Source organism: Alteromonas sp. RW2A1, assembly GCF_001886475.1.
Classification (GTDB): Bacteria; Pseudomonadota; Gammaproteobacteria; order Enterobacterales; family Alteromonadaceae; genus Alteromonas; species Alteromonas hispanica.
Genome location: NZ_CP018031.1, coordinates 3,695,172 through 3,925,857, shown reverse-complemented (window position 1 = coordinate 3,925,857; position 230,686 = coordinate 3,695,172). Strand labels below are relative to the sequence as shown.

197 protein-coding genes, 1 tRNA gene and 1 pseudogene (2 of these 199 only partly in view) are annotated in these 230,686 nt (G+C 44.5%); 113 read left to right on the top strand and 86 right to left on the bottom strand.

The genetic code is table 11. The features are described 5' to 3' along the window. A protein-coding gene (locus tag BM528_RS17295) for a TonB-dependent receptor (RefSeq protein WP_071980907.1) crosses the window boundary here: on the top strand, positions 1–781 show its 3' end. 1,298 nt of this gene lie to the left of the window's left edge; only the last 781 of its 2,079 coding nucleotides appear in the window; the start codon falls outside the window, past its left edge; it ends in the stop codon at positions 779–781. A gap of 59 nt (positions 782–840) precedes the next feature. Then, complete coding sequence (locus tag BM528_RS17290; RefSeq protein WP_071980906.1) at positions 841–2,133, top strand: NAD(P)/FAD-dependent oxidoreductase; 1,293 nt, start codon at positions 841–843, stop codon at positions 2,131–2,133. A gap of 216 nt (positions 2,134–2,349) precedes the next feature. On the opposite strand, the gene BM528_RS17285 is transcribed toward BM528_RS17290, so the two are convergent. Further along, the gene (locus BM528_RS17285; RefSeq protein WP_071980905.1) at positions 2,350–2,916 is read right to left on the bottom strand and encodes a YceI family protein; all 567 of its coding nucleotides are present in this window, start codon (positions 2,914–2,916) and stop codon (positions 2,350–2,352) included. Between the two features lie 20 nt (positions 2,917–2,936). After that, the gene (locus BM528_RS17280; RefSeq protein ID WP_071980904.1) at positions 2,937–3,461 is read right to left on the bottom strand and encodes a cytochrome b; all 525 of its coding nucleotides are present in this window, start codon (positions 3,459–3,461) and stop codon (positions 2,937–2,939) included. Between the two features lie 324 nt (positions 3,462–3,785). Between BM528_RS17280 and BM528_RS17275 the strand changes: the two genes are divergently transcribed. After that, positions 3,786–4,220 carry a hypothetical protein gene (locus BM528_RS17275; RefSeq protein ID WP_071980903.1) on the top strand — a complete coding sequence of 145 codons (435 nt, stop codon included), beginning with the start codon at positions 3,786–3,788 and terminating at the stop codon, positions 4,218–4,220. Positions 4,221–4,233: 13 nt separating this feature from the next. Here the strand turns inward: BM528_RS17275 and BM528_RS17270 are convergent, their stop codons facing one another. Then, positions 4,234–5,166, bottom strand: a complete 933-nt coding sequence (locus tag BM528_RS17270; protein WP_071980902.1) for an alpha/beta fold hydrolase — start codon at positions 5,164–5,166, stop codon at positions 4,234–4,236. 112 nt (positions 5,167–5,278) lie between these two features. Between BM528_RS17270 and arfB the strand changes: the two genes are divergently transcribed. Both arfB and BM528_RS17260 read left to right on the top strand, forming a co-directional pair. Beyond that, positions 5,279–5,695 (top strand): alternative ribosome rescue aminoacyl-tRNA hydrolase ArfB, encoded by a 417-nt coding sequence (gene arfB / locus BM528_RS17265; RefSeq protein WP_071980901.1) that lies wholly within the window; start codon positions 5,279–5,281, stop codon positions 5,693–5,695. Between the two features lie 173 nt (positions 5,696–5,868). Next, positions 5,869–6,555 (top strand): SurA N-terminal domain-containing protein, encoded by a 687-nt coding sequence (locus BM528_RS17260; RefSeq protein WP_071980900.1) that lies wholly within the window; start codon positions 5,869–5,871, stop codon positions 6,553–6,555. Positions 6,556–6,601: 46 nt separating this feature from the next. Here the strand turns inward: BM528_RS17260 and BM528_RS17255 are convergent, their stop codons facing one another. From BM528_RS17255 to BM528_RS18585, 4 genes are all read right to left on the bottom strand, one after another. Beyond that, positions 6,602–6,793 carry a CsbD family protein gene (locus BM528_RS17255; RefSeq protein ID WP_071980899.1) on the bottom strand — a complete coding sequence of 64 codons (192 nt, stop codon included), beginning with the start codon at positions 6,791–6,793 and terminating at the stop codon, positions 6,602–6,604. A 245-nt stretch (positions 6,794–7,038) separates the two neighbouring features. After that, positions 7,039–7,818 (bottom strand): siderophore-interacting protein, encoded by a 780-nt coding sequence (locus BM528_RS17250; protein ID WP_071980898.1) that lies wholly within the window; start codon positions 7,816–7,818, stop codon positions 7,039–7,041. Positions 7,819–8,160: 342 nt separating this feature from the next. Further along, on the bottom strand, positions 8,161–9,384 hold the full coding sequence (locus BM528_RS17245; protein ID WP_232230520.1) for an MFS transporter: 1,224 nt from the start codon (positions 9,382–9,384) through the stop codon (positions 8,161–8,163). 880 nt (positions 9,385–10,264) lie between these two features. Beyond that, complete coding sequence (locus BM528_RS18585) at positions 10,265–10,441, bottom strand: hypothetical protein (RefSeq protein WP_156844088.1); 177 nt, start codon at positions 10,439–10,441, stop codon at positions 10,265–10,267. A gap of 104 nt (positions 10,442–10,545) precedes the next feature. Between BM528_RS18585 and BM528_RS17240 the strand changes: the two genes are divergently transcribed. Next, the gene (locus BM528_RS17240) at positions 10,546–11,322 is read left to right on the top strand and encodes a sulfite exporter TauE/SafE family protein (protein ID WP_071980896.1); all 777 of its coding nucleotides are present in this window, start codon (positions 10,546–10,548) and stop codon (positions 11,320–11,322) included. Positions 11,323–11,348: 26 nt separating this feature from the next. Here the strand turns inward: BM528_RS17240 and BM528_RS17235 are convergent, their stop codons facing one another. Further along, positions 11,349–12,689, bottom strand: coding sequence for a sigma-54 interaction domain-containing protein (locus BM528_RS17235; protein WP_071981388.1), 1,341 nt, complete (start codon positions 12,687–12,689; stop codon positions 11,349–11,351). A gap of 377 nt (positions 12,690–13,066) precedes the next feature. On the opposite strand from BM528_RS17235, the gene BM528_RS17230 reads away from it, so the two are divergent. The 6 genes from BM528_RS17230 (at position 13,067) to BM528_RS17205 (ending at position 20,369) form a co-directional block, all read left to right on the top strand. Next, on the top strand, positions 13,067–13,723 hold the full coding sequence (locus tag BM528_RS17230; protein WP_083595335.1) for a Tll0287-like domain-containing protein: 657 nt from the start codon (positions 13,067–13,069) through the stop codon (positions 13,721–13,723). 305 nt (positions 13,724–14,028) lie between these two features. Then, positions 14,029–15,609 carry a cytochrome ubiquinol oxidase subunit I gene (locus tag BM528_RS17225; protein WP_071980895.1) on the top strand — a complete coding sequence of 527 codons (1,581 nt, stop codon included), beginning with the start codon at positions 14,029–14,031 and terminating at the stop codon, positions 15,607–15,609. After that, a complete protein-coding gene (cydB, locus tag BM528_RS17220) occupies positions 15,606–16,739 on the top strand; it encodes a cytochrome d ubiquinol oxidase subunit II (protein WP_071980894.1) in 1,134 nt (377 codons plus the stop codon). Before BM528_RS17225 ends, cydB begins: the two co-directional genes overlap by 4 nt. Before the next feature lie 10 nt (positions 16,740–16,749). Further along, on the top strand, positions 16,750–16,863 hold the full coding sequence (gene cydX, locus BM528_RS17215; protein WP_032097673.1) for a cytochrome bd-I oxidase subunit CydX: 114 nt from the start codon (positions 16,750–16,752) through the stop codon (positions 16,861–16,863). Between the two features lie 144 nt (positions 16,864–17,007). Continuing rightward, entirely contained in the window at positions 17,008–18,813 is a 1,806-nt protein-coding gene (locus BM528_RS17210) for an ABC transporter ATP-binding protein/permease (RefSeq protein ID WP_071980893.1), read from the top strand. Then, a complete protein-coding gene (locus BM528_RS17205) occupies positions 18,810–20,369 on the top strand; it encodes an ATP-binding cassette domain-containing protein (RefSeq protein ID WP_071980892.1) in 1,560 nt (519 codons plus the stop codon). Before BM528_RS17210 ends, BM528_RS17205 begins: the two co-directional genes overlap by 4 nt. Positions 20,370–20,451: 82 nt before the next feature. On the opposite strand, the gene BM528_RS17200 is transcribed toward BM528_RS17205, so the two are convergent. Genes BM528_RS17200 through BM528_RS17190 form a run of 3 tightly spaced genes read right to left on the bottom strand, consistent with a single transcriptional unit; the run spans position 20,452 to position 24,396 of the window. Next, complete coding sequence (locus BM528_RS17200) at positions 20,452–22,017, bottom strand: sugar porter family MFS transporter (RefSeq protein ID WP_071980891.1); 1,566 nt, start codon at positions 22,015–22,017, stop codon at positions 20,452–20,454. Position 22,018: 1 nt separating this feature from the next. Beyond that, positions 22,019–23,020, bottom strand: a complete 1,002-nt coding sequence (locus tag BM528_RS17195) for a LacI family DNA-binding transcriptional regulator (protein WP_071980890.1) — start codon at positions 23,018–23,020, stop codon at positions 22,019–22,021. Between the two features lie 23 nt (positions 23,021–23,043). Further along, positions 23,044–24,396: a GH1 family beta-glucosidase gene (locus BM528_RS17190; protein ID WP_071980889.1), complete on the bottom strand. Its 1,353-nt coding sequence runs from the start codon at positions 24,394–24,396 to the stop codon at positions 23,044–23,046. A gap of 206 nt (positions 24,397–24,602) precedes the next feature. Here BM528_RS17190 and BM528_RS17185 point away from each other — a divergent pair, with 206 nt between their 5' ends. The 3 genes from BM528_RS17185 to BM528_RS17175 all read left to right on the top strand — a co-directional run bounded on the left by BM528_RS17185 (position 24,603) and on the right by BM528_RS17175 (position 30,882). Then, complete coding sequence (locus BM528_RS17185) at positions 24,603–25,859, top strand: sugar MFS transporter (RefSeq protein ID WP_071980888.1); 1,257 nt, start codon at positions 24,603–24,605, stop codon at positions 25,857–25,859. A 12-nt stretch (positions 25,860–25,871) separates the two neighbouring features. Continuing rightward, positions 25,872–28,421: a glycoside hydrolase family 3 protein gene (locus tag BM528_RS17180; RefSeq protein ID WP_071980887.1), complete on the top strand. Its 2,550-nt coding sequence runs from the start codon at positions 25,872–25,874 to the stop codon at positions 28,419–28,421. Positions 28,422–28,797: 376 nt separating this feature from the next. Continuing rightward, positions 28,798–30,882, top strand: coding sequence for a TonB-dependent receptor (locus tag BM528_RS17175; RefSeq protein ID WP_071980886.1), 2,085 nt, complete (start codon positions 28,798–28,800; stop codon positions 30,880–30,882). A 100-nt stretch (positions 30,883–30,982) separates the two neighbouring features. Here the strand turns inward: BM528_RS17175 and BM528_RS17170 are convergent, their stop codons facing one another. Next, positions 30,983–33,928: a TonB-dependent receptor gene (locus BM528_RS17170; RefSeq protein WP_071980885.1), complete on the bottom strand. Its 2,946-nt coding sequence runs from the start codon at positions 33,926–33,928 to the stop codon at positions 30,983–30,985. A 63-nt stretch (positions 33,929–33,991) separates the two neighbouring features. After that, positions 33,992–36,673, bottom strand: a complete 2,682-nt coding sequence (locus tag BM528_RS17165) for a glycoside hydrolase family 16 protein (protein WP_071981386.1) — start codon at positions 36,671–36,673, stop codon at positions 33,992–33,994. Positions 36,674–37,256: 583 nt separating this feature from the next. Between BM528_RS17165 and BM528_RS17160 the strand changes: the two genes are divergently transcribed. Beyond that, a complete protein-coding gene (locus tag BM528_RS17160; protein WP_442855892.1) occupies positions 37,257–38,240 on the top strand; it encodes a cation diffusion facilitator family transporter in 984 nt (327 codons plus the stop codon). Between the two features lie 50 nt (positions 38,241–38,290). Here BM528_RS17160 and BM528_RS17155 read toward each other — a convergent pair whose 3' ends face one another. After that, positions 38,291–39,037, bottom strand: coding sequence for a sulfite exporter TauE/SafE family protein (locus BM528_RS17155; protein WP_071980883.1), 747 nt, complete (start codon positions 39,035–39,037; stop codon positions 38,291–38,293). A gap of 468 nt (positions 39,038–39,505) precedes the next feature. Here BM528_RS17155 and BM528_RS17150 point away from each other — a divergent pair, with 468 nt between their 5' ends. The 3 genes from BM528_RS17150 to BM528_RS17140 all read left to right on the top strand — a co-directional run bounded on the left by BM528_RS17150 (position 39,506) and on the right by BM528_RS17140 (position 43,919). Beyond that, positions 39,506–40,591 carry a methyl-accepting chemotaxis protein gene (locus BM528_RS17150; RefSeq protein ID WP_071980882.1) on the top strand — a complete coding sequence of 362 codons (1,086 nt, stop codon included), beginning with the start codon at positions 39,506–39,508 and terminating at the stop codon, positions 40,589–40,591. A gap of 64 nt (positions 40,592–40,655) precedes the next feature. Beyond that, entirely contained in the window at positions 40,656–42,173 is a 1,518-nt protein-coding gene (locus BM528_RS17145; RefSeq protein ID WP_071980881.1) for a sensor histidine kinase, read from the top strand. Between the two features lie 162 nt (positions 42,174–42,335). Then, positions 42,336–43,919, top strand: a complete 1,584-nt coding sequence (locus BM528_RS17140) for a methyl-accepting chemotaxis protein (protein WP_071980880.1) — start codon at positions 42,336–42,338, stop codon at positions 43,917–43,919. 43 nt (positions 43,920–43,962) lie between these two features. On the opposite strand, the gene BM528_RS17135 is transcribed toward BM528_RS17140, so the two are convergent. From BM528_RS17135 to BM528_RS17125, 3 genes are all read right to left on the bottom strand, one after another. After that, complete coding sequence (locus BM528_RS17135) at positions 43,963–45,363, bottom strand: ABC transporter permease (protein ID WP_071980879.1); 1,401 nt, start codon at positions 45,361–45,363, stop codon at positions 43,963–43,965. Further along, positions 45,363–46,112: an ABC transporter ATP-binding protein gene (locus BM528_RS17130; RefSeq protein WP_442855891.1), complete on the bottom strand. Its 750-nt coding sequence runs from the start codon at positions 46,110–46,112 to the stop codon at positions 45,363–45,365. The genes BM528_RS17135 and BM528_RS17130 overlap by 1 nt, the downstream gene beginning before the upstream one ends. Before the next feature lie 347 nt (positions 46,113–46,459). Next, complete coding sequence (locus tag BM528_RS17125; RefSeq protein ID WP_071980878.1) at positions 46,460–46,747, bottom strand: YebG family protein; 288 nt, start codon at positions 46,745–46,747, stop codon at positions 46,460–46,462. A gap of 318 nt (positions 46,748–47,065) precedes the next feature. Here BM528_RS17125 and BM528_RS17120 point away from each other — a divergent pair, with 318 nt between their 5' ends. The 5 genes from BM528_RS17120 (at position 47,066) to BM528_RS17100 (ending at position 50,931) form a co-directional block, all read left to right on the top strand. Next, the gene (locus BM528_RS17120; protein WP_071980877.1) at positions 47,066–48,238 is read left to right on the top strand and encodes a GAF domain-containing sensor histidine kinase; all 1,173 of its coding nucleotides are present in this window, start codon (positions 47,066–47,068) and stop codon (positions 48,236–48,238) included. A 166-nt stretch (positions 48,239–48,404) separates the two neighbouring features. Continuing rightward, positions 48,405–48,806, top strand: a complete 402-nt coding sequence (gene rpsF, locus BM528_RS17115; RefSeq protein ID WP_071980876.1) for a 30S ribosomal protein S6 — start codon at positions 48,405–48,407, stop codon at positions 48,804–48,806. An 11-nt stretch (positions 48,807–48,817) separates the two neighbouring features. Further along, complete coding sequence (rpsR, locus tag BM528_RS17110; RefSeq protein ID WP_012519954.1) at positions 48,818–49,045, top strand: 30S ribosomal protein S18; 228 nt, start codon at positions 48,818–48,820, stop codon at positions 49,043–49,045. 26 nt (positions 49,046–49,071) lie between these two features. Beyond that, positions 49,072–49,524: a 50S ribosomal protein L9 gene (gene rplI, locus BM528_RS17105; protein ID WP_071980875.1), complete on the top strand. Its 453-nt coding sequence runs from the start codon at positions 49,072–49,074 to the stop codon at positions 49,522–49,524. A 324-nt stretch (positions 49,525–49,848) separates the two neighbouring features. Beyond that, positions 49,849–50,931 (top strand): MBL fold metallo-hydrolase, encoded by a 1,083-nt coding sequence (locus tag BM528_RS17100; protein WP_071981384.1) that lies wholly within the window; start codon positions 49,849–49,851, stop codon positions 50,929–50,931. Between the two features lie 26 nt (positions 50,932–50,957). Here the strand turns inward: BM528_RS17100 and BM528_RS17095 are convergent, their stop codons facing one another. Beyond that, the gene (locus tag BM528_RS17095; protein ID WP_071980874.1) at positions 50,958–51,593 is read right to left on the bottom strand and encodes an MOSC domain-containing protein; all 636 of its coding nucleotides are present in this window, start codon (positions 51,591–51,593) and stop codon (positions 50,958–50,960) included. 120 nt (positions 51,594–51,713) lie between these two features. Between BM528_RS17095 and BM528_RS17090 the strand changes: the two genes are divergently transcribed. From BM528_RS17090 to dnaB, 5 genes are all read left to right on the top strand, one after another. Next, a complete protein-coding gene (locus BM528_RS17090) occupies positions 51,714–52,289 on the top strand; it encodes an RNA polymerase sigma factor (RefSeq protein ID WP_071980873.1) in 576 nt (191 codons plus the stop codon). Beyond that, complete coding sequence (locus BM528_RS17085; RefSeq protein ID WP_071980872.1) at positions 52,282–52,779, top strand: hypothetical protein; 498 nt, start codon at positions 52,282–52,284, stop codon at positions 52,777–52,779. Before BM528_RS17090 ends, BM528_RS17085 begins: the two co-directional genes overlap by 8 nt. Positions 52,780–52,793: 14 nt before the next feature. Next, positions 52,794–53,780, top strand: a complete 987-nt coding sequence (locus BM528_RS17080; RefSeq protein ID WP_083595411.1) for a DUF4097 family beta strand repeat-containing protein — start codon at positions 52,794–52,796, stop codon at positions 53,778–53,780. A 181-nt stretch (positions 53,781–53,961) separates the two neighbouring features. Next, positions 53,962–54,432, top strand: coding sequence for a hypothetical protein (locus BM528_RS17075; protein ID WP_071980871.1), 471 nt, complete (start codon positions 53,962–53,964; stop codon positions 54,430–54,432). 187 nt (positions 54,433–54,619) lie between these two features. Beyond that, the gene (gene dnaB, locus BM528_RS17070) at positions 54,620–56,005 is read left to right on the top strand and encodes a replicative DNA helicase (RefSeq protein ID WP_071980870.1); all 1,386 of its coding nucleotides are present in this window, start codon (positions 54,620–54,622) and stop codon (positions 56,003–56,005) included. Between the two features lie 189 nt (positions 56,006–56,194). Here dnaB and BM528_RS17065 read toward each other — a convergent pair whose 3' ends face one another. From BM528_RS17065 to BM528_RS17050, 4 genes are all read right to left on the bottom strand, one after another. Next, the gene (locus BM528_RS17065) at positions 56,195–57,400 is read right to left on the bottom strand and encodes an OmpA family protein (protein WP_071980869.1); all 1,206 of its coding nucleotides are present in this window, start codon (positions 57,398–57,400) and stop codon (positions 56,195–56,197) included. 109 nt (positions 57,401–57,509) lie between these two features. Then, positions 57,510–57,947 carry a secondary thiamine-phosphate synthase enzyme YjbQ gene (locus BM528_RS17060; RefSeq protein WP_071980868.1) on the bottom strand — a complete coding sequence of 146 codons (438 nt, stop codon included), beginning with the start codon at positions 57,945–57,947 and terminating at the stop codon, positions 57,510–57,512. After that, positions 57,937–58,401, bottom strand: a complete 465-nt coding sequence (locus BM528_RS17055; protein WP_071980867.1) for a chemotaxis protein CheX — start codon at positions 58,399–58,401, stop codon at positions 57,937–57,939. The genes BM528_RS17060 and BM528_RS17055 overlap by 11 nt, the downstream gene beginning before the upstream one ends. Next, positions 58,391–58,864, bottom strand: a complete 474-nt coding sequence (locus BM528_RS17050; RefSeq protein ID WP_071980866.1) for a transcriptional repressor — start codon at positions 58,862–58,864, stop codon at positions 58,391–58,393. Before BM528_RS17050 ends, BM528_RS17055 begins: the two co-directional genes overlap by 11 nt. Positions 58,865–59,326: 462 nt before the next feature. On the opposite strand from BM528_RS17050, the gene nudC reads away from it, so the two are divergent. The 3 genes from nudC (at position 59,327) to BM528_RS17035 (ending at position 62,088) form a co-directional block, all read left to right on the top strand. Next, a complete protein-coding gene (nudC, locus tag BM528_RS17045) occupies positions 59,327–60,160 on the top strand; it encodes an NAD(+) diphosphatase (RefSeq protein ID WP_083595333.1) in 834 nt (277 codons plus the stop codon). Between the two features lie 309 nt (positions 60,161–60,469). Next, positions 60,470–61,561 (top strand): uroporphyrinogen decarboxylase, encoded by a 1,092-nt coding sequence (gene hemE, locus BM528_RS17040; RefSeq protein WP_071980865.1) that lies wholly within the window; start codon positions 60,470–60,472, stop codon positions 61,559–61,561. Positions 61,562–61,587: 26 nt separating this feature from the next. After that, positions 61,588–62,088: a hypothetical protein gene (locus BM528_RS17035; protein ID WP_071980864.1), complete on the top strand. Its 501-nt coding sequence runs from the start codon at positions 61,588–61,590 to the stop codon at positions 62,086–62,088. Positions 62,089–62,091: 3 nt separating this feature from the next. Here the strand turns inward: BM528_RS17035 and queG are convergent, their stop codons facing one another. Continuing rightward, positions 62,092–63,240 (bottom strand): tRNA epoxyqueuosine(34) reductase QueG, encoded by a 1,149-nt coding sequence (gene queG, locus BM528_RS17030; RefSeq protein WP_071980863.1) that lies wholly within the window; start codon positions 63,238–63,240, stop codon positions 62,092–62,094. Positions 63,241–63,246: 6 nt separating this feature from the next. On the opposite strand from queG, the gene BM528_RS17025 reads away from it, so the two are divergent. From BM528_RS17025 to BM528_RS16960, 14 genes are all read left to right on the top strand, one after another. Continuing rightward, positions 63,247–64,752, top strand: a complete 1,506-nt coding sequence (locus BM528_RS17025; protein WP_071980862.1) for an NAD(P)H-hydrate dehydratase — start codon at positions 63,247–63,249, stop codon at positions 64,750–64,752. 77 nt (positions 64,753–64,829) lie between these two features. Further along, on the top strand, positions 64,830–65,312 hold the full coding sequence (gene tsaE, locus BM528_RS17020) for a tRNA (adenosine(37)-N6)-threonylcarbamoyltransferase complex ATPase subunit type 1 TsaE (RefSeq protein ID WP_071980861.1): 483 nt from the start codon (positions 64,830–64,832) through the stop codon (positions 65,310–65,312). 56 nt (positions 65,313–65,368) lie between these two features. Beyond that, entirely contained in the window at positions 65,369–66,748 is a 1,380-nt protein-coding gene (locus tag BM528_RS17015) for an N-acetylmuramoyl-L-alanine amidase (protein ID WP_071980860.1), read from the top strand. A gap of 84 nt (positions 66,749–66,832) precedes the next feature. Then, the gene (gene mutL / locus BM528_RS17010) at positions 66,833–68,749 is read left to right on the top strand and encodes a DNA mismatch repair endonuclease MutL (protein WP_071980859.1); all 1,917 of its coding nucleotides are present in this window, start codon (positions 66,833–66,835) and stop codon (positions 68,747–68,749) included. A 1-nt stretch (position 68,750) separates the two neighbouring features. Beyond that, a complete protein-coding gene (gene miaA, locus BM528_RS17005) occupies positions 68,751–69,686 on the top strand; it encodes a tRNA (adenosine(37)-N6)-dimethylallyltransferase MiaA (protein ID WP_071980858.1) in 936 nt (311 codons plus the stop codon). Between the two features lie 77 nt (positions 69,687–69,763). Continuing rightward, complete coding sequence (gene hfq, locus BM528_RS17000) at positions 69,764–70,015, top strand: RNA chaperone Hfq (RefSeq protein WP_071980857.1); 252 nt, start codon at positions 69,764–69,766, stop codon at positions 70,013–70,015. Between the two features lie 17 nt (positions 70,016–70,032). Then, positions 70,033–71,322, top strand: coding sequence for a ribosome rescue GTPase HflX (gene hflX, locus BM528_RS16995; protein WP_071980856.1), 1,290 nt, complete (start codon positions 70,033–70,035; stop codon positions 71,320–71,322). A gap of 67 nt (positions 71,323–71,389) precedes the next feature. Further along, a complete protein-coding gene (gene hflK, locus BM528_RS16990; RefSeq protein ID WP_071980855.1) occupies positions 71,390–72,541 on the top strand; it encodes an FtsH protease activity modulator HflK in 1,152 nt (383 codons plus the stop codon). A gap of 5 nt (positions 72,542–72,546) precedes the next feature. After that, positions 72,547–73,428, top strand: a complete 882-nt coding sequence (hflC, locus tag BM528_RS16985; RefSeq protein WP_071980854.1) for a protease modulator HflC — start codon at positions 72,547–72,549, stop codon at positions 73,426–73,428. A 308-nt stretch (positions 73,429–73,736) separates the two neighbouring features. Continuing rightward, a complete protein-coding gene (locus tag BM528_RS16980; protein WP_071981381.1) occupies positions 73,737–75,338 on the top strand; it encodes an AbgT family transporter in 1,602 nt (533 codons plus the stop codon). Positions 75,339–75,579: 241 nt separating this feature from the next. Continuing rightward, positions 75,580–76,659 carry a ferrochelatase gene (hemH, locus tag BM528_RS16975; protein WP_071980853.1) on the top strand — a complete coding sequence of 360 codons (1,080 nt, stop codon included), beginning with the start codon at positions 75,580–75,582 and terminating at the stop codon, positions 76,657–76,659. Positions 76,660–76,747: 88 nt separating this feature from the next. Beyond that, positions 76,748–77,161 (top strand): DUF4112 domain-containing protein, encoded by a 414-nt coding sequence (locus BM528_RS16970; protein WP_083595332.1) that lies wholly within the window; start codon positions 76,748–76,750, stop codon positions 77,159–77,161. Between the two features lie 113 nt (positions 77,162–77,274). Then, a complete protein-coding gene (locus BM528_RS16965; RefSeq protein WP_071980851.1) occupies positions 77,275–78,915 on the top strand; it encodes an acetolactate synthase large subunit in 1,641 nt (546 codons plus the stop codon). Between the two features lie 31 nt (positions 78,916–78,946). Beyond that, positions 78,947–80,374, top strand: coding sequence for an aldehyde dehydrogenase family protein (locus BM528_RS16960; protein ID WP_071981380.1), 1,428 nt, complete (start codon positions 78,947–78,949; stop codon positions 80,372–80,374). A 100-nt stretch (positions 80,375–80,474) separates the two neighbouring features. On the opposite strand, the gene BM528_RS16955 is transcribed toward BM528_RS16960, so the two are convergent. After that, positions 80,475–80,834 (bottom strand): DUF2237 family protein, encoded by a 360-nt coding sequence (locus BM528_RS16955; RefSeq protein WP_071981379.1) that lies wholly within the window; start codon positions 80,832–80,834, stop codon positions 80,475–80,477. Between the two features lie 243 nt (positions 80,835–81,077). Here BM528_RS16955 and ubiG point away from each other — a divergent pair, with 243 nt between their 5' ends. The 6 genes from ubiG (at position 81,078) to BM528_RS16925 (ending at position 87,604) form a co-directional block, all read left to right on the top strand. Continuing rightward, a complete protein-coding gene (gene ubiG, locus BM528_RS16950) occupies positions 81,078–81,836 on the top strand; it encodes a bifunctional 2-polyprenyl-6-hydroxyphenol methylase/3-demethylubiquinol 3-O-methyltransferase UbiG (protein ID WP_071980850.1) in 759 nt (252 codons plus the stop codon). A gap of 378 nt (positions 81,837–82,214) precedes the next feature. Beyond that, positions 82,215–83,108: a lipase family alpha/beta hydrolase gene (locus BM528_RS16945; RefSeq protein WP_269529789.1), complete on the top strand. Its 894-nt coding sequence runs from the start codon at positions 82,215–82,217 to the stop codon at positions 83,106–83,108. Further along, the gene (locus tag BM528_RS16940; protein WP_071980848.1) at positions 83,108–84,076 is read left to right on the top strand and encodes a lipase secretion chaperone; all 969 of its coding nucleotides are present in this window, start codon (positions 83,108–83,110) and stop codon (positions 84,074–84,076) included. Before BM528_RS16945 ends, BM528_RS16940 begins: the two co-directional genes overlap by 1 nt. 112 nt (positions 84,077–84,188) lie before the next feature. Further along, positions 84,189–84,797, top strand: coding sequence for a glutathione S-transferase family protein (locus BM528_RS16935; RefSeq protein WP_071981378.1), 609 nt, complete (start codon positions 84,189–84,191; stop codon positions 84,795–84,797). Beyond that, entirely contained in the window at positions 84,797–85,456 is a 660-nt protein-coding gene (locus tag BM528_RS16930) for a glutathione S-transferase family protein (protein WP_071980847.1), read from the top strand. The genes BM528_RS16935 and BM528_RS16930 overlap by 1 nt, the downstream gene beginning before the upstream one ends. 144 nt (positions 85,457–85,600) lie before the next feature. Next, on the top strand, positions 85,601–87,604 hold the full coding sequence (locus BM528_RS16925) for an alpha/beta hydrolase family protein (protein ID WP_232230519.1): 2,004 nt from the start codon (positions 85,601–85,603) through the stop codon (positions 87,602–87,604). A 122-nt stretch (positions 87,605–87,726) separates the two neighbouring features. On the opposite strand, the gene BM528_RS16920 is transcribed toward BM528_RS16925, so the two are convergent. After that, entirely contained in the window at positions 87,727–88,863 is a 1,137-nt protein-coding gene (locus tag BM528_RS16920; RefSeq protein WP_071980846.1) for an ROK family transcriptional regulator, read from the bottom strand. 229 nt (positions 88,864–89,092) lie between these two features. Here BM528_RS16920 and BM528_RS16915 point away from each other — a divergent pair, with 229 nt between their 5' ends. Further along, on the top strand, positions 89,093–90,061 hold the full coding sequence (locus tag BM528_RS16915; RefSeq protein ID WP_071980845.1) for a carbohydrate kinase family protein: 969 nt from the start codon (positions 89,093–89,095) through the stop codon (positions 90,059–90,061). Between the two features lie 21 nt (positions 90,062–90,082). On the opposite strand, the gene BM528_RS16910 is transcribed toward BM528_RS16915, so the two are convergent. The 4 genes from BM528_RS16910 to BM528_RS16895 form a co-directional block, all read right to left on the bottom strand. After that, complete coding sequence (locus tag BM528_RS16910) at positions 90,083–91,744, bottom strand: cisplatin damage response ATP-dependent DNA ligase (RefSeq protein ID WP_071980844.1); 1,662 nt, start codon at positions 91,742–91,744, stop codon at positions 90,083–90,085. Next, complete coding sequence (locus tag BM528_RS16905) at positions 91,744–92,760, bottom strand: ligase-associated DNA damage response exonuclease (protein WP_071980843.1); 1,017 nt, start codon at positions 92,758–92,760, stop codon at positions 91,744–91,746. The genes BM528_RS16910 and BM528_RS16905 overlap by 1 nt, the downstream gene beginning before the upstream one ends. Before the next feature lie 79 nt (positions 92,761–92,839). After that, positions 92,840–93,661 carry a lipase family protein gene (locus BM528_RS16900; protein ID WP_071980842.1) on the bottom strand — a complete coding sequence of 274 codons (822 nt, stop codon included), beginning with the start codon at positions 93,659–93,661 and terminating at the stop codon, positions 92,840–92,842. Between the two features lie 7 nt (positions 93,662–93,668). After that, on the bottom strand, positions 93,669–94,472 hold the full coding sequence (locus BM528_RS16895; protein ID WP_071981376.1) for a UDP-2,3-diacylglucosamine diphosphatase: 804 nt from the start codon (positions 94,470–94,472) through the stop codon (positions 93,669–93,671). A 175-nt stretch (positions 94,473–94,647) separates the two neighbouring features. On the opposite strand from BM528_RS16895, the gene BM528_RS16890 reads away from it, so the two are divergent. Both BM528_RS16890 and pdeM read left to right on the top strand, forming a co-directional pair. Further along, a complete protein-coding gene (locus tag BM528_RS16890) occupies positions 94,648–97,110 on the top strand; it encodes a ligase-associated DNA damage response DEXH box helicase (RefSeq protein WP_071980841.1) in 2,463 nt (820 codons plus the stop codon). A 7-nt stretch (positions 97,111–97,117) separates the two neighbouring features. Then, a complete protein-coding gene (gene pdeM, locus BM528_RS16885) occupies positions 97,118–97,861 on the top strand; it encodes a ligase-associated DNA damage response endonuclease PdeM (protein WP_071980840.1) in 744 nt (247 codons plus the stop codon). A 189-nt stretch (positions 97,862–98,050) separates the two neighbouring features. On the opposite strand, the gene BM528_RS16880 is transcribed toward pdeM, so the two are convergent. The 3 genes from BM528_RS16880 to folM all read right to left on the bottom strand — a co-directional run bounded on the left by BM528_RS16880 (position 98,051) and on the right by folM (position 100,828). After that, complete coding sequence (locus BM528_RS16880) at positions 98,051–98,944, bottom strand: carbon-nitrogen hydrolase (protein WP_071980839.1); 894 nt, start codon at positions 98,942–98,944, stop codon at positions 98,051–98,053. Beyond that, the gene (locus tag BM528_RS16875; RefSeq protein WP_071980838.1) at positions 98,931–99,995 is read right to left on the bottom strand and encodes an agmatine deiminase family protein; all 1,065 of its coding nucleotides are present in this window, start codon (positions 99,993–99,995) and stop codon (positions 98,931–98,933) included. Before BM528_RS16875 ends, BM528_RS16880 begins: the two co-directional genes overlap by 14 nt. A gap of 125 nt (positions 99,996–100,120) precedes the next feature. Beyond that, positions 100,121–100,828, bottom strand: coding sequence for a dihydromonapterin reductase (gene folM, locus BM528_RS16870; RefSeq protein ID WP_071980837.1), 708 nt, complete (start codon positions 100,826–100,828; stop codon positions 100,121–100,123). Positions 100,829–100,990: 162 nt separating this feature from the next. On the opposite strand from folM, the gene folE reads away from it, so the two are divergent. Further along, positions 100,991–101,677 carry a GTP cyclohydrolase I FolE gene (gene folE / locus BM528_RS16865; protein WP_071980836.1) on the top strand — a complete coding sequence of 229 codons (687 nt, stop codon included), beginning with the start codon at positions 100,991–100,993 and terminating at the stop codon, positions 101,675–101,677. A 114-nt stretch (positions 101,678–101,791) separates the two neighbouring features. On the opposite strand, the gene BM528_RS16860 is transcribed toward folE, so the two are convergent. Further along, positions 101,792–102,031: a hypothetical protein gene (locus BM528_RS16860; RefSeq protein ID WP_071980835.1), complete on the bottom strand. Its 240-nt coding sequence runs from the start codon at positions 102,029–102,031 to the stop codon at positions 101,792–101,794. Between the two features lie 417 nt (positions 102,032–102,448). Next, positions 102,449–104,401 (bottom strand): alpha-amylase family glycosyl hydrolase, encoded by a 1,953-nt coding sequence (locus tag BM528_RS16855; RefSeq protein WP_071980834.1) that lies wholly within the window; start codon positions 104,399–104,401, stop codon positions 102,449–102,451. Between the two features lie 293 nt (positions 104,402–104,694). Here BM528_RS16855 and BM528_RS16850 point away from each other — a divergent pair, with 293 nt between their 5' ends. Then, entirely contained in the window at positions 104,695–105,915 is a 1,221-nt protein-coding gene (locus BM528_RS16850; RefSeq protein WP_083595329.1) for an MFS transporter, read from the top strand. Positions 105,916–106,099: 184 nt separating this feature from the next. Here the strand turns inward: BM528_RS16850 and gloA2 are convergent, their stop codons facing one another. After that, on the bottom strand, positions 106,100–106,483 hold the full coding sequence (gene gloA2, locus BM528_RS16845; RefSeq protein ID WP_071980832.1) for an SMU1112c/YaeR family gloxylase I-like metalloprotein: 384 nt from the start codon (positions 106,481–106,483) through the stop codon (positions 106,100–106,102). A 79-nt stretch (positions 106,484–106,562) separates the two neighbouring features. Then, positions 106,563–107,513: an aldo/keto reductase gene (locus BM528_RS16840; protein ID WP_071980831.1), complete on the bottom strand. Its 951-nt coding sequence runs from the start codon at positions 107,511–107,513 to the stop codon at positions 106,563–106,565. Between the two features lie 230 nt (positions 107,514–107,743). Here BM528_RS16840 and BM528_RS16835 point away from each other — a divergent pair, with 230 nt between their 5' ends. The 5 genes from BM528_RS16835 (at position 107,744) to BM528_RS16815 (ending at position 112,090) form a co-directional block, all read left to right on the top strand. Beyond that, entirely contained in the window at positions 107,744–108,277 is a 534-nt protein-coding gene (locus BM528_RS16835) for a lipocalin family protein (protein ID WP_071980830.1), read from the top strand. Between the two features lie 195 nt (positions 108,278–108,472). Next, positions 108,473–109,033: a PhnA domain-containing protein gene (locus BM528_RS16830; protein WP_071980829.1), complete on the top strand. Its 561-nt coding sequence runs from the start codon at positions 108,473–108,475 to the stop codon at positions 109,031–109,033. 89 nt (positions 109,034–109,122) lie between these two features. Beyond that, on the top strand, positions 109,123–110,172 hold the full coding sequence (gene pyrC / locus BM528_RS16825; RefSeq protein WP_071981375.1) for a dihydroorotase: 1,050 nt from the start codon (positions 109,123–109,125) through the stop codon (positions 110,170–110,172). A gap of 40 nt (positions 110,173–110,212) precedes the next feature. Continuing rightward, the gene (dbpA, locus tag BM528_RS16820) at positions 110,213–111,592 is read left to right on the top strand and encodes an ATP-dependent RNA helicase DbpA (protein ID WP_071980828.1); all 1,380 of its coding nucleotides are present in this window, start codon (positions 110,213–110,215) and stop codon (positions 111,590–111,592) included. Between the two features lie 63 nt (positions 111,593–111,655). Further along, positions 111,656–112,090 carry an ACT domain-containing protein gene (locus BM528_RS16815; RefSeq protein WP_071980827.1) on the top strand — a complete coding sequence of 145 codons (435 nt, stop codon included), beginning with the start codon at positions 111,656–111,658 and terminating at the stop codon, positions 112,088–112,090. A 77-nt stretch (positions 112,091–112,167) separates the two neighbouring features. Here the strand turns inward: BM528_RS16815 and BM528_RS16810 are convergent, their stop codons facing one another. Continuing rightward, positions 112,168–114,225 (bottom strand): M13 family metallopeptidase, encoded by a 2,058-nt coding sequence (locus BM528_RS16810; protein WP_083595328.1) that lies wholly within the window; start codon positions 114,223–114,225, stop codon positions 112,168–112,170. Between the two features lie 351 nt (positions 114,226–114,576). Between BM528_RS16810 and BM528_RS16805 the strand changes: the two genes are divergently transcribed. Then, a complete protein-coding gene (locus tag BM528_RS16805; protein ID WP_071980826.1) occupies positions 114,577–115,203 on the top strand; it encodes an RraA family protein in 627 nt (208 codons plus the stop codon). Here BM528_RS16805 and BM528_RS16800 read toward each other — a convergent pair. Together BM528_RS16800 and BM528_RS16795 are read right to left on the bottom strand one after the other, a co-directional pair. Continuing rightward, on the bottom strand, positions 115,193–115,639 hold the full coding sequence (locus tag BM528_RS16800; protein WP_198033576.1) for a hypothetical protein: 447 nt from the start codon (positions 115,637–115,639) through the stop codon (positions 115,193–115,195). The genes BM528_RS16805 and BM528_RS16800 overlap by 11 nt on opposite strands. Positions 115,640–115,702: 63 nt before the next feature. Further along, on the bottom strand, positions 115,703–118,192 hold the full coding sequence (locus tag BM528_RS16795) for a carbohydrate binding family 9 domain-containing protein (protein WP_083595327.1): 2,490 nt from the start codon (positions 118,190–118,192) through the stop codon (positions 115,703–115,705). A 280-nt stretch (positions 118,193–118,472) separates the two neighbouring features. Here BM528_RS16795 and BM528_RS16790 point away from each other — a divergent pair, with 280 nt between their 5' ends. From BM528_RS16790 to tuf, 16 genes are all read left to right on the top strand, one after another. Next, positions 118,473–120,314 carry an ABC transporter ATP-binding protein gene (locus BM528_RS16790; RefSeq protein WP_071980824.1) on the top strand — a complete coding sequence of 614 codons (1,842 nt, stop codon included), beginning with the start codon at positions 118,473–118,475 and terminating at the stop codon, positions 120,312–120,314. 169 nt (positions 120,315–120,483) lie between these two features. Continuing rightward, a tRNA-Trp gene (locus BM528_RS16785) sits at positions 120,484–120,560 on the top strand. A gap of 57 nt (positions 120,561–120,617) precedes the next feature. Further along, entirely contained in the window at positions 120,618–120,995 is a 378-nt protein-coding gene (secE, locus tag BM528_RS16780) for a preprotein translocase subunit SecE (protein WP_071980823.1), read from the top strand. Between the two features lie 4 nt (positions 120,996–120,999). Beyond that, on the top strand, positions 121,000–121,548 hold the full coding sequence (gene nusG / locus BM528_RS16775; RefSeq protein WP_071980822.1) for a transcription termination/antitermination protein NusG: 549 nt from the start codon (positions 121,000–121,002) through the stop codon (positions 121,546–121,548). A gap of 256 nt (positions 121,549–121,804) precedes the next feature. Continuing rightward, a complete protein-coding gene (locus tag BM528_RS16770; RefSeq protein WP_083595326.1) occupies positions 121,805–122,275 on the top strand; it encodes a methanogen output domain 1-containing protein in 471 nt (156 codons plus the stop codon). Further along, positions 122,265–123,275 (top strand): GGDEF domain-containing protein, encoded by a 1,011-nt coding sequence (locus tag BM528_RS16765; protein WP_071980820.1) that lies wholly within the window; start codon positions 122,265–122,267, stop codon positions 123,273–123,275. Before BM528_RS16770 ends, BM528_RS16765 begins: the two co-directional genes overlap by 11 nt. A 273-nt stretch (positions 123,276–123,548) precedes the next feature. Next, complete coding sequence (rplK, locus tag BM528_RS16760; protein ID WP_071980819.1) at positions 123,549–123,977, top strand: 50S ribosomal protein L11; 429 nt, start codon at positions 123,549–123,551, stop codon at positions 123,975–123,977. A 4-nt stretch (positions 123,978–123,981) separates the two neighbouring features. Then, the gene (gene rplA, locus BM528_RS16755; protein ID WP_071980818.1) at positions 123,982–124,677 is read left to right on the top strand and encodes a 50S ribosomal protein L1; all 696 of its coding nucleotides are present in this window, start codon (positions 123,982–123,984) and stop codon (positions 124,675–124,677) included. A 303-nt stretch (positions 124,678–124,980) separates the two neighbouring features. Continuing rightward, a complete protein-coding gene (rplJ, locus tag BM528_RS16750; protein ID WP_032097751.1) occupies positions 124,981–125,499 on the top strand; it encodes a 50S ribosomal protein L10 in 519 nt (172 codons plus the stop codon). A gap of 57 nt (positions 125,500–125,556) precedes the next feature. Further along, positions 125,557–125,931 carry a 50S ribosomal protein L7/L12 gene (gene rplL / locus BM528_RS16745; protein WP_071980817.1) on the top strand — a complete coding sequence of 125 codons (375 nt, stop codon included), beginning with the start codon at positions 125,557–125,559 and terminating at the stop codon, positions 125,929–125,931. 326 nt (positions 125,932–126,257) lie between these two features. Continuing rightward, entirely contained in the window at positions 126,258–130,286 is a 4,029-nt protein-coding gene (gene rpoB / locus BM528_RS16740) for a DNA-directed RNA polymerase subunit beta (RefSeq protein WP_083595325.1), read from the top strand. A gap of 81 nt (positions 130,287–130,367) precedes the next feature. After that, complete coding sequence (rpoC, locus tag BM528_RS16735) at positions 130,368–134,540, top strand: DNA-directed RNA polymerase subunit beta' (RefSeq protein WP_071980815.1); 4,173 nt, start codon at positions 130,368–130,370, stop codon at positions 134,538–134,540. Between the two features lie 308 nt (positions 134,541–134,848). After that, positions 134,849–135,223 (top strand): 30S ribosomal protein S12, encoded by a 375-nt coding sequence (gene rpsL / locus BM528_RS16730; protein ID WP_071980814.1) that lies wholly within the window; start codon positions 134,849–134,851, stop codon positions 135,221–135,223. A gap of 74 nt (positions 135,224–135,297) precedes the next feature. Next, positions 135,298–135,768 carry a 30S ribosomal protein S7 gene (gene rpsG, locus BM528_RS16725; protein WP_071980813.1) on the top strand — a complete coding sequence of 157 codons (471 nt, stop codon included), beginning with the start codon at positions 135,298–135,300 and terminating at the stop codon, positions 135,766–135,768. 27 nt (positions 135,769–135,795) lie between these two features. Next, positions 135,796–137,898: an elongation factor G gene (gene fusA, locus BM528_RS16720; protein ID WP_071980812.1), complete on the top strand. Its 2,103-nt coding sequence runs from the start codon at positions 135,796–135,798 to the stop codon at positions 137,896–137,898. Positions 137,899–137,961: 63 nt separating this feature from the next. Then, positions 137,962–139,245: an elongation factor Tu gene (gene tuf / locus BM528_RS16715; protein ID WP_071980811.1), complete on the top strand. Its 1,284-nt coding sequence runs from the start codon at positions 137,962–137,964 to the stop codon at positions 139,243–139,245. 727 nt (positions 139,246–139,972) lie between these two features. Here the strand turns inward: tuf and BM528_RS16705 are convergent. Next, positions 139,973–140,905: a TraB/GumN family protein gene (locus BM528_RS16705; protein ID WP_071980809.1), complete on the bottom strand. Its 933-nt coding sequence runs from the start codon at positions 140,903–140,905 to the stop codon at positions 139,973–139,975. A 252-nt stretch (positions 140,906–141,157) separates the two neighbouring features. On the opposite strand from BM528_RS16705, the gene BM528_RS16700 reads away from it, so the two are divergent. After that, positions 141,158–142,150 (top strand): alpha/beta hydrolase fold domain-containing protein, encoded by a 993-nt coding sequence (locus tag BM528_RS16700; protein WP_071980808.1) that lies wholly within the window; start codon positions 141,158–141,160, stop codon positions 142,148–142,150. Between the two features lie 74 nt (positions 142,151–142,224). Here BM528_RS16700 and BM528_RS16695 read toward each other — a convergent pair whose 3' ends face one another. Then, positions 142,225–142,743, bottom strand: a complete 519-nt coding sequence (locus tag BM528_RS16695) for a hypothetical protein (protein ID WP_071980807.1) — start codon at positions 142,741–142,743, stop codon at positions 142,225–142,227. Positions 142,744–143,049: 306 nt separating this feature from the next. On the opposite strand from BM528_RS16695, the gene BM528_RS16690 reads away from it, so the two are divergent. The 3 genes and pseudogenes from BM528_RS16690 to BM528_RS16680 all read left to right on the top strand — a co-directional run bounded on the left by BM528_RS16690 (position 143,050) and on the right by BM528_RS16680 (position 147,409). Then, positions 143,050–144,717 carry a carbon starvation CstA family protein gene (locus tag BM528_RS16690; RefSeq protein WP_071980806.1) on the top strand — a complete coding sequence of 556 codons (1,668 nt, stop codon included), beginning with the start codon at positions 143,050–143,052 and terminating at the stop codon, positions 144,715–144,717. A 266-nt stretch (positions 144,718–144,983) separates the two neighbouring features. Next, a pseudogene (locus tag BM528_RS16685) lies at positions 144,984–146,214 on the top strand (SO_0444 family Cu/Zn efflux transporter). A gap of 112 nt (positions 146,215–146,326) precedes the next feature. Beyond that, the gene (locus BM528_RS16680) at positions 146,327–147,409 is read left to right on the top strand and encodes a CNNM domain-containing protein (RefSeq protein ID WP_071980805.1); all 1,083 of its coding nucleotides are present in this window, start codon (positions 146,327–146,329) and stop codon (positions 147,407–147,409) included. A gap of 16 nt (positions 147,410–147,425) precedes the next feature. On the opposite strand, the gene BM528_RS16675 is transcribed toward BM528_RS16680, so the two are convergent. Then, entirely contained in the window at positions 147,426–148,106 is a 681-nt protein-coding gene (locus BM528_RS16675) for a Fe2+-dependent dioxygenase (protein ID WP_071980804.1), read from the bottom strand. Between the two features lie 23 nt (positions 148,107–148,129). Then, positions 148,130–150,463, bottom strand: coding sequence for a TonB-dependent receptor (locus BM528_RS16670; protein WP_071980803.1), 2,334 nt, complete (start codon positions 150,461–150,463; stop codon positions 148,130–148,132). A gap of 364 nt (positions 150,464–150,827) precedes the next feature. Here BM528_RS16670 and BM528_RS16665 point away from each other — a divergent pair, with 364 nt between their 5' ends. Genes BM528_RS16665 through trmB form a run of 3 tightly spaced genes read left to right on the top strand, consistent with a single transcriptional unit; the run spans position 150,828 to position 153,248 of the window. After that, positions 150,828–151,760, top strand: a complete 933-nt coding sequence (locus tag BM528_RS16665; RefSeq protein WP_071980802.1) for an ABC transporter ATP-binding protein — start codon at positions 150,828–150,830, stop codon at positions 151,758–151,760. A gap of 4 nt (positions 151,761–151,764) precedes the next feature. Next, positions 151,765–152,580, top strand: coding sequence for an ABC transporter permease (locus BM528_RS16660; RefSeq protein WP_198033575.1), 816 nt, complete (start codon positions 151,765–151,767; stop codon positions 152,578–152,580). After that, positions 152,580–153,248 carry a tRNA (guanine(46)-N(7))-methyltransferase TrmB gene (trmB, locus tag BM528_RS16655; protein WP_071980801.1) on the top strand — a complete coding sequence of 223 codons (669 nt, stop codon included), beginning with the start codon at positions 152,580–152,582 and terminating at the stop codon, positions 153,246–153,248. The genes BM528_RS16660 and trmB overlap by 1 nt, the downstream gene beginning before the upstream one ends. Positions 153,249–153,296: 48 nt before the next feature. Here the strand turns inward: trmB and BM528_RS16650 are convergent, their stop codons facing one another. Next, the gene (locus BM528_RS16650; RefSeq protein ID WP_071980800.1) at positions 153,297–154,025 is read right to left on the bottom strand and encodes an EAL domain-containing protein; all 729 of its coding nucleotides are present in this window, start codon (positions 154,023–154,025) and stop codon (positions 153,297–153,299) included. A gap of 450 nt (positions 154,026–154,475) precedes the next feature. On the opposite strand from BM528_RS16650, the gene panP reads away from it, so the two are divergent. Next, the gene (gene panP / locus BM528_RS16645; RefSeq protein WP_071980799.1) at positions 154,476–156,113 is read left to right on the top strand and encodes a pyridoxal-dependent aspartate 1-decarboxylase PanP; all 1,638 of its coding nucleotides are present in this window, start codon (positions 154,476–154,478) and stop codon (positions 156,111–156,113) included. An 81-nt stretch (positions 156,114–156,194) separates the two neighbouring features. On the opposite strand, the gene panC is transcribed toward panP, so the two are convergent. The 7 genes from panC to sfsA all read right to left on the bottom strand — a co-directional run bounded on the left by panC (position 156,195) and on the right by sfsA (position 162,345). Continuing rightward, the gene (gene panC / locus BM528_RS16640) at positions 156,195–157,043 is read right to left on the bottom strand and encodes a pantoate--beta-alanine ligase (protein WP_071980798.1); all 849 of its coding nucleotides are present in this window, start codon (positions 157,041–157,043) and stop codon (positions 156,195–156,197) included. A gap of 62 nt (positions 157,044–157,105) precedes the next feature. Beyond that, positions 157,106–157,900, bottom strand: a complete 795-nt coding sequence (gene panB / locus BM528_RS16635; RefSeq protein WP_071980797.1) for a 3-methyl-2-oxobutanoate hydroxymethyltransferase — start codon at positions 157,898–157,900, stop codon at positions 157,106–157,108. Positions 157,901–157,950: 50 nt separating this feature from the next. After that, positions 157,951–158,448, bottom strand: coding sequence for a 2-amino-4-hydroxy-6-hydroxymethyldihydropteridine diphosphokinase (gene folK, locus BM528_RS16630; RefSeq protein ID WP_071980796.1), 498 nt, complete (start codon positions 158,446–158,448; stop codon positions 157,951–157,953). Beyond that, positions 158,441–159,760: a polynucleotide adenylyltransferase PcnB gene (gene pcnB / locus BM528_RS16625; RefSeq protein ID WP_071980795.1), complete on the bottom strand. Its 1,320-nt coding sequence runs from the start codon at positions 159,758–159,760 to the stop codon at positions 158,441–158,443. Before pcnB ends, folK begins: the two co-directional genes overlap by 8 nt. 101 nt (positions 159,761–159,861) lie before the next feature. Next, positions 159,862–160,797, bottom strand: coding sequence for a tRNA glutamyl-Q(34) synthetase GluQRS (gluQRS, locus tag BM528_RS16620; RefSeq protein WP_232230518.1), 936 nt, complete (start codon positions 160,795–160,797; stop codon positions 159,862–159,864). A gap of 162 nt (positions 160,798–160,959) precedes the next feature. Continuing rightward, positions 160,960–161,409, bottom strand: coding sequence for an RNA polymerase-binding protein DksA (gene dksA, locus BM528_RS16615; protein WP_032094966.1), 450 nt, complete (start codon positions 161,407–161,409; stop codon positions 160,960–160,962). A 219-nt stretch (positions 161,410–161,628) separates the two neighbouring features. Continuing rightward, positions 161,629–162,345, bottom strand: a complete 717-nt coding sequence (gene sfsA, locus BM528_RS16610) for a DNA/RNA nuclease SfsA (RefSeq protein ID WP_071980793.1) — start codon at positions 162,343–162,345, stop codon at positions 161,629–161,631. A gap of 123 nt (positions 162,346–162,468) precedes the next feature. Between sfsA and pepB the strand changes: the two genes are divergently transcribed. Continuing rightward, the gene (gene pepB / locus BM528_RS16605; RefSeq protein ID WP_071980792.1) at positions 162,469–163,752 is read left to right on the top strand and encodes an aminopeptidase PepB; all 1,284 of its coding nucleotides are present in this window, start codon (positions 162,469–162,471) and stop codon (positions 163,750–163,752) included. Between the two features lie 84 nt (positions 163,753–163,836). On the opposite strand, the gene BM528_RS16600 is transcribed toward pepB, so the two are convergent. Continuing rightward, a complete protein-coding gene (locus BM528_RS16600) occupies positions 163,837–164,019 on the bottom strand; it encodes a helix-turn-helix domain-containing protein (RefSeq protein ID WP_071980791.1) in 183 nt (60 codons plus the stop codon). Between the two features lie 353 nt (positions 164,020–164,372). Here BM528_RS16600 and BM528_RS16595 point away from each other — a divergent pair, with 353 nt between their 5' ends. Together BM528_RS16595 and BM528_RS16590 are read left to right on the top strand one after the other, a co-directional pair. Next, positions 164,373–164,975, top strand: coding sequence for a YhgN family NAAT transporter (locus BM528_RS16595; RefSeq protein ID WP_071980790.1), 603 nt, complete (start codon positions 164,373–164,375; stop codon positions 164,973–164,975). Then, positions 164,976–165,557 carry a YjaG family protein gene (locus BM528_RS16590; protein WP_071980789.1) on the top strand — a complete coding sequence of 194 codons (582 nt, stop codon included), beginning with the start codon at positions 164,976–164,978 and terminating at the stop codon, positions 165,555–165,557. Between the two features lie 11 nt (positions 165,558–165,568). Here BM528_RS16590 and rsmD read toward each other — a convergent pair whose 3' ends face one another. Beyond that, a complete protein-coding gene (rsmD, locus tag BM528_RS16585) occupies positions 165,569–166,258 on the bottom strand; it encodes a 16S rRNA (guanine(966)-N(2))-methyltransferase RsmD (RefSeq protein ID WP_083595324.1) in 690 nt (229 codons plus the stop codon). Between the two features lie 66 nt (positions 166,259–166,324). Here rsmD and ftsY point away from each other — a divergent pair, with 66 nt between their 5' ends. Genes ftsY through ftsX form a run of 3 tightly spaced genes read left to right on the top strand, consistent with a single transcriptional unit; the run spans position 166,325 to position 169,585 of the window. Then, positions 166,325–167,878 carry a signal recognition particle-docking protein FtsY gene (gene ftsY, locus BM528_RS16580; protein WP_071980787.1) on the top strand — a complete coding sequence of 518 codons (1,554 nt, stop codon included), beginning with the start codon at positions 166,325–166,327 and terminating at the stop codon, positions 167,876–167,878. Positions 167,879–167,903: 25 nt separating this feature from the next. Next, positions 167,904–168,608: a cell division ATP-binding protein FtsE gene (ftsE, locus tag BM528_RS16575; protein ID WP_071980786.1), complete on the top strand. Its 705-nt coding sequence runs from the start codon at positions 167,904–167,906 to the stop codon at positions 168,606–168,608. Further along, positions 168,605–169,585 (top strand): permease-like cell division protein FtsX, encoded by a 981-nt coding sequence (gene ftsX, locus BM528_RS16570; protein ID WP_071980785.1) that lies wholly within the window; start codon positions 168,605–168,607, stop codon positions 169,583–169,585. Before ftsE ends, ftsX begins: the two co-directional genes overlap by 4 nt. Before the next feature lie 21 nt (positions 169,586–169,606). Here the strand turns inward: ftsX and BM528_RS16565 are convergent, their stop codons facing one another. Next, positions 169,607–170,860 carry an EAL and HDOD domain-containing protein gene (locus BM528_RS16565; protein ID WP_071980784.1) on the bottom strand — a complete coding sequence of 418 codons (1,254 nt, stop codon included), beginning with the start codon at positions 170,858–170,860 and terminating at the stop codon, positions 169,607–169,609. A 251-nt stretch (positions 170,861–171,111) separates the two neighbouring features. After that, positions 171,112–172,338, bottom strand: coding sequence for an EAL and HDOD domain-containing protein (locus BM528_RS16560; RefSeq protein WP_071980783.1), 1,227 nt, complete (start codon positions 172,336–172,338; stop codon positions 171,112–171,114). A 454-nt stretch (positions 172,339–172,792) separates the two neighbouring features. Between BM528_RS16560 and rpoH the strand changes: the two genes are divergently transcribed. Beyond that, positions 172,793–173,650 carry an RNA polymerase sigma factor RpoH gene (rpoH, locus tag BM528_RS16555; RefSeq protein ID WP_071980782.1) on the top strand — a complete coding sequence of 286 codons (858 nt, stop codon included), beginning with the start codon at positions 172,793–172,795 and terminating at the stop codon, positions 173,648–173,650. A gap of 103 nt (positions 173,651–173,753) precedes the next feature. Here rpoH and BM528_RS16550 read toward each other — a convergent pair whose 3' ends face one another. The 3 genes from BM528_RS16550 to pip form a co-directional block, all read right to left on the bottom strand. After that, positions 173,754–174,665 (bottom strand): bifunctional GNAT family N-acetyltransferase/hotdog fold thioesterase, encoded by a 912-nt coding sequence (locus BM528_RS16550; RefSeq protein WP_071980781.1) that lies wholly within the window; start codon positions 174,663–174,665, stop codon positions 173,754–173,756. Between the two features lie 70 nt (positions 174,666–174,735). Beyond that, entirely contained in the window at positions 174,736–175,173 is a 438-nt protein-coding gene (gene dtd, locus BM528_RS16545) for a D-aminoacyl-tRNA deacylase (RefSeq protein ID WP_071980780.1), read from the bottom strand. Further along, the gene (gene pip / locus BM528_RS16540; RefSeq protein WP_071980779.1) at positions 175,170–176,147 is read right to left on the bottom strand and encodes a prolyl aminopeptidase; all 978 of its coding nucleotides are present in this window, start codon (positions 176,145–176,147) and stop codon (positions 175,170–175,172) included. Before pip ends, dtd begins: the two co-directional genes overlap by 4 nt. A 187-nt stretch (positions 176,148–176,334) precedes the next feature. Between pip and BM528_RS16535 the strand changes: the two genes are divergently transcribed. Together BM528_RS16535 and BM528_RS16530 are read left to right on the top strand one after the other, a co-directional pair. After that, positions 176,335–176,577, top strand: a complete 243-nt coding sequence (locus BM528_RS16535; RefSeq protein WP_071980778.1) for a hypothetical protein — start codon at positions 176,335–176,337, stop codon at positions 176,575–176,577. Next, complete coding sequence (locus BM528_RS16530; RefSeq protein ID WP_071980777.1) at positions 176,574–177,212, top strand: DUF2959 domain-containing protein; 639 nt, start codon at positions 176,574–176,576, stop codon at positions 177,210–177,212. Before BM528_RS16535 ends, BM528_RS16530 begins: the two co-directional genes overlap by 4 nt. 62 nt (positions 177,213–177,274) lie before the next feature. Here the strand turns inward: BM528_RS16530 and BM528_RS16525 are convergent, their stop codons facing one another. Together BM528_RS16525 and metF are read right to left on the bottom strand one after the other, a co-directional pair. Beyond that, positions 177,275–178,216: a virulence factor BrkB family protein gene (locus tag BM528_RS16525; protein WP_071980776.1), complete on the bottom strand. Its 942-nt coding sequence runs from the start codon at positions 178,214–178,216 to the stop codon at positions 177,275–177,277. An 83-nt stretch (positions 178,217–178,299) separates the two neighbouring features. Beyond that, positions 178,300–179,190, bottom strand: a complete 891-nt coding sequence (gene metF / locus BM528_RS16520; protein WP_071980775.1) for a methylenetetrahydrofolate reductase — start codon at positions 179,188–179,190, stop codon at positions 178,300–178,302. Between the two features lie 160 nt (positions 179,191–179,350). On the opposite strand from metF, the gene metJ reads away from it, so the two are divergent. Continuing rightward, positions 179,351–179,680, top strand: a complete 330-nt coding sequence (gene metJ, locus BM528_RS16515; RefSeq protein ID WP_071980774.1) for a met regulon transcriptional regulator MetJ — start codon at positions 179,351–179,353, stop codon at positions 179,678–179,680. A gap of 145 nt (positions 179,681–179,825) precedes the next feature. Here the strand turns inward: metJ and BM528_RS16510 are convergent, their stop codons facing one another. Further along, entirely contained in the window at positions 179,826–181,061 is a 1,236-nt protein-coding gene (locus BM528_RS16510; RefSeq protein WP_071980773.1) for a malic enzyme-like NAD(P)-binding protein, read from the bottom strand. A gap of 515 nt (positions 181,062–181,576) precedes the next feature. On the opposite strand from BM528_RS16510, the gene BM528_RS16505 reads away from it, so the two are divergent. Then, complete coding sequence (locus BM528_RS16505) at positions 181,577–181,891, top strand: hypothetical protein (RefSeq protein ID WP_071980772.1); 315 nt, start codon at positions 181,577–181,579, stop codon at positions 181,889–181,891. Positions 181,892–182,096: 205 nt separating this feature from the next. Here BM528_RS16505 and rpmE read toward each other — a convergent pair whose 3' ends face one another. Beyond that, positions 182,097–182,309, bottom strand: a complete 213-nt coding sequence (rpmE, locus tag BM528_RS16500; protein WP_071980771.1) for a 50S ribosomal protein L31 — start codon at positions 182,307–182,309, stop codon at positions 182,097–182,099. 286 nt (positions 182,310–182,595) lie between these two features. Between rpmE and priA the strand changes: the two genes are divergently transcribed. From priA to hslU, 4 genes are all read left to right on the top strand, one after another. Next, positions 182,596–184,788, top strand: a complete 2,193-nt coding sequence (gene priA, locus BM528_RS16495; RefSeq protein ID WP_071980770.1) for a primosomal protein N' — start codon at positions 182,596–182,598, stop codon at positions 184,786–184,788. 142 nt (positions 184,789–184,930) lie between these two features. Continuing rightward, positions 184,931–185,509 (top strand): SPOR domain-containing protein, encoded by a 579-nt coding sequence (locus BM528_RS16490; RefSeq protein ID WP_071980769.1) that lies wholly within the window; start codon positions 184,931–184,933, stop codon positions 185,507–185,509. 146 nt (positions 185,510–185,655) lie between these two features. Continuing rightward, positions 185,656–186,180 (top strand): ATP-dependent protease subunit HslV, encoded by a 525-nt coding sequence (hslV, locus tag BM528_RS16485; protein ID WP_071980768.1) that lies wholly within the window; start codon positions 185,656–185,658, stop codon positions 186,178–186,180. Positions 186,181–186,296: 116 nt separating this feature from the next. Then, complete coding sequence (gene hslU, locus BM528_RS16480) at positions 186,297–187,625, top strand: HslU--HslV peptidase ATPase subunit (protein WP_071980767.1); 1,329 nt, start codon at positions 186,297–186,299, stop codon at positions 187,623–187,625. A 102-nt stretch (positions 187,626–187,727) separates the two neighbouring features. Here hslU and BM528_RS16475 read toward each other — a convergent pair whose 3' ends face one another. The 5 genes from BM528_RS16475 to BM528_RS16455 all read right to left on the bottom strand — a co-directional run bounded on the left by BM528_RS16475 (position 187,728) and on the right by BM528_RS16455 (position 192,934). Then, positions 187,728–188,696, bottom strand: coding sequence for an ATP-grasp domain-containing protein (locus tag BM528_RS16475; protein ID WP_071980766.1), 969 nt, complete (start codon positions 188,694–188,696; stop codon positions 187,728–187,730). A 147-nt stretch (positions 188,697–188,843) separates the two neighbouring features. Then, positions 188,844–189,053: a hypothetical protein gene (locus BM528_RS16470; protein WP_071980765.1), complete on the bottom strand. Its 210-nt coding sequence runs from the start codon at positions 189,051–189,053 to the stop codon at positions 188,844–188,846. A gap of 46 nt (positions 189,054–189,099) precedes the next feature. After that, positions 189,100–189,411: a helix-turn-helix domain-containing protein gene (locus BM528_RS16465; protein WP_071980764.1), complete on the bottom strand. Its 312-nt coding sequence runs from the start codon at positions 189,409–189,411 to the stop codon at positions 189,100–189,102. Further along, positions 189,408–191,678 carry a peptidase domain-containing ABC transporter gene (locus BM528_RS16460; RefSeq protein WP_232230517.1) on the bottom strand — a complete coding sequence of 757 codons (2,271 nt, stop codon included), beginning with the start codon at positions 191,676–191,678 and terminating at the stop codon, positions 189,408–189,410. The genes BM528_RS16465 and BM528_RS16460 overlap by 4 nt, the downstream gene beginning before the upstream one ends. Positions 191,679–191,680: 2 nt before the next feature. Then, positions 191,681–192,934 carry an HlyD family secretion protein gene (locus BM528_RS16455; RefSeq protein ID WP_071980762.1) on the bottom strand — a complete coding sequence of 418 codons (1,254 nt, stop codon included), beginning with the start codon at positions 192,932–192,934 and terminating at the stop codon, positions 191,681–191,683. A gap of 469 nt (positions 192,935–193,403) precedes the next feature. Here BM528_RS16455 and BM528_RS16450 point away from each other — a divergent pair, with 469 nt between their 5' ends. Next, positions 193,404–194,948 (top strand): hydroxymethylglutaryl-CoA reductase, encoded by a 1,545-nt coding sequence (locus BM528_RS16450; RefSeq protein WP_071980761.1) that lies wholly within the window; start codon positions 193,404–193,406, stop codon positions 194,946–194,948. A 169-nt stretch (positions 194,949–195,117) separates the two neighbouring features. On the opposite strand, the gene BM528_RS16445 is transcribed toward BM528_RS16450, so the two are convergent. From BM528_RS16445 to BM528_RS16380, 14 genes are all read right to left on the bottom strand, one after another. Further along, complete coding sequence (locus BM528_RS16445) at positions 195,118–196,068, bottom strand: VWA domain-containing protein (RefSeq protein ID WP_071980760.1); 951 nt, start codon at positions 196,066–196,068, stop codon at positions 195,118–195,120. Then, positions 196,068–197,126, bottom strand: coding sequence for a VWA domain-containing protein (locus BM528_RS16440; protein ID WP_071980759.1), 1,059 nt, complete (start codon positions 197,124–197,126; stop codon positions 196,068–196,070). Before BM528_RS16440 ends, BM528_RS16445 begins: the two co-directional genes overlap by 1 nt. Before the next feature lie 15 nt (positions 197,127–197,141). Further along, positions 197,142–197,912, bottom strand: a complete 771-nt coding sequence (locus BM528_RS16435; RefSeq protein WP_071980758.1) for a MotA/TolQ/ExbB proton channel family protein — start codon at positions 197,910–197,912, stop codon at positions 197,142–197,144. A 124-nt stretch (positions 197,913–198,036) separates the two neighbouring features. Next, entirely contained in the window at positions 198,037–200,022 is a 1,986-nt protein-coding gene (locus tag BM528_RS16430; protein ID WP_071980757.1) for an SUMF1/EgtB/PvdO family nonheme iron enzyme, read from the bottom strand. A 10-nt stretch (positions 200,023–200,032) separates the two neighbouring features. Then, positions 200,033–201,484 (bottom strand): hypothetical protein, encoded by a 1,452-nt coding sequence (locus tag BM528_RS16425; RefSeq protein WP_071980756.1) that lies wholly within the window; start codon positions 201,482–201,484, stop codon positions 200,033–200,035. Positions 201,485–201,686: 202 nt separating this feature from the next. Continuing rightward, on the bottom strand, positions 201,687–202,940 hold the full coding sequence (locus BM528_RS16420; protein WP_071980755.1) for a hypothetical protein: 1,254 nt from the start codon (positions 202,938–202,940) through the stop codon (positions 201,687–201,689). 21 nt (positions 202,941–202,961) lie between these two features. Beyond that, positions 202,962–203,507: a hypothetical protein gene (locus BM528_RS16415; RefSeq protein ID WP_083595323.1), complete on the bottom strand. Its 546-nt coding sequence runs from the start codon at positions 203,505–203,507 to the stop codon at positions 202,962–202,964. Positions 203,508–203,824: 317 nt separating this feature from the next. Next, positions 203,825–207,169, bottom strand: coding sequence for an amidohydrolase family protein (locus BM528_RS16410; RefSeq protein WP_071980754.1), 3,345 nt, complete (start codon positions 207,167–207,169; stop codon positions 203,825–203,827). Positions 207,170–207,290: 121 nt separating this feature from the next. After that, positions 207,291–207,728: a hypothetical protein gene (locus BM528_RS18410; protein ID WP_332249002.1), complete on the bottom strand. Its 438-nt coding sequence runs from the start codon at positions 207,726–207,728 to the stop codon at positions 207,291–207,293. Between the two features lie 270 nt (positions 207,729–207,998). Then, positions 207,999–209,345, bottom strand: coding sequence for a glutathione-disulfide reductase (gene gorA, locus BM528_RS16400; RefSeq protein WP_071980753.1), 1,347 nt, complete (start codon positions 209,343–209,345; stop codon positions 207,999–208,001). Between the two features lie 202 nt (positions 209,346–209,547). Beyond that, on the bottom strand, positions 209,548–210,855 hold the full coding sequence (locus BM528_RS16395) for a response regulator (RefSeq protein WP_071980752.1): 1,308 nt from the start codon (positions 210,853–210,855) through the stop codon (positions 209,548–209,550). Between the two features lie 29 nt (positions 210,856–210,884). Next, positions 210,885–212,564 (bottom strand): sensor histidine kinase, encoded by a 1,680-nt coding sequence (locus BM528_RS16390; RefSeq protein ID WP_071980751.1) that lies wholly within the window; start codon positions 212,562–212,564, stop codon positions 210,885–210,887. Between the two features lie 10 nt (positions 212,565–212,574). Beyond that, complete coding sequence (locus BM528_RS16385) at positions 212,575–213,390, bottom strand: phosphate/phosphite/phosphonate ABC transporter substrate-binding protein (RefSeq protein ID WP_071980750.1); 816 nt, start codon at positions 213,388–213,390, stop codon at positions 212,575–212,577. 27 nt (positions 213,391–213,417) lie between these two features. After that, a complete protein-coding gene (locus BM528_RS16380; protein ID WP_071980749.1) occupies positions 213,418–213,978 on the bottom strand; it encodes a response regulator in 561 nt (186 codons plus the stop codon). Between the two features lie 532 nt (positions 213,979–214,510). Here BM528_RS16380 and prlC point away from each other — a divergent pair. The 8 genes from prlC to BM528_RS16340 all read left to right on the top strand — a co-directional run bounded on the left by prlC (position 214,511) and on the right by BM528_RS16340 (position 222,460). Then, positions 214,511–216,547, top strand: coding sequence for an oligopeptidase A (prlC, locus tag BM528_RS16375; protein WP_071980748.1), 2,037 nt, complete (start codon positions 214,511–214,513; stop codon positions 216,545–216,547). A 34-nt stretch (positions 216,548–216,581) separates the two neighbouring features. Then, positions 216,582–217,271, top strand: a complete 690-nt coding sequence (locus BM528_RS16370) for a DNA-3-methyladenine glycosylase I (protein WP_071980747.1) — start codon at positions 216,582–216,584, stop codon at positions 217,269–217,271. A 68-nt stretch (positions 217,272–217,339) separates the two neighbouring features. Then, entirely contained in the window at positions 217,340–218,140 is an 801-nt protein-coding gene (gene ubiE, locus BM528_RS16365) for a bifunctional demethylmenaquinone methyltransferase/2-methoxy-6-polyprenyl-1,4-benzoquinol methylase UbiE (RefSeq protein WP_071980746.1), read from the top strand. Beyond that, positions 218,140–218,775: a ubiquinone biosynthesis accessory factor UbiJ gene (locus tag BM528_RS16360; RefSeq protein WP_071980745.1), complete on the top strand. Its 636-nt coding sequence runs from the start codon at positions 218,140–218,142 to the stop codon at positions 218,773–218,775. Before ubiE ends, BM528_RS16360 begins: the two co-directional genes overlap by 1 nt. Before the next feature lie 9 nt (positions 218,776–218,784). After that, a complete protein-coding gene (ubiB, locus tag BM528_RS16355) occupies positions 218,785–220,416 on the top strand; it encodes a ubiquinone biosynthesis regulatory protein kinase UbiB (RefSeq protein ID WP_071980744.1) in 1,632 nt (543 codons plus the stop codon). A gap of 310 nt (positions 220,417–220,726) precedes the next feature. After that, entirely contained in the window at positions 220,727–220,936 is a 210-nt protein-coding gene (cspE, locus tag BM528_RS16350; protein ID WP_032094913.1) for a transcription antiterminator/RNA stability regulator CspE, read from the top strand. A 257-nt stretch (positions 220,937–221,193) separates the two neighbouring features. Then, positions 221,194–221,937, top strand: a complete 744-nt coding sequence (locus tag BM528_RS16345) for a hypothetical protein (protein WP_071980743.1) — start codon at positions 221,194–221,196, stop codon at positions 221,935–221,937. Between the two features lie 49 nt (positions 221,938–221,986). Continuing rightward, positions 221,987–222,460, top strand: coding sequence for an Lrp/AsnC family transcriptional regulator (locus BM528_RS16340; RefSeq protein WP_198033574.1), 474 nt, complete (start codon positions 221,987–221,989; stop codon positions 222,458–222,460). Positions 222,461–222,558: 98 nt separating this feature from the next. On the opposite strand, the gene BM528_RS16335 is transcribed toward BM528_RS16340, so the two are convergent. The 3 genes from BM528_RS16335 to BM528_RS16325 are packed head-to-tail and all read right to left on the bottom strand — an operon-like array spanning position 222,559 to position 225,353. Next, positions 222,559–223,566, bottom strand: a complete 1,008-nt coding sequence (locus BM528_RS16335) for a cytochrome d ubiquinol oxidase subunit II (protein ID WP_071980742.1) — start codon at positions 223,564–223,566, stop codon at positions 222,559–222,561. A gap of 9 nt (positions 223,567–223,575) precedes the next feature. Next, entirely contained in the window at positions 223,576–224,784 is a 1,209-nt protein-coding gene (locus BM528_RS16330; protein WP_071980741.1) for a cytochrome ubiquinol oxidase subunit I, read from the bottom strand. A gap of 11 nt (positions 224,785–224,795) precedes the next feature. Continuing rightward, the gene (locus tag BM528_RS16325) at positions 224,796–225,353 is read right to left on the bottom strand and encodes a GbsR/MarR family transcriptional regulator (protein WP_071980740.1); all 558 of its coding nucleotides are present in this window, start codon (positions 225,351–225,353) and stop codon (positions 224,796–224,798) included. Positions 225,354–225,615: 262 nt separating this feature from the next. On the opposite strand from BM528_RS16325, the gene BM528_RS16320 reads away from it, so the two are divergent. Further along, positions 225,616–225,858: a hypothetical protein gene (locus BM528_RS16320; RefSeq protein ID WP_071980739.1), complete on the top strand. Its 243-nt coding sequence runs from the start codon at positions 225,616–225,618 to the stop codon at positions 225,856–225,858. A 220-nt stretch (positions 225,859–226,078) separates the two neighbouring features. Continuing rightward, positions 226,079–228,781, top strand: coding sequence for an ATP-binding protein (locus tag BM528_RS16315; protein ID WP_071980738.1), 2,703 nt, complete (start codon positions 226,079–226,081; stop codon positions 228,779–228,781). A gap of 32 nt (positions 228,782–228,813) precedes the next feature. On the opposite strand, the gene BM528_RS16310 is transcribed toward BM528_RS16315, so the two are convergent. Beyond that, on the bottom strand, positions 228,814–229,749 hold the full coding sequence (locus tag BM528_RS16310) for a substrate-binding periplasmic protein (RefSeq protein ID WP_232230516.1): 936 nt from the start codon (positions 229,747–229,749) through the stop codon (positions 228,814–228,816). Positions 229,750–230,094: 345 nt separating this feature from the next. After that, positions 230,095–230,686 carry the end of a M28 family metallopeptidase gene (locus tag BM528_RS16305; RefSeq protein WP_083595322.1) on the bottom strand. It continues 803 nt past the right edge of the window, so the window shows 592 of its 1,395 coding nt (coding positions 804–1,395); its start codon lies off the right edge, out of view; it ends in the stop codon at positions 230,095–230,097.

Here is a 230,686-nt window from a genome sequence, read left to right as displayed (position 1 = left end):
TGGTTGCCGATATAGCCGACCAGAAAGTGGGGAAAATGATTTTGATAATTTTAGCCCCAAGCTTTCTATGCAATATACCTTGTCGAGCGAAACACAATTGTATGGCGGTATTTCAAAAGGATATAGGGCACCTCAGGCGACCGAACTTTATCGACTTCAGCGGGCACAAGAGGTTACCGATCTTGAGTCTGTCGACGCCACCAATGTAGAAGTGGGATTAAGGAGCAGTATGGCAAGCGGTAGTTATGTGCTATCGCTATATAGCTTACGCAAAGACAATGTGATTTACCGCGACAGCGATTTTTTCAATGTCAGTAACGGGGAGACGTGGCATAGAGGTGTTGAGCTTACTGTAAATTACGCCATTAACTCTCGTCTGCGTCTCGACTTCGCCGGTACCTACGCTGCGCATACCTATGAGCACGACCAGCTGTCGGGTGAAATAAATATAAAAGGGAACGATATGGATACCGCTCCCAACCTGTTACTCAACACACGTTTACAGTATTCACTCACCGACGATATTGAAACGCAGCTTGAGTGGCAGCATGTGGCTAGCTATTTTACAGACCCTGAAAACGCAAATGAGTACGATGGTCACAATCTTTTGCATGCCCGCGCAAGTTATGAAATGTCTGAGCAAATAACCTTGTATGCTCGCATTAACAACTTACTTGATGAAACCTATGCAGAGCGTGCTGACTTTACTTCTTTTACCGGCGATCGCTATTTCCCAGGTCGTCCGCGTAACTTTATGTTGAGTGCAACCTTCACAATGTAGCGCTTATTGTAACAACCCGAGCGTTGATACATGGAACCAACACTAGCAGGTGAATAACGATGCAAAAGATAGTGATAGTGGGTGGCGGAGCCGGCGGACTTGAATTAGCAAGTCGCTTGAGTAGAAAGTTGGGGAGTAAAAATAAAGCCGATATTACGCTAGTTGATAGAAGCCGTACTCATGTGTGGAAACCCCTTTTACACGAGGTGGCCGCAGGCGTGATAGATAAGCATTCTGACGGTGTAGATTACGCCATTCATGCTGCCAATCATCACTTTCGTTTTCAGTTAGGTGAGATGTGCGCTATCGATGCCGAAGCTAAAACTATTTCTCTCGCTCCCCTTATCGACGACGCTGGCCATGAAATACTTCCTAAGCGCAAGGTAGATTATGACCAGCTGGTTATGGCTATTGGCAGCGTAAGTAATGACTTTGGTACGCCAGGTGTAGCGAAACACTGCTATTTTTTAGATTCGCTTGTTCAGGCGGAACAATTCCACCGGGCTCTGCTCAACCAGCTTATTCGCATTAACCAACAAGAAGACAGCGAAGCGGGCATTAATGTGGCAATAGTGGGGGCAGGGGCGACTGGAACTGAACTAGCGGCTCAGTTACATCATGTAGCGAACTTATCTAAAGCGTACGGTATGCCAAATATGTCTGCATCTCGCCTTAAGATAACGGTAATAGAAGCCGGTGAGCGGATTTTACCTGCGCTACCTGAGCGTATAGCGAATACGGCTCGCCAGGCGTTAAATGATTTAGGCGTTGTTATTAAAGAGCAAACAACAGTGGCCGAGGCCGACAGTAAAGGGCTGATCACCAAAGATGGCAATCGCATAAGTGCTGATTTAATGGTGTGGGCAGCAGGAGTGAAGGCGCCAGATTTCGTTACCAATACGGGTATTTTTGAAACTAACAAGGCCAATCAAATTCTCGTTGATGAGCAGTTGAGAAGTACAACCGATAAAGCCATTTGGGTACTGGGAGACTGTTGTGGTGTTCAGCAAGACAACGGTAAATGGGTGCCTCCCCGTGCTCAGTCTGCACATCAAATGGCTGACATCGTTGGGCATAATATTGCTGCGCTCATTAATGGCAAAAAAACAAAAGCGTTTGTTTATCAAGATTATGGCTCGCTAGTTCATTTAAGCAAGTACAGCACCGTCGGAAGTTTAATGGGCTCGTTGTCAAACGGCAGTATGTTTATAGAAGGGCGGCTGGCTAAGTTGGTTTACGTATCTTTATATAACATGCACCAGTTTGCCGTTCACGGAAAGTTAAGAGGGGCATTAAAGCTATTGGTGAAGAAATTAAGCCACGCTATGAGTCCCAAGCTAAAACTTCACTAGTATTTTTAATACCAATCCATGCGGACTGGTATAACACTATCCGCCTTTGCTTTGTTGAGGCATAGCTATTTATGCAGGAATTATTTATTAAGGAATAACTTGTGAAAAAAAGCCCACATCTGATGCGGGCTTTTGTCATTGCTAACTAGTTACTAATCTCAAAGCGTCACTTCCGGTGCTTACGCCAATGAAACTAAGAGAGCCAAAGGCGTTGCATTACTGCTTAACGCCTTCAACGTGTAACTCTAACTCAACGGTTTGTGATGCAGGGCCAAGGTCATAATCAATACCATAGTCTTTAAGTGCAATTTCTGTTGTGCCCATAAAGCCCGCGCGATATCCGCCCCATGGATCTTTACCTTCGCCAATTTTCTTAGCACTAATCGTTATAGGCTTAGTGACACCGTGTAGTGTGAAGTCGCCCATAACATCCATCATGCCATCGCCCTTTTCCACAATTTTTGTGCTGACAAATTTGGCCGTCGGGTACTCATCCACATCTAAAAAGTCATCGCCTTTTAAATGTTTGTCTCTTTCAGCATGGTTAGAGTCAACACTGTCGGTGTCTATATTTACCACAATGCTCGCATCGCTAGGTGCTTTGTCGTCGTAGCTAAAGGTACCTTCAAAGTCGTTAAAACGGCCCGTTAGCCATGAATACCCCAAGTGCTGAATTTTGAAATTAATTGATGCATGAGCACCCTTGCTGTCAATAACGTAGTCTGCTGCGTGAGCAGAACTTAGAGAAAGTGCTGCTGCAAGTGCCAGAGTTAACTTCTTCATTAGTATCTCCTTAGTGAAAATTAGCGAAGCCGTAACATCTGCTTCAATGTATTGTCTTTATTGAAAAAATGATGCTTTAACGCTGCTATTGCGTGTAAAGCGGCAGTAACGATAAGAGTCCAAGCTAGATAGAAGTGAATATCTCCAGCAATGTCCTCTTGGTTGTCGATAAGTTCGCCAATACTCGGTACGGCAAACCAGTTGAAAATATCGATAGGGCGACCATCTGCTGTGGATATGAGATAGCCTGATACAAACATGACTAAAAGCAGCGTGTACAAGGCAATGTGACCCAGTTTGCTCGCTTTTTTCTCAAATGCATTTCCATGTGTTGGCGGGCGAGAATAGACGACCCGCGATAACAGTCTCACAATGGTTAAGGCAAAAAGCGTAAGACCAATGCTTTTATGCCAGTGAGGCGCCGTATTATACCAATCGCTATAATAGGTGAGATCTACCATCCATAAACCAGACGCAAACATTCCTATTACCGCAAATGCAGTAAGCCAATGGAGAAGCAAAATAACTCTCGGCCATCTCGTCATAACTAAATCCTTACTACTCTTCCTTCGCGCCCAACATGTATGTTGTTAAATAGCGTATACCCTAAACTTAAGAATAAAAATTTGTAAAAACGCAATAAATCATTCTTTTTTCTAGAATGTTGCCTATGCTCTAAAGCAAGTAATGGTTATTTCAGACAGCCCTAACCGACTTTCGACGTGCATTGAAACTCTTTCAACGTAAGTCACGGGTTTAAAGTTTATTTATTGTTAATAAATATTTTTGCAAACTGGCTCGATTTTAGCTGCATTAGTATTGATCAGAGCGAAAAATGAAAAACAATAAATCTAAAAGTGAGGTTAAACATGAGCAAAACGCCATTTCCCGCTAATGTGGTAACAAAAGCGTTCACGTGGGCGTATCAAGAATTAGGTTTAAATATAACGCAGGTTTCTGAAATACTTGGTATTTCTACACGAGAACTTGCCGAAAATACCCTGGCAGGATTCGAAAATAGCGCGCCAGCATATCGCAAGCAGCTGTCTTTTATTCGAATGTATTATTTACTCAGTGCCATGTCAAAAGCGGACACTGAACAAATGCAAATGTGGTTTTACAGTTACAATATAGCTTTTGGAAGCTCCCCAGCAGACACTTGCGTTCAACACGACGGCGTTGAAATGATTTGTGATTATCTTCGCTCGCTTAAGAAAAGTGATGCACACGAGCAGTTTTCTCCCATATTAGCCAAGCATGCCCAAGGCGATGGCACTGTATTTCAAAAAATGACGACTCACTGATAAAACGCCTTCTCTAGTGAACCTTATCGTTAACAGCATTAATAAAATCGGCGCAATGTTGGGGTTGAGTAATAGGGATCATATGTCCTGCACCTTCGATAATTTCTGATACTGCCCCTGAAACAGCACTTACTACTGGCTGAATGTGGCTGTTGGGCTCTAAGATTGTATCTGAGCCACCGTACAGCACACCTACAGGGCATGTTATACCAGCATATTCCGGCACTTGCCTTTTTAAACTACCCTGCGCGGCTACCGTGTCTTTACTCCCCTCGTAAAAACATCGCGAGTGTAATGCTAATGCCCCGCCTTCACGCTTAACAAAGCTTGGTGGGATGGATTCAGGATGGAATATCTGCGCCAATTGTTTACTGCCGAATTTCACTCTGAAAGGGCTCGCTAAAGTTTTGGATATCCCCTTTCTCAGAATGCCATTTGGGATATAGAGTATGGATAGCGGCCCCGCGCCTTTATTTAATGGCGCGGTGAGTGGGCATAACAATGAAACAGCTTTAATGCGCTCGGGGGCGTCTATTGCCATTCTCAGTGAAATTCCCCCGCCCATTGAGTGGCCAACTAAGTAAGCACTGTTGATGCCGACTTTATCCATCCACTCCAATATCATGCTGCTTTGCTTTTCAAACGACGCTGACGCAGTGCTAGAACGCAATGAAAAACCGTTGCCAGGTCTGTCTATACTGTAAACTGTATAGCGTTTAGCTAGTAACGAAGCCAAGTTCGCAAAATTTGCACTGTTTCCCAATAACCCATGAATCAAGATAAGGGCGGGGCCGCTTCCCTGTTGCTGCCAATGAATAGTGCCTTCTTTTACCGTTGTTAACTTCCCAGGCGCAAAAAAGCTCTTTTCAATTTTTTTGTCAACGCTAGATGTGAACCAAAAAAGAAGAGCAATGATACAAATTAAAATTAATAGCGCGATAAGCATAATCAGCCCTGAGCGTAAAAGGAATTAATAAATAAACAGTGTATGTGACGTTAGATGATACTCTAATACGTTGAACATACGATAAAGGCGCAGAGTTTAAATAGGAAATGGTATGGAAAGGAAGATTACATCATCGCTGTCTATAGACGACAGCGAAATAGAAATGCAAGCAATTCGTGCTCAAGGCGCGGGTGGACAAAACGTAAATAAAGTAAGTAGTGCCATTCATCTTCGCTTTGATATTAATGCCTCATCACTGCCTGAGGCTATAAAGTCAACGCTGCTTTCAGCGAGAGATAAGCGCGTTACTACCGATGGTGTTTTTGTGCTTAAAGCGCAAAATTATCGCACTCAAGAGCAAAATAAAGACGATGCCATTGAACGCCTGCTTCATTGGATCAAAGCGGCAACGATAAAGCAAAAGCCGAGAAAGCCTACGCGAGTGAGTCGCGCGGCCAAGGCGCGCAGAGTAGACGCGAAAAAGCTGCGTGGAGTCAAAAAATCACTGCGCAAAAAAGTGGATATTTAAGCATCAATATAATACGATATACAACTGCGGTTATGTCATTTTGTAAGACAATGGAAAAAATCAGTAATCTTAAATAGTTACGTTTTAAACACTCGAATAAAGTATTTAAAAATGTACCTAAATATGTTCTTTCTTTAATGAGAATCCATATAAGCACAGCAGGATAGCAAAAAATGACACGTTCAGAAGTAATCCCAATGGTGCTGTTTGCTGCCATTGTATTTTGTCTTGGTATGAATACACCTCAAGCAGCAAACGAAATTATTGCTCGCCTTTTCAATAAATCTATCTCAAATACCGAGCTCCAGCCTTCTTCCGAGGATGTTGAGCGATTCCAATCTATGCTTACTGATAAATCAGAAAAAGAGGTTCGCGATATACTCGCGCAACGAGCACTAGGAAGTAAAATAACCGAATCTGTGCTTGCTGATTTTGCACAAAAAAATGACATAGTTCCGGAAGATAGTGAAATTCAGTCTGCTTATTCAGTAATAAAACTATGGACGGTGGATTTAGATAACGCGGACGACTATGCAGAGGAAGAGCTAGAGCGTTATCGCATGGCGTTGGCGCAGAGTATGGCGAAGAGCTGGAAGGTTTCCAAAGCGCTTTATGAGTCTTATGGTGGCGATGTTGTGTTTCAGCAAGATAACCCGCTTACACCAGTAGGGGCTTATCAGCAGCTGTTTGAACAATATCGCGAAAAAGGTGATTTTGTTATCTACGACCCTATTTTCAAAGCTGCATTTTGGAGTTCTGTGCGTATGAAATATGCAAAAACTCAGAACCCCGATGAAATAGACTTTTCTCTTCCTTGGTGGGAAAAAAGCATGAGCGCATCCAGCGAGCAAGAAAAATAGCTCTACTCTTCCTTATAAAGAAAGAGTAGAGGTCGAAGGATATTTTTTAATTTAAATAGCCATCAACTTCCCGCTCAGCTTCATCTCGACTTTTGCCATATGCCTGCTGAACCTTACCAATTAATTCTTCTCTGCGACCGTCAATTTTATCTAGGTCGTCGTCGGTAAGTTTGCCCCATTTCTGTTGCACTTTACCTTTCATTTCCTTCCAATTACCTTCAATAAGATCACTGTTCATAATGCATTCTCCTTATCAATATGAATTTGAGATAAACTGGTCAACTTAAGCACCAACCTAACACTCACTATAGATGAAGCAATGCCTGTTCCATGATGTATTTGCTTGTATTATATGAACTTTTTATGTTTCTATGCTCTGTTGCTTAACTATATATTGCAGTTTCTACAAATTCTTGAAAATTCTGCATGCCAACAGTTCATCTAAATAAGTACTCACGACTGCTCACATCCCACTTGGCCAAATTAGCTTTCTGCTAGCGCCTTAGCATAGGCTTCACTATCTTGGCGTTTATCGATTTTGTGCTGATCTTCGCTGCGGCCTTTTTTCCAGTAGCTACTGATATAAAGCTGTTCGTGAGGCAGGCTTTTTTCGTCTTTAAGCCAGCGTCGTATATTACGCATGTCCGAAAACTCACAGGCTATCCAAACAGCGGGCTGGCCCTCATGCCAAGTAAGTGACGAAATGGTTTCAGTTAAAGATGATTTTATTTCCCAGATAACATCAACGGCTTCGGGAGTTTCCAATGAAACGATATCATCATTATGCTCGATGGATATAACGGCGTAACCTTTTGCATCTTTTGGAAGGGAGGCGAGATGATTTCTTATGCTTGGCAATGCTGTTAAATCGCCTGCCAGCAGTACCCAATCGTATGACTCACTAAGGCCTTTACTTGTGCCTGGACCAGCGATCATTATTTTATCACCTACTTGAGCATTTACCGCCCAAGCAGCCGCAGGTCCAGTTAGCCCATCGGTTGCATGGCGTACCATATCCACGGTTATCTCAGGCTTATCTGGGTTTACACTATTAACAGTATAAGTGCGCATAGCGAAATTTCCTTTCTCGCCAGGAGAGATTAAAGGGCGGCCATTGAGGTCAAACATTAGTTTGATATAGGCACCAGGGGTAACTGCAGGGAATGCGTTAAGCTCTTCCCCACCTAAATGAACCCGTTGAATGGAAGGGGAAATACGGGTAGTTTTGATCACTTCTGCAAGGCGCGGACTTGGTTTTGGCATCACTGTCTCCTTTAGTTGATGTTTCACATTCTAGATGATAATGATTATCATTAATATGTGAAAAATGTTGACAATAATCCACATTAAGTTCGGCTTTTTAGAAAGCGCTTAAAAAAAAGAAAATAGGAAAGAGAGAGAATAGCAAAAAAGAAGCGAGAAAAGAAAAAGGGGCGAAACGCCCCTTCAAAAAACACAATATCACTTGGAAAACACATACACACTACACAAAATCGAACACTCAACGACTCCGTGTATAAAGTAAGATAGCGGTTTATCAAAAAGGTTCCGCATTTTTTTAAATAATTAGGTAACTTTTTAAATACGGTTTATTACTCCTTGTAACTAAGGGCTCTGGCGCGAATTCGAGCGCTTTATTTGTTTTAGCGTTACGAGAATAACAATGGAAACAATGGCCATAAGTGCACTTGAAGCGGCAAATGGAAGCGCAATATTTTGTTGATACAAAAAAGCAGCAAGTGGAGGACCCACAATATAACCCATTGCAGTAGTTGCGGTAATTAAACCGGTTATTGATGCTTGCTGAGACTTGGCGCAATAAGTAGTTGCTGCTGCAGCAAGTGAGGGATACGCCATGCCCATACCTAAGCCCATAACAGCCATGCCTATATATGAAACAGCAAAACTCTGTTGAAAATACAAAATAAGATAGCCTAGGGATAATAAAGGAAGGGCTAAGGACATCATGATTTCTTTACTCAATCGCGCCCTTTGCACAATGGTAAACTGAACGGTTAATGACGTGACTGCACTCATCATCATTGCAAACCCAACTAAGCGAGCAGCTTCTACAGGGCTTTTTCCATAAAAATCGATAAAGAAAAAGCCCATGGTTTGCTGCATCATTGCCATAGCTGCAAATACACATACACAGCTTGCTACAAATACATAGGGAACACGGGTTGGCTTATCTTCTAGAGCGACCGTAGGCACTTTTTGTTCAGTGGAGTTTTGCGGCGGTAAAACCGGTAACTTATAAAGTACGAGGGCAAATGCCAACAGGGTGAGCACCACTATGCTATAAAGTGGGGCCAAAAGACCAAATCCAACTAACAAGCCTGCGTAGGCCGGCCCTATGATCTGACCCACATTGCTGGCAGATGTTACTTTACTAATTGCACTAACGCGCAGTGCTGGGGCACTAATTGCCACAGCATAGCCAACCGCAGACGGTGGCGTAGCCGACATGATTGTAGACTGCAAACTTCGGCTTATGAGCAATGCTAAAAATAAATTAGTTCCGCTGATAATGCCTGAAAATCCAGCCATCCACGCACTCGCAAAAGCAAACGTTCCCGCGCTATAGCCTGCAAGGCCTATAAGCAATGTACGCTTGAACCCAGCTCGTCGCGCTACTCTGCTCCACACATTGGTACCGATAGCAAAAATAAGTGCCGAGCTCGACATGATTGTCGCTATATGAAATTCAGATAAATTCGCTTGCCGGCCCATTGATGGCAGCGTCGCTAGCATTACACTTTGTCCTACCGAAGTGGCAAGCATGGCGCAGAACAACATTCTAAATACGACAGGAGAAGAAGGCTGCAAAGTAGTTAACCTAAATAGAGGATATTGCAAAGAACGCATATAATAGCATGAACTCGCTTTCATTCTTTTGAGCAGGCAAAAAAATACCCGCCAAAGGCGGGCAAAAATCAGAGTTGTGTAAAGACCGGGATGGGTCTTTGTGGGGAGAGGGCAGTCGTCTGATGACAACTCATTGATAAAATCGATGACTTTATCAATGTCCTCGTTATGGTCCGGCTGAAGTAACACACATTCTTCAACCAGTCCAAATAGGTAACATTCCTTCGTAGCATGCGACATCAATGTCGAAACTTTCGATGAGGGTACTGACAATCTTAGTCATTTTCCGTATTAACCAAGGTTGCTGCATCCTGCTCAGTTTGCTGGTTTTATTCCAACCCAACCGCATCATCGATGAGTAATGCAACGTAAAACAATTTCCTTAAGCGGTGCTGAGTAAATTCCATTTTCCGTGGATGACGCAATCCTTATATCGTGACAATCGTCTTCCATCAAAGCTCGCTATTTCGTAATATGGACTCTCCATTTCAAAAGCCTTCCTGGCTTCATATTACGACTCTTGTTATCCGCTAGTCTAATTTATGCTTTATTCGTGCCAAGCAATCATCTTTTGTTTTTGTTTTGGTATGTCATTGTTTTTAAATGTTTTTATTTTATTTTGAAGATGTTTGGGGGCTGGCGTGGCAAGGTAAGTAAAGTAGAGAGTGTAAATTTTTCTTAATGTTGTGTTGCTTTTTACACACGGCTTAAGCGCATATTACCTTACTCCTTCCAGTTGTTTTAGCTTGGTAGAGAGCGGCATCTACCTTTTGAAGTATTGAAGAAGATGTTGCTTGATTTTGTAATAGGGGAAAACTTAATTTATCAAACGCCACAGTCGTTATGCCTCAAAAATATAGGTGTGTGATAGCGTTCGCTTTTTCACACACATCTTTATATCATCCTCGCTTAACCCGCTGTTTTTAAGAATTTGGCGTGCTATGGATTTAGACGATATGGTGCTGTGCTCGTCTAATAAAGTATCAAGGGCTTTCATTACATATCTTGGCGTAGCCATGGCATTTCACCATTTGCGTTGAACGAATTTTAAACGCCTTAGAGGGCAGGTTTGATCACCCCCATGTTGATTATGTGTTGCCGCTTTTTTTGGAGAGACCTTGTTTGAATATTTTTTATGAACTCATAACAGCAGGTGGTGCACTGAGCACTTTAAGCGCTACTTTGCTTATAGTGGCTTCATTTTTTACCTCCTTGATTACAGCATCTCTGGGAATAGGCGGTGGCGTTCTGCTATTAGCTATTCTAGCCTCAACCTTGCCATTAACTGCGCTTATTCCAGTTCATGGCCTGGTTCAGCTTGGCTCAAACGGGAATAGAGCGTTAATGACCCGCACGCATGTCGATAAACAAATCGTCATGTACTTTAGTTTTGGTGCCTTACTAGGTGGCATTTTGGCATCATTTATTGTTGTGCAGCTTCCTTTGGTGTTTATTCAGTTTGCGGTTTCTGGGTTTATCCTTTTTATGGTGTGGGGAAAGAAACCTAAAGCGCATGAACTATCTCCCATTGGGCGCAGCATTGCAGGGTTTATTACCACAATCCTCTCCATGTTCGTGGGGGCAACAGGGCCTTTAGTTGCTGCATTTGTTCATCGTAGTGTTGCTGACAAAATGCGTATTACCGCAACACTCGCAACCTGTATGACTATCCAACATGCGTTGAAAGCATTCGTTTTTCTCTTTGTGGGGTTTTCTTTTGGTCAGTGGGGCGGTGTTATTGTTGCCATGATTGCAAGTGGTGCATTAGGTACTTTTGTTGGGTTACGAGTGCTCAAACGCGTGCCAAACGAAACCTTCAATTGGTTGTTTAAAGCCGTTATTACCTTACTTGCAATTAGGTTGCTATGGCAGGCGATACAAAATGCAGGCCTATTATAGTGGTCGGAGTTTTAGCAAAATTTATTTTACTTTGTTTTTATACTGATATCGGCTTTTTGAAGCTTTCTGTACAAGGTTCTCACGCTTACATTGAGTGCTTTGGCAAGTTCTTCCATGCTGCCGCTGTAGTGCTGACACACCTTTTTTAGATAGAACTCTTCTGCCTTTTCAAGCGTTGTAACTGCATTGAGTATCAGGTTCTCGTCCATATCAAGCGTGGGCTGTTTTGCTACCAGAGCCGAGCTTTTGCTTAATTCTGCATGTTTTTTAGGTGCAGTGCGTAAAACTGTATCAGGAAGGTCGTATTCACCAATTACAGACTCATTAGACAGCAACGCAGCTTGCTCAATAATGTTTTTCAGCTCTCTAATATTGCCAGGAAAAGCGTAGTGCGTGAGCCGCTTAATAGCGTTTTTATGAAGACGTTTTTTATCTGAAAGGTTTCTTAAAATATGCTCAGCTAAAAGTGGAATGTCTGTTGGGCGCTCTCGAAGGGCCGGTAACGTTATTGGAAACCCAGCAATTCTATAATACAAATCTTGCCTAAACTCTCCTGTTTGAACCAAGGCATAGATGTCTTTATGCGATGCACAAATTAATCTGAAGTTTGCTTTTTTTACAACCGTGCTGCCAACTGGGCGATAGGTTTGTGTTTCAAATAAACGGAGCAATTTAACCTGCATGCTTAAAGGCACGTCTCCAATTTCATCGAAAAACAAGGTGCCGCCTTCGGCAGCGTCAACCAACCCTTTCTTATTTGACGATGCTCCTGTGAATGCCCCTTTTTCATAACCAAAAAGCTCGCTTTCAAATAAGGTGTCGGTAAGGCCGGTACATTCAATAACCACAAAGGGCTTCTCTGCGCGGTAACTCGATGAATGCAAGGCTTGTGAAACCAGTTCTTTTCCAGTTCCCGTTTCACCTTGTAATAGCACCGCAATATCAGACTTTGCCGCTCTATTGATCTTGTTCAGCATGGCTTTAAACGCGTCAGACTCGCCAACCAATTTTCCTTTTGAGGGTGTGTTAGACGCAAATGCCAACTTATCTAAAATTTCTAAATAACCTATCAAGTCTCCTTGACCATCGAAAATAGGGCGCATAAGAATATCGCAATAACTTTGCCCTTCATTGGTGGAGTGAATATGTACAGCACTTGCAACCTTTCCCGTTTCTTTGCTTTCCTGCATAGGGCAAGTCTCGCCACATTCGTTGCAAGGTTTGCTATTGCGGTGTGACACCTGATAACAGGTACTGAAACCCAGCTTGATATTTACAGGATAGGTGTCTTTATACGGTTTGTTGACCGCCTCTATGACATAGTCGGGGCTAATAAAAATGGCCGGTTTATCGATGGCGTCGATCATGGCTTGAATGATAGAAAAATTCATATCCTGCTTGCACTATATTCCGTTGGTTGCCACATCGTCTTTATTCTCATTTTTATATGGGTTTTTAGCAATGTTGTTGGTATTACTTTCACTTTCTGTAAAAGAGTTTTGAGCCCGAAATTTGCCGCTTAGCTCTATCAATGCCAGATAGTATCTGTGTCCACAATTAAAAATGCTAGCACATTGGCACGTCGCTTGTTTACTAAACACTTAAGCTCACCTTTCATAACGCTTTTTTGATAGTTGCCTGTTGAGAGCAAACTATTGATAAAAACTGTTCGACGAAAGTTTTTCGTCATAAGCCTTATGAATTGGTATAAACAACGAATACGAACTAATCAACGGGTGAAAAAATGAAAAATGAAGTAAAGGTATTATCGGAAAAATGCGATAAACAAACGAGCCACTCAAATAAACTCAATCTAGCCAATTTATCAAAATACATATGTTTTGCATTGGTGGGCTTTAGCAGCATAGCTAGTGCGGTACAGCAGACTACAACAGATCTCAATGAACAAGATAACCGCAATGAAGCGCGTGCTCACGCGAAGGAGCTCGGAAGCAATCTAAAAACGCGCTTGCAAGAGGCAATAAAGCGCGGAGGCCTAGAGGTAGGAGTCGAGGAGTGTAAATTAGTAGCAGAACCCATCGCTCATTCTTTAAGTAAAGAGGGATGGACGGTGGGTAGAACGGCGCTAAGGGTAAGAAACCCAAATAATAAACCCGACGACTGGGAAACGGCACAGCTTATAAAGTTTGCTGAGCAACTGTCTGAAAATGTCACTGGTCCCTTAGAGGCTACCCACGTTGATGGGAAGACCGGCGAATTTCGCTATATGAAGGCTATCACCACTGGGCAAGTGTGTACGGCGTGTCATGGTGAACAAGTGTCCCCCTCTGTGTTAAGTGCGATTAAAAAGGCATACCCTGAAGATGAAGCCACCGGCTTTAAGCCTGGCAGCTTGCGCGGCGCGTTCACTTTAAGATACTCACCAACAGATGCTGAGTAAGGCATAGTCTTGTTACCTCTAACTATTCCAGTTTGCCATTTTTGTCACTTTTTTGACAAAAATGGCGGTAATATTTTCTCGCTACCTTGCGTTGGATCAAAATTCCCCCGTCTTCTAGGTGCAATATTTTCACTCAACAGTGGGGGCATAGTGCTCTTATCTGTGATGAGAAAGCCGAAAGAACGATAACTTTGCGACTGCTACTTAAAAATAGGGATAGCTCGCAACAGTTTTTGCAACAGGCTAATTGACTAACATTATTGTTAAGTGTGTAAAGCGCACCGAAGATACGAGGGAGAAGACCCATGAGCGATACGTTAATAGAACTATCGCGGTGGCAATTTGCGTTAACCGCAATGTTCCACTTTATATTTGTACCCCTAACGCTGGGGCTTAGCTTTTTACTAGCCATCATGGAGTCGGTTTATGTTATGACCGGCAAAGAGATATACAAGCAGATGACTCAATTTTGGGGCAAGTTGTTTGGTATTAACTTCGCTATCGGCGTGGCTACAGGCTTAACGATGGAGTTCCAGTTCGGTATGAACTGGTCGTATTACTCACATTACGTGGGTGATATTTTTGGCGCTCCGCTTGCTATTGAAGGCCTAATGGCGTTCTTTTTAGAATCGACATTTGTGGGTCTCTTTTTCTTCGGCTGGGACAAAATGTCTAAGGTGAAACACCTTATGGCTACTTGGCTGGTTGCCATTGGCTCAAACTTCTCTGCACTGTGGATCTTAATTGCCAATGGCTGGATGCAATACCCAGTTGGTGCTGACTTTAACTTTGAAGCCATGCGCATGGAAATGACCAGCTTCGCAGAAGTTATATTCAATCCGGTAGCACAGGTGAAATTTGTCCACACAGTCTCAGCAGGTTACGTCACTGGTGCTATCTTCGTATTAGCTATTTCTAGCTACTACTTACTCAATCATAAGCATATTGCTTTTGCCCGTCGCTCGTTTGCCATTGCGGCAAGCTTTGGTTTAGCGGCCACATTGTCAGTCATCGTACTTGGTGACGAAAGTGGTTATGAGCTAGGCGATGTCCAAAAAGTAAAATTAGCTGCGGTAGAAGCCGAGTATGAAACTCATCCAGCGCCAGCGCCATTTACTGTATTTGGCTTGCCCAATGATGAGGAAGAAAAAACCGAGTACGCGCTTCAAATACCATGGGCTATGGGCATTATTGCAACACGCTCATTAACGGAAGAAGTCTCTGGAATAAAAGATCTTAAAGAGCAAAATAAAGAGCGAATTCTTGAAGGAATAAAGGCTTACGAGTTGCTAGATAGTGTAAGAGATGGCTCCGCCACAGAGCAGGAGCGTGCAACGTTTGAAGCACACAAAGACAGCTTGGGTTACGCTATGCTTCTTGAGCCTTACACCAATGATGTTTCAAATCCTTCTGAAAAAGCGTTACAGCAAGCGGTAGACTATAGTATTCCGCCAGTAGCTCCTTTGTTCTGGAGCTTCCGACTCATGGTGGCGTCTGGCTTTATCATGCTAGCGCTGTTTATCTGTGCCTTCTACTACAGCACAAAACACCGGATTACTCAGCCTCGCTGGCTATTAAAAGCGTCTTTGTTTAGCTTGCCCCTTCCTTGGGTAGCGAGTGAAGCGGGATGGTTTGTTGCTGAATATGGACGTCAGCCATGGTCAATAGCTGAAATACTTCCTGTGCATGCATCTGTTTCAAATCTCGCGGTTAGCGATGTAGTTACTACTATGGTTGCATACACCGCCTTTTACACTGTGATGTTCATTATTGCTTTCTACTTAATGAAGAAGTTTGCCAAAAAAGGTCCGGTTCCACCTGAAGAAACACAAACTGAATCTGATCTTGATTTAATCGACCTAGACAATCAGGGAGCAAAAGTATGATTGATTATGAACTGCTTCGCGTTATTTGGTGGTGTTTGGTGGGTGTACTGCTTATTGGTTTTGCCGTTACCGACGGTTTTGACCTAGGAGTAGGGGCACTGCTAACGCTTATTGGAAAAAATGACAAAGAACGCCGTGTAATGATAAACACCATTGGTCCCCACTGGGACGGTAACCAAGTGTGGTTCATCACAGCAGGCGGTGCCATTTTTGCAGCTTGGCCGCTTATCTATGCCACTGCGTTTTCTGGCTTCTACCTTGCGCTTGCGCTAACGCTTATTGCTTTATGGATGCGGCCTATTGGTTTTGACTACCGCAGCAAGCTACCAAACCCTCAGTGGAGAAAAGCGTGGGATTGGGCGTTATTTGCCGGTGGTATTATTCCATCACTTAACTTCGGTGTGGCGTTTGGTAACTTGTTATTAGGCGTACCTTTTGAGATGGACAATACCTTACGCTCTACCTACACAGGTTCGTTCTTTGGGTTACTCACGCCATTTGCACTGGTAGCGGGTCTGTTGTCTGTGGCAATTTTACTTAACCACGGTGCCACATGGTTGCAAATGAAAACTGATGGATTCATTGAGGTTCGGGCGCGAGTGGTATCTATCGTTTTAAGTTTAGTCGGGGTTGCGCTTTTCGTTCTCGCAGGTATTTGGGTGGCGTTCTTAGATGGCTTTGTGATTACCTCTGCCGTTGATACGTTAGCAACATCTAATCCTTTGAAAAAGGAAGTGGCTATTGAAGCGGGAGCATGGTTAAACAATTACCGCGACTACCCATTAACGCTTATAGCGCCAGTACTAGGTGTTGTTGGTGGGCTGGCTTGTGCATTTTTCTCTAAAAAGGGCAATGCAGGAATGGCGTTTGTATCTAGTGCGTTATTCATTGCAGGCGTCATCTTGACTGCTGGTGTGTCTATGTTTCCATTTCTAATGCCAAGTATCACTATGCCAGCGGCAAGTCTAACGGTATGGGACGCTACATCAAGCCACTTAACACTTAATGTAATGTTCATCGTTGCTTGCATCTTTGTTCCAATCGTTCTTGGCTACACTGCCTACAGCTTCTATGTCATGCGCGGTCGTATCAAAAACGACGACTTAGACCAATCTCACACTATTTATTAAGGAGGCAACAATGTGGTATTTCGCTTGGATACTTGGAGTATTACTTGCCTGTTCTTTTGGCATTATTAACGCCATGTGGCTTGAGTCTACTGAAAATATGGACCGGCCCGAGGACGCAGACTAACACAGTGTGAACTGTGAAAGTGTAAGAGGTGCAGTCCCCTTAGTAAAAGTAAGGGGCTGCATTGTGTTTTTAACTATGTGTTTTTAACTATGTGTTGGCAGCAATGTAAACACAAACAAAACCATAGCATTAAAAGAGCAAACAGTGACTAAAGAAAAGGTTCCCAACCGGCAAACACTGACAACTTGGCGTAAACTGCTTGATGAGTCGCACAAGCTTGGTGTGCGTGCATCACAATTGCGCCTTGTGGTAATTAAGTGTTTGTCGCTTTTTTCTTTGATCATTGGGTTCTATTTTTTCTCCCATATTGCCCATGACTGGGTGGTGAACAAGGCCCACGGAGCAAATACACATATTATCGGAATGGCCCTTTCTCTCTTTTGTTCTTGGTTGCTTCAAGGACTGTATAATCAGCAGTCTATTGTTAGTAAAACCAACATGCTATCCAAATTAGAGACAGCGTTAACAGCGGTTTTTTCTGCGCGTCAGCACGCATTGGTTCGGCAGCAAACGGCGTTTTACTGGCAGTCGCTATGGCAAAAACAATTGCATGACTTAACCGATTGGGCACTAGAATATAGCGTACAACAAACTATCGCAGTAATAGTGCCGCTTTTCGCGTTGGCGGTAATATTCTTTGTGAATCCGGTTATCGGTGCTGGGCTATTGGTCACACTTCCAGTTGTGCCCTTGTTTATGATCATTGTGGGTAAAGGAGCAGCTGCGCTTCATCAAAAACATTTCATCGCATTATCCCGTCTTGGCAGTATGTTTACCGACAGGCTTGCGGCGCTGCCTATGCTGTCCACCTTTCAGGCTCATGAAAGGCAAACCGGTTTACTCAAAGAGGCAAGTGACACCTTAAACTCACGCACCATGAAAGTGGTGAGTGTTGCGTTTTTATCAAACAGTGTACTGGATTTTTTTGCCACGCTTTCTGTGGCGTTAGTGGCGGTTTTTATAGGTTTTACATTACTGAATGAGCTTAATGTTGGCCCTGACATTACCCTACAACAGGGCCTGTGGATTTTACTGGTCGTTCCCTTACTACTAAGTGAAATGAAAAAACTGGGTCAAATTTATCACCAAAAAGCACAGGCAGAATCTGCAATGGAGACGATCGCGCCGGTGTTAGGTAGCTACTCCCCAAGTGTTGAAGCTAAGGGATATGAAGATAAGGGAGGCACTGAAGAAAGTACTGAAGAAAGCACAGACTCAGCCCAAGCGCGCGGCTCGCAAACAGAGGTAGCAACAACAAGTTCAGCGTCAGTCGAAAATGGGAATGGATTTTTGGCGAATGAATTTGCGGTATTTGATGAAGTGGCTGACCCAATGCAATACAGCCCATCTCTATTAACAGCGCAAACTCTCGCGTTTAATCAAGGCGATTGCATATTACTCAGTGGACGTTCGGGAAGCGGCAAAACGCTGCTTTTAGAAGCATTGGCCGGTCAGCGCCGGGCATCACATCGTTGTGAGTGTTCATCAATATGGTTAACTCAGCATCCTGTCATTTTGCCAGGTAATGTGAGAGAGAACCTATGCTTACATGATGAGTATTGTGATCAGCAGCTCATCGCCATCTTAGAAAAAGTAGAGCTATCTGATTGGCTCAAACAGTTACCTTTCGGTTTAGATACGGTAATGACCGACTACCCGCTGCTTTCAGGAGGAGAGGCGCAGCGCCTAAGCCTAGCGAGAGCGCTGTTGCGAGACCGTCCTTTATGGTTGCTTGACGAGCCCACGGCTCACCTGCCCGACGATCAGCATTGCCGCCTTGCACAACTAATTTACCAACTAACTCGCGATAAAACAGTGATATGGGCTTCCCACAAAGCGCTGCCAGCAGATTGGTTCACTGGTTTCTGGCACATTGAAAACAAGCACGTTATAGATAAAACCGAGTTAGGTCATCGAAGACCACCGGGAGAGGAGCAGCAGTTAACATGAGCAATGAAAGCAAACCTGCGTATATAACTTTATTGCTTGCTATGCTTCACGCTGCAGCTGGGCTGAGTATTTTGGTTATCTCTTCATGGTTTATTGCTATAAGCGCAATTGCGCCCGTTGGGTTTAATTATGTTATTCCTGCCGTTGTCATTCGAGGGTTAGCGTTACTTCGTATTGCATCCGGTTATGCCAGCATGTGGGTAGGACATAAGGATCTATTAGCGCGAATTGCGACCGTTAGAATGGATGTTTTTTCTCAGCTACAGAACTGTCAATTAGAAGATAAAGCATCGTCGACTGAAGCATTAGCTCAGCATACAGAAGTGCTTGCAAGTAAATGGATTGCGTGGGTTTCTCCTTTGTCTAGCGTCCTCTTCATATTCACGGTGATGTGTATAGCCGCGTTATGGACTAATCTCCCTGGCGCTGTTTATCTTGTTGCCTTGTATAGCGCATGGATTATTTTACTTACATTTCAATGGCTGAGTGCATTAGCCACCGCTCGTGAAAATACTTACGCAACGAAAGAGTTTAGACGTGCATCCTCACATTTTTTAGCGGCAAGCCCCATTTGGCACTTGAACAGAAAAAAGGCCGCTGAACATGCACCAAGCGCAATGCCTGTATGGCGACAGCAGTTTAACCAAAAGAAAAAGACTTCACACACAATGTGGATGTTTCAAGGTGTTGCCTTTGCGCTTGCTTTGCTATTGATGGCAGGCTTATTGCCATTTTCTGAGGTCGCCGTCTTCGCTCCCATTGCGCTTATAGTTCCTATGGTGCTGTTAGCTGCACCGGATTGGGCATCGGCAAGCTTTAATGCAGTTGCAAATGCCGCGCAGCATCAACAGAGCAACAACGCGTTAAATTGTTTGAGTACATCGCCCATACAGCAATTGGCAGAAAAGCCTGTTTGTACGTCGCTACAACTTAATCACTTTGCAGCGAAAAATCGCTCTACGGTGCCGGTAACAGTAAGTTTACCTTCAACAGGTGTGGTAACCATAAGCGGTGTGTCTGGCTGTGGAAAATCATCTCTTTTGCAAGCAATAGCTGGTTTATTGCCTGCTGAAGGTGAGCGTAGGGTTGATGATCATGCCATATCAGAAGGGATGGTAAAGCGCTGGCTTTATGTAGAGCAAGATCCCATCATTTTATCTGGCAGTGTGAAAATGAATTTAGACCCCGCAGGGAGTGATATCGCGCAAGATACTATGTGTGAGTTATTAGAAGAGTTGAGCCTCGACACTATTTTGCCGTTAACCAATTGGGTTGGTAAATCCGGCAGGCAACTATCTGGCGGTGAGCGAAAACGCCTTGCCTTTGCGCGAGCTGTATTAGCTAACCCGCTGGTGTTAATGGTAGATGAGCCATTTGAGGGCCTTGATATAAAAACCCAAGAGCGAGTTTGCAAATTACTTGAAAAAGAGGCGCAAAGTAAATTAGTTATCGTAGCCTCTCACGTACTACCGACATCTCTATCTATCGATAAACACATTGTGCTGGAAGAAGCGAGTATTAAAAGTGTGAACCAGCATAAGCGTCAGTTCGCTTAATGCATTACTATTCACGTTAGGCTTACATGGCTAGCTAATTTATCCGGCTAGCTAGTTTATCCGGATAGCTCACTCGGCTAATTTACCTAGATTGGAAATTTTCAGTGATTTGCTCAAGTGTTCGCCCTTTTGTTTCGGGGAAGAACCGCACCACTAAAGCAAGGCTTACGAGCGCAAATATACCGTAAATAAAGAAAGTGGCGGCAGCGCCAAAGTTCATTAACTCCCAAGGGAAAACTAGCTGTACTAAAAAGCTGGTTAATGAGTTAATAACCCCCACCAGTGATATGGCAATTGCTCTGGTTTGGTTAGGAAAAATTTCTGCCAGCATGGCCCACATAACTGGGCCGAGAGAGACCGCAAAAGACGCCACAAACGCAATGATACCAAACAGCACCAGCGGCGCATTCATAGAGATACTGCTATTTAGAATAAGCTGCTGGTGGTTATCGTATTGTGCGGTAGTGAGTGTTCTTTGCAGACTTTGTTTAAATTCAACATCTGAGTAATACACTTTGCCTTCCACAGCCAGCAGCTTTTCTGCAAGCTGAGGGGCAACAATTTGAATTTCTGCTATATCCCCTGATTCAATTTCATAAGTTGCCTGTTTAAAGCCATAGGCGCACACCGTCATGCTGATGGCTACACCGCAAAGGCCAACAATAAGCAGTGGTTTTCTGCCCCATTTATCAATGGTAAGCATAGCGACTATCGTAAAGGCTACATTCACCATGCCAATCCATACGGCTTGCATGAATGCTGCATCGGTACCCACACCACTTTGTTCAAAAATAGTAGGGGCATAAAAAAAGATAACGTTAATGCCAGTAATTTGCTGCGCAATGGCTAAAGTGATACCCACAAATAGCGGATATCGCATAGTTTTTGCGTTCAGAAACCCCAGTCGCTCTTTAAGCGACCATGTCTTTTCGGAAAGAGACGATTGAATATCGTTTAACTGACTCTTTGCCTCTTCGGCATCGAAAAGCGCAAAAATGGTTTGCTTGGCCTCTTCCGTTTTTCCTTTGAGCAGCAGCCAGCGGGGGCTTTTAGGTACGAAGAAAAGAAGTGTGAACCACAAAACTGCGGGTATGGTTTCTAAACCAAGCATGTAGCGCCAAGTGTGGGTGTCTATTCCAAGCTCTTTCACCCAGGAGATGTCGCTATTACTCAACTGCAAAAAGTAGTAATTACTGAAGTATGAAAGGGCAAAGCCCAGCACAATATTGAGCTGATTCACCGACACCATTTTACCGCGGTGTTTCGCCGAGCTTATCTCAGAAATATAAACAGGGGCAATAATGAGTGAGCAAAAGGCAATACCACCGATGAAACGCGCCAATACAAGAAGGGCATAGTTTGGCGCTAACGCAGAGCATATTGCGGAAATGAAATACAACATCGCAACAATAATAAGCGCTTTACGCCGTCCTATTGCATCGCTTATTGCACCTGCAAACAGCATGGAAAATAGTGCCCCAAGGGTAGGAGAACTCACCACAAAGCCCTGTTGCCAATCTGTGAGCGCAAACTCTACGTCAATAAAACCAATAGCGCCCGAAATAACACTGGCATCAAATCCGAAAATAAAGCCCCCCAAGGAGACAATAAGTGTGTAATAGAGCGAAGTCGGCACGGTTTTTAGCATATTAGCGTTTGCTCAGAGATTGTCGTTCTATCACTTCAGGTACGAACAAGTGTTCAATAGAATGATTAATTTTGGTGTTATAAACATTTTTAAGTACCCAGCGTGCTGCCATTTCCCCCATTGCCTGAATAGGGTTATTAATAGTGGTCAACTTGGGGTAAAGATAACGAGAAAACAACACATTATCGAAACCGACAATAGACAAGTGCTGCGGAATTTCCAATCCAGACTCTCGTGCTGCTGTCATTGCACCAGAGGCCATTTCATCATTGGCGCAAATAAGTGCGGTCATGTCTGGGAAGTGTTTTTTCATGAAGTGCATACCGTCTTGACCAGAAGACTCATGAAAGTCACCTTCAAAGATATGCTCGTCTTTAATCTCAATGCCGGCTTCTGTGAGTGCGCGCTTATGACCTGCAAGTCGGTCGGTAGCATCTTTCTTAAAACTAGGTCCGCTAATATAACCAATTGATGTGTGCCCTTGGTCAATCGCAGTGCGAGCGGCTAAATAGCCACCTTTTTCGTTATCTACTACAAAACAGTTATCATCTAAACCGTCTACGCGACGGTTGATAATAATAACGGGAAGGTCGCTGGTGCACAGAGTATTTAAGTATTCATCAGATACGGCTTCGGCGTGAAGTATCAATGCATCGCAGCGTCGGCTTTTAAGGAACTCAATAGCTTCGTGCTCTCGCTTTTCATCTACATGCCCTGCGGTAATGATTACGTGCTTTCCGTATTGTTTTAACACCTGTTCAACGGTGCTCATTAGGTCGCCAAAGTAGGAACCATGAAGCTCAGAAACAAGAAGACCCACGCTATTTGTGCGATTAGATGCTAAAGACTGCGCGATAGCATTGGGCTGATAGCCTAGCGAAGCCATAGCGGCTTCAACCTTTTTTCGCGTTCTATCGCTAACCTTTGTATTTCCATTCATCACTCTGGAAACGGTAGCTAATGAAACGCCGGCTGCTTCTGATACTTCGTAAATTGTTGCCATGGTGTAGAGTACTTATCCTTTTTCTATACTGCTAATGTAACATTAACTCTACTTTTCACCAGCTCTTGAAACGCAATTCCACTGTGCTTCAGCGTTCTTTTTTGTGTGTCGTAGTCGACATAAACAATACCAAACCGTTTTGTATAGCCAAGCGCCCATTCAAAGTTGTCCATTAAACTCCAAGCAAAATAACCCTGAATATTTACACCGGCTTTAACGGCATTGTGAACAGCGTTTAAATGCGAGTTAAAGTAATCGACCCGGTCGGTATCTATCACTTCTCCATTTACCATTTCATCGTTCATGGCAGCGCCATTTTCGGTAATATAAATAGGAGGAAGAGAATAGCGGTCATTCAAATCCACTAAGATTTCGGTAAAGGCATCAGGGGTAATTTCCCAACCCATAGAAGTAAGAGGAACATTTTTAGGCTCTACGACATCAAACCAGCCGTCTTCTGTCGCTTTATATACCGTGCGTGTGTAGAAATTTATTCCCAGAAAGTCGATTGGCTGAGAAATAATATCCATATCGCCCTCGTGAATATCCGGCTGTTGTTCATTTGGCAGCTGTTGGCATATGTCGGGATAAGTCCCTTCAATAATAGGCTGTAAATACCAGCGGTTGTGGTATTCATCGGCAAGCTTTGCGGCCAGCATATCGGCTTGTGAATCTGTAGCACTGTGACAAGTTGAAAAATTAAGCACAATACCGTTTAGGCTGTTAGGGCATTTCTCACGAAGCACTTTCATGCCCAAACCATGGGCCAAAAGCAAATTGTGTGCTGCCTGTCTGCCATTCGCTATACCGGTTTTTCCCGGCGCGTGAATGCCTAATTCGTAGCCTAAATATGCAGAGCAAAAGGGTTCGTTGAGGGTGGCATAAGAGTACACTTTATCTCCCAACGCGCTAGCTACAAGCTCTGTGTAGTGCGCAAAGGCAGTTGCTGTGTCTCTGTTAAGCCAGCCACCGTTATCTTCAAGATATTGGGGGAGATCCCAGTGATATAAGGTAACAAATACCTTTATATTTCGCTTAACCAGTTCGTCAACCAAGTTAACGTAGAACTGCATGCCAATGTCGTTCACCGAACCATCACTGTTAACCACTCTTGGCCACGAGATTGAAAGGCGATAAGCATCCACGCCAAGCCCAGCAATAAGCGCTACGTCTTCTTGCCATTTTTCGACGTGCTGACACGCAACATCACCATTAGAATTGTCTTCAATCGTATTGCTTTGTGAACAAAATGTGTCCCAAATTGAGTCTAGTCGACCGCTTCGGTCGCCTTCAATTTGAAAGCTTGAGGTAGCTACGCCGTATAAAAAATCCTTAGATAACAACAAGGAGTTGGCAGGGAGCGTGATGTTTGGCATTGTCTCATGTCCTAAGCTTAACAAACTGTACAAAATAGTTTGTTATTCATAAATCAAAAATAACATGATTTTTACATTGAATTCAGCAACGCTTCATGTAATTATTCACTGAAATGTAAGCGCTTACAAGCAAGTGTTCTTGGCCGTGTAAGCGCTTTCAAATGTTAATTTATCATTAATTACAAAAATAGCAATAGAGGTTATCAGTGGACATACCAACGCAACCTGACTCGCAGCCAGTGAATAATGTAGCGCCAAGTGGTAATTATCGCTTTGCTCTCATTTCATTAACAACATTATTTTTCATGTGGGGATTTATTACCTGCCTGAACGATATCCTTATCCCCTACTTAAAAGGTGCGTTTAACCTCTCCTTTACACAGGCGATGCTTATTCAGTTTTGCTTTTTTAGCGCCTATTTCATTGTTTCACTGCCTGCCGGGCTAGTGGTATCACGAATAGGTTATCAAAAAGGTATTGTGCTTGGGTTGGGTATTGCCTGTTTGGGTTGCATCATGTTTTACCCTGCAGCTGAAAGCCAAATATATGCGGTTTTCCTTCTTGCGCTCTTCGTATTAGCGTCGGGCATCACTATTTTGCAGGTATCGGCTAACCCATATGTAACTGCGTTAGGAGACCCCAAAACAGCCTCTTCTCGACTTACGATGACCCAGGCGTTTAATTCTCTTGGCACCACGGTAGCGCCATTTTTTGGTTCGTATCTTATGTACGGGGCAACAGGCGAACACAACGCGGCGACGGCATCGGCCTCCGATGTTCAAATTCCTTATCTTATACTCGCTGCATCGCTTCTTTTACTAGCGTTGGTATTTCTTTATTTAAAGCTGCCTAAACTCAACCACACCAGTACTAATACCGGCATATTCAAAGGTGGGGCTTGGCAGCATAGGCATCTTGTTCTCGGTGCTGTAGGCATTTTTATGTACGTCGGTGCCGAAGTTGCCATAGGTAGCATGCTAGTAAACTATTTAGCTAGTCCTTCAGTGGCTGGACTAACTGAGGCAAAAGCATCTAAGTTGCTTGCATACTACTGGGGCGGCGCTATGGTCGGACGCTTTATCGGTGCAGTTGTTATGCAAAAAGTCTCCGGCGGCATCGTGTTGGCATTTAATTCAGTTATGGCTATCTTTCTTATTGTGCTGTCGATTTCTACCACGGGGCCACTTGCACTATGGACCGTGCTTGGTGTGGGTTTATTTAACTCCATCATGTTTCCTACCATTTTCAGTTTGGCGCTTCAGCAACTTGGCAAAGATACACCGCAAGGCTCAGGTATTTTGTGCTTAGCCATAGTAGGGGGAGCTATTATCCCGCTTTTCCAAGGTATGTTGGCTGATAATATCGGCGTCACACTTTCATTCTTGCTACCGGCTTCTTGTTACTTGTACATCGCCTACTACGGTTTAATAGGCAGCCGTGTAACACAACTGATTAAAGATTAAGGAGTAGTAACGATGCGAAACACATTACTCGCTTCCGTAATTGCTGGCGTATTGTTAAGCGGCTGCGGAGTTGCAGAGAAAGAATCTGCTAGCAATCAGGATGAGAGCGTAGAAAAAAGCGGTGCGGCAAAAATTTGGCCAAAGCTTGATATCGAAGTAGAAAAAGATCCGGCTGTAGAAAAGCAGGTGTCTGAGTTGATGTCGACAATGACGCTGGAGCAAAAAATAGCGCAAATGATTCAACCAGAAATCCGCAATATTACGGTTGAAGAAATGCGTCAGTATGGTTTTGGCTCTTATCTTAACGGTGGTGGCGCGTTTCCAGACAATAATAAACACGCAACGCCTGACGATTGGGTTGCGCTGGCTGAAAAGCTATATCAAGCGTCTATTGATGACAGTTTAGACGGTTCAACCATTCCAACCATGTGGGGAACAGATGCAGTTCACGGTCACAATAATGTGATTGGCGCTACGCTGTTTCCCCACAATATTGGGTTGGGGGCGGCAAAGAATCCCAAACTAGTCGAGCAGATTGCTCACATAACAGCTAAAGAAGTTATGGCAACGGGCATCGATTGGGTATTTGCACCCACGGTGGCCGTGGTAAGGGACGATCGCTGGGGGAGAACTTACGAGAGCTACTCAGAAGATCCTGCCATTGTTCGTGACTATGCTGCTTCGGTGGTAAAGGGCCTGCAGGGCGCTGCCGACAAAGACTTTTTGAGCGATCAGCGGGTTATCAGTACCGTAAAGCACTTTGTCGGTGACGGCGGCACTTTAGGTGGTGACGACCAAGGCGACAACGTTGCCAGCGAGCAAGAGCTGTTTGATATCCATGCCCAAGGCTACGTTGGCGGGCTAACCGCTGGTGCGCAGTCTGTTATGGCTTCGTTTAACAGTTGGAATGGTGAAAAGCTTCACGGTCACAAATATTTGCTGACCGATGTATTAAAAGAGCAAATGGGCTTTGACGGCTTTGTTGTGGGCGACTGGAATGGTCACGGCCAAGTGAAAGGGTGTAGTAATACAGATTGTGCACAAGCCGTTAACGCTGGGTTAGATATTTTTATGGTGCCTAGCGATTGGAAAGGTGTTTATGAATCTACGCTTGCCCACGTGAAAGATGGGGTCATACCCATGTCACGAATAGACGATGCTGTGCGTCGCATTTTACGGGTTAAAGTACGCGCAGGTTTGTTTGACAAGCCTAGTCCAGCTAATCGCCCGTTATCTGGTGATCGTTCGCTTATAGGCAAAGAATCTCATCGTGAAGTGGCTCGTCAGGCCGTTCGTGAATCATTGGTATTGCTTAAAAATAAACAAGGCCTATTACCTTTGTCAGGGAATAAGCGTGTGTTAGTTGCTGGCGATGCCGCAGACAATATTGGTAAGCAATCTGGTGGCTGGAGTATTACCTGGCAGGGTACGAATAACACGAACGATGATTTCCCGGGTGGCACTTCAATATACGACGGCATTAAACGTCACGTAGAAAATACTGGTGGCGATGTTATGCTTTCTGTTGACGGTGTATTTGAAGGTGAAAGCGAAACTCCAGACGTGGCTATTGTGGTATTTGGCGAAGAGCCGTACGCGGAAGGTCATGGTGATAGAGAAACGTTAATTTATCAGTACGGTACTAAAAAAGACTTAGCGCTGCTTGAGCGTCTTAAGTCTCAAGGTATCCCAGTGGTATCTGTATTTATAAGCGGCCGCCCTATGTGGGTTAATGCAGAACTAAACGCTTCTGACGCATTTGTGGCAGCATGGTTGCCAGGTTCAGAAGGTGCAGTGGTAGCTGATGTATTATTCGGCGAGCAAGACTTTAAAGGCAAACTTCCATTCTCGTGGCCAGCAGAGCCTCAGCAAATTGTGAATATAGGCGATGATGACTATGAGCCATTACTTTCCTATGGCTTTGGATTAACGTATGCCGATGAAAATGTCTTATCCGATGATTTAAACACTGAAGTAAGTGTAAGCAGTGACAATAGTCAGTCTGTTGAGATCCTTAACGGAGCGGTTCAATCTCCTTGGGTACTATGGCTTTACTCAGGTGACGAATCGTTAACAGTAAATGCCAGCACACACAAAGTAGGGGCTATTAATTATCGCACTGTGGATAAAGTCGTTCAGGAAGATGCTCGTAAAGTCACCTTTGACGGCAGTGAGTTTGCCGCCATGCGTTTTGCGAGTAAGAGCTTCTTCCGGGAAGACTTAAGCGCACAGTTGCTGACTAATGGGGCACTAACCTTTAGCGTTAGCCGCCATAGCGATATTGAGAGCGGTTTAACCGTGGGAATGAACTGTGAAGGCGAAGGAGATGCACCGGGAAGCTGCTCAACACAAATCGATATTAGCGAGCAAGTAAACGCGTTACCCCTAGATACGTGGTCTTCAATCAGCATTGATCTGCAGTGCTTTGTTGATAAGGGGATCGACTTCACTGGCTTAGTGGTGCCGTTCGAGCTAGGAAGTGCTGGTAAAGCGAGTGTAAGTTTGGCTGATATTGAATTTACGCCTAATGCCGCAGAAAGCGCAGATATTAGCTGTAAATAAAAGCATACTAAAATCAATAAAAAACCGCTCAAATTTTATTTTTGAGCGGTTTTTTTTATTGTTTTCGATTACCCAAGACACTCTCGAACACACTCTGCGTATTTTTCACCTAATTGATCTTTAACGCTTATCTTTTCCATTTAAGCTGCCTTAACGTTAAATTTATACCTTTTCATTGCGTATTCTTAAAAATATCACTCCACGACTCGCAAACGTCTGAGTTTTCCTTTATCGATCGCTTATCGAAATAGTAACTATTCCTATTTACATTAAAAGGCGCATTCAAGACGCAGTGCAAATAGTATAAATAGAGGGTTAACCCCTGACTACTAACCAAAATCACACATAAAACTTGTAGAACACGTGGAGAATTATAGTGAAATTTAAACCTACGACTATTGCTACAGCCGTAATGTTGAGTCCCGCTGCCCTTGGGGTTGCAATGGAAGATATTGAAAGACTTACTGTTGAAGGAAAGTATCTTTCGGTAAACCAATCAAACTCTATCAAAAGCCCTACTCCTATTATCGATGTACCACAAAGTTTATCTATCATGACGGCAGAGGAAATTACTGCCCGCGGTATTACAAGCGTAGGCCAAATTATCGATTACACCCCAGGGGTAAACACCTCTCAGGGTGAAGGACATCGTGACGCCGTTGTGTTTCGTGGTGTACGTTCAACAGCCGATTTTTATATAGACGGTAATCGCGACGACGTTCAATACTATCGTGCGCTGTACAATGTTGAGCAAGTTGAAATTTTACGTGGTCCTAACGCATTACTGTTCGGTCGTGGCGGCACGGGCGGTATTTTAAATCGCGTTTCTAAGAAAGCGACTATCGATCAGCAGTTTGTAAACTACAACGTATCTGCTAACACATTTGGCGCGTACAGCTTACAGCTTGATACCAACATCGACACTGGCGAAGATTCTGCGGTAAGAATTAATGCTATGTACGAGAGTCTAGATAACCATCGTGATTTCTTTTACGGCGATCGTTACGGCTTTAACCCTACAGCACGCTTTCAGTTGAGCGAGGATACAATCGTTGATTTATCCTATGAGTATATCGACCACGAGCGTTTTATCGACCGTGGTGTTCCTACTGGTGCAAACGGTGAGCCGGTAGAAGCGTTTGAAAACATTGTCTTTGGCGACCCTGAAAATAACTATCAAACGTTAGAAGCTGACGTGTTTCGCGCCAACTTACAGCACAACTTTTCAGACAACTTAAAAGGTAACTTTAACGCCTTTTACGGTGACTATGACAAGGTATATGCCAACTTTTATGCCGCTGACTTTGACCCAGAGACAAACGTTGCGACGCTTGATGGTTACATTGACGGTACTGAACGTGAGAATCTTATCTTGTCGGCAAACCTAGTCGGTGAGTTTGCAACGGGTAGCATTGAGCACACGGTTATTTTCGGTGGTGAGTTTATCAATACTGAATCTGATCAGAATCGTTTAAACTCGGTCTTCGATTCAAATGGCGACGACCAAGAAGATTTCCTAGTTAGCGGCCCTTTAGACTTTAGAGGATTAACAGGTACTAACGCGGCTGGAAATACAGTCACTACTGCATTTACGGATTTAAACGACGATACCCGCGTAGACCTAGACGTATATTCATTTTACGTACAAGACGAAATTGCTCTATCAGAAAACTTCGACCTTGTATTAGGTGCTCGTTTCGATAGCTTCGATATTGAAGTATTTGACGCACGCCCTGAGGTATTAGAAACCCGTAACCGCACTGATGAGGAAGTCTCTCCTCGTGCAGGTCTTGTGTATAAGCCTCAAGAAAATATCTCAATTTATGCCAGCTACAGTGAGTCGTTTTTACCGCGCAGTGGCGAGCAGTATGCCAATATTAACGGCGATGCTAATAGATTAGACCCTGATACGTTTACTAACCAAGAAATTGGTGTGAAGTGGGATTTTGCTGACAGCATGAGCTTTACAGCAGCGATATTTGAAAACGAGCAAACCTCATTGGATAACGATCCTAACGACCCGGAAGGCTTCGTAGAAGTGGATTCTGATGTGTCAGGCTTTGAGCTGCAGCTACAGGGCTACATTACTGATAAGTGGTTTGTTACTGCCAACTACAGCAACTTAGACGGTGAAAATGCGAATGGAGTAGAGCTTCGTGAGCTTCCAGAAAATACTATGTCGGTTTGGACAACATATCAAGTAAGCGACGTGTTAGGCTTTGGTATTGGCGCAACCTATCAAGATGAGAGTTTTGTGGTTACCGCTACCGATTCGCCAGTCCTACCAAGCTACACCCGTGTCGATGCGTCTGCATACTACGAGCTAAACAACGGCATGCGTTTACAGCTTAATGTGGAAAACTTAACTGACACATTGTACTTCCCGAACGCGCACTCTAGACATCAAGCAACGGTTGGTGCGCCAATTAATGCAAGACTGTCTGTTATCGGTTCGTTCTAAGACGGACTGACTCATGCCAATAAAAAAGGCCGCTTCATGTGAATGAAGCGGCCTTTTTAATTGGGCTTGTTATTAAATACAAGCCCAACACTAAATACACTTAGAATGTATAACGAGCACCTAGTGTGTAACGCGGGCCGTATTGGCGAGCAAATAAGAACTGCTCTTCAAAACGTCCATATCCACGCTCAGTTTCATCGTTGATGTTAATGCCCTCTAGGAACACAGTAAGATGTTCATTAACGTCATAGTTAATACTTGCATCAATTTGCGCGTACGTGTCGAACTGAGTGGCTGGGTTATCCGACGAACCTTGAGCTTGACCAATACCTACGACATAGTCTGAACGCCACGCATAAGTGATTTTTGCCGACAAGCCATCTTTTTCATAGAACACTTGGAAGTTAGCAGAGTCACTAATACCTACTAGTGGGTCTTGCTCTTCAAGGTTATACGGGTCGTATTCAACATCGCCATCTACCAATGTGGCGTTCGCGCCAAAACCAAAGCCGGTTTCACCGAAAGTATGCTGAATAGCAAGCTCGATACCTTCTACGGTTTTCGCATCACTAGAGTTACCCGGCTGTGTTGTACGCCATGTAATAAGCGGGTCGTCTGCATTCGGTGTTACAACACCGTTTTCATCGGCATAACCGTTGTTCACAAAGTAGTCGTAAATAGCGCTATCAGTAGCCTGTGTACCAGCTGCTTCAAGTGCATTTACCGCTTCATTCCAACGGGGGCCTAAGTAAATATCATTAAGACCTTCGAACTGACGGTCTTGACCCGTTGTTGTGATGTAGTTGTCTACTGACTTTCTAAATAGACCTATAGCCGCGTAGCTTGCTTCGTCGTAGTACCACTCAAAAGAGAGGTCTAAGTTTGATGACTCAAAAGGCAGCAAGCTTGTATTACCCGCTGAGGCAGTACGAGCACCAATTTTAGGACTACCGCTAAACGCTAGGCCGCCTTGCAATAAACCAATAGGCGCTCGGGTAATTGACTTACCCCATGAGAAACGTGCTACCACGTCGTCAGTTACGTCAACTTTTACGTCGAACATAGGCAGAAGAATGTCGTACTCGCCTGTAAAGTCCTGTAACTGAAGACCTTCTTCAAACTGTGTAATCCACTCAGAAGCGGCTACCCAGTTGACTTGCTGTGGAACACGAACTTCTGCTGAACTAGGTACTTCTGTTTCTTCGTAGCGTAGACCCGCATTAATTTGAACGTAGTAATCGCCTAGCTCAAAATCCCACTCGGTTTGTACGTAAATAGAGTCTGTAATTTCCTCTACATTACTTACAGAAGGAGCACCCATGTAATATGGATCGATTGAGTATGCGTTAGCCTCACCTACGACATCAGCAGTAATAAACGCCAATTGGCGGGCAATAGCTTCGTCGAAATCAAAGGTATAGTAATACCCAGGGTTCATATTCGCACCACCGCTACTAAAGGCATCTAAGAAACCGCTGGTGTCGTTGCGTACGAACATGCTGTCTGGGAATATTTGAGTAAACGATGGGTTAAATCCTGGGCCGCCTCGCAAGCCGCTCCATGCTTCAAATCCACTTAGCGCCTGTTCTGTGCGTGCATACCCAAAGTCCACTTTAATTAGAGGAATATCAAAAGCAGAGTTGAACCAAGTACCGTCCAATTGAAGTTGCTCAATATCAGAACGGCCAGGAGAATAGATAAACTGGCTAAAGTTAGAGTCTATTTCGCCAGGCGCAATTTCATTAGTGCCGTTGTTCCAGTTTACAAATACCTGAGGAATATCACCTTCGCGGTAGTCGTACACTTTTGACTGAAGCTGATTTGAACCAAGAATAATTTGGCCAGAGCTGCCAAGACCTTCATCGTATCCGTTGTCTATTTCGTTGTATGAATCATGGTAATCGAGGGCTAAATGCCAGTCGTCGTTTACCATCCAATCAAGGTTAATACCAATTGAGCGAGCGTCAACGCGTGTGGTATTTCTGCTGGCAGTGAACGAGCCATCGTCGCCGCTGATATCAGCAAAAACTGCCGTACCGTTTGCATCTAGCTCATAAGCATTAATGTTTGAACCGAAGTTATTCCAAATACCCCAGCCCACAGTGTTAGTTCCTGTGGTAGCACGAGACGCCGTGTAGTCTACCGTTGCTGTGAAGTCGTCGATAGGACGGAACTGGAAGGTCACTTGCGCATTTGAACGTTCGCGCTGAACATCACTAATGCTGTAGTTCATATCTTTAGGGAAGAACGCAGCATTGGTAATGTTAGAACGGTTATCAACTACATTTTCTGGGTCTAACTCAGGTAGCGCATCGTTCTCTTGTAACTGCCAGCCCTGAATGTTCGCCGCTTGCTGCTGGAAGTCACGCTCTTGGTGAGAAAAAGATACACCAAAACCAAACATGTCATCGGCAAAAGTATTGCTGTAAACACCTGCAATTTCAGGTGTTACATCATCACCTTCTTCGTTTGAGGTATCGTAAATACCCTTTACTGAAAATGAGGCTTGCTGCCCTGATTGCGCTAGTGGCTTCATGGTGATGATATTCACCGTTGCACCGAGGCCACCGCTTGGGTTTTCAGCGCGAGCAGTTTTTTGAAGCTCAAGCGTGTTAACACCTTCAGATGAGAGGTTAGACAGATTGAATGAACGAGTGAAACCTGTACCCGGCATTTGACGGCCGTTTAGCGTTATCAAGTTAAATTCTGGACCAAAACCACGTACCGTGATTTCGTTACCCTCACCGTTATTACGGCTTATGGTTACACCGGTAATACGCTGAAGCGCCTCTGCCAAGTTGGTATCTGGGAACTTACCAAGTTCTTCTGCCGATATTGCATCAACAACACCGTTTGAACTGCGTTTTAAGTCCATGGAGCGAATCATACTGCCGCGTATACCGCTAACTTGGATAACTTCAACTTCGCCTTCTTCTGGAGTGGCTGTTTCGTCTTCTTGTGCATAGCTAGGCATTGCCAAGGTAGAGCCCAATAACAAAGCCATAGAAGTGGCAAGCTGGGTCTTTTTAAAGGTAGTGTTTTTCATAATTGCCTACTAATTCTTATCAATTTGACGTGCCGCCAGGGCTACTGGCGGCACATTGCTTTATTACTGTGCTGCTATTTCAACATTGTCTACGCGGTATACAGCGCCATTACCTGTCCCCCATGTAGGGAACATCATAAGAACGTTGATAGCACTGATATCCAGGCCTGCGTCATAAAGAGTTTGCAGTGGGAAAGTGTATGTCTGCCACTCGCCCTCAACTGGGGCAACACCCTCTAAGCTTGCAGACATAGGGAGTTCAACTGCGGTTGATGCGCCAATTGATTCAATTTTGAATAACCAATCACCTGATGTATCAATTGGCATTGCGCTTACTTTCATTTCAAAGCGAACTACGCCTGTAGAAAGTAATGCCGATGCGTCGTAAGACACGTCTTCATCAGCAAGGAAACCCATTACCGTTGGTGTTTCACCAATTCTAAATTCAGCAACGGTTCCGTGCTCAGCGTCGTCTACTTCTTCTGTTGGTGTTGAACCACCACAGCAGTCCCAGATAGACCATTGCTCAGCAGCGGTGTCAGAGAAAATGTTCAACCCGCCTGCTGGAGCTTCGTTGCCACTATCAGGGTGGAAGAACTTCACATTATCTAAGCGATAAACAGCCCCTTCACCCGTGCTCCACGCTGGGAATATCATGATGACGTCAATACCGCTTACATCTAGGCCACGAGCTTGTAAATCGGCAATGGAGAACGTGTAAGTCTGCCACTCACCTTCGACAGGGGCCTGACCTTCTACGCTGTCGCTAAGTGGAAGCTCGACAGCAGTGGCAGCGTCGTTTGATTCAATTTTGAATAACCAAGTTGAGTCTGGATTATTTGGCGAGCTAACAACTCTCATCTCGAATTGAAGAAGACCACCATCGGTAAGTGCAGTAGCGTCAAATGGAGTAGCACCGCCGCCATCAATAGCACGAGTGGTGAAGCCCATAACTGTTGGATCTGCGCCTATACGGAACTCAGCAGTAAGGCCGTGCTCTTCATCATCCATTTCTTCAGTTGGTGTTGAACCGCCACAGCAATCCCACATTGGCCAATTTGGATTTTGTCCAGCTTCGAAGATAGTAAGCTCAGGGTATGACGCACCGCCTTCTTGTGAAATTTCAACGTTGGCCATGCGATACACCGCACCGCTGCCGGTATCCCACAGTGGGAATACCATGATTACGTCGATGGCACTGGTGTCTAGGCCTGCCTCTGCTAATACACTCAGTGGGAATTCGTACGACTCCCACACGCCTTGCTCAGGTGTGTCGCCTGCTACATCCGCTGGACCTACGTAGCCATCCTTTAGAGGAAGTTCGGCGAAGGTAGAGCCCTCTGAACTCTCAACTTTAAATAACCATGAAGTTGTTGCGTTGTTGGGAAGTGCCACGGTTTTTAAGTCAAACTTAATGCTGCCAGTTTCTTCCATTGGCGAAGCGTCAAACGGTGAAGCTTGGCCATCTGGGTCGGTGATAAATGCCGAGCGACTAATAAAGCCCATCACTGTTGGCGCGTCACCAATACTAAACTCGTAAACCTGACCTTCTTCTGCATCTTCAACGAGTGCAGGAGTAGAACCACCGCAGCAGTCCCATGCTGGCCAGTTTGGATTAGGCGTGCCGTCGAAAATAGTCAGGTTCTGCGCGATACCTGTAGAGGGTGGTGACGGAATTGGAGCCGCGCCTTCAACTAGCGCATCTTCAAGTGAGTCGTAACCTGGGCGAACCGTTTCACAGCCTTTGCCTGTCATTGGGTCTGATGCACATTCGTAAACACGAACATAGTCAACTTCAAGGCTTTGACCTTCTGCAAATGCTTCAGCGTCGATACCTGTTTCATTCACAGACTCAGGCCATGCTCCTCCAACAGCAAGGTTTAAAATAAGATAAAACTCTTGGTCGAAAGGTGCATTGTCCCAATGAGTTGTTAACTCACCTGTGCCTTGCTCATAGTATTCTGCATACCAGCCGCGGTGTGAAAGGCCGGTGGCTTCACCTTTACTATTTTCGCGTACTTCAGAACGACGCTGCGTAGCATACAAGTAACCATCCATATACCAGCGGATTTCGCCTTCTTGCCACTCAATGGCATAGGTATGGAAATCGTCAGCAGGGTTAGCGCCGTTTGGTAGCGAATAAGCTTGGCCTGAACTGTCGTTATTCGGCCATTCCTGACCGTAATGAAGTGTGCCGTAGATATGATTTTCAGGATTGCCATCGATGTCGGCAGCTTTGAGATTAACCGCTTCCATGATGTCGATTTCACCAGAGCGTGGCCACCCGCCGTATACTTCGTCGGTTGGCATCATCCAAAATGCTGGCCAAGAACCTTGACCTTCAGGCATTTTCGCACGCATTTCAATACGGCCGTATTTAAAGTCGCCTTTATAACGTGTATTTAGGCGTGCAGATGTGTACGGCTTGGGCGCGCCTTCTTCTGCGGGAAGAGCAACAATATTTAGCATACCGTTGTCGACAAATGAGTTGCTCTCGCTGTCGGTGTAACACTGTGCTTCGTTATTACCACCGCCGGCGCAATCTACTTCGTGGGTCCATTTATTTTCATCGATGCTTGAACCGTCGAATTCGTCGCTCCAGACTAGCTGCCAGTCTGAAACCGGCGCTGACGCGTCAACGACGTCGATATCTGTGGATGTGGTGGCTCCACCACCGCAGCCAAATAGGGTCGTGACTGACAACGCGGCGGTAATCCGCGTAATTTTTGATGCATGTTTAGTCATTGCTTTCAGCCCTGCTAAGAGTGTTGTAAAGAAATCGCCGCGATGGCTTATATTTTTTTGAAAGCGCTTACAAAATTCGGCGTAATAAATTTGGAAGCGCTTACATTTTGCTAACATTAAGGCCTTGCGATCAAAAGATCAATCATATTTTCATATTTTTAACATTAAACAGCGAGTGTAAAGTGTTTAACATTTTTGTATATTGCCATTAAACAGCTGCTCTCCTCTCGATTTTCTACAAAGATTTAACAATCTTTTTCTATGTGTATCACCATGAAAAATATGCTTTTATTTTCCGGGTGAGATTGTTTTTTTGTTACTTTTGTTTGAGAACGTGGAATCAGTTGCCACCAGTATCAATTGCGGAACTCTAAATTTGTGAATATGTTGTTTATTCTAAAGTATGTATTTGCCTAGAAGTGTTACGGCATGTTGAGATTTTGTGTGCGAAATTAGGTGTAAACGAGAAAAGCAAAGATAGTCAGTGAGTAAATGTTTTCTCAGCTTGTGAAAATCGCTAACACTGCATTTTGATAATACAATAAAAAAACGGCCGTCTTTTTATTGATGGTCGAACCTAAAAATGGAAGCACTACAAATGCATCATCACCATCACCACGTGCATAGCCACGCTCACCACCACGAAAGTAAGGTTACTGACAGTAATAGAATAGGTTGGGCTTTTTGGCTAAATTTTGTTTTCACCATTATTGAATTTATTGGCGGCTGGTTAACAAACAGTGTGGCTATTATGGCTGACGCAGTGCACGACCTTGGCGATACGCTATCTATAGGCCTTGCTTGGTACCTCAGTAAGCTGGGGCATAAAGCTGCAACGGAAAAGTATTCTTACGGCTTTAAGCGGCTAAGTTTGCTTGGAGCGATGATAAATGGACTGATTTTGATTGTGGGTTCAATATGGATATTGCTTGAGGCAATACCGAGACTATTTAACCCCACCATGCCAGTCACTGAAGGCATGATAGTACTAGCGATAATGGGAATAGCGGTTAATGGATTCGCAGCTTATAAATTAAGTGGCGGCCACTCTTTGAACGAGAAAGTGCTCAACTGGCACCTAATTGAAGATGTGATGGGGTGGGTTGCAGTGTTATGTGTTGCCATTTTATTGCAGTTTGTACACTGGCCAATTCTTGATCCTATTCTCTCCATCATATTTACGCTATTTATCTCGATCAACGTTGTGCGGTATGTGGTGAAAACCATGAAACTGTTTTTACAGGGCGTACCAAATCAAGAAAGCAGAGTAGCAATTCGCAGCGCGCTGCTTGAAGTGCCTCATGTCGAGGAAGTTCATCATCTGCACTTTTGGTCATTAGACGGTGAACAGCATGTTCTCACCGCCCATTTAGTTATTGACTGTAATGTGGATACACAGACGCTGCTAAGGCTCAAAAGTGAAGTTGCAGAGCGTTTGACTGAATTTCAGCTTGCTCATACAACAATAGAATTTGAGCTTCCTGGAGAGCCATGTAGAGATAGTAAAGACCATCTTCATCGACATTCTCACAACAACGAACATGTAGAAATTGAACACTCGAAATAGCACTTATTTACCGAGTTGCATTCACAGCGCTCTATTTACATGCTTTTATGTCAAATCTGTATATTTTGAATGATAAGCAGACTGCCACTTAGGGTAAGCATCAGTAAAGCAAGGGCTCGAATGTGTTTTGCAGATACTCTAGCTGTAAGAAGGCGTCCAATTCGTGTGAAAATGAGTACCACAGGCACGGCGAAAAGTGTCGATATAAGCATGTCGTAAGAGGGCAGTGTACCGAAAGGAACTACAATGAGTCTTAGTAGCGAAGTCATACAAAAGAACGCGAGCAACGTAATGCGGATTTCTACAATTGACCAAGTTTGGCGGTAACATTGAAATACAACCGGTGGTCCGAATGTTGAAAACAATCCGCCGAGCACTCCGCTTAGTGCGCCTGCTACACCAAAACCGAAAGGCGAAGTCGACGAAACACTGCGCTTAACCAGCAGTAGTGCGCAACACAATAAAATAATGCACCCAAGTAACACATTTAGCCAGTTTGACATGTATTGTGAAAGGTACTCCAACAGCACATAGCCTATGGCTAAAAATGGGATTGCTGTTGATAGTAAGATTATGAAGGCCTGTTTATTTACATGGTGGGTGTTTCTAAACACCAAGCTAACAGAGTTAAACAAGCTTAAAAAACTGACTAAAAACGTGGTTGCCGTAAGCGGCATGATGTTAAGCAGAGTAAAGCTAGAGACCACGATAAGACCAAAGCCAAAGCCGCTCAGCGTTTGAAGAAGTGTCGCTACACTTAATAGCGCAAACATTAAAATTAGCGTTTCAAACACCATTGTGGAAAATCACCGCAACAATAAGGCAAGTAAATAATTGGTTAGCGACTGTTAATTTTTGCTCAAAACCGCAGCCCAACTGCTTAAAAAAGACATCAGCTAAAAATGCTGCAATGGTAACCTCTTTTCAATTTGTTGAAATGTTACTAATAAGCTGTTTCCTACTATTCATCTAAACGTTGATAAAATTTGCTACTGCAAGTTCACACTCTTACACGGCATTTGCAGTGAGAAACTGTAGGCCCGCTATCCAGTGTTGAACCTTATTTTTATCGCCAAACTCTTATCTAAAATCATAAAAGGCCCTTAACAGCTGAAAATAAGTAAAGCGTTAAAGCAGCGCGTGGTACGGTCGATAACGTAACTACATGCTTTTATGTTCGTTTTCTACTTCAGGTTAATAGTCACTGCGGTTTACTTTCTGTTACTCTTGAAAAAACGAATTACTCTCACTTTTCGGTAAATTATATGTTTGTTTCACGCGGTAAATATGAAGAAAAAGAAGCGCAAGCTAGGCAGCTAGAAATGCGTCTTCAAGATACCTTGGATAAGGTAGCGCAATTAGAAGCTGAAAACTCAGCCTTAGCTAACGAAGTTGAAGAGCTGACTGCCGCGGGAACTCAGGCTAATGATTCTGTACTTCTCAAGTGTGTGATAGATGCATTACAGCAAATAGACAGCATTAGGGAAACAGTGCTGGCTGCATTTGAAACTATCGAAGCCGAAAGCCGTTCAATATCCGATATTGATACCTTGTTTTCGCAGTCGGCATCAACGCTTGGCAACATTGTTAACGACATGAGCGGCTTAAATGTTCAAATGGGCAGTATGAGTGAGCGTATTTCCGGTCTATCAACGACGGCGGATAACATTAATAAATTCGTTACAACCATTACCAGCATATCAGACCAAACTAACTTACTAGCACTTAATGCGGCAATTGAAGCCGCTAGAGCCGGCGATGCGGGAAGAGGTTTTAGTGTGGTTGCCGATGAGGTACGAGCGCTTGCGACTGAAACGAATAAGTCTGCAACGGAGGTATCTGAATTAGTAAACGGCATTATTCAGAGCACGGCAAAAGCGGTGTCGGGTGTAAACGAACTGCGCAGTAATAACGAAAACTTAGAAGCGGGTATTAACGAGTTAAACGGCAGTTACGAAGGTATGGTGGGCCATTGTAAGACAATGAAATCGACCATAACTGATGGTGCCTTTAGCACGTTTATTCAAACCGTTAAGTTAGACCATGTTGTTTGGAAAGCTGATATCTATGCCATGCTTTGCGGGTATAGCAATAAGTCAGTATCCGAACTATCAGATCACACAAATTGTCGCTTAGGGCAGTGGTACAGGGAAAATACGGGTAGCCATGTAGGTAAGTCAGCAGCTTTCCGAGAGCTTGATAGCCCACATGCAACAGTACATTTGAGTGGAAAAGCAGCCATAGAAGCAAAATTTGCAGGTGATCAATCGACATCTGATGCTAAGCTTATAGAAATGGAGCAGGCTAGCGCACGAGTGATGCAGATTCTCGATACGCTAGCTAATTATTAGTCATTGCTAGCAATTAAGCGGGTCTAGGTTTAAGGCCCGTCGTTGTCTTGAAGGTAGCTTACGTTTGAGTAATGAGAAAAACCACATTGCCAATGAGAGGATTAGCGAGCTTGAAGCCCGCGTCAATTCATTAGAGCGGCAGCTAAAGCGTCAAAAAATAGCCCGTAAAAACGCTGAATCCTTTTTAGAAACCTATTCTCAAGATGCGTATTTAGCTAACCAAGCCCTTCGAAAATCCCTTCAAGCTTCTAAGCAGCGAGAACGAGAGCTGCTCTATTTAAGTCGCTCTGCATCACAGCTTGGTGCAAACAACACTGTCGCATCCTTTATTTTCTCTGCGCTTGAGTCCGCCGTTGAGTTTTGTCAGGCCAGCTGTGGAAAAGCAATCATTGTGAAAAATGGCGATATGGTGGTAGGTGATGACAATAAAGTATTAACGCCGAACGATGGTTGGATTGAGGCTAATGACCTCTCTACGCTTATTGTTAATGAGCTACCTTTAACCCTCACCGAAGGTTACGCCCACTGGTGTGTTAATGCTGTTGAGCGCGATGATACAAAAAAGGAAGCGAGAGTTATTCATTTTATGCATGAGCTTGCGGATAACGAATTTGCTTGGCTAGCGTTGTTAACCGAAGACGACAATCTCGATGAAGAAACCCTTTATATACTCGATACCACAAAGCATTATTTGAATTTTGGCCTTCGCTATCAACTCAAATCCCATAAGCTTAGCCACCAAGAAGCTGCCATATCAACAATGCAAGAAGATAGGAAGCAGTTGGAAGAAAGGCTTGTTAGTGCCGATAAAATGGCCATGCTTGGGCAGCTTGCTGCTGGGATTGCCCATGAAATTAACAACCCTATTGGTTATGTTCGCAGTAACACAACAGTTGCTAAAGAAATTTTCAATGATTACCAAAGTGCCCTTGAGCAAATAGGCGACTTGTGTCGTGAGGCCGGCGGACACATAGCCAGCACCTTCGAGAGGTTAGAGAAGGATTACGCCTTAAAAGACAGTGCTAAAGATATTGCTGAGATGTTTGAAGAGTCTTCAGAGGGAATAGAGCGGATTATTGATATCGTTAAAGCACTGAGAAGCTTTTCTTACCCGAACTCTGATAAACGTACTGAAATAAGTGCAACAGAGGCGTTCCAGACCGCAATTAAACTCACCAATAATCTTTATAGGTATAAAAACAATGTCATTTTTTGTGAGCCAGAACATGATGTGACGTTTAAAGGGAATTCAGGGCAAATACAGCAGGTTCTTGTCAACTTTTTAACCAACGCTATTTATGCCACTGCAGAGGGTAAAAATATTACGTTGAAAGTTGAGAGAGACAATGACAACGTGCTGCTCATTGTTGAAGACGAAGGCGCTGGGATGTCAGCCGAGGTGCTCAACAAAGTATTCACCCCATTTTATACCACTAAGCCGCCGGGAGAAGGTACAGGGCTTGGTATGTCTATTTCGCTAACAATAGTAGAAGAGCACGGCGGAAAAGTAGATATTTACAGTACCGAGGGGGTGGGCACGCGAGTCGTCGTCTCTATCCCTTGTAGTTCGCCTGAAGATTAGTGGGTAAAAGGCACTAGGCCAACAGGCATATAAATCTCGTAACACTTTTTTTTAATTAAAGTTTTTCTAAAACTAGACGTTATCTAATATTGATCTAATCTTAATTGTACGGTTCAGAGGCCTATCTGTTGCCGCGATTAGACCTAACGGAGCACGTTTTGAATGAGAAATAACCAGCCTGTTACTCAAAAAGAGTATAAATACCCTTCTCACTATAGACTTATTTCGTCTACCGATAAGCGCGGTGTCATACAGCACTGTAACGACGATTTTGCAGAGGTCAGTGGTTTCGAGCGTGATGAACTAATAGGTAAAAACCATAACCTTATTCGTCACCCCGATATGCCACCTTCAGTATTCAAGGAAATGTGGGCAACACTAGAATCGGGTAAGTGCTGGCTTGGGTTGGTGAAAAATAGACGAAAAAATGGCGACCATTATTGGGTATCGGCGTTTGTAACGCCGGTTTACGAAAGTGGCGCTATTGTTGGTTACGAGTCTGTTCGTGTGCCCGCGTTTGATGATGAGATTAGGCGCGCAACCGACATGTACAAGCGGCTCAATGCGGGGCAGTCTTCAACGCCTTTATCACAACAGGTTACCCAAGGCTTAGCTCATGTGTGGCCCTCTCTATTGATTGGGCTGTTTATGGTGGCAGCAGTGTGGTTTACCGCAAATACAACTGCAGCTGTTATTTCATTTGTCGCGCTTCTTGTATTAATTGCAGCTCAAGCGGGCAAAACGAAAGCTGAATGGAAAGAGTTTCTGTCGCTAAGCCCCGAAAGTTATAACAATGAAATTGTTGCGCAAACCTATTTCGCTGATGCCAGTCATATTGCGCGAGCAAAACTGACGTTGGGGTGCGAACTTGCCCGCACCAGAACGGCGTTAGCACGGATCAAAGATGCATCTGCTGGCTTAGAAGCGGTTTCTAGAACAACCCATACTCAAGCAGAAAACACGAGTGCCGCGGTTGTACAGCAAAATCAGGCAACACAACAAATAGCGTCTGCGGTAACGCAAATGAGCCAAGCTATTCAAGAAGTAGCAGAGCGCGTAGAGAGCAATGCGAAAAGCGCAAAAACCGCTGCTATGAATGTGGATATGGGTAATCAAAAAGCAGAAGAGGCCATGCAGGCGATAGTGTCTTTGCGCCAAGCGGTAGAATCTATTTCAGAGACAGTGACCGAGTTAGCGCAGTCTACGAGCGATATTGGCGAAGCAGCCAACATCATTTCTGCCATCGCCGAGCAAACCAATTTGCTGGCGCTTAACGCGGCCATAGAGGCGGCAAGAGCGGGAGAGCAAGGTAGAGGCTTTGCGGTTGTTGCCGATGAGGTGCGTACGCTGGCCTCACGTACTCGCGATTCAACAGATAAAATACATAATATTATCAACGAGCTTGCAGAGCGCTCGGACAGAGCAGTTAGAGTGTCTACCGACGGACTGGCGTCTGCTGAAAAAGGCAGCTTGATTGTCGAGGAAACTCGCGGAGCCTTATTTGAGATAAATAATGCAGTGAGCGGTATTGCAGATGCTACTGTTGAGATGTCATCGGCCGTTGAAGAGCAAAGTACGGTAGCCGAGCATATTAATCAGCAGCTTGTAGATGTGGCAGATGGCGCTGAAGAGACGCAGCGTTCCTCTGAAGCCTCACTTGCAGCGAGTGATGATTTAAAAGAAACAGTCAAACAAGTTCACGAACTCGTACTTCGCTTTAGTACCGAAAAACGCGTTGGTGAATAGCAGTCGTTTAGCAAAGTTAACGAGTAGGCTCTATGCCCACTCGTTAACTGTCATTTAAATCTCTGTGTAACCCCCGTCTATAGGCGGCATACGCGGGGAAAAAAGATACAAGATAAGTGCTTATTACAACAAGTAGTACGATAATAGCACTGCTTTTTGTGACTAGTACGCTTCCTAAAAATACCCCGTATTCGCTACTTAGCCAGGGCTTTATACCGTGTAAAAGGCCTAGCACTAATAATATACTTATACAGCAACCCGCAAGTGCGATAAGCAATGCTTCTATCTGCACCAGTATTAACAATGTTGCTGGGCTTGCCCCTATTATGCGAAGTACCGCAATTTCGCGGTAACGCTCTCGCATTGTTGCTAGCAGCATAGTGGAAAGCCCAAACAGTGAAGAAACAACAATGAGTGTTGATAGCAATAAAAGTAATGCCTCTACATTTCCCATGATTTGCCATAGTTCAGCAAGCGCCATTCCTGGCAATATAGCAAGCAACGGCTCATCGCTACGCTGATTAATTTGATATTGTAGTTGCAGAGCCGTTACTCGGTTTTCTAGCCCTAACATTACCGCCGATACTGAAGAGGTGCGGATGCTATCAATGTCATAGTTCTCATAATGCTCCTCATGATGCTCCTCATGATCCTTTTCATCGCGCCTTGAAGCATGGTCTTCGCTGTGTTCTGCTTCATGCACTTCAGCGCCATGCTGACCTGAAGAATGAGGTTTCGCTAACGCTGATGACTTTTTAATTACTGTTGGCTTTTTAATGGTTAACGGTTTAGTAATAGATGAAGAAGCACTATGGCTATGCGCTTGTTCTAAGCCGCTAAGGGTAATGTAAACCGCTTTATCAACAGGGGTGCCTGTTTTATTCAATACGCCTACCACGGTAAATGGGTAGGCGTCGTGCTGACGAAATGAAACATTGCCCAAACCATGGGATATAACAATGTTATCGGCGACGGAGTATCCTAAGCTCTCGGCAATATCTGCACCTATAACTGTAGAGCCAGCGTCGGAAAAAAGGCCTCCAGATGCAAAGGATAAAGGCTGTTTATCGCCATACTTAAAATGTTGGAAGTAGGCATTTGTGGTTCCAATAACACGAAAACCTTTATGCGTATCGCCAAGAGAGATAGGTATCAGCCATGAAACCCGAGGGTCTTCTTGAAGCGAGAGCACACTTTTCTTACTTATTCCTTTAGTGGGCGCCGACAGGTTGAATACTGAAGAGAGCAGTAAGTTCAGCTGTCCATTAGGTGCGCCAACAATAACATCGACGCCAGATACTGTTCGGGTAAAGCTACTTTTAACCTGAGTGCGAATGATATCAACCGAGAGTAAAAGACTCACGCTAATAACAATACTGACCAATGTCAGTAATGCCGTGCTTTTGCGACGTTTTAAGCTTTCAATGGCGATGGTGGTTAACATTAAAGCCCACCTTCCAACATCTTCAAAGACTCTGTATCAGAAGCAGCGTTATTTGGCGTTGTAAAATTCCGCATTTCTAGGTGGTTTGAGAAATACTTCATCATGTAAGGGTCATGACTTACGAAAACTAAGGCACTGTCTTTGGCGACACTTTTTAATATCGCCATAAAACTATCTCTTGCCTTCGCATCTAATGCCGACGTAGGCTCATCAACTATTAGAACATCAGGTGAATTTATTAGGGCGCGGGCAATTGCTATGCGCTGCTGCTGACCCACACTCAAAGCATCAGCTTTAACGTGAAGCACCTGTGGCGAAAGCGCTAATTGTTCAATTAACATAACAATGCGCTCATCGACTTTTTTACTTTTAATCGGGTTGCCAGCAAAATACATTGCAGCCTCTATGTTCTGCTTTACAGACAGATAGGGAATTAAATTAAATTGCTGAAAAACCACCCCGATGTGGTTGGCGCGAAATCGGTCTCGCTGTTTGTTTGAAAGAGAGGAGAAGGGTTTTTCTAGAAGGCTTATAGAGCCTGAGTCGGGTGTTAAAGTGCCGCTTAATAGATTGAGGAAGGTACTTTTGCCACTACCGGAGGGGCCGGAAAGAAAAACATGTTCGCCTTTATTCAATTGCCAATGGGGAATGTCGATAACGGGCGTGCCACCCTTTCGATAAGAAAAGCTAGCCCCATCGACAGCAATGGCGACTTTGTACGAACTCTCAGTTTTTGTTATCGCTTCCACGTAAATCCCTAACTAATCTCTCAAGTGCTCGCGTTTCATAAGCTGCTTCAGTACTTTGATACCTTATTACGGTAACGAGCTGACACAATGTATTGTTGCAACCATGCTACCGAATAAGTTGGTTGTTACATAGTTTTACAGCAAAAATCATTGTGTCTTCAGCACTTTTCTGTAGCGGGTTCTTTCGGCGTGATGCTCTGGCGCGTCACTAATAGCATTTACGGACTACGCACAAAGACTTGCCATAAAGTTCTTGTGATACAGTAAAAACGCCGCCTGGTTTAAGAGAGTTAGTCAGAAATTTAATCGCTGTTGCAAATATTTCTATTACAAGAAAGCGAAGCGCTTTATCCGTTGGCCTTAAGTTTTACTACTTCCGCGCTCTCATCTTCAAGCACGCTATCTGCAGTGGCCCCTTTAAAAATTTTGCTTACCTTGTCTTTATTCTTAGACAGTAGAATTGTTAGTTCTTCTACCGCCTTGTCTTCAAGAGTAATGCCTTTGGCGAGGATATACTGGGCTAAATTGTCCGCTGCATCTAGCATCTTATCGTACTGATCGGCTTCTTTTTTATCGGTAGTTACCAATTTTTCTACCCCTTTGTGCGTAACAACATACTGTGTGGTAATGGCCATGGTAGGTCCCCTTTTTGTAAGTTCCCGAAAACCTTACCGCATTTAACTGTATAAATAAACAGTTATTTGGTGGATTTTACAACAGCGCGTTGTAAAGTGGTTCAAGTTACATCCACGCTATATCAATAATTACTGTCAATACCTACTGTCTGTTCTGTGGATGTATAACATTTAACCAGGCCCTAAGATAATATCTTTTATTTTCCACTTTTCAGTGTCAACATACAGGTATGGGACGATTGCTCATTCATCGTGAAGCAGGTTTTTATTCCATAAAACCTTAAAAAGCTTGGACGCACGTAGCATGGAAAGACTTAAATGAGCACCACAACATCAACAGACATAAGCGCGATACAAACCATAGATGCTATTCCGCATATCATGGAGATGCTGGCAGATATCACGGGTTTACGATTTATTTGTGTTGCGCGGGTAACACAACAAGAGTGGACAATGTGTTCTGTGCTGGATCGGGTTGAATTTAATTTAAAACCTGGTGACCAGTTAGATATTCAAACCACGTTTTGTAATTCGGTTAGAATGTCCCAAAAGCCCATTGTTATAGAGCACGCCTCTAACGACGAGGAATATCAAAAAAGCCCTATCCCCGGTTTATACGGGTTTGAGAGTTACTTTTCCTATCCAATATACGATACCGAAGGGAATTTCTTCGGCACAATTTGTGGGTTAGACCCTTTGCCGGCGAAGTTAAAAACGGAGTCGATCACTCAACAGATATCTTCTTTTGCAGCGCTTATATCTCGTCAAATCACCCTTTACGAGTCTCTTGAAGATACCAAAGCTGAACTCTTTGATGAGCAATCTGCTGCCAAATTACGAGAGCAATATATTGCTATATTAGGCCACGACATTAGAACGCCTTTGTCATCAATCAAAATGGGGATCGATTTTCTCTCAGACTTGCCTCAAGAGCACACGGCTAAAACCATATTGAAACGCATGAATAACAGCGTTAGCCGTATGACTAGACTTATATCAGATGTAATGGATTTTACACACGGTAAAATGGGTAGCAGCATTCCGTTAGAAAAAAAACACACTAATAATTTAGGCGCACTATTGCGCTACACCGTGTCTGAGTTAGAGCTTACCCACAGCGAATGTGCTATCAAGTATCACATCAATATAAACACTTCGGTTTTTTGTGACCCAGACCGCTTAAGCCAGGTGTTGTCTAACTTATTGACAAATGCAATTGTTCACGGAGATATAACCAAGCCTATTCACGTTTATGCTGACTTAGTTGATAACGAACTTATTATACGCGTTACCAATAGCGGTGAGCCAATAGCAAAAGAATCTATGTCCCGTCTTTTCCAGCCGTTTTGGCGTCACGAGAAGCAGAAAGACGCAGGAGGTTTAGGGTTAGGCCTCTTCATCGCTTCGCAAATAGCAGCTGCTCACGAAGGAGTGCTGAGCGTCAATTCAGATAAAAAGCAAACCGAATTCGTCCTCGCCATTCCGGCATAGTCGTCAGCCCGCCATAGCAGCACATAATTATGCTCAGTACAGGTGATTAATGCTTGTGCAAATTCTACGGTATGCGTATAATGCGCGCCCTTACAGCCATCCTAACTCGTTCCTTGTCTCCATACAGTTGGCTGTACTGTCGAGGCTACAACCGTAAGGAGCTATAATGCGTCATTACGAAATCGTATTTATGGTTCACCCTGATCAGAGTGAACAAGTACCTGGTATGATCGAGCGTTATACTACAATTCTTAAGCAAGACGGTGGTCAGATTCATCGTTTAGAAGATTGGGGCCGTCGTCAATTGGCTTACCCAATCGAAAAGCTGCACAAAGCCCACTACGTACTAATCAATGCTGAAGCATCTGCAGAAGCTGTTGACGAATTGGAAAATGCTTTCCGTTTCAACGACGTGATCCTACGTAACATGGTTATGCGCACTAAGACTGCTGTGACTGAGCCTTCTCCAATGATGAAAGAAGAGCCACGTCGTGAGCGTCGTGACGATTCTGCTCCTCGCACAGAGCGTGCAGAAAAGAAAACTGAAACCACTGAAGACAACGCTTAAGGAGATCACCCATGGCTCGTTTTTTCAGACGTCGTAAGTTCTGCCGTTTCACTGCAGAAGGTGTGACCGAAATAGATTACAAAGATATCGCTACTCTTAAGAACTACATCACTGAGAGCGGTAAAATTGTCCCTAGCCGTATTACTGGTACTAGCGCAAAATATCAGCGTCAGTTGTCATCTGCGATAAAGCGCGCACGTTTTCTTGCGTTGCTTCCGTACACTGATTCACACAAGTAATTTGGCGAACTTAAGGGGTAGCTTAGATGAACATCATCCTACTAGATAAAATCGCCAACCTTGGCGGCTTGGGCGACCAAGTGACTGTAAAGTCTGGTTATGCGCGTAACTTCCTTTTCCCACAGGGTAAAGCGGTTCCTGCAACTAAAGACAACGTTGAAAAGTTCGAAGCACGTCGTGCTGAACTAGAAGCAAACATTGCTGAGCAGCTAGCTGCTGCAAACGCAAGTGCTGAGAAAATCAATGAGTTGGCTGAAGTTACAATTGCTGCACCTGCTGGTGAAGAAGGCAAGTTGTTTGGCTCTGTTGGTACTCGTGACATCGCTGATGCAATTACTGCAGCTGGCGTTGAAGTACAAAAATCTCAGGTTAAACTACCTACTGGTACACTTCGTGAAACCGGTGAGTACGACATCGACGTACAGCTTCACGCTGACGTAATCACTTCTATTAAAGTGATTATTATTGCTGAAGCGTAAGCGCTGACGATTAGTTGAAAAAGCCGCTCATTAGAGCGGTTTAATTAGATGGTCCGCCTCACCTCTAAGCTAATCTTAGAGTTAGGCAATCAAAGAGGCGAACCATCATGTCTACTATTAAAGTTCTTGGAATCGAAAGCGCCTAAACAGACTCCGAATACATTAGCGCATAACCAACCCCGTTATCGAAATTAATCATTGCAATAACGAGGCGGACCATACATTTTTATGTCTAAACATTTACTTACGTTTTTTGTTTTTTCCTTCTCCCTATTCAAGTACAAATATTTTACTATCAGTTTTATTGAAACCATTGAGCTCGAAATGAAATACGTCTTTTTACTCTTTACGCTCTTACTATGTGCATGCGCAGTAGACAATACTGTCCAAACTCTTGCGCACTCTAATACCGTAGTAAAGCGCTCGCAATTCGAGGGTGAGGAAGACCGGTTTGCCAACATTTATAAAAATTTTCCCGATTACCCAGTGACTTGCCAATCTAACTGCTATCCTCCAACTGAGCGCGTTGAGTGCGAAGCAAAAATGCAGGATTGCTTTTACAAAGGTAACAACCCTTCCTTATCAATCAACAGTGGCTTTACAATTAAATGGCTTGGTCATGCTAGCTTTGTTGTGTCTACCAGCAACAACCAGCAATTCTTGTTTGACCCTGTATTCGATCAGTTCGACTGGCCGGTAGACTGGGGCTTTAAGTTAGCAGAAGGCTTTTTTCGTCAGTCTGCGGCAACGATGACACGAGATGAAATAGAGCGCACAAATGCGGTGATGTACTCCCATATTCATTATGATCACTTCAATAAAGCAGACATTAAACACATAGGTAATAAGCCTTCATATTTGGTGCCGTTAGGTTTTGCTGAGCACTTTCCAACAGGCGGTTTTGATATTACGGAAATGGCTTGGTATGCAAACAAAAAAGTGGGTGATACCACTATTCATTTTGTTCCTGCTCACCATTTCAGTAGTCGTATTGTAGTGCCGTATCTATATGAGGATAACGACAAGGCGCTGTGGGGAGGCTGGGTTTTAGAGAATCAGGGTAAAACACTATTTTTTTCCGGCGATACGGGGTACTCCAAGCATTTTGAAGATATTGCAGATCGTTTTGGTAGCATAGATGTTTGTTTACTTCCCATTGCTTCATATTTTAGTGAGTCTTCGCCTAAGTGGTATCGCAATGTTCATACTACTCCCGAAGATGCATTAGTGGCGGCTAAAGAGCTAGATTGTAAAGTTGTCATCCCATGGGGATATGGCAATGCAAGCTGGCAAATGGGCGACAAAACTTCTCATTCAGCCCTATTCAGGCTATTAAAAATGGACGAGAAGCTGAGCAATAAAATTCCGCTTTACATCCTCAATGAGGGAGAAGAAGTGGCGCTTTAAGAGCCACTAACTAGCTTTTTTGCTTCTTAAGCGGCAGCTATTTTTTCGCACTTTAAGCGCCATTCGTCATCAAGTATGGGCAGTGCCGACAACTTAGCTGCTAGTGTTTTGTCTGTCTTTTTGTGAGCACATTGCATAAGCTCATGTACACTCACCGTATTGCTGGAGCGCTCTACTAAATTTACGGCATCGCCGGGGTAAATTATGCCAGGCTCCAAAACTCGGTAGTACCACCCAGTTATTCCTCTCTCACCAACGAACCTGTCTAAATTAGAAATACCGTAACGTTGAGATATTTTATTACACGGCGCTCTAGGGGCACTTACCTGAAGTTGTACATTACCAAATTGCCAAATATCCCCAATAAACACGGTGGCGTCGTCCATACCCTCTACACTGAGGTTTTCACCTATGCTGCCTGGCACAAAATTGCCCTCTGGAAAGTGCTTTCTCAAAGTTAGGTAATTTAGCGGGTTATATTGATGCAATACTTTTTCAGGGCCACCATGCAGGCGTTGATTAGCTTGCAGATCTTCTTCTGTTTTGTCGATATGAACAGTAAGTTGCGCGACGGCTTCTTTGACAATACTACTTAGCGATTTACGAGGACCTAATGGCTTAGGTTGGCCTGCGAACAACGCTTCTACTCTGAATTCTGACATATCGGCTCCGTGTTTTTGAAAAAAGTTATTCTTCTCTTTAAACCTTTCTACTATAGGCTACGACTAAGGATATAACACTAACGAGATTCGTTACCCAGTGTACACAAAAAAGAGAGTGTCATGGAGCAGGCCCTAAAATCTATTTCCCCGAACAAAGAGGTATTTACCGTTAAAAAGGAAAGTGCACTTATTGCTGATGTGAAAGCGGGAGATAAACATGCCTTTAAGCTGTTGTATCAGCAGCATATAGGCCGTGTTTATGCACTGTGTTATCGCATGACGGGCGAAAAAAATATGGCCGAAGATGCTGCTCAAGAGGTTTTTATTCAGCTGTGGAGAAAAATTGCGAATTACGATGGAAATAGTCAATTTAGTACTTGGTTACACAGTGTAACTGCCAACGTCACCATTTCGTATATGCGTAAACAGAGAGGCTGGTTTCAACGCATGCTGAACATTGAGCTAAGTGGGGCCAGTGAGCCGGTTGCACCGCAACAACCAGATAACGAAGACTTAGAGAAACACATAAGAGCGCTGCCAGAGCGGGCTAGATTAGTCTTTGTTTTGCATGCGGTGGAAGGTTATCGACATGAAGAAATAGCCAAAATGTTGAATATGGCGGTAGGTTCAAGTAAAGCCCAACTGCACCGAGCCAAAGGGCTATTAAAACATGCCATGGGGTATAAAGATGAGTAAAGCTGACAAAACGCTATCGCAGCGAGTTCTTCAGATGCCTAAGGAGCAGCAGCCCGAGCGAGATTTATGGCGAGGCATAGAGCTTGGTATCACAAGTGATGAGGACGCTTTCGAGCAGCACTCGAATACCTATCGACGCTGGGGAAGTGTAGCGGCTTTGCTGGGCGTATTCAGTGTGCTCTGGTTCTTTACATTCGAGATAGATGAAAGAGAAAGAGCGTCTCCTGATAACTACGCGCTAGTTGAAGTGCAAAGTGCGCAGCAGCAGCAATACTTAACAACTCTGTTAGCAAGCTATGAAGAAACGCCAGCGTTAACAGAAAATTGGCAGCAACAGCTTAACGAGTTAGATGAAGCCGCAGATGCAATAAAAAAAGCGTTGAAAGAAGACCCTGACAATACCGCGTTAATAAAGATGCTACACCATGTTTTTCAACAACAAATTGCCCTAGTTGAGCGAGTGCACGCGCCAAAATGGCAGCAAATTTAATAAGAGGTAATACCATGAAAATAAGACAATCTAATTCACCATCATCTGTAGTCGCACATGCGCTCGCGGCGATTATGCTGTTTGTGGTTTCGTTAGGCGTTAGTGCAGGTGAAAAGGTGGATAAAACCATTGATACTTCATCATCGCCTAAAGTGGATATAGAGCATGTAAACGGGCGAACAGAGGTAAAAGTGTGGGATAAATCTCAAGTTCGAGTTTTTGGAGAGCTAGGTGAGCGAACCGAAGAGTTTATTTTTGAGAAACGAGGTGATGTGGTTGTCATTCACGTTGAAGTAAAGCGCAAGTCAAAACAATGGTATGGCAACGATAAAGATGGAGACGACCTTACGGTTTATGTACCGAAAGACAGCGACTTGCATTACACAGCAGTAAACGCAGATATTATGGTTAATGGAATACAGAACGCTGTTGATATCGAGGTGGTTAACGGTGATGTAACGTTGCAAGACGTTGGGAGTCGTGTCGAAGTAGAGTCGGTAAATGGCGATATTGAACTACGCAATATTATTGGGGAATTAGATGTTGAAACAGTGAATGGCGACATTGATGTTCAACACTCTGGCACTAGCGATATCTCATTTACCTCGGTAAACGGCGACCTTCAAGTTGACACCACAAGCCCTGATGTAGCGGTAGAAACTGTTAATGGCCGAATAGATCTCACCTTGGCAGAGGTCGATGCATTAAGTATTGATACGGTTAATGGAAAAACCACAGCTCGCATGTCACTGAACGCGAATGGACAGGTTAAAGCCAATTCAGTAGGTGGCTCGATATCGCTGACTTTCCAAAGTGATGTATCCGCCCAGTTTGATATTGAGGCCCATGCAGGAGGTAGTATTAAGAACCGTATTAGTAATGACAAAGTGAATAAGCCAAAGTATGGCCCAAGCAGTTCGCTGCGCTTCATAAAAGATGGGGGCGCTGCCAACGTAGATGTCTCCACCGTAAACGGTCGCATTGAATTAGATCAAAAATGAATAAGTAAGCGTTTTACTAATTCGATTACTAGGTTGAAAATTAGTTTTTAATCCATATTTATTAATCGACGAACGGCAAAGCTGCTCAGATACGGGCGGCTTTTTTATTTTGTGTTAAGTACTGCATGTTAAGTACTAAATGCTAAGTACTACATGCTAAGTACTACCCAGGGGGAAAACAGTGAAAATTATTGGACATGTTAAACGCTTTTGGAAATTCCATAGCCTAATTATAGGTGCGTTTGGCATTTGTGCACTCACGTTAGGATGCGCAATTAAGGAACCTGCAGTGTATGAAGGAACCTGGGTTGTCACAGATGCTTATCCCCAAGGTGCTAGCAGTGTAAGTGATAGCGCTGATAGCGTTTTAGGAAGCTCCGTAACCTATTCGGCTAAATCGGCCCGTTTGGACCAGGCTACTTGCGATGTGCCAGTATACAAATCAGAGCGTTTAAATTCAGACGATTTTTTATTTCGCTATAACGTAGAGCAACAGCAAATTGGTTTTACATCCGACGATGTTATCGAAATCACACTATCCTGTTCATCTGATACCTCTGACCTAGGCCGCACATTACTTCTTCAACAAGATGCATATGCTGTAACGCCATCAAAAGGTATGTTCTTCCGCCTTGAAAAAGCAAAGATATAAATTAGCCGAGTAAGGTTTTTTTATACAAGGAGACCTAGGCAAACCAAATGGTGCAGCAGAGGCGGGTTCCCTTTTTAGAATAAAAGTTGTGCTAGTGTGGCCAATCTCTAATTTAGCGTATTGAGGCAAGCGTACGAAAAGCGCATAATAGTGAATTGGTTTTGATACTCTGCAATAGGTTCGATTAGTGGCTTCTCCTCCTCAAGGCGATAAGAATATAGAAAAATTGAAGGTTCCACCTCACAGTATCGAGGCGGAGCAATCTGTTTTGGGCAGTATGCTTATTGACCCTGAAAGTTGGGACAAAGTTGCTGAACTTGTTACAGAGACAGACTTTTATAACCGGTCTCACCAAACTATCTTTCGCGCTATTGTTCGCCTACTTAATACCAACCAACCGATTGATCTAATAACGGTTTCAGAAGAGCTCGAAAAGCACGATGAGCTTGATGATGCTGGTGGGTTTGCTTATTTGGGCGAACTAGCTAAAAACACGCCTAGTTCCGCAAACGTGGCTTCCTATGCTCAAATTATCAGTGAGCGCGCCATTACTCGTGAGCTTATTGGTGTCGCTCACGAAATTGCCGAGATCGGTTACAACCCCGAAGGTCGTGACAGCGCTGATATTCTCGATTTGGCTGAAAGTCGGGTGTTTGAAATAGCAGAGCGCAGAACCGGAGAAAACGAGGGGCCCCGTGACGTAGGGTCGGTGCTTGGAAAAACTATAGACCGACTTGAAGAGCTAGTAAAGACTAATAAAGAAGTGACTGGTGTTACCACAGGTTTTACCGACTTAGATAAAAAAACCAGTGGATTACAACCTTCCGATCTCATTATTGTTGCGGCAAGGCCATCAATGGGAAAAACAACCTTTGCGATGAACTTGGTAGAAAATGCCATGATGGCAGAGGAAAAGCCGGTATTAGTATTTAGTTTAGAAATGCCTTCTGAGCAAATTATGATGCGTATGCTTGCATCACTAAGCCGGGTTGATCAAACAAAGATTAGAACCGCGCAATTAGATGATGAAGATTGGGCGAGGATTTCTAACACAATGGCTATGCTTAAAGATAAGGACAGGCTGTTTGTAGATGACTCTTCTGGTTTAACGCCTATGGATGTTCGCAGTAGAGCCCGGAAATTAGCTAGAGAGCGAGGTGGGATTAGCCTGATAATGATCGATTACCTTCAGCTCATGCGCGTACCTTCGTTAAGCGAAAACCGAACACTTGAAATAGCGGAAATATCTCGCTCACTTAAAGCCTTAGCAAAAGAGCTGGAGGTGCCAGTGGTAGCACTGTCTCAGCTTAACCGAACGCTAGAGCAACGTGCAGACAAGAGACCGGTTAACTCCGACCTCCGTGAATCTGGCTCTATCGAGCAGGATGCCGACTTAATCATGTTTATTTATCGCGATGAGGTATATCACGAAAATAGCGAAGATAAGGGGATTGCAGAGATTATTATCGGTAAGCAACGTAACGGCCCTATAGGTACGTCAAGATTAACCTTCCAAGGACAATTTTCACGGTTCGACAACTACGCAGGTCCTGCGATGGCCGATGAATATTAGCGTTCTTTTCACTAATTGAGTTAAATCAGCCCGCGTTAACGAGTGATTGATAAGGCGTGTGTAAAAATATGTGACATCAGCCAGCAGTGCTAAATGACCATGGGAGAACGTCAGTTAGAACGGGCTACACAGATACAAAGACACAAAAAAGGCGCCATCGGCGCCTTTTTTAATCGTTAAATCAGAAGATTATTTCTCTTCAGGTACTTTAACTGTGTCTTTAACTGTCACTGAAATGCGACGGTTAACACGATGTGCTTCAGCATTGCTAGCTGTATCTAGCAATTGTGTTTCACCGTAACCTACAGTATCTAGACGCGTTGCATCGATACCGTACATATCAACCATTACTTCTTTGAAGTTAGCTGCACGACGCTCAGATAAGTCCATATTATAAGACTCAGTACCCGGTGCAGAGGTGTGACCTTCAATTACTGCAGTTGTAGAAGGATACTGCTTCATGAATTCTGCGAATTCTGAAATTTCAGGATCCTTTGGCATTTTCACAACGGCACTTTCGTTATCGAAAAGAACGCGCAGTGTAATTTTTACTGTTTCTTGGTCGAATACAGTACAGCCTTTAGCATCAACTTTTACACCAGCTTCTGTATCTGGACACATGTCTTTGCTATCTACAACGCCATCGTTGTCAGCGTCTTTGATTGCACAACCCATTGCGTCTACTTGTGTGCCAGCAGGTGTGTTAGGACATTGGTCAACGCTGTTCATAACGCCGTCATTGTCGTTATCAACACTACAACCAGTTGCGTCTACACGTACGCCTGAAGGTGTCATTGGACATTGGTCCTTGCCATCTACTACGCCATCGTTGTCGCTATCCACAGGTGCTTTTGGCGTGCTTTTACCGAACGGTACTGCAAGGCCTAATTTAAAGCTGTAATCGTTATAGTCTTCACCGAAGTCATGGTAAGCAGCTACTTCAGTAATAAGTCTCACTGACCCATCAAGATCCCAATGTTTACCAATACCAATGTTGCCTTGCGTTGTTGAAACGCCTACTGACTGGCGCTTAACACCACCGAAAAGGAACCATGCGTCATCAGGCATGAAGTACATAGCATCTACGCCAACCATTTCACCGTCTGCATCGCCAGCAGAATTGCCCGCCGCGCTGTCTAGGTTTAAGTCAGTTATTTCAATACGCGCTGCCCAGCTTTGTGTGAAGCGAAATCCGTATTCAACTGATAGGCCTTGGCCTTCGTCATAGGCACCGTTTTTAGTTAGGGAAAGTGGGCGTGATTCGTCGGCGTTGTAGTACATGCCAGAAAGACCAATCCAGTGTTTGTAATCTGGTTCAGAAGATTCTTGTGCAAACGCATTCGTCGAAGCCATTACAGCAAGAGATAGCGCTGCTAGTTTTAAGTTGTGTTTCATAGTCACATCCTGTTTTACGTTGAGTGATTATCAATTTGATAATATGTTTTTTGTGCTCAAGAGCTTGATTCTTTAAGCTATGCACAAAGCATGCCATTTATTGTGTGGGCTATGCGACTGTCCCTTGTAGTGTGGCAATAATAGTGCGTCTTCCACCGTTGTAGCGGTGTTCACCGAGCATGATACCCTGCCACGTGCCAAGTGCAAGTTTTCCTTGCTGAATGGGAACAGTAATTTGACAGCCTAATAGGCTCGATTTTAGATGTGCGGGCATATCGTCACTGCCCTCATAAGTGTGTTGAAAGTAGCGAATGTCTTCTTTTACCGTATGATTTAGAAATGCCTCCATGTCTTGTCGAACTGTTGGGTCGGCATTTTCATTAACGGTAAGACTTGCGCTTGTATGCTGTAGCCAGAGGTGAAGCAATCCTACTTCTACTCTGCTGATAGAGGGAATTGCTTCTACTATGCGATCGGTGATGAGGTGGAACCCTCTTTGATACTCAGGCAGTGTAATTTTTTCAGACTGCCATACACTATTTGTCAAAACAGATTTCCAAATGAGCCATGCCCTGATCGCACATAAAAGGTAATATGATTTTTGCGCCATCTACCTGATGGCTGATAGTGTGTTGGTGACCAGAAACAACAATAGGAGTCGCCATGCCAAACTCGTAGCCTCGTTCTGCTAAGTCTCGTTTTGCATTGCCACAAATCATGTTGGTCACTTCACCAACCATGTCGCCCACTTCTGCATCCAGTTTCTCAGGACGCTCACCTACCATACGCTCCATTATAGTTAATGCTAGAGATTCGTCGAAGGTTATTGACATTGAACCCCGCACATTCGGCCCTACCATACCAATAAGACCAGACACGTCGCCTTTAGCCACGTCGCTTTGTTTTTTCTTTGGTTTGCCTGGGGTAAGCGTGGTCTGCGCCATTGTCTCCATAACATTGAGTAAACCGCCGATAAATGGGTTTACAAAATCAGCATTCATGAACTTGCTCCTTAGATGAGACATCTTCCGTTTGTTGACATTCAGCGCAAAGTCCATGTGCTTCAATGGTTTGTTTTGAGACGCGGAAGCCATGAGCTTCAGCTTGACTATCAAGGGTATCTTTTAAACCTTCAGACTGTATTTCTGCAACATCACCACAGCTGTCACAAATCAAGAACTGAACCGGGTGATTACATCCAAAGTGATAGCAAGCAACAAACGCGTTTGTAGATTCTAATCTATGAATAAAACCGAAGTCTAACAGAAAGTCGAGAGCGCGATAGACGGTAGCTGGTTTAGCGCTTGATTCAGTTTCTTTAAGCGAGTCGAGGAGTTCATAAGCACCCATGGGTCCATGCTTTGAAAGTAATATCTCGTACACTTTTTCTCTTAATGGCGTAAATCTCGCCCCGCGCTGTTCGCAGTAGGCACGCGCCTTGTGGATCAGTGTCGTATTATTCATGAATAGCTACCGTAAACTCGACTGTTATTAACTTCATTATTATAGAGTACTCTTAGCAAATTACTTTTATTGTGCACACGCTACAAATGCAGGGTTAAAAATCACAAGGGATCTGCAGTCCTTAAGTGAAATTGAGTGACAACACAAACACTAAGCTTTAAGTCTTTATCACACTGCTTTTACGAATGGGTAAGAGCAGGGATCGTAAAGTTAAAAAATAAACTTAACGTTTTTGTCATCTAAAGCGTGATTCGTCAGTAATTTTTGATGTTTTCAGTATAACACTGTGTTTTTGTGACACCAACACGCGTCAACGAAAACTGCAATGCGTGTCTCTCTGTTTCATGTCTATTTGTTTCAATGCTATTGCGCAAGTCTTTTGTGGCGTTTAACAAGTTCTACCTCAAGCAACTCACGTGTGCTTTATGTTATCTTGTTAAAAAAATAATAAGGCTTTTACTTATGATGATTAATTTGTCTCGCTCAGATATCAACGAACGTAAAGCATTGTGGGTTATCGTTAGCCGTGAAAAGTTAGTTGTTCGCGCCAATGATGCCTCCCTCCCCAATGCGCATTTCGAAGAGTTATCTTTCTTACATTCCTACGCTGAAGATGTACACGAACTGCCGCCTCTTAACGGGTCTGCAGAAACTGAAGCTCCCGTCTATGTTGTAGATTTAGGGTCTGAATTTTTTGAAGACCCTGGCTGGGAAAGAGTTCCTTTACGACAGCTGCTTTTTACTCAGCAAAATATCGCTTTTTCAGTGCTAGGGCGTGCCTGGCAATACATCCATTTTATGCGTACCCACAAATTTTGTGGACAATGCGGTGCTGAAATGGAAAGAGTAAATTGGGAAATGGCAATGCAGTGCCACCGCTGTAAACACAGAGCTTACCCGCGCGTATCACCGTGTATTATTGTTGCGATACACAATGGGGAAAAAATTCTGCTTGCCAAAGGAGTCAGGCATAAAGAGGCGAACATGTATTCTACCTTAGCGGGGTTTGTAGAGAGCGGCGAAAGTCTAGAGGAGGCAGCTCACAGAGAAATTTTTGAAGAAGTCGGTGTTCGTCTAAAAAACCTAAGATATTTTAACAGTCAGCCATGGCCCTTTCCTCATTCGCTCATGGTGGGATTTATTGCTGAGTATGATGGAGGAGAGATTCGCTGCCAGAAAAATGAGATAGATGACGCGCAGTGGTTTGACGTTGATGCATTACCAAAAATTCCACCCTCAGTTTCTATTGCTGGGCAACTCATAGCTGAGACAGTGTCTCTTATTAAAGACAAATAATTAAGCGCAGACAAATAAAAAACCCTGCCGAGGCAGGGTTCTAATATGGTTAGCACGGTCCCTTTGAAGGGGCTTCTTTTTGATTACGTATATAGTATTAGCAAACGATTTTATGAAGTGCAAGTTAATTTAGACTTTCGTTATATTCGACGTTTTTGTCTATGGTGTATATTTTTGCAGACACTATTCATCGCACTCACTCGTTGCTCCGCCGAAAGGACGTGTTTACATTCAGGTTTTTAGCACACCAAGAGATAATTGCTGATATAATTCACCTGTTTAATTTTAATCTCAAATCAGGTGAATAACATGTCGCAAAATATTCCTAATGTCGATAAACCAGCGTTAAAAAACGATCGTTATTTACGAGCGTTGCAAAAACAGCCGGTTGATGTAACACCAGTATGGATGATGCGACAAGCGGGTCGTTACCTACCTGAATATAAGGCAACGCGTGCTGTTGCGGGCGATTTTATGTCGCTGTGTAAAAATGCAGAGCTAGCGTGTGAAGTTACGCTTCAGCCTTTACGCCGCTTTCCTCTCGATGCCGCGATTTTATTCTCAGATATCCTTACTATTCCAGATGCAATGGGCTTAGAGCTCTATTTTGAGACAGGCGAAGGCCCGCGCTTTAAAAAGCCAATCACGTGTAAAGCCGATGTCGACAAAATTGGCATCCCTGATCCTGAAGGCGAGTTGCAGTATGTTATGAATGCGGTTCGTACTATTCGCCGTGAACTAAAAGGCGAAGTGCCCCTCATTGGGTTTTCAGGCAGCCCTTGGACGCTAGCAACATATATGGTTGAAGGTGGCTCGAGTAAAGCATTTACAAAAATCAAGAAAATGGCATTTGCAGAACCGGCTATTTTGCACACACTACTGGCTAAACTAGCAGATTCAGTGACCTCATATTTAAATGCCCAAATTGCAGCAGGCGCACAGTCGGTTATGATTTTTGACACTTGGGGCGGTGTGCTTTCGCCACGAGACTACAAAGAGTTTTCATTGCAATATATGGAACGTATTGTAAATGGCCTAACGCGAGAAAATGAAGGTAGAAAAGTTCCAGTGACGCTATTCACTAAAAACGGTGGTATGTGGCTAGAATCAATTGCTGCTACAGGATGTGATGCAGTAGGGCTAGATTGGACAATTGATATTAAAGAAGCCAGAGCTCGAATAGGCGACAAAGTGGCTCTGCAGGGTAATATGGACCCATCAATGCTCTATGCTCCTGCACAGAGAATTGAAGAAGAGGTATCAACTATCCTAGAAGGCTACGGCGAAGGTTCAGGTCATGTGTTCAATTTAGGCCACGGTATTCATCTTGATGTGCCACCTGAAAATGCTGGTGTATTCGTTAATGCCGTACACGAGTTAAGTAAGCCATATCACAAGTAAAAATAACAAGGTAATAAGGACACTTGATGAAACCTTGGTTTCTGCTTTTGCTTGTTTCGTTTGCTGTTATAGCTGGCTTTAAGTTTATTTCTTACAAGCAGAAGCTAGATAACTCGGCAGTGGAGCATGAGCGCCTAAGTAGCGTTCTAGCGCGCTCTCGCTCTACACAGAATAGCGAGCTAAAGGTGGTGCGCCCTACAGTAAATACAAAGGGATCAAAAGAAAGTGCCAAGTTTGTTGATGCTGAATCAGAGTTGCGAAGCATTTTTGGGGCATCACCTCAAGCAAACCAGATTTTGTTAGACAGTATTGTGTGTTCTGAAGCCTTATGTGAGATAGACGGGGTTTTTGTCGGCACTGTCGAAGAGCTCACTGAAGTGATAAAAAACTTGCCTGCTTCGCCTACCTGGGATGTTGGAACTCTCAATTCGTCAATAAATTCGACGTCTGAAAAGTCAGTACGCTTTTCAGCGACATTTACCCCGAAATTGGGAGTTCAACCAGCGCCAACGTCAATAGGGCGGTAAAACTTATGCATCTCGCGGCAGACCCTTTTCTACCACTCTAATTAAACGTTTCTGCTGACGCGGTGCTTCATCGCCCTTCTCTTGGGTGGATTTTACATGTAGTTGTTCGATTGCCCAGTCAATGTGTCTGTCTACTTGGTTGCTCACCATTCCTCGGCGAGCGCGAAGTATCGCGATACTGTCCTCACTATATGCTGCATTGCCAATCGCTACCGCGATATTACGCTGCCACTTCTCATAACCAATGCGACGAATAGGCGAACCTAACGTATTGTGTAAAAAGGTTTCTTCACTCCATGAAAAAAGGGTAGTTAAGGGCTGGCCTTGAAGTACCTCTTTGGCGTGAAAGTCTTCCTCTTCGGTAATATCTGCATAGCGATTCCAAGGGCAAACAAGCTGACAGTCGTCACACCCATAAATGCGATTACCCATAAGCGGTCTAAGCGTTTCAGGAATATCCTCGTCCGACTCTATCGTGAGGTAGGAAATACAACGTCTAGCGTCTACCTGATAAGGTGCCACGATTGCATTGGTTGGGCATATAGTCATGCATGCAGTGCAACTTCCACAACCTTCTTCAACCGGTGAGTCGACTGGAAGAGGCAGGTTGATAAAAAGCTCACCCAGAAAGAACCAAGAGCCCGCTTCTTTATTGAGCGTTAAACTGTGCTTACCCGTCCAGCCTATTCCTGCTTTCTCTGCTATGGCATGCTCTAAAACAGGGGCAGAGTCGACAAAGGGGCGGTATTCAGTTGTACTTAACGCCTGCGTAATTTTTTCACCAAGTTGCTTCAAGCGCTTTCGAAGCACTTTGTGATAATCCCGACCGAGTGCATAACGGCTGATGTAACCAATGTCTGAGGCGTTTAAGTGCTTAGCAAAAGAGGCATCGGGAGGAAGATAATTCATTCGCACGCTTATCACCCTTAACGTACCGGGTACAAGTTCAGCGGGCCTAGCGCGCTTCATTCCATGCGACTGCATGAAGTTCATGTCACCGTGATAGCCATTGTCTAACCATGCCTGCAAATGCGCTTCATGCTGATGCAGATCAATATCGCTTATACCAACTTGCTGAAAGCCTAGCGCTGCTCCCCAAGCCTTGATATTGTGGGTCAATTCAACGAGATCGATAGAATTAATTGCGGACATATTCTCATGCTAGATACTCAACTCACGTCAAGTTTATCATACAAACTATTTAGAGCCGACCAAGTTCGCGAAAACGAAAAGACGGCCGCGGCTAATTCAAACTGCGACATGTTTACGCTGATGCAACGTGCTGGCGATGCTGTTTTTAAGCAATGCTTAGAGCTGATTCCAAACTCAGATGTTTATCTTGTTCTCGTTGGCCAAGGCAATAACGCAGGAGACGGTTACATAGCGGCCATGAACGCAAAGCTTGCCGGTAAGCAAGTTGACTTGTGTGCCATAGAGCCGGAGCGCATTTTAGAAGGCGACGCCGGTATTGCGCAAAAGCGATGGTTAGATTCTGGCGGCGAAATTAAACACTTTAGCACACAGTTACTAGACCGAGCAGACGTGGTCATAGATGGGTTGTTAGGAACGGGTATCAATAGCTATATTCGCAATGAATTTGCTGATGTGATAGATGCGATTAACAGCAGTAGTACGCCGGTGGTAAGTGTGGACGTACCCTCTGGATTAGACGCGAATACAGGGCAAAGTTTGGGGCGCTGTGTGCAGGCTGACATAACGGTTACCTTCGTTGGAATAAAGCCAGGATTGGTAACGGGGGCTGGTAAACAATCTTGCGGCAAGCTTGTGTATGCAGATTTAGGCATTGGAAACGCGTTTCAGTCATTGGCAAAGCCAAGCGCTACTATGTTGAACATTGACCATTTTAAAGGAATGGGGCCAAGAGATGTTCACAGTCATAAAGGTACTTATGGTCGCCTTCTTTGTATTGGCGGTAATAGAGGGACAGCAGGTGCCATCCGCTTAGCTGGTGAAGCTGCCTTGAGAAGCGGTGCAGGGATGGTGCGGGTTTACACTCACGAATCCTCAATTGTTCAAGTGAGTGCCGGTCGGCCCGAATTAATGGTATCCGATAGTCATTTAGAAGACGCGCTCCAATGGGCAAGTTGTGTGGTTATTGGCCCTGGATTAGGGTTAGATGCGTGGTCTGAAAGCACGTTTGCAACAACGCTAAAGCATTGTCAGGCTACTAATAAGCCCATTGTTATCGACGCAGACGCGCTTAATCTTTTATGCAAACAGTCGACAGCTTTTACCTTGTCACAGAGTATTTTAACCCCTCACGCAGGGGAAGCGGCTCGATTACTTGGCGTCTCAGTTGATGATGTAGAAAGCGATCGCTTTAATTATGCTCGTCAATGTTCACAGCGATATCATTCAGTATGCGTATTAAAAGGTGCAGGAACGCTTATTGATAATGAAAAGAGAACATGGGTTTGTCGACACGGTAACCCGGGCATGGCAACAGCCGGTAGCGGCGATGTTCTCAGCGGTATTCTAGGTGCATTACTGGCGCAAGGTGTAGAAACCGATATTGCTGCAAAATACGGTGTGGTTTTACATGCAAAAGCGGGCGACGATATTGCCCAACAGCACGGTCAACGTGGTATGATAGCGAGTGACTTTTTTGATGCAGTACGTAGCCTAATTAACCATAACCAATAGCCTGAGTGTTCAGCGCATTTAACGTAATGGCGTGTAAGGTATCTACTGCGAGGTTTATTTTAGGTGGAATAACGTAGATGTCTTACCCGCAATCCTCATTTTTTGCCAGCGATGTTGATGATACTTCACAACTTGCTCAAGATCTTGCTAACGCAGTATCGAGCCAACTCCCTTCCGATGTGGTGATTTTTCTCAATGGCGACCTCGGTGCGGGTAAAACCACCTTCAGCCGTTATTTTATTCAAGCTTTGGGTCATTCAGGTAGCGTTAAAAGTCCCACGTATACTCTAGTTGAGCCTTATGAGCTAGAGAACGTCAATATCTATCATTTTGACCTGTATCGCTTAGCAGATCCTGAAGAGCTAGAGTTTATGGGCATTAGAGATTATTTTGGTGGGGGCGCTGTGGCGCTAGTAGAATGGTCTGAAAAGGGGGGAGAGTACTTGGCTTCCCCTGACTTAGTGATTAGTATAACAATGTCGACATCGGGGAGGCAGTTTAACTTAGAGGCGACAACAGCTCTGGGTGCCAAGCTGCTCCAGCAATGTAAGCGTATATAAAAACAAAAAGCATCTCTTGTTTTAACAGCAAGAGAATGAAGACGTAAAGGCAAACTATGGTGCGCAGTGTAATAACAGTATTAGTATTGTGTTTTATGACACAATTTGTGAATGCTGCACAAAATAAAATCAGCGGCATTAGAGTCTCCCCAGATTCATCAAAAACTCGCATTGTTTTTGACATGAATGGCGCACCAGAATTTACTTATTTCACACTGAAGAAACCGCTTAGAGTTGTTATCGATTTTAAGAACACGTCTGATTCCTTCAAGTTATCTACGGTTAAAAATAGTGGCAGCCTTGTTCGAAAGCTTCGCTATTCAACACCTAAACGTGCAACCTCTGCGCGGGTTGTGGTAGAACTAAATCGCAGTGCCGAGCCTACGCTTTTTGCTATGCCACCCGAGCAACCTTATGGGCATAGGCTTGTTCTTGATTTGGCGGATAGTTTGAAAGATGGTAAGCCGGACCCGTCAAATACCGCTAACTCGTTATCGTCAGCAAATACAAGTTCCTCAAAACAACGGGTTATTCTTGATGAGTCTAGCAGCACCCGAGACAGAGATATTATCGTTGCTATTGATGCTGGTCATGGCGGTCAAGATCCGGGCTCAATAGGTCCTTCCGGCACTTTTGAAAAGCACATTACGCTGAGTATTGCCAAAAGGTTGCAGGCTATGGTTGATGCAGAGCCTGGAATGCGTGCAATAATGACGCGCTCTGGCGACTACTATCTTTCACCTAATAAACGACCGGAAATTGCGCGCAAGAAAAAAGCAGATTTATTGATTTCCATTCACGCTGATGCTTTCACTCAACCCGAGCCGCGAGGCGGCTCTGTGTGGGTGTTGTCAATGCGAAGAGCGGATACCGAATTAGGCCGCTGGATGGAGCGTACAGAACGACACTCTGAATTATTAGGCGGTGCGGCAGAGGTTATTAGTGATAAATCGAGTGAACGCTATTTGGCGGAAACCATTCTCGGTTTGTCCATGGATCACTCAATGGCGACCAGTCACGATTTGGGTAACAAAGTTATAGAAGAGTTAAAAGCGGTAACCTCGCTGCACAAGAGAAAGCCTCAAGCGGCCAGCCTGGCAGTATTAACGTCACCAGATATTCCTTCAATTCTCGTAGAGGTAGGCTTTATTTCAAATCCTCAGGAAGAAAAAAATCTCAACTGGTCAAAATACCGTGAGCGATTGGCAAAAGCCATGTTTAATGCAGCAAAACGATATTTTAGACAGGTACCTCCAGACGGGACGCTGTGGGCCGCTGAAAAGGCGAAAAACAGGACGCACAAAGTACGCTCGGGTGAGTCGCTATCACTGCTTGCACAACGTTACAACGTGCGAGTTAGTCGCATTAAAGAAGCTAACAACTTAAACACTGACGTAGTGAGAATAGGGCAAGTACTCACCATACCCAGTACTTAAAAAACGCGCATTTCTCGTTCCATAGACTTTTTGCCAAACAAAAAAAGTCAGTAAAGCGAATTTACATTCTTACAGGGGGCTTTTTTGCCTATACAACTTTTGTCTCCACAACTAGCTAACCAAATTGCCGCAGGTGAAGTGGTAGAAAGGCCTGCATCCGTGGTTAAAGAGCTTCTTGAAAATAGCGTCGATGCGGGCGCTACGAAAATAGAGATAGATATTGAAAAAGGCGGGCACAAGAGAATTCGTATAAAAGACAATGGCGCGGGTATAGCAAAAGATGAACTTCAACTTGCGTTAAGTCGCCATGCCACAAGTAAAATTTCTACCCTAGACGATTTAGAACAAATTTTATCCCTTGGATTTCGCGGCGAGGCACTAGCAAGTATCAGCTCGGTGACACGTTTAACGCTAACATCGAAGACACAGGCACAAAACGAAGCATGGGAAGCCTATTGCGAAGGTCGAGATATGGCTGTAGCCATAAGGCCTGCTGCCCACCCCGTAGGAACCACAATTGATGTGGCGGATCTTTTTTACAACACGCCTGCCCGTCGTAAGTTTTTGCGTACAGAAAAAACAGAGTTCCAACATATTGAAGATGTCGTTAAACGTGTTGCGCTAAGTTATTCCCATGTTTCATTTATCCTCAAGCATAATGATAAGGTAATAAAACGCTATATCGCCGACAAAGAGGGCAGCATTGAGCGGCGAATAGCCGCCGTTGTGGGACAAAAGTTTGTGCAAAACGCGGTGCATATTAACACCAATTATGACGGAATTACTATTGATGCATGGCTTGGCAACGAGACCATGCTGAAAAGCAGTAACGATTGCCAGTTCAGTTTTGTAAACAGTCGAGGTATGCGGGATAAGCTTATCATGCACGCCATTCGCCAAGCTTATGAAAGCGTATGGGGCGTTTTAGAGCAGCCCAGCTTTGTAGTGTATTTAAGTCTAGACCCCAAAGATGTTGATGTGAATGTTCACCCGGCAAAGCACGAGGTTCGTTTCCAGCAAAGCCGTTTGGTACATGACTTCATTTGCAAAAGCGTATGCGACGCTTTGCATGCACTGAGCAATGATCTTCCCGAGCAAAACAACATTGCTAGTGCGAGTCATCAACCTAATGATTATATGACTCCAACAGTAGAGCATGGCTATATTCGTCCACTTAGCAGTGCTGATTCCACCACTTCACCTGCACATCGTGGCTCGTCGAACGATTCTTTTACAGGTTCTATTGGTTCTTCCTTTGTTCGCTCTCAAGAAGGCTTATACGGTGGCGCGAGCACCTCTGGAAATTCTCCATCGGCACCCTCATCGTCGTCACCCTCATTATCACCGTTATCATCATCGTTATCGTCGCAGGCGACACCATCCCGAGGGCGTCTTACTGATTTTCAAAGGCAAGCAAAAGGGCCTACAGCAGCTTATCAGGCAGGTTTTAATGCACTGATGACTCTAAAAGAAAGTAGCATAGATAACGATGCTTCAAACGAGCTCATGCTATCGTCGGTTAACCTCACTTCGCATCAAAGGCTTTATGTTAATCAGGGCGAGGCGTATTTATTGTCAACGGGTAGCTTAGTGACCGAATGGCTTCTTGCGCTATTTTTTAGAGCAGAACACGGGCAGCCTTTACTTATGCCTGTGGCAATTAACGCAGACGACGTGAGTAATGCTACGTTAGAAGTGCTAGCGGAATTACACTTTGATATCAACAAAGTGGCAGGTAAGTACCGGCTGCAACAAGTGCCAGCAGGCACCAGGCATTTACCTTGGATTAAATGGTTTGAATATTTTCTCTGCGCGCACGTCGATAGCGTACAGAATATTGTTGAAAATGTTGTTGTTCCCCAACAAGAGGTTGATGAACAGGTGGACAGCGCAATTTGGTACTGGTTGGAGCAGCAAAGTCAGTCTAAACAATGGGAATACATCAAGCAATTTGCTAAAGTGCGCCCGATAAATGACATATTAAGTACGTGGGGTGAATGAGATGTCAACTGGCATAGATTCTGCTTCTCAAGTACTTGCGATTATGGGGCCTACTGCGTCCGGAAAAACGTCACTGGCGTTGGATGTTGCAAAGCAGACTGACAGCGAAATTATCAGCGTCGACTCTGCCTTGGTGTACAAGGGAATGGACATAGGGACTGCAAAACCCACAGCGCATGAGCAGGGGGCAGTTAAGCATCACCTTATCGATATAATTGACCCTAAAGATAGCTATTCAGTGTCGCAATTTGTCAACGATACGACGAGGCTGATTGGCGAAATTCACGAACGGGGCAGGCTACCTATTTTGGTAGGTGGTACAATGATGTACTTTAATGCCTTGATAAATGGAATTTCGTCACTACCTAAGTCAAACGATGTTATTCGCGAACAGATTAATCGTGAGGCTGAGCGCTCTGGGTGGTCAAGTCTGCATGCAGAATTAATGAATGTAGATAAGGTGAGTGGTGAAAGAATTCACCCAAACGACCCACAGCGAATCACTCGTGCTCTTGAAGTGTATCGAAGTACAGGTAAAACCCTGACACATTGGCAAGAGCAAGAGGGTGAAAAATGCCCATATGAAATAACACAATTTGCTATTGCCCCTCAAGATAGGGCTATACTGCATGAGCGCATTGAGCGTAGGTTCGATATGATGCTAGCAGAGGGCTTTGAAAGGGAAGTGAAAAAGTTGTACGAAAGAGGTGATCTTAATGAAGGTTTGCCGTCTGTTCGTTCTGTGGGTTACCGGCAGATGTGGCAATACTTCGAAGGTCAACTTTCGCGATGTGAAATGCGTGAACGAGGTATTATAGCAACAAGACAACTTGCTAAAAGGCAGCTTACTTGGCTGCGTGGTTGGCAAGATGTGACGTGGTTAGACACATTTGCTAACGATAATTTGACTAAAATTGCAGCAAAAGTCACACTCTAAATAGGTGAGTGTGTTATATAATAGACGTGCAGCGGTGTGAAAAGACGCCCGCTAATAATAAAAACTAAGGATTACAAATGGCTAAAGGGCAATCATTACAAGACCCATTCTTGAACGCTTTGCGCAAGGAACGTATTCCAGTATCTATTTATCTGGTAAACGGGATTAAACTTCAGGGACAGGTTGAATCATTTGATCAGTTCGTTATTTTGTTAAAAAACACTGTTAGTCAAATGGTTTACAAACATGCAATATCAACCGTTGTTCCAGCACGTGCTATCACAATGCCAAGTACAACAGGAGATTCTGAAAATAATAAAACTGAATAATTTAAAAGGTAACGCGCTTGTTTGACCGTTATGAAGCCGGTGAACAGGCTGTACTTGTTCATATACATTTTTCTGATGAAAACAGCAAAGAAGACTTAAGTGAGCTAGAGCTACTTGTGTCTTCAGCGGGCGTAAATGCGGTGGAGGTGATTACCACCTCGCGTAGTGCACCGCATGCAAAGTTTTTCGTCGGGTCAGGTAAAGCAGAAGAAATAGCCGCAGCAGTAAAGGCAAACGAGGCCAACGTGGTTATTTTCAATCACTCCCTCTCTCCTTCACAGGAGCGAAATCTCGAGGCAGTGTGCAAATGTAGAGTATTAGACAGAACAGGTTTAATACTCGACATTTTTGCTCAGAGAGCGCGAACTCATGAAGGTAAGCTTCAGGTAGAGCTTGCTCAACTGCGCCATATTTCTACACGCCTTATTCGAGGCTGGACTCACCTTGAGCGTCAGAAAGGTGGTATTGGCTTGCGTGGGCCTGGCGAAACTCAGCTAGAAACTGATCGCCGCCTATTACGCGGTCGTATAAAATCCATTCTCCGCCGGCTAGAAAAAGTCCAAAAACAGCGCGAACAGGGAAGACGTTCACGTAAAAGGGCTGAAATACCGACGGTATCCTTAGTTGGCTATACGAATGCGGGCAAGTCTACGTTGTTTAACACTATTACTGATTCACATGTTTACGCTGCCGATCAGTTGTTTGCAACGCTGGACCCTACACTGAGAAAAATTGAATTACAGGATGTTGGGCCAGCTATACTTGCCGACACTGTGGGCTTTATTCGTCACCTTCCTCACGACCTTGTTGCTGCGTTTAAAGCAACACTGCAAGAGACTCAAGAGGCGGATCTTTTGCTTCACGTTGTCGATATCGCAGATGCGAAATATCGAGAGACCATGGATGAAGTAAATAACGTGTTAGAAGAAATTGATGCAGGCGAGATACAACAATTACTAATCTGTAATAAGATTGATAAACTAGACGATGTCGAACCGCGTATAGAAAGAAACGAAGAGGGTATTCCAACTCGAGTGTGGTTGTCGGCTCAAACTGGAGAGGGTACCGAACTTCTTGGTCAGGCACTAACAGAGTGTTTAGCAAGAAGTATGGTAAATTATACCTTGAAGATACCGCCGGCACATAGCCGCCTTCGTGGAGTTTTGTATGAATTAAACTGCATATCCAATGAAGAGTATGACAACCAAGGCGATTGGGTGGTAGACGTGAGAATGCCTGCTGCCGACTGGAATAGACTTGAGAAACGTCTAGAAAACGGAATATCAGAGTATGTTGTGCGACATTAGTCACTGCGAAAGCCGTGATAATGCATGCGAACTTTAAAAATTAAACTGTAATCTATGGAGTATCAGCATGGCTTGGAATGAGCCGGGTGGAAATAAAAACGACCCGTGGAAGAATCGCGGAGGCCGAGAGCAAGGTCCCCCAGATTTAGATGATGTATTTAAGAACTTATTTGGTAAGTTTGGTAAATCAGGTGGCAATGGTGGCGGTTCAGGTAAAAGCTTAGGCGGTATCGGTGCTGGTATTCTTGTTGGCCTTCTTATAGCCATTTGGGTGATCAGTGGCTTTTACACCATAAGGGAAGCTGAGCGAGGTGTTGTGCTTCGTTTTGGTGAGTATCACAAACAGGTTGAACCTGGCTTGCGCTGGGCGCCTACATTTGTAGACTCAGTCATTCCAGTAGATGTTCAGTCTATTAGAGATCAGTCATCTTCAGGTTCTATGCTTACCGAAGACGAGAACGTGGTTAGTGTGCAAATGGAGATGCAATATCGCGTTGTCGACCCATTCCGCTGGACGTTTGCTGTTGAAAACCCTGAAAAGAGTTTAAGCCAGTCATTAGACAGCGCAATCCGTTACGTTGTTGGTCATTCGAGAATGGATGACGTACTCACCGACGGCCGTGAGATGACTCGTCAGCGTGTGTGGGAAGAGCTACAAGGCATTATTGAACCCTACAATATGGGTGTTTCGATTATCGATATGAACTTTAGAGATGCTCGTCCACCTGAACAGGTTAAAGATGCTTTCGATGATGCCATAGCTGCACAGGAAGATCAGCAACGTTTTATTCGTGAGGCTGAAGCTTATGCGAGAGAGATTGAACCTCGCGCTCGTGGTCAAGTAAACCGCATGAACGAAGAAGCACAAGCTTATAAAGAGCGTGTAACACTAGAAGCGCAAGGTGAGGTAGCACGTTTCGAAGAGCTACTTCCTCAGTTTGAACGCGCTCCTGTAGTAACGCGTGAACGTATATATCTGGAGACAATGGAAGAAGTATTGGGTAACACCAGCAAAATCCTTGTGGACAGTAAAGGTGGAAACAACATGATGTATCTACCGCTAGATAAAATAATGGATCGTCAGCGTGAAAATGCGAAGCCCACATCTAGAAACACGCTAGAAGGGTTGCAGATGCCGGTAACAAATGAGGGCGGTCGTAACCGCAACAGTTCTCCTACATCTGGCTTACGCGGCGACACGTTTAGAGAAGGGAGATAATCGCTATGAAAAATATTATTATTGCTGTTGTTGTTCTCCTTGTTTTGTTGGCGTCGGGTTCTCTGTTTGCCGTTAAAGAAGGCGAGAGAGCTATAGTTATACAATTTGGTAAAATTCAGCGAGATGAAGCCACAGGTGAGACGAGAGTGTTCACGCCAGGGCTGCACTTCAAGCTACCTTTTATCGATTCCGTACGTCACCTTGATGCACGTATTCAAACGCTAGATGGAACACCTGACCGCTTTGTAACAAGCGAGAAGAAAGATCTTATCGTTGATTCTTATGTGAAATGGAGAATTGATGACTTTGCTCGCTATTACTTGTCTACAGGTGGTAATAAGCTGCAAGCCGAGGCGCTTTTGAAGCAGAAAGTGAACAATGGGTTACGCTCTGAGTTCGGTACACGAACAATTGCGCAAATTGTATCAGGTGAGCGTTCTGCGCTGATGAACCAGGCTATGGAACAAGCATCCACGTCCTCAGATGAGTTGGGTATACGTATTGTTGACGTGAGAGTAAAGCAAATTAACCTGCCAACAGAAGTGAGTAACTCTATCTTCCAGCGTATGAGAGCAGAGCGCGCCGCGGTTGCACGTGAGCACCGCTCAGAAGGTCAAGAGCAGGCGGAAGTTATTCGCGCCAATATTGATGCTAAAGTTACCGTAATGCTGGCTGACGCAGAGCGTAATGCACGACAGCTTCGCGGTGAAGGTGACGCATTAGCAGCTCAAATCTACGCCGACGTTTACTCTAAAAATTCAGACTTCTACAGCTTCCTTCGCAGTATGGACGCGTACAAGAAGAGTTTCTCAAGTAAGCAAGACGTCATGGTTATTGCACCAGACAGTGATTTCTTCAAATACATGAACCAATCACAAGTCAAATAAACGCTTCTAAACTTAGAAAAGCCGCTTTGCAAAGCGGCTTTTTTGTACCCGCTGTAAATTTATAAGCTACTGTTTTTGCGAGATAACACCTGTTTTTGCATGAGTAGCGTAGACGCAAATAACACCTCATTTATCGCTTACTCTGCCAAAATTAGTGTAATTCCGATAAAATGCCGCCGAACTTATAATAAACGTGTCGCATATTCATGCGTGACTTTTTGTTTATTCACGCATATCACACTAAGTTGCGTTGCCTTCCCAGCAGCGCGTATTTAAAAAAGACACGACATAACGACAGAGGGAACGTTTTGACAACGGATAATAATAAAACAACGTCTACCAGTAATAATGGTGGACAGAGCGGTCTATTTTCACGATTTTTAGCGACGGTAGAATGGCTTGGTAATTTACTTCCACATCCTGTAACACTGTTCGCACTACTGTCACTATTCATAGTGGTGCTAAGCGGCATCCTTGGCTACTTTGATTTAGCCGTTGCCGATCCTCGCCCTGAAGGCGCAAAGGGAAGAGAGGCTGATGGGATGATTGAAGTCATCTCGCTAATGAGCGCAGAAGGGCTGCAGCGTATTGTTACTGGGTTGGTGACCAACTTTACAGGCTTCGCCCCACTAGGCACTGTGTTAGTCGCGTTGCTTGGTGTATCGGTGGCCGAACATTCTGGTTTACTGTCGGCGGCTATGCGGGCACTGGTAATGAATGCTTCTAAGCGTGCGGTGACTTTTGCTGTGGTGTTTGCTGGTATCGTTTCAAATACAGCATCTGAGCTGGGCTATGTGGTTCTCATCCCGCTTGCGGCAATGATTTTTCATTCTTTAGGAAGACACCCCTTGGCGGGCTTGGCGGCAGCCTTTGCAGGCGTATCGGCGGGGTACAGTGCCAACTTGTTGCTAGGTACGGTAGATCCACTTCTTTCTGGTATAACCGAAGCAGCGGCGCACATGATAGACCCAGACTACGCGGTTGGTCCTGAAGTAAACTGGTACTTCATGTTTATCAGTACCTTTGTGGTGGCCACAATGGGCGCGTTGGTTACCGAAAAGGTGGTTGAGCCGCGACTTGGGCAGTACGACCCTAGTGAAGCGTCTATCGACTTAGGCAACCAGTCAATGGACGCTCCAACCGAATTAGAGAAAAAAGGCCTGCGTTGGGCTGGTATTTCATTTGCTCTCGTGTGTGGTGTTTTAGCGCTTACCGTAGTACCTGAAAACGGTATTTTACGCCATCCTGAAACCGGTGAAGTAGCTGGTTCGCCGTTTTTAAAAGGCATTGTTGCCTTTATCTTCATTACTTTTGCGTTACCTGGCTTTGTGTATGGCAAAGTAACAGGCTCTATGAAAGGCGACAAAGACGTTATCGATGCTATGTCGAAAAGTATGGGTGCCATGGGGCTTTATATTACTCTGGTGTTTTTTGCCGCGCAGTTCGTAGCATTCTTCAAATGGACAAACCTAGGTACCGTATTAGCGGTAAAAGGTGCGGCGCTTCTACAAGCTGCCGGTTTAGATGGACCTTCGGTATTCATTCTATTTATTCTTATGTGCGGCGTTGTGAACTTGTCTCTTGGCAGCGCTTCGGCGCAGTGGGCAGTCACTGCACCTATATTTGTACCTATGCTAATGCTTATTGGCTATGCGCCAGAAGTTATTCAGGCGGCGTATAGAATTGGTGACTCAGTGACCAATGTTATTGCACCTATGATGAGTTATTTCGGACTCATACTCGCCATGGCGGCTCGATATAAGAAAGATTTGGGTATGGGTACCCTTATCGCCATGATGTTGCCGTACTCCATGGTTTTCGTTGTGGGCTGGACTATTCTCTTCTATATATGGGTATTCTTGCTAGGCATGCCGGTAGGGCCAGGGGCCGCGACTTATTATCAACCTTAAGGATTTCGTTGTTAAAAGAAAATAAAATGAAGGCCGTTAGATTGTAACTTAGGTTTATTACTAACGGCTTTTTTGTTGCTTCTCATTATCGGCGCTAAGAAAGCTTTCCCTATTCACTTAAGTAGTTTCCATCTTAAAAACCTATTAACGCAATTGGGTTTTAATCGGGCTTTAAACGATCACAAATGTCTCTAACTCAGTATAATACCCATATTGCGTTGTACTATTTGGACTGCTGTTAATGAAATATAAATCGAACAAAGGCTTTTCCCATTCACAAGCTGACAAAATAGGGGTGCTAGTTACTAACTTAGGAACTCCTCAAGCACCTACTAAGCAAGCGCTTAGACCTTACCTAAAAGAATTTTTGTCAGATCCACGAGTAGTAGAAGTTCCACGTATCATCTGGTGGTTTATTCTTAATTTGATTATTTTGAATATTCGTCCAAAGCGCTCAGCCGAGGCATATTCTACGGTATGGACAGACGAGGGCTCGCCGTTACTATCTATTACCAAAGCGCAGTCGAGTGCCATTGCAAAACGCTGTAAAGAAAAGTACGGCGATGATGTTATTGTCGACTTTGCAATGCGCTATGGCCAACCTGCTATCAGCGATACCATCGATAAAATGCTCGCAAATGGCGTAAGAAAATTAGTGGTATTACCGCTTTATCCTCAATACAGCGCATCAACTACCGGCTCTACCTTTGATGCTATTGCCAATGACTTTACTAAACGCCGCTGGCTACCTGAATTGCGCTTTGTGAATCATTACAACGATAGAGATAACTTTATTGAGGCCTTGGCCAACAAAGTACGAGCGCACTGGGAAAAGCACGGTCGCGCTGACAAGCTTATTCTCTCCTACCACGGTATTCCAAAGCGTTACTTGATGAATGGCGACCCTTACCACTGCGAATGCCATAAGACGTCTCGCTTACTTGCTGAAAAGCTTGGCTTATCTCATGATGAATATATGACTACGTTTCAGTCTCGGTTTGGCCGAGAGGAATGGTTGAAGCCCTACACTGATGAAACGTTAAAAGGGCTGCCGGGCAAAGGGGTAAAATCCATTCAGGTTATGTGCCCTGGCTTTTCAGCCGATTGCTTGGAAACCATTGAAGAAATTGGCGAAGAAAACCATGAGTATTTCATGGAAGCGGGTGGCGAGCGTTACGAGTACATTGACGCACTTAACAGCGACGAAGAGCACATTGATGTACTGTTTGATATTGTTCAGGAAAATCTTCATGGTTGGACAGTAGATTCGGATAACTCTGTGCGTGCAGGTTTGGCAAAAGCACTCGGCTCTGAGGTATAAGTTAAAATATATAGCTAATACAAAGCAGGCAAGGTTTTGAGTCTCTCAATGCCTTGCCGTTAATTATTACAACCTAATAGGAATGAATATGGACGTTAAAGCACCAAGCGCATTACTAAAAGCACAAAAACTGGCAAACCTATTAGATACCGCAATAAAACTTCCCTTTATCCCTATCAAAATTGGTCTGGATTCGATTGTTGGTTTAATCCCCGGGGCGGGTGACGCTTTAATGCTGTTTGTCTCTCTTAGAATTGTATGGTTGGGTAAGTCTCTGGGAATGCCTTCAGCTCTTGTCGCACAGATGGTTAAAAACTCTGCCATAGATTTCGGTTTGGGCTTCATTCCGTTTATTGGCGATCTTATTGACGTGTTTTACAAAGCGAATCAAAAAAACGTTCGGATAATGGAACGTTGGTGGATTAGCGAAAATAAATCGCAAGTTGATGAAGCCACTAGGCAGAAGCTTGAGCAGTGGGAAGCTGAACAGCAAAAAAGCTAAACGCAAATACGGCAAAGACGCCTATAGTTATAGCGACATAAATCGTTTTTAACGTTATCGCCGTAGCAACTAACTCAAACCAATATACAACTCGACAAAGGAGTGTGTGGTAAATGAAAGCGTCTGACCTATTTGTAAAGGCTCTTGAAGCCGAAGGTGTAGCGTACGTCTTTGGCATTCCAGGTGAAGAAAACCTCGACCTGCTTGAATCATTGCGTTCCTCCAACATAAAGCTCGTACTCACTCGCCATGAGCAAGGCGCGGGATTTATGGCGGCGACATACGGAAGGCTCACCGGAAAAGTAGGCGTTTGCCTCGCCACACTAGGCCCAGGTGCGACCAACCTTGTTACGCCAGCTGCGTATGCTCAATTAGGCGCCATGCCTATGTTAATGATAACTGGCCAGAAACCGATAAAAACCAGTAAGCAGGGGCGCTTTCAGGTCATTGATATCGTCGACATGATGCGTCCTATCACCAAATTTACCAGTCAAGTCGTTAGTGGCGACAGAATTCCCTCTACTGTGAGAGAAGCTTTCAGAATTGCTCACCAAGAAAGACCCGGTGCCGTTCATATTGAACTTCCAGAAGATATAGCCGCAGAGCAGACTACAGCGCAGCTACTCGAGCCTAGCGTAGCTAGGCGGCCTATTGCTGAATACAAAGCGGTGTCCTCTGCGGTTGAAATGATAGAGAAAGCAACGTCACCACTGCTACTCATTGGTGCGGGTGCAAACAGAAAGCTAACTGCCAAAATGCTGCGGGAGTTCGTAGATAAAACGTGTATCCCTTTTGTTACTACACAAATGGGTAAAGGGGTTCTCAACGAGAGCGACCCGCGCTTTGCCGGCAACACCGCATTATCTGATGGCGACTTTGTTCACAGAGCGATTGAGCGAGCCGACCTAATCATTAATGTGGGCCATGACGTGGTTGAAAAACCACCGTTCTTTATGCACCACAACGATAAAAAAGTCATTCATGTTAACTTCGATCCTGCTGCCGTTGATCCTGTTTATTTTCCGCAGCTTGAAGTGGTTGGCGACATCGCCAATAGTATTTGGCAAATCAAAGAGGCGATAACGCCACAGGAAGATTGGAAACTCGATTTCTACAAAGACGTACACGAAGCGTATGTTCACCACAGAGCGGAAGCTGAAGATGATAGTCGTTTTCCAATACTGCCTGAACGCTTTGTCAGAGATATACGAAAGGTGATGCCTGATAATGGCATAGTCACGTTAGATAACGGTATTTACAAAATATGGTTTGCCCGTAATTACCCTGCTTACCACCCCAATACCTTACTGCTTGATAACGCATTGGCGAGTATGGGAGCTGGGCTTCCATCAGCCATGGCTGCAAAACTTGTGCATCGCGATGTGCCTGTGCTGAGCGTATGTGGTGATGGCGGATTTATGATGAATAGCCAAGAGATAGAGACGGCAGTAAGACTTAAGCTCGATTTAGTCGTGATCATCCTTCGTGACGATGCCTACGGAATGATTAAGTGGAAACAGGCTAACATGGCGTTTGATGAGTTTGGTTTAGATTATGGTAATCCAAACTTTGTTAAATACGCTCAAAGCTACGGGGCCCAGGGGTGGCGGGTGGATGACGCAGATGTGCTGATACCTATGGTCGAGAGCTGCCTGAAGACTCCAGGGGTTCATATTATTGACTGTCCTATCGACTACAGCATGAATGACAAAACCCTAAATAAAACCATAAAAGAACTCAGTGCTAAGCTCTAACCAAGAGCAAGGCAAAACAAAAGGAGCCGATATGTTGAAGGAAAGCTATCCATACTATCTTGCAAGTGAAGCGATTTATGCGAACACAGACCTCGATGTCACCAATAAGTATACCGGTGAAGTAGCAACACAAGTTGCGATTGCCGATGCAGATACCATCGATAAGGCAATTGCTGCGGCAGATAATGCTCAGCGTGCAATGACTGCCTTAGCCCCCTTTGAGCGTCAGGCAATACTTGAGCATTGCGTTAAGCGTTTCACTGAGCGTTCAGACGAATTGGCACAGGCGCTATGCATTGAAGCAGGCAAGCCAATTAAAGATGCAAAGGGTGAGGTAAGTCGTCTTATTGATACGTTTAAAATAGCAGCTGAAGAGTCGGTTCGCATCAACGGTGAAGTGGTGAACTTAGAAATTTCAGCAAAAGCCAAAGGTTATCAAGGAATGACGAAGAAGGTGCCTATTGGACCATGCTCCTTTATTTCACCTTTTAACTTTCCGCTAAATTTAGCTGCTCACAAAGTGGCGCCAGCCATCGCTGCGGGGTGTACATTTGTATTAAAACCTGCTTCTAGAACGCCTATTGGAGCGCTGATTATAGGCGAAGTGTTAGCTGAAACCGCGTTACCTAAAGGAGCGTTTTCAATTTTACCTTGTAGCCGGGACGGCGCAGATCTCTTCACAACAGACGAGCGTTTGAAATTGCTTAGCTTTACCGGCTCTCCTGATGTGGGTTGGGCACTTAAAGCTAAAGCAGGCAAAAAACCTGTGGTTTTAGAGTTAGGAGGCAATGCAGCATGTATTGTCGATGAAGATGCTGATCTTGATGATGCTATCGAGCGCATTATTATTGGTGCTTATTATCAATCTGGACAAAGCTGTATTAGTGTTCAGCGATTGTTGGTTCACAGCGCTATATATGATGACTTTAAAGCGCGTTATGTTGAAAAAGTTAAGTCATTGGTAAGCGGCGACCCGTCTAGCGAAGATACCTTTATTGGGCCAATGATTTCCGAAGGTGAAGCGCAGCGACTGCACGACTGGATTACCTCAGCAGCAAAAGCCGGCGGTAAAATATTGTGCGGTGGCACCCGTGATGGTGCAATGCTTGAAGCTACAGTAATGGAAGATGTTCCAAAGGACTGCGATGCAAGTGCTGAAGAGGCATTTGGACCTTTATCGGTTCTTTATTCTTTTGACACCTATGAAGAAGCCCTCGCTGAAGTCAATAACAGCCGATACGGATTGCAGGCTGGCGTGTTTACCCGCGACATCTACAAAGCGCATAAAGCGTGGAATGAGCTGGATGTAGGTGGTGTAGTTATTGGTGATGTGCCTAGCTGGCGAGTGGATAACATGCCTTACGGTGGCGTAAAAGACTCTGGTTTAGGCCGAGAAGGTATTCGTTATGCCATTGAAGATATGACCGAAACCCGTCTTATGGTGCTTCGAACCCCGTAGCTGAAAAAGCATGCTTTACCAATATAGTAAAATGAGAACAACAAAGGCGCTATCAAGCGCCTTTACTTTTTCTTAGCAGGTTTGAGGCCTAATAGCAGCCTTATTGTACTGCATACTCTTCAAGTACGGCCAATGGAATAACATCAAGCGCTTTTTCGTGGGTGGCTTCAAGACGTACTTTAGGTGCAACGCCAGCCTCATAGGCCTGCAGCCAACGACTCGCGCACAAGCACCATCTATCACCTGCTAATAATCCGGAGAACTCCATGCTTGGCCAGGGAGTAATAAGGTCGTTACCTTGGCGTAATGAAAATTGTAGAAACTCATCTGTCACTACCGCACATACGCTATGGTTACCCACGTCGGCCGAAGGTACATAGCAAAACCCTTCTCTCGTAAAGCCTGCGTTGCCACAACACAACTGAAGTGGGCGGCCATAAACATTTTTTGCGTTCGCCAAAATCAAATACCTCGCTGAATACGTATCTAGAATTAATCAGTGTATACGGTTTTGTTGAAAAAGGGATGCATTGCAGCTATCCATCGCAACGACCTAGCGTAGATAATAACAACGTCATGCATTGAATGCGCAAGACTTGCACACGCTTGGAGAAGTTGATATCAGCCAGTCAGGTAACTGATTGGCTATAGTGCACTCATTTGCGATACACATCGAAAGAAATATTGTTGAGGTAACAAATACATGTTGGATAAAAGCACCAAAAGTGGCAACGTCAATTTTTCTGAAGAAGAGATAGCCCGATTTGATGCTCTAGCAGAGACCTGGTGGGATCCGAAAGGTAAATTTAAAACCGCACTCGATTTCAATAAGGCAAGACTTAGGGTGATCGAATCGCAAATAAAAACACATTTTGAATGTGCAGATACCCATTCTCCCCTCACTGGATTATCGATTATCGACATTGGCAGCGGTGGTGGGCTGATCAGCGAGCCTTTAGCTTCCTTAGGTGCCACCGTGACGGGAATAGACGCAAGCGCGGTTAGTGTTGGAGTGGCAAAGCGACATGCCCAGCAAAATAACGTTGATGTAGAATATCGCCATCAACTCTCAAGCGATGTAGTAAAAGAAGGCAGGCAGTTCGATGTGGTTATCAATGCGGAAGTTGTTGAACACGTGCCAGATCAAAAACAGCTTATCGAAGAGTGCGCTAGTATGGTGAAGCCAGGGGGGTTACTGATACTGGCCACCCTGAATAGAACCATCAAAAGCTTCGTTATCGCTATCGTTGGCGCAGAATATGTAATGCGTTATTTGCCCATTGGCACCCACGACTGGCGCAAATTTGTTACCCCCGCAGAGCTATCAGAGTGGGTAGGTGATAAATTTGATCTTCAACATCAAGTAGGCATGAAGCTCAATCCCTTTACCTCCACCTGGCACACAACTTCAAGCCTTGATGTGAACTATGTTCAAGCCTACGCGCACAGAAATAAAGGCTAGGTTCTCACTATTACCCAAAGTAAGTATTTCCTGTGGCTATGCTCGCTATCTACTTTATAAATAGTATTAGCGAGTATACGTTGATTACTCGCTATCTTATTGATTAGCTTGATTTCTTATCTTTTGTTTTTCATTAATATTCTAATTTATCTATAACTAAAAAATTAGCTCTCTCTTTTATCTCTTGATATTTACATTATGTTTACATAAAAATAACAAAGGTCTGACCACAGACCACTGTCTTTAGCGGGTCTCAGAATTTAAGAGGGTTTTGTTGTAGAGACTGTTGTTAAAAAAATAAGCGTTCATAAAGAACGGATTAATGGGACACACATGAAAACATTCAAGAAAGTTTCACTGTTACTCGCCGTTATTTGCATGGCATTTGCCGGCCATGTATCAGCATCTACTTATGCTAAAACAAAGTATCCAATTGTCTTAGTGCACGGCCTCTTTGGCTTTGAAGACATATTGTTTGTCGATTACTTCTACAAGGTTCCGCAAAAATTAACGCGAAATGGTGCGCAGGTTTACATTGCTGAAGTTTCACCTGCTAATTCTACTGAGGTGCGAGGCGAGCAATTACTAGACTATATTGATGATGTACTTGCGCTTTCAGGCGCGGATAAAGTGAATTTAATTGGACACAGTCACGGCGGACCCACTGCGCGTTACGCGGCTAGCGTTGCTCCGAATAAGGTGGCCTCGGTGAGTTCAGTGGGCGGAGTAAACTGGGGCAGTAAAGTGGCTGATCAGTTGCGTAAAGCGATTGCCGAAGACTCATTTCAGGAAGATGCCGCTGGCGTTGTTGTCAATGCCTTCGCAAATATCATCGAGTTAGCGTCAGGATCTGACCCTAGAGACAAACCAACAGATTCAATCGCTGCTTTAAACTCGCTGTCGACAGAAGAAACCATTGCATTTAATCAACGCTACCCCGAAGGAATGCCTTCAGCGTACTGTAGAAATGATGGAAAAATGTTGGCAGAAAACGGCGTGTTCTATTATTCGTGGAGCGGTGGAAAAACTTATACTAATGCACTCGATGTCGTAGACCCGTTTCTCGCCATTACAGGCACTGCTTTTAGTGAGCCCAATGACGGCTTGGTGGCTACTTGTAGTTCACATTTAGGCAAAGTAATACGCGACAACTATAGAATGAACCATCTTGATGAAGTAAACCAAAGCTTTGGTATCACACATTGGTTTGAAACGAACCCTGTTAACGTGTTTATTCAACAGGCAAATAGACTAAAGCGCCAAGGCCTATAGTGAAAAAAGTAGTAGTATATGGAGGGCTTCTCGCTCTCCTATTAGGTGCATTCTTAGCAATACAATTAGGCCATGCACCTTATCCCTCTGTGCATTCCAATTCTGTAGAGCGTTCGAGTGCGCCTACAACAGTAACTGGAAGCCATGCCACAGCGTCTTTTATTAGCGCCAAGCTTGTTGCAAAACCTGATGATACCCATTCTAGCGATAACAAGCGGGTGCCATTTAGGCTTGATAATCGCGTTAGAGACAAGTTTGAACTGTTTATCGCGGAACATTCGGAAAAAGCCCCACTTACCGTAAAGCTTGCCTTTGTTAAGAGTAGCTTACTCACTTATACAGAAGAGACTCATGACTATGCGGTGGACCTATTCGCTCGTTATGTAGATTACAAGGTCGCATTGGCCGATGAAAATGTCGAAATAGATACCGTAAATTTTTCTCTGCAAGATATAAGAATAAAACTCGATGAAAGGGTTGATATAAGGCTGCAGTTTTTTTCCAAAAATGAATATGACTATTTATTTGGTCAAGATGAACACACTGATAATGAGGCACTATCTAGATTGGCAATTGCACAGGATGACACCTTATCAAGAGCGCAAAAAAAAGATGCCATCATCGAATCTCTCGCAGTAGCAAGCGATAGGGATGCATTCAAACCAACCATAGATATTCATAAAATTAAAAAAATAAAGCAGCAATACAAAGATAATAACTCTCGTTTCAGTGCCATCAGTGCGGAGTTTGGCGATGAAGTGGCGCAACGTTTTGTTGAATTGTGGAGTGAACAAGAAGAATGGGAGAAAAAAATAGAGGGTTATCGTCTCTATTTAGCGCAGTTGAATAACAATGACGTATCAAAAGAGGCTCTCCACGAATTACTCCGCGAATATGAAGAGCAACACTTTACAAGTAACGAGTTAAAACGAGTAAAAGTGCTTGTGAGTCGAAAAGACCCTCTTTAGCCAAACAGGTATAACCATTCAGTGGTTGAATAGACTAACCTTAATTAAGAGTGATTTGATCCTACTTTCACTTGTCTCTACTCTAGAAAAAAACAAAAAGGTCCCTGCAACCATGAAAATATATGAAACAAAAACAGCGCCCAACCCCCGTCGAGTGCGCATGTTTCTCGCTGAAAAGGGTATTGATATGGAGTATGTTCAAGTCGATATTCAGAAGGGGGAAAACCTTAGTGCAGAGATGAGAGCAAAAAATCCTCTCGGCAAAATACCCATTCTCGAATTAGACGACGGAACCTGTATTGCAGAAACAGATGCCATATGTACTTATTTTGAAGCGCTGCATCCAGAGCCATCGCTGATGGGAAGCACCGCGCTAGAGAAGGGCACCATAGCTATGTGGCAGCGACAGGTGGAATTGGCGCTAATGCTTCAAGTGGGAATGTGTTTTCAACACACCACGGGATACTTTAAGGATCGCATGGTGCCTGTTCCGGAATATGGAAAAGAGGCGGGTATTAATGCGTCGAAATACCTCAACATTCTAGAGCGAAGATTAGAGCTAAACCCCTTTATAGCGGGGGATAGTTTCTCTATTGCAGATATCACTGCACTATGTGCTATCGATTTTGCGCGGGTGGTAAAGATTAGAATCAAAGATGAGCAAAAAAATCTTCTTCGTTGGTACGACAGTGTAAATAACAGAGCGAGTGCAAAAGCCTGATGATTGAACTTTATACCGCTGCGACTCCCAATGGCTGGAAAGCCTCAGTGGCGCTTGAAGAAATGGGGTTAGAATATACGGTAAAGCCGGTAAATTTGTTGAAAGGTGAGCAAAAGACCTCTGAATTTCTCGCCATGAATCCTAATGGTCGTATACCTGTGATTGTAGATAAGAGCGAAGGTGATCATGTCGTCTTTGAGTCTGGCGCTATTATGATTTATCTGGCTGAAAAAACGGGGATGTTTCTTCCTAATGATAACAAAGGCCGTAGTAAAGTATTGCAGTGGCTTATGTTTCAAATGGGTGGCGTAGGTCCAATGATGGGGCAAGCAAATGTGTTCTATCGCTACTTAGAAGAAAAAATTCCAGTGGCTATCGACAGATATCAAAACGAAGTAAGACGATTGTTCGAAGTGTTGGACGGGCATTTGGCAAACAATGAATACTTAGTAGATGACTATTCTATAGCTGATATGGCTAATTGGTGCTGGGTAAGAACCTACGAATGGTCAGGAGCAAGTATTGACGGGTTGGACAATCTTACTCGTTGGAAGAACAGCATAGAGGCTCGTCCCGCAGCGCGAAGAGGCGTTGAAGTTCCCAATAAAATTGATAAAGAAGCACTTCTCAAAGGGGCAAAAAACGTTGTCACCCGATAGTGTTCTCTTTTTAGGGTGAAAAGAGATATGTGCGAATAAGTTAACATTAACAATGACATTATGCTTGTTCGCACTGTTGAAAAACCTCTATTGGTAATGTAGGTTTACCCGCCTACGCCTTAAAAAATAGTTAAAAGGACATATATGAAACGGATTTTTCTGGCCATGCTGGCTGTTTATTCTCTATTCATTTCTTCATCCACATCTGCAAGCGATAAACTCCCTCTGGATTACTTCATCAAGCATGGTGATTATCTCGATCTGCAACTTTCTCCAGATGGAAAACATCTCGCTGCTCGAGTTCGTCTAGATAACAAGGTTGTGCTTGGTGTTCTTTCTACTGGTGATATGAAAATTGTAGGCGGAGTGCGACCTCAAAATAACGACATTATTCACAGCGTTACTTGGGTCAATAATGAGCGTCTTGTTTTTGAATATGCGGAAAAGCAATTTTCTTTTGATAGACCCGTACCTACTGGCGAACTCTTCGCTATGAATTTCGACGGCAGCAAAAGAGAAATGCTTTATGGTTACAGAGCAAGTGATGAGCAAACTGGGAGTCGAATTACTAATAAAGACGATTCACTCGCCAGCCAAGACGTTATCAGTCTGTTAGAGAATGACGACAGGTATATTCTAATTGCTGAATATCCTTGGGATAAAGAGGGTAACACCTACTACAACAATCGGGTGAGGCCAGCAATTATCAGCAAACTCAACATAACGTCGGGGAGAAAAAGGAAAGTAGATGTTCTTCCCCACAAACGTAGCCGTCCTTTGGCAACGAAAAATGGCCAAGTTATTTTTATGCGTTGGCAAGATGAAACGGGAAATTATCACGCTGCATACAGAGAAAACAATGACAGCGAGTGGAAGAATCTCGAAGACGTGTTTAGCGTAGCAGAGGATATGATCCCCCGCGGTTTAAGCGAAGATGAAAAGTACGTTTACATGACGGGCTTTACTGGTGAAGAAGGTATTTATACCTATTTTAAGCTTAACCTAGAAACCGGCGAATCGAGCGAAATTTTTCAGTCGCACAATACAGATATCGAGCAGGTGGTATTCGACAAACAGGGCTTGCCGGCTGTGGGCATTACATATCCAGGTACATCTGAATATGTTTACGCACAAGATGCTACCCGCGCTAGTGAAATCCACAAAGCGCTGGTTGACGCATTTGGTGAACAAACCGTTACTATCGCCAGTCATACCAGAGATTGGAAAACGCTACTAGTGCATGTAAGAAGTGACGTAAACCCCGGAGAGTACTATCTATTTGACAGCGAAACCCTTGCCGCCCAATTTATATGGGCTAATAGCTCTTGGATAGATCCACGTCTTCTCGCGCCCGTGAAGCCAATAAATGTCACAGCCTCAGATGGCGAAATTATCAAAGGTTATCTCACCCTTCCGAAAACACAGGGAAAAGAGAGTTCACCTGAGAACAAACCCCCTTTGGTGGTGGTGATCCACGGTGGGCCGCATCAAAGTGGAACGCGAGATTTTTGGGATTACAATAGTGAAGTTCAGTTACTTGCAAGCCGAGGTTATGCCGTACTACAGGTTAATTTTAGAGGCAGTGACGGCTATGGCGAAAGATACAAGAAGTTAGGCTATCGCGAATGGGGCGGAAAAATGATTGATGACATCAATGACTCCGTTAAATGGGCGATAGACCAGCAGTTAGTCGATGGCGACAATGTTTGCGCATACGGAGCTAGCTACGGTGGCTACGCGGCGCTTATGTCTGTAGTAAAAGAGCCTGACTTATACAACTGTACGGTAGGTTACGTAGGAATTTACGACCTAGAGTACATGTTTACAGAAAGTGACATTCCCAACAACTGGGGTGGAAAAGCGTATTTGCAACGTGTGCTAGGCAACGATAAAGCGCAATTAAAAGCGTATTCTCCGCTGTATCACGTGGATAAAATTAAAGCGAAAGTGATGCTTATTCATGGCTCAAAAGATAGACGCGTACCAGAGATTAACTCAGAAGCGTTGTCTGAAGCACTAATAAAAGCCGGCAACCCGCCAGAGTATTTACAATATTCTCAGGCCGGTCACGGTGTTTTTGATGAAGAAGACAGAAGAGAACTGTATCAAGGTTTGATAGACTTCCTCGATAAAAACTTAAAAAGTTAGCAAAGCTTTAGCATTAGAAAACGCCCCGAGGGGCGTTTTTTATTTCAGCCTGTCAACTCAAAAGCGAGTTAGGCTAAAGGCGGCGTGTGACATTCCAATGTCCGCTAGAACGATTTCACGCCTTAGTAATAATTTGCCACCAAAGGAAGATTGGCGCTTCCAATAGACTGCGCCCTCGCACCTACTTTACCCTCTGTGATAGTGGGTGAAGCAATGCCTCGCATATCCCGTTGAGACAGCGCGCGACGAGTTTCTTCAACTAACAGGGATTTAACAGGTTCTGGCAACGCACCATCAATAATCACGCCTTCTATATCCAGTAACCCTGCAGCGCACTGGGCAGCAAAGGCAAGCCCCTTTGCAGTAGCTTTTACCCAATTTGCGATATAGATTTCATCAAAATTCCAGTGTCCGTGTATATCGTAAATTTGCTTTCCATTTATGCCGTTTTGATTGAGTGTATTTTCCAACACAAAGAGTGACGACTGGGCAAGGAGTTGATGCTCGTTCTTGCCGTTAAAAAATGGCAGAGAACCTACGGCACCAGCATTGCCGGCTTTACCTAAATAGGGGGCGTTGTTAATAACTAGTCCGCCACCTAAGAATGTTCCCACAAATAAATAGAGAAAGTGAGTGAACCCCTTTGGATTACCAAATGACATCTCCGCGCTACAGGCCGCTGCGGCATCGTTACAGATAATAACAGGTAGTGAGAGCAGCGCTTCTAATGCTGATTTTGGATCGAATTGCTTCCATTGTTCTAGTACTGCTAATGGAGCCGCGGCTTCTTCAGCCCATGTCCAAATTTCAAACGGCATAGCAACACCCAGCCCGCGTAATCGCGTCTTTTGTTCAACCGTAACCTGCTTTAACAAAGCGTTTACTGCACGCTCAGAAAAAGATAAGAGCCCATCAACAGTAGGATAGGCCACTTTTTCGCTAATAGTGGCCCTAACGTTGCCGCATAAATCGAGAAGAGTCATATCGTAACTGCGCCTTCCCACTTTAAGGCCAAGGCTGAGTGCGCCATCGACATTTAGGCTGAATGGTACTTTGGGTTGCCCCACATTTCCTTTGATAGGCGCATTCCGTTTTACCAGCCCATCGCTTTCGAGCTTCTTAATAATAACGGTAGCAGATTGTGCTGATAGGCCAGTTAATTCAGCTATTTCTGTTTTTGGTAGCTCGCCATGTTTATTAATGAGCGCAATGATTGCGCGTTCATTGTCAGAGCGGCTATCCGCTAAATGTATTGCCATTGTTATTTTGCCAACTCCTGCTTACCGTTGAGATTGAAACCCTGTTACGGCTTTAAATCTGGTTATTAGATCATCAACCAAAGTATAAATTTTTCATGCATTAAATCAATCTGGTTGATTTAATGCAATGGAAAGATGATACTATAGTCAATTAACGATCTATTAACCCAGTGTAAAAATTTAAAATTTGCGCTACGGTTGGTAATACTCAAAATACAGTGGAGCTGGTATGAAAATATTATGTTTAGGTGAAGTACTTATCGATATGTTAAGCCAAGGTGCGGCGCCAAAAGACGGCGACATACCGGCAATGAAACCATTCCAACCTTATGCGGGCGGTGCGCCAGCTAACGTGGCTGTTGCCGTATCTCAGCTTGGTGGAAATAGCGCCATGGTATCAAAGGTAGGCGATGACACCTTTGGTGCATTTTTAAAAGAGATGTTAGCGCATTATAAAGTTAATACTGACTTCGTGTGGTCTACAAGCGAAGGTAATACAGCTTTAGCCTTTGTAAATTTAGATGAAGATGGTGAGCGTTCTTTTGATTTTTATGTAGATAATGCAGCGCACAAGCACATCACCGAGCAGGACTTAGCCACAATTGACTGTGAAAAAGATACGGTTCTACATTTTTGCTCAGGCTCCTTGGCTGGTCCAGAACTGATTCCCGGCACAGAATTTATTCTCGATAAAGCACAGCAGAAGGGAATGATGGTGTGTTTAGACATTAATTATCGCCCTGCATTTTGGGATGACACCGCGAATGCACCAGCAAGAATAGATAGCGCAGCACAGCGGGTATCCATTTTGAAAGCAAGTCGCGAAGAACTTGCTGAACTTTATGGAGAAGAAAACGCAGACGCGAAAGTGCAGGAGTGGTTAGAAAGCGGCGTTAAAGTGGTTCTAGTCACAGATGGTGGCGAACCTATCCACTATATCACTCAGGCATTCAGTGGTACGTTAGCGTCTCCTAAAATGGATGTGAAAGACACTACGGCAGCAGGCGATTCATTTATTGGTGGCTTTCTTTATTACCTTTCAACGAAAGTCAAAAGCACAGATGAATTTGATGCGTGGGCAAGCAGCTTTGAAAATGTGAGCGAGGCCACTGAATTTGCAATTCGCTGCGGGGCTTATACAGTAACTCAGTATGGCGCGTTTAGCGCACTGCCTACCCAGCAGGATATTGCCAAATAGGCTTTAACCAATATCTCATGGTTAGCGCTCAATAAGCTGTTTGAGCGCTTCCAGTGTGTCCGCCTCATTCGCTGGTTTGTCCCAGCGAATACGGTGAATACGAGGAAAACGAAGGGCGACGCCCGACTTGTGGCGGTTTGAAGGATGAACCGCGTCAAAAGCTACTTCGAAAACCAGCTCTTTCTTTACTTCCCGAACGGGTCCAAAGCGACCGATAGCGTTGCGCCTTACCCAGTTATCTAATTTCTTAAGCTCTTCATCGGTAAAACCCGAATAGGCTTTGCCTATGGGCAAAAGCTGCTCTCCTTGCCATGCTCCAAACGTGAAGTCTGAATAAAAGCTTGAGCGTTTTCCATGGCCTCGCTGCGCATACATAATCACCGCGTCGACTACAAGCGGGTCGCGCTTCCACTTAAACCATTTGCCTTTGGGGCGTCCCGGCACGTAGGTGCTATCAAGGCGTTTAAGCATAAGACCTTCAACTGATCGGTTAGCGCAAGCGCGGCGGTGTAATTGTCTCAGCTCTTGTGGCGATGAGGCTTCAAGCGTGTTGGATAAAAATACCCGAGGTATCTTTTTATGTTCAATCCAAGCGGCTAATTTTTTACGACGCTCTTGTAATGTGAGTGAGGTTAACTGTTCACCTTCCAAAACTAACGCATCGTATACAATGAGTCCTACTGGGTTGGACTGCATTAAAGACTTTGCAGGTTTCTTCTTATTCAACCTTTGTTGCAGTGCGTTAAAGGTATCGACTTTAGGGGGGGCAATTGATGCGGTTGATTCCTTTGCTTCTTCACTCTCATTTTGAATTACCAGTAACTCGCCATCTAACACCATGTTGCCTTGCATGTGTTCTAGCAAGTCGGGAAAAGAATGGCTAATGTCATCGCCGGTTCGAGAAAACAGCGCTTTTTCGATGTCGCTTTCCTCTGTGTTGTCGCTAGGTATTTTTTGTATGGTTTTCTCTGTGTTTACCGCAAGCTGGACACGAATACCGTCGTATTTATTTTCAATTTGCCACATGCTTGGCTCAAAGCCGTCAATATCGCTTTCCTCTATGGGGTGTGACAGCATTACAGGGTGAAAGGTAACCGCATTTTCAATATCAGGCTTATCGGCTTTTCCCTCTAACCATTGCAACAGCTGCGTATAGGGAGGCGTAACTGCATGCCAGAGAGTTTCTATCTCTTTGATATCTTTGTTTCCGTAATCAGCCAATATCTGTTTTATTGAACGTGCAGATACACCTATGCGTAATCCTCGAGTACCTAGCTTTAGTAAGGCCCAGCGCTGCGACGGCATCATCATCGTTAAATAATCAGCGAGGGTTTTTGATACCTGTTGTTTAGCAACGTTGGCGAAGGTATCAACAATGCTATGAAGAGACGGCAGCGGAGAAACTGCCTCACTATGTGGCCAAAGGTGTGCCACGGTCTCACTTACTTCGCCAACATAGTCGTAACTCATCGCAAACAGCTGTGGGTCGGTGTGCTCAGCAATAAGTTTTTTCACCGTATTTCGTTTAAAAAAATCAAAACGAAGTGTTCCCGCCATAGCCGCAATAGCCCATCCTCTGTCAGGATCTGGTGTATTGGCAATATAGTCTGCTATTAGCTGGGCCTTCGCTTTATTTCCCGCGGTGTAGTAAAGCTGTTCAAGTAAATCACTAAACGCCTCCATTAATCTCCTCCCTGTTCTTCCTCGTCGTAGCCTACGAGTGAAAGCGCGCGAGCTTTGTATCCCATTTTCTCTGCCTGATACATCAGTGCGTCTTCTCTTCCATGGGTAACCCACACTTCTTTAGGATTTACCTGCTCTATCGTCATAAGTAGTTCGGGCCAGTCGCAATGATCGGAAATAATAAGCGGTAGTTCAGCATTGCGCTGTTTCGCTCTAGCGCGTATCTGCATCCATCCCGAAGCCATTACTGTGCGAACATTTGGAAGGCTTCTCGACCATCTATCTGACAATGCTGAAGGTGGCGCAATAACTATCTCTCCCGCTAGTGTTTTTTTATCACCCACCTCAGAAACAGGAATTAACTCTCCAAGATCAATATTAAATTGCTGATACAGGTCGCAAAGTTTTAGCTGTGCTCCATGCAAATATATGGGTTTGTGATATCCAGCGTCTCGCAAGGCAATTATGAGACGCTGGCATTTACCTAAGGCATAGGCGCCTACAAGGTGGCAACGCTCGGGAAACACTCTGAGTGAATGTAAAAGCTTATCTATTTCGTTCTCAATCGGAGGGTGTTTGAAAACAGGAAGGCCAAATGTGGCCTCTGTTATCAAAACATCGCATGGCACTACTTTGAACGGTGGGCATGTTGGGTCGTGCCGCCGTTTATAATCACCAGAAACCACAACCCGAAACCCTTTATATTCAAGCAAAATTTGCGTGGAGCCTAAAATATGGCCGGCAGGGTAAAAAGTCACAGACACGTCGGTAAACGTGATTGTCTCGCCCAATGTAACGGTATGTTGGTGCTTAGCCATATCCTCGCCGTAGCGAGTTTGCATAATGGCGAGAGTTTCTTTACTTGCGTAAACACAGTGGTGTCCAGCCCTAGCATGATCCGCATGGCCGTGAGTTACTAACGCCGTAGTCACTTCTGTCATAGGGTCGATATAAAACCCTCCAGGTTCACAGAATAAACCAGTGTTATCAGTTTTTAGCCATGTAGACGGATGCACAGATAGCTACCCTTTTAAAATTTCTATTAAATCTACATACGGTAAAATTGGGGCAAAGCGACCACTTTCGCAAGTGCGCTTAGTGCTTATCAAAAAAGTCTTTATTACGAATGTATTTATGCATGTAGTGGTAAGAGATGGGCGAAATTAGCCACTGGGATAGAACGCGATATAGTCGCCAAATAGGTTTGGCGTTATCGTAAACCCGTTCGTTGTGAAGCCAGAGCGAGCGCCCGACATGCTTAAACAGACCGGGGATGGGCGGCAGAAATGTCACTATATCTAAGTCGCAGCACACTCGAAACGTACGGTGGTGAAGTAAGTAGTGCTTGTAATAACGCAAGTAACTGGTTGAGGGCTGTCCAAATGTAACAACACGGCGCACCGATTTTGGGAATTTTAGCTCCAAACGTTGTGCAGCTAACACGGCCATTGCGCCACCAGACGAATGCCCGGTTAGAGTAATGCGCTTTCCCGCCTCAATAAGAGGCGCTAATTTAGTTTCAATGTCCTCATAAATACTGAGGTTTTTGGGCTTTGTATTTTTCCCGGTTGGATCAGTAGAAACAGATTGGCTTCTCTGATTAAGCAAAAATTGATAGCCAAAGTGCACAAACCCATTGTGCGCAGATTTATCTGCAAATTGACCTTTTGCTTTACTTGGAAAAATACAAAAGTTGAGTAGCCAGTCCCGCAACGATTGGGTTCCTCTAAACAGTACAATGACTTCTTTTTTGTTAGGGCGGCAAAGAATTCTGGCTACAACAATGCCTCTGGCGTCAGTTACAGCATGGTGGTGCTGTGCCGAAAAGCCCAGTGAGGCATAGTCAAACTCTTTCGGGTACGCTAACTTGCAAAGTACCGCATATCGTTCGTACTGATAACGCTTAAGTTTTTTCAAGAGCGAATTAGGCTGCCTTATTGGTTGTGTCTAGATGACTAAAATCAAGTTCTGATACAGTATCTTGTTTGGTATAAACCACCCAATCAATTAGCTCTAACTTTCCGGTGCTATCTTCAACTAGCGCAGAGCAGTTTTCTATCCAGTCACCGTCGTTCACGTAATGAATTCCATTAACAATGTCGGACTCTGGGTGATGGATATGGCCGCAGATTACGCCGTCTAACTTAAGGTCTAATGCTCGCTTTGTAGTGGCGTTTTTATAACGCGCTATCGCTTGATTCGCCCCTTTAACCCGCTGCTTTATGTAGCCGGCTAGCGACCAATAGTTTTGTTTTCTCCAGCTGCGGATTAAGTTAAACCAGCGATTAGCAAACAGCAGAGCATCGTAGGCTTTATCTCCTATCCAAGCATGAAAGCGACCTAGTGTAACGTCTTGATCGCATTGATCTCCGTGCAGTACAAGGTAGCGTTTATTAGCTACTGTTTCATGGATATATTGGCATTTTATTTCAATATCACCAAACTGCATTCCAGAATACTTTTGTAATGGTGCATCGTGATTACCTGGTAAAAAAACCACCTTGGTAGAGTCATGACTTAGCTGCATAATTTTATGGATAACTTCGTTATGCGCATCTGGCCAGCGAAATTGCTTGCTCATAGACCACATATCAACAATATCACCGACTAAATACAGCGTGTCGCAGGTCATATTGTTTAAAAAGTGAAGTAGAAATTCTGCTTTGCAGTCTTTGTTGCCAAGGTGTGTATCTGAGATAAAAACACTTCTGAAATGGGGGGCCTTAATCATTGAAATGCTCAAATAGGTCGTTTGGTAGTTCTACCATAATGGCTCATCTTGACAGTAAATTGACACCTTGATGACGATACGGTTACGACACGGCCTTAATCGTTCCCCCTGTTAAATAAACCTTAGTCGCTAGCAAGCGTATAATGAGTAAAAATTAAGGTAAGAGATACAAATGAAATCCGTTCCCCCAGTGTTTGCTGAGTGGTTTTACAAGAAAGGTTGGCAACTGCGTGATTATCAACGCACCATGCTGGTGGAAAAAGACAAGCACGACTGCACGTTACTTATTGCGCCCACGGGAGCTGGTAAAACCTTGTCTGGTTTCTTACCAAGTTTAGTAGAGCTGCATGAGTTAACGACTTCATCGGGCTTTAGCGGCTTACATACTCTCTATATCTCTCCTTTGAAGGCGTTAACCCAAGATATTCACCGAAACCTGCTGCAGCCTATCGAGGAAATGGGGCTGGACATTAGTGCCGAAACGCGCACAGGAGACACGCCTTCTCACAAACGCCAGCGTCAGCGTAAAAAGCCTCCTCATATTTTACTGACCACGCCGGAATCCCTCATGCTAATGCTTAGCTATGCCGATTCAGATAAGCTTTTTGGCAAGTTAAAGCGGGTTATTATCGATGAAACCCATAGCTTAATGGCTAATAAACGAGGGGATTTCCTATCTCTTGCGTTAGCGCGTTTATCGATACTGTCACCTGCCTTAAAGCGAATTGGGCTGTCGGCAACTGTTGCCTTTCCTGACATCTTGGGAGCTTGGCTTGCAGGTACCGATAGCCAAGCCAATATTGTAAAGGTGAAAGCGGGAGAGAAGCCTAAAGTTGAGATGCTTCAGTCTAAAGCGCGCATGCCTTTTGGCGGTTTCATGGCTCGTTATGCTATTGATGATATCTATGAAGCGATAGAGAAAGCCAACACAACCTTGGTTTTTGTCAATACACGCGCCCAGTCTGAGCTATTGTTTCAAATGTTGTGGGAGGCAAATAAATTAGCGCTCCCTATCGCGCTCTATCACGGGAGTTTGAGTAAAGAGCAGCGGCGTAAAACCGAAGCAATGATGTCCAGCGGTTTGCTCCGTGCCGTAGTGTGCACATCTGCGCTTGAGCTTGGTATAGACTGGGGAGATGTAGACAAAGTTATTCAGGTAGGCGCACCTAAGGGTGTGAGCCGTCTGTTGCAGCGAATCGGACGCGCCAATCACCGGCTTGATGAACCCAGTGAGGCATTACTTGTTCCTGCAAACCGCTTTGAAGCATTAGAATGCCAAGCTGCTATCACAGCGATAAATGCAGGTGAGTTAGACGGTGATGCTCCACATGCGGGGGCTCTTGATATTATTCCGCAGTTTATTTTGAATTGCCTGTGCAGCCAAGCCGACACTCCAGATACATTATATGCCCAAATACTTAACGCTACGCCTTATCAGGGGTTGGATAGAAGCGACTTCGAGAAACTGTGGCAGTTTACCCTTGATGGCGGCAGCGCTCTCAATGCCTACGAGCGTTACCAAAGGCTGACTAAGAATGAAGACGGTACGTTTTCGCCGGCCAATCGCCGAGTAATACAGCGCCATAGACAAAACATAGGCACAATTGTTGAGTCGGGTCGTCTGAAAGTGAAGCGTATACGGCGTGGTAATCAGGGAAAAATTATTGGTGAAGTAGAAGAGTATTTTGCCCAGCAGCTTACCCCAGGAGATACTTTTTACTTCGCCGGAGAAGTGCTTAAGTACGAAGCAATAAGAGATATGCAGCTGCATGCAAAACCCGCAAAAGCAAAAGAGCCAAAAATTCCGAGTTATAGCGGCGGTCAAATGCCTCTTTCTACTTATTTAGCCGACGGCGTTAGAGCTATTTTAGCCAAGCCATCCCAATGGCAAACTTTGCCAAAGCAGGTTCAGGAGTGGTTAACGCTTCAAGAGGCGTTCTCCCAATTACCTAAACCCGATAGCGTACTGGTAGAGCAGTTTCCGTTTAGACAGGCTTATTACACGCTTTTCTATACCTTTGACGGTAGAAAAGCCAATCAAACGCTGGGAATGCTGTTAACCCGCCGTATGGAAAAAATGAGTATAAAACCGCTCAGTTTCAGCGTTACCGATTACGGACTTTCGATCGCCGCAGTGAACCCGATAACGCAACAACAGCTACAGCGCCTTTTTCAACCTGATATACTTGGCGACGAGCTTGAAGATTGGATGCTGCAAGCACCCATGCTTAAACGGTCTTTCAGGCAGGTGGCGGTAGTGAGTGGGCTTACAGAGCAGCGATACCACGCAAGTCAAAAGACCATGAAGCAGGTTACGTTTTCCACTGACTTAATTTATGACACCTTGCGAGAGCACGATCCCGACCATATTCTTTTAAAAGTGGCGAGGGAAGATGCAGAGCGAGAGCTACTAGATTTAACGCGGTTGGCGAATTTATTGATTCGCTATGTGGATAACGCCACCCTGGTCAATTTAGAAAAGGTTTCGCCTATGGCGATCCCTATCGTGCTAAACGTTCGCAGCGAGCAAATTAAAGGTGCAGGGGCTCAGGCCATTATTGAACAAGCCGATCTCTATGCAGAAGCAGAAAATATGTTAGAGGATGTGCGCGCACTGCTTTCACAACAAAAATAGGTATCAATTGGCAATTAGCGATAGTTGGCTAACGCAGCAGTTAGCAAAAAGAACATTGAGTATCACTAAGTTTGCGAACTTGCTGTGGGTACTCGATGCCCGCGGAGTGGCTTACTTACCATCGCTAGACTGGTTGGTCGTATCAGACCTTCATTTGGAAAAAGGCAGCTATTTACGCAGTTATGGAAATCCGCTGCCCAGTTTAGATTCACAAGCAACGTTAAAGCGGCTCGAAGCCATTATTCACGACTACCAACCTAAGCGAGTTATCAGCCTGGGTGATAGTTTTCACGATAAATACAGTATGTCTAGAATGACACCAAGTGATCGTGAGCGCTTAAGTGAACTGGTTTTACAGGTAAATGAGTGGAGCTGGGTTGAGGGGAACCACGACCCCGATTTGCCCGACGGCATTCCTGGTGATGCGTGCGAAGAAATACATTTGCATCAGCAGGGCCTTTACGATGTGGTATTTCGCCATGAGCCAAAAGTATTGGCTGTTGAAAATGGCGATGAAGAGTTGAGCAGGGCTCAAATTATTGGTCACTTTCATCCGAAAATGCGTACCTCAATTTCCCGCAGACGCTACTCGGGAAAGTGCTTTGTTGCCACACAAGCTCTGTTTGTTATGCCTGCGTTCGGGCAATTTACTGGTGGGTTAGATATTGATGATGAGGTTATGCTGGCTTTGCTGGATAAAAATGAACGCAAAGCTTTTATGATGTACGACGGTATTATATTCGGGACGTGATTCAATAAAAGTGAATGTTGAGAGTGCATAATTGTAAGCTATGTCTGGGGCGTGTTGATCTTTGCTGTACATTTAGCCTAAAACTCGTACAACAAAGTTCAACACGCCCTAGGGAAATGCTTACTAGACATAGCTCTTTTGACCCGACACATTAGTCACAGCTTTCAAGCTACGAGTGTCTAATTGTTACTAGTCGCGCCAACGCTTAGTTAAATCATCGTAAGCGTCTATGCGACGGTCGCGAAAGTATGGCCAAATACGTTTCACGTTTTCAGTACGCGACATGTCTAATTCAACTGAAAGTGTGGTCTCCCCGTCGGCGTCCGCCTTTGCCAGTATTTCCCCTTGAGCTCCGGTTATAAAGCTTTGTCCCCAAAACTGAATGCCTGGGTCTGCAGGGTTAGGCGAGGGTTCGAAGCCTGTCCTGTTCGCTACAATAACAGGCAGGGAATTAGCGACGGCATGAGCGCGCTGAATGGTTTCCCACGCGCCGTGCTGACGAGCACGTTCTTCATCTGTGTCGTTTACATCCCAGCCAATTGCGGTGGGGTAAAACAATAAGTCAGCACCAGCCATGGCCATCAGTCTTGCCGCCTCTGGGTACCACTGGTCCCAGCACACTAAAACGCCTAGTTTACCAATGCTGGTTTGTATCGGCGTGAAGCCGGTATCGCCAGGGGTAAAGTAGAACTTCTCATAAAAGCCAGGGTCGTCGGGTATATGCATTTTGCGATATTTGCCCGCAATTTCCCGACTTCTATCAAACACAACGGCAGTGTTGTGATAAAGCCCAGAGCCTCGCTTTTCGAAAAGTGACGTTACTAAAACAATATTGTGTTTCTCTGCCAGCTCACCGAAAAACTCGGTTGCGGGGCCGGGAATAGGTTCGGCTAAATCGAAAGCGTCGGTATCTTCTTGCTGACAAAAATACAGTGTACTGTGGAGCTCTTGTAGCAAGATACACTCACATCCTTCAGCGGCAAGTTTGGCCACTTGTTCAGCACTTTTATTCCAGTTTGTCGCTTTGTCGTTATCGCTTACGGCCTGTTGTACAAGGCCAACTTTTAACTTAGCTGGGGGCATAAAGTGATACTCCTTTTTTTAAGTTTTCGATAATGACACTTTTTAGCGTGTTCTTTGGCACTTGCATTGAGATACAGTGCAAACTGCCGTATTGCTTTACGAGTACGCGACAGTCAATTGGTTCAACGATATAGGTAGGAAAAGCTTTTTGAATAACTGAAATCGCCTCTCTATCTTCATCCTCTCCATAAATGGGAAGCAAGATTGCGCCGTTACAAATAAGGTAGTTGGCGTAAGATGCAGGAAGCCGATCGCCATCGTCACTTACAATGTATGGCAGCGGTAGTCGATACTGCTGATATTCTGGCAAGCGCTCTGCGCACTCATTACACAAGGCGTTTAGTGCATCGAAATGCGAGTCGTTTGGGCGATTTTCGCAGGCTTGAATAACTAGGCCTGTATCAGGGGTAAATCGTACAAGCGTGTCGATATGACCGTCGGTGTCATCGCCCTCAAGGTGACCATGTTCTAATATTGTCACTTTGCTGGCGCCAAGCATTTCGCAGAAAATGCCTTCGTATGCCGCTAGCGACAGGTCACCATTACGCTCTGGGTTTAGCAAACATTGAGACGTAGATAATAAGTGCCCTTCATCGTTAATCTCAAGTGCGCCGCCCTCAGCAACGATAGGACTGCTGCGCATGACAGACTGACATAATGCGGCGAGATAGCGCTGATTAACAAGGTTATCGTCTTGCGCGTTGAATTTATTGCCCCAACCATTAAACCTAAATTCAGTTGGATGGCCGTTGTCCTCGCTATCTGTACAGGTGATAAAGCCGTAATCGCGCATCCAGGTATCGTTGAATACGGCCTCGACAATCATGACATTAGCCGATGGCGAAATACGCGCTTTTAGATCATCAACATCAGCAGGGGCGCACAGTAAAATTACACCAGCATTGTATCGGTTGACTGCGCTGATTACGTTAAGATATGTCTCTCTAGCTTCTTCTAGCCATTCAGACCAATCTGTTTGCGCGTGAGGCCAAGCAAGCATGATAGCGTCGCTGTCATGCCACTCAGGCTTCATAGTGCGGGAGCCTTGCATAATATGTCTCGGTTAGTAAGTCACGGTGTTAGACGCCAAGTATACCGGCAGCACACATTCCTACCAATACTCTCATTGATATATTTCACCGGCGGTCGGCGTGTAGAGCAAGAATCTGGACTTTGCTATTTTAGGTTTCTTCCGCCGTTTAAATGCAACGTCTGACCAGTGATGTACTCACTGTTCAACAAGTAATGCATTGCTTTTACCGCCTCTTCGGCGCCGGGCACGGTTTCAAGCAACGATTTCTTTAATGCCTTTTCTTTGTATGCATCATCATCGCCTTCATTAAACATCAATAACGCGGGGGCAATGCTGTTTACCTTTACTTTTGGGGCAAGCTTTTTGGCAAAAGAAAGCGTTAGGTTTTGTAGCGCAGCTTTACTCGCCGCGTAGGCTATGTGCTTTTCACTGCCGGTATCTTGCACGTAATCGGTCATATGAATAATGTCGCTAAAACCACCCTGCGATGATAACGATTGCGATAGCGCTAAATTGATTCGGTAAGGGGCTAGAGCGTGTACATTCATCATGCGGTTGAATAGATCATGCTTGTTGTCGTGATCTTTTTCTTGGGCCCAGTCTGAGGCATTATGAATAATCGCGCGGTAGCTCTCACTAACCGCCTTAATATCATCAATTGCTCGATCAATACCCGTCTCAGTGCTAAAATCTGCATGTAAGACGATAGCGCCTTTATCTTTGAGCGTTGAGATAGTGGGTCGCAGCGTTCTGTAGGTTACGACAACGGTATACCCTTCTTCTAGCAAGCTGTCTGCCATTGCTAACCCCAGTCGTTGACTGGCACCTGTAATTAAAATGGGTGATATCAAGGTGTTTCCTAATATGTTGAAATTAAAGTGATATAACGATTGTGAGACAATCTCATGTTGTAAGGCAATGACATTAAAAAAAAGTCATTTTACTGCCTAATCGATCTCTAACGCATTGATGTGCGTAAAAGTTCAAAAAAGAAGTCAAATACGGATAATCCAATGTTAGCAAAAGAAGCGGTAATTGTGCGCGATGCACTAGACCCCTCACTATCTGATTCAGCAAGACGTGTACGAGAAGTTCTAGAGACTAAAGGGCTAGAGACGCCTATGGTTTCTAATAATCTTAGTGATGAACAAAAGCGTACGCGGATTGAAAGTGCGATGCGAGACATCATGGAAACGCTTGGCCTAGATTTAGAGGACGACAGTTTATGTGATACGCCAAAGCGTATTGCCAAAATGTACGTCAATGAGATTTTCGGTGGCTTAGACTATAGGAAGTTTCCTAAGATTACTGCGATTGAAAATAAAATGCAGATTGACCAGCCTGTTCAGGTCTCAGATATCAGTTTGACCAGTACATGTGAACATCATTTTGTGACGATTGATGGAACGGCTACGGTGTCTTATATCCCTAACGACACTGTTATTGGATTGTCTAAAATTAATCGCTTAGTGAGCTTTTTTGCGCAGCGCCCGCAAGTCCAGGAACGCTTAACTCAGCAGGTGCTGGTGGCTATTCAAACGCTTGCGAGAACAGACGATGTGGCGGTGTCGATTAATGCAACTCATTATTGCGTTAAGGCACGGGGAATAAAAGACACGAACTCGTACACTAAAACATCGGCACTAGGCGGAAAGTTTCTTACCGATAGCGAGTTGAGACGGGATTTCTTTGCTAATTAATTTAAGTGCCTAGCTAAGACAACACAAAAAACCGCCTGTATCACTCACTACTAGGCGGTTTTTTAATTTTAACTTCTCGGATCTTTGCAGCGCAGATTGTACTTATCAATTTTACTATCTGTAGCGATTGTCCGATTCTACTGCATCAATAACAAGATTCACTCTGCCGCCAATACCGTCTGCTGGTGTAAGGCTTAAATGCTTCTTACAGCCAACGCAAGCGTCAAATTGTTCGATATACATTTCTTTAAGTATACCAATTTGACATGTGTTTATTGCCCCGCAATGGGGACATATGTATTCAAGACTGCTTTCGCCGTGCATCTTAATTTCCTTCTCCATAATGATATCCATATTTCACGCCATTCCCACATTTGCCGTAATTTCCTATTTAACTCCTTTTAAAGTATTAGTGCCTCTAAGCTAGCCAGCAAAACCTCATTATTTAAAAAAACGCATCACCGCTCATTCGGTTTTTTAATAAGCCGGCTTTATACTTAAGTATAGCGTGAATGCTTCTTTTTTCCTGAAAAAATAGTAAAAAAGCTAAATACTTGCTGGAAATGTAATTTTCAATTATTTACTACGAGTTTTTGATTGTTTCGATATTAGAAGTAACGCAATTTATGCGCTAATTTAACATGAATGCTAGACCAGCGTTTCACCGGTCTAGCACGTTGTTTTGTTGAGGAGTTCTGCGCCTGGCCTCTTACTTTTGACTCTGGTATCAAAAGAAGCAAAAAGAAGCCAAACACATTTTTTCTGTATGTATTAGGCGCCCTTAATCCATAGTTGCTGGAATGGACGCAGTGTAATTACAGATTCGTCGCCTTTGAAGTGTACGCTAGAAAGTAAATCTTCACCCGGATTGCGGCCAAGCGTTGTTAATATTTCGCCATCTACCTGTTGAGGGTATTCACTGAAGTTGCTCAACACTAGTAGCTTTTCACCGTGTTCGTTTTCTCTTAAAAAAGCAAAACAATGTTGGTTGCTTGCCTCTAAGATGAAGGTTTTTGCCTTTCCAAAAACAGCATTGCTCTTGCGTATTTCTAACATATGCTGAAGGCCGTTAAAGACTTTAACGCTTGCTTCTTCTTGCTGACTTAACTCACGATTAACTTCTCCCATTGCGAGGGAAATATCTTCTGGCGTAACGGCAATTCTATTTACCCAGCGGTCATCGTGTTGTTTGGTTTCATCATTGCGATAGCTGTAGTCGTTAAGTTTGGCAATTTCGTCGCTAGAATAGAGGAGCGGGATACCACCGATGCTAAAAGTTATGCCGTAAAGTAGCAACATACGACTAACAGCCTCTTCAACACCTTTGCTATCGCCATTTTGTAGTGCGCTTTCAAGGCCACACAGCGATGCAAGTGAACCACAGACTCGACAATCTCCGTTTGACGGATTTTCTGCAAATGGAACACCGTTGGCGAAACTGCCTTCAAAACGACCTGTAAAGAATTGATTCAAGAAGAAGCGATGGTCGTGCCCATTAATGCCAAGTTCTTGCGCTACGTTATCGTCAAACGTCCAACCAATATCGTCGTGGCAACGCACATAGTTAACCCAAGTGCAGTCGTCTGCGATAGGAAAGCTTTTCTGCATAGAGCGAGTTAATAATCGGGTTTTTCTGGTAGCCAAGCTATTCCATAACAGCGCCATAAGTAACGGGTTGTAAGATAGCTTACATTCGTCGCTACCAATGTACTTATTCACTTCATCTGGGTGAACAATAGCCTCAGACTTGAACACAACCGCAGGAGCAGCGATCTCTAAGCAGCAGGTAAATGCTTGAATTAATACGTGAGCTTTTTCCTGGTTTTCACAGTTTGTGCCCATTTCCTTCCAAATAAATGCCAAAGCGTCGAGACGAAGCGCGGCTGACCCGATATTAGCGAGGAATAACATTTCAGAAGTTATGGCATTAAACACTTCAGGGTTACTGTAATTTAAATCCCATTGAAAGCTATTAAACGTGGTCCAAACCCATTTTTGCATTTGCTCATTGAACGTAAAGCTGCCGCGGCGAACTTGAGGAAATATCTCTCGTAAGGTTTGCTCGTATTGGTCAGGAATAGTTCTGTCATCGTACATGTAATAGTAATTCTGATACTGCCTTTCACCTTCTAACGCAGCTTTTGCCCATCTGTGCTCATCAGAAGTATGATTAAATACAAAATCTAGAACTAAGTTTATGCCTTCCTTAAGTAGCGCGTCTGCAAGCTTTTCAAGATCTTCCGTGGTCCCAAGAATAGGATTTACCTTACGGTAATCAGAAACCGCGTATCCACCGTCGCTGTCGCCAGCCGGTGCGTCGTATAGAGGCATAAGGTGAAGGTAGGTGACCCCAAGAGCCTTGTAGTAAGGAATTCGCTTGTGTAAATCGTTGAGGGTTGGGCCCATTAAGTCTACATAGCAAGCTAAACCCACCTGATTCTCGTCGCGGTACCACAGCGGTGATTTGAGACGATTTTCATCAAGTTTTTTAAGCGCTGGCTTTCTTTTCTTAATGCCATCTCTTAACGTTTCTACCAGTTTTTGTAAATGGTAATAGCAGTCATACTGGTGGCCGTAAACGTAAGTATACTTTTCAAAAAGCGACGGGAAATGCGCTTCTAGACGTTTGGTAAATAGTGTTGCGTCTTTCTTCGTCAAACCTGACAAATCGGTTGATTCCAAGATGCGGTCTAGACAAACATTCACGTCAGCAGCATAGCTCATAGGTGGCTCCAATATGTTACGCAATTACGACTGTTCTGTTGCGTTTAACTAAAGATAATAATTAACGAGTTTACAGCGATTTTAAATTCTGTTAACTTTTATCTTAAACGATTAAGTTATTTTATCAAATAAACTTGTGTATGTATTCGTCAAAAAGTCTATTACTAATGGATGAAAATGGCGTTATAACATGAGCAGGCTTAATTATAGGCGTTAATAGCGGTATTTTTGCGAGACTTACTATGTCCAATCAGGATCCAAATAGCAGAATCATAAGATGGTTAACTTACCTAATGTTTATGATGTTCGCCATGACATCAGACTCTGTAGGTGAAATTATTAAAGAAGTTAAGGTGGCGTTTTCTGTCACTAATGCACAAGCAAGTCTTATGCACTCACTTCCCATGTTGGGCATAGCACTCTCAGGTCTTTTTCTAGGCTTTTTAGCTGATAAAATAGGCCGAAAACCTACTATTATTATGGGGTTAGGCATATTTGGCGTGGCGTGTTATAGCTTTTTAATTGCCGACGATTTCATGCTGATAGTGAGTTTAATGAGTTTGTCTGGTGTTGCCGTTGGTGTATTTAAAACAGGCGCTCTTGCTCTTATTGGTGATATATCGTCGTCGACTAAACAGCACACGTCTACCATGAATGGTGCAGAGGCTTTCTTTGGTGTTGGCGCTATTATCGGCCCTTTAATTGTTGCGTATCTTATTCATCAAGGTGTTGCGTGGCAGTGGCTATACGTGATTGCAGGTGGTGTATGTACGGTACTTATCGTTGGTGCATTGTTCGTGAAATATCCGAACTATACCCGCGAGCAAGGTGACGAAGTAAAAAAAGTTTCTGTTATCCAAAGTTTGTCGTTGGTAAAAAACCCATATGCGCTTGGTTTTTCTGTAGGTGCGTTTTTGTACGTTGCGGCAGAAAGTGCGATTTATGTTTGGATGCCAAGTTACTTAGTGTGTGACGCCTCTACATTGAGAGCAACATACGATTGTTACACCCAAGGTTTTAGTCAAACATTGGCCATCTACTCTGTCACTGCGTTCTTTATTCTGCGTGCAGCAGGTCGCTTTGTTGGAATTTGGATGATGTCTCACTTTAACTGGGCGTTAGTACTTATGCTGTTCAGTGGAGCTATCGTACTTTGTTTTGGCCTTGGCTTGATGGGAGGCAAACAGGTTGCGCTCTATCTATTCCCACTAACGGGTATTTTCATGTCGGTTATTTACCCCACATTTAATTCTAAAGGTATTAGCTGTTTTCCCAAAAATCAGCACGGCAGTGTCGCGGGAGTAATATTATTTTTCACTGCTGCGGGAGCCGCCGCTGGGCCGTTTATAATGGGTCTGGTTAGCGACGCCAATGGTGGAGATGCAAAATACGGGTTTATGGTAGCAACAGCATTTGCCGCTATTTTGTTTGTTGGTATGGTGTATAACTTTGTTAAAAACCCAACGCAAAAGCGATTAGCTGAAATAGAAGCGTCTGAATACAGTAACTCCTGATTGTAGAAGCTTGTACTTAGTGACATGAGCTTTAAAAAAACAAAGGCGCCAAATGTTGATTTGGCGCCTTTTTTATCTACTACAAAACTACTTAAGCCTTGATTGATAAGACCTATTGAAGTCCCGGCTCAATCCCGACTAAAAGCTCTACTAAAAGCCCAACTTTAAAAATATCTCTTCAGATCTATAGTTCATAAAGCTCTAGCGGTAATTCATCAGGGTCTTGGAAGAACGTAAAGCGTTTGCCGGTATATTCATCTACACGAACAGGTTCACACTCAACTCCACTTTCCGCTAATTTTTTTATCGTTGAATCTAAATTATTCACCTTAAAGGCTAAATGTCTCAATCCCTGCGCCTCAGGCCGAGAGGGGCGAGTTGGTGCACTGGGAAACGAAAACAGCTCTATTTGGCTACCATCGGGAAGCGCGAGGTCGCATTTGTACGAGTCTCTGGCTTCTCGATAATTCTCAGCGATTATCTTAAAACCTAAAACTTCGGTATAGAAATGTTTTGAACGTGGGTAGTCGCTACAAATAATAGCGACATGATGAAACCCATTCAGCATAGCAGTATCCTTTGTCTAGTGCTTTTGTGTGCCGTTAAGTGTGCTTCGGTATTGTAAAAGCACGCGTTATGAGCCCGCGTTAGGGGACTTCCTGTCCTCGTGCGGCTTCAACAAGGGCGTACCAGTGTTCGCGAGATAAAGAAATGCTTTCAGCTTCTTTGCACGCCTCTAATCGTGAGAGGTTAGTTGTGCCCAGCACAGGCTGTATATTGGCTGGGTGTCTCATTAACCAGCCAAGCACAATCGCTTCTGGCGTGGTTTGGTATTCACTGGCTAAACGCTTCACTAACTCTGCAGTATTCCTATCTGCTTCACTAGATGTTGCTGCACCTGTATAACGACCCTGCGCGATACTACCCCAAGCCTGAAGCTGAACGTTGTTTAACATGCAATGCTCGAGTGTGCCCGCAGCATAGCCAATGTTTCTATTTGCCACACTGTTAGTGGTAATACCGTCTTCTAACCAATCTCTAAAGCCCAAGCTCATTTCCAGCTGGTTAGCAACGATGGGGGTTGAGAGTGCTGATTGTAAAAAAGCAATTTGGTGTCCGTGCATATTCGACACGCCAATGTGCTTTATCTTGCCTTGCTGCTGTAACTGGGCTAAGCAGTTGGCCACTTCATGCAGTTCCATTAAAGGGTCTGGGCGATGAAGTAGCAGAACGTCTAGTTGCTCTATGTTTAATCGCGATAGAATTCCCTCAACAGAGGCGTTTATCCAATTGGCTGAAAAGTCGTAACGTTTTGGGCCTAATTCATCTTCAAAGCGTATGGCACACTTAGACTGAATAGTCATCTGCTCTCTAAGTGATGGATTCGCTTTTAACACCTGACCAAACACGCTTTCGGCTTTTCCGAAAGTATAAATATCGGCGTGGTCAAACACATTAATGTTAAGCTCTAGAGCCTTGTTGATGATGGCGTGAGTGTTGCTGACATCGCCAGACGTTACCGGATTGTTGTTCCAGCCTCCGCCAAGCCCCATACAGCCATAGACCATTCTGCTGGCATCAGGAAAGTAGGTTTGCATTGCGTTATCCAAAAAAGTTTATGTAAAAAAATCATCTAAAAAGGGTGATAAGTAGCTGTCTCAAAAGAACAAGCTAAAGACATGTTCCTCAAACTACGGGAACGTATTGAATAATGATATTGTAAGATACAATAACGCCGATACTCGCTTAATAAAAGCGGTGTATGGATGAATGCGGTGATAGATACGACACCTAACACTATGAATACGTATGAACTAAGGAATTTACCATGCACTTAAGTTTACGATGGCCTTTACTTGTCATTATTGTTGCTTTGCTTGCAAGTTGTACAAGCGTGCCGGAAGGTGTGAAACCCGTACAGGGGTTTGAACTTCAGCGGTATCTCGGTCAATGGTATGAGCTTGCGCGATACGATCACAGTTTTGAAGAGGGGTTAACTCAGGTGACTGCCACATACTCTATGCGAGATGATGGCGGCGTTAAAGTCGTGAACAAGGGCTACGCCTCTGACACCGGAAAGTGGGAAGAAGCAGAAGGAACAGCGTATTTCGTAGACGAAGCTACTACAGCACACCTTAAAGTCTCATTTTTTGGGCCGTTCTACGCAAGTTATGTAGTGATGAAGCTCGATAAAGCCAATTATCAGTATGCACTGGTAACAGGTCCTGATAGAGACTACTTGTGGCTGCTCGCAAGAACTAAAACGCTGCCAGACAATGTGTTAGCCGAGTTAATGTCGTTTGCAGAAAACGCGGGTTACGACACTGAAAAACTGATCTGGGTCGACCAAAACAGCCAATAAACGGCGCTGTTTTACCAATAGTATTACCTTACATGACAAAGCTGCGATAACACGTCGAAAATGTAAATGTCGGGTAGTCAGTGTTATTGGCTGACGAAAAATACTTATAGTTGTAGCGAAAAGCCTTACTTCGTTGCTGGCATCATAGTCATCAAAATATGCTATCATTGCACACAATTTATTTTTGAGATCTAAATTGTGCTTCAAGACGCCGTAATAGCAAGAGCAAACAATGCCTGTGAACTGTGTAATTCTACCTCTGAAACCGAAGTTTACATGGTGCCCGAATCCCCAGATGAAACTGCCGGAAGCGCTATCTTTACCTGTGGTACCTGCCGCTCACAATTAGAAGGTGAAGAGAGCTTAGACCCGCTTCACTGGCGCTGTCTCAATGACGCAATGTGGTCGCCAACTCAAGCGGTACAGGTGGTTGCTTATAGAATGCTGTCTCGTTTAAGTAGTGAAACGTGGGCGCAAGATGCATTAGACATGATGTACCTAGATGACGATGCGAGAACCTGGGCTGAAGCAGGGCTCATTGAGCGAGATGCAACGCTAGATTGCAATGGAACGGCCCTTCAGACCGGCGATAATGTGCATTTAGTGAAAGACTTAAATGTGAAAGGTGCAGGCTTTACCGCTAAGCGCGGTACACCCGTGAGGGGAATAAGCCTCTGTGATAACCCTTTGCACATTGAAGGTAAAGTGAATGGCACGCGCATTGTTATTATCGCGGCATATACCAAGAAATCTTAGTCCACCGATACTTGCTGTAACGCTAAACGTTACAGAATACGTTAGGCAACAGAATACAAAACCGTTTTTAAGTAATGAGAGAATTAGGCATGCAAACGTTAACTATTACCACTCCTGATGATTGGCATCTGCACTTTCGTGATAATGAAATGCTGGAAGAAACCGTTCCTGCGACAGCGCGTTGCTTTCAACGTGCCATTGTCATGCCTAATTTAGTGCCCCCGGTTGTCAACGCCTCGATGGCGATGGAGTACAAAGCGCGTATTGAAGCCGCTCGTCCAAAAGACAGTACCTTCGAGCCGCTAATGACATTGTTTTTAACCAATGAAACATCGCCGCAAGATATTATCGACGCGAAAAAAGCAGGTGTTACAGCGTGTAAACTCTATCCTGCGGGTGCAACAACAAACTCAGATGCTGCCGTAAAGGGCATTGAGGCGCTTTACCCAGTTTTTGAAGCCATGCAAGAGCAGGGGCTTTTACTCCTTATTCACGGCGAAGTTACCGAAAGCCACATTGATATATTCGATCGCGAAAAAGTGTTTATCGACACACATTTATCGCGTATCACTGCGGCCTTTCCAGAATTAAAAGTGGTGTTTGAGCATATCACTACAGCCGATGCCGCTGAGTTTGTCGCGCAGGCTAACGAGTTCGTTGCGGCAACAATTACCCCTCAGCACTTGTTGCTCAACCGAAATGACTTATTGGTAGGTGGTGTACGCCCTCATAATTACTGCTTGCCAGTACTGAAACGCAATACGCACCAAAAAGCATTGCGAGAAATGGTAGCCAGTGGCAACAAGAAGTTTTTTCTAGGTACCGATTCGGCGCCGCACGCAAAACACAAAAAAGAAAATGCATGTGGTTGTGCGGGGTGTTACAGCGCATGGTCTGCCATTGAGCTATACGCAGAGGTCTTCGAACAATTAGGTGTGCTCGATAAGTTAGAAGGGTTTGCCAGTCATTACGGAGCAGATTTTTATGGTTTGCCTCGAAACACAACCAAAATGACTTTAGTGAAAGAAAACTGGGATGTGCCGGAGCAGGTAACTCTTGCAGATGGTACTGACATGGTGCCTTTTTACGCCGGACAAACGCTACAGTGGAAGCTGAAGACAGCTTTCCAAGCAATATAACGCACTAGCAAGTGCTTGAATTTCCCCATTGGATAGAAAAATGACAGTTGAAACAATTAAAGACCTTGATATAAACCCGGCAGTTGTAAAAGCGCTTGACGCTCAAGGCATCCATCAATTGTCGCCTATTCAGGCGCAGTCTTTGCCGAGCGCGTTACAGGGAAGGGATATTATAGGTCAGGCGCAAACTGGCAGTGGCAAAACGCTGTGTTTCGTTATTCCTATTTTAGAAAGTATTGATGTTAACGACTTCAACACTCAAGCACTTATACTTTGTCCTACCCGTGAACTTGCCGACCAGGTTGCGGAGCAATTTAGACAAGCGGCAAAACAAATTGGCAACATAAAAGTTACTACACTGTGCGGTGGAAAGCCCATGGGGCCGCAAATTCAGTCATTAAAGCATAGCCCACACATTATTGTTGGTACGCCAGGGCGTATTATGGATCATGTTGAAAAGCGCAGAATTACGTTGAAAAACGTGCGTTTTCGCGTGTTAGACGAAGCAGACAGAATGCTGGATATGGGGTTTGAAGACGACCTGCGCGTTATCTTTTCGCCCATGTCATCAAAAGTACAAACACTGTTATTTTCTGCCACCTTTACTGAGCAAATTGAGCGAGTAGCGAATCAGTATTTACGTGACCCAGTATCTTGCAAAGTTGAATCTCAGGATAACAAGCCGGCTATAACCCAATTGGGTTATAACGTTCTTCCCCACACTCGTATTCAGGCGTTAAAAGCGGTGTTAACAGACTACCAGCCCAAAAACGCCATAGTGTTTTGTAACCGAAAAATACAAGTGGCTGAAGTAGTAGAAGAGCTTGTTGAAGAAGGATTTAGTGCGGCGGGCCTAAAAGGCGACATGGAACAGCATGAACGCACAGCCGTACTTATGCAGTTTGCCAGCGACGCATTACAGGTTCTCGTTGCTACCGACGTAGCGGCTCGCGGGCTAGATATCGACGATATTGCCTGTGTAATTAATTACACTGTAAGCGAAGAGCCCGAGGTTCATATTCATCGAATTGGTCGCACGGCAAGAGCTGGCGCAAAAGGTATAGCAATAACTCTGGTGAGTGAAGACGAAGAACACTTCTTAAGAAAAATAGAGGTGTTGCAAGAAGAGGATATTCCGCTTAAAGGTGCCCAGAGCTTGCGCTTTCATAAAAACAAAATTACGCAGCCTGAGTTTACCTGTCTCTCGCTAAGTGCGGGTAAAAAGCAAAAGCTTCGCCCTGGCGATCTTGTTGGAGCCTTAACCAAAGATGCCGGCATTCCCTTTGAAGATGTGGGTAAAATTGCGGTGCAAAACAGCGCAAGTTTTGTGGCGGTAAAACAGCGCAGCGTTAAGCGAGCCATGACACAGTTTCGCGAAGGTAAAATAAAAGGTAAGCGCATTCGAGCGAAAAAGCTTTAATCTATCTTATGGCTTAAGTAAGGTCGTAACGATCATGCCCGCAATAGCACGAGGCGAATGAACATGTCAGCGGAAAAAGAACTCGCTTTGCTTCTTAAAAACTTGTCGCCTGTGGTGAGCGAAGAAGATTATGTTTTTGTATCTTTGCCTGAGGCACAGTTTTCGCCTGATGAAGTGTTTAGCAATTCAGTTGTTTCTACATTGCTGACTAACGCAAAGGGCATGTTTCGAGAAAGCGAAGGTATGACGCTAATTTTAGATCGCGAGTTGGCGCAGCAGCATGAGTTAAAAGGCGAGGGGCCGTTTAAGTGTATCACCTGCGAAGTACATTCAAGCCTTGATGCGGTAGGCATGACAGCGGCGATTAGCACAGCGCTGAGCAACGCCGGTATAAGTGCCAACGTAGTGGCAGCTTTTCATCATGATCATATATTTGTTCAGTCTGCGAAAGCGCAACGCGCCAGCAACGTCCTGAAGGCACTTTCGGATAGGTCTTAAACTGCTTACCCAAATAATAAAGGCTCCTGAATAAATTATCAGGAGCCCTTTTTTAAGCGCTAAGGGTTTTTAGAGCACTACCAAATTTTTACGCGATTTTCTGGTGCCAAATACAGCGCATCGTCTTCGGTAACGTTAAACGCTTTATAAAACGCGGGCACGTTTCTAACTGCGCCATTAGTGCGGAATTTGGCCGGTGAATGAGTGTCCGTTTGCACTTGGCTGCGCAACGCCTCATCGCGATACTTACTAGCCCATACTTGCCCGTAGCCTAAAAATACTCGCTGATCGCCGGTAAAGCCGTCAAGCACAGGCGCTTCTTTACCATCTAACGACAAATGGTAGGCTTTCAGCGCAATGCTAATACCACCTAAGTCACCAATGTTTTCACCTAGTGTGTATTCTCCATTAACGTGTAAATCTGGCAGCACTTCGAACGTATCATATTGCGCTATAAGATTGGCAGTGCGGGCATCAAACTCAGAGCGATCTTTATCTGTCCACCAGTTGCGCAGCACACCGTCGCCATCAAATGTAGAGCCAGCGTCATCAAAACCATGTCCAATTTCATGACCAATTACCGCGCCAATTCCCCCGTAATTAACGGCGTCCTCAGCATTCATATCAAAGAACGGCGGCTGAAGTATGGCGGCCGGAAATACGATTTCGTTAAGCGGTGGATTGTAATAAGCGTTTACAGTTTGTGGTGTCATACCCCATTCGTGAGTCCACACTGGGCCACCTTGTTTTTTCAGCATCTCTTCATACAAAACATCAGACGAGCGCTTTAAGTTACCGAACAGATCGCCAGCATCCACAGTCAGCGCTGAATAGTCTTTCCACTGGTCTGGGTAACCAATTTTAACCGTGAACTTCGATAATTTATCTAACGCTTCTTTACGGGTTTCATCTGTCATCCACTCAAGCTCTTCAATACTACTCTTATAAGCAAGCAGCAGGTTGTTCACCATCTCCATCATGCGCTCTTTGGCCTTAGGCGGAAAATGTTGTTTCACGTAAACTTTGCCAATAAGTTCGCCCACATGCGCATTTGATAAATCTACAGCGCGACGCCACTGTGGTTGCTGCTCTTCAACGCCTCGAAGTGTTTTGCTATAAAAATTAAAGTTGGCTTGGTCTAATTCCGTGGTCAACCTGCTCGCCGATGCGTTTAACAGGCCCCATTGAAGGAATGTTTTCCAGTCTTCTATAGCGGTTTGATGAATAACGGCATCAATATTTTGCATGAAGTCTTTTTGCAACACACCCAACTCGCTTAAATCTGTCATACCAGTGCTTTGAATGTATGCGTCCCAGTCGAAGTTGGGCATTAACGCACGGAGCTCATCAATAGTGAGTTTGTTGTAGTTGGCAGCGAAATTACGCGCCTGCTCTTTTTTCATATGCAGGTTTGCAATACGGGTTTCTAGCTCAAACAACATTTTTGCGCTAGCTTCAGGCGCATCAAAGTCGGCTAGCTCGAACATGGTTTGAATATGTTTTACGTAGGCATCGCGTACTTCTTGAGAGGTTTCGTCCTCTTTAAAATAGTATTCTCGTTCTGGAAGTCCAATACCAGACTGCCATGTATACATTAGGTATTCTTGTGGAGATTTCAGGTCTGAAAATTGGGCAAGGCTGAACGGAGTGCCATAACCATAGCGGGCTGCATAAGCAAAATAGGCGGCCAAGTCGGAATAGTTTTCGATATCTGCTATTTTCGCTAACTCAGGCTCAAGCGGTGTAATACCCAACGCGTCGCGGGTATCTGTATCCATATAGGCGCGATAAAAGTCACCCACTTTCTGTTCGTCACTTCCGGCTTTAAAGTCGCCCTCTGCCGACGATTTTATAATATCCATAACATGATCTTGTGCCTCATCACGCAAGATCACAAAAGACCCATAGCTGGATTTGTCTGCCGGTATTTCAAAGGTGTCCAGCCACTTTCCGTTGACATACTGAAAAAAGTCATTGCCGGGTTTAACGCTTAAGTCCATGTTCTCTTTGATGATCCCGGAAGATAAAGCTTCTTTTTTCACTTCCGCAGCTACACCTGCCTCAGGCACTGTGGTTTGCGGGCTGCACGCTACTAATGCTAATGCAACGCTCACGCTTAATATGTTACGCAACATGGAAATATATATCCTTTTATCGAACGGCAGCACAATCTTTGATGTTGAGGGTAATTATACAAGATGGTCTGTCGGAGTTTATATTATGCGATTGCTTTTGTTCTCAACGTCGCTATGCGCTTTACATTGATTGATAAAAAGCTCGCAGACCTTTACGTTTTAGCATGCAGTGTCCTTTAGAAAAAGCGTTTATAGTGAAAATACACAGCTTGTAACAACTTGTTGCTCTGCCTTTGATATAGTGAATTGCAACTGGTGAGTTTCAAGGCAAATAAAAAATAGCATTTTGCTTATATACGGTCTTGAAGTCAGTTCAATTAATTCACTCTATGTAAATGCTAAGGACCCGCCATGTCGCTTTCTACTCCCTTACTTTTTGCCTCAGTGTCGCCCTGCGAGTATGCCGATGCACTTCCTCGAGAGCAGTTTATGGACTACGCCATCAAACCTTTATGGCAGGGTATTGGGCGTATTGCGGGGCCTGCATTTACAGTAAAATGTGCCCCGGGTGATCATTTAATGCTGCACGCTGCAATATATCGAGCGAATCCAGGTGATATCATTGTGGTAGAGGCTGATGACAAGTACGCAGTGGCGGGCGGAAATGTATGCGCAATTGCACAGCTGCGAGGTATAACTGGCTTTGTCATTGATGGGGTAATTCGAGACATTGCCGAAACGCGGGAAAATAAATTTCCCGTCTTTGGCCGAGGCGTCACCCCTAAGCCAGGGGCGAAAAAATGTATAGCTCCTCTTAATCAGCCTATTTTATGCGGAGGGGTTACTGTGAATGCAGGCGACATCATCGTGGCAGACGAAGAGGGCATTGCCGTCATTCCACGTTCTGAAGCAGAGAGCGCGTTTAAAATCGCCAAAGCCCGAGCAGATAAAGATGCCTCAATGACATTGTCTCAATGGCAAGAACAGCATAGTGAAAAGGTAGAGTCTACTCTTGCCAAGCTGGGCTTTAGAGACTGATTTTATTGCCTATAGCTGACCGCTGCTGCCAAGAGCCTACAGCAAACAGGCTGCCGATAAACAAACAAATACCAGAACTGACTAGCCAAAACGTCAGGCTGTTTTCTGGGAACATTTGCATTAAGCCAACAAAAGACACGCCGCGAATTATCAATATACCCGCAATAAGTATCAGCGCTATTTTAGTAAACGGTAAGCGCAAGATGACTCCTGCGCCTGAGAGGGCATATACCGACCAGACTAAAAGGATGAAAACGATAACGGATGTCACAATGGTTGGATACCAAAGCCCTTGCTCTGCCATTCTAGCCATCTGCTCGCCAGCACCAAAGAAACGATACCAATCGCCGCCAAAAACAATGCAGCCAAGATGTGCTAGTGCCGCAGCAAAGCAACGTATTGCCGCTGCTATAAGATACTTGTTGGTAGAGTGCATCATTCCTCCTTGAATGCTAAAGCCTTTGATGAAACGGCGGTAAACAAAGACCCACTATTTCACTTAATAAAGCCAAGCATAGCTAAATTTCATGAAAACAGCTTGCTCTGTGCGAAAAAGCCCGGGCGTATTATCGTCGGCAAATGCTGAGTCACCGTAACCGATAAACAGTCGCGATAAGGGGTTGATCATGTATGAGTAAATCAACTGAGTTCCCATACTGCGTTCTCGAGCGTCCACATCAACAAGATAGTTATTGGTGTTGCGTCTAATGTCTGAGTAAATGAGCGCCAGTCGAATATACTGCTTCGCACTGAATTGATAACTTATTCTAAAATCTGAGAGGTTGGCGGTAAAGAGCATCTCATCGTTCACATTAATACGATTGTATTCATGATTTACCGAGGCTTCTAAATGCTCTCCAATATTGAGGCTTATCTGTGGCTCTAATAGTACTTGCTCACCCAAACGATTGTTACGCAGATCAATTCTATCACCAACGCGAATAAAGTTTTCAAAGTAGAGCGTTCTATTGGGGCGTGCCTCAAAATAAAATGAGAACTGTTCTTCAGTGAAGCGCGTTGTGTTGCCGTCAATAGCTAAGCTTGCACCATTTTGGCGTAGCCCTACTTGATCTCGCTTTACCCACTGAAAATTAAAGTAAGACTGATAGGCCGCATTGAGTTCTACTTGTGCCTGAACTTCTCTCTCAATAAGTTCGCTGTTATCGTTGTGCGTGATATCCCAGTCACCACCCAACTCGAATCGGTTCCACCAAGCGTTATCCTTCCACCATACCAGACCACCACCGAGTACTGTTTTGTGTCTGTCTACATTACTTTCAAAACCTAAATCTGCTCTAAAATCTGACTGAGTACTTTTCCTATTTGCAATGACATACCATTCTCTTTCTTCATGGCGATAGTCTATTTGATAAGTGCTGCCAGAAAATGCGTCATTTTTGTTGGTTCTTAACGTGGCCTCTGTAATATCCTTTTCATTATCGCAACTGCCGCGACAAAACTGCGACGAAAGAGCATCTGGATATTGTGTATCTGAACGCAATGCCTGAACCCGCAAAGTATCGCTAGGCGTAATTTGATAGCGCATGTCTACACCGGTAACAAGGTTGTGATAGTCATCGGCATGCCTGCCTGTAAAAATTGTGCCGAACGACAAGGTATCTGACACATCAAATCGATAGCGTGCGGCAAGGTTGGTACTGCCTTGGTCAAGTTGTGCGACACTGGAGCCCAAATTGCCCGGCACTAAAAAAGTGGTGGTTTCATCGTTAGCCACTAGCAAGCCAAACGTGTGGTCGTTTAACCTGCCGGTGAGTTTACTGCCAATATCTGGTGCACCGATATTTCTCGTGTAAACCAAGTCGTATTGGGTACTGAAAAAGTCTGCGTTTTCTACAAAGAAGGGACGTTGTTCAGGAAAGAACAGTGCAAATGGGTTGTTGATGCCAAGCTGACCCGCATCAGCTTCTACCTGCGAAAAGTCTGGGTTTATGGTTGCTTGTAGCAGCATATCAGAGGTAATTCCCCAATTGATATCTACGCCAACCTCTTGGTTGTTACCATACTCCCAGTTTTGAGGACTTGCTGGCGTTCGGCTACGTGCTGCCCCCGTTACACCATAAGGCGTTATTGAAAGATTTTTTCCTTGCTTCGCTTTGCTGAAGCCCTTCATGTTGCCCATTTGACATAAACTGCACGCATTATCTCGGTCAACGGGACGATTTGATATGCGAAGGTTGTTGTCACGCGGATAAAAGCGCACAAACTCCGCGCGCCATTGTTTCGGCCCCTCAGCATCTAAAAAGTTCATAATGCGAAACGGCAGTGCAATCTCAACCGTGTAACCTTTATTCGTAATCTTGGCTTCAGAATCCCAAATTGCGTTCCAGCTTGCGCTTTCACTGCGAGTCATTTGATTTTCTATAGAATCAATTTGAATGCCGTGAGGATTAACAAAAAACTGATAGGAGAGGCGACTGTCGCCGAAGGTATCAAGTTTAATGCCCACCAAGTCATTATCCCATACGCTATCGCGGTCGCGAAAAAGAGCCCGAATTTCCGACGGATCATTATCGAAGGCTGTGAAGCCGATATAGATGGTGTCGCCGTTTTCAAATATCCGCGCAACGGTTTCAACGGGAGGCGTGGTATTTTCAAATGGCCGCGTAACCACGTTAAGCGTAACTTCCTGAGCGTGCTGCCACGCAGCGTCGTCGAGAACCCCGTCTAGTGTCACCGTATCTGAAAGGTAGGGCACTACAATAGTTTCTGAATTTGAATCTGAATCTGAATCCTCGCTCATCAACTCATCAGGTTGTGCGTTCTTGGTGGTAACAATTGCCTCGGGGAGAGGCTCATTTGGGCGCTCCTGCTTCTCATCCTGTGGGGTGAAAATGTTGCCGTTTGAATTATCTCGGGCTTTAGCATTCGCATTAGTAATTAGGCAAAGAGATACTAAAACTATCGAGCCAAAACGTCGCAGTAAAGAGTTGTGAGCGCGCACAATTGTGCGGCATTTAGCTATGTCCATATTTAAAAGGTGGTCTTTTTTATCGTTATAATTTTTATCGCAGAAGTATGAAGGATTAGCGCAAATGTCAAAAGAATGTTAATCGTATTTTAATGGGCACTGAACGAAACCCGATTTTATATAGATAAGGTCTGTATTACTTGATATTCATTGGTTTATTGACAAGGAGTTAATCAATTGAATGAACATATCGTGTAGAATAGCGTACTCACTTCAACAAAAATTGTAACGCTACGCTGTTGCAAGCAGTCGGCGGCTTAATAACACAAAGAGTTTCTGCATGTTTTCTTTTTTTGAAAAGCTCACTCAGCCTTTTCCTGACACACCACCCACACAACCGCCAAAGGGTTTAGTTGCGTTTTGTAAGTATTATACCCAAGGAATGTGGCACATCATTCTAACTGTATCAGTACTTAGCGCCATAGTGGCCATGCTTGAAGTCGCGTTATTTGGCTTTTTGGGCCAGCTTGTTGATTGGTTTTCAGAACAAAGTCGAGAGACCTTCCTAGAAGAGCAAAAGCTAACGCTCATTGGTATGGGCATTACCGTTCTTGTTCTAATTCCGGGCTTTATTTTGCTGCGCTCTTTTTTCTCCCGGCAGTCGTTAATGGGCAATTATCCTATGCGCATACGCTGGCAGGCTCACCGCTACTTGTTGGGTCAAAGCTTAACGTTTTTTCACAACGAGTTTGCTGGGCGAGTGGCTACCAAGGTTATGCAAACAGCGCTTTCGGTAAGAGAAACCGTCACTAAAATGCTCGACTTGCTGGTGTATATCAGCGTGTATTTTATCTCTATGGTGGTACTGGTATTTAGTACTGACTGGCGTTTAGCACTACCACTAGTGGTCTGGTTCTTCGTATACGTTGGCATATTGCGAGTGTTAGTGCCAAAGCTCAAAGCCGTGTCGCAGAAGCAAGCAGATGCACGCTCGTTAATGACAGGGCGTATAGTAGATAGCTACACCAACATAACTACTGTAAAGCTATTTTCGCACAGTAGACGAGAAGCCGATTACGCCAAAGAGAGCATGGACGGTTTCCTAAAAACTGTTTACCCGCAAATGCGGCTTGTTACGGTGCTCGAGTTTTGTGTCGAGATGGCCAACGCTATTCTTATCTTCACTATTGGTGCTCTGTCCGTCTATTTATGGATGGAGAATATTGCATCGCCAGGTGATATCGCCATTGCGGTGAGTTTGTGTTTGCGCTTAAACGGTATGTCTCACTGGATCATGTGGGAGGTGTCTGGGCTATTTGAAAATTTAGGCACAGTGCAAGATGGTATGAATACCCTCGCGCAACCTGTCGCTGTAAAAGATAAGCCACAAGCAAATGCGCTATCCGTTGGTGGTGGTAACATTCACTTCGATAAAGTGAATTTCTCTTACTCGGGCGCAAATAACAAACCCATCGATGTTTTTAATAACTTGGAACTTGCCATTAAACCTGGTGAAAAGGTTGGGCTGGTGGGGCGCTCTGGTGCGGGCAAATCTACACTGGTCAATCTCCTTATGCGCTTTTATGACACGCAAAGTGGACGCATCACCATCGATGAGCAGGATATTACTGAAGTTGAGCAAGAAACGTTGCGCGCTAAAATAAGCATGGTAACGCAAGACACTTCGCTTATGCATCGTTCGGTTAGAGACAACATTCTATATGGTCGTACAGATGCCAGTGAAGCTGAAATGATCAAAGCAGCTAAACAGGCAGAGGCGCACGATTTTATTTTAACACTTACCGATAATCAGGGGCGCACAGGTTACGATGCCCACGTGGGAGAACGGGGAATAAAATTATCTGGTGGGCAACGTCAGCGAATCGCTATTGCACGGGTGCTGCTAAAAGATGCACCTGTGCTCATTCTGGATGAAGCCACATCTGCACTAGATTCAGAAGTAGAAGCCGCCATTCAAGCATGTCTAGACAAAGTGATGGAAGGGAAGACCGTATTAGCGATAGCGCATCGCCTTTCTACTATTGCGCAAATGGACAGGTTATTAGTGCTTGATAAGGGTCAAATAGTCGAGCAGGGCACTCACAGTGAGTTGATCGCTCACAATGGCATTTATGCAAAGTTATGGGCGCATCAAACCGGTGGCTTCATTGGCGTTGAATAGTCAGTGTAAAATCTGCCTTCAAAGCTAGATGAGAAAAGAATAAAGCGCTTGTATCTTGAAAGTGGTTAAGTATAATACGCGTCCCTCCCTTGCGATACCGCACTTTCCAACGAAAAGACGCACAAATCACAAGGGCAGTGTAAGTAAAATTTAAGAGTGAAAACGCCACAGGGGTGTAGTTCGAATTGGTAGAACAGCGGTCTCCAAAACCGATGGTTGGGGGTTCGAGTCCCTCCACCCCTGCCAGATTATTAACTTGCGCGTGTACGCAAGAAAACGACGCTGTAGTGCTAGGATCGTGACATGAGCGAAAAGACGGAAAATCAGTCCAACGGGTTGGACATGTTTAAATGGGTAGTGGTTTTTGCCCTACTTGCAGGGTTGGTAACCGCCAACACAGTTTACGGTGAAATTTCGGTATTATATCGCGCCATAACAGCGGTAGTGGTTGCTGTGATTGCAGGTTTTATCGCTGCATCTACTCATAAAGGCAGCGCATTTCTAAGCTTTGCCAAAGAGTCGCGCACTGAAGTACGCAAGGTTGTTTGGCCTACACGTCAAGAAGCAAACCAAACGACACTTATCGTTTTGGCAGCAACCTTGGTTATGGCACTTATATTATGGGGACTAGACGGGATTATCGTACGTGTAGTTGGCTTTATTACTGGAATTGGAGCATAAGCGTATGTCTGAAGAAGAAATTAAAAAGAGATGGTACGTAGTACAAGCATATTCTCAGTATGAAGCTCGCGTTAAGAAAACGCTTCTTGAATACATCAAAATGCACAATATGGAAGAGCATTTCGGTCAAATTCTAGTACCCACCGAAGAAGTTGTAGAAATGCGCGCAGGTCAAAAGCGCAAATCAGAGCGTAAGTTCTACCCTGGCTACGTGCTGGTAGAAATGGCAATGAACGAAGAGTCATGGCACTTAGTGAAAAGTGTTCCTCGCGTTCTTGGTTTTATTGGTGGAACGTCTGATAGACCAATGCCAATTACTCAAAAAGAAGCCGACGCCATTTTAAATCGCCTTGAAGAGTCGGTTGACAAGCCTAAGCCTAAGACATTGTTTGAGCCAGGTGAAGTCGTTCGCGTTACCGACGGACCTTTTGCCGACTTTAACGGTGTGGTTGAAGAAGTTGACTATGAAAAGAGCCGCGTAAAAGTATCGGTTCTTATATTCGGTCGTTCAACGCCAGTAGACTTAGAGTTTGGTCAAGTAGAAAAAGGCTAAATTGTAGATATTTTGAAAAGCCCGCATGAGCGGGCTTTTTTGTACCTGTAAATTAAATCCCAAGCTCTGTTTTGTCGTCTGCTGTCATAAAAATCTCCCTATTCCTTATACTCAAAGTTAATTTATTTGCAGATGTGAAGAGATTCGTCTACAACTAAAGTATAATATTTGGTCAAAGGTTAGGGCTATCGATACTTTAGAGCAGCGCATTGCATGCAAACAAATAGATATCGACGTTGCGTCGTTCTATCAGACCATGTTACTCGAACTCGAAAAGCTGATGGAAGATGTCATTGGTACTGAAGAGTCGAAGGGGTTCGTGGGAATTGTTGCCGACCATGTAGGCGCCATGTTTCATGAAAAATACAAATCCCAATTGGGCAGTGACATGGCTTCACCTGAAGTTATCGCTCATGTACTTGTAGATCTGAAACGTCGTATTGGTGGCCAATTCAGTATTTCCAGTATCTCACCCGAGTCAATAATTCTACAAAATTATAAATGTCCATTCGGCACCAATGTGGTTGGTAAAACACCCTTGTGTAATATGACGGCAAATGTGTTTGGTAAAATTGCAGCAACTGAAAGTGGTTATGCCGCTGTCGAATTAGACAAAACAATCGCGAATGGTGATGGGCATTGTCATGTTGTTGTGCATCTAAGGCCACTGAAAGAACGTCGCGATATTGCCCATGAATATTTTGGAGTGAGCTCTGATGGGTATTGAAAAACTCAGTGTAGCATCCATGCTCGCCGGTATTAGAGAAGCCGCAGTTATTACGTGCCTTGATGGCAATATTATTCACTATAATAATCAAATGAAGCGTCGCCTCCCTAATATCGATAATGCCAAGGTAATGACTGAGGTTTTTTCGCTTGCATCAAAAACATTCAATGTTTCTTGCTTCAAAGAGTTTAGCAGTATTGTGAAACGCCGCTCGGGGCTATTTCCAATACGCCTTAAATTTAACGATACGAGATTGAATGATACCTCTACCATACCCGCTTACGTATCAGTGCTTAAGGACGCGGAAAATAATGAGCCAGCCGCACTTATCTACAAATTAGACGAGCATATTGTGCGTTTTAATAACCGGTTGCGACAACTACAGGATGCAAAACGAGCTCATGCAAAGATAGCAAGAGAAGCAAAATTAAAATCGTCAATGGATTCGTTAACGGGTTTAAAAAACAGACGTTTCGTGCAGTCCTTTTTAGAAATGCAGTGGAAAGCATACACAACAAAAGGTGAAGACACAGTTTTGATCATTTTTGATATAGACTACTTCAAGCAGATAAACGACACTTACGGTCATGCTGCGGGCGATGAGGCGATTAAAGCTTTTGGCAAGTGTTTGCATTCGCAGACAAGACCTTCGGATGTGGTAAGTCGGTGGGGAGGTGAAGAGTTTGTTGTAGTTTTAGCGAATTGTTCATCTACTCAAGCGCGCTTGTATCTCGAGCGGGTAATGACAAGCATTCGTCAGCTTCGCATAAAGTACAAAAATGTAGTTAATGAGCAGACATTGATTTCTATGACTGCTAGCGCAGGGTATTGCCCGTTTTCGCAGGCATCTAGCGTGCAAGAGGCTTTTTCACAGGCCGACCGTGCTCTCTATGAGGCGAAATCTGAAGGAAGGGACCAATACAGAAGAGCATGTCCTGATATTGCGATGAGCGAGTTAACCTCTGCATTCCCTAATTCACGCAGCCAGTTACTGAATTAGCTCTGGGATCTTTGTTTTAACTAAAGCACTGATTTAACCATGCCATTACTATAAATGCATTGCTGTCGGTGTTCCATTACCTACCATTTACTTAATATTTTAGCTGTTACAGTACCTTTTTACCTGAAAGATCGTTTTTTAAGCATTTAGGGACTTGCATAGCAATTAATCAACCCTTATAATGCGCGCCCTTTTAAACGGAAACGGGAAGCCGATTGAGCAAATATTCTCTGTATTTGCGAGGCGTTAGACCCAAACAAGAGAGCATTTAAAATGGCTAAAAAAGTAAGCGGTATTATCAAGCTTCAGGTTGCGGCAGGTGCTGCTAACCCAAGTCCACCAGTTGGTCCTGCACTAGGTCAACACGGTGTGAACATCATGGAATTCTGTAAGGCTTTCAATGCAAAGACTGACAGCCTAGAGAAGGGTGCTCCGGTACCAGTAGAAATTACTGTATACGAAGACCGTTCTTTCACATTCGAAACTAAGACTCCTCCTGCGTCATACCTTCTTAAGAAGGCAGCTGGCATCAAGAGCGGTTCTGGCCGTCCTAACACTGAGAAAGTGGGTAAAGTTACCACCGCTCAGTTAGAAGAGATTGCTAAAACTAAAGAGCCAGACTTAACAGCTGCTGATCTAGAAGCAGCGGTACGCACTATCGCGGGTTCTGCTCGCTCAATGGGCTTGAACGTAGAGGACTAATCGGATGGCTAAATTAACAAAACGCGCTCGTCTAGTACGTGACAAAGTTGACTCAACTAAAGAGTATGAAATCAACGAAGCTGTTGCACTTTTAAAAGAATTAGCGACTGCTAAATTCGCTGAAAGTGTTGACGTTGCTGTAAACCTTGGTATCGACGCTAAGAAATCTGACCAAAACGTTCGTGGTGCTACTGTACTACCTAACGGTACTGGTAAAGACGTGCGCGTTGCGGTATTCACTCAAGGTGCTAATGCAGAAGCTGCTAAAGAAGCAGGTGCTGACGTTGTTGGTATGGAAGACTTAGCTGAACAAGTTAAGAAAGGCGAAATGAACTTTGACGTTGTAGTTGCTAGCCCAGACGCGATGCGCGTAGTTGGTCAACTAGGTCAAATCTTAGGTCCACGTGGCCTAATGCCTAACCCTAAAACAGGTACAGTAACGCCAGACGTTGCTACAGCTGTTAAAAATGCAAAAGCTGGTCAGGTTCGCTACCGCAATGATAAAAACGGTATCATCCACGCTAGCCTAGGTAAGATTGCGTTTGAAGCAAATCAAATTCAAGAAAACCTTGAAGCGCTACTTGAAGCATTGAAGAAAGCTAAGCCTTCTTCTGCGAAAGGTACCTACATCAAGAAGATCAGCCTAAGCACTACAATGGGTGCGGGTGTTGCTCTTGATAAGGCTTCTGTAGGTCTTTAATACTGATGGGCTTGGCCCGTTAGTTCTCTGAAAGGTTATGGGTTGGAGTTGTGTACATAGCAGTGCTAGTAAACAACTCCCGTCCAAGACCGCAGGTGCGGTGTGGTGAAAGAGGTAAGAGAACTTTCACAGTCAACATACTGCTTAATAGAACAACCTGCGCAGACGGTGGTTTGACTCAGACTCTCTGGGATAACAAACACCGTAGAGCGGTACCAAATATGACGTTTGGTATCAATCTGTGAACCCTGACGGCGTGAGTAGTTAATTACAAACAATGTCAGATACAAAGAGGTGAACTCAGTGGCACTAGGTTTAGCAGCAAAAAAAGAGATCGTAGCAGAGGTATCTGAAGTTGCGTCTCGCGCTCTATCCGTTGCCGTCGCTGAATACCGTGGGATGGAAGTTGCAGAACTGACTGACCTTCGCATAAAAGCTCGTGAGCAAGGCGTATACCTAAAGGTTGTACGTAACACACTAGCTAAGCGTGCATTGGCAGACAGTAAATTTGCAGACTTGGAAAGCGCACTTACAGGTCCGCTTATCTATGGTTTCTCTATCGACGCACCAGGCGGTGCGGCACGTCTTTTCAAAGACTTCGGTAAGACTAACGATAAGCTTAACGTAACAGCACTTTCAATTGGTAGTGGTCTACTTGGTCCAGAGAAATTGGACGCGGTTGCTTCACTTCCAACTCGCGACGAAGCGCTTGCACGTCTACTTGCAACCTTCAAAGCACCAGTTGGGAAATTCGTTCAAACAATCAACGAAGTTCCTGGCAAGTTTGTGCGCGTATTGGCGGCGATCAAAGACGAGAAGTAATTTTCGTTTTTGGCATATTGATTTTTTTAACATTAAAAACCCAGGAGTTTAGAGAACATGGCTCTAACTAAAGAAGATATTTTAAACGCGATTGCTGAAATGCCAGTTATGGAATTGGTTGAGCTAATCGAAGCAGCTGAAGAAAAATTCAACGTATCTGCTGCAGCTGTTGCTGTTGCTGGTCCTGCTGCAGCTGGTGAAGCTGCTGCTGTTGAAGAGAAAACTGAATTTGACGTTGTAATGACTTCATTCGGTGGCAACAAAGTTGCGGTTATCAAAGCAGTTCGCGGCGCGACTGGCCTAGGTCTTAAAGAAGCTAAAGAAGTAGTTGAGTCTGCTCCTAAAGCTATCAAAGAAGGCGTAAGCAAAGAAGAAGCTGAAGAACTTAAAGCGGCACTTACTGAAGCTGGCGCTGAAGTTGAAATCAAGTAATCTGATTTGATCAGATTATTTGCCTGAGACGGCAAGGCTGGTGGTTTTTTGAACCACCAGCCTTTTTGCGCTGTATAGTGTGTAGAATATAACCCTTATCTACATTTCACTAGGCGCACATCGGTCAACACCGTTAAAAGCATAAAAATCCAACAACTTAACTAATAATTGGTTAAAATTTGTTGTATGCTGGTGAACTTGCCCGACTTAGGGTTGTGGAAGTTTGTTGCTTATTGCGCCATTTGAAACGCAGCTTTTAGCCCATAGCACGCGTTTTAAAGCATTTAGCAGCAGGTTGGGTCATAAATCAGCAGGCTGAGGAACCCATGGTTTACTCTTATAGCGAAAAGAAACGTATCCGTAAGGATTTTGGCAAACGCCCACAGGTATTGGAAATTCCATACCTTCTTTCAATTCAGCTTGATTCTTTCAAAAAGTTTATTGAGATCGACGCCGATGCTCAATACGGTTTGGAAGCAGCATTTCGTTCCGTTTTTCCAATTAAAAGTTACTCAGGTAATTCAGAGCTTCAATATGTAAGCTACCGCCTGGGAGAGCCAGTATTTGATGTTAAAGAATGTCAGATACGCGGTGTAACTTTCTCTGCTCCGTTAAGAGTAAAACTACGGTTAGTATTGTTTGACAAAGACGCAGCCCCAGGTACCGTAAAAGATATTAAAGAACAAGAAGTGTACATGGGAGAAATCCCATTGATGACAGAGAACGGTACGTTCGTTATCAATGGTACAGAGCGTGTAATTGTGTCACAACTACACCGTTCACCTGGTGTGTTCTTTGACCACGACAAGGGTAAAACCCACTCGTCTGGTAAAGTACTTTATAACGCGCGCGTCATTCCTTACCGTGGCTCTTGGTTAGACTTTGAGTTTGACCCTAAAGATAACTTGTTCGTGCGTATCGACCGTCGTCGTAAACTGCCGGCAACTATTATCTTGCGCGCATTGGAAATGACGTCAGAAGAAATCTTAGATACATTCTTCGACAAAGTTAATATCCGCATTGATAAAGACCGTCTAATGATGGAAGTGAAGCCTGATCGCCTACGTGGTGAGACAGCAGCTTTCGACATTATTGACAGTGATGGCAATGTGGTTGTTGAAACAGGCCGTCGTATCTCTGCTCGTCATACACGTGCACTAGAAAAGTCTGGTTTAACAGAGCTAGAAGTACCTGCCGATTATCTCATCGGTCGAGTATTTGCTGCTACTTATGTAAACGAAGACACGGGCGAAGTTATTGTTAGTGCAAACGACGAGCTTGCACTAGAGAACTTAGCTGAGCTTAGCCAAGCTGGTATTAAAGAATTTGAAACTCTTTATATCAACGAGCTTGATCACGGGTCATACATTTCAGATACGCTACGTATAGACTCTTCAACAAACCGCCTAGAGGCGCTTGTTGAAATTTACCGTATGATGCGTCCTGGTGAGCCACCAACGAAAGATGCTGCTGAAACCTTATTCGAGAACTTATTCTTCTCTGAAGAGCGTTATGATCTTTCTTCAGTGGGTCGCATGAAGTTCAACCGTCGTTTAGGCCGCGAAGAACTTATTGGTTCTGGTACGCTTGCCAAAGAAGACATTATTGCTGTTATGAAACAGTTAATAACAATTCGTGACGGTAAGGACGAAGTTGATGACATCGATCACCTAGGTAACCGCCGTATTCGTTCGGTTGGTGAAATGGCTGAGAACCAATTCCGCGTTGGTCTCGTGCGTGTAGAACGTGCAGTTAAAGAGCGTCTAAGCTTAGGCGACCTAGACAACGTAATGCCACAAGATCTTATTAACGCCAAGCCTATCTCGGCAGCGGTGAAAGAGTTCTTCGGTTCGTCGCAATTGTCACAGTTCATGGACCAAAACAACCCGCTATCAGAAGTTACGCATAAGCGTCGTATTTCTGCATTAGGTCCGGGTGGTCTTACTCGTGAACGTGCTGGCTTCGAAGTTCGAGACGTACACCCAACTCACTATGGTCGTTTGTGTCCAATCGAAACGCCGGAAGGTCCAAACATCGGTCTAATTAACTCATTAGCGAGCTTCGCGCGCACTAATGACTTTGGTTTCTTAGAAACACCTTTCCGTCGCATTGTTGACGGTGTTGTTACCGATGAAATCGATTATTTATCTGCAATTGAAGAAGGCCAATTCGCGATTGCTCAGGCTAACATTGCGTTATCTGAAGCAGGTGAGTTGGTAGACGACCTTATTCCATGTCGTCACCGTGGTGAAACAACCTTGATGCCAAAAGAAGACATCAAATACATGGACGTTTCTCCACAGCAAATCGTATCAATTGCGGCAAGTATAATTCCATTCCTAGAACACGATGATGCAAACCGTGCACTTATGGGTGCCAACATGCAACGTCAGGCTGTTCCTACATTACGTGCTGATAAGCCGTTAGTAGGTACGGGTATGGAAAGAACTATTGCAGTAGATTCTGGTGTAACTGTTGTCGCTAAACGCGGTGGTACAGTTGATTACGTAGATGCGAGCCGCATTGTAATCAAGGTTGCCGAAGATGAGATGCTTCCAGGTGAAGCAGGTATCGATATCTACAACCTGACTAAATACACTCGCTCTAACCAAAACACCTGTATTAATCAGCGCCCTACGTGTAACGTTGGCGACCCGATTGTCACTGGTGACGTGCTAGCCGATGGTCCTTCAACAGACCTTGGTGACCTTGCACTTGGTCAGAACATGCGTATCGCGTTCATGCCTTGGAATGGTTACAACTTTGAGGATTCAATCCTTATTTCTGAGCGAGTTGCTCAGGAAGACCGTTTCACTACTATTCACATTCAAGAGCTAAGCTGTATTGCTCGTGATACTAAGCTTGGGCCAGAAGAAATTTCTTCTGATATTCCAAACGTAGGTGAGTCTGCGCTAAGCAAGCTTGATGAATCAGGTGTTGTTTACATCGGTGCGGAAGTGAAAGGCGGCGACATCCTAGTAGGTAAAGTAACACCGAAAGGTGAAACTCAGCTTACGCCGGAAGAAAAACTTTTAAGAGCTATCTTTGGTGAGAAAGCGTCTGACGTTAAAGATACGTCTCTCCGTGTACCTAACTCAGTTCACGGTACGGTTATCGATGTTCAAGTATTTACCCGCGACGGTGTAGAGAAAGATAAGCGTGCGCTTGAAATTGAAGATATGCAGCTTCGTCAGGTTAAGAAAGACCTTACTGATGAATTTGAAATCCTTGCAGACGGCATTTTTGCACGTGCTCAAACTGCTTTAACTCGTGCTGGCGTTGAACAAGCGAAGCTTGACAGCCTACCACGCGAAAAGTGGTTTGAAATTGCACTTAACAGCGAAGATGCACAGTTAGAGCTTGACCAAATTGCTGAACAGCATGCTGAAATCAAAGCTGACTTCGATAAGAAGTTTGAAACTAAGCGTCGTAAGATAACGCAAGGCGATGATTTAGCGCCTGGTGTACTTAAGATAGTTAAGGTTTACCTAGCGGTTAAACGCCACATCCAACCGGGTGATAAAATGGCGGGACGTCACGGTAACAAGGGTGTTATCTCTACTATTCAACCAGTAGAAGATATGCCATACGATGAGCACGGTACGCCGGTAGACATCGTACTTAACCCACTTGGTGTACCATCTCGTATGAACATCGGTCAGATCCTTGAGACTCACTTGGGCATGGCTGCTCATGGTCTTGGGGTTAAAATTGACCGCATGATTAAAGAGCAGCGCGAGCTAGCCGAAATGCGTGATTTCTTGAAGAAAGTTTACGAACTAGGTGAAAATCACCAAGAAGTAGACATTGATAGCTTCACAGATCACGAAGTTCGTCGCTTAGCGGAAAACCTTCGTAAGGGTGTTCCAGTAGCAACACCTGTATTCGATGGTGCTCGCGAGTCTGAAATCAAGGAAATGCTGAAGCTTGCTGATATTCCAGAAAGCGGTCAGATTACCTTGTTCGACGGTCGTACTGGTAATTCATTCGAGCGACCTGTTACGGTTGGTTACATGTACATGCTGAAACTGAACCACTTAGTAGACGACAAGATGCACGCGCGTTCTACTGGTTCATACAGCCTTGTTACGCAGCAGCCTCTTGGTGGTAAAGCACAGTTTGGTGGTCAGCGCTTCGGTGAGATGGAAGTGTGGGCACTTGAAGCTTACGGTGCGGCATATACCCTGCAGGAAATGCTTACTGTTAAGTCGGATGACGTTAACGGACGTACTAAGATGTACAAGAACATCGTCGATGGCGACCACAGAATGGAGCCTGGCATGCCAGAATCCTTCAACGTATTACTTAAAGAAATTCGCTCGTTGGGTATCAACATCGAGCTTGAAGAGAAGTAATACGGCAATTGCCGCGTAATGTTATGAGATGACCCGGTGCTTGCACCGGGTTCTAGAGACTGACTCCGCTGGGAGAGTAATGTGAAAGACTTATTAAAGTTTCTAAAGCAACAACACAAGGCCGAAGAGTTCGATAATATTCGAATCGGTCTGTCTTCACCTGACATGATTCGTTCATGGTCATTTGGTGAAGTGAAGAAGCCTGAGACTATCAACTATCGTACGTTCAAGCCTGAGCGTGACGGTTTATTCTGTGCCCGTATCTTCGGACCGGTAAAAGACTACGAGTGTTTGTGCGGTAAGTACAAGCGTCTTAAGCACCGTGGTGTTATCTGTGAGAAGTGTGGCGTAGAAGTGACACTGACTAAAGTTCGCCGTGAGCGTATGGGCCACATCGAGCTAGCAAGTCCTGTAGCACACATTTGGTTCCTTAAATCGCTACCGTCACGTATCGGCCTAATGCTTGATATGACGCTTCGCGATATCGAACGCGTGCTTTACTTCGAATCATATGTTGTGACCGAGCCGGGTTTAACAACACTTGAGCGCGGACAACTTCTAAACGAAGAAGATTACCTTGATTCATTAGAAGAACACGGCGACGAATTCGAAGCGAAAATGGGTGCAGAAGCAGTATTCGACCTGCTAACCGTACTTGACGTTGACGCCGACGTTGCAGCGATGCGTGAAGAGTTACCTTCAATCAACTCTGAAACAAAGCGTAAGAAAATCACCAAGCGCCTTAAGTTGCTTGAGTCATTCCAGCAGTCTGGTAATAAGCCAGAGTGGATGATCATGACAGTACTTCCAGTATTGCCACCCGATCTTCGCCCTCTTGTACCACTAGATGGCGGTCGATTCGCAACATCTGATTTGAACGACCTTTATCGTCGTGTAATCAACCGTAATAACCGTCTTAAGCGTCTTCTAGACCTTGCTGCTCCAGACATTATCGTGCGCAACGAAAAGCGTATGTTACAAGAGTCTGTTGATGCACTTCTAGATAACGGACGTCGCGGTCGTGCGATTACCGGTTCTAACAAGCGTCCACTTAAGTCGCTTGCAGACATGATTAAAGGTAAGCAGGGTCGTTTCCGTCAAAACCTTCTTGGTAAGCGTGTTGACTACTCTGGCCGTTCTGTAATTACCGTTGGTCCAACACTTCGCCTTCACCAGTGTGGTCTTCCTAAGAAGATGGCACTAGAGCTATTTAAGCCGTTTATTTACGGTAAGCTTGAAGGACGTGGTCTTGCAACAACAATCAAAGCTGCTAAGAAGCTAGTAGAGCGCGAAGCACCAGAGGTTTGGGACGTACTAGATGACGTTATCCGCGAACACCCTGTATTGCTTAACCGTGCACCAACACTTCACCGTTTGGGTATCCAGGCATTCGAACCAACACTTATTGAAGGTAAAGCGATTCAGCTTCACCCGTTAGTGTGTGCGGCGTACAACGCCGACTTCGATGGTGACCAAATGGCGGTACACGTTCCGTTGACAATCGAAGCTCAGCTTGAAGCACGCGCACTAATGATGTCGACGAATAACATTCTGTCACCTGCTAACGGTGAGCCAATTATCGTTCCTTCACAGGACGTTGTATTGGGTCTTTATTACCTTACGCGTGACAAAGTAAACGGCCTAGGCGAAGGCATGGTATTTACCAGCCCGAACGAAGCAGAAAAAGCATACCGCACAGGTAATGCTGAGCTTCATTCTCGCGTTAAAGTACGTATTACAGAATATGACATTGATGAAGACGGCAATAAAACAGAGAAAGTAACGCTAACGCAAACCACGGTTGGTCGTGCAATTTTCTCATTGATCCTTCCTAAGGGTCTTCCGTTTGAAATCATCAACCAGCCTATGGGCAAGAAGCAAATTTCAAGACTATTGAATGCTTGTTACCGTACGCTTGGTCTAAAAGACACCGTTATTGCGGCTGACCAAATCATGTATACCGGCTTCCACTACGCGATGATCGCGGGTGCGTCTGTTGGTATTGACGATATGGTAATCCCTGAAGCGAAGAAAGAAATCGTTGACGCTGCTGAAGCAGAAGTTATCGAGATTCAGGAACAGTTCCAAAACGGTCTAGTAACAGCCGGTGAGCGTTACAACAAAGTTATTGATATCTGGTCAAATGCCAACGAAAAAGTTGCTAAGGCCATGATGGATAACCTTAAGACTGACATCGTAATCAACCGCGATGGCGAGGAAGAAGAGCAATCATCATTTAACTCTGTTTATATGATGGCCGACTCGGGTGCTCGTGGTAGTGCCGCTCAGATTCGTCAGCTAGCTGGTATGCGTGGTCTGATGGCTAAACCAGATGGTTCAATCATCGAAACACCCATCACAGCAAACTTCCGTGAAGGTCTTAACGTTCTTCAGTACTTCATCTCAACGCACGGTGCGCGTAAAGGTCTTGCCGATACAGCACTTAAGACAGCGAACTCGGGTTACCTAACTCGTCGTCTTGTAGATGTTGCACAAGATTTGGTTATCACTAACGATGATTGTGGCACATTCGAAGGTGTGACAATGACACCGCTGATCGAAGGTGGTGATGTTGTTGAACCGCTTCGCGAGCGTGTTCTTGGTCGTGTGGTAGCAGAAGATGTAATCAAGCCTGGTACAGACGAGGTGTTGGTTGAGCGTAATGTACTGCTAGACGAAGCGCTAGTAGACATGCTTGAAGCTAACTCGGTTGACCAAATTCAGGTACGCTCGGTTATCACATGTGATAACGACTTTGGTGTATGTGCTAACTGTTACGGTCGTGACCTTGCTCGCGGACACATGGTTGGTAGTGGTGAGTCGGTTGGTGTTATTGCAGCACAATCAATCGGTGAACCTGGTACACAGCTTACCATGCGTACCTTCCACATTGGTGGTGCGGCATCACGAGCGTCTGCAGAAAACAGCGTTCAGGTTAAAACAGCGGGTAGCCTTAAGCTACACAATGAAAAATCTGTACGTAACTCTGACGGCAAAGTGGTTATTGTTTCTCGTTCAACAGAGCTTACTGTTATCGATGAACAAGGTCGTGAGAAAGAACGCTATAAAGTGCCTTACGGCGCAGTACTTAGTGTTGATGACGGTGCGAAGATTGCAGCTGGCGACGTTGTTGCTAACTGGGACCCGCATAGTCACCCTATCGTTACTGAACGCGCAGCGAAAATTAGCTTCGCGGACATCGACGACACTAATACAGAAATGCAGCAAGATGAGCTTACTGGTCTAACGCGTATTGTTGTTAAAGATTTAACAAAAGCAAACGCCAAAGAGCCTAAGCTAATTCTTGAAAGTGATGAGTTCGGTCTTCAAGAAATTCGTCTTCCAAGCTTCACTACCATTGAAGCGAAAGAAGGCAAAGTGGCTAACGAAGGTGACGTGCTAGCGCGTATTCCTCAGGAAAGCTCGAAGACACGTGACATCACGGGTGGTCTACCAAGAGTTGCTGACTTATTCGAAGCACGTAAACCTAAAGAGCCTGCTATTCTTGCAGAAATCTCAGGTACTATCGGTTTCGGTAAAGAGACTAAAGGTAAGAAGCGCCTAGTAATTACGCCTGCTGAGGGTGATGCATACGAAGAGATGATTCCAAAGTGGCGTCAGCTTAACGTGTTTGAAGGTGAGAAAGTGGAAAAAGGCGAAGTTATCGCCGACGGTCCAGAGTCTCCACACGACATTCTACGTCTTCGCGGTATCTCTGCAGTAGCGAACTACATCGTGAACGAAGTACAGGAAGTTTACCGTCTACAGGGTGTTAAGATTAACGATAAGCACATCGAAGTTGTTATTCGTCAGATGCTGCGTAAGTGTGTTATCACTCACCCAGGCGATACTCAGTTCCTAGAAGGCGAGCAAGTAGAAGTTTCTAACGTGAAAGTGGCCAACCGTGAAATAGAAAAACACGGTAAGATTCCAGCGCAGTACGAAACACAGCTGCTTGGTATCACTAAGGCGTCACTGTCTACTGAGTCATTTATCTCAGCAGCGTCTTTCCAAGAAACAACTCGCGTTCTTACTGAAGCAGCGGTTCAAGGTAAAGAAGATGACCTACGCGGTCTGAAAGAAAACGTAATTGTTGGACGACTCATTCCAGCGGGTACGGGTTTCGCCTACCATGAACGCCGCGCTCAACAGCGTAAAGAGCAAATCGAAGAAATGTCAGTATCTGCTGCAGATGCGGAACAGGCATTGACCGAAGCGCTTAACGCTGGTGCAGACGACGATTCGGCCGAATAAGGCATGATCATAGGAGCGCGTTAACGTGCTCCTAACATAATGGCAGCTCAAGCTGACAGATTTTAAGAATATTAAGTGCTTAGAGTTTGTACAGCTTGACAGTCAGGGCGATGATCATTAATATTCCGCGACCCGATTTTGGATAGCCCCGAAAAGGCTCGATAAACGGTCGCGGTTTTTTGTATCAAAGCTCAGTAAATATTGACGAGCACAATATTTACAACAAAGGGCGACAAAGAAAAAGTCGCATTAATATGGACCCAATCACAGTGATTGGGTTTTCGTAGTTTTTAATCAGGAGCTAGTTAATGGCAACAGTTAACCAGTTAGTGCGCAAGCCACGCAGAAAGCCCGTTGAAAAAAGCAACGTAGCTGCACTGCAAGCTTGTCCACAGAGACGTGGTGTATGTACTCGTGTATATACAACTACGCCAAAGAAACCAAACTCTGCACTACGTAAAGTATGTCGTGTGCGTCTAACTAACGGTTTTGAAGTTTCTTCATACATCGGTGGTGAAGGTCACAACCTACAAGAGCACAGTGTAGTACTTATCCGTGGTGGTCGTGTTAAAGATTTACCAGGTGTTCGTTATCACACAGTTCGCGGTACTTTGGACTGCGCAGGTGTAAACGATCGTAAGCAAGCCCGTTCTAAGTACGGCGCGAAAAGGCCTAAGTCTTAACGGTTCTCCGTTAGTAAGGCCAAACTGAAGTTTAAGAGTTTTGGGTATTCCCTGAATTCATACGGAGAATAGAAATGCCAAGAAGAAGAGTCGTAGGTCAACGTAAAATCCTACCAGAGCCAAAATTTGGTTCACAACTGCTTGCTAAATTCATGAATGTCGTAATGCTCGACGGCAAGAAGTCAGTCGCTGAAAAAATCGTTTACGGTGCGCTAGATATTGTTGCTGAAAAAACCAACAAAGCACACCTTGATGTATTCGAAGAAGCTCTTGATAACATCCGCCCTACGGTAGAGGTTAAATCTCGTCGTGTTGGTGGTTCAACTTATCAGGTTCCAGTAGAAGTACGTCCAGTTCGTCGTAATGCACTAGGTATGCGTTGGATGGTTGATGCTGCACGTAAACGTGGCGAAAAGTCTATGGCACAACGCCTAGCGGCTGAGATGTTAGACGCAGCAGAAAATAAAGGTTCAGCGGTTAAGAAACGTGAAGACGTTCACCGTATGGCCGAAGCAAACAAAGCGTTTGCTCACTACCGTTGGTAATCAACGTTATTTAACTGAGAGAGATTTATGCCTCGTAAGACCTCGATTGAGCGTTATCGCAATATTGGTATTGTGGCTCACGTGGACGCGGGTAAAACCACGACCACAGAGCGTGTCTTGTTTTATACAGGACTGTCTCACAAAATCGGTGAAGTGCACGATGGTGCTGCTACCATGGACTGGATGGAACAAGAGCAGGAGCGTGGTATTACTATCACGTCTGCTGCAACTACCTGTTTCTGGTCTGGTATGGAGCAACAGTTTGATCAACATAGAATAAATATCATCGACACGCCAGGACACGTAGATTTCACTATTGAGGTGGAACGTTCATTACGTGTTCTTGACGGAGCGGTAGTTGTATTCTGTGGGTCTTCTGGGGTAGAACCTCAATCAGAAACAGTCTGGCGACAGGCTGACAAATATGCAGTGCCACGCCTTGTATTCGTTAACAAAATGGATCGGGCTGGTGCTGACTTTGAACGTGTTGTGGGTCAAATTCGCAAACGTTTAGGCGCTAACTGTGTTCCGATTCAAATCAACATGGGCGCTGAAGAAGAATTTCATGGTGTCATCGATTTAATTAAGATGAAATCAGTCAATTGGAATGAAGAAGACATGGGTATGACATTTACCTATGAAGACATTCCAGCTGAATATTTAGAGAAAGCCGAGCAATATCGCACTGAAATGGTAGAAGCAGCCGCTGAAGCCTCAGAAGCGTTAATGGATAAGTATTTAGAAGGCGAAGAGCTAACTGAAGACGAAATCAGACTTGGACTTCGCACTCGTACGCTGAACAACGAAATTGTTCTTGCCACCTGTGGCAGTGCCTTCAAAAACAAAGGTGTTCAAGCAGTACTCGACGCAGTTGTTCATTATTTGCCGTCGCCAAACGAAGTAAAAGCCATAACCGGCATTCTCGACGATAAAGACGAAACAGAAGCAGAACGTCATCCTACGGACGAAGAGCCGTTTTCTGCACTGGCGTTTAAAATAGCGACCGACCCGTTTGTTGGTACGCTGACGTTTTTCCGCTGTTATTCTGGTGTGGTGAATACAGGCGATACTGTATATAACCCTGTGAAAGGCAAGCGCGAGCGATTTGGTCGTATCGTGCAAATGCACGCGAAAGACAGAGAAGAAATTAAAGAGGTACGCGCGGGTGATATTGCGGCTGCAATAGGCCTTAAAGATGTCACTACCGGTGATACATTGTGCGATCCGAATAACATCATTACGCTAGAGCGTATGGAATTTCCTGACCCGGTTATTTCAATTGCGGTAGAGCCGAAGTCACAAGCTGACCAAGAAAAAATGGGTATAGCGCTAAGTAAGCTTGCTGCAGAAGACCCGTCTTTCAAAGTAAAAACTGACGATGAGACGGGGCAAACGATCATTTCTGGTATGGGTGAATTACACCTAGATATCATTATTGATCGTATGAAGCGGGAATTTAAGGTTGAATGTAACGTAGGTAACCCTCAGGTTGCTTATCGTGAGACCCTTCGCAAAGCTGTTGAGGTGGAAGGGAAGTTCGTTCGTCAGTCTGGCGGCCGTGGTCAGTTTGGTCACGTATGGTTGCGCATTGAACCTCAGGAAGAGGACTTTGGCTACGAATTTGTGAACGAGATCGTCGGTGGTACTGTACCAAAAGAGTTCATTCCAGCGGTCGATAAAGGAATTCAGGAGCAGATGCGAAGTGGTGTTCTTGCAGGGTATCCGGTACTCGATGTAAAGGTTACTTTGTTTGATGGTTCTTACCACGATGTTGACTCTTCTGAAATGGCGTTTAAGATCGCCGGCTCAATGGGTTTCAAAAAAGGCGCCGCAGAAGCAAATCCGGTGTTGCTTGAACCCACTATGAAAGTTGAAGTAACTACTCCAGAAGACTGGATGGGTGATGTTGTTGGTGACTTAAATCGTCGCCGCGGCATGATCGAAGGTATGGAAGATGGCGTAGCAGGTGTTAAAATGATACGTGCTAAAGTGCCTCTTTCAGAAATGTTTGGGTATGCGACAGACTTGCGTTCACAAACGCAGGGTCGTGCTTCATACTCAATGGAGTTCTTCAATTATTCTGAGGCGCCTAACAATGTGGCGCGGGCTATTATTGAATCTAGAATCTAATCTAAATGAAGGTTCGGTCCGGTCTATTTGTGGGTCGGACTTTTAACTTAGGAAACGAGAAAAATGGCAAAAGAAAAGTTTGAACGTACGAAACCCCATGTAAACGTGGGTACAATCGGCCACGTTGACCACGGTAAAACCACGCTAACTGCAGCTATCAAAATGGCAAAAGAAAAGTTTGAACGTACGAAACCCCATGTAAACGTGGGTACAATCGGCCACGTTGACCACGGTAAAACCACGCTAACTGCAGCTATCACTACTGTTCTTTCAAAGACATACGGTGGTTCAGCTCAAGCATTCGATCAAATCGATAACGCGCCTGAAGAAAAAGCACGTGGTATCACTATCTCTACGTCACACGTAGAATACGATACTCCATCACGTCACTACGCGCACGTTGACTGCCCAGGACACGCTGATTACGTTAAAAACATGATCACTGGTGCTGCTCAGATGGACGGTGCAATCCTAGTAGTTGCTGCGACAGATGGCCCTATGCCTCAAACTCGTGAGCACATCCTACTTGGTCGTCAGGTTGGTATTCCTCACATCATCGTGTTCATGAACAAATGTGACATGGTTGATGACGAAGAGCTTCTTGAGCTAGTAGAAATGGAAGTTCGTGAACTTCTTAGCGAATATGAATTCCCAGGCGATGACCTTCCAGTTATCCAAGGTTCTGCACTTAAAGCGCTTGAAGGCGACGCAGAATGGGAAAAGAAAATCATCGAACTAGGTGAAGCTCTTGATTCATACATCCCAGAGCCAGAGCGTGCAATCGATAAGCCGTTCATTCTTCCAATCGAAGACGTATTCTCAATCTCAGGTCGTGGTACTGTTGTAACAGGCCGTGTTGAGCAAGGTATCGTTAAAGTAGGTGAAGAAGTAGAAATCGTTGGTATCAAAGATACAACTAAGACGACTTGTACTGGTGTTGAAATGTTCCGTAAGCTTCTAGACGAAGGTCGTGCTGGTGAGAACGTTGGTGTACTACTACGTGGTACTAAGCGTGATGACGTAGAGCGTGGACAAGTACTAGCGAAGCCTGGTTCAATCAACCCACACACTAAGTTCGAAGCAGAAGTATACGTATTGTCTAAAGACGAAGGTGGCCGTCATACTCCATTCTTCAAAGGCTATCGTCCACAGTTCTACTTCCGTACAACTGACGTAACTGGTGCTGTAGAGCTTCCAGAAGGCGTAGAAATGGTAATGCCTGGTGACAACCTTAAATTCAAAGTAGAGCTAATTGCTCCGATTGCGATGGACGAAGGTCTACGTTTCGCAATCCGTGAAGGTGGTCGTACAGTAGGTGCTGGTGTTGTAGCGAAGATCCTAGACTAATCTAGACTTTGCAAACACTGCACAAAAAAGCGCACTTAGGTGCGCTTTTTTTATGCTTTCTGAAAAGTCATGAAATCAATATGCCGTTTCAAACACGCGGTGAACCCATCCTTGGGCTCTCTGCCACAGCATCCATGCTGTGGAAGGTTTGAAACGGCATATTGATTTCATTCCCTTAGCACAAGGAATAAGCTTGCGGGAGAGGAGAAGACGCGGTGTAGGGTTTCAGAGGGCATACACTCAATCCCTTCGAGGCATAATAAAAGCTTTGGAGAAAGGAAGAAACCCGCGGTGAACTCATCCCTGGGCGCTCTGCCACAGCATCCATGCTGTGGAAGGTTTGAAACGGCATATTGATTTCATTCCCTTAGCACAAGGAATAAGCTTGCGGGAGAGGAGAAGACACGCCGTGATCCCGTCCCTTCTTTTTTATTATCGGCTTCACAGCTGCATCCATGCAGCTGAGAGTTCTAGATTGCACAAGCGCTCCCCTTTTGGCACCTATGAAGCCAATAAAGAGGAAGACGCTCGCCGTAAAGACATCCCCGCTTTTATGTGCAAGCTCCGACACCGCACCCCTGCGGTGTAGGGTTTCAGAGGGCGTACACTCACTCCCTTCTTGAGGCATAATAATGAGCTTGCGGGAGGGGAGGGAACACGCTGTTTCCTCGCCTCTTCTTTTATATTAGCGGGTTCCCAGCAGCGGCCCTGTTGAAGTGGGTTTTAACTAAAGCTGTTTAACAGAGTAGCCCTTTTGTTCGAGCAGTTTAAGAACGTTGTCTTCGCCAACGAGATGGCCTGCACCTACTAGTACAAACTCTTTGTCATCATCACCAAACATGGCTTCTATTTGAGGTATCCAGCTTATATTGCGCTTGGTAAATACATCGTCGTACGATTCTGGCGCTTCTTGTTTGAAGGTTTGAATAACCAGTTTGTTCAGGGCCTCTGTATCACCTGCGCGCCACGCTTTTATGGTTTGTTCAAGTTCGCTTTTAAGATCGGGTAAAGTGGCCAGGGTTTCAGATATGAACTGTTCTTCTTCGCCTTCACCTAAACCTGCAAGCATGGAAATTTGAAAGTCTAACGACTCTAAATATTCTCTATCTTTGTTATCACGTTTTGCTAATTGAGTGAAATAAGCATCTACACCTTCGCCGGCCATTTGCGCTCGCTGGGCTTCCATTGTGACTAACATAGTAGTGACAAAACCTGGTTTAAAACTGGCTAATTGGTCTGCACTACTGCCAAATGCAGAAAGATATTGGTCTAGCGCGGTAAATGTTTCTTCACTTAGAGCGTCTTTTAGAGTTTGTCCGTTTTGATAAGATAAACCCATCATCATTTTTTGCTGCGCTGTAATATCGGTTGGTTCTGGTAGCTCCGCCTCTAAAACAATGGTGTCGCTTTGTTGGTAGATATCAGTAAACTGTCTGGGGAGGGGAAACTCGCTAACAGGAAGTATATGTATAGTTCCGCCAATATAAACGGTGTCGCCGTCTTTACTGACTTTCCAAATAGATGTTTCGCTTTCAGCTGTCATTGAGTTGTCGCCAGCTGTAGTAGCGGCTGCTGCAAATGCCGAGAACGAAAGGCTAAAGGTAGATAATAGCGTGAATCCTAGTCCAATGATGAGTTGGCGACGAGAACGTGTTTTCATTGCAATTTCCTTATTGGTCGCTACTAATATCAGAGGGTTACAAATAAAAGGCGACGATGATTAATTGTTATTTCTGGCAATTGTGCGTAGTTATACCCCAACTCCCAAGTAATTGACACAGTACTAAGCTCCACAAGATGCACCGTAAAATGTATCGTTATACGTACCTAACTGCATGTCACAAATAAATTAGCGACAAAAAAGTGCGATAAAAGCAAAGTACATCCAATTTAACAAAGGTGTTAAGCGACAATGTCTAAAGAAACAAACTCTAAGCCATTTTCACAACGTCGTTATGCTTCTATACCGAATGCTATAAGCAGTGAAATGCAATTGGTGATGGAGCAGTTTCCATCCTTATCGTTAGACACTGTGAAATCTGATGTGCCGGCTAACATTGAGGCGTGGAGAGACCGCATACATGCGGTAAACTCGCGGCAAAAAAAGAAAGTAAAAGCCATGCGAAAGCAGTTTAATGTATCTGTAGAGTTATTGAGTATTGTCGGGGTAACAGTACGTAAAATCACACCTGAAATAATAAATGAGCGTTTTCAAAATAAGGTTTATATCGATTTGCACGGCGGTGCGTATGTGTTTTTCTCAGGTTTTGTGAGTATTGAAGAAGGCATTTTGATAGCGGATAGACTGGGTATTGTGGTGTACAGCGTGGATTATCGTATGCCGCCCTCGTCACCTTTCCCTGCAGCACTGAATGATGCATGTGCAGTTTATGACGAATTACGTAACGAGTACGGAAGCAATCGCATATTTATTGGTGGAACGTCAGCGGGCGGCGGTTTAACTCTCGCGTTGTTGCAACAGTTAAAACAACAAGACAAACCCTTACCCGTAGGCGTCTATTTGGGAACGCCCTGGGCCGATTTGTCTAACACTAGCGACTCCCTGCTTATCAATGAAGAAGCAGATAGAGTGCTGGTTTCCTATGAGGGGAGTTTATCTGCCGCAGCGCAGTTATACGCAGGGTCACATTCACTCACCCACCCGGGCGTTTCTCCGCTGTATGGCAACTTTGATGGTCTACCACCAACCATATTAGTGTCAGGTACTCGGGATCTTTTTTTAAGCGATACGGTGAGGGTAAATAGAAAATTGCGAGAGCATGCTATTACTACCCAGTTAGAGGTTTTTGAAGGTATGTCTCACGCCATGTATCTTATAGGGCACAACACACCTGAGTCGCTTGCTGTGTATGCTGAGATAAAGCAGTTTTTCCTCAAGATATAAACAGGAAAAAGGGCGCAAAAGCGCCCTTCACAAACTGTAAGTTATGCTGTTAGTCTGACGGTTAACTCCAACAGCTAAGATCCGAACATAACGGTTAACACAGCCACCGCAGCGCCTATCCCCGCAATCTTAAGACCATTTTTGTACATAGGTAACTTGGGCATAAACATAAGAAATGCAGAAATAACAAAAAACAGTAGGCTCACACCAAACGCAATGTTTAGGTAAAAGAGCGGACTGTTATTCGTCGCCTTATGAAGTTTTACCATTTTGGCTAATACAACAGGGTAATCCTTGCGGGTTAACGTAGCCGTTCCTGTTGTCTTATCATACTCACCCATATTGAGCGTAATGCTGTCGCTATCTTCACTTACAACTTTCAGCCCGCGAATTTTAATAGCCGAAGTGATACTGTTGGCTGAAAGGTTAGTATCGAGCTGCCTTATTTGCACTTGGTCATATTTAAGGAAATCTGTAGGACGAAATATTAATAAGACGCCGCTCAATGCATAAATTGCCATAATTCCAGATAAGAAGAAGCCAAGCCAGCGATGGTACTTGCGAAATGCCATGTGTAATTTGGGTGATGCCATTGTACTTCGATAATTGTGATAGTTAAAGATGACCGCATTTATAAACGAGAATCGATATCATTTAAAGAAGAAAACTGTCAATTGCGTGTAAAGCGCGTTATTGAGTGATTTATCACTCAAGTTGTTTTGTAAATGTTAATTTTTTATTGGTATGACGTGTAGAAATAGACTTAACTATGGTTAGACTTTGGTCTAATATTGCCCCGCTTTATGCAGAATAAATGTTGTAATTGTGCAGGTTAGTTTTTGCAGACAATTAGAATTAGGCTTTCGCAGCTTACTTAATAAAGACAGTGGAATAACTATATGCAGTCTATTGCTATCGTAATACTTGGAATTATCGGCATGCTTTTTGGCTGGTTTGTGTATTCAAAATTTATCGCAAACCGCATTTTTAAATTGGATGATAATTTTGTTACCCCAGCCCACACGGAGCAGGATGGCAAAGACTTCGTGCCGACTAATAAAGTCGTGCTTTGGGGGCATCACTTTACGTCAGTTGCTGGGGCAGCTCCCATTGTAGGGCCTGCTATCGCAGTCTATTGGGGTTGGGTGCCCGCTGGACTTTGGGTGGTATTTGGTACTATTTTATTCGCTGGTGTACACGATATGGGCGCATTATGGGCGAGTGCCCGACATAAGGGCAAGTCAATGGGCGCATTGTCAGAAAGCGTTATTGGCAAGCGCTCCCGAGCGCTCTTTATGATAGTCATTTTCCTTGTTCTGTTAATGGTAAATGCGGTATTCGGGGTAGTGATAGCCAATTCTTTTGTATCTCAACCTACCGCGGTGTTCCCCGCATGGATGGCTATTGCGGTGGCATTGATTATTGGCCAACTGCTAAAACGAAACTTCTCTCTAATTCCTTTGTGTTTGGTAGGCATTGTAGTGCTTTATGCGTCTGTCTATGCAGGCAGCTATATTCCAATTAGTCTTCCAGAGACAATGTTTGGTCTAGCCGATAAGGCCAATTGGATCATCATCTTATTTGTTTATGCTGCTATAGCTTCTTTGCTACCAGTTTGGATGTTGCTTCAGCCGCGAGATTTTATTAATGGTATGCAGTTGTTAGTGGGCTTATTTTTGCTCTATGGCGCAGTGTTCTTCGCCATGCCAGATATCACAGCGCCGGCCTTCAACATGCAAACTGCGGTAGATACCCCCAGCATTATTCCACTTCTGTTTGTTACTATTGCCTGCGGCGCGGTATCAGGTTTCCATGGCATCGTGGCCTCAGGTACTAGCTCTAAACAACTCGACAAAGAAACTGATGCTCGTTTTGTTGGCTACTTAGGCGCAATCGGTGAAGGCTCCCTTGCACTTATTACTATTGTGGCGGTAAGCGGCGTAGCCTTTGCTGCGTCACCTGAAGAGTGGCATGAGGTTTACAGCCATCTGGGCGCTGGTAGCGTAGGTGCATTTATAACTGGGGGAGCTAATTTAATACAACAAGGATGGGGGCTGCCTGTCGACTTCTCCTCAACCATTTTAGCTGTCATGGTGGTGTTATTTGCGGGCACAACTATGGATTCTGGCGTACGTCTTCAGCGCTATATTATCCAAGAATGGGGCGATATCTACTCAATCGATGCGCTTAAAAATGGTTTGGTTGCCACCTTGCTTGCCGTTGGCTGCTGCTTGCTTCTTGCTTTTGGTGCAGGTGGTGCATCCGGTAGTGGCGGTATGATCATTTGGCCGCTGTTTGGGTCTACTAATCAAATACTGGCTAGCCTTACTTTATTGGTGATTTCGGTCATGCTTATCAAACTCGGTAGGCCTGCAAAGTACACGCTCATTCCAATGGTATTTGTATTAGTTATGGCGTTCTTTGCCGGCCTAATAAAACTGAAAGAATACTATCTGGCTGAGAACTACCTATTGGTTTTCCTCGATGCTGTTGTGCTAATAGTATCGGTGCTAGTTATGCTTGAAGCGTTCTCTGTGGTTTCTAAATTAAACAAAGACAGAGCATAAGGTAATTGCAAAAGGCCTACAGGTGCTGCACATAACGCAGGCTTGTTAAGGCCTTTTTGCTATCTACGTTTCTTAAAGTTTCTTACAAATGCTGCAGTTCGGCTACTTTATGTGCTATTTGGCGTTGCACGTTTTCTGAATGCCTTGGTTTCTGGTAGTATTATCAAATAAGAATTGACTGGGTGTGTGTATAAGGTAAATGCCTAAAGCTATTAGCGACAAGCCATCTATGTCAATTCACAAGTAATCAGTTACCCAGAGGAAGCATGTCAGACATTATTCTACTCGCCGAAAACTTTTTAGCATTATTTATAGAGCCAGCTCCATGGTTATTGCTAGGGTTAGTCGTGGCCGGCGTAATGCATGAGTTGGTTCCGGTGTCTTTTCTTGAACGTCACATGGGTAGTAATTCTTTAAGTTCAATTAGTAAGGCTGCCGTTATTGGCGCGCCATTACCATTGTGTTCCTGCGGTGTTATTCCAGCTGCACTAGGGTTAAGACGTAGCGGCGCTTCAAAGCCATCCACTATCTCTTTTTTAGTATCAACGCCAGAAACAGGTGTTGACAGTGTATCGGTATCTTACGCTCTGCTAGGACCACTGTTCGCCATCATTCGACCTATTGCTGCTGTAATTAGTGCTATCTATGCGGGTTTAATGGTTAAGCTATTTGATACAAACGATGTAACACGCGGCAAGCAGCACCTCTCATTCTCACACAGTTGCTGATGCCTGTTGTGACACTAAGCCATCTAGCGTTTCTATATCATGTTGCGGCAGTGAGTCTAAGCCAGTTAAAACTTCTTCTTGCTGCAGTAGTTCAGATGTTAGTTCGGATATTAGCTCCGATAGTATTTCTGAGGGGGCCAGTGGCGCCGATAATTCATCGTCTCAAAATTCAGGTTTTACAAATTCAAGAATAGCCCGTGTGGCAGGCTACGCCAGTGGCAAATTACTTGAAGATATAGTGGTGTGGTTATTGATTGGTTTAGCGCTTGCCGCAGCAATTAAAACGTGGGTGCCCACCGACTTTTTAACACAGTGGGGTGACGGCTTCGTTGCCATGCTTGTTATGGCGTTTATCGGCATTCCAATGTATATCTGTGCTACAGCATCAACACCGCTGGCAGTAGGCTTTTTGGCTGCTGGGTTATCGCCTGGCGCTATTTTAGTGTTTTTAATGGCAGGGCCAGCAACCAATGTATCCACTATGGGTATGATAAAGCAAGAAATGGGTTTGCGTACTCTTTGCCTGTACCTGTTCAGTGTTGTTAGCGCCAGTGTAGGCTTTGGTTATCTCCTCAACTATCTTGTTTCAGCAATGTCTTTACAAAGCCTCATTCAAACGCAAAGTGCGCTGCATGAGCATGGAAATGGTGTTCAGGCTGCCTACGCAATCAGTGCAATTGTGCTCGCTGCGTTAATGATTCGTATTGGAATAAACAAAGTGTTGCAATATCGACATGCTCACACTACCCCATCATCATGCTGTCATTAGTTACAAATAATCTATAAGTGCGCTTGTAACGCGCACTGTGTCCCTCATAATATAAAACTGCGAGATAAGAATAATAAATCGCAGTATTCTCTAATCCCTATGGAAACCATACATGTTTTTACTTGTTGTGTACGTGTTTATTGCACTTGGCTTTTCGTTTCTGTGTTCAATTGCAGAAGCGGTTATTTTAAGTGTCTCGTCGGCCTATATCTCAGTATTAGAGAAAGAGGAACGGCCTAGCGGAAAATTACTTCGCAAGCAAACTGATAATATCAATACGCCTTTATCGGCTATTCTTACGCTGAACACTATCGCTCACACTATGGGCGCTGCTGGTGCTGGTGCTCAAGCCGCATCTGTCTTTGGCGAAGCCTATCTAGGTGTCATTTCTGCTGTGTTAACCCTGCTTATTCTTGTGTTCTCCGAAATCATTCCAAAAACTGTGGGTGCTACCTATTGGCGTGCCCTCGCTCCAGCAACGGCCTACTTTTTAAAATATCTGGCAATTGCGTTGATGCCGTTTGTGAAAATGTCGGAGTTGCTTACACGAGGCTTCAAAGAAGACAGCCCGTTAAGAGGATTAAGTCGCAGTGAACTGCATGCAATGGCCGAACTTTCAGGCCAGGAAGGGCAGCTTGCTAATCATGAAGCTTCATTTCTACAAAGCTTATTAAGCTTACACGAGCTTCGTGTTAAAGACGCTATCACTCATAGAACTGCACTTTTCTCGGTGTCTGAATCAATGACAGTAGAAGCTTTTTTTCATAAGCACTCTAATATCGAATTCTCGCGTATTCCTGTGTATGAAGATAACGATTCTGAAAACATTACCGGTTATGTAATGCGTTCAGATTTGTTAGTTGCGCAAGCCCGCGGTAATACAGATAAACCACTCTCAGAGTATGCCAAAAACCTCGTTACTATTTTGAATATTATGCCGCTCTCGGTGACGTTTGAGCATTTTATAGATAAACATGTTCACATGCTGTTGGTCGTTGACGAATATGGTGGTCTAGAGGGAGTCATAACGCTTGAAGATCTCTTAGAGCGACTGCTCGGCGTTGACATTGTTGATGAGAAAGACACCACAGTGAGTATGCGACGTTTGGCGAAAATGATGACGCGCCGAAAAGAAAATATGATGATTAAAAATGTGCCAGATGCCTCCCTTGAAAAGCAGAATAGTAAGCGCTAGGTGTCAGGCCGTATGTCTATACGGCTGCAAACTGTCTAATTAAATTATGATAAACATGGTGAAGCCGATCAAGCTGCTCCCTATTGGCACTCTCGGTGGCAATGAGAGATTGTATTGCTTGGTCTAATTCAAAAAGCGTTTGGCGAATTTGTGGGTCGCTTATCATACTTTGTATCCAAGTGATCGCGGCAACACGCTCGCCTTTGGTAACAGGGGTAACCTTGTGCAGGCTAGAAGATGGATACAAAACAGCGCTCCCTGCATCGCATTTTATATGTTGTTCTCCAAACCCGGTTTGGATAACCAACTCTCCTCCATCGTAGGTATCTGCATCACTTAAAAATATTGTCATAGACATATCGCTTCGCAGCACATCGGGTGTATTAGGAATACGCATGATGGCGGCATCAACGTGATACCCGTAATTCTGTGACTCACTGTAACGATTAAAGCAGGGAGGGAATATTTGTTGAGGTAATGCTGCAGAAACCACTTTAGAATGGTTTCCTAACTTGGCAAGTAACAAGTTAGCTAGATGCTGCGTACGCTCATGTTGTGCGTCGGCCTGACCGTTATTTTTAACTCCTGCTGCCATGCCCATAGCCGTCTCTTTTCCATCGTTAAATGGAATTGACGCTAAAGCTGAGCGAAACTGTTTTACTTCATCAGAAGTGAGTAGGTTATCAATAACGATCATAGCTCGACACGTTCCTTGTTTAATTAAAATTGATAGTTGACGGTAGCGGCAACATTGCGGCCATCACCAAGATACATAAATGATCCAGAGCGATAAGCTGCTGTCCAATATTCCTCGTCAAGCGCATTGCCGACATTCAACCGAAAGGTGGTTGATTCTGAATAATAGTAGTTCGCAAACAAGTTGATAACTTGATAGCTCGGCACACGGATAGAATATTCGCCTGCATCAGCGTTAAAGCTTGCGGCTGTATCTGGTTGACCGCCGTACATTTCAGACTGATAGCTGTAATCACCGCCAAATGCAAACTTCTCATTGGGCTGGTAACGCATTTGAACGTAAGCACTTTTATCTGCAAAGTTGCTTAACGCAAGACCTACATTGTCTGCATCAAATGAAGCGAGAACTTCTGAGTCCATTATTGCTGCTGAAGCTTGTATGCTTAGCTTATCAGTAATATCGCCACTGAGCCCAAACTCTACCCCTTCAACTCTATTCTCACCAGTATTTAATGATCCCAGTGTTGAATAAGCATCGCCAACGCTTTCGTGTACATCGGTTTTAGTAATGCGGAAAACAGCCGCGTTTGCACTTAGCTTCTCGTCAAACAACAACCATTTGGTTCCCAGTTCAATATTCTCAACTTGCTCTGGATCTGCTTGTGCAGCTTGTTCTGGTGTTCCGCAAAGCCCACCGTAGCCACAGTTTGCACCTAAATCTGATTCACCGCCGTTTATATTAGTTGCAGTACTGTAAGAGGCATAAACATTACCATTTTCTGAAACTTCATATACCAGCCCAAAGTGGCCATTATAAAGCTCGTCTGAAAACTCAAATATCTCGGTAGACGTCTGGTTTGTATAGTCGTAACTATCTAAGCGAACGCCGAAGAAAACGTTAAGCGCATCGGTTAGCTCAAAGGTATCCATGGCGTAAAGGGAATAGGTTTCAATGTCAAAAAGAGCATCCGCTTCGCCACGCGTGATTTCCTTACCCATTATACTATTAATGTCATCGGCTAAGTTGCCATTGGCATCGGTAATACAAAAGCTGTTAGACACACCGCGTCGTCCATCAGTTAAGCAATTAGTGTCGTTAGCATAGTCAACGGCAAAAACACCATTGTCTACTGATTCATCAGTATACTCAAAACCGAATACAAAACGGTGTTCTGTGCCAGCCAATGAGGTGTCCCAAAATAAGTTGAATTGCGTGGTGACATAATCAACATCTTGCCAACCCTGGTGATTACTTAAGGTGAGTGTGGATTTGCCTGGCGCAGTTGGGTCTGTATCAGCGCGAGTAGCGCGACTTAATCCTGTAGTAACGTATTCATTCTCTGTTTTACCAAAGCGGGTGGCGTTGTAAAAACGAACGTTATCGCTGATATCGTATTCGGTGCGCAGAGTGAATGTTTTTACTTCAGAATTCATGAAGTCTTCGTCTTGTGCATACACCGGAATATCTGTAAGTGGCTCTCCCGCATCTCTATCGAAATAGCTGCCTAAGTCAGGCTTATCTTCAGCGTTTAAATAGTAAACATCACCGGTAAACGACAAGCTATCGGTAGGCTGATTAACATAAGAAAGCTGTACGCCGTCTCTGTTGCGTTCAATGCCCTCTCGACCCGGCATATCTTCTGAAGAGGTTAGGGCGTTTAGTCGAATGGCGCTATCTTCAGTCAGTGTTTTGTTTAAATCGGTGGTTAAGCGAACATGCTCATCGGTACCAATAGCTGCATCGACACGGCCAAAATTATAGCTGGTAGACGCTTTTTTAGTAATTGAGTTTACTGCACCGCCAGATGAACCGCGGCCTGCAAAGGTCGAGCTTGGACCCTTTGTTATTTCAACGCGCTCAGTGGCAAAGCTTTCGCGAGTTGTCATGCCGGGATCGCGCAGTCCATCAACAAATACATCGCTTCGCGCTTCATGACCCCGAATAATATAGCGATCGCCAAAGGCGTTACCATTTTCGCCAGTACCTAGCGTTACGCCAGCCTGAGCTGAGAGAATATCTTTCAGGTCAGTTTTACCACTTTCCTGAATTTGGTCTTGAGTAAGCACACTAATAGTTTGCGGAGTATCTACAAGGTCAGCAAGACGTCGAGGATCGCCAGATTTGGCGTAACGATAAATAGACTGTTGAACACCGTGAATACGAATAAGCTCAATGGCTTTATCGTCGGTCGTTTTGCAATCCTTATTATTGGTACTCTCGCATTGGTTTGTGCTTTGTTGGGTACCTTTCGAATCTCGTACTGGGGTTTCAACCTGAGCAAGTGTAGCAGTAGAGCCAAAGGTTAAAGCGGCAGCAATTGTTTGCGCACCCATCATGAGTGTTGTTGTGTGTTTCATTTTGCATCCCTGTGTGTGTGAGGAGGGCGGATTATAGGGAAGGAAAGATTATATGTAAATATTAATGCGAATAGTTATCATTTATATATCTAATAGCTTATATGTTTTACCTCTGTTCAGTCAGGTGAGGTTTTCAGTAAATAAACGTAAAAAAACAAAGCTAAGTCGCGCACAGGTTAAAGTTTTACCGTGGATTGCGGTACACTAGAGGCCAATGTCAAAATATGTAAATGACACAAAAACAAATATAAGAATCAAAACAAGTAAAAGTGCAGATTTATGCAAACAAGCAAAATGCACTAACCGCATGTAACTCAATCTCACCTTTGCAGATTAGCTGTAACACTCACAACATGGGTATTTCATGAAAGCGTTGGACATAAAAGGATTAACAAAAACCTATAAAGGTGGCGTAAAAGCACTTAAAGGGGTAGATCTCAGTGTACAAGAAGGCGACTTTTTTGCGCTACTAGGGCCTAATGGGGCGGGTAAATCCACCACCATTGGTATTATCAGCTCGCTAGTTAATCAAACGGAAGGCTCTGTGTCGGTATTTGGTTATGACCTTACCACTCAAAAAGAGCAAGCGAAGGCGTGCATAGGCCTGGTGCCACAAGAGTTCAACTTCAATCAATTTGAAACCGTGCTCCAAATTGTGCTCAACCAAGCAGGCTACTACGGTGTACCGCGGGGTATTGCAAAAGAGCGGGCTGAAAAATACCTTTCGCAGCTAGATTTGTGGGAAAAGAGAGACGCTCGCGCAAGAGAACTCTCTGGCGGTATGAAGCGCAGACTGATGATAGCAAGAGCGTTAATGCACGAACCCAAATTGTTGATTCTCGACGAACCAACCGCCGGCGTAGATATAGAAATTCGTCGCGCTATGTGGGTATTTTTAGAAGAGATAAACCGTCAGGGAATTACCATAATTCTCACCACGCACTATCTTGAAGAAGCTGAGATGCTGTGCCGCAACATTGCCATCATCAATAAAGGCACTATTGTTGAGAACACCAGCATGAAGTCACTGCTGTCTAAACTCAATGTTGAAACCTTCGTACTTGATGTGAAGCTGCAAGAGCAGAGCAACATGGACGCCCTTAATCTGCGTAGCGTCGACTATCGCTGGATAGAGAGTCATACCTTAGAGGTGGACGTAGAGAAAGCCGAAGGGCTCAACCCTGTGTTTGCTCAGTTAAGCGAGCAGGGTATTCAAGTCATGAGTATGCGTAATAAATCCAACCGTTTAGAGGAATTGTTTGTTCGTTTGGTAGAGTCAGCGAAGCAGGCGGAGTGAAGTAATGAGTGATGAAACTACACATATGAATGAAGAGAAAAAAATCAGCTGGGTAAAACAGAATTACGTAGCGTTAACTACCATTTGGATTAAAGAATGTACCCGCTTTTTAAGAATTTGGGTTCAAACACTCGTACCACCAGCAATTACCATGAGCCTCTACTTTGTTATTTTCGGCAGCCTTATTGGAAATCGCATCGGCCAAATGGGCGGATTTAGCTACATGGAATTTATTGTTCCTGGGCTAATAATGATGTCGGTTATTACGAGTTCTTACTCAAACGTGTCGTCGTCCTTTTTTAGCGCTAAATTTCAGCGCAATATTGAAGAGTTGCTGGTATCGCCGGTTCCTACCTCGGTAATCATACTCGGTTATGTTGGCGGCGGAGTGGCTCGCGCTATCCTCATTGGTATTATGGTAACCATGGTGTCGCTGTTCTTCGTTGACGTTCAAATTTACAGCTTGGGCATTATTGCTCTTACCGTATTACTTACCTCGACACTCTTTGCGACAGCTGGCCTTATCAACGCCGTGTTTGCGAAAACCTTTGATGATATAAGTGTGGTGCCCACTTTCGTGCTTACCCCGTTAACTTACTTGGGCGGTGTATTTTATTCCCTTTCTTTGTTGCCAGAGTTTTGGCAAATAGTGAGTAAGGCTAACCCGGTTGTATACATGGTGAATGGCTTCCGGTATGGCTTCTTGGGTGTTTCAGATGTGAATATTACGCTGGCGCTGGGTTTGCTGGTGGGCTTTAATGTGCTGTTATTTAGCATTGCTTATTACTTACTTAAAACGGGGAAAGGAATTCGCAGTTAATGTCAGACGGTAACTCACGGTCTATCACGACAAATCAAGTAGGCATTCACGACAAGTTAGACGAGCTTGTTGTGAAATATCAGGCATCGACTAATAAGAGACCTATTGGAGAGCACACTAAGCACGCTTTTAGCGAGGTTTGTGAGTGGCTTGACGGTTTCGCTGGACCCATTATTCTTGACTCTTGCTGCGGAGTAGGTGAAAGCACAGCCAATATTGCAAAAGCTAACCCAGAAGCCCGGGTAATTGGTATTGATAAGTCAGCGCAGCGGGTGGAGAAGCACAGCCATTATTCCGTTGAGCAAGAAAACTACCGCGTAATCCGTGCAGATGTTATCGATTTTTGGCGCTTAGTTCGAAGTTCTAATTGGCAGGTGGTAAAGCACTACTTACTGTATCCCAATCCATACCCCAAAAAAACGCAAATACAAAAGCGCTGGCACGGCAGTGCAGCCATGGTGGATTTCATGGCAATAACCACCAATATTGAAGTGCGCAGTAACTGGCTTATTTACTTGATGGAATTTGCTCAAGCGGCTGCCCACTATGGCTGCCTTTCAGATCTCGCGGAAATAAAAAGCAGTCATGCAATGACACCTTTTGAGCGTAAATACACTGGCAGTGGACAAACTTGCTGGAAGCTTAATTGTCGAAGCGAAGAGAGTTAAGCTCCATTTTTTCATTGTTCGCCATCTTAAGCGCGAAGGGTTAACTGCTCAATGCTGGTACGCATTGGCCACGTGTGCAACTGGCGGGCTAAATACATAACCTTGAGCATATTTAATGGGTAAACGCTTTACGTCGTTAAGCAGTTCCTCGTTTTCAATATGCTCAGCAATCACCGCAATGCCTTGATGTTCACACAGCATAAGCAGATGGTCGACGTATTCCCTTACTGCGTCTTGCTGTTGATAGTGCTTAATTAGCCCGCCAGCAATTTTAATCCCTCTCACAGGAAGGTTCATCAGCGCTTTAATATTGCCAGGGCAGGAGCCAACATTATCAATAAACACCCCTAGGCCGCTATGCATACCTTTGTCAATAAAGGCTCTCAGTTGCTTCGGATTGTCCAAAGCAGTCGATGCGCTTACTTCGATACTTGCTCGTCTTGGGTTGGGATAATCTGCAAGTTCAGCAATAAGAGAGTGAATGAGGGATTCATTATGGAGATCTTGAGCAGAGATATTAATGTTCCACGGAATGTTGAGATCGTGAAAGTAACTCGCGCTTTGCAAGAACATGCTCGCCGCCAGTGTTTTAACGTGCTGCTCTCGCTCTATTAAATATAAAAATTCGTTGGGCAAAAATGTTTTGTCGTTGTGAGTAATTAATCGGGCCAAACACTCGTAACGCCACACGCCTTGACTGTTCAGGTCGACAATAGGCTGAAAATACGGAACGATGTCGTCAATCGAAAAATCTTCTGATATTTCACGTATTGGCATAAACAAGTTACCCCGTTTTTACGTATTTATTCATAATTAAAATATAGCAGTAAATCTGACATGTGCCGTGCTTTTGCCAGTAGCAGCGTGCGGCATCGCCAAAAGTACAATTAAATGCTGCTGGTAACCACTTGGCGAAAATTGTAATCTGATGTAAAGTGCGTTCCCCTAAAAGTCATGTGACCGCGGCATGAAAGTGAAATGAAAACTTTCAGGGCGGGTAACCAATGGGTTTAGTTAAAGCGTATTTGCTGCCTTAAAGTAGCCTGCGAAAAAACTTAAAGTAGCCTGCGAAAAAAGTAGTGCAGAACTACCTTAAAAGAAGATTAGAGTGGGGTTGGTCTGGCATAACACCGCCTACTATGTTCGTTGAGAGTCAGTTTTGTTGAAGATGAAATGGGTTCCCAGCGAATTAACCTTATATATGTTTGTTGAGAGAGGGTGTGTTTAGTGGGTGAAGCGCAAGTAAGTTTAGAGCACCTGTTTAGGGTCTTTACCAAGCCTGAACACAAAGACTCAAAGCTAGCTCAGATTGAGCAGCATTTATCAGACAATATTCTAGATTTTCTGTCTCAACACGTTGTGACGAAAAAAACGTCGTTGGAAGAAGTTGAAAAAGACTTCTCAAATTCCAAGGTGCCAGAATCACCGGAATTCGTATCAACCCATGCTGAAAGCTTACTTGATAAGCTGGTGGCTCATTCTGTAAATACTTATTCCCCTACCTTCATTGGGCACATGACATCTGCTTTGCCCTATTTTCACCTGCCACTTTCTAAACTTATGGTGGGGTTGAACCAAAACCTAGTAAAAATAGAAACATCAAAAGCCTTTACGCCTCTTGAGCGCCAGGTAATAGGCATGATGCACAATTTGGTGTACGACCAACCTGAGAGCTTCTATGACGAGCATCTTCACAGCGCGGCACATTCGTTAGGTGCGTTCTGTTCTGGTGGCACCATCGCCAACATTACAGCGTTATGGGTGGCGAGGAATAAGTTATTAGGGCCACAGAAAGGTTTTGCCGGCGTAGCTAGGGCTGGGTTAGCAGCTGCATACCGTTTTCACAACATCAATAATGTGGGCATTATGTGTAGTAAGCGCGGCCATTATTCTTTGTCCAAAGCCGTTGATGTGCTGGGCATTGGGCGCGAACAGTTACTCACATTACCTGCGCCGAATCAAACCTTAGACCCTGAAAAAGCGCTGCGTGCCGGCAAGCGCTATCAGGAAGAGGGCAATAAGCTGCTCGCTATCGTAGGCGTGGGCGGTACTACTGAGACTGGCCATGTCGACCCGCTGAACGAACTTGCCGATGTAGCAAAAGAATTGGGCTGTTGGTTCCATGTCGATGCTGCATGGGGAGGAGCAACTTTGTTCTCTTCTCGCTATCGCGATCGTCTCAAGGGTATTGAGCGCGCAGACTCGGTAACTATAGATGCACACAAACAAATGTATGTGCCTATGGGCGCAGGTATGGCGCTATTTAAAGACCCCGAAAATGCCAACACCGTAAGGCACCACGCGCAATATATATTGCGTGAAGGCTCGAAAGATCTCGGTGCAACTACCCTTGAGGGGTCGCGTAACGGTATGGCTATGATGGTTTACTCGGCGCTGCATATCTTTGGTCGCAAGGGCTACGAGTTGCTCATTGACAGCAGTATCGACAAAGCGCACGACTTTTCGGCCATGATCAATAAGGCGCAAGACTTTGAATTAACCACCACCCCTACGCTTTCTTTGCTCACCTATCGCGTTTGCCCCGCTGAAATTCAACAAATTTTAAAAACTGCATCGCCTAGCATGCAAAAAGCTATTAATGAGAAAATTGATGCTTTGGTGGTTGCGGTACAAAAACAACAGCGAGAGGCGGGTAAGTCGTTTGTTTCTCGAACGCGGCTAGAAGCGCCAGATTATCCGTCGCAATGTATAACCGTATTCAGAGTTGTGCTGGCGAACCCACTCACAAGCCACAACGACCTTGCGGCGATCCTAGCCGAGCAGCATATCATTGCGAAGAAAACGAAAGCATGGCGCTCGCTTATAGACTTTGTAAACAGCAACGACATGCAGAGTATTGCGTAAATGCACAGCTAGAGTAAAAGCCGGAAAATTCAAAACTGTTAGGTAGCAAGGTTAGGAAATAACGCTGAGAAATAACGCTACCTATCGTTCAACGTGCAAGTTATCTATCAAACGCGTGGAGCCCATGAATAGGGCGGCTACAATGGCGATATGTTTATCGGCTGAAGTTGCTGGCTGTAAGGTGGTGGCGTTTACAATGCGGACATAGTCGTTTTTAAACCCGCGGGTTTCAAGGTTTTCCACCATAGATTTCTCGATATCAGCAAACGATAACTGTCCCTCTTCAATCAAGGCTTTTGCCTGCTGCATTTCTTTATAAAGCGAGCGTGCGGTGTCTTTTTCTTTTTCACTGAGATATCCATTACGAGAGCTCATCGCAAGGCCTGAAGACTCTCTCTCAGTTGGCACACCATGTACATTTACGGCCATAGATAAATCTCGCACCATGGTGCGAATAACCTGCAGCTGCTGGAAGTCTTTTTCACCAAAAAACGCATCGTCAGGCTGGACCATATTAAAAAGCTTGCTCACCACTGTGGCTACGCCACGGAAGTGACCTGGCCGACTGGCGCCGCACAATACATCGGAAATGCCGGGCACTTCTACAAAGGTTTGCGCCTGAAGGCCCGAAGGGTACATATCGCTGACACTAGGTAAAAACAGAGCGTCCACACCGTTTTCAATTAGCTTGGCTTGGTCGGCTTCTATCGTTCGAGGGTAGGCATCAAGGTCTTCGTTAGCGCCAAACTGCATAGGGTTAACAAAGATACTTACAATAACAATATCGTTGTGTGCTTTTGCCCGCTTGACCAGTTTTAGATGACCATCGTGAAGGTTGCCCATAGTAGGAACAAAGCCAATAGAGCTGCCGTCGCGTCTATAGCTTGCCACCAATTGACGCAATGATGAAATATCACTCACTATTTGCATAGAATCCTCTCGTTCAGCTTTGTTTTTTATTTATTTTGCTTCTCAGTAAGGGGCTATATGCCCTAGTCAAAGCTGTGCTGGGGCGAAGGGAATTCGCCACATTTTACTTCATCAATATATTGTGCAACGGCTTTGCGCATGTCGCCGGTTTCAACCAAGTAGTTCTTAGAGAACTTCGGCATATAATTGGCGCTGATACCAAACATATCGTGCATCACCAAAATTTGACCGTCGGTGTCTTTGCCCGCACCAATACCAATCACTGGAATGCTCAATGCTTCACTAATCATTTTTCCTAAAGCAGAGGGGACGCACTCTAGCACCAAAAGTTGAATACCGGCTTTCTCTAGTGCCTTGGCTTCTTCGAGCAGCTTTTGCGCCTGTTCACTGTCTCTACCTTGCACCTTAAAGCCACCAAATACATGAACAGACTGAGGGGTGAGGCCTAAATGTCCGCATACGGGGACGCCTCTTAAGTTTAGCCCTGAGATAGTGTCACACAGCCAACTACCGCCTTCCATTTTAACCATGCTAGCACCCGCAGCCATGAGAACCGCAGCGTTTTGGTAAGTTTGTTCAGCAGTGGCATAAGACATAAACGGCATGTCAGCGATAACAAAAGCCCGCTGTGTGCCTTTTCTTACGCTTTTAGTATGGTAAGCAATGTCTTGTATAGTAACGGGTAAGGTGTTGTCTTCACCTTGTAAAACCATGCCCAACGAGTCGCCAATTAGCAAAGCATCTATGCCTTGTTCATCAAACATTTTCGCAAAGCTGGCGTCGTACGCAGTTAAAGAGGTAATCTTTTCACCCGCCTGCTTTTTCTTAAGCAGGCCAGAAACAGTAACTTTCTTCATGACATGGTCCAGATATTTATATCGTGTGGCGAACTATACGGATTTTGCCGTTAATTGGAAGTACGCAAGCGGCGTAAGCCATCGAGAGAGCAGTTAGCAACCCAGTTAGCAATTGGCTTTCCATCTTTCATCACCATGGTCGGGGCTATTTCAAATAAGGGCACCATGACGAACTCTCGCTCGGCCATGCCATAGTGAGGAATAATTAAATCTGCGGTATCAATCTGTTGACTTCCGTACAGCAAGATATCTAAATCTAATGTACGAGGACCCCATCTATCACCCTTTCGCTCTCTTCCACATTCCAGTTCAATACGCTGTAACTGCTTTAAGAGGCTGTGGGGCTTTAACGTTGTTTCTATCAAACATACAGCATTGATGTAGTCTGGCTGGTCCTGAGGTCCCATGGGCTTACTTGCATACAGTGAGGACCTCTTTAGAACGCGGGTATCTTCAAGGTTGCCAATAGCTTCAAAGGCATTATTTGCCTGGCTTTCGCTATCTCCAAGGTTACTTCCTATACCAATATAAACATGCTCTTTATGCATCAGTGTCTCTCTTAGCAGGGCGGCGCTTGCGCTTTTTGCGAGGGGCTCCGCCTGAGCCTTCTGAGCGTTTAAGAGCGTTTAACATGCTCTTTTGTTTTCCATTTTCAGCATGTTGAAAATGAGTCCACCATTGGGCAAGCTCTAATAGTTCGCCGCCTTCTGTTTGTCCTCTAGCGAGTAAGAAGTCGTAGCCTGCTCTAAACTTAGGGTGAGTAAGCAACTGAAATGCTCTGCGGCCAAAACGCTTGGGTAAACGCTGCTGCAAAATCCAAATATCTCTTACCACCGTTGAGAAACGCTTCGGGATCATAATGCGCTGAGTTTGCTTTGAAATAACTTCCCCAGAGGCGATATTAAACGCATCATGAGCGTTAAGCCCCGATTCTAACTGTAATCGCTGTGAATGCTCTTCAACTGGATACCACAATAAGGCCCCATATAAAAAGGCTGGGGTAACCCGCTGCTCGTTGTTAATCCGCTCATCTGTGTTGGCAAGTACACGACGCACAAACTGCATTTCCTTGCTGTTTTCGTCTTTTAGGAACGGCGCGAGCTGAGGGAACAGTTGGTCAATTAAACCAAACTCTCGCATCATCAAAAAGGTCTCTTCACCCTTGCCAGATAAGAACAGCTTGAGGCTTTCCTCAAATAGGCGCGCGGGTGGAATGTTTTGCAGCAAGCTCGCTAGCTTCTTAATGGGCTGCGCGGTAGATGGCTCGATACGCATAGATAGCTTAACAGCGAACCGCACAGCGCGAAGCATGCGTACAGGATCTTCTCGATATCGGGTTTCTGGATCGCCCATAAGGGCAACTTCGCGTTTCTCAATGGCGGCAAGGCCATTTGCAAAGTCTTTTACCGTAAAGTCTGCCACGCTGTAATACATGGCGTTGAAGGTGAAATCTCGGCGTTCAGCGTCTTCTTCAATAGAGCCAAACACATTGTCTCTTACCAGCTGGCCGTGTGCATCTTGAGAGCCCGTTGCTTTATTTTTCGGCGTTTCATCACTCTCATCGGTTTCTTGATGATGCCCCCGGAATGTAGCAACTTCGATGATTTCTCTACCAAAAACAATATGAGCAAGGCGAAATCGACGGCCAATAAGACGGCAGTTTCTAAATAGGCCTTTAATCTGTTCTGGGGTGGCATTGGTCACCACATCGAAGTCTTTAGGCTCGTAGCCCATCAATATATCGCGTACGCAACCTCCGACTAAATACGATTCGAAGCCTGCTCCGTTAAGGCGGTACATGACCTTTAACGCATTTGCACTAATATCTTCACGAGAGATTCCATGCTCACCCCGAGTCATAATTCGAGGTTTTAATGTGTTGTCAGACGAGGCATCTTTTGAGAATGCACGCTTAACAGATTTGAAAACACGATGAATGATGGCGATATCTCCGCAAAATATTAAGGATGGCTATAATAAGTGGATTCATGCTGAGGAACAATAATTTCGGGCGTTTTCACTACTTTTTTCCTATCCCATATCGAAATAGCGTAAGACAAAAGTGCGTCTACCGAATCGAAGTCTCGTGTTTTAACATCGCAGAACCCTAAAAATTGAAGTGCCGCTGCAATATTTTCTAACGCTCTGGCGTTATTAATAGGGTTAGCGTGATTCTGCTTGCTTAATTTTCTTCCTGGCGCGACTGCTGCTACGGGAACATGTCCATACTGAGGTGCAGTAAATCCTAACGCCTCATAAATACTTAAATGAAGAGGGGTAACCTCTATTAAGTCGCAGCCTCTAATAATATGCGTCACCCCTTGATAAGCGTCATCGAGTATAACCACTAAATTATAAGAGAAAAGCTGGTCTCTGCGTTTTATCACCACATCTTCTGAAGGACGAGGCGAGAGCGCAATGTCCTCCATAATTACATCGGTGGAAGGTAAAAGCTGACCATCAAGCTTTAAGCGCACTGCGAGTTCGTGCTCGACGGGAACAAGATTTTTGTCGCGACATTGCCCGTTATAAATACCGCCCATTGCCGTAATCATTTTCCGCGTGCAGCTGCAATAATAAGCTCGCTGGTCATCTAATAGTGAGTTGAGAACCTGCTGATAACGTTCGTGCTGCTGGCTCTGATACAGTACTGCACCGTCCCATTTCAATCCGTGGGCTTCTAAACTCATTAATATTTCGCGGTCGGTTCCAGCTATGCATCTAGGTTCGTCGATATCCTCCATTCTTACCAGCCATTCTCCGCAGTGATGCTTAGCATCCAGGTAGCTTGCTAGTGCGGTGACTAATGAGCCAAAATGAAGCTGACCCGATGGGGAGGGAGCAAAGCGACCTGTGTATTTTGCATCGGTAGGCGACATCGATTGCGGGTTAAGCATGCTTCGGGATTATAAATAAAGAAGCGCAAGAAGGTAAGCGACAACAGGGCTTATGGCGTGTGCATACACGTGGAATACTAAAAAGCCCCACCATACCGTGGCGAGGCTTTTTAATTGACGAGCAAATCGACATAAACATCGATAGATTCAAGGTGATAAAAATCAGCCTTGAAGCTGCTTTTCTTTAATTTCAGCCATTGTCTTACAGTCGATACATAAGTCGGCTGTAGGGCGAGCTTCAAGACGACGAATACCAATTTCGATACCGCATTGGTCGCAGAAACCAAAATCGTCTTCTTCAATACGCTTAAGCGTTTTTTCAATTTTCTTTATTAGCTTGCGCTCGCGGTCTCGCGTGCGTAGTTCCAAACTGAACTCTTCTTCTTGTGCTGCACGGTCGACGGGATCAGGGAAGTTCGCTGCCTCATCTTTCATGTGCGTTACGGTGCGGTCAACCTCTTCGCGAAGTTGGTTACGCCACGCTCTTAGCAAAAGACGAAAGTGTTCCATTTGGGGGTCGCCCATGTACTCTTCGTCTGCTTTAGGCTGATAAGGCTGTAGCCCCGCCAGCGCTAATAGTCCTAGGGATTTTGTTTCTTTTCCTGTTGGCATGTGCCACATCTCCTACACTACGACATCCAATTTTTCCCAATTGACCGATATCTATATCAGACTCGACAACCTCAGGCAATCAATTGTGTCTATGTAATTATTATGCTGGTATCTCTTTTTACGATTAGCCAGCTTGGCTACCAGCAAACGCATTAGTGCGTTCTCCCACCAAAACAAGGCGCAAATATGAAGCCGAAATGAAAAAAATCAACCTATTTTTTATAAAATAATAGGGAGTGATTGATTTATCTCGATTTTTTGTTCATTAATCACGCAGCCCATCGCCAGTATTTTTACACCTGCACGAGCGGCTATCTTTACGCTTTCAGCGTAGTGCGGATCAATATGCTTGGCAATACTGACAGACTCTATGGCGGTATGCTGTACACAAAACAGCAACGAGGTGCTAATTCCCTCATCGGCTAAGCGTGCCAGTTCCAAACAATGCTTGGCGCCTCTCTGGGTTACAGCATCAGGAAAATATCCTCGTGGGCCATCGGCCAGAGTGACAGATTTGACCTCTACATATTCCACTTCGCTGTTTCCGGTAGTGTCGTTTCGAGTTATCGCAAAATCAAATCGACTATTTGCTGTAGGGGGTGTTACTTCTGCTTTCCAGCCTGATAAGTCAGAAAATTCCTCAATCACCTTGTTATTCAGAGCTTCTGCCACCAACTTATTAGCATTGTGGGTATTAATTCCGATAAAGTGGTCGTCGAATGTTTTCGCCACTTCCCAAGTATATTTTAATTTACGTTTCGGGTTATCAGACTCACTTAGAAAAACGGTATAACCTGGCTCAGCGCATCCTGTCATTCCCCCAGTGTTAGGGCAGTGGGCGGTGACAAGCTGGCCGTCCGCAAGCTCGACGTCTGCAAGAAAACGTTTGTACCGTTTTATCAGCGTACCGCGTATAAGCGGTTGTGAAAAATTCATGATTCTCCTTACATTGAGAGAACAAAAGTGTTGTAAGCAATACCGGCTGGTAAGATTACTAACGAAAAAGCCGATTGCCCAGCATAATGAAAGCGAACAACAGTATATAAGGATTAAAACATAATGGCAGAATTTACCGTTAGTCTTTCTAAAACCTCAGCGAAAGCCGCATGGGGAGACAATGCAAAACTCTCTTTCGTAGAGTCGGGGGCAGTTATTCACCTTCCCGACGATGGCGTTAACGAGCGCACCATCCAACAAGCGGCAAGAAAATTAGATGGCTTGGGTTTACCTCATGTTGCGCTAACAGGCGAATGGAGCAAAGAGCAGCAGTGGGCATTTGCGCTAAGTTTCACACGAGCCAGAAACCCAGCCAGTATCTCTTGGGCAAACAACGACGATAAAGCGGCGTTAGAGCAAGAATATGCGGCACTATTGTTCACCAGACAATTGGTAAACGATACGCCTGAAGATTTGAGCCCGGAAACACTGGCCCAGCGCGCAGCCGACTGGCTTAAATCATTGGGTAAAGAAAACGTAAGCTACACCATGACAGTGGGAGAGGAACTCAAAGAGCAAGGCTGGGTAGGCATTTACAACGTCGGCCGCGGAAGCGAACGACCTCCTGCAATGTTAGTGCTTGACTATAACCCAACAGGTAACAGCGACGCCGCAGTCGATGCTGTTCTTGTTGGTAAAGGTATTACCTTTGACAGCGGCGGCTACAGCATAAAATCAAGTGAAGGCATGCTTGATATGAAATGTGATATGGGCGGTGCTGCCACGGTTACAGGGGCTTTAGGCCTAGCAATAACCCAAGGAATAGAAAAGCGAGTTCAGCTTATTCTGTGCTGCGCAGAGAACTTAATTAGCGGTCACGCATACAAGTTGGGGGATGTGCTTACTTATAAAAATGGCGTGACTGTTGAAGTGGTTAACACCGATGCAGAAGGACGCCTTGTGTTAGCCGATGGTCTTATGGCAGCGACAGACACCGGAGCACCACTGATTATCGATGCTGCAACACTGACAGGGGCGGCTATGGTAGCTTTAGGCTCAGATTATCACGCAGTTTTTTCAATGGACGACTCTGCCACACAGCAAATGATGGATGCTGCTAATGCAGAAAATGAGCGCTTCTGGCGCTTACCACTAGAACCATTCCACGCCGATCGCTGTCCGTCAGCATTTGCCGATACGGCCAACAGTCGCCCGATGAAAGGCGGCGGTGGTGGTGGGGCGTCTAATGCCGCAGGATTTTTGTCTCGCTTTGTGAAGCCAGAGGGGTGGATACACTTAGATTTGGCCGCGGCATACCACGGCGGTGCCACTGCTGAAATGCCAGTAGGTGCTACTGCGAAAGGAATACGCTCAATTGCACGGCTTTTACACAACTACAGTGCGTAGAGCATAGGTTTACCAAGTTAAAGACAAAGCAGTAAGGGAACGTGACAACTACGTTCCCTTTTCATTTGAAAAAGCTTGAATGTATCAGATGCCGCCTAATCGCTCTGCAAGAGTTTTGTAACGTTCAACATCGGCACTGTCAAAAAGCGGTTTACCATCGGTGTCCTTTTCTTTTGATATCAGAAGGCTCTCTCTTTCCAAACGTTCCACTCTTACATCTTGAACGCCGAGAAAAGCGGCAACTTCGTTCACTGTCATCAAGCTCATTGTTTCTATTCCGTATGCTGTTTTTATTGTGTATTTTCGCTGCTAGCTAAATTTTTAGCCATGGTTTATCTAGCATAGTCAGACTAGAAATAAATGCCTAATTTTTTATCTAAACTTGTTTCAGCATTTATCTGTTTATTGACAGGCCTTTCGCAATAACTTGTATGTAATACGATGTAAGGAGAGATAATTTTCATAAACAACTGCGGGGAGGCTAATTTTGCAGTTAAATCACATAAGCTATTTTTAAGCGCGCGCAGTTAGTTTACCATTGCAACGTTTAACCAAGGCTTGGCGCAATCTCAGCATCTTTAGAGCCTTTTTAGCTTCTTTAACTACCGGAGATAACTGGCATGGATACATGGTCTGCTGCTGTAATGCTTTTTCTGATCATGGATCCCTTGGGCAATTTGCCTGTGTTTATGTCGGTGTTGAAGTCTATAGAGCCTAAACGAAGACAGTTTATTTTGATCCGCGAGCTTCTATTCGCTCTGGGTATCTTATTCTTGTTTTTATTTAGTGGTCAGTCCGTTCTCAATTTCTTAAATGTGGAACAAGAAACCGTGAGCATTGCTGGTGGTATTATTCTGTTTCTCATTGCATTGAAAATGATTTTTCCTTCTTCGGGAAACCCAAGTGGTCTTGCGGTGGGCGAAGAACCGTTTCTCGTTCCTCTTGCCATTCCCATGATAGCTGGGCCCTCAACCCTTGCTGCGCTAATTCTGTTAGCAAATCAGTCGCCAGATCGCATGGTCGACTGGTCTATTGCGCTAGCAGCGTCTTGGTCTATTAGTGCTGTTATTCTGATGTTTTCGAACGTATTTCATAAAATATTGGGAGAGCGTGGTTTAGTTGCCATGGAGCGATTAATGGGTATGATCTTGGTTATGATTGCCATTCAGATGTTACTTGATGGTGTTACTAAATACTTTATTCATGCCGCTGGAGCACTTTAAATGGCAAAGCAAAAATTAAATACATTTGGTCGGGTGAGAGCATTAGAAGGCTTTAAAGCCATTGCTTTTGCTGCAGCGCTACTAGAGCGAATGCTACCAAACTATGCGCTATTTTGCGAGGTAACCGATTCTGGCGATGCCGCCGCGCTAAGAAATTGCCTTAACTTGGTTTGGGAAACGCTTAAGTCACCGAAAAGCAAATTCAATATTGCCGTTCAGCTTGAAAAGGTAGAGCTTGCTACACCAGACACGGAAGAGTTCGACAATTACGGTGTTTATCCTGCCATTGATGCAGCCATTGGGCTTGCCTCGTTATTAAACCTTGTTGCAGGTGACGACCCGCAAGGTGCGGTAGTGATTAGCAAACTATCTCAAGGTAGTGTTGAGGCATACTTACTTGCCACAGGGGAGGCCGATGACGACTCAGTGAAGGAGCACCCGTTAATGGCGTTTGAAGTAGAAGTGCAAAACGAAATGCTAGATTATATTGAGCAAGCAAAATCCTCAGCAAAAGCCGCCGATGAGATGCGAGCGCTCGCTCTTGAAGCTGGTATGTCCAATATTGGCCTTGATTTAAGCTAGGTCAGCACACGCTAGGCATTTTCTTGTTCTGGCGGGGTTGACTCGCCTACTTCAACAAGCATGTATACCAAAGAACCTGTTCGCTTCTCTTTAACCACATGCCAGTGGCCAGGAAGCGACAGTGACGTCAGTTCGGTTTCGTGCTCGATGTAAATCATGCTGCCTTTAGACACAATATTGGCGTTGATTATTTCACTGACTACAGGCTCTACCAAACCTTGATAAAACGGCGGGTCGATAAAAACAATATCGTACTGCGTGTCTGTAAGCTGTTTGATAACCTTCAAAGCATCGCCTTGATGGACCGATGCTACGTCTGAATTTGCTACGTTCAGTGTTTGTAGATTTTTACTCAACTGATCGCTGGCTTGCCTGTCGAGTTCTATGAAGTCACACCGTTTGGCATAGCGAGATAACGCTTCCAAACCTAAACCTCCCGACCCTGCAAAACAGTCTAAACACTGGGCATCGTTAACATAAGCCATCAACCAGTTGAACAAGGTTTCTTTGTTTCTGTCGGTAGTGGGCCTAAGTCCCTCGGCATCAAGTACCGGGAGTCGTTTTCCACGCCACTGGCCGCTAATAATGCGAATTAGCCCTCTCTTTTTCCTGTCAATTTTTGCAGGCTGACGTTTTTTTGTAGAAGATATGGCCCTAGATGGGCGAGAGGCTCGCTTCATAGTGACTGACAGTGGTATCATGCTGTTATAGATTAGACGGCAAGTGTAGCCGAATTTGTTCAGAATTTATAAGGATTTGTCCTAACAATGTCGAAACTTTTTGGCTGGTTCAGCAAGAACAAAAAAGCGGAAAAACAAAAAGAGCAGCAGGCGAAAGAGCACTCTGCAGAAGAAGCAGCAGTCTCGGCTGAAAAATCAGCTAGCGAAGAGACAGCCACAGCGCCGCAGCAAAAAGAGGAAGTACCCTCTTTAGCGTCCGAGACGACAGATGGTAACGAAGCTATACGCGATACTATTGTCGACGCTGTTGAAAGCACTGCTGAAGACGCTAATAATAACGATAGTGCACTTACTGCCGCTCCAGAAAGTATCAGTGAATCTGATTTTGTCGAGGCAACCGCAGAGCCAGCAGAAAACGATGACGCAGCAAAAAGTCAGGCACCGCTAGACTTTTCTTCTGCTGACGATGATGCGAGTGAAAGCATAAATCAAGCTGTAGATAGCGAGCAAAAACTAGCAGACAAGTCACAGGCGCAACCACCGTCCAGCAATCCCCCTACTGTTGAAGAAGCTTCCACTGCCAGTGTTGAAGATGAGTTCACTGTTACAAATACCGGCGTTGAAAATACCGGCGCTGAAGATACCGTCGCCGAAGATACCGTCGCCGAAGAGCCACAGCCAGTAAAAGAAAAGAAATCTCTCTTTGCTCGTCTAAAAGAAAGCCTATCGCGAACCAAAAAAAATATTGGTAGCGGTATTGTTAGTTTGTTTAAAGGCAAAGTCATTGATGATGAGCTGTATGAAGACTTAGAAACTCAACTGCTTGTTGCTGATGTAGGCATGGACACCACGCAAAAAATTATCAATCACCTTACCGAAAGTGCATCCCGAAAAGACTTGAAAGATGCCGAAGCACTGCTCGATATCCTAAAACAGCAAATGTCTGGAATGCTTGCTAACGTCAATGAGCCGTTAAATGACGTGTTACAGAAGCACAATGCCGAAGAGGGCCCATTTGTTATTTTGATGGTGGGCGTAAACGGTGTGGGTAAAACCACCACTATAGGCAAGTTAGCCAAGCAGTTTCAGCAACAGGGCAAGAAAGTCATGTTAGCAGCGGGCGACACCTTCCGTGCAGCTGCGGTAGAGCAATTGCAAGTATGGGGCGAGCGTAACAGTATTCCCGTTATTGCCCAGCATACAGGGGCAGATAGTGCGTCGGTTTTATACGATGCCCTTGAAGCCGCAAAGTCCAGAGGCTCTGATATTCTGATTGCGGACACCGCAGGGCGTTTACAAAATAAAGATAACCTTATGGAAGAGCTGAAAAAAGTGGTTAGGGTAATGAAAAAGCTTAACCCTAACGCGCCACATGAAGTTATGTTAACGCTAGATGCCGGAACTGGCCAAAATGCAATCAGTCAGGCCAAGTTGTTCAACGAAGCTGTAGGCTTAACCGGCATAACGTTAACTAAGTTAGATGGCACAGCAAAAGGCGGCGTGATTTTCTCTGTAGCCGATCAATTCGGCATACCAATTCGATACATTGGTGTGGGCGAGGGAATTGACGACTTACGTCAGTTTGACGGTGAAGAGTTTATTGATGCCCTGTTTAGCGAGCTAGATACGCCAGCAAGTTAGGGTATTCAAGTTTTAGGATGTAAAAATGATAAAGTTTGAGCAGGTAAGCAAAACCTATCCCGGCGGCCAGCGGGCGCTCAGCAAAGTGAATTTTCACATTGCGCCTGGCGAAATGGCGTTTTTAACCGGTCATTCCGGGGCCGGTAAAAGTACCCTGCTTAAACTTATTAGTATTATGGAACGACCTACAGTGGGGCGTGTGCTCATTAATGGTCATGATCTCAACAAAATAAGCCGCCGGGATATCGCGTTTATACGCCGAGATATCGGGATGATATTTCAAAGCCATCAGCTGCTTATGGATAAAACCGTTGCCGACAATGTCGCTTTGCCACTGGTTATCGAAGGCTACACGCACAAAGAAATACGCAAGCGCGTAGATGCCGCTCTTGAAATGGTCGGGCTCAGAGACAAAAGCCGCAGTTTACCCATCACGCTATCGGGCGGTGAGCAGCAGCGAGTGGGCATAGCGAGAGCCGTGGTGAACAAACCCCCTCTGCTACTCGCTGATGAACCTACAGGTAACCTCGATCCCAAACTGTCCATGGAAATAATCCGCTTGTTCGAAGACTTTAATCAGGCTGGGGTTTCCGTGCTTATTGCTACCCACGATCTGGGCTTAATTGCTCGTATGCGCTACCGCACGTTAACGTTGAAAAACGGACAAATGATCACTGATGGTCTTACTGACGGTGATAGCGGGTATACATCACAGGGTGAACGCTCATGAGTATATTGTTTAAAGGTCGGGCTAAAGGGGCTTCTTCCTCAAAAGTATCTGTTTTGCAGGGGTTTGTCATGTTCTTCGTGAGTCATGTCAGGCAAGCACTTTCGAGTTTAGGGGAGCTTTGGCGACAGCCAATAGCGTCACTAATGACTATTGGGGTTTTAGGGCTGAGTATTACTTTGCCGAGCACCCTTTATATCATGGTGAAAAATACAGAAAAAATTACCGCAGGCTGGGATCAGGCGTCTGAAATATCGCTTTTTTTAAAGCCAGATATTAGCGCTAACCGTTCACAGCAGTTAGTAGCGCGGCTTAACACATGGCAAGAGATTGAAAGTGTTGTCTATATTCCTGCCGATGATGCATTAAAAGAATTCCAGCACTTGTCGGGGCTCGGCGATGCTATTGCTTACTTAGAGAAGAACCCGCTGCCCGATGTGGTTTTGGTAACTCCCACTGAAAAGAATGGTTCGCCAAGTGCCGCAAGAGCTTTACTAGATAAATTAAGGCAGCAAAGGGAAGTCGATATTGGCAAGCTAGATATCGAGTGGCTTGAGCGCTTATATGCGGTGATAGCCATTGCGAGCGATTTAGTTATGCTTATTGGTGTATTACTGTTTATTGCAGTGGTACTGATTATAGGGAACACCATTCGACTTAATATCCTCAACAAATATGACGAAATCGTTGTCATGAAGCTCGTTGGAGCAACAGATGCATTTATCCATCGACCGTTTCTCTATACCGGCTTTTGGTATGGGTTGCTTGGCGGCTTAATGGCATGGTTTGCCGTTATTATCATTCTGTGGTGGATGGACAGCAGTATTGCAACCTTTGCAGCAATGTATCAAAAAGAGTTCAACATTACAGGCCTCACAGGAAGCGCACTATTTACCATGTTAGGGCTCTCGGTATTATTAGGACTGCTAGGTTCATTAATATCCGTACAGCGCCATGTTAGGCAGATAGAGCCTCAATAGCGAAGCGGTTCGAAGTAATAGTTAGCCCTGGGCACTGGCCGTTGGAAAATGAGTGGAAATGGTGCTTCGAATACCGTTCCCCCAAACAATTGCTTGGTTGTAAAGCATATGGAGTTGCTTCTGATCTATATCGAGCAGCTTGGCTTGTTTAATCACATTCATCCAAATTGCACTTTCAAATCCGCGCACTAGCGCAGAATAGTTATTGAGTTCAGCATTCTTACCTAACAATGCGTTGTTCACATCATCTGCTAAGGGCAGCTGTTTGACAATATCGCTCATAGATTGATCTAATAACCCCTCAAGTAGCGAAAACAGCCCGACTAAAAACGCGATGGGCGGATTATTCTTAAAGCCCCTTCGTTCGGCTAATAGGTCGAAGAACTTTGCTCGAACTAATGACATGTGGATGATTTCTAGCGGCTTGTCATCGGCAATATGCGTGAGGCTTAGCAGGGCAATAAATTTCTTTATTTCCACTTCGCCCATATAATTAAGTGCATGTTTTAGCGATGTAATTTTATAGCGCTTGTTAATAGTGGGATTATTGATAAATTTGAGTAGTAAAAAGCTTAACGTCGCATCCCGCTCAATAATTTGTGTCGTTCTATCGATATCAAAGTTAACTTTTCCACTTTCAGCCATTAGGTCCACAATATTCATTTTGGACGCGGGCAATTGCCTTAAGATTCGCGCTTCTGGCTGGCAGAAAAAATAGCCTTGGAAAAAGTCGAAGCCCAAGTCGATACATGTCGTGAAGTGATCTTGTGAGTCAACTTGTTCGGCAACTAACTTTTTATTCTCGTCATGATAACGAGGAATGTGTTTCTCTATGTTTTCAAGGCGGTTATCAAACCGAGCTTTTGAAACGTCTACCTTTACAATATCAATCAGTGGAAAAATATCGTGTTCGGCACCTATCATCATAGGATCGTCTATTGCCAGTTTGAAACCCATCTGCTTAATGTGCTGACAAGCTTCAAACAAGCCATTGCTTGTGTCAGCTGGGTTGGCAAGCTCCACGACAACAGAATCTGGATTGAGGTTGGTGGGAAATCGAGAAACAAGTGTATCGGTAGAAAATGTGATAAATGAGGTTTTCTCGCCGCTAATATCATCAAGACCAAGAGGGTGGAAGTTATCGGCTATAAACTTCGACTTTTCTTCTTGATGCTCGGGGTACGCCCCACCTTTTCCATCCCGGAAAAGTAACTCGTAGGCAAATACGCTTTTTTCTTTATCTAAGATAGGCTGACGAGCGATAAACGCGAACATATTTAATTCCTGATGATACACACAGCTTTTGTTGTGCTTTTTTTCGTGTATTGACTAATTGCTCTTTTGCTACACATCTTTTACTACAGTTCTTTTGCTACACCAAGATATCGACGTGTAAAACAATACCTTTATTTAATGCTGTCTCACTGCCACCAATAATGGGCTTTGTCCGGTAGATTATGACATTGGCCTCACACAAACAATGATTACAGTACATTTTTAATACACATCTATATTTGCTTGAAGCGTTAGGTTTTTTCTAGCGCCGCGTTGTGCAAGTGCTTTGCCCATTTTATAGCTTCATTGTAATAGCTATGAAGTAACGATTGGCTTATCCCATGCTTTGCGGAAAACTGTTTTATACTCGCCCACCGTGCAATCTCAAACTGGGTAGACAGTACCAAGCACTCTCTGAGTACATTGTGTCGACCGCATAAGGCGTCTTTTACATCATCATCGAGAGGGACTTTGCTCACAACATCTTCTATTCGTTGTTCCATCATTGCGTCGAGTAGCGACAGCAAGCCGACTAAAAAGCCGGAATGTGCACTTTTTTGTTTATTCACCGCTAGGTAAACCAGTTCACAGAATTTTGCTCTCACCAAAGCCATTTGCATTAATTCTGAGGGCTGTCCGTCACTGAGGTTTGCTAAAGCAAGCAGTGAAATAAACTTTTTAACCTCTACTTCGCCCATAAAGTTGAGTGCGTGCTTCAGAGAATTTATTTTATGACGCTTATTAACCATTGGGTTGTTAATAAAACGCAGAAGCAAGTAGGTTAACGATGGATCGCGCTCAACAATGGCCTGAACTTTTTCTAAGTTAAGGTTTGCTTGGCTACTCAATGACAGCAACTCGAGCATAGTGAGTTTATTTGGCCCTATTTTTCTATGCCTAACTATTTCAGGCCGAGCAAGGAAGTAGCCTTGAAAATAATCAAACCCCATCTCCTTGAACGTATGAAATTCCTCATAGGTTTCAATTTTTTCCGCTACCAATTTGATTTTGTTTGATTTGAATCGTTTGACAAGAGCGGGGATTTCCTCGTGAGCAATTTCAGTGATATCAATCTTTACAATACTAGTGAAAGGAATGAAAGCCTCCCATTTTCCATCCATATCGTAATCATCAAGTGCAATAGGATAGCCCAGTCCACGAATGTGCTTGCACGCTGCGATAAGAGCGTCATCAACGTCAACGGTTTCAACAACCTCTATAACGACTTTGCTGGCGTCAAGGGAGGTTGGGAAGCGGAACATAAGAGTATCGCGATGAAAGTTAATAAAGGCTTTTTTATCGCCGGTTATTTCTTCAATTCCGAGACTTAGATGAGTAGAGGTGAGTATTTTTGACGTTGCCTCATCAGGCGGAATATCTGGGAAGCAATTATCTTCGCCTATACGAAAAAGTAACTCGTAGGCAAATACTTCTCTGTCTACGTCAAATATCGGCTGTCTGGCAACGTATGCAAACATGTTTATCCTTGAACTGTCTTTCTTGGCAACTTCTTACTACCTACAGCAATTGGTACTGTTGCTCTTTCTCGGTGTAAAAACTCGAGGAAACTTCCAATTTGCCCACTTACACCTGTATGCTGAATAGACTACATGCTAGTTGAAAAGCGCACAATGTTTAATATCAACGTTGAGCAACAGATAGTTGAGACCAAAGTAAACGTTTTGCGCTAAATTACGGTATACTAAGCAGTACACACTTAAAAACGCCACAAGAGTGTTGAAACCCCTTAAGGAAATATTTTATTATTAAGGGTGTTATGGGGCGATAAGTTTTGAACTTTTTTTTGATCTACAGGTCTTGATATTGTAGCAGTCGTCCTTATACCAACATATCGTTCGGGCTTCTTTATATTATTTTGGTCTCGCGCAGCTCTGTAAGTAAAGTGCAGAGCCGCATTTGATGAGGTGAACAATGAGCAACAATTTGCAATCTATGGCCATGTCAGTGCCACACAGCGGTAGCATCGAAGGCTACATTCAAGCTGTAAGCCGCATTGATATGCTCAGTGCCGAAGAAGAGCGCGAGTTGGCAGTGCGTCTTCGTGATGATGAAGATCTACAAGCAGCGCGCAAGCTGGTAATGTCGCACCTTCGCTTTGTTGTGCATATTGCAAAATCATATTCAGGGTATGGCTTACCGCAGGCTGATCTCATTCAAGAAGGTAATATTGGTCTGATGAAGGCAGTGAAGCGTTTCGACCCTACTGTGGGTGTTCGCTTGGTTTCTTTTGCTGTTCATTGGATAAAAGCCGAAATTCACGAGTTCGTTCTGAAAAATTGGCGCATCGTGAAAGTGGCAACAACTAAGGCACAGCGTAAGCTTTTCTTTAACCTACGCAAGGCGAAAAAACGCTTGGGTTGGTTTACGCATGCTGAAGTACAAACAGTAGCAGACGAGCTTGGAGTGAGTACAAAAGAAGTTCTCCAAATGGAAGCTCGAATGAGCAGTCAAGACCAAGCATTCGATTTGTCTGCCGATGAAGACGAAACAGGTAACTTTGCTCCGGTTCAGTTCTTAGAAGATAAAACTGCCAACGTTGAAACCGACGTTATCAATAACGATTGGGACACTGCGGCAAGCAAGCGTTTGTATTCAGCGATAAAAACCCTTGATGAGCGTAGTCAGGATATTATCGAAACACGCTGGTTAGCAGATAACAAAATTACGCTGCAAGACTTAGCGAATAAATACGATGTATCTGCAGAGCGCGTTCGTCAAATTGAAAAGAACGCGATGAAAAAACTACAGGCGGCGATGGTTGCAGCTTAAAGTTTTTAACGCAGACAGATAAATAAAAAAAGCGCCAGTCGGCGCTTTTTTGTTGTCTAGAGTTCTAGTTAAGAGTGTCTTGCAGACTCTCTATTCGTTCTCTTTATTCGCTGTTCTCAGACACTGGGAGCACCCAGAATACCCCTTCAAATTCTGCCACCGCAGTATCGTTGTCCAAAATAGCCACGCTTAATTCAAAACGCGCTTTTTTCCCTTTTTGCAAGGGAGCAAACTTGCCTGACAATGTTTCTATGTTACAAATTGCTCTAGGCTTCATGGTGATAGGCTTGTGGTAATGAATATCGCCATCGCCCAGCACAATATCGCCGTTCAATCCACGCTCTTTCAACTGCAAATAAATAAGTCCCCAGCCGGTAAGTGTGGCCAAAGAGAAAATACTGCCTGCGAACATAGTGCCGTGAATATTAATATTCTTATTCAGTGATGCACGAGTTTCAAGAGTTCTTCCTGTGTATTGGTAGAGCTTAATGCCCATATGTTCTGTGATGGGAATGGTTTCAGACCAAGTTTCTTGTAATGAACGACACCATTTTGGATGAAGCACTAGCGTATTGTTTTCAGTAAACTTCTTTACCATTTGCTGACGTTTCAGCATACCTAGTTCGTTGGGTGCTTCTCGCTCGATAACAAAACCACAGGAGGCAAAAAAGTCGATAGAAATTTCGCGACTATTAGTCACTGCTCGCACAGCGCCAAGATCTTTAGCAACGTTCTCAAGCGCAACCATCACCATTTTACCCAGCCCTTTTCGCATATGATCATTGCGAACGGCTATGTGGCGTATTTGCGCTTCTTCAGCGGTATTAAGATGCACACGGCCACAGGCGACAATTTCATTCTTTCTATTGGTGATAATGCGATGCTCAGCAACCTGTTCGTATTCGTCTTTTTCTGAGCCAGGAGGAAAATTCCAAGGTTGACGCAAATGCTCCCATCGAAAATGAAAGTAGGCTTCAAATTCTGCATCGCTTTTTGGTGTTACAACCTTATACACAATAAACAGCCTTTTTTAAAAATCGAGTTGTATTTAAACGTAACCGCGCAGTAGGCACAAGCTTAAAAACCTAAACTTGAAACTGAAATGTCACTGGTCCATCGTTTATCAATGCTACTTTCATATCTGCGCCAAACTCTCCCGTTTGTACCGACATCCCCTTTTTCTTGAGCGTATTCACGAACCGCAAATACACGTCTTTGCCGTGAGAAGGGGATGCGCCGCGAGAAAAACCAGGGCGATTACCTTTTTGCGTATCAGCAACCAAAGTGAATTGAGAGATAACAAGCATAGCGCCACCAACTTGATCGATATTGAGGTTCATTTTTCCATCGCTGTCGCAAAACATTCTATAGCGACACAGTTTGTTCGCTAGCTTCTCTATTTCTGCGTCGCCGTCGTCTTTTTCTACGCCTAGCAGCACAACCATACCGTGGCCTATTTCACCGATGACTTTCTCGTCCACAGTTACGTTAGCCTCAGACACCCGTTGAATAAGTCCTATCACTGAGTTTGCTCCTTGAGAAAACGAGACATATCTCTGGTCGCGCGGCAAAGTGCATAGGCGATACTGGGCTCAGATGTGCTGTGGCCTGCATCGGGCACAATTTGTAACTCACTTTGTTCCCACGCCTTATGGAGTGTTTCAGCAGCTTCTGTTTTGCATATCATGTCGTAGCGACCGTGAACAATTGTTCCAGGGATATGATTTATCTTTTCGATATTATTAATAATGTAGTTTTCGGGAATAAAGCATTTATTTGATAAAAAGTGACACTCTAGCGTGGCTAGGCACGTTACCAAATTCATGGGGTAGTGACAGCTTGCCTCTCCAACACCCGGCGGTAAGCTTAACCTTGAAAGACGCTCTTCCCACTGATACCAGCGTCTTAATGCTGCGTGTTTGAGAACTTCGTTGCTAGAGCTTAATTGAGCACTGTAATACTCGCAAACTGTATTGGCGGTAACTGGTGGGGGGATATCTTTTGTGAACTTGCGATAATGTTCTGGAAATAGCTGCGCGGCGCACCCTTGGGGCGATAAGAACCATTCTCTGTCTTGCTGTCGAGCAAGAAAAACGCCGCGTAAAATGAGACCAGAGACATGTTCGGTATATTTCAACGCATAAAGTAGGGCAAGCGTAGAGCCCCAAGAGCCACCGAATAGTAGCATCTCAGGAACGCCAAGATGGCTTCGAAGCATTTCGATATCATCTACATTTAGCCAAGTATCATTATTACTTATTTCTGCAAGCGGCGTAGATCGCCCGCATCCACGTTGTTCATATCCAATAATACGGTATTTGTTACTGTCGAAGAAGCTTTTGTAATTAGGCGGCAAACCGGCGCCAGGTCCACCGTGAATAAAGAGTACTGGAATTCCGTCAGGGTTTCCGCTTTGCTCAAAATAGAGGGAATGCCCGCTTCCTACATCAATAAATCCGTCGTTGTAGCTGGTTACATCCGGATAAAGTCGTTTCATTATATTTCTACGCGTTGTGCGAGTGCCTGTTTTAGTTTAGTTTATTATTATGCATGCTGTCGCTTGTAAACACCTTGCGCCTTAATTTATACGTTGCGTTAAGCACAACGGTTGAAACTAATTTGGAAAAAGGTGTTACGCATGCGTTAGCTAATCACATTATAATCATAATTGCGAGGACGTTTGTATGGCAGGTCAAGGATCGGGTGGCAATGTTATTGCCGCTATATGTAACTTTTTTATCCCCGGTTTAGGACATTTGGTCCAAGGCCGAATTTTAGCAGCGCTATTTTACTTTGTTTCAGTGGGTGTTTGTTACGCACTGGCGGCAACCGTAGTGTTGGCAATTGTATTTTGGCCGCTAGGTGCAATTTTGCATCTTATAAGCATCATCAGCGCAGCGCGCTTTAGAGGTGGAGCAACAGTATGAGACTAATAACTACAGCGTTTGTTGCTGCACTCACTCTAACGGGGTGTCAGTCAGCTTATTATGCTGCGTGGGAAAAGGTCGGTGTAGAAAAGCGCGATATACTTGTTGATCGGGTAGATAACGCCAAAGATTCTCAGGAAGACGCGCAAGAACAATTTAGTTCTGCGTTAGAGGCGTTTAGCGCGGCGGTAGAGTTTGACGGCGGTGAGCTTGAGGATGTTTACGACAATCTAAACGGGCAGTATGAAGATAGCGTAGCTGCAGCTGAAGAGGTCACTGCGCGTATTGATAAAGTAGAAAGTGTGGCCGAAGCGCTGTTCGATGAGTGGCAAGAAGAGCTTGAAAAATACCAAAGCGGCTCATTGAAGCGAGACAGTGCGGCAAAACTTCGAGAAACTCAGCGACGCTACGCGTCTTTGATGAAGTCGATGCGTAAAGCAGAAAGTAAAATGCCTCCTGTTCTAAATGCACTGCAAGATAATGTGCTTTATTTGAAGCACAACCTCAACGCGAGTGCAATTGGTGCATTGCAAGGTGAGCTGTCAACGATAGAAGACAATGTTGCTCAGTTATTAAGCCAGATGAATTCAGCAATTGCAGAGTCTGATGCGTTTATTGCTTCTATGAAAAACTAGCTAAATAAAAGCGAAAGTAACCATTTAGGTTACCATTAGAAATAAGGGAGCAATTTGCTCCCTTATTTATTTGTGCCGTCATTATGAGATGGCGCAAGACTTTTTTGCTCGTCTTCTTCCTCCTCAGATGACACGTATTTTTCCTTATTGAGGTCTCTTTGATTTTCAAATGCCTCGCCCAGGCTACAGGTGAATTCAGCGCCAAAGAGAACAATAATCCAAGACAAATATACCCATAAAAATAAGATTGGCACCACAGCAAGTGCGCCGTAAATTAATTCGTAAGAGGGAAAGTTGGTGACGTAAAGTGCAAATCCTGACTTTGTAATTTCAAAAGCAATAGTAGCGGCCAAGGCCCCACAAGCTGCGTGGCGGGCATAAACCTGCTTATTAGGCACCATAGTGTATAAAATAGTGAATGCAAGCATGGCTGCGCCGCTAGGTACTAAGCTTAATACGAACGTACCTAATCCTGGCGTGTATTCTTCAGTAAACGCTGCAAGTCCAGTAAGGTAAGTGCTTACAATCACGCTGGAGCCAATTAAAATAGGCCCTAATGTGATTACCATCCAGTAAATAGCAAAGGTAAACACTATCGGCCTTTCGCTTTTCGTTCGCCAAATTCGGTTGAGTGTCTTATCCACATTTGAGATAAGCATTAGTGCCACAACCAGCAGAGACAAAATACCTATAGCGCTCATTTCAGAGGCATTACCGACAAAATCAGTCATGTACTGATGCACTACATCACTGGCGGTGGGAACAAAGTTGCTAAAAATAAAGTATTCAATTTTGCTTCGTACTGATGCAAAAGCAGGAAAGGCCGACATAATAGTGAAGGTAACCATTATGAAGGGCACTAGCGATAACAGCGTTACATAGGCCAAGTGCCCAGCAGAAATAGTGACATTGTCTTCTTTGCAGCGATTGATAAATATGGTGAAGAGATCTTTCGCTTGAGGCTTTATATTCTCATAAGTGGCTTTAACCCGCTCTAAATACACTCGTGCTCTCCTGACATTAACGTCACCGCTTCATTTTTATTGCTGAAGTAAATGGTAACTGCCAGCGCAGTTATGAGCAAAGGTTATTTATTGTCGCCTCGCACACCTAACATGTGACAAATAGCGTAGCTCAGTTCGCTTCGGTTAAGGGTATAAAAATGGAAATGCTTTACGCCTTCTTTGGCTAATACCTTAACTTGATCCATAGCGATATTGGCTCCAATGAGGTTGCGGGTGGCCTGGTCGTCGGCGTCTAGCCCGTCGAACATTTTGTGAAGCCATCCAGGCACGTGAACATTCGTAAAGCCTGCAAATTTAACCAGGGTTTGATAATTTGTCACAGGTAAAATGCCCGGTACTAAATCCAAATCAACACCTGCTGCGGCAGCGCGATCTCTAAAACGCAAAAATACACTGGTGTCGAAGAAGAACTGAGAAATAGCCTCTGTAGCTCCTGCTTCTGCTTTACGCTTCAAATTGAGAAGGTCAAATTGCGCATTTGGAGCTTCTGGGTGTTTTTCGGGATAGGCAGCAACAGAAATATCGAAGTCGGCTACATCTTTTAATAATGCCACTAGGTCAGAGGCATACATCTCTGTTGTGTCAACACCTGCAGGAAGGTCCCCACGTAACGCTACAATGCGACGAATACCTGAATCCCAGTAGTCTTGCGCAATTTGTTTAAGCTCTTCTCTGCTTGCATCAACGCAAGTTAAATGAGGAACCGCAGAAACCCCGGTTTGTTGTTGAATTCGCTTTACTACATCGTGGGTTCTATCGCGCTCGCCGCTGTTTGCACCATAGGTAACCGACATGTAACTCGGTTTGAGAGGCGCTAACCGCTCTACCGATTTCCATAATGTTTGCTCCATGGCTTCCGTTTTAGGAGGAAAAAACTCAAAAGAGACGTCAATGTCACGCAGCTCCGATAAGGACTGGTTGAGTGCATCAATGCCTTGTGCGTAAGAAACCATGTATAATTCTCTCTGATAAGCTTTTTATAGACGTTTAGACGGCTAAATTAAAGAATATATGTCTAGACGTCAAGAGGTTTACACTGCTCAATTGACCTTTTCGTGAACTTGTTTAGAATTTCACGTTATAACACAACTAAAATAAAACCGAGTTAGTACAATGGCAGAATGGAATGGTAAGTATATACACCCCTACGCAGAGCACGGTAAAAAAAGCGAACAGGTAAAAAAAGTCACTGTTTCTATACCCATTAATGTGTTGAAAGCGTTAACGGATGAACGTACCCGTCGTCAAATTAATAATTTGCGGCACGCCACTAACTCAGAATTACTCTGCGAAGCGTTTTTACACGCGTTTACAGGTCAACCGCTCCCCAACGATGATGACCTTCGAAAAGATAACGCTAATAGAGTACCTGCCGAAGCTAGAAGAATTATGGAAGAAATGGGCATTGATCCTAGCTTTGAAAATGAGCCCACCGAAGAGTAATTTTCAACACTTTTCACACGTAATAAAAAACGTCGCCCTGTTTTAAAGTAATACCTGTAAAGTAATACCCAGTGACACATCAAACGGTATAACTTTACAACGGGGCGGCGTTATCATCGAGAGTATTTAATAAATTTACTCTCGGTTATTCTTCTGATGGTTTCGAAATTCCCGCAACACCAGATTCAATAGCTGCTTTTGCTACTGCACTGGCTATGCGATCGCAAAGTCGAGGGTCCATAGGCTTAGGAATGATATAATCTTTGCCAAAGCTAAGGTTTTTGCTGTTGCTTGCTGCTAGTACTTCAGGCGGAACTTCTTCTTTTGTAATGGCGCGAATTGCTTCTACAGCAGCCACTTTCATTTCGTCGTTTATTGCGCTTGCTCTCACATCTAATGCTCCGCGAAAAATAAACGGAAAGCACAGTACGTTGTTAACTTGATTTGGGTAATCGGAACGGCCAGTTGCCATGATTAAATCATCACGTACTTCATGAGCAAGATCGGGTCTGATTTCTGGATCCGGGTTCGAGCAAGCGAACACAATAGGGTTATCAGCCATTAGCGCTAGAGTTTCCGGAGGTAAAAGATCAGGGCCAGACACGCCTACAAAAATATCTGCTCCGCGCATTACATCTTCTAAGGTACGTTTGTCTGTATTGTTGGCAAACAATGATTTGTGTTCGGTTAAGTCATCGCGGCGGGTATGAATTACCCCCTTTCTATCAAGCATGTAAATACGCTCACGCTGAGCACCGCACTTTATCAATAGTTCCATACATGCTACTGCTGCGGCGCCAGCGCCAAGGCACACAATTTTTGCATTTTCGATATTTTTTCCCTGAATCTCTAATGCGTTTAGCATACCCGCAGCCGTCACTATTGCTGTGCCGTGTTGGTCGTCATGAAACACGGGAATTTTGCATCGCTTAATAAGCTCTTGCTCTATTTCAAAGCATTCAGGGGCTTTTATATCTTCTAAGTTTATACCGCCGAATGTATCTGCAATATTGGCGACAGTATTAATGAACTCTTCAGTAGTGCGGTGCTTTACCTCTATATCAATAGCGTCAATACCGGCAAAGCGCTTGAACAGCAAAGCTTTACCTTCCATCACTGGCTTTGATGCTAATGGGCCAAGATTACCTAAACCCAATATGGCAGTACCGTTACTAATTACCGCTACCATGTTACCTTTTGCCGTATATTTATAGGCGTTATCTGGGTCTTCCGCTATCTCTCTTACCGGCTCTGCGACACCAGGACTGTAGGCAAGGGCTAAGTCATCAACACTATCTGCTGGCGTTGATAGTTCTACCCGTATTTTCCCTGGAGTTGGTTTAGCGTGATAATCGAGCGCGCGTTGTCTAAAATCTGACATGTGAAATGGTTTCCTTGAGTGTAGGGTTTTTGGTGTCGCAGCCTAGTTTGAGGTTAGCGACAATGTAACCATATTTTTAATTTACGTTAGCCAATGTCATCGCCGAACAGCTTTATGTTTTTAGTATTATCTGTTCGCCGGAATTAGGTCATGCCCTGGATAACAACTGCCCGTGTTGGTGTAAACGGAGCAAGTATCATTTACCCTAACACAGGCAATAACGGTGTACATATCTGATCAGAATTTCCACCGGTGATTTCATGTGTTTCTATATTATAAATGTAGGTGACTACAACTTGTTAGACCAGTAAGTAAACACTATATTTGTCATTCATAATTTTTATGCCGGACCTGATTTCCATATGCTTTTACTATTTTAATTTTGCCGCTGTGCAAAAATCTAAATAACAGAAATCTAAATAACAGAAATCTCGTCAACAAACAGTTAAGGCAATTATCTATGCGGATTAATGGTATAAGCTAGGCACCAGGTGCGCAATAAGAGGAGAAGTAGAGTGACTGAGCGCAAATTAATTAACGAACTCACTAATGTTTGCGAAGCCTTCAAAACCCAGGGCAATGGGTTTATATGGCTCACACACCAAGGACATTGGCGTTCGCCTGATGTTGTAGCTGTTTTCACCACTGAGCGTCAGCGCAATAATGCATTGTCGGATGGCTGGGATGAGGCGTTTATTACGCAAGTAACCATAGCCTTAGAGAGCATAAAATCTACACCCAATTCAATACGATTTGATAGTGAAGAAGCATGCGATAAACAAAGCCAAGGAGATTGGGAAAAGCACTTATCAAAACCCTTGTACCATTAGTACACCACTACCCAGTATTTCTATTTTTGTTTGATTGATACGTGCAAATAGTTCTTGTGCTCAGCCTCAAATACTAGAAACGTTTGGGGTGAGTTCAGGTGTAAGTAGTTGAGAAGAAAGTATAAAACGCTTTGAGATAAACAAAAGACAATAAAAAAGCGCCCAAAGGCGCTTTTCTTGTTCGTCACGTTCAAACGTGTTGAACCTACTTCTTGCTAAGTGCACCAAAACGCTTCTTGAAGCGATCAACACGGCCACCAGTATCAACGTTACGTTGCTTACCAGTGTAGAAAGGGTGACAAGAAGAACATACGTCTAGGTTAATATCTTTACCCATTGTAGAACGAACATTCATTACGTTACCGCAAGAACATGTTGCTTTAATTTCAGCGTATTCTGGGTGGATACCTTGTTTCATGGGATTACCTCATCATAAGGCCGTATCGCTATTCAGCCCGAAGCTAAACACCATACGTAACTTAATATTCGAATGACAGGCAGCAAATTTACAGCCCATCGCAAAAGAGCGCCGGATAATAAAGGAAGCCGAGGCTTGGATCAAGGTCTTTGTGCTGGATAAGTGAGCAAAAGTACAATGGCTTTATTATCAACGTGATTATTGTGTTTAAATACCAACACATGGCACTTTTCCTTTTTTGCTAATATTCAGCTTTTCACATTTGACGACGGAGACCTGCTCTAAAATGGCTTACCTATCTGTTGCAGTACCAGTACCGCTGCGACAATTATTTACCTATACCCATTCTACTCCACTAGAAGCAGGAGTAAGGGTGCAGGTGCCATTTGGTCCGCGAAAACTGGTGGGCGTGGTTATTGATGTAATAGATGAAGATAGCCACGAGATAGAAAACGTCAAAAAGTTAAAATCAGTAGAAGCGGTCATTGACGAGTATCCCATCGTCGATGCAGTTCTACTCAAAATGGCACAATGGTTGTGGCAATACTACCATCATGCGCCGGGCGAAGTGCTGCACGCTATGTTGCCGGTGCTATTAAGGAAGGGAGAAAAAGCTCAGCTAGTTCCTGAAGAAAGAGTAAGGCTCACGCCTGTTGGCGAGCAATCACAATCAAATACATTATCCAGAGCACCCAAGCAAAAAGCCTTTTTTGAGGCATTGCAAACATCGAGTTTGTCGGCCCAGCAAAGCAGAAAGTTATATGGCGCACCGGCAGTTAAGGCCGTTATCGATAAATCGCTGGCGGAAATAGTTGAAGTTGTACCTGAACTAATACCAAAGGGCTGGCTATCAACAATGAAGGTAGCGCAAAAGCCCACGCCAGATACCGAGCAATCTGTCGCCATAGCGGCGCTTAATCGCCAGCAGGGTAACTTTGCAATAAGTCTGCTAGAGGGCGTAACGGGCAGTGGAAAAACAGAAGTCTATTTACAAGCAATAGAGCCACTATTGTCCGCGGGTAAGCAAATTCTCATTTTGGTACCAGAAATTGGGCTCACTCCGCAAACTGTATCTCGATTTGAAAAGCGTTTTAATATTGATGTAGGCGTTCTGCATTCCCAGCTTTCCGACAAGGCGCGCCTGCGAGTATGGCAACGCGCCAGAGCCGGAGAGCTGGGCATAATTATTGGCACGCGCTCTGCTATTTTTACGCCGCTCAAAACGCCCGGTATGATAATTGTTGATGAAGAGCATGATGAATCGTTCAAACAACAAGATGGTCTTCGTTATCACGCGCGAGATCTAGCGGCGATGCGGGCAAAACAGCACAGTATTCCTTTGCTGTTAGGCAGCGCTACTCCAGCATTAGAAAGCTTGAATAATGCCCTTAGTGGACGCTATGCGCATTTGCATTTAACGCGCAGAGCGGGTGGAGCCCAGCATACGCAGCTTCATGTACTTGATGCTAGAGAGCAGCCCCTGCACTACGGTATATCGCAAGCGTTACTCACCATAATGCGACAGCATATTAATGCTGGAAATCAAGTGCTGGTATTTGTAAATAGAAGGGGGTACGCGCCTGCCTTACTGTGTCACCACTGCGGAGAGACAGTAATGTGTAAGCGGTGCGATAGACCTTACACAGTGCACAAGTCGCAAAATCGCCTGCAGTGTCATCACTGCGCAGGCACCCGAGTTATGCCGCGGCAGTGTGAAGCATGCCACAGCTCAACCCTTGTTACAGCAGGTACGGGTACTGAACAAGTAGAAGACGGGTTAATGTCTTTATTTCCCGATGCTAAACAAGTGCGTATAGACAGTGACACGGTACGCGGTAAAGATAAGCTGCACAGCACGCTAGATGCAATTAATCGTCAAGAGTACCAGCTGCTTGTCGGCACTCAAATATTATCCAAAGGACACCATTTTCCTCACGTCACCTTAGTAGCCGTACTCGATTGCGACGGGGCATTATTTAGTGCCGACTTTAGAGCCCCAGAAAAACTCGCACAACTTGTTACACAGCTGGCAGGGCGGGCAGGGCGTGCGGCTAAACCAGGTGAAATGTGGTTACAAACTCACAATCCCCACCATCCCTTATTGCAGGATTTAGTGAATAATGGGTACGGACATTTTGCCCGACATGCATTAACAGAGAGAAAGGCAGCGGGTCTTCCTCCTTACATCAGTCAGTTTGTAGTGCGTTGTGAGTCGATAGACAGCGCGCAGGCTTTCTCGTTTTTGCAGGGGTGTCGTGGCGTCTTTACTTCGTACAGTAACGAGCTTGAAATGAATGGTCCTTTCCCTTCGTTAATAGAAAAACGACAGGGACGCTTCCGTTTTATGTTGATATGTAGTCATCAAAAACGCGCCCCATTACACGAGGCCCTGCGTCAATCACTTCCTTTTCTACAATCACTCAATCAGGCCTCGAAAGTAAGATGGTCGGTGGATATCGACCCTACAGATTTCAGTTAGCTTGTTGCTAAGCAATACGTTAAAATTCTAGTTGTCGAAATTTAATAACAAAGTAGTGCACAAACAGTTCTGCTGCCTCTACTATTGCCTTACGAAATTATTTCCTAACAAACACCGATAACAAGCAGGAATATCGCCGACTATGGCTCAACGTGATTACGTGTCCCGCGGACGCTCTCAAAAAAAGAAAAAAGCCCCAAACAATGCTAATAAGCGAGCGAGTAGCAGACAAGTTAGTGCGCCAAATATGCACAAGCTCCCCCTATTCAAAATAGCAATTATTGTTGCGCTAGTGGCAGGCTTCGGGGGGTTTTTGTGGTCGATCAAAGACAATGTTGAGGGGGATGTAGATGTGCAGTCTTCAAGGGCAGTAGCACCGACAGAAGAAGCATTGCCAGAGTTACCAGAGGAAGAGTGGGAATACATTAAAACGCTACCGGGTTACGAGGTAGAAGTTGACGTTCAAGCCCAAGAAAAATCTGACAAGCGTTATCTTATGCAATGTGCGTCTTTTAGAACCCGTACCCAAGCGGAAGAAATGAAAGCGAAAATAGCCTTTCAAGGGTTAGAAGCGTTAATTCGCCAGAGCTCGGGAAGTAACGGCGAATGGTTTCGCGTTATTCTTGGGCCTTTTGAGTCTAAGCGCGACGCGGAAAAAGCGAAGCATAGCCTGCGCAAAGTCAACATTGCTACATGTCAAATTTGGTACTGGAATTTGTAAGTTCTCCTTACGATAAACACAGCGCCGTAAGCGAAAGCCCTTGAAAATATAAACCACTCCCCCACTTATGGTTTATAGACTAGATAAGTGACCGCCGTGAATTCATATACTCACGGCGGATACACCCAGCTAAACGGGGAAAAAACGTGACAACGATTGTATCTGTACGACGTGGAAATCAGGTGGTGATGGCTGGTGACGGTCAAGTATCGCTGGGAAATACGGTAATGAAAGGCAATGCGCGCAAGGTGCGTCGTCTTTACCACGATAAAATACTCGCAGGCTTCGCAGGTGGCACAGCCGATGCGTTTACACTATTTGAACGCTTTGAGTCCAAGCTTGAAGCCCACCAAGGCCACTTAACCAAAGCTGCTGTTGAGCTTGCAAAAGACTGGCGTACCGACAGAGCGCTGAGAAAACTCGAAGCCCTTTTAGCGGTGGCTGACGAGACCGCTTCATTCATCATCACGGGGAATGGAGACGTAGTACAGCCAGAAAACGACCTTATCGCGATAGGTTCTGGTGGCAATTACGCACAAGCTGCGGCCACTGCTATGCTGGAAAATACTGAGCTAACGGCAAAAGAAATTGCTGAGAAATCACTCACTATTGCTGGCGATATTTGTGTATTTACGAACCATAGCCAAACGGTAGATGTATTAGATTACTAATGAATGAAGCGACGGGGCGGTAGCAAAAGGTTACTTACGCCCTTGTACTGCGCAGACCGGTAGTTCGGTGTATTCATTACGCGCAGTCCGAGTATCAAAGAAATAAGGGTTTATTCATGTCTGAAATGACACCAAGAGAAATTGTTCACGAGTTAGACCGCCATATTATTGGCCAGCAAGACGCAAAACGGGCTGTGTCTATCGCGCTTAGAAATCGCTGGCGCAGAATGCAGTTAGAGCCTGAATTGCGTCAAGAGGTAACGCCAAAAAACATTCTTATGATTGGTCCAACAGGCGTAGGTAAAACTGAAATTGCTCGACGTTTAGCCAAGCTTGCTAATGCGCCTTTTATCAAGGTAGAGGCGACAAAGTTTACCGAAGTTGGTTATGTGGGCAAAGAAGTAGAAACAATTATTCGTGATCTAGCGGACATCGCCGTTAAGATGACAAAAGAAAATGAAATGAAGAAAGTGAAGTTCCGTGCTGAAGAAGCAGCGGAAGATCGCATTCTTGACGCGTTACTTCCTCCGCCTGAAGATGCGTGGGGAAACAAGGAAGAAGTAGAGGATAGAGGAACCCGTCAGGCGTTTCGCAAAAAGCTTCGCCAGGGCGAATTAGACGATAAAGAGATTGAGATTGACGTTGCGCTCCCCCAAGTGGGTGTTGAGATTATGGCTCCTCCGGGTATGGAAGAGATGACAAACCAGCTGCAGGGAATGTTTCAAAATCTGTCTGGTTCGCAAAAGAAAAAGAAGAAGCTGAAAATTAAAGATGCGTTCAAAATGCTGATTGAGGAAGAAGCGGCCCGTCTTGTTAATCAAGAAGACTTAAAAGAAAAAGCCATTGAGTCAGTTGAGCAGCACGGCATTGTGTTTGTAGATGAGATTGACAAAATTTGTAAGCGCGAAGGCAACAACTCTGGCGATGTTTCCCGCGAGGGCGTACAGCGAGATTTACTTCCTTTGGTTGAGGGCTCTACGGTATCGACGAAACACGGTATGGTTAAAACAGACCATATTTTGTTTATTGCCTCAGGCGCTTTTCAAATGAGCAAGCCATCGGATCTCATTCCTGAGTTGCAGGGCCGTTTGCCTATTCGCGTTGAGCTATCGGCGCTTAAAGTCGGCGACTTTAAACGCATCCTTACCGAGCCTAATGCCTCTTTAACGCAACAATACATTGCGCTAATGCAGACTGAAGGAGTGAATGTGACCTTCGACGACTCTGGTATTCAGCGCATAGCTGAAGCGGCATGGCAGGTGAATGAGACCACAGAAAACATCGGCGCCCGTAGGCTTCATACTGTGCTCGAGCGTTTAATGGAAGATATTTCATTTGATGCCTCTGAAAAAAGCGGTGAATCATTTGTCATCGACGCTGATTATGTAAATAGTCACTTAGAAACATTGGTTGATAACGAAGATCTCTCGCGTTTTATTCTATAGTCGAGTTCACGCCATCAGCCATAAAAAGCCCAGCAAACCGCTGGGTTTTTTGTTCTCAGCACTGTTAAAACCAGAGGCCTTTAAAGTAAGGAAAACTACCTCTTAATTTTGCAGTAGACTAATAAGCCTGCCGGTAATATCTAACCCCGTATCCCGTTCAACCTTTAGAAAAAAAGGGCTGGGGTTGGCTTCCAAGAAATAATATGTGTTTTTATCCGTTTTTCGCCAATCTATAGCGCACCAATGCATACCTAATGCGGCGCAGATTCGAATTGCCAGGCGTTTAACGTCTTGAGGGATAATGGTAATTACCGGCGTGGCATCTATATCATTTCTATAATCCAGTTCTACGCTGTCAATAAGTACGCTCACCACTTCCTTTCCAAGTACGTAACTGCGAATATTCGTGCCACTTATATACTTTTGAAATGTCACAGGGCGCTGTGAGAGTAACGTGGTGAGCAGGGGTCGTAAATGCTCCGTTTTATTGACATATTGCGCTACTTTTCCACCTCTAACCGGTTTATACACCACTTCAGGCATGTTGCTACAAAATTGCGCCGCCGCTTCAGGTGCATTTCCAACGAAAGAATAGGGAATATTTGCTCCCTGTTGAGACGCAACGCTTAGTTGCATGGGCTTGCACTGATGGGAGCGCACAGCATCAATAGAATTTACCCATTTAGTGGCGCCATAGGTGAACCAGCATAGCAGTGTGCTCGATAACTCTTGCTCTATCCACATGCGCTGAGAGACGGACGTTTGACTGCTTGTTACCGACTCTGCTTTTGAAGATGGATTTACTTGCCGAGGAGCAGCCGTATCAGTGGGAATATATTGATGCCAGTACACAGACTTTATATCTGAAAACATTACCCTTGTGGGAAGTCTTTGTTGAGACGGCGGAAAATGCAAAAAGCCTTCATTAGAGTCTGGATCGAAACTTATAGTCCATCCACTGCCAAAATAAGCGGTATTGGCAACAAAAGCGGTAACATTGGTACTTTCCAATGCGCTGACCATGTGAACCATTTGTGGGTCGTATTCATCGCCTATCAGTCCTACATACATGCGGTATACCTTTTACATGAGTGGGTTATATGGTTTGTGTCTAGGGTTTCGCACAAGTCGCTTTTTTAACACGCTTATTGCAAGCTACGACAAGATCGAAATAATTGAGCACTAGGGACATTATGCCCCTAGTGCTAGCGCTCCCGCCTAAGCCAAAATATCTGGCAAGGTACCGCCACCTTCGCCTATTGCCATAGTGATATAAATCGGCTCTTTTGGTGTAGGACTTCCCGTAATGGGTGCTCCTGGTATGGGCCTAGAAGACAGGCTTTCTTTAATGGTTTGTAAGCTATTGCCGCCCGAGACTGCAAATAGCTGACTTTCGGCTAACGTTACTGCTTGTTGTTGGTCTTTCATTGATTACGCTCCTTGTATTAGCGTGGGTTAAAATGAGGTTATAGCGCTAATGCGATACATCCTCTCGGTAAAGTGTTCTAAAGCAGCCGGCGATTAATGCAGTCCGACTGGTGATATTGAGTTTTCTGTAAATATTGGCACAGTGAAATTTCACCGTACGCTCGCTAATAAACAGTTCATCTGCGATGGATTTGTTGGAGCATCCACCCATTATTTTATGTACCACCTGCATCTCTCTTTTAGATAAGCACTTTATAGGTATCAAAGTTCCACTTGATGTAATTCCCTGAGCTTCCACTTGCATGCGCTCCGACTCTGTCATAAGTGCGTTATTTTCTCTCACTTCGTGTGTTTTCATTGGTCTTCTCCATAGGTTTTTGGGGTGGCTTCCTTTTCCATAATTGAGGGAGAGAAAACCTGTAAGGATTGATTTGATAGGTGGTAAACCGTATCCGCAATGGCAATAGTTTGCGGTCGATGTGCCACCATAATTCGAGTGATATTGAGTGTCTTAAGATGCTGGTTTATCTTTTCTTCGTTAGCCATATCGAGATGACTACTGGCTTCATCTAAAAATAAAATATCGGGGCTTTGGTACAGCGCTCGGGCGAGCAATAGCCGCTGTTTTTGACCGCCACTTAAACTACTGCCCATATCGCCAACCAGAGAATGGTATTGCATTGGCATAGCGACAATTTCGTCATGAAGACAGGCTAAATGAGCGGCGCGAACGACCTTCTCTAAGTTGGGAGTCTCTGAAAAACAACTAATATTGTCGGCAATGGTGCCGTTCAAGCAGGTGTCTTCTTGTAAAACAGAGGCCACTTTACAAGCATTACGACGGCTTGATGAGTTATGACGTTGAACCTTGCCCTCTTGAGGCATGTACAGCCCCATAAGGCATTTCAAAAGCGTGCTCTTTCCGCTGCCGCTTGCACCTGTAATAGCAATAATATCGCCATGGTTTACCTGTAAATCAATACCGCTAAATACAGGTTCACTAGCCTCGCTATATCGATAGCTTATGTTGTTTGCACACAGCGCTATGGCAACTGCTTGAGGAGACTTCACGCCACCGAGTTCGTTTGTTTCACAAAGCCCGCTTTCAGGTTTTTGTGAGCCAGCGTTTGTGTCCGAAGATAGCGTATTTGCTAACCCAGCTTGTGAATTTAGAGCTGGATAGGCTTGAGGGTTTTCAGTGTCGCAGGCAGGCGAAGCCAGCACAATATCGCTTAGCCGAGTAAAATGAACGCTCAGCATTTTGTATTCAATGACGTTATTGACTACTCCGTCAATGGCGCTGGAAAAGCGGTTTTTGTATGCAATAAACGCTAATAACATGCCTATTGTCATGGTGCTGTCCATGACTAAGTTAGCGCCCACATAAATAACAGCTAAATTTTCTAAACCAAACATAGCTTTATTAACGGCGTCGTTACCTATATTGACTTTGCCTAAGCTAATGTCTTTATTCAAAACGGCAACCAGCTTATTTTGCCAATGGCTCTGACGCTGTACTTCTTGACGATAAACCCGAATGGGCAACATACCGCGCATGCTCTCAATAAAGTGGCTCTGCTCAGAAGCAGCTAAACCAATTTTCTCGGTTGTTAGGCGTTTCATAAAAGACAGTACGCCTAAGCGCAGCGCTACATACAGCGTCATTACGGCGACAACAAGCAAGGTAAGTTTTAGAGAGTACACTGCCATTACAAAAAGCGTGATAATGGCGAATAAACCATCGAGCAGTGCGGTCACCACTCCCGTCGTTAAAAATTCGCGAATATGGCTGAGTGAATTAAAGCGAGAGACAATATCGCCTACATGGCGTTTGGCGAAATAGTCTAGGGGCAGCGAAAGTAAGTGCTTAAATACCGAAGCAGAAAGTTGAAGCTGTAGCCGCGTAGAGACCGAAAGCACCAGCAGTTTACGCAAAACAGCTGTAAATATCTCAATAACCAATAAGAGTGCAAAGCCAAGCGCTAATACATCTAAAAGGGCATTGTTGTTGTAAATTAGCACGTCATCTACCACAGTTTGCATGTAGTAGGGGCTTACTAGTACAAACAGTTGCAACACTATTGATAGCGCAATGAGAACCAGAAGATTTCGTTTAAAGCCAACGGCATTGGAGAAAAAATCGTTAAGTGAAATAGTTGGCGTGCTCTTTTTAGGCGTAAATTCATTTGCAGGCAGCACCTCAAGTGCAATACCTGTTATGCAACGCGATGCCTCATCAAGAGTAAGGATACGTTCGCCCAGCGCAGGATCGTTTATGGTTACCTTTTTATTGGTTACTTGAGTTAACACCACAAAATGCTTCATGTCCCAATGTAAAATGGCTGGGCACGTTAGCTGGCGTAAATGAGCGAGTTCAATTTTTAATGCTCTACAGTGTAGGCCTACACGCTTGCCAATGTTCATAATATCCTGCAGCGTGCAGCCGCGAAGTGAGACTGAAAAGCTTTGCCTCATTGCGTTTAAGTCTCGCTTGTCACCGTAAAACTGCGCAATCATATTCACGCACGCCAGACCACATTCCGCAGCTTCGCTCTGCAGTATCAGGGGCACCCTGCGTTTTGGTAGAAAAGATAAGTTTAATGGTGATGTAGTTTGGTCAAACACAGTTATAGCCTCCCTGACAGGCTATACAAGGGTTCTAAAAACCACTCTAACAAGGTGCGTTGGCTAAGCTGGATGTCAGCAGAAAACGTCATGCCAGATTTCAACTCAATCTGCTTGCCATATGCCATTAGCGTATTGTTTATTACGTCGGCGGTAACGAGGTATGCCGGTTCCGAGCTGCCTACAGGTGCGCTGTGCAGTTCTCCAGGTAAAATCAACGTCTTCGAAATATTGCGTATCTGGCCTGGCTGCACGCCAAATTTCTGATAAGGAAAGGCATCGTATCGAATGTGCAGCCGTTGACCCTCATCAATAAATCCAGCTGAATGCACGGGCACAAGCATATGAGCTTGCATAGCTGAAGACTGAGGTACAAGGGTGGCCAGTAGATGGTTACTGTTGATATCGTAACCTGGCTTGATATGTAAACCAGATATTATTCCTGCTTTTGGGGCGTAAATAATTTGTTCGCTTTCGCTGGTATGAGCCAAAATTTGTTGGTTCAAATCGCTTAGGGTGTTCTGATATTTAGCCAGCTCGTTTTGCTGCCGGTTTGGCAATGAAGTGCGTTCACGAATGAGCGACGAGATTTTATTTTCAGCTGCGCTGAGATTTTGTTCGGAGAGTTTTAGGTTTTGCTCGCTACCAAGTACCTTTATTTGCTGCTCTTGAATAGTAACTTGGCTAACGTATCCCTTGCGATAAAGCGCATGTGCTTTTTCAAACTGGGCTTGCGTTACCTCGTGTTGATGAGTGGCTATGTCGACCAGTGCTTCTAATTCACGCAGTTCTTCTGATAGCTGTTCAATTGAGGTATTGAGGTCAGCTAGTCCAGCTTTATGCAGTGCCCCCAGCCTCTCCACAATACCCTGAGTGCGGTGTTGTTTTTCCTTGAGCTCGCGCAGTAAGATTTCACTCACCTGGTTTCCAGATGCATTTTTACCGCTGTAATTCACTTTAATTAACGCATCGCCGCGCTTTACATATTGTCCTTCAGCAACAAGCACCTGAGATACTCTGCCGTTTCTTGCGCCTGCGTAAAGCTTAAATACGCCACCCTGTGGCTCTATCCATCCATGGACCGAGGCTTTTCTGGCATAGCTTCCGTGCATTAAAAATAGACTAGCCGCGACTAACCAGCATACTAATATGGCAGTAATCATCATGTAGGCAGGTTTTGGAGTCATTAATAAGCGCCCACCAATAGAGGTAGATTGCTGATTGATGGCTTCCTGTCGGAATAATCCCTTTCTCATTACTTTTCCTTGTATACCTTTTGTTGCTTAATCTGCGTTTTTTAGCATCTCGGTTTATTCATAGCTGTTTATCTATAATGATATTGCTAATTAAAGGTATCTGGCTGTCTCTTCCCTGCAGACATATTCTCCGTGGCATCACAATCCTTAACGCCTCCCTTATTGCTGCCAGATACCTCAATGTCGTCCTGTTCTCGACGACATATTCACAATAGGTTAGCAATGGGAAAAATGGTCGTGAACTCAAGCCCGAGGCTTTGCAGGTCAGTAGAAATGGGGGGATGGCTCAAAATTAAAAACAATGGCTCAAAAATAGAAGATGAAATATTCACAAAGCGATAAAGATTGACCTACATTAAATAACAAGTAGTCATAGATCTGTATAAAGAATGTGCTATAAAAAACAATAAGTCGTTTGGCTTATCTCCTAAAAAGAAATAAAAAATGCATACGCTATTAAGGAAGTCTCATGTTTGTGCCCAGCATATTATTAAAACAACTCTACACCCGCGCTAGCCTTTCTAAGACCAATAAGGGTTTGTCGTTCTCGTTAAAAAACCGTTTGAAAGACGCCACAATTGAAAAGCTTCATTGGATATCTTTAGATGGTGAAAAAATTCCAGAAGACAAGATTACTGTGCAGCTTACTCATGACTCCTCGTTGTCCGCTGCAGAACTTAACGAATCAGACGGCAAGCCTTTTGCCCTTAGACAAACCATCACGTTGCATTTAGATATTGATAAAGACGCCTGCCCTGAAAAAAGAAAGCTAGGAATATGCTTTTCGGCGTCGCCATTTGGGAAGTTAAAATTTGAAGTAGAGGATAATATTACTCTGGCCGGCGAGCGAAGCGCACATATTCCTCGCGATGACTTAGATGATTATGGTGAGTCTATTATAAAAACTCGCCAAGAATATTTTGAAAGCGCCACCGGCAAAAAAGTCAATCACGTAGGCCAATACTCCATAAATCCTAATGACTTACAGGGAAATATTGAGCATTTTATTGGCGTAGCCCAAGTGCCTATTGGTATCGCAGGGCCGGTAAAAATCAACGGCGAGCATGCTAAAGGGGAGTTTGTTGTTCCGCTAGCTACAACAGAAGGCACTTTAGTGGCATCGTACAATCGTGGTATGAAGCTGCTTAATATGAGCGGTGGTGTAACAGCTACAGTAGTAGATGATGCTATGCAGCGAGCGCCAGTATTTATATTCGAAAACGCACGAGGCGCACGTGACTTCGTAAAGTGGGTACAAGAGAATATTGACAAAATACGCGAAGAGGCTGAGGCCACGTCTAGTATTGCCAAGCTCACCTATATCGATCATTTCCTATCAAATAAATTCGCATTCCTGCGTTTTAATTATAAAACAGGTGATGCGGCGGGTCAGAATATGGTTGGTAGAGCAACCTTTGCCGCTTGCGGGTGGATCTTAGATCACTACGAAGGCATAGAGAACTTCTACCTCGAATCTAACTTCGCGACGGATAAAAAAGCGTCACAAATTAATATTATGCGCACACGAGGCAAGCGAGTAACCGCTGAGGCGACGATAAAGCGTGAGCATTTGTTAGAGGTAATGCGCGTTGACCCTAAACAAATTGATTACCACGGCCGAGTGGCTGGTGTGGGCTCGTTCTTGTCTGGTGTGAACAACACTGGCTTGCATTCACCAAACGGTATTACCGCTATGTTTATCGCCACAGGTCAAGATGTGGCAAATGTCTCTGAATCATCAGCCGCTATTATGTACTCAGAACTAACAGAAGAGGGCGACCTGTATGTTTCTATCACCATACCGTCGTTGATTGTGGCAACCTATGGCGGTGGTACAGGTATTGGTACTCAAAGAGAATGTTTAGAATTGCTCGATTGCTACGGCCGAGACCGCGTATATAAGTTTGCAGAAATCGTAGCTTCAGTGGTACTGGCAGGTGAAATATCCTTGGCCTCAGCCATTAGCTCTTCAGATTGGGTGTCGTCTCACGAACAGTACGGGCGCAATCGCTAAGCATACATATTTTCGCTAGCCGCTCTTTCATTTCGGGGAAAGAGCGGTGAAAGTGAGCTGCCAAAAAATAGCGGCGAGTAAATGTTGTCAGAGCTATCAATGAAGTCTTTATGTAAAGTGCATAAATCGCCGTAGGGCTTGCCAGCGCTTTAAGCTTTAATCCCTTTTTTTAAAAATACTGACCTATAAACGCACCGCGGTTTCGCTTTGCTACTGCTTGCATAAATGCCCCGAAACGCTGAGCATTGCCATTACTGCGACTAAAACCTACGCCATGAATACGTATGATAGGTTTACCATCGGCTCCGCTATTTGCTTGTGTTATTTGCATAACAATTTGGTCTAGGTTTGCTCTTTGATAATCATCACCGAACACATAAAGGCTGACGGTTCCCTTAGTCTTTTTGTAGAACTGTATAGCTTTTAAAATGCCCGCTTCGGGTTGACTGGCACCACCTTTAAAACTTTGCATCTGATCCATCGCCGTCTTTCTCATCGAAGGTCTATCGTCTAACCATTGCCCCGCTTTGCTTGAGAACATAAAGCTTCCGTCAGCTGACATTATTTGGAAACCTTTCATTTTTGGGTGGTTTTTCAAAATATCGTTAACAATGGTAATCACTCGATTCCAGCTACTGCCATTAGACATTGAGCCCGAATTATCAATTGCGAAAATGACATATTCAGCATCGGTAGGTATACCGCCTACATCGTCATCCGGAGTGTCCGTTGAATTAGGCGTATTGAGCATTGCAGTCGTTTGGCGAATCTCTTTTCTCAGCGATGAGGCCTTGTCTTGTAACTGTGTTATGGTTTGTTGTGCACGAGGGATTGATGAATCTAAGTTCTGTTGTTCGTCTGTTACCGATGCAGTTTTACTCTTTGCTGCGCGCAATTCTTGTTGCTTATCTGAAAGCGCGCCTTTAAGCGACTCAACATTGACTTGCGCTTGTAAAACTTGGTCAATTAGCACGCTTACGTTACTAGGGCCTCGCTCGGTATCTTCAGTGCCATTTTTGGCCAGCAACACGAGCATTACCACGGCGCCAAAGGCGCAGGAAATAATGTCTAAAAAGGCAATATTAAAAACCTCTACTGGCGCGCGTTGAATTTTTCTCATTAGGGCCACTCCGGCGCGGGCGCAAGGAAAGTGCCGCTGGTTACCCGGGTCCATTCCCAATACATGGGAGAGGCATAGGGATCGCCTTCAATAGGCAGTAAAATCACGTTATAACTGACCCCTTTTTTGGCCCGTTTTACTGATTCGACAAATAATGTTCTTCTGCAGTCTGATGAGATAGATTTTTTGCTACTTATCAAGTTTCGGCAGCTTAGCGGTAAGCCTTCACCAAGGGTAGGCAATCCGTCGGTAACAATATATACATCGCTAATGTTAGGGTTTGCGTTGAATAACACTGCCAGGCCCTCTTGAAGGTTTGTACCTCCAGCGGGTACCACTGCGCCAAGATCTTTTACGATGGCGTTAATTGAGCCACTCACTTTTGCACTGTTGACGTTTCGTATGCCAAGTGGCTTAGCGGTATCAGAGAAGGTGACAACTGTAAGCCTTGATTCTTGCGGCACACGTGCGAGCATCCACTGCGCGACTCGCTTTGTGCGTACCCATTTGTCTGTAGAGACTTTTTGACTATCGCTAAGGGCGAGTTTACTCAACACATCTAGAAGAGTATCGCCCATCATAGAGGCACTTCTATCAATTAAGAAACCAATGTCGCGGCCTTCTATTTTCATGCCTGTAATGTAATTTTGTTCTCCGGTTCCCTGCATTTGAATATTGGCAGATTTTTCTACTTCTTTAGACAGCGCTGCAAGTTGGTTTTCAAGGTCTGCCACTACGGCCATCTCTGTAGACATATCTTGCAACAATTTAGACTGGTTTTGTGAACTATCTTCCTGCGCTTGTTCCGCATCATCTTGTTTAGCAGACTCAAGGGCTATTTTATCGTTAACTTCATCTATCGACTTTTTCAGCTTTTGTTGCTCAGATTCTGCCGCAGCGAGTTCTTGCTCTAATTTTTCTTTCTCATCGGTGGGCATAGGGGTAAACGCATTAAAATCAACGAGTATAAAGATCAGGATGACCGCGCCTAATCCGCATGCCATTACATCAAGAAATGCCAGGTTAAATCCGTCGGTTGCTTTACGCACTTTAGGCATGTTTACGTTGCTCGTTTAGTGATGCAGATGAGACAGTAAATGACGTTCACATGATGCTTGTGTACGAATAACCATAGTATCTTGCCGGCCATTTAATAAGTGCATAAACAGCATCAATACTAATGAGATAAACAAAGCGACTAATGTTGAATTAAATGCAACACCGAGCGACGCCGTCATTCCGGCGATATCGCCATCCAGTGCGGCGTCGGCCTGAGCAAGCGCAGCGCCTATACCGCGCACCGTTCCAACGAAGCCAATAGACGGAATGGCCCAAATGATGTACCTAATCACATTGTTGCCACTTTCTAGCTGTGCCGCAATGTTTTCAATCGACGAATGGATCGCGTCGGCGGCGTGCTGAACATTGTTTGTGTTTTTATACCGCCGAATACAATTTATCCATGTACTGTAAGCAGGTGTATCGCTATACGATGAAGAAGACAATTCATGTATTGCTTCGTCTACATTTAACGGCTGTTCTTTGTTGTGTTCGGGTAATAAATCGCGAGAGTAGATTTCTTCTTCGTCAAGAAGTTTCCACAGTTTGTATACCATCAAAAAAATACAAAATAGCATGAGGGAAATACACACCTGCTGCTCCACATCTTTTAAGATAACCCAAAAAGAAGACAAAGAGGCTGTACCCGCTGTGGCCATCACTTTTTCTGCTGCTGGACGTATAAATCCAGCAAAAAGAAAATGAACCACCGCAAAAATCAACAGAAAAACACCACCGCTAAACAAAAAGCTGGGGTTCATCGATAAGGCATTGTTTTTATTCATAGTAAACCCTTGGCGCTAAATGTTGGTTGGAAAGTCTTGTGGCGCATCTAGTGATACAAAGTATGCACTGGCCGAGCCTGCGATAACCACAAGAATGGCCGTCACTATTAGTTTCTTTTTCATTCTAGTTCTCATATCTTGCTATCCGAAAGCCAATATCGTCTTGTGCACTATTCTCACCTGTTCGTACGCTTGCTCGAATATTTTTTAACCGACCTGTTTTAAACGAGGCCCCTTTAACAACATGCTTGCTGCCTTTAGGTCCAAGATAATCAACGACAGTGCGGCTATTTTGTGGTGGTGTAACTGAATATCCATCGTGTACCCATTCTCGTACATTACCATCTAAGTCAAAAAAGCCGCCACGGTCAGCATCAAACGAGCCAACAGGAGCTGCGCCAGCGAATCCGTCATCATATTCTTTCAGAACAAACGTTTGTTGGCCGTTAAGCGATGCATCGGCAAAATTTCCCTGTTTATCTTTAAGCCGGTATTGGTTTCCCCAAACAAAAATAGTGGAAGAAGCCCGTCGGTTCATTTTTGCAATAAATTCCCACTCAGCTTCAGTGGGCAATCGATACCCCCTGGCCTTTGCATTTATCCCAACTACACGGTTTCCTTGCATAATGTAAAAAGGTGTTAACCCTTCTTTTTCACTTAACCAGTTAGTAAACGCAGCGGCTTGCTCCCAGCTGATATTAGTAATGGGTATCGATGCCCCCGTATTTGCGCTTTTTCCTGTAAATGCCGCGAACTGAGCTTGGGTAATCTCGTGTCGTGAAATCCACACCCTGCGAGAGAAGTCAACAGTAAGTTGGTGTTCGTTGCGCTTGCGATCTTTTTCATTTGGCGGCGAGCCCATGGTAAATTTTTTTGGCGTTATCAGGGTCATTTGAATCCCCAATGCAGCGGCAAATAGAGGTTTGCCCTCCCTGCGCCTTGCGTCAAACTCGGTTAGCATTTCAGCGTTAACGGTTAAGCTTTTTTGGCTATTAGGCGTTATCGTTTTCTCAACACTTCTGTAGCCTTCTCGGATAAACGACACTTTTGTCGGCAGTGTCTGAAGACTCAAGCTTAAAGGTGTTTGCCCTTTTCTAACGCCTTCCACAAAAACTTCAGCGGGGAGTGATGATGCTAATTTCACATCGCCATACGCTTTTTCCAACTCGAAGCGAATGGATTTTTGTTCGCCAGGCTGTAGCTGAACATTTTGCTGCTGAGAAACGAAACCTGGTTTTTCGTAGTTAATTGTATGTGTAGCATTGGCGTTTACGCTAGTTTGAGGCTTGGTGGGAGTGCCATTAATGCTTATCACACCACCTTCTGGAGAGGTGCTTATTGAAAGTTGTGCCTGCAGTAGTTGTAACTTATAGTTTCGAGAAGGTGATAAGCGTTGGTTCGTAACGTCAATGGTGTCATGCAAAGGCTCGAAGCCATCTTTTTCTACAGTTACGTCATAACGCCCGCCCCGTCTTGCGACGGTAATAGGGGTAGTGCCTACCGACTCGTTGTTAATACTTACGATGGCCCCTGCTGGCGAAGAGTTAATGCTTATTTGGCCATCGATGGGTGTGTGTTCCATCACCTCTTCAATTAATGCAGCTTTCTCCGCATCAATGGTTAAGATAGCAGTGTTGTAAAACGGGTGAGTCGCTGATATTTCATAGCTGCCTTCTGGTAACTCTGTCTGCAGAGTATGATTTACCGTTAGTTTCTCACCATTAACATACCAGCTTACATTTGCTAGGTTGGGGTGTGTGGTAACATTGATAGTCGCGGGAAGAGGAGAGAGTTCTACCTCAATCGTACTAGGCGTAGCGCTAACTATATCGAGGGTGGATGGCGCAAACTTGGGTGCAGACACGGTTATCTTTGCTGCGCTTCCAATAACATACAGCTTATCGCTGATGAAAAAAGCGTTGCCGCCTACCACTTGAAATGCTGGCGATTTGGCTGCTTCATCGGGGGTTACATTAAACGCGTAGCCTTTAGTTAAAAACAGCCAGATGAAGTAAATCGCGGCTACAGCAAAAAGCCCTATTAACGAAAAAATAGCTGCTGTTTTTCTACGTCGCTTTCCCTTTGCAATTGCTTCATCAATACTACTCACAATGTCTTCCTTATACTTTCTCTGTGCAAACCACGTGTACCGATAAATTAGTGGACGATGGCGTCACTTTGATATTTTTAATTGTCGAACGATATCCTTTGCGTTTGCCCTCAATGCGATAATCACCGGGCTTAAGCTGAATTGTTTTACGTTTCACTTCTCCAACGATGCCAACGCCAAGCACTTTAATGTAGGTATCATTATCAGAGGTAATAGTGACATCTTTTGGTGTATTCGCGTCGTTTATTGTTTGCTCTAGTACATCCGCCTTAGCACGCAGCTTTTCGCTCCTGTCAAAATAAGGTTCGGCATTCGCAAGTGTACTATTTGCCGCATTTCTTATATTGTCGTCGGCAAGTCTTTCAGGCTGGCTTAGAAACCTGTCTATCTGTTGATGACTAGCAACAATATGCTTTGCGCTCTTGCTCGATTCTAAAAGCAGAGGACTTGTAGGAAACTGCTTTAAGCCTTTGTTAGTAAGTAATGCTACGGTTTCCCATTCATCAGCGCTTATAAAAAGAGCGACCTGATTTTCAAGCTCAGTTAAATTGTTGTTAGCAATTTTTGCGTCTAATTGCTGAGATAAGAGTTTAAGCGCTTCACTATTTGCATCGATAGTCTTAGCTTCAGATAAAAACTGGCTAGCCGTTGTGAACTGCTCCTTTTCTATGGCGCGTTTGGCTTTTGCCAACAAATTATTGAATTGAATTGTTTTTTGCTGTTCGTTAATAGCGGCAAGGGCTTGAGATGCATCTTCTCGCAAGGGGTCGAGTTTTACAATTTCTGTATAGGCTGTCTGCTGTTTAACAATATCGTTTTCAATTTTACCTACTCGGGCCTGCTCGTAAGCATCTTGAACCTGTTCGAAAACATCTATGCGCTGCTGCAGTGTCTTTGCGGGTTTGTACTGTGGATTAATGTCTAAAGCCTGGCGATTTAAATTAAAGGCAGTGGCATTGTCATTTTCATTAAACGCGTTTAGCGCCTTTTCAAAGAGCTCGGTGTAAGCCAGTTCGAAAGCGCTAATCAGTGCAACTGTGTTGCTTTCCACCTCAGAGACAATTGATTCAGCATGACTGTAATTAGCGTCAGCATACGCGTTGAAGGCCTCGGCTAATTGGTTTTCAATCTTTTTTGCCGCTTTGGTAAAGCGCTTTGAATAGCTGACGCGAGCAGACATAGCCTCAACTTGCGCCTTTGTTTCGCTCAGCCTTTTTTGCAATGCCTTTCGCTGCGCTTCGCTGAACGCTTTTTCAGTACTAATGTTGTCGCTGCTCGCATTTGAGCTGCCGGTTCCCTGATGTTTGTTATCAGAGTTCGATGAAGGTGCTGGCAAAACTGCAATAAGCAAAATAACGATAGCCACTACCACCGCTAGCGTTAAAACCGCTAATAGTACCTTCTTTATTTGTGCTTTTTTTTTCGCTCGGCTTTCTTCTATTGCCCTATCAACGCTTTGCATGGGTACCTTGGACTTTTTACATTTTTAAAACGCTTCAACAGTAAAATATTCCTCTGCGTGGCGTTTGGGTTAACTCGCAAGAAGCCGATATTTAAAATTGAAAATCGGCTTCGTTGCAGAGTAAGCACACTTGTTTCATCAAAAGCGCTCTTAAATGCTTACGAGCACTTTTGCTTTAAAAAACGAAAGTAAGTTAGTGTACTTAAAGCGCCGTCATTGGCGTTGCTTCCATCTCATAGATGTCTTTGAGACGAGAACGGAGCTGATAATATTGCTCGCTGGCGGTACCTTGAAGTTCAATTTGCTGATCGTTTATTTCAACAATTTGATCAGCCACTTGAATATCTAAGTTTTGCCCCATTTCGTCAAACAAATTACGCTGAGCTTGAAGCTCTTTGTTCGTTTTAATGGCTTCATTTAACGTACCAATAGCTGCTATACCTGCGCCAGCAGCGGCTACCTGTCCTGCTGTTGAACCAGAGTTAGAACCAAGAAGTACAGAAGCGACTGCAAATAAGCCGGCAGTGACCTGCTTTGTAGTACGTTCAGCTTCTAGTTCACGAATTTTCTTCGCCTCGGGTAGAGTTTCTTTTTGGTACTGTCTATAGGGCGTCTCTGTGGTTACCCAAAATGCTTCGTAGGTTTCTTGAAGGCTGTCAATAAACTGTTCATCTTTTGCTTGAATAGCGCGGACTCGACGCAGCATGGCGTCGTTTTCTGCTGGAGCGCTTACAAGTTCAACTCTGCCCTTTTTATCCTGCTTTAAATATTGGCTAAAGGCTTCTGGGCTGTACATTTGTGCATAGCGAAGATCCGAAATAGTTTGTACTTCTTTTTTGTAAGCTTCTGATTTTTTCTTAAGTAAGTCGTATACAAACTTTGCGATATTCTCAAATACTGGGCCATTAGGGTTTTCACCACGCGACATTGCGTCTCTGTACCAGCCCTCGCTTACGCGATATTCAAATTCTTCTTCGCCCCAAACTGCGTTTTTTGCATCCATTACTTTCACGCCAATTTCGACTGTTTCGCTGTCTGAATAGTTAATGATGCCGAGAACGTAAACATCGGCCAGTGCGGAAGCGTCAGGAGTCACATTAATGCTGCCAAAAGACTTAGTTTTACCTAACGCCTCCTTGGTAGCGATAGCAAAACGGTTTGCCTCTAAGCGGCGTACCTGGGGCCAGATGCCTTCCTCTTCAATTTCGTCATAATCTATTGAACCGTCGCTCTTGGTGGGGAAGCCTGGGTCAAAAACCGGAATAGCGACATCCATATAAATGGAAGAATTGTAGCTGTAAGAGTTCGATGAAGAACCTAACGCCTGTCCCGCACCCGGACCAACCATTGATGGGCCTACGCTTGATACACTTGTTTGTGTTGAGCCACATCCACCTATTATCAGCAGCGAGGCAGTGGCTATCACAGTCAATAGCTTTTTATTTAACGAAGACATTTCCTTTCCTTCCTTTCATTGTTAATTACAACCATATTGTTTTTTTAATTCTTGAAAGTGCGCTTTTTCAGACTCTGTTGTTGCACTTTGTAAACCTGTGTTAACCGCATCGCATACCGCTGAGCTGCCGCCCTTCGCCTGACCGCCAATAGTTTTTTTAGACGTTGACGTTTGCGTTGATGTGGTTTGTGTATTTGTTGCCGCGGAATCTGTACTTGTCTTTGATTGTGAGGAAGATAACTCTGAAGTACTGCCCGACGTGCCAGCAGCGCCAGCCGCCCCTTGTCCGCCTGACGCACCCTGTCCAGCAGCATTTGCGACGCTTTCAGCGCTAGATTGAACGGCGCTATCCATACATTCTTCGGTTTGATCTAAAACACGAAAAAGAGATTGATCCATGGCCCTTATTTTTTCTGCTTCTGTCATAGAGGAGGTGTCTTGCTCGCCAAAATCTAGTACTGAGCAGTCTTCAAAATAAATAGGCGTGCCTTCGGCTAAGCCAAAGTGAGACAAACTCATTAATACTATAAAGGTCAGAAGACTCGGTACACGAGGGGTCACGTCCATAAAATCCTTTTCACGTTAAATGTAATCATATCGCTACTCCCACATTATCTTTCCAAGCAGTGGAACTGCCCTAGGAGGAAGCACACGGCCATTCGCAACGTTGCTTTTTATCGAATTTATATTGATTCGAATTTATGCTGGTTTAAAAACATTCGCGCTGCTGGCCAATCTTTTACTTTTATAGCACCTTTTATGACGCTAAAAAACCATCAGATAAACAAAAAAGCCAGTAAAGCGAGGTCTTACTCATCATTCACTGGCTTTCTAACTACTAGCAATTATGTCTTACTAGTTTGCATACATACGTTGTATCAGTATTAATGCTCCCAATGGAAATGATGGGCTTTTGCTTCAATAGCATCAGCAGTTTCCTGTGGCATAAAGGTGGCATTGTCTTGTTCAAAGAAAAACGGTTTGCGTTTCTTCTTACTGCCCACTTCATTCATGGTAGCCGACTCATAAACACGGCCATTTAGCACGGTATATTCAACGTATTCGCTTTTTCTGATATCGCTAAGTACATCGCCCTCTATAACCACTAAATCAGCTAGTTTGCCCTTTTCGATGCTGCCAATATCTTTCGACATACCTAGGTGTTTGGCACCATCGATAGTGCCACCGCGCAGTGCTTCCCACGGCGTAAACCCACCTTGTTGCATTATCCATAACTCCCAATGAGCAGCTAAACCTTCACGTTGACCGTGAGCACCAATATGCACGCTTACGCCCTCGTCTCGAAGCTCTTTAGCATAGCTCGCAACGTTTTGATGGTTGTACTGATTTTCAGGCGCAGTCGGTCTGCGAATAGCCCGTCTATCAAGTATGGTTGATGGCGTGTAGCGCAATAGGCGTGGGTTTTTCCATACCTCTGTTTTGTCATACCAGTACTCTTCACCCATCATGCCACCATAAGACACGACAAATGTAGGGGTATAACCAAACTCTGTGGCTTTCCAAAGTTGAGTGACATCACTGTAGCCTTTTTCTATTGGCAGGCTGTGTTCTAACCCCGTGTGCCCGTCTACCAGCATAGTGAGGTTTTGCTGAAACTTACCTCCGCCTTCTGGCACTACCATCATGTCTTGATTCTTAGACGCCCATAGCACTTGCTGGCGCTGATCTCGACGAGGCTGGTTATAGCTTTTCACCGAAATCGCGCCGGCTTCTTTTAAGCGCTCAACATGGAAGTAGGCATCGTCGTAATCGTTAATGATGGCTTTGTAACCCAACCCTTCCGCGCCATATAAGATGGTTCCGGTTGAATAAATACGCGGTGCAACAATTTTACCTTTGCGCTGCAATTCAGACGCCGCAAAAATCTCTGTAGTGTCGTTCGATGGATCGTGAATCGTTGTCACACCAAAGGACACGTTAGAGTATTGACTCCAGTTCTGCTGCGGAATGATCTCGTTTCTTCCTTGCGAGCCATGGGCATGGGCATCAATAAGGCCAGGAATAATGGTTTTTCCACTGGTATCAATCTGCATGGCATCGGCAGGAATATCAATGTCGCCCCGTTTTCCAACAGCTTCTATGCGATTGTCTTTAATAAGTACAATACCGTCTTCAATAATTTCCTGCGTATTGTCGGCATCGCGCATGGTCACCACTTTTCCGCCAACTAGCGCTTTGTAACCAGTGGGTTTATCTGCTTTGGTGGTAAAAGACAGGTCTATACCCTGTGCTACTGGTTCTGGTAGTGTTTCTGCTGCGCCATCAACGAACGCGAAGGCCTCGTCAAGACTACGTTTAAATAGAGTAGGGCCGTTAAACCAGCTCAACGTTTTATTATCTGGCGACCAGGTTAAGTATTCACCTGCGCGAGAAGAAAGCTGGGTAACAGGCAACGAAGTCATATCTGGGCCGATGGTGATTTTCTTGCCATTTTCAACGAAAGGCGCTACATAGGTTTTAAATTGATAAACGAACGCAATCCATTTCTTATCATGCGAGAGTTTGTACTCACTTACTTTTGTGCCTCCGTATAGGTGAGTGCGCTTATCGTTACCCTGCAGATTTACACTTGAAAGTTGGGTTTCGTAGTATGCTTCACCGCCCGCAGATTCGGTAAAGTAAACGCGGTCGTCGCCACCAGCAAAGTGCGCGTTATAACCGCCGTCGGTTACTTTTGTAACTGTGTCTTCATCTAGGTCCGCAACGTAAATACCTGGCTCAACCGAATACTTAGGGTCAAGTAGGTACCCGCCAGTAAACTTACGGAACAATACCTTTTCACCATCTGCAGAGAACGATGGTTCAATATAGTGACCAGGTATTTCACTAATGACTTTGCCTTTGCCGCCGCGCGCAGATACCACGCGAACAGTGCCAAGGTCTTGGTCGTTCCATGTGGTGTAAACCACTTTTTTGCCGTCGTTAGAAAAGCGTGGATAGAATTCGTCGTGATCATCTTGTCTGGTGAGGCGTTTAATTTTTCCCGACTCAACATCGCGAACATACAGTTTTCCGAGGGCTTGAAATAATACTGTCTCGCCATCTGGCGACAGCTGCGACCAGCGTATCATGTTCACATCAAACTCGTCTGGCGCCACGTCAACATCGAAGCGTAGCGCATCGGCATAATGCAATGTTGCGTCTACGCTAATATCAATAGTGGAAGTAGTTTTGTCATCAATGTCGATAGTGTGGAACTTACCACCTGTCCAGTACACAATTTTTGAACTGTCTGGCATCCAGTCGAAATAAGCAAAATAGCCTTCCGAACCGAAGCCTTCCTGCATATCGCGTTCTAACTCAAGAGTAAGCGGTGTTTCTACCCCGGTTTTGATATCTTTTAAGAATAGAGCCGTTCTGTCTTTCACGCGACGAATGAACGCAACGTATTTACCGTCTGGAGAAGGCGTGGGAACCACTGCACCACCGGTGCCGCTAATGTAACGAGTTTCTTCACCGGTTTCGCGGTCGAAACGGGTAATAGCAAAAATGCCCTCTAGCGGATCGCGGTTATACTCGAAACGGCTGCCCGGCACCGTGTTTTCAGTAAAGTAAATATATTTACCATCATGAGAAAATACCGGGTCGGCAATATTTTGTTGGTCTCGTTTTCCGCTGTTTCTCGCCTTTATTTGCAGTCCATCACCACCTGATTTGTGATACATCCAAATTTCACCTGCGGGTATACTGCGCTTCGACATTATGCCTTTTGTTACTACTAGGTATTCGCCGTCGGGACTCCATTTAGGTGAGTGAATGAGGTTGTTTTTCTCGCTTGTTACTTGACGAAGGTTCCCACCGTCTATATCCATCAACCATACGTTACTCAACCCATCGCGATCGGATATAAACGCCACATGTTTTCCATCAGGCGAGATAGAAGGCTGAATATTCCATGCAAAGTCTTGAGTGAGAGGAGTGGCGTCACCGCCGTCAATATCAACTTTATACAGATCCCCCAGCATATCGAAGATCATAAACTTGCCGCTAGGTGCTACATCTAAACTAGACCAAGTGGTTTCAGTAGTTTTTATTGCCACTTCGTTAAGCTTGTAAGGAGGGTTGCTTACATCCCAATTTTCTACGTCATAGCCTTCAACAGCTGTTTCTTTATTTTTACCTTCAACGTCGGCATCCTGTGCTAGGGTAGGGCTGATGTTGGCAGCCATCAGCGCCGTGGCGATAAGGCTTAGTGATAATTTCTTCATTCTGATTAATTCCAACTTTTTATGTCGTTAGTTATTCTTGTTTGTGTGATGTTTGCTTGGTGTTTGTGCTCTGCAAGCTTATGTTATAAACCGCATATCTAAACATTACTCGCTATTTCTATCATACGTTACAACATAGTCGTAACTTAAACTTAACGCGACTAGTCGCTTTCGTTGAGTGATGAATGTCGGTTTGGACTTTAATTATGTTAAATTGCAGCTGCCTGTAGCCAAACTCGCCCACATCTACACTAACAATATTCATTGCGTGCTGAGATGCTAAAGTTAGGGCAACGCGCGCATTGCGTTCGCCAATAGTGTCTTTATCTGCATCATCAATATTAATGTTAACCCGGTTGTCTAACATGTTTCCGCCACCAACAATGTGCGTGTGAAACTCAGTCAGTGGAAGATGATATTTTTTCGCATGTTGGGCGAATAGTGTGAAACAGTCTTCAGCATAGCGCGGGTCGCTGTTGTCGCCATCATCCCCCATACCTGTCAAAATGACTGCTGATGCGTTACTGGCAACTGTATTGGCGGCTGAGCGAGATAGCACATCTACCGAGGGGGGTGCCTAGATACCAGCGGCCCGTCTTTAATATCCACATAGTATTTCGCGCCACTGCGGCGAATGGTCATATGCTGACCCAGATTTCGATAAAGCTGAAAGCCAAAGTGGCTGAGTTGGTTGTTGAAGAAGCTGAGGAAGAAGAGTATTTAGATGTGGAGTTTTTCTAAGTTGAAACCGATGGCTCTTTTGATGTCGAGCCACCGATTTCATACTGTGCGTTATATGACTAAGTCAAAAAGGCTGATATCTCTATAACTACATTGTCACGAATTCTTCGCCGCTGGTGGGGTGAATAGCCACACAGGCATCGAAGTCAGCTTTAGTGGCGCCCATTTTTATCGCTACCGCAAAGCCTTGTAGAATCTCGTCCATGCCATGGCCTATACCGTGCAGACCAACTACTTTTTCATCTTTGCCTGCACAAATGAGCTTCATCTTTGTCATTTGGCGATGACGAGTAACTGCGGTGTACATAGATGCAAAACTTGAAGTGTAAGTTTTCACATTGTCTTCGCCATGCGCTTCAATGGCCTCTGGCTCGGTTAATCCAATGGTGCCAATTGGCGGGTGGCTAAACACAACCGTGGGAATAAGCGAGTAATCCATATGTGCATCGTCTTGACCATTAAACAAACGCTCGCAAAGCAATCTGCCAGCTTTAATGGCTACAGGCGTCAGTTCTGCCTCGCCGGTGATGTCACCCACGGCATAAACATTCTTTGCTGTTGTATTCTGGTATTTATCTACCTTAACGGTTCCGTTGTCGTTTAACTCAACATCAGTGTTTTCAAGGCCAATTTTATCTGTAGATGGCTCGCGACCAATTGCCCAAATAAGGCAGTCGGCTTTTAATTCTTCGCCGTTAGATAAGAATACCGTCAGTTCTCCGTCGTCTGCTTTTTCAACTTTGTCTACGCTGGCAAAGGTGTGAAGTTTGCAGCCTTCAGTGTTGATCATGTCAACAAGCGTTTCGTGAATAATAGGGTCGAAATTGCGAAGTGGGGCGTGCTTTCTCACTACTAAATGAGATTCTGTGCCTAAGGCGTGAAGTACACCCGCAAGTTCAACGCCAATATAGCCCGCGCCTACTACTACAGCGCGTTTTGGCTGTTCTTTAAGGGCAAAGAATCCGTCTGAGTCGATGCCATACTGCGCACCTTCAATATCCGGAATAGATGGGCGACCGCCTACTGCTATAGTAATGTGATCGGCGGTGTAGGTTTCGCCATTTACCTCAATGGTATTGTTGTCTACAAATTTTGCAAAGCCGTGAATCAATTCAACATCGTTGGCCGTTAGTACCCTATCGTAAGACGCGTGGATACGCTCAATGTAAGCTTGGCGACTTGCAATAAGGCCATCCCAACTAAAATGATTTACCGAAACATCAAATCCATATTCTGGGGCATAACGGTGCACGGCTTCAGCGATTTGTGCGCCATACCACATCGCTTTTTTAGGAACACAGCCTACGTTTACGCAGGTGCCGCCTATATCTTTCGCTTCAATGATCGCTGCTTTTTTACCGTGCTTCGCTGCGCGGTTAGCTGAGGCTATACCACCACTTCCGCCACCAATAGAAATATAATCAAAATGTTTCATACAAAAGCCTTTTTAATATGTAGAGCAGATTTTTCCATTCTCACATGAATTTTACTCCAACAACACACGAAAACGCATCATGTGCCAGAAGTATGCGATAAACCACGATAATGGGAGAACCCTTAAGTTTTAAACTGTCTTGGGCAAATGTGGCATTGCAGTATGTAAGGCGTGCTTTCTGACACGCCTAAACATGTAACAACTAGTTACTTTTAGTATTAGGTTGGCTTTCTGGTTCTATTTGAATGCTAAATGGTTTGCCTCGTTCCTCTTCAAACTGCTGAAGCTTCTGTATTGTCGCTCGGCTGAATATATGCCCTTCAGGCAAAATTAAAATGTGGCTGTCGTTGTACAAGTTTTGCGCCAGCTGCATCCCTTCTTTTAATTGAGATGCTTTCATTGTGGTATCAAGTATCGTTGATGCACCAATATCATCTGCGCTCAATAGTAGGTCGAGAAACTCACCGTCGTAGCGCGTATTACGGTGCTTTTTCATTTCAGCTTTTGCATCTCTAGGCGCCATTTCTACCCCCGTCATACGGCCTGTTACTAAGCGCCAGTAGTCTCTTGAAATTGCCAAAATTCTCGCACCTACTGGAATTTCTTTAGCCACTTTATTGTTCAGGCCAGACCCATTGTAGTGTTCGAACTGAAATTCAATGATATCTGAAATGGGTTGCAGTTCTTCTGCCGGAGCAAGAATAAGAGCAGCCTGCTTAGTTTGTGACAAATAGTTTTGCTGCTGTTGGTATTTTAATTTGGAAAATGGCGCGACAAAGTCTTCCACCTGAAGACCCAGTTGGCCAAGTTCACATATTAGCCCTGCATACTTTACCTGCTTTATGTCGCTTTTTTCGAGTTGTGCGATGGTGGCTATTCTCGCCGCCAGTTCGCTCACCTCTATGGCAAACTTACCGTTTATATTTGGGTTTATACTGATCACGTTGAAAAGCACCTGCTCCATGGCTTGGTTGTGTTTTTCAATCTTATTGAGCGCGAACTTAATTTGCCGGGTCCTTTTTTGAACAACACTTTCAAGCGAAGCATTAACATCTTTCAGCTTTTTATTTTGTAAGCGAGTCAATCTCTGCAGGCGAGTGTTTTCCTCTTTCAGTTTAACTCGCTCTAACCCCTCATTGATGACAGAGATCAATTCTTGATTATCCCAAGGTTTTTGCAGGTAGCGATGAATTTTGCCCTGATTTACGGCTTTTATGGTCGATTCAATGTCAGCATAACCGGTTAGCACTACTCTAAAGGTTTCAGGATAGGTTTTTGCTACTTGTTCTAACAACTCAGCGCCAGACATTTGCGGCATTTTCATATCCGAAATAACCACATGAACAGTCTGTTTTTGCATTAACTCCAGCGCCTTCGCGCCGCTATCCGCTAATAGTAAATTAATATCCATAGTGAAGAGCGCGCGCTTTATGGCTCGCAGAATATTAGGTTCGTCATCGACGAATAAGACAGTGTATGTTACTGCTGTTTCTGTGTTAGATGCTGTCATAAAACGTAATCCTGTTAATCGCCTTTAGGCTAACTGCCCTTTGAATCAATGGTGCATGAGTCGTTGTCATCGTCCTTGGGAATGGGCAGGGTTAGCGTAAAGCAACTGCCTTCACCTTCTTTACTCGAAACGCTAAGCGAACCGCCGTGTTCTTGCGCGATACCAAACGAGATAGAAAGTCCTAAGCCAGTGCCTTCTCCTTCTGGCTTAGTTGTAAAAAACGGGTTGAAGAGCTTATCGAGATGACTTTGGGGAACACCGCATCCAGTGTCTTCTACTCGCAGTTCAACAAACTCATCTACTCGAATAGATGAGATAGTGACTTTGCCATGCTTGCCTGTACTTTCGACGGCCTGGCCTGCATTTATCAGTAAATTAGTAATTACCTGAGATATTTTACCAACATTCATAGCCACAGCAGGGACGTTGCCCAAGTTGGTCTCCACAGTACAGATATATTTAAGCTGGTTATTTACCATGGCCAGTGTGGTGCGAATACAGTCATTGATGTTATGAAGCTGCACGTCATCGCTATCAACTCTTGAGAAGAGTTTTAATCCTTTTACGATATCGGCAACGCGGTAGAGGCCTTCAGAAGAATCGTTTAAAAGGTCGCCAATATCCTCATTAATGAAGGCTAAATCTTTGGTTTTTATGCTTTGCTCCACCTCAGCAATGGCTTTGACTCTAGCGGCGTCGTCTTCGGCGTTAATCACACTGTTCATTTGCGCGAAAAGCATTTGGTAGGTTGCTACATAGTCGTTCAACGTAGAAATATTACTGCTCACAAAGCCAACGGGGTTATTTATTTCGTGAGCAACACCTGCCGCTAGCTGACCCACCGAGGCCATCTTTTCAGCTTGTAATAGCTGCACCTGTGCTTCTTTTAAATCCTTATTAGCTTCTTCAAGCTGGAAATTCTTTTGATTGAGCTTAGCGGTTCTGTCTTTTACTTTTTCTTCGAGTAATGCGTTAAGCTCTTTCAATTCATCTTCTACCCGCTGCCGCTGACCGCTTTCTTCTTTCAACCGCTCGACTAAGTGGTTAAAAGCGCCTGCCAACTCGCTTAACTCGTCTTTGCCCCTTACCTCAACAAAGATATCTCGATAGTTATTATCTTTAACCGCTTCGCCTAAATGCTTTGCGCCTTTCAGTAGTGATTGAAGCTGTCCCATTAGGTAAGAACCAAGTAGATAGGATAACAGCCCAACTAAGACGAACTCTAACATAGCGAGTGTCAGCGTCCAGTTTTTAACCCGTGATACAGACTGAGTAACAGATGCAATATTTAAGCCCATTTCAACGTAGCCGTATAAGGTGCCGTTTACCTGAATTGGCGCTTGGGTATCGTAAATACCATCGTCGGTGTGTGATGCTGATGTATCTTGTTTAAAGGTGGCATTAAGCGCTGCAGCATCGCCTTTTTCCACGAATACGCGGTCGTTTTTGTCCTTCACTCTTACATAGGCAATATTAGGGTTGGTCAGTATTTCTGACACATCTGCATCAAGAGATGACAAGTCGTAGCTTAAAAACGCGTTTTTTGTCGTTGAAACAAAAAGGGCGGCAGAAGTGTTAGCTGATTTTTTAACGCTGCTGTCTACTAGTTCATTAAGGAATTGAAATATAGTGACTATCAACACAAAAAGCAGTGCGGCGGTAATAGACGCTACACCTGTTATTGTTTTTGTCCTTAACGATAAACGCATACTAGCTCCTTTACGAATGCGGCCTTGATAGTGAAGAAATGCCCAACTCTCTAACGTCGTCCCAATGGGAGTCGTCAGCGCTAATAAAGCCATTTAGTCCTAAATTTTTAAGTATGTGGGCTTTGCTAGCATCGCTGGATATAGATAGCAGTGCATTGATAATAGCTTGTCGAGTGTCCTCACCTAATGTTGGGTGCGTGGCGATTGCATGGGGCGTGTAGTCTGGGCTTTCCCAAAGAACTCGCAATGATGTGTTTGCAGAAGAAGATCCCAAAGTACGATAGATACCGCCCCCAGCCTTAAAAAACTGCTTTTCTACGTTTAAATACACAGAGTCATGTGAGTTGACATAGCGAGGAATAAATGCAATGTTTTCTTTACGCAATTTGGCACTTGTTACGATAGTAGCGGCAAAAGCTGCCGGTGCAGGAAAGGCAATCTCAGCACCATTCAACGCATCAAGCGACGTTATCTCACTGTCTTTATGCACCACTATGATGCCTTTCAAAAATTTGTTTTTTTGTTTTGCTAACGCTTTATATCCAGCGGTGCTATTGAATACAACAAAGTGAAATGGGTTCATGTAGGCAATGTCGTATTTGCCCTTGGAAAGGTTTTCTTCGAAAGTGGGGATATCCTTAGCCGTTTGGAACTCGATACGCAGTCCCGTATAGCTATTAATGTAATCAACAAGCGGTTGCCACGACTTAACCATTTTTTTCGCTGATTGCTGAGGAACAACGCCGAAAATAAGAGACTGTGCGTGCAAAGTAGGTGTTACTAGCAAGCTTAAAAACACAAACAGTAAACAAAGCACGCGAAGCATAGAGACTCTCCTTATTTCTCGTTGTCCTTACATAGACATGAATTGCTCAAGTACCATGGTGAGGTCGTGATTAGAAAATGGCTTTTGAAGAGAGGCGTCGGCGCCAATTTCTAACGCTCGCTCAAGGCTAATATCGTCAAGAGCCGATATAACCACAATTTTGAGGTCTTTATACTTACTTTGTTCTCGGGTAAAGTCGATAACGCTGTAGCCATCCATGCCAGGCATACTTAAATCTAGCGTCATTACTTTTGGCTCATGCTGGCTAAGCATTATACCGGCTTGGAAGCCTCCGGTGGCGATATAGCTCTCGAAGCCTGCGCGACGCGCGACGCGCTGAATCGATTTCGCTACGGGCATTTCATCGTCAACAATTAAGATCGACGGGGTTGCGTCGCCTTTTAGAGCGTCTGGAATAGGCATGTCATGGCGCTCTAAGAACTCGATAAAGTCTTCAACGAGCACACGATTATTTCCGCGGCCAGGAAGTTTAAACCCTTTCAGTTTACCGTTTTCTATCCATCGGATAACTGTGCGTAGATTTACGTCACAGTATGATGCTATTTCGCCTGACGTGAGTGTCTTCATAATTCGGCTCCCTTCATTTCCCTATGCAGTATAGCTTTATATGTAATAGAAGACAAAGTAGACAAAAGGATTAGTTGTGACATTTGCGACAAATGCTTGTTGGTCAGAGTATGTTCTTCAGCCACAAACGTTCTTCAATCAACGGGTTTCTAAGCCGTCAGTAAAGGTTCTGCGTTTAACAAAAATGGTTAAATTAACACCAGTCCTCACCAATTTATCTCGCATCTCGTCAATAAAAGAGATTCAAGAATTCACTCTGTTGAGCTGAACTGCTGTTTGTATTGCGCTAGGAGAGCGCCATCCATTTTTTGAGCTAACATGCTATCGCTGTCGAATCTGATCTTCACCTCAAAAATAGAAGTACTTAAGCCATTAGTCAAATTGCGCTACAGGACCGCGGGCCTGCGTATTAAATGTATGAATGCCGATGCTATAGCGTAAAATGTATGAGCGTCATTGCCTCGCTTATGTATTGTGTTTTAATGATAAATCCCCACTTCAATAAGCAAATAAAATAAAGAGTAATTATATTATGACGACCCCAGCAATTGAACTAGTCGATGGTCTACCGTTATTTTCTGCCATTGAAGCCTCATCAATCAAACCCGCCGTTGAGCGCGCTATTAAGGCGTGTAAAACAGAAATCGATGAAGTAGTCGCCTCAAAAGACTATAGCTACAAAAACGTGGTGCTTCGACTAGAAGAAATAGATGATCGATTGAGTAAAATATTCTCTCCGGTTTCTCATATGAATAGCGTAGTTAGCAGTGACGAGTTGCGAGAAGCTCACGATGCGTGTCTGCCATTATTATCTGAGTATGGCACTTGGGTAGGGCAGCACGAGGGGTTGTACAATGCTTATGTGACGCTACAGAATTCAGCGGAATTTGGCGAATTAAATGACGAGCAAAAAAAGGTGGTCGATAACGCAGTGAGAGATTTTACCCTCTCAGGTGTTGCATTACCTGACGAGCAGAAAAAGCGCTTTGCCGAGATCCAAGCTAAATTGAGCGAATTGTCTTCAACATTTTCTAACAATGTTATGGATGCCACCATGGGGTGGACTAAACACATCACTGACAAGTCTGAGCTTGCCGGTATGCCTGAGTCTGCACTCGAAGCTGCTGCGCAAGCCGCTCATCAAAAAGACCTTCAAGGTTACTTGTTTACTTTAGATATTCCTTCTTACCTTCCTATCATGCTGTATGCCGATAATCGTGAGTTACGGGAAGAAATGTATCGCGCCTACTCGACTAAGGCCTCTGATCAGGGACCTAATGCAGGGAAGTGGGATAACACTGACATCATAAAAGAAATCTTGTCTTTACGTACTGAGCTTGCAGAACTCCTTGAGTTCTCAAGTTATGCTGAGCGTTCGCTTGCGACAAAAATGGCAGATTCCACAGAGCAGGTTATCGGCTTTCTACGCGACCTGGCAGCGAAATCTAAACCTCAAGCGGAGCGCGAGCTAGACGAAGTAAAAGCGTACGCTCGCAATACGCACAATGTTACCGAGCTTGCGTCTTGGGACTTGCCGTATTACAGCGAAAAGCTCAAACAGGAAAAGTACACCATTTCTGATGAAATGCTTCGCCCTTATTTCCCAGAAGATAAGGTGCTGTCTGGCCTGTTTGAAGTCGTGCATAGACTATATGGCTTATCTATTATTGAGCAGCCAGGCATTGATACATGGCATGAAGACGTACGCTATTTCACCATTACAGACGAAGCTGACGTGCTTCGCGGCAGTTTTTATCTCGACCTTTATGCCCGTGCAAAAAAACGCGGCGGTGCATGGATGGATGAATGCCGTGTACGTCGTGAAACGGTAAGCGGTGAACTACAGCTACCGGTCGCTTATTTAACATGTAACTTTAACGCGCCAGTGGGTGATAAGCCGGCATTGTTTACTCACGATGAGGTCGTCACGCTGTTCCACGAGTTTGGACATGGTATTCACCATATGCTGACCAAAATGAAAGTGGCTGGTGTGTCTGGTATCAATGGCGTGCCGTGGGATGCGGTTGAATTACCCAGTCAGTTTTTAGAAAACTGGTGTTGGGAAGAAGATGCACTGAACTTTATCTCTGGGCATTACGAAACCGGTGAACCACTACCAGCAGACCTGCTAGAGCGTATGCTTGCAGCGCGAGACTATCAGGCAGCTATGCAAATGGTAAGGCAATTAGAATTTAGCTTGTTCGATTTCTTGCTGCACAGTGAAAAAGGCAGCACGGTAGATGTCCAAGGTGTTCTCGACTCGGTAAGAGATGAAGTTGCTGTTTCTATACCGCCTTCTTTCAATCGTTTCCAAAATGGCTTTGGACATATTTTCGCAGGCGGCTACGCTGCGGGGTATTACAGCTACAAATGGGCGGAAGTACTCTCTGCCGATGCTTACAGCAAATTCGAGGAAGACGGTATTTTCAACCGCGAGACGGGTAAAGCTTTCCTATCGAATATTCTGGAAATGGGAGGGAGTAAGGCACCCATGGAATTATTTGTTGCCTTTAGAGGTCGTGAGCCTAAGGTTGATGCATTGCTGCGACATAGCGGTATAAAAGGCTAAGTAAGCTAAAGAGTAAAAAAGGAAAAAACGAGTAATGGCTGAGTCGTTTGATTCAATATATCGACGAGCGTGCGAAAGAAAAGGCGGGAAAATGGTGCTTGAAGCAATGCTTCAGGCACCGTTGCCATATTCAAAAGTGGCAAAAATTCCCGACGACCGTTTTCTAGCCGCAATGACGAAAAAAGTGTTCCAATCGGGTTTCGTTTGGCGCGTGATAGAGAACAAATGGGCCGACTTTGAAACGGTATTCTTTGACTTCGATATCGATAAAGTACTGTTGATGCCAGACGAAATGCTGGAGCAAAAAGCGTCAGATAAGCGCATTGTCAGAAACTATAAAAAAGTCATGACAGTGCGAGACAACGCTATAATGATAAAAGACGTGGCCCTTGAACACGGTAGTTTTGGGCGATTTGTCGCTTCCTTTAAGCCTGAGAATATTACTGAGTTATGGGCTTTTTTAAAAAAACGGGGTGCTAGACTAGGCGGAAATACTGGGCCATATATGCTTCGTTCTTTGGGCATTGATACCTTCTTATTTTCGCGCGATGTAGAAGACTACTTACGTAAAAACGATATTATCGATGGCGGTATTACATCTAAAAAAAGTTTAACAGCGGCGAATGCCGCATTCGCTCGTTGGCACGAAGAGAGCGGTCGTTCACTACAAGAGATAAGTGCTGTTGTGGCATTTAGTTGGGGCACGAATTCACGAGTGGTTTAAGGCTTTTGCTTGCCACCACAATCCTATACACTTCAGGTTTAAGAAATACAGTTAGCAATAGGAATGTCATGAGCGACAATCAGGCTTCATCTACGCCCGTAGAACCATCATCTGTGGAGTCATCAAACGAACAAACCACCCATTTCGGTTTTAAGCAGGTAGAGAAAGAACAAAAGGCGTCTTTAGTTGCCAATGTATTCGATTCTGTAGCCGCGAAATACGATGTGATGAACGATTTAATGTCTATGGGCGTGCATCGTTTGTGGAAAAGGTTCACGATTGATTGTTCAGGCGTACGCGCTGGAAATAAGGTGCTTGATATTGCAGGCGGCACGGGTGACCTTACCGCGAAGTTCAGTCGCTTAGTAGGTCCCACTGGCAGAGTTACCTTGGCCGATATTAATTTATCTATGCTGCAGGTTGGGCGAGATAAGCTGCGCGACCGCGGCCTCGTTGGCAACATCGATTACGTGCAGGCTGATGCCGAAGCGCTGCCTTTTCCAGATAATCACTTCGATGTAGTGACTATGGCATTTGGCCTTAGAAATGTTACTGAAAAGCAAAATGCGCTTAACTCAATTTTTCGCGTGTTAAAGCCTGGTGGACGGCTGCTTGTTTTAGAGTTTTCCAAGCCTACGTCTGAGCAGCTTAGCAAGTTATACGACATGTACTCTTTTCATTTGCTGCCAAAAATGGGGCAACTCGTAGCAAATGATGCAGAAAGCTATCAATACTTAGCCGAGAGTATTCGTATGCACCCAGACCAAGAAACCCTTAAAGGCATGTTTGAAGAAGCAGGGTTTGAACAGTGTGATTATCAAAATTTAACAGGTGGCATTGTTGCACTGCATCGTGGGTATAAATTTTAATGCCAGCATCAGCACTTTTTGCGGCCACGCTAGAACAATCTATCAACAAGGTATTGGCTCTAGATAGTGAAAGTGAGTCAAGGTTGGCAGAGCTCAACGGTTCGCGGTTAATCGCGTTCTTATCTCCCATGCCCTTTGGCATTACGTTGGTATTTTCAGACCGAGTTGATGTGCTAATTGAGCACGACGATTTTGAATCTGTGAAGGCGCAACTTGGCCCAAAAGACTGCTGTATCAAAACTTCTCTAGACACCTTACCTGAACTGCGAGAAACCAGTCAGCTAACTCGTCTTATTCAACAAAAAGCACTTTATTTAGAGGGTGAGCTTGGCGTGGCGCAACAGGTAAGCGGCGTGTTTCAAAACCTCGATATCGATGTGGAAGAATTACTTGCCGTTAGAACCAGCGATGTATTCGCTCACCAAAGTGTAAAAAGCATTAAGGCGCTGCATCAAAAAGTGATGTCTATGCTAACGGATGCTGGCAGCGTAGTTGGCAATGCCATGGTGGAAGAGAAAAAAATCGCCGCTCATAAATTGGCGGTTATGCATTTCAGCGATGAAGTCAGTGCGCTGCGAGACAGCACCGAGCGCTTAGACGCTAGGTTACGCGATTTAGAAGAACGATTTAAATAAGAGACTCGCATGCGAATTGTTAGGCTATACAAGATTAACCGGGTGCTGCTTGAGCATGGTCTCGATGAGCTTATTCCGGCAAAGTGGCTGCCTTGGTATGCCAGACTATTGCGCCACAGTATTTTTTGGGTGCGCAATAAACACAAAGGTAAGTCGCAGGGAGAGCGCATTACGCTTGCGCTGCAGAGCTTAGGCCCGGTATTTATAAAATTCGGCCAAATGCTGTCTACCCGTCGAGATCTCCTTTCGCCGGCCATTGCGAATGAACTAGCACGTTTGCAAGATAAAGTGCCGCCGTTCCCGTCTGAAGATGCACAAGCCATTATTAAGTCATCGTTAGGGCTTACTTCGCTAAGTGAACTGTTCAGCGAATTTGAAGAGGAGCCACTAGCGTCTGCATCCATTGCTCAAGTACATGCTGCAAAATTAAAGGCGAATAATGAAGATGTAGTGGTTAAAGTGCTGCGCCCGGATATTCGCGACACCATTGTAGCGGATATGGAACTGCTGTTTAGTTTTGCAAATATTATTCAGCGTTGGCTTCCTGACGGGCGTCGCTTACGTCCTGTTGAGGTGGTCGTTGAATATCGTAAGACCATTGTTGATGAGCTCGATCTGTTGCGAGAGTCTGCCAACGGCATTCAATTAGGCAGAAATTTTGAGGGCTCGGAAGCGCTCTACGTTCCAACCATTTACAGCGATTACTGCCGGCACAATGTGCTTGTAATGGAGCGTATTTACGGCATACCTATTTCAAATTTAGATGCTTTGATATCGCAAAATACCAACCTTAAAAAGCTTGCCGAGCGAGGGGTAGAGGTCTTCTTTACGCAGGTTTTTCGCGATAGCTTTTTCCATGCAGACATGCATCCGGGGAACATTTTTGTTTCTCCCTCCCATCCAGATAACCCTAAGTATATTGCCATCGACTTTGGCATTGTTGGCACACTCAATAAAGAAGATAAGCGCTATCTCGCCGAAAACTTTATCGCTTTCTTTAATCGAGACTATCGCAAGGTAGCCCAACTACATGCAGACTCGGGTTGGGTGCCGCAAGACACAAATATCGATGAGTTTGAGATGGCTATCCGCACGGTATGCGAGCCTATTTTCCAAAAGCCACTGGCGGAAATCTCTTTTGGCAACGTGTTGCTGCAATTGTTTAACACCGCAAGACGTTTCGACATGGTTGTACAGCCACAGCTTGTACTGCTGCAAAAAACGTTGCTTTATGTTGAAGGGCTAGGAAGGCAGCTATATCCTCAGCTTGATTTGTGGAAAACCGCGAAACCATTTTTAGAAAACTGGATGAAAGAACAAATCGGGTTTTCTGCCATGATGGGTAAGGTAAAAGCTAACTTACCTTTTTGGTCGGAAAAACTGCCTGAAATGCCAGACTTGTTGTATGACAGCTTGCAGCATATAAAACGCATGCCGTTACAGCAGCAAAAAGCCAGTGCTTTAATGCTAGAAGAGCAAAAACGAACTACTCAGACCACTCACTTTTCGGTGGTTGGTGGTACCTTTATTCTGCTCTCTGCAATATTACCAATCTATGATATATCGTGGTATTTCCCTGCAATAAGTGGATTGATCGGAACTATTTTCTGGTTTTTTTCATGGAGAAACAGCCGTAAATAAACGCGAAAAACGGCTTTTAAATAATGAAGTTTTTATGAAAGTCGTTAATAAGCAATTAATTAGTATGTTAATTGTTCCCAACAGTGTTATAGTGGCTTTGGCTGTTTGCCAAAGTCTTTAAATAGACGAGATTTGTGTTATTTGCTATATGTTGCTACCTGTTATAACGCTCGAGTTACCTTGTAATTTGTGTTTGTTGTTAGTCCATTCGTAAGTAAGCCTCAATGCTCCGCCAATTTAAAGACCAACAGAAACACAGTTACACGCGCTTTTTTGCGCAATTTATTACGATATTTGAGGTCTATACGACATGTCTAAAGTTACAGGCACCGTTAAGTGGTTTAACGCTGATAAAGGTTATGGTTTTCTTACTCAAGATAATGGCGGCAAGGACGTTTTCGTTCATTTCCGTGCAATTATCTCTGAAGGTTACAAAACTCTTCCAGAAGGTCAGCGCGTAGAATTTGAAGTTGAAGAAGGTCAAAAAGGTCTTCAAGCTGCTAACGTGCAAGCTATCTAAGAAATTCAAAAACGGCGGTCATTATGACCGCCGTTTTTCTTTCATTTCCCGCACTATCCCTTTTAATTTCCTGCTTTATAAAACCACGGTCTATTTGCCCCTCCACCAGTTAGCGTGGAAATTAGAATCACTCGCTGAATCGCACTTTCAATATATCGCTATTAACGAGTATGTGTTGCTATGTTGTGGCGTAAAGTGTTTTACTAATCACTCATTTACAGAGTTATTCTTTACTCTCGGTCATTAGGGTATTCACTATGTTTATTCGTGTAGCAAGTGCGCTTACTTTATCAATATTGGTTGTATTTAGCATTCAAGGTATTGCGCAGACGACTTCAACAGAAAGTGCTGGAAGCGTATCAAGCGCAGAAAAAGACACCACAGTGGTGGCAACACTGTTCGGTAAACCAATAATTATGGACGACATTACGCCAAGCGAAGACGTACTGGCCACCATGCAAAAGCAGGCAAGTAGTCGCGGCGAATTTAACGGCATGCTGGCGTTAGCAAGCCTTACTGAATTGTCTGAGCAAATTATCGAAGGTGTTTTGGATGATTATGCTACACAGCACAACATCACCGTTGACCAGGCTTTGGTAGAAAAATTTAAAGAGAAATTCGCAAGCTCGACAGTCAAGCCAGAGCAGGCTACTGCTAATAGTGATAGCGCAAACACTAGCTCGAATAGCAGCCCAAGTAATTCGGGCGGAGCCTCGGGTAGCAAGACGTCTAGCGATGAAATAGCACAGCGCCAGGTTATGATCTACCTAACAGAAAAGCACATGTATAACGCACTCGGTGGCAAAGTAGTTTTTCGACAATCGAACCCGCAGATGCCGGTAGAGGCATACTTTAATGTGCTCAAAGAATATGAGCAGTCAGGAAAGTTTGAAATAGTTGATAAATCATTGCAAGAGGGCTTTTGGTCGCCTTTTACTCCGCCTTATCAGTATGAACTGGCCAAAGAAAATATCGATTTTTCCAAGCCTTGGTGGTTATAAGCGGGCGGCGATAAGCGGTAAATACGCAGTAGGATTGTAAGTAAAAGCCATGAAAGATATCTCTATAGACGCAGTCGACCGCACTATTTTAAGTATTTTACAGCAAGACGCAGAAACGCCAGTAGCGCAAATAGCGGAGCAGGTTGGGCTAACCTCAACCCCGTGCTGGCGCAGAATACAAAAGTTAGAAACAAGCGGAATCGTTTCTCGTCGCGTTGCATTGTTACAGGCGCAAACTTTAGGCCTTACCATGACCGTGTTTGTGCAGGTAAAAGCAGGGAGTCACGATGGCAAATGGCTGTCAAATTTTGCTAACCACGCGTCGTCTTTTGACGAAGTCGTTGAGTGTTACCGAATGTCAGGCGAGTATGATTACCTGTTAAAAGTGCTGGTAACCGACATGGCGAGCTTCGATCATTTTTATAAGCGATTGGTAAACGGTATTGGTTTTTCAGATGTAACATCGAGTTTCGCAATGGAGCAGATTAAATATACAACTGCCGTTCCGCTTACTCACTTGTAACAGCCCGATTTATAACACCCTCATATAAAGAGAGCGTGTTACAGCAGCAAAAAAAAATGGGGAGCTAATAGCTCCCCGTTTTGCACTTTTCACACGCCCTAGTAATACGATAATTTCTGCGATTTCCCAGAAAAGATCTTATACACCATAAGGGTGTAGGCCAAAATTACAGGCACTACAATTACCACGCCAACCAGTAAAAACCGCAGCGAACTTGCATCACTTAATGCATCCGATATGGTCATTTGCCCCGGAATAATAAACGGATAATAGCTTATAGCGAAAGCCGCAAAGCTCAGCAGAAAGACTAATAGCGCGATAAAGAACGGTAGCCACTCGCCTTTTCCGTTGCCCTCAGGCAGTTTTTTTAGTAACACGCCGCACAGCGCAAGCAGAGCAAAGCAGGTAGCGGGTATGGCAAATAGCATAATGCCCCAAGGTGCCGACAGCCACAGCTCTCTTATTTCTGTATGAAGCGTAAGATTGGCTATGCTTACCGCAATTATGCCGGCCGCCAGTATGCCCAAACCACGTTTAGCCCAGTAATACGCTTTTTCCTGCAGCGCTCCTTCAGATTTAAGAATAAGCCAGCAAGAGCCAATAAAGGCGTAAGCAGCAGTTACACCTAGTGCAGCCAGCAGCGCGAATGCCTGTGCCCATATATCTGTGCGTAATCCAGTCACATAAATACCCAGCATATAGCCTTGTGCAAGAGTGGTAAGTAAAGAGCCGTACTTAAAGACTAAATCCCACTTACGCTTTTGTACCTGCACTACCTTCGCCCTAAAATCAAAGGCAACACCTCGTAAAATTAGACCAAGCAGCATAAATGTTGCCGGAAGATACAGTGCTTGCAGCACTTTGCTGTGCGCCTCGGGAAAAGCAATCAGCAACAGACCTACTGCCAATACCAGCCAGGTTTCGTTTGCGTCCCAGTAGGGCCCAATAGACGCGATCATATCGTCTCTAAATGCTTCAGTACGTGGCGGAATTAATACACCTACACCTAAATCATACCCATCTAATATGGCGTAAAGCAGAATAGATAGCCCCAGCAGGCCCACGTATATGTTGCCGAGCATTTGTGGAGATACATTTTCAAACATCATAGCTCCTTACACCGCTACCGGGTTGGTATTGTTGGGTTTGATTTTAGCCTTTGCGACTTCTCGTTCCTCTGTGGTGATTTCTTCAATCTCCACGGCGCGACGACACATCAGCATTAACGTACTGATATAGGCAATAAGCAACCCTGTATAGATGACCGCATAAAGTGTGAACGACATTGCCACATTGCTTGGTGGTAGCTGAGTGACAGCATCCGCTGTTTTTAGCACACCACTTACCAAATAAGGCTGGCGACCAATTTCTGTGACATACCAGCCCGCAAGGGTGGCTACCCAACCGCTGAACGCCATACCCACAAACGTGCGCTTGAGCCATAACGGAAACGCGCGGTTTCGCATTAAATAAATACTGCCTAGCCAAGACACTGCAAGCATGAGCATTCCCATTCCTACCATTACCCTAAAGCCGTAAAATACAGGTGCTACAGGCGGGTGTTCCCCCTCAAACTCGTTAAGACCTTTCAGCTCACCCTTCAAGTCGTGAGTAAGAATAAGGCTTGCTGCATACGGAATAGGTATTTCGAAGTGATTCTCCTTATTATCCTCATCGGGAATGGCGAATAGCAGTAGCGGAGCGCCTTCAGTGGTTTCCCACAATCCTTCCATAGCAGCTACTTTTTGCGGCTGGTGTTCAAGTGTGTTTAATCCATGCATATCACCTGCAAATATTTGCAGCGGGATAAGCACTGCCGCAGTGTATGTGGCGTATACCACCCCATCGACAACCTCAAAACCTTGCGGTGTTTGCATCCAGCTATTGAGCGCTAAAATCCAAAAGGCAGACGTAGTGGTGCCAAGAGCCACAATAAGTGTTGAGGTAGTATGTAGCCAGTTCGGCACACGGCGAATGCCAAATAGCATTATGCCCAAAAACGTGGCTTCTAAGAAAAAGGCCGTAAGCACTTCGTAGCCCAGTAACGGGCCCGCCACGTTCCCCACCTTTTCCATAAATCCGGGCCAGTTAGTCCCAAACTGAAATGACATGGTAACGCCGCTGACTACGCCTAATGCAAAGCTCAGGGCAAAAACCCGCACCCAAAATCGGTACATACGCATCCACACTGGATGGCCTGAGGTGTTCGAACGTAGTTTAAAGTAGAAAAGAAACCAACCCATAGCCATGGTGATGGTTGGAAATAAAATATGAAAACTAATATTTAGAGCAAATTGTAAACGAGACAGCAAGAATACATCCACGGAGGGTCTCCCTAATTGACACTGTTTTTACCCGGTAAAATCTTGTCCTTAAGCTCTAGCATACGGCCAACGCCTGAACCGAGTTTCATCAGCGTGTTTAATTTTTCAGGGCCAAGGTTTTGTAATTCCTCAGACCATGCCGTAATGGATTCCAATAAATCGTGTATTTCACTTAGTTTTTCTTGCGCACCAACTTCTGTGCCGTTGGCAGGCTCATCGAGTAAAAGATCGCGCAGTAAGCTTAATGTGGGGTCTATTTCGCGCTTACGCCTTTCTTCAAACACCCTATTTGCCAAAGTCCAAATATCGCCAGCAGGAATGAAAAATTCTTTACGCTCACCTGGCACAAGGTGCTGTTTGATCAACCGCCAAGATTGAAGCTCTTTTAGCCCCATACTGGTGTTTCCTCGAGAGATATTTAGTGCATCAGCAATTTCCTGTGCTGAAATGGGCTCATCGTTTAGCACAATAAGCGCCAAAATTTGACCAACTGTTCTGTTAAAGCCCCAGCGGCTTCCCATCTCACCAAAGTGCATAACAGCTGATGTAATAAGAGGTGTCATCTTCATTTTTTTGCGCCTATTGAAGTTTCAGAAATTACTGAAAGTTTAATACTCCATTTGATGCAGATCAATCTTTTTCAACATTAAATATGATTTCATAAAGACACTTAGGTCTTGGCTTTGGAGGAATGCATTTAAACTGTAATATGAAAGCGGTAGCGTAGGATATATTACGTTTTCAGCACTTTGGATAGCTTCGGTATGAGATTGGCAATGTCACAAAAAAACGCCAAGCAAATGTCCCCGCGAGCCTTTTATCGGTATAGCCATGCCTTGCAGTGTAACCATTATGCTGGGTTTTTCAGGCACTTCAGCAGGCTTTTTAGCCGCATTAGTAGGCTTTTTCCATTTGTCTGGTGCTGCTGCCGGCGCGTATTTAGTGACCTTTTTCGGCCATATACTATCGATGGACGCTGTTCAGGCATTTGTTCTTATAACACTGGGATTAAGTTTTGGTAGCGTTATTGCCTGCCTATTTCTAAAGCCGTCAACTATAGTAGATACTATGTAAAAGGCTCTTATAAATGCACCGAACCGTTTGAACAGTCAGTTCATCCAATTATTTTGTGCTTTCATGGTATTCCATAGTAAATGCGGCGCAAAAAAGTGATTATTGGCGGCATAACCTTTAACATGTCCGATTAGTGATTCTTTCAGGGGCTTACTCATTGCGCCTGAATGACACCTCATCTCTTGCTAGATAGTGGTGTATCAGAAAAAAGGTTTCCACTATGAGTCAAGCTTCACCACAATTAATGAAGAATTGTGAAGACGAACCCATCCACCTTATCGAAAGTGTTCAAAGTTTCGGTTATGTGATTGCCCTCAATCCTGCAGATAAAACCATTCAAGTGGTAAGCAGTAATATTCGAGAACTATTCAAAGTAGACATTGTTCCCGGGGAAACGCTTATTACTGAGCTTTTTACTATCCCCAATCCGGAAGCTCACACTTTTAAAACCATCTTTGAAGCGGTACAAGGCGGCAAGGTGCGTCATGCTTACCAGTGGCAGTTCGCAGAAAATGCGCTGTGGCTTGAGGACTGGGAAAAAGAGGGAAGTGGCGTAGCGTACGAATCAAATGGTTTACTGGTTATCGAATTAGAGCCCACTCCGCAATTAAGTTACGAAGCAGCGCAGCAGTGGGTGCCCATGGATATGGACTTACGCGCTTTGTTGCCCGACGTGGATGACAGTGACTCTATAGGCGATGTGGCAGATGCCATAGCGCGATATTTTCAAGACTATGTTGGTTTTGATGCCGTTATGGTTTACCAATTCGACGAAGACCATTGCGGTGAAGTTATCGGTGAGGCAACGGAATCTGAGGGTAAATCTTTTAAGGGGCTTAAATTTCCAGCCTCCGATATTCCACAGCAGGCCAGAGAGCTTTATTTGCTGAATCGCGTTCGCTGCGTGTTCGATGTTGATGAGCCAGTAATTCCACTTTTGCCCCGTATTGAAGACTCTGAACGGCCGCCCCTCGACCTTTCAATGTCAATGGTGCGCTCAGTTTCACCCACCCACATTACGTATCTTAAAAATATGGGAGTACGCTCATCTTTTTCTGTAAGTCTAGTGTTTGAAGGCAAACTGTGGGGCTTGTTAGCGTGCCATAGTAAAAAGCCTATATACGTAGATCAGAAAAAGCGCTTAGTGTGTGAATCATTAGGACATCTATACGCATGGCAGTTACATACTAAAACGCTTCACGAAAAAAAGGAGCATTTTCAAAATCGCCAGCGTTCATTAAATAACATTGTTCATCAGCTAACGTCTTACTCCAACCCGCTTGAAGCGATTAAGCAAAAGGAAAAAGACCTACTGCAGGTGGCTGATGCATGCGGCATGGCGGTTGTTACACCATCGAGTAATTACTTTGTGGGAAAAACGCCATCAGAATCCACATTAATGAAGCTCCTAGACAAGTTTGCTATTCCAAACTCAGAACAGTCGGTTACGTTAAATCGCTTAGCTGAACAGGTGACAGATTCTTGCAACCTCAACGGTATTCGCGGGATGTACATATCTTGCGTGTCGGCAAAGTTAGGTTACTACACGGTATGGTTTAGAGAGCAGCGAGATAAAACGATTCGCTGGGCCGGACGTGACGCGGCTAAGCAGGATCAGCTTAAATCATTAACGCCTCGAAATTCTTTCGAGTTGTATTTACAAAGTGTGGCAGATGAATCTGTAGATTGGACTGAAGATGATAAGTTAATTATTGAAGGCTTCGATCACCTCTTTATTCCTTATGCCTTGAGTTTAAAAGCGTCTCTTGATAAACAAATCAACAAGCTCGAAGAGCTTGATAAGGCCAAAGATCAGTTTCTGGCCAGCATTTCTCACGAACTGCGTTCACCACTCAATTCTATTGTGGGTTGGACAGATTTAGCGCTAATGGATTTAGACAACGTAGATAGAATGAAAGATGCGTTAGGGGTTATCAAGCGGGCTGCATCTACTCAGGCGGCATTAATAAACGACATCCTTGATTTATCTCGCATTATCTCGGGTACGATGAAGCTCAGTACTCATTCTTTAAAGATAACTCATTCTATTTCCGAAGTAGCCAAGTCGTTTGAAGCTGGGTTCGCAAGTAAGAATATTCAGCTATCGATTAACTGCGAAGACGAACATACGCAGATTTTAGGCGATAATTTACGTATTAAGCAGGTTATCAACAACCTATTGAGTAATGCCCTTAAGTTTACCTCTAAGGGCGGAACAGTGCATATTCGAGGAAAGCGTGAACATTCAAACTACCTGTTTAAGGTAAAAGATAATGGCAAAGGCATGACGCAAGAACAGATCTCCCATGTCTTTGAACGCTTTTATCAAGGCAAGAACGAGCACAACAAAAATGGCTTAGGTCTTGGGCTTTCTATTGTAAAGAGCTTGGTAGAAATGCACGGCGGAGAAATTCGTGCAGAGAGCAATGGCCCTAATACGGGCACAACTTTCTTTGTATCTTTGCCTATTGCGCCGTTAAATGTGTTTGATGAAATTATTGAAACTAAAAACACCGAAATAAGTGACTTAACACCGTCTTACCGTTTAAACGGCCTGCGTATTTTAGTGGCCGAAGATGAGAAAGATGCCCGCGATTTTATTAAGCTTTTCCTCGAATCAAACGGGGCTAGGGTGAATGTAGTCAAAAACGGCCTGCTGGCATGGAAAGAAATAAACGAAATGCCAGAGGCGTTCGATTTACTGCTTTCTGATATTGGCATGCCGGAGTTGGACGGTTTAGGGTTAATGCTCAAAATTCGCTCTAGCGAGTTTAGTCAGATATCTTCACTTAATGCGGTGGCGTTAACGGCATATGCCTACACGTCGGATAGGGTAAAAGCGCTTAAGGCCGGGTTTAATAATTATGTATCTAAGCCTGTAGACGGCGAAGAGTTGCTTACCATTTTGGAAATGTATATGTAGGTTGGCTCTGTTTGCCGAGAGCCCTTTTGGCACTACCAGCGCTGCAGTAAGGTTTCGTAGGTTGTGGCGTCGAGTAGAGATATTCGCTCTTCTACCTCAGCGCTTGCACTAGAAAGCTTTTCATCTGCTAGCGCTTTTGAAGAAAAGGTCTCTCCGTTAATGACAAACAGGCTTTTGTCAGACGTGGGTGTGTTATCAAGGCGATAGGCTGTTTTAAGTAAGCTGGTTTCGCGGGTAATGTCGGTGTGACCAATATAGTCTGCAATTCCATCGTTATTGATGTCTTTGCGTAGCCAACTAATGCCCAACAGTGTGTTGTATTCTCCGCTTTTTTGCATAGCAGAGATAGCAGCATTAAATTTAGCAATAATCTCTTTTGCGTTAGCAACATCGTCTCGTATTGCCAGTTGAAACCCGCTTTTAATGAGCGGTTGAGAAGAAAAGTGCAGTGTTTCTTCGCTATCGTTGGCAAGTAGCGTATTAAATTCTCGTATTAATAACTCTGAGGTCACCAGGTATGGGGCTCTGTCGTCGGCGAGTTGGCGAAAAGCATCAAATGTCGACGGATTTCTAGACCACTTTATATCTTTCAGCAGTCTAAAGTTAGGCGTGTTGGCAAAACGATTTTCAACCGCTACACGGTTACGCTTTAGATGCTGAAAAATCTTTATGTTTTCAACATCGGCATCCTTACTCGCGGCATAGAGGTAAAGAGGTAAAAACACTTCTGATGTTAATACGTTGCCCAAGCTCTGGCCCATATCGACATAGGCGTATTCACCGTCTACTTTTCCTGAACGAACAGAACTGCCTAAAAAGGCTTGGCGCATAACTTTTACTTTTACATCTGTTTCGGTTTGAGAAAAGGCAGCTAAAACCAGCTCGTTAATTCTGGCAGGCTCACCATCGTCGTTAACATAGGTTTCAAAAGGAGTTGCAGCAAGCGTGAGCGAATTTGTTTGAGACACTACTGACACGCTAAAAAGAGCGGTGCTAAAAAAGCAAACAAGGGCGGTGAACGTAAAACGACTAACACGCTTTATAAGCAAGTTAATTCTCTCCTCACAGTGACACATTTAGTGAAGCTTATGCTTCACGCATTATTTATAGTTCTTTATACACTTTAGGGTAGTTATATGGTTTATTCCACACAGGATATATTAATGACAATTAACACCCCTGGTAATGTGTGCGCCAGAACTGTCTTGTGTAGAGCGTATAGAGCCATTTACCTTTTAATAAGTAGCAGAAAAAACGCCGAGTACAGCACATGCTCGGCGTAATACATGCTCGGCGTAATAGATGCAGGGCAATTATTCGCCGAAGCTACCTGCAGGGCCAGGGTAAACCACAACGCTTTCTACGCCATCGTTGTTGACACTGGCAACACCGAAGAAGTAGTTATCAATAACAATGTTATCTAGTGTGGCTTGGTTCACATTCCCAACAAACTTGCTGTACTCCCACTGCGGAGCATCGGTATGACGCCAATATACCTTATAGCCTTTCAACTGCGGGTTTTGTTGTTCGTCTAGGGCATCCCACATTAACGTTGTTGAAGGTTGAACCGCACCCTTAATTGAAACATTAGCCGGTGGGTTTGGTGCCCATGCCATAGAGGCAAGTGAAACCGCGTTTAAACCCGTAAGCTTAGCGGCATAATCAAAGTTCACCCCATCTAGCGTGTCGCCATATTTAATGCCATCTTCTTCACGTAAGTCTTGATGCTGGCGGGTATAATTTTCGTTGGTTTCCATAATTCGAATGCCTGGGTAGCCCAAGTCATTAAACGGGCGATGATGACCGCCACGGCCGAACCTGTCTAATCTATACACTACCATGGTGTCGAGGTTTTCAATGTATTGGTCGGCTATTTTGTCGATATAGCGAGCTAGATTTCTACTT

Coding starts and splice junctions, on each gene's coding strand:
- BM528_RS17290 (WP_071980906.1), top strand. CDS start 841: ATGCAAAAGATAGTGATAGTGGGTGGCGGAGCCGGCGGACTTGAATTA.
- BM528_RS17285 (WP_071980905.1), bottom strand. CDS start 2,916: ATGAAGAAGTTAACTCTGGCACTTGCAGCAGCACTTTCTCTAAGTTCT.
- BM528_RS17280 (WP_071980904.1), bottom strand. CDS start 3,461: ATGACGAGATGGCCGAGAGTTATTTTGCTTCTCCATTGGCTTACTGCA.
- BM528_RS17275 (WP_071980903.1), top strand. CDS start 3,786: ATGAGCAAAACGCCATTTCCCGCTAATGTGGTAACAAAAGCGTTCACG.
- BM528_RS17270 (WP_071980902.1), bottom strand. CDS start 5,166: ATGCTTATCGCGCTATTAATTTTAATTTGTATCATTGCTCTTCTTTTT.
- arfB (WP_071980901.1), top strand. CDS start 5,279: ATGGAAAGGAAGATTACATCATCGCTGTCTATAGACGACAGCGAAATA.
- BM528_RS17260 (WP_071980900.1), top strand. CDS start 5,869: ATGACACGTTCAGAAGTAATCCCAATGGTGCTGTTTGCTGCCATTGTA.
- BM528_RS17255 (WP_071980899.1), bottom strand. CDS start 6,793: ATGAACAGTGATCTTATTGAAGGTAATTGGAAGGAAATGAAAGGTAAA.
- BM528_RS17250 (WP_071980898.1), bottom strand. CDS start 7,818: ATGCCAAAACCAAGTCCGCGCCTTGCAGAAGTGATCAAAACTACCCGT.
- BM528_RS18585 (WP_156844088.1), bottom strand. CDS start 10,441: ATGGCTACGCCAAGATATGTAATGAAAGCCCTTGATACTTTATTAGAC.
- BM528_RS17235 (WP_071981388.1), bottom strand. CDS start 12,689: ATGATCGACGCCATCGATAAACCGGCCATTTTTATTAGCCCCGACTAT.
- BM528_RS17230 (WP_083595335.1), top strand. CDS start 13,067: ATGAAAAATGAAGTAAAGGTATTATCGGAAAAATGCGATAAACAAACG.
- BM528_RS17225 (WP_071980895.1), top strand. CDS start 14,029: ATGAGCGATACGTTAATAGAACTATCGCGGTGGCAATTTGCGTTAACC.
- cydB (WP_071980894.1), top strand. CDS start 15,606: ATGATTGATTATGAACTGCTTCGCGTTATTTGGTGGTGTTTGGTGGGT.
- cydX (WP_032097673.1), top strand. CDS start 16,750: ATGTGGTATTTCGCTTGGATACTTGGAGTATTACTTGCCTGTTCTTTT.
- BM528_RS17205 (WP_071980892.1), top strand. CDS start 18,810: ATGAGCAATGAAAGCAAACCTGCGTATATAACTTTATTGCTTGCTATG.
- BM528_RS17200 (WP_071980891.1), bottom strand. CDS start 22,017: ATGCTAAAAACCGTGCCGACTTCGCTCTATTACACACTTATTGTCTCC.
- BM528_RS17195 (WP_071980890.1), bottom strand. CDS start 23,020: ATGGCAACAATTTACGAAGTATCAGAAGCAGCCGGCGTTTCATTAGCT.
- BM528_RS17190 (WP_071980889.1), bottom strand. CDS start 24,396: ATGCCAAACATCACGCTCCCTGCCAACTCCTTGTTGTTATCTAAGGAT.
- BM528_RS17180 (WP_071980887.1), top strand. CDS start 25,872: ATGCGAAACACATTACTCGCTTCCGTAATTGCTGGCGTATTGTTAAGC.
- BM528_RS17170 (WP_071980885.1), bottom strand. CDS start 33,928: ATGAAAAACACTACCTTTAAAAAGACCCAGCTTGCCACTTCTATGGCT.
- BM528_RS17165 (WP_071981386.1), bottom strand. CDS start 36,673: ATGACTAAACATGCATCAAAAATTACGCGGATTACCGCCGCGTTGTCA.
- BM528_RS17160 (WP_442855892.1), top strand. CDS start 37,257: ATGGAAGCACTACAAATGCATCATCACCATCACCACGTGCATAGCCAC.
- BM528_RS17155 (WP_071980883.1), bottom strand. CDS start 39,037: ATGGTGTTTGAAACGCTAATTTTAATGTTTGCGCTATTAAGTGTAGCG.
- BM528_RS17150 (WP_071980882.1), top strand. CDS start 39,506: ATGTTTGTTTCACGCGGTAAATATGAAGAAAAAGAAGCGCAAGCTAGG.
- BM528_RS17140 (WP_071980880.1), top strand. CDS start 42,336: ATGAGAAATAACCAGCCTGTTACTCAAAAAGAGTATAAATACCCTTCT.
- BM528_RS17135 (WP_071980879.1), bottom strand. CDS start 45,363: ATGTTAACCACCATCGCCATTGAAAGCTTAAAACGTCGCAAAAGCACG.
- BM528_RS17125 (WP_071980878.1), bottom strand. CDS start 46,747: ATGGCCATTACCACACAGTATGTTGTTACGCACAAAGGGGTAGAAAAA.
- BM528_RS17120 (WP_071980877.1), top strand. CDS start 47,066: ATGAGCACCACAACATCAACAGACATAAGCGCGATACAAACCATAGAT.
- rpsF (WP_071980876.1), top strand. CDS start 48,405: ATGCGTCATTACGAAATCGTATTTATGGTTCACCCTGATCAGAGTGAA.
- rpsR (WP_012519954.1), top strand. CDS start 48,818: ATGGCTCGTTTTTTCAGACGTCGTAAGTTCTGCCGTTTCACTGCAGAA.
- rplI (WP_071980875.1), top strand. CDS start 49,072: ATGAACATCATCCTACTAGATAAAATCGCCAACCTTGGCGGCTTGGGC.
- BM528_RS17100 (WP_071981384.1), top strand. CDS start 49,849: ATGAAATACGTCTTTTTACTCTTTACGCTCTTACTATGTGCATGCGCA.
- BM528_RS17095 (WP_071980874.1), bottom strand. CDS start 51,593: ATGTCAGAATTCAGAGTAGAAGCGTTGTTCGCAGGCCAACCTAAGCCA.
- BM528_RS17090 (WP_071980873.1), top strand. CDS start 51,714: ATGGAGCAGGCCCTAAAATCTATTTCCCCGAACAAAGAGGTATTTACC.
- BM528_RS17085 (WP_071980872.1), top strand. CDS start 52,282: ATGAGTAAAGCTGACAAAACGCTATCGCAGCGAGTTCTTCAGATGCCT.
- BM528_RS17080 (WP_083595411.1), top strand. CDS start 52,794: ATGAAAATAAGACAATCTAATTCACCATCATCTGTAGTCGCACATGCG.
- BM528_RS17065 (WP_071980869.1), bottom strand. CDS start 57,400: ATGAAACACAACTTAAAACTAGCAGCGCTATCTCTTGCTGTAATGGCT.
- BM528_RS17055 (WP_071980867.1), bottom strand. CDS start 58,401: ATGAATGCTGATTTTGTAAACCCATTTATCGGCGGTTTACTCAATGTT.
- BM528_RS17050 (WP_071980866.1), bottom strand. CDS start 58,864: ATGAATAATACGACACTGATCCACAAGGCGCGTGCCTACTGCGAACAG.
- nudC (WP_083595333.1), top strand. CDS start 59,327: ATGATGATTAATTTGTCTCGCTCAGATATCAACGAACGTAAAGCATTG.
- hemE (WP_071980865.1), top strand. CDS start 60,470: ATGTCGCAAAATATTCCTAATGTCGATAAACCAGCGTTAAAAAACGAT.
- BM528_RS17035 (WP_071980864.1), top strand. CDS start 61,588: ATGAAACCTTGGTTTCTGCTTTTGCTTGTTTCGTTTGCTGTTATAGCT.
- queG (WP_071980863.1), bottom strand. CDS start 63,240: ATGTCCGCAATTAATTCTATCGATCTCGTTGAATTGACCCACAATATC.
- BM528_RS17025 (WP_071980862.1), top strand. CDS start 63,247: ATGCTAGATACTCAACTCACGTCAAGTTTATCATACAAACTATTTAGA.
- tsaE (WP_071980861.1), top strand. CDS start 64,830: ATGTCTTACCCGCAATCCTCATTTTTTGCCAGCGATGTTGATGATACT.
- BM528_RS17015 (WP_071980860.1), top strand. CDS start 65,369: ATGGTGCGCAGTGTAATAACAGTATTAGTATTGTGTTTTATGACACAA.
- miaA (WP_071980858.1), top strand. CDS start 68,751: ATGTCAACTGGCATAGATTCTGCTTCTCAAGTACTTGCGATTATGGGG.
- hfq (WP_071980857.1), top strand. CDS start 69,764: ATGGCTAAAGGGCAATCATTACAAGACCCATTCTTGAACGCTTTGCGC.
- hflK (WP_071980855.1), top strand. CDS start 71,390: ATGGCTTGGAATGAGCCGGGTGGAAATAAAAACGACCCGTGGAAGAAT.
- hflC (WP_071980854.1), top strand. CDS start 72,547: ATGAAAAATATTATTATTGCTGTTGTTGTTCTCCTTGTTTTGTTGGCG.
- hemH (WP_071980853.1), top strand. CDS start 75,580: ATGAAATATAAATCGAACAAAGGCTTTTCCCATTCACAAGCTGACAAA.
- BM528_RS16970 (WP_083595332.1), top strand. CDS start 76,748: ATGGACGTTAAAGCACCAAGCGCATTACTAAAAGCACAAAAACTGGCA.
- BM528_RS16965 (WP_071980851.1), top strand. CDS start 77,275: ATGAAAGCGTCTGACCTATTTGTAAAGGCTCTTGAAGCCGAAGGTGTA.
- BM528_RS16960 (WP_071981380.1), top strand. CDS start 78,947: ATGTTGAAGGAAAGCTATCCATACTATCTTGCAAGTGAAGCGATTTAT.
- ubiG (WP_071980850.1), top strand. CDS start 81,078: ATGTTGGATAAAAGCACCAAAAGTGGCAACGTCAATTTTTCTGAAGAA.
- BM528_RS16945 (WP_269529789.1), top strand. CDS start 82,215: ATGGCATTTGCCGGCCATGTATCAGCATCTACTTATGCTAAAACAAAG.
- BM528_RS16935 (WP_071981378.1), top strand. CDS start 84,189: ATGAAAATATATGAAACAAAAACAGCGCCCAACCCCCGTCGAGTGCGC.
- BM528_RS16930 (WP_071980847.1), top strand. CDS start 84,797: ATGATTGAACTTTATACCGCTGCGACTCCCAATGGCTGGAAAGCCTCA.
- BM528_RS16925 (WP_232230519.1), top strand. CDS start 85,601: ATGAAACGGATTTTTCTGGCCATGCTGGCTGTTTATTCTCTATTCATT.
- BM528_RS16920 (WP_071980846.1), bottom strand. CDS start 88,863: ATGGCAATACATTTAGCGGATAGCCGCTCTGACAATGAACGCGCAATC.
- BM528_RS16915 (WP_071980845.1), top strand. CDS start 89,093: ATGAAAATATTATGTTTAGGTGAAGTACTTATCGATATGTTAAGCCAA.
- BM528_RS16910 (WP_071980844.1), bottom strand. CDS start 91,744: ATGGAGGCGTTTAGTGATTTACTTGAACAGCTTTACTACACCGCGGGA.
- BM528_RS16890 (WP_071980841.1), top strand. CDS start 94,648: ATGAAATCCGTTCCCCCAGTGTTTGCTGAGTGGTTTTACAAGAAAGGT.
- BM528_RS16880 (WP_071980839.1), bottom strand. CDS start 98,944: ATGCCCCCAGCTAAGTTAAAAGTTGGCCTTGTACAACAGGCCGTAAGC.
- BM528_RS16875 (WP_071980838.1), bottom strand. CDS start 99,995: ATGCAAGGCTCCCGCACTATGAAGCCTGAGTGGCATGACAGCGACGCT.
- folE (WP_071980836.1), top strand. CDS start 100,991: ATGTTAGCAAAAGAAGCGGTAATTGTGCGCGATGCACTAGACCCCTCA.
- BM528_RS16860 (WP_071980835.1), bottom strand. CDS start 102,031: ATGGATATCATTATGGAGAAGGAAATTAAGATGCACGGCGAAAGCAGT.
- BM528_RS16855 (WP_071980834.1), bottom strand. CDS start 104,401: ATGAGCTATGCTGCTGACGTGAATGTTTGTCTAGACCGCATCTTGGAA.
- BM528_RS16850 (WP_083595329.1), top strand. CDS start 104,695: ATGTTTATGATGTTCGCCATGACATCAGACTCTGTAGGTGAAATTATT.
- gloA2 (WP_071980832.1), bottom strand. CDS start 106,483: ATGCTGAATGGGTTTCATCATGTCGCTATTATTTGTAGCGACTACCCA.
- BM528_RS16840 (WP_071980831.1), bottom strand. CDS start 107,513: ATGCAAACCTACTTTCCTGATGCCAGCAGAATGGTCTATGGCTGTATG.
- BM528_RS16835 (WP_071980830.1), top strand. CDS start 107,744: ATGCACTTAAGTTTACGATGGCCTTTACTTGTCATTATTGTTGCTTTG.
- pyrC (WP_071981375.1), top strand. CDS start 109,123: ATGCAAACGTTAACTATTACCACTCCTGATGATTGGCATCTGCACTTT.
- dbpA (WP_071980828.1), top strand. CDS start 110,213: ATGACAGTTGAAACAATTAAAGACCTTGATATAAACCCGGCAGTTGTA.
- BM528_RS16815 (WP_071980827.1), top strand. CDS start 111,656: ATGTCAGCGGAAAAAGAACTCGCTTTGCTTCTTAAAAACTTGTCGCCT.
- BM528_RS16810 (WP_083595328.1), bottom strand. CDS start 114,225: ATGTTGCGTAACATATTAAGCGTGAGCGTTGCATTAGCATTAGTAGCG.
- BM528_RS16805 (WP_071980826.1), top strand. CDS start 114,577: ATGTCGCTTTCTACTCCCTTACTTTTTGCCTCAGTGTCGCCCTGCGAG.
- BM528_RS16800 (WP_198033576.1), bottom strand. CDS start 115,639: ATGCACTCTACCAACAAGTATCTTATAGCAGCGGCAATACGTTGCTTT.
- BM528_RS16795 (WP_083595327.1), bottom strand. CDS start 118,192: ATGGACATAGCTAAATGCCGCACAATTGTGCGCGCTCACAACTCTTTA.
- BM528_RS16790 (WP_071980824.1), top strand. CDS start 118,473: ATGTTTTCTTTTTTTGAAAAGCTCACTCAGCCTTTTCCTGACACACCA.
- secE (WP_071980823.1), top strand. CDS start 120,618: ATGAGCGAAAAGACGGAAAATCAGTCCAACGGGTTGGACATGTTTAAA.
- nusG (WP_071980822.1), top strand. CDS start 121,000: ATGTCTGAAGAAGAAATTAAAAAGAGATGGTACGTAGTACAAGCATAT.
- BM528_RS16770 (WP_083595326.1), top strand. CDS start 121,805: ATGTTACTCGAACTCGAAAAGCTGATGGAAGATGTCATTGGTACTGAA.
- BM528_RS16765 (WP_071980820.1), top strand. CDS start 122,265: ATGGGTATTGAAAAACTCAGTGTAGCATCCATGCTCGCCGGTATTAGA.
- rplK (WP_071980819.1), top strand. CDS start 123,549: ATGGCTAAAAAAGTAAGCGGTATTATCAAGCTTCAGGTTGCGGCAGGT.
- rplA (WP_071980818.1), top strand. CDS start 123,982: ATGGCTAAATTAACAAAACGCGCTCGTCTAGTACGTGACAAAGTTGAC.
- rplL (WP_071980817.1), top strand. CDS start 125,557: ATGGCTCTAACTAAAGAAGATATTTTAAACGCGATTGCTGAAATGCCA.
- rpoB (WP_083595325.1), top strand. CDS start 126,258: ATGGTTTACTCTTATAGCGAAAAGAAACGTATCCGTAAGGATTTTGGC.
- rpsL (WP_071980814.1), top strand. CDS start 134,849: ATGGCAACAGTTAACCAGTTAGTGCGCAAGCCACGCAGAAAGCCCGTT.
- rpsG (WP_071980813.1), top strand. CDS start 135,298: ATGCCAAGAAGAAGAGTCGTAGGTCAACGTAAAATCCTACCAGAGCCA.
- fusA (WP_071980812.1), top strand. CDS start 135,796: ATGCCTCGTAAGACCTCGATTGAGCGTTATCGCAATATTGGTATTGTG.
- tuf (WP_071980811.1), top strand. CDS start 137,962: ATGGCAAAAGAAAAGTTTGAACGTACGAAACCCCATGTAAACGTGGGT.
- BM528_RS16705 (WP_071980809.1), bottom strand. CDS start 140,905: ATGAAAACACGTTCTCGTCGCCAACTCATCATTGGACTAGGATTCACG.
- BM528_RS16700 (WP_071980808.1), top strand. CDS start 141,158: ATGTCTAAAGAAACAAACTCTAAGCCATTTTCACAACGTCGTTATGCT.
- BM528_RS16695 (WP_071980807.1), bottom strand. CDS start 142,743: ATGGCATCACCCAAATTACACATGGCATTTCGCAAGTACCATCGCTGG.
- BM528_RS16690 (WP_071980806.1), top strand. CDS start 143,050: ATGCAGTCTATTGCTATCGTAATACTTGGAATTATCGGCATGCTTTTT.
- BM528_RS16680 (WP_071980805.1), top strand. CDS start 146,327: ATGTTTTTACTTGTTGTGTACGTGTTTATTGCACTTGGCTTTTCGTTT.
- BM528_RS16675 (WP_071980804.1), bottom strand. CDS start 148,106: ATGATCGTTATTGATAACCTACTCACTTCTGATGAAGTAAAACAGTTT.
- BM528_RS16670 (WP_071980803.1), bottom strand. CDS start 150,463: ATGAAACACACAACAACACTCATGATGGGTGCGCAAACAATTGCTGCC.
- BM528_RS16665 (WP_071980802.1), top strand. CDS start 150,828: ATGAAAGCGTTGGACATAAAAGGATTAACAAAAACCTATAAAGGTGGC.
- BM528_RS16660 (WP_198033575.1), top strand. CDS start 151,765: ATGAGTGATGAAACTACACATATGAATGAAGAGAAAAAAATCAGCTGG.
- trmB (WP_071980801.1), top strand. CDS start 152,580: ATGTCAGACGGTAACTCACGGTCTATCACGACAAATCAAGTAGGCATT.
- BM528_RS16650 (WP_071980800.1), bottom strand. CDS start 154,025: ATGCCAATACGTGAAATATCAGAAGATTTTTCGATTGACGACATCGTT.
- panC (WP_071980798.1), bottom strand. CDS start 157,043: ATGCAAATAGTGAGTGATATTTCATCATTGCGTCAATTGGTGGCAAGC.
- panB (WP_071980797.1), bottom strand. CDS start 157,900: ATGAAGAAAGTTACTGTTTCTGGCCTGCTTAAGAAAAAGCAGGCGGGT.
- folK (WP_071980796.1), bottom strand. CDS start 158,448: ATGCATAAAGAGCATGTTTATATTGGTATAGGAAGTAACCTTGGAGAT.
- pcnB (WP_071980795.1), bottom strand. CDS start 159,760: ATGACTCGGGGTGAGCATGGAATCTCTCGTGAAGATATTAGTGCAAAT.
- gluQRS (WP_232230518.1), bottom strand. CDS start 160,797: ATGCTTAACCCGCAATCGATGTCGCCTACCGATGCAAAATACACAGGT.
- dksA (WP_032094966.1), bottom strand. CDS start 161,409: ATGCCAACAGGAAAAGAAACAAAATCCCTAGGACTATTAGCGCTGGCG.
- sfsA (WP_071980793.1), bottom strand. CDS start 162,345: ATGAATTTTTCACAACCGCTTATACGCGGTACGCTGATAAAACGGTAC.
- pepB (WP_071980792.1), top strand. CDS start 162,469: ATGGCAGAATTTACCGTTAGTCTTTCTAAAACCTCAGCGAAAGCCGCA.
- BM528_RS16600 (WP_071980791.1), bottom strand. CDS start 164,019: ATGAGCTTGATGACAGTGAACGAAGTTGCCGCTTTTCTCGGCGTTCAA.
- BM528_RS16595 (WP_071980790.1), top strand. CDS start 164,373: ATGGATACATGGTCTGCTGCTGTAATGCTTTTTCTGATCATGGATCCC.
- BM528_RS16590 (WP_071980789.1), top strand. CDS start 164,976: ATGGCAAAGCAAAAATTAAATACATTTGGTCGGGTGAGAGCATTAGAA.
- rsmD (WP_083595324.1), bottom strand. CDS start 166,258: ATGATACCACTGTCAGTCACTATGAAGCGAGCCTCTCGCCCATCTAGG.
- ftsY (WP_071980787.1), top strand. CDS start 166,325: ATGTCGAAACTTTTTGGCTGGTTCAGCAAGAACAAAAAAGCGGAAAAA.
- ftsE (WP_071980786.1), top strand. CDS start 167,904: ATGATAAAGTTTGAGCAGGTAAGCAAAACCTATCCCGGCGGCCAGCGG.
- ftsX (WP_071980785.1), top strand. CDS start 168,605: ATGAGTATATTGTTTAAAGGTCGGGCTAAAGGGGCTTCTTCCTCAAAA.
- BM528_RS16565 (WP_071980784.1), bottom strand. CDS start 170,860: ATGTTCGCGTTTATCGCTCGTCAGCCTATCTTAGATAAAGAAAAAAGC.
- BM528_RS16560 (WP_071980783.1), bottom strand. CDS start 172,338: ATGTTTGCATACGTTGCCAGACAGCCGATATTTGACGTAGACAGAGAA.
- rpoH (WP_071980782.1), top strand. CDS start 172,793: ATGAGCAACAATTTGCAATCTATGGCCATGTCAGTGCCACACAGCGGT.
- pip (WP_071980779.1), bottom strand. CDS start 176,147: ATGAAACGACTTTATCCGGATGTAACCAGCTACAACGACGGATTTATT.
- BM528_RS16535 (WP_071980778.1), top strand. CDS start 176,335: ATGGCAGGTCAAGGATCGGGTGGCAATGTTATTGCCGCTATATGTAAC.
- BM528_RS16530 (WP_071980777.1), top strand. CDS start 176,574: ATGAGACTAATAACTACAGCGTTTGTTGCTGCACTCACTCTAACGGGG.
- metF (WP_071980775.1), bottom strand. CDS start 179,190: ATGGTTTCTTACGCACAAGGCATTGATGCACTCAACCAGTCCTTATCG.
- metJ (WP_071980774.1), top strand. CDS start 179,351: ATGGCAGAATGGAATGGTAAGTATATACACCCCTACGCAGAGCACGGT.
- BM528_RS16510 (WP_071980773.1), bottom strand. CDS start 181,061: ATGTCAGATTTTAGACAACGCGCGCTCGATTATCACGCTAAACCAACT.
- rpmE (WP_071980771.1), bottom strand. CDS start 182,309: ATGAAACAAGGTATCCACCCAGAATACGCTGAAATTAAAGCAACATGT.
- priA (WP_071980770.1), top strand. CDS start 182,596: ATGGCTTACCTATCTGTTGCAGTACCAGTACCGCTGCGACAATTATTT.
- BM528_RS16490 (WP_071980769.1), top strand. CDS start 184,931: ATGGCTCAACGTGATTACGTGTCCCGCGGACGCTCTCAAAAAAAGAAA.
- hslU (WP_071980767.1), top strand. CDS start 186,297: ATGTCTGAAATGACACCAAGAGAAATTGTTCACGAGTTAGACCGCCAT.
- BM528_RS16475 (WP_071980766.1), bottom strand. CDS start 188,696: ATGTATGTAGGACTGATAGGCGATGAATACGACCCACAAATGGTTCAC.
- BM528_RS16470 (WP_071980765.1), bottom strand. CDS start 189,053: ATGAAAGACCAACAACAAGCAGTAACGTTAGCCGAAAGTCAGCTATTT.
- BM528_RS16465 (WP_071980764.1), bottom strand. CDS start 189,411: ATGAAAACACACGAAGTGAGAGAAAATAACGCACTTATGACAGAGTCG.
- BM528_RS16455 (WP_071980762.1), bottom strand. CDS start 192,934: ATGAGAAAGGGATTATTCCGACAGGAAGCCATCAATCAGCAATCTACC.
- BM528_RS16450 (WP_071980761.1), top strand. CDS start 193,404: ATGTTTGTGCCCAGCATATTATTAAAACAACTCTACACCCGCGCTAGC.
- BM528_RS16445 (WP_071980760.1), bottom strand. CDS start 196,068: ATGAGAAAAATTCAACGCGCGCCAGTAGAGGTTTTTAATATTGCCTTT.
- BM528_RS16440 (WP_071980759.1), bottom strand. CDS start 197,126: ATGCCTAAAGTGCGTAAAGCAACCGACGGATTTAACCTGGCATTTCTT.
- BM528_RS16435 (WP_071980758.1), bottom strand. CDS start 197,912: ATGAATAAAAACAATGCCTTATCGATGAACCCCAGCTTTTTGTTTAGC.
- BM528_RS16425 (WP_071980756.1), bottom strand. CDS start 201,484: ATGCAAAGCGTTGATAGGGCAATAGAAGAAAGCCGAGCGAAAAAAAAA.
- BM528_RS16420 (WP_071980755.1), bottom strand. CDS start 202,940: ATGTCTTCGTTAAATAAAAAGCTATTGACTGTGATAGCCACTGCCTCG.
- BM528_RS16415 (WP_083595323.1), bottom strand. CDS start 203,507: ATGGACGTGACCCCTCGTGTACCGAGTCTTCTGACCTTTATAGTATTA.
- BM528_RS16410 (WP_071980754.1), bottom strand. CDS start 207,169: ATGAAGAAATTATCACTAAGCCTTATCGCCACGGCGCTGATGGCTGCC.
- gorA (WP_071980753.1), bottom strand. CDS start 209,345: ATGAAACATTTTGATTATATTTCTATTGGTGGCGGAAGTGGTGGTATA.
- BM528_RS16395 (WP_071980752.1), bottom strand. CDS start 210,855: ATGACAGCATCTAACACAGAAACAGCAGTAACATACACTGTCTTATTC.
- BM528_RS16390 (WP_071980751.1), bottom strand. CDS start 212,564: ATGCGTTTATCGTTAAGGACAAAAACAATAACAGGTGTAGCGTCTATT.
- BM528_RS16385 (WP_071980750.1), bottom strand. CDS start 213,390: ATGCTTCGCGTGCTTTGTTTACTGTTTGTGTTTTTAAGCTTGCTAGTA.
- BM528_RS16380 (WP_071980749.1), bottom strand. CDS start 213,978: ATGAAGACACTCACGTCAGGCGAAATAGCATCATACTGTGACGTAAAT.
- prlC (WP_071980748.1), top strand. CDS start 214,511: ATGACGACCCCAGCAATTGAACTAGTCGATGGTCTACCGTTATTTTCT.
- BM528_RS16370 (WP_071980747.1), top strand. CDS start 216,582: ATGGCTGAGTCGTTTGATTCAATATATCGACGAGCGTGCGAAAGAAAA.
- ubiE (WP_071980746.1), top strand. CDS start 217,340: ATGAGCGACAATCAGGCTTCATCTACGCCCGTAGAACCATCATCTGTG.
- BM528_RS16360 (WP_071980745.1), top strand. CDS start 218,140: ATGCCAGCATCAGCACTTTTTGCGGCCACGCTAGAACAATCTATCAAC.
- ubiB (WP_071980744.1), top strand. CDS start 218,785: ATGCGAATTGTTAGGCTATACAAGATTAACCGGGTGCTGCTTGAGCAT.
- cspE (WP_032094913.1), top strand. CDS start 220,727: ATGTCTAAAGTTACAGGCACCGTTAAGTGGTTTAACGCTGATAAAGGT.
- BM528_RS16345 (WP_071980743.1), top strand. CDS start 221,194: ATGTTTATTCGTGTAGCAAGTGCGCTTACTTTATCAATATTGGTTGTA.
- BM528_RS16340 (WP_198033574.1), top strand. CDS start 221,987: ATGAAAGATATCTCTATAGACGCAGTCGACCGCACTATTTTAAGTATT.
- BM528_RS16335 (WP_071980742.1), bottom strand. CDS start 223,566: ATGTTTGAAAATGTATCTCCACAAATGCTCGGCAACATATACGTGGGC.
- BM528_RS16325 (WP_071980740.1), bottom strand. CDS start 225,353: ATGAAGATGACACCTCTTATTACATCAGCTGTTATGCACTTTGGTGAG.
- BM528_RS16320 (WP_071980739.1), top strand. CDS start 225,616: ATGCCTTGCAGTGTAACCATTATGCTGGGTTTTTCAGGCACTTCAGCA.
- BM528_RS16315 (WP_071980738.1), top strand. CDS start 226,079: ATGAGTCAAGCTTCACCACAATTAATGAAGAATTGTGAAGACGAACCC.